We start from the raw sequence: 225139 nt of genomic DNA, 5'->3' as shown, positions 1-225139 counted from the left end.
AAGGGCGATCAATGGCGGCGGGGAATCGCCGATCGGCGAGCCATTGGCGATATTGCCGCCGATGGTGCCCATGTTGCGCACCTGCTCGCCGCCGATGCGGTTGATCAAGCCTGAAAGCGCAGGGATCTTCTCGCCGATGGCAGCAAAGGCGCGGCTATAGGTGACGCCGGCGCCGATGGTCAGGCCGTCATCTTCGATAGTGATCCTCTGCAGCTCGCTCAAATGATTGATGAAAACCACCGGGTTGAGCGTACGCATCTGCTTGGTGACCCAGAGGCCGACGTCTGTGGAGCCGGCGACCACGGTTGCCTTCGGCTCGTCCGCAAGCACCTGCGCCAGGGCTGAAACCGAGCCGGGTACGATCAGGCGATCCTCGCCTTCGGTTACGGTAATGGTGTCGTGGCTCTGCATCGGCCAGAGGCGTGCGATGATATCGGCCCTGGTTTTCTCAATCGGATCGAAGAGGGCGCTTGGCCGCTTCTCGCTGACCAGTTCGGCCGCCTTGACGATGGGCTCGTAGCCGGTGCATCGACAGAGATTACCCTGGAGCGATTTCTCGATCTGAGCCCGGCTCGGCTTTTCGGTCGAGAGCCAGAGGCCGTAGAGCGACATGATGAAGCCCGGCGTACAGAAACCGCATTGAGAGCCATGGCAATCGACCATGGCTTGCTGCACCGGATGCAGGGTGCCGTTCTGGGCAGCCAGATGTTCGACAGTGACGACGTGGGTCGCATGCAGCGAGCCGACGAAGCGGATGCAGGCGTTGACCGACTCATAGTGAAGCCCGCCGTCGATCAACCGTCCAACCAGCACCGTACAGGCGCCGCAGTCGCCTTCCGCGCATCCCTCCTTCGTTCCCGTCAGGCGGCGCTTCAGGCGCAGGAAATCGAGCAGCGTCTCGGTGGGGCGCAGATTGGAGAGCGTAATATCCTCGCCGTTGAGGATAAAGCGGATGCTGTCGTTCATATCGTTCCCGAATTCTCTGTCGTTGGCCGGGGCCGGAAGCGCCTGTGCGAAGCCGGCCCTAACCGTCTATCGTTATGCCGCGGTCCAGCCACCGTCAATCGAGACGTGTGTTCCGGTGACCTGACGTGCCTCGTCACTGGCGAGATAGAGCGACAAGGCGCCGATCTCTTCGGCCTTGACGAATTCATGCGTCGGCTGGGCCTTGAGGATGACTTCGGTCTTGACCTGTTCCTCGGTCATCCCGCGCGCCTTGGCCGTGTCCGGTATCTGCTTTTCGACAAGCGGGGTCAGCACGTAGCCGGGGCAGATGGCATTCACCGTGACGCCGAACTCGGCAAGCTCGAGCGCTGCCGTCTTGGTCAGGCCCAATATACCATGCTTTGCCGCGACATAGGCGGATTTGAAGGGCGAGGCGACGAGGGCATGAGCCGAAGCGATGTTGATGATGCGGCCGTATTTCCTAGCCTTCATCAATGGAATGGAGGCGCGGATCGTGTGAAAGGAGCTGGACAGGTTGATCGCAATGATCTGGTCCCACTTCTCGATCGGAAAGTCCTCGATCTTCTCGACATGCTGGACGCCGGCATTGTTGACGAGGACATCGACGCTGCCGAAGGTCGAATTGGCTGTGGCGATCAGGTCGGCGATCTCCGCGGGCTTTGTCATGTCGGCCGGATGATAGATCACCTTGCCGCCGCTGGAGGCTTCAAGCCTGGTCTTGATCGCATCGATTTCCTCGGGCTTTCCGAAGCCGTTGATGACGACGTTATCGCCCTTGGCGGCGAAGGCGGTGGCGATGGCAAGGCCGATACCGCTCGTGGAACCGGTGACGACAACTGTTCTAGCCATGATCTTCTCCCTGTACAGCGCAGCGTCTTGCTGCAACGCAAAAGTGGCTTGAGCCTAGTCCCAAACCCGCAGATATGGCAATCGCATTGACGCTAGATCCTTTTGTGAGGCTGTTGACCACGATGGTGGGAACGGGGAAGCGGTTGTTCGATGAAAAATTTCGTTTTGCTTTCTTTTCACATTCGTTTTGCTCGCGTATCTGTTGATTGGGACGCAACAGTCGGGAGGAATGCATGAGCGGCTATGTCTTGGCGATCGACCAGGGAACGACGTCAACGCGGGCCATCGTTTTCGATGGCAAGATGAAGGTTGCCGGTGTCGGGCAGAAGGAGTTCACCCAGCATTATCCGAAACCGGGCTGGGTCGAGCATGATCCCGAGGAGATCTGGTCATCGGTCCTCTTCACCGTTCGCAAGGCCATCGAGGCCGCCGGCATAACGGCCAAGGATATCGCCGCACTCGGCATCACCAACCAGCGCGAGACCGTGGTCGTCTGGGATCGCGAGACGGGCAAGCCGATCCACAATGCCATCGTCTGGCAGGATCGCCGCACGGCAAGCTATTGCGAGAAGCTGAAACGGCAGAACCTGGAAAAGCTCTTTACCCGCCATACGGGCTTGCTGCTCGACCCGTATTTTTCCGGCACGAAGCTCTCCTGGCTGCTGACCAACGTGAAGGGCGCTCGTGCGCGCGCCGCCAAGGGCGAGCTCTGCTTCGGTACCATCGACACTTTCCTGATCTGGCGGCTGACCGGCGGCAAGAGCTTCGTCACCGATGCGACCAATGCCTCGCGGACGCTGATGTACAATATCGGCAGCAATGAATGGGATGAAGAGCTGCTCGATATCCTGCGCGTGCCGGCTGCGATGCTGCCAGATGTGAAGGATTGCGCTGCCGATTTCGGCATCACCGATCCCTCGCTCTTCGATGCCGCGATCCCGATCCTCGGCGTTGCCGGCGACCAGCAGGCGGCGACCATCGGCCAGGCCTGCTTCGAGCGCGGCATGATGAAATCCACCTATGGCACCGGTTGCTTTGCGCTGCTGAATACCGGCGCCGATATGGTGCGCTCCAGGAACCGGCTGCTGACCACCATCGCCTATCGTCTGGACGGCGAAACGACCTACGCGCTGGAAGGCTCGATCTTCATCGCGGGTGCGGCCGTGCAATGGCTCCGCGATGGGCTGAAGACGATCCAGCGCGCCTCCGATTCCGGCGAACTGGCTGCTAAGGCCGACCCGCTGCAGGAGGTCTATCTCGTGCCGGCTTTCACCGGTCTCGGTGCGCCCTATTGGGACCCGGATGCGCGTGGCGCGATCTTCGGGCTGACGCGCAACAGCGGGCCTGAGGAAATCGTCCGGGCGGCGCTGGAAGCGGTGTGCTACCAATCACGTGACCTTCTGGACGCCATGCACAAGGATTGGCGCAACGGCGACGGAGAGGGCACGGTGCTGCGTGTCGATGGCGGCATGGTGGCGTCGGACTGGACGATGCAGCGGCTGGCCGATCTGCTCGATGCTCCGGTCGATCGGCCGAAGATCCTGGAAACCACGGCTCTTGGCGCAGCGTGGCTGGCGGGCAGCCGTGCTGGTGTTTGGCCGGATCGTGATGGTTTTGCCAAGGCCTGGGCGCGTGACCGGAGGTTCGAGCCCGACATGGATGCCAAGGCCAGAAATGCAAAGCTGAAGGGCTGGAAAAACGCTGTGTCGCGCACCTTGAGCACACGGTAAAGCTGCTGACGGCCAGGCCTGCCTCACCTTGGGTTATATTTTGTAAAGTTTCTTTATTTTGCTTATATGAGGAGAGGCAGCGATACTTATCTCGTCAAACGTTCGGAACGGAATGTTTCGAATCACGTTTCACCGGCTCGACCCTGGGAGATGACAAGGCGGATAATGGCTGCTCAATTTAGCGAACTGAAGAAGCATATATACAGGCAGGTCAAATATCATCTGACGCGACCAAAGCCGCCCGTGCTGGCAGAGCCCTTCAACGGGCCCGTTCTCGTCGTCGGATCGGCGCCGGTGTCGAACAAGCCTGCGGATTTCGACCAGACCTTCCGGGTGATTACCATCAATGGTTCGCAGGTGGTCACGAAGGCATGGGGGATAGAAGCCCCAGATGTCACGCTTGTTCAGTTCAATCAGATCGAGGGCAAGAACACCAATGCCGTCGAAGTACGCCGTGTGCTGAACGGCGAACGCACCAGGATGCTTTATGTCCTGCTCTGGCGGGAGGAATTCAAACGCCTCGAAGACGGGTTAAAGGCCTTCAACTACGGCTATGACCGGCTTCAGATCGTTGACCGCTACAGGCGCATGGCGCTTCTCGACCGTGTCGGTGGAGTGAAATGCAGCGAGCTCGGTGCCGACGACAAATGCTCGAATGGCATCAATGCCGTTCTTTTTGCCCTCTATAACGGTGCCAGCGCGGTCATCATTACCGGCATCAACCCGGATTCCGGTGGCCATGTCTACAATCAGGAAAACCTGACCCGGCTGCATGTCCGCAAGGATCGCGAAGTGCTCGAGCGGCTGATGGAGCGCGGCTATCCGGTCTTCACGACCGACCCCGCCGTGTCGCAGTCGGTCGGTCTGCCATTATGGGAAGGCAAGACGAAAGCCGCACAGCTATCCGAGGCTTATGCCAACGCCGTGCGATCCCCTTCGAAAGAGGCTAGCATCCTAAACCCGTCGCTTGGTTGACGATCTAGCCATCTATCCAAGGCTGACGCCTGTCATCATTCCATGCCAAGATCGCGGCATGGAATCATTGAATCATGAAACCGCCGATCGGATTGTGACGCCGCCGCCATTGCGGCCGGGAGACAAGATCCGCTTTGTCTCTCCCGCCAGCCCGCCCGACAGGGATAGGGTCCTCCGGCACGCCGAAATACTGAAGGGCTGGGGGCTGCGCGTCGATTTCGGCGAGCATGTTTTTTGCAAGCACGATTATCTCGCCGGAACCGACGAAGAGCGGTTGGCGGATCTGGATGGCGCGCTTCGCGATCCCGAGGTTCGGGCGGTCTTCACCACGCGCGGCGGCAAGGGATCATACCGAATTGCCGACCGGCTGGATTTTGCGGCCGCTCGTCGCGATCCAAAGTTCCTTATCGGTTTCAGCGATATCACCGCGTTGCATCTCAGCTTCCTGAAACATAGTGGCCTGATCGGCATTCATGGCGCCCTTTTCGCCGGCCCCGGGGAGGAGGATGTTAGTCCTGAGACCATCGGCGCGCTTCGCCGGGCACTGATGACGACGGAGGATATCATTGTCCAATCCCGCGCCGAGGAGCCGACATCCGCACTGACCACAAGCGGAACCGCGACTGGCCGGCTTATAGGCGGCAACCTCGACATGGTGGCGACGGCAGCCGGCTGGGCATTGCCGGATTTGCATGGGGCGATCCTGCTGCTGGAAGCGGTCAGTCTTTATCGCGGGCAGGTGGATCGGCAAATGACCATGCTGCGCAAGGGCGGGCATCTCGACGGCCTGGCAGGCGTCGCCATTGGCCAGTTTACCGATTTCGAATTCGACCTCCGCTTCTCGGTCATCGATATCCTGCGCGAACATCTTGATGTGCTCGGCGTGCCGGTCCTTGGCGGTTTGCCGCTGGGGCATGGGCGCAGCCCCGTCAGTGCCTTGATCGGAGCCGTTGCGGAACTGAATGCGGAAACGGGGACATTGACGATCCGGCGTGGGGGCATCTAGCTCCTTGGTTTCGCGCATCGCGAAAGGGAATGCATGCGCCCTGATGTCGCAGAAACTTGCCGGGCGAGCTTCAGCCGCCGAAAAGACTTATTCGCCCGGAAATTCGATGGCGATGTGTGACACAGGGCATCGGCTATGCGTTTCATCTGGTTGCTATTGGTTGGACTGCTATCGACGCCGGCTTTGGCGCAAACCGTGCCTTTGGCCGAATGGGCGCATGTTTCTCCTGAGGCATCCGGATGGTCGGCGCCGAAATTGGCCGAGGCGAAGGCCTTCGCCGACGGGCACGATGTCAGTGCCGTCATGGTGGTCCAGCATGGGGCTGTCGTTGCCGAATGGGGAGATACGAGCAAGCCGATGGAGCTGGCTTCCATCCGCAAGAGCCTGCTTAACTCCCTGATCGGGATCGCAGTCGGGCGTCATCAGATCGATCCTGGCAGCACGCTTCAGCAATTGGGTATAGACGACAAGCCGCCGTCGCTGTCCGATCAGGAGAAGCAGGCGACGGTCCGGATGCTTCTCGAGGCGCGATCGGGCATTTATCATCCGGCGCTCTATGAGACCGAGGCGATGGCCGCGCGGCGGCCGCAGCGCTTCAGCCATGCGCCGGGGACGTTCTGGTACTACAACAACTGGGATTTCAACGCCCTCGGCACGATCTACGAGAAGGCGACCGGCGCCTCCATCTACGATGCATTCGAGGATGAGATCGCCCGGAAAATCGGGATGCAGGATTACGACCCGCATGCGCAGCACAAGGTCCGCGGGCGCGCATCGATCCATCCCGCCTATACGTTCCGGATGAGCACGCGGGATCTTGCCCGCTTCGCTCTCCTCTTTCTCGATGGCGGGCGCTGGAACGGGCAGGAGATCGTGCCCCAGCAATGGGTGCGGGCAAGCACCACGCCCTATTCGAACGCCGATCATGGGTTCGGATACGGGTATCTCTGGTGGACCGCCAACCGGCCGTCGTCAGGCACCGATGCGAGCGCAAATGCATTTCGCCTTCCGACGGGCGCGTATTTCGCCTGGGGTGCGGGCGGCCAATATGCCTTCGTCATCCCGCAGGACGACCTGGTCATTGTCGAGCGCACTGATCGCGATTTGCCGCTGAAGTCGCCCCGGCTGCATGAGGTCGCCAATTTGATTGACCTCCTCCGTCAAGCCGAGCACTCCTGACCGTAATTTTTTGACGCGGTCTGTCGGAGCTGATGCTATTCCTTCGTCTTTATCAGAGAAGGAGGTCCTGATGCTCTACGCAATCCTATGCTACAACGACGAAGATACGGTGTTTGCCTGGTCCAAGGAGCAGGAGGATGCGACGATGGCGCGGTTGATCGCCGTGCAGACGCCCCTCGCCGAGGCCGGCAAATTAGGCCCGGTGGCACGTTTGATGCCGACGACAGCGGCGACGACGCTGCGCAAGGGCAAGAACGAGCCGCTGGTCATCGATGGCCCCTTCGCCGAGACCAAAGAGCAGCTGCTGGGCTTCTACGTCATCGACTTTGAAACGCTCGACGAAGCGATTGAATTCTCAAAACAATTGGCTGAGGCTAATCCGGGTGCCGGCTCCTACGAGATCCGCCCGCTCTACGTGTTCAGGCCAGGGACGGTTGCCACATGACGGATATTGCCTGGATCGACATCGCGCTGACCAACGCCCGGCCGCAGGTGCTGGGCGCTCTGCTGCGCTACTTCCGCAATCTCGACATCGCCGAAGAGGCCTTTCAGGAGGCCTGCCTCAGGGCCTTGAAGACCTGGCCCGACAAGGGGCCGCCCCGCGACCCGATTGCGTGGCTGATTTTCGTCGGCCGCAACAGCGGTATCGATGCGACGCGCAAGCAGGCGAGGATGCAGAGCCTGCCGGACGAGGAGGCGATTTCCGATACAGGCGATGCCGAGAGCGACCTTGCCGAACGGCTCGATGGTTCCGGCTACCGTGACGATATTCTCCGGCTGCTGTTCATCTGCTGCCATCCGGATCTGCCCGCGACCCAGCAGATTGCGCTTGCGCTGCGCATCGTGTCTGGTCTTTCGGTGCAACAGATCGCCCGCGCGTTCCTGGTGAGCGACAGCGCGATGGAGCAGCGCATCACACGCGCCAAGGCGCGCGTGGCCGCCGCCGGTGTGGCATTCGAAACGCCGGGCGCCGTGGAGCGGAGCGAGCGGCTGGCGCTCGTCAGCGCCATGATCTACCTGATCTACAATGAGGGTTACTCTGCCGGAGGGATGCATCGCGAGGCGGCCGCCTTTTCGGATGAGGCTATCCGGCTCGGCCGGCTGCTGCTTCGCATCTTCCCCGGCGAGCCGGAAACCATGGCGCTGCTGGCGCTGATGCTGCTGCAACAATCGCGCAAGGCGGCGCGCTTCGATGCGGATGGGCAGATCATTCTGCTGGAAGAACAGGACCGCAAGCTTTGGGACCGGACATCGATCGATGAGGCACTGGCTCTGCTCGACAAGGCGATCCGCCATCGCCGGCCCGGCCCCTATCAGGTGCAGGCGGCCATTGCCGCGCTGCATTCGCGGGCCAAACGCGCTGCAGATACGGACTGGGCGGAGATCGAGCTGCTCTATCAGGTGCTGGAAAGACTGACGCCGTCTCCAGTCGTCACGCTCAACCGCGCGGTCGCGGTCTCCAAGCTGAAAGGTCCGGAGGAGGCGCTGGCGCTGATCGCACCTCTTGAAGCGCAGCTCGACAGCTATTTCTATTTTCATGGGCTGAGAGGCGGCCTGCTGATGCAGCTCGCCCGTCCGCAGGAGGCGCGCGTTGCCTTCGACAAGGCCATCGCGCTTGCCCGCTCCCCGGCGGAAGCGGCTCATATCCGGCATCAGCTCGATTGCCTGAATGCGGATGCCATTGCGATTGTAAAATAATCACAAATTTTGTTTTCCGGATGTCGGGAAGGCATCTCTTCCCACGTCCTTGGGGCATAGGCCGAACGGGCCGCGTCAAACCAGAGAGAGGACCAGGATATGACTGAAAAGAGCCAGCGCCACGAGCTTTCGCTGACCCGCATCATCGACGCGCCGCGCGCGAAGATTTTTCGTTGCTGGACGGAAACGGAGCTGTTGAAGCAGTGGTTTGCACCGCTGCCATGGACGATATCTGCTGCCAGCATCGATCTGCGCGCAGGCGGCTCAAGCTCGATCACCATGCGCAGCCCCGAAGGCGAGGACTATCCGGGCAATGGCGTCTATCTGGAGGTCGTTTCGAACGAACGGATCGTCTTCACAGATGCCTTCACCAGCGCCTGGGTGCCATCGGCGAAGCCTTTCATGGTGGTGACGATCCAGCTTGACGATCTTGGTGAGGGCAAGACGCGTTACACCGCAACCGTCCTGCACTGGACGGCCGAAGACCGCGAAGCGCACGAGAAGATGGGCTTCCATCAAGGATGGGCACAATGTGCCGACCAGCTTGCCGCATTGGCGGCAAAGATCTGAATTTCTGATTCAATTCCGGGGGATACTGAAATGTCTTATGCAGTCGATTCATCTGTACCGTCAGTCACGCGCACGCAACGCGTTGTCGGCATGATCCTTAGTGGCCTGCTCATTGCCTTCCTCGTCTTCGACGGGGTGATCAAGCTCATCCCGCTTGCAGTTGTCACGGAGACGATGGCGGGGCTTGGCTACTCAGCCGATCCGGCGCTTGCGCGACTGCTTGGCGTGATCACGCTTGGCTGCGCAATCCTCTATGCCATTCCGAGGACTTCGGTCCTGGGCGCAATCCTGCTCACTGGCCTTCTTGGCGGGGCGATCGCGACGCATCTGCGGATCGGCAGCCCGCTTTTCTCGCATGTGCTGTTCGGTGTCTATCTCGGATTGATGGCCTGGGGCGGGCTTTATCTTCGGTATGAAGCGGTTCGGAAAATGATTCCGTTCTTCCAGCGAAGCTTTTGATTTCGGATTCGATTTGCTAAGGCTCGCTCCCTCGAACAAGGGTGGAGCGAGCCATGCCGCAAGTGATTATCGCACCAGTCAGGCAGTCGGACGCGGACGAACTGATCGCCGCCAATATGGCCAGCCGCGCCTATCATGCGCCCTGGGCCCATCCCTTTCTTGATCGTGACGGCTTCGATGCATGGTTCGGACAGACAATCACCGGGCCAAATATCGGGTTCGTCGCTCGTGACGCCGGTTCGGGCGGTATCATTGGTGTCATCAATATCAGCCAGATCGTCTGGGGCGACTTTCGCAGTGCCTTTCTCGGCTATCACGGCATGGCTGGCTTTGCCGGGCAGGGCTTCATGACCGAGGCATTGCGGCTGGCCGTGGCGCATGCTTTCGATGCCGTTGGCCTGCATCGGCTAGAAGCGAATATCCAGCCAGCAAATCTTCCTTCAATCGCGCTGGTGAAGCGGCTCGGCTTTCGTAAGGAAGGGTTTTCGCCGAAATATCTGAAGATCGGCGGCGTCTGGTGCGATCATGAGCGATGGGCGCTGCTTGTCGACGATCCACGTCTTTGATCCATCTTACGAAGGCGAAAGTCACGCCGGCCGTCAGAAAGGCATTGACTGAACCGAGTGAAGAGGCGAAAGCCAGATTTTAACCTCTCAAGGCAATGACGAGAGCGCGAGACTGCCGGAAGCCGCAAATGATCATCTCGAACGACGACGAACTGACCAAGCTCAAAGAGATTGGCCGCATCTGCGCCAATGCTTTGCATGCCATGGCGGCAGCCCTTGAACCTGGTATCACCACGCTCGAGCTCGATGCCATCGGCCGCAAGGTGCTGGAGGATGCCGGCGCGCAGTCCGCGCCGGAGCTCGTCTACAAGTTTCCCGGCGCGACCTGCATCAGCGTCAACGAGGAAGTTGCCCACGGCATTCCCGGTCCTCGTGTGATCAAGGCCGGAGATCTGGTCAATCTCGATGTTTCAGCCGAAAAGGACGGGTTCTTTTCCGATACAGGCGCGTCTTTTGCAGTGCCGCCCGTCAAGCCGAAGATTGAACGCCTCTGCCGGGATGGCAAGCGGGCGCTCTGGGTGGGCCTTAATCAGGTGCGCAGCGGCGCTCCGCTTTCCAGGATCGGCCATGCCGTCGGCGCGTTCGCGCAAAAGAACCGCTATACTTTGATCGCCAATCTCGCCAGCCATGGCATCGGCCGTTCGCTGCACGAAGAGCCCGCCGAGGTTTCTACCTGGGCGGACCCTGATGAGACGCGGATCATGGAAGACGGCCTGGTTTTCACCGTTGAGCCGTTCCTGTCGCTGGGCGGCACCTGGGCGGAGGGCGGCGACGATGCCTGGACGCTTTATGCCGATCCGCAGGCGCCGACGGTTCAGTTCGAACATACGATCGTCACCACCCGAAACGGGCCAGTCGTCCTGACCTTGCCGGACAAGTGACGTTCCGGCTCAGTCGTTGGCCTTCGGCTCTTCCGAGGTCTTCGTTTCGCCGCGGATGATATCGGCGGCTGCCCGCTCAAGGATTGCCGCGATGCGGGCACCCTCGGCCTTGTCCCACGGAAATTTCGACCGCAGCGCAGAGCGCAGCAGGTGGCGGGCACGATGGACGTCGCCGGCGCCATGCCGATCGAACGGGCTGTCGCGGCCGTCTTCGTCCTGACCGTCGAAGACCTCGCGGACGCGAGCCATCTTCTCGCCGATGGCGGCAAGCTTGGTGAAGGTCGCTTCCACCAGTTCGCTGTTATCGTCGACGCGCTTCCGGCCGCTTTCCGTGATGCGGTAGAGCTTCTTTGTGCCGCTCGCCTCGACTTCGGCCTGGCCGGTTTCTTCGAGATAGGTGAGGGCTGGGTAGATGACGCCCGGGCTCGGCACGTAGAAGCCGCCGGAGCGCTCTTCGAAAGTCTTGATCAGCTCATAGCCATGGCGCGGCTGCTCTGCGAGCAGGGCAAGGATGATGAGCTGCAGATCGGCTGCGTCGAACTTGCGCCCGGTGCGAAAACCGCCGCCGAACATGCCGCCCTTGAAGCCTCTCATGAAGTCTCTCCTATGCTCACCGCGCGATTCACGGCCTCGACCATGTCGTAGGATATATGCCTCGACCATGTCAAAGCCATCGCCGCAGATGCGGTCTCTAAAACCTCTCATATCGTTTCTCCTTGTGAAGTGTGAGGGTTTGTATCGTTAGTCATGTCGTAAGATATATATCGTAAGATAATCTCTGACAAGATGCGGCGATGTTTTTTTGATTGAGCCGGCGGTGGAGGGCTTGGGAGAGAGTTAAATGCCTGGCCGAGGTGGAACGCTCAGCTGAACAATCGCATCACGATCAAGGGATAAGCGATTACATCTATGTAAGAATGCGGCACTGCCGGTTGCCGCACTTTGCGAACTGCCCTAGGCTCGCCCCAAATCGACGTCATTGCGGTCGTTCGAACCCGATCAAGAAAGCTTACTTCTCGTGTTTCACTCCTTCTTCCCTCAGCCGAAATTGTTTTTCACCTCAATGGTAGTCTGGGCGCTGCTCTGCATTGCAGCCTGGTATATCGCCGTCTCCGATCTGGGAACGCATCTGGGTTTCATCATGCCGCCGGAAGGGCAGCAGCCATATGATCTGAGCTATTTTCTTCTGTGGGGGAATCTCTGGTTTTATGCGTTCTTCCTGCTGTGCATTGCCCTCTTCTGCGGGACTTGGCACATCCGTGCGTGGGACAATCCATGGAAGCTCTGGTCGATCTGGGGCTCCGCCTTCATCATTTTCGTCACTTTTTTCGGTGTGCAGATATCGGTGGTAATCAACAATTGGCGCCGGCCATTTGGTGACACGCTACAGAACGCTTTGGCGAAGCAGGCGAACGTGACGGTCGGAGATTTCTATGGCCTGATGCTGACCTTCGTTCAGATCGTCTTTCTCAGCATCTTTGTCTCGATCCTGACGGATTTCTTCACCAGCCACTATATTTTCCGGTGGCGTACGGCGATGAACAATTTCTACATGTCGAAATGGGAGAAGCTGCGTCATATCGAAGGAGCGTCCCAGCGCGTGCAAGAAGACACGATGCGGTTTTCGACTGTGCTTGAGGGTTTGGGCATCAGCCTCATAAACTCAGTGATGACGCTGATTGTATTCCTGCCGATATTGCTTGCGCTTTCGACCTATGTCACCGAATTGCCGATCATCGGCAAGATTCCCCATTCGCTCTTCTGGCTGGCGCTCTTCTGGTCTATCTTCGGTACCGTGTTACTGGCGGTTGCCGGTATCAAGCTGCCCGGCTTGAACTTCAAGAACCAGCGCGTCGAAGCTGCGTATCGTAAGGAGCTTGTTTATGGTGAAGATCATGAGGATCGAGCGCAGCCAGCAACCGTAAACGAGCTTTTTGCGAACGTTCGGCGGAACTATTTCCGCATCTACTTCCACTATCTCTATTTCAACGTTGCTCGCTATTTCTACCTACAAGCTGACGTCCTGTTCGTAACCTTCATGCTGGTTCCGACTATCGTTGCCGGTGTTATCACCTATGGTATATTCCAGCAGATTTCGACCGCCTTCGGTCAGGTCAGCAATTCCTTCCAGTATCTCGTCAACTCCTGGACGACGATTATTGAGCTACTGTCGATTCATAAGCGCCTGAAAACATTTGAAGCTGCGATCGGTGACGAGCCGCTGCCATCGATTGATCAGCATTATCTGGATCGCGAAGCGGGCGTTATACACACTGACGGTTGACGAAAAAGGCCCCGGAAACGGGGCCTTTTTCAATGATGCCAATGGCAGAAGAGCAACAGTCTGTTGGGTTGGTAGAGGTGCCAAGAGACCTTCGTTGGCGGCACATCGGCCCTTCGCTTTCTCATGGTGTCCGTCGCTGCGGTAGACGCGCCGGATCGATTGCTCGGGTTTCGCCCGGCCACTTCTCACCCCTGTTGCGGCTTGCCTCTTGCGGCAATCAGCGGAATGGCTTCGGAATAGCTGACGCAGGCGACATCCTGCTTGTGGCAGACATCGCTGACGAAGCGGTCGAGGGCGCGCCAATAGGCGCCGTCATTCATCTCGACGAAATGGAACCCGAGCTGCAGAGGAATGCGCTCGCCGTCATACTGTTTGTTGAAGGCTGCTTCGAAGGCATCGAAAGTGCGCTCTTCATAGGTCTTGGCATTGGCCTTGTCCTCGACGCCCTTGGAATGGCGGACATAGAGATTGTAGTCCATGCCGATCACCAGCCGATGTTCCGGCCCTTCCGGGATCAGCGGCAGACCGAAGCGATAGATGCCGTTGACCAACTGCGGCAGCGCAGGGCCTTTCGTGACGAGGCTTGCGTCATACTGAAAGCCCATCTCCTTCTCCGCCGGCACCAGGCCATCGCTGGTGGAGAGATAGGGCGCGCGAAATCCTCTAACGTCGTTGGTGGCGAACTCTTCCCAGCCCTGCGGTTCCTTGTCAGCGACGCCGACATTCTTCCAGGCATCGCGAAGCGCGACGCGGGCGTTCATGAACTCTTGCTTCCAGTCGGCAGCACTCCAGCCCTTGCCATCGAAGTGGCCGCACGCATGGCTGGAAATATCATGGCCTTCCAGATGCGCGCCCCAGATGTTGGCGATGCGGGTGCGCACATCGTCCTCGCTCTTGGCAAAGCCGACATTCGACTTACCGACGCGTTGCTTCGGCCCCTGATAGGCCTTGGCTTGCGCCTTGTTCATCAGGAAGGTGCAGGAGAGAAAATAGGTGAAATGCGCGCCATTGCGCGAAGCGATCTCGCGGCTCTTGGTCCAGAGCGCAACATCATGCGCGCCGTCGAAGGAAATCATCACGAGCTGCTTGGGCTTTCCATCGGCCTGGGCTGCGGCGGGCAGGGCAAGGGAAAGCGCAAGGGAGAGGCAGGACATTGAGCGTAACATGGGCACCGACATTGCTGGATCGAGCATGGTTTGCCAAAGATCATCTGGCGATTTCAGGCGGCATGCTCCGGGGTAGCTTCCTTCCTTTCGCGCAAATGCGGCGAAGCTGCGGTGATGCTGGCAATTTTTTGCGGCAGCCGATAAGGATATGCTCACAAAATAGAAGGGGTTTCATTCATGGCTTTGCTCGTTCTCGGCATTGTTCTTTTTCTCGGCCTCCACCTCATTCGCGTCGTCGCTCCGGGTCTGCGGGCCTCCCTGATCTCCAGCCTCGGCGCATCCGGCTGGAAGGCTGCCTACTCGATCGTGAGCATCCTGACCCTGATCCTCCTGATCTACGGGTTCGGTCAGGCCCGCGACATGACGCCCATCTGGTCGCCGCCGTTCTGGATGAGCCATATCACTATCCTGCTGATGCTGTTTGCGATGATCTGTCTTGTCGCCTCGCTGCTGCCGGCGGGGCATATCGCAGTCAGGACGAAGCATCCGATGGTGCTTTCGGTGAAGATCTGGGCGCTGGCGCATCTGCTGTCCAATGGTGACGGCGCTGCCATCCTGCTTTTTGCCGCCTTCCTCGCCTGGGGTGTCATCCTGCGCATTTCGCTGAAGCGGCGCGAGCGTGCCGGCGAGATCACGCTGCGTCCCTTCGTCTCGGCGAAGTACGATCTCTATGCGATCATCATCGGCGTCGTTGCCTGGGCGCTGATCATTTGGAAGCTTCATGCGTGGATTATCGGGGTTTCACCGCTGGTTATGTGACGATTTCTGCCATTCCCCCTTACATCAGCCGTAAAATGGAGTAGAAGGCCCCACTAACCCCTAAGCTCTTTGGAATAACTTGGCCTGAGCCGGAGACGAGAATGGCATTCAATGACGACAGCTTCATCCGTGAGGTGAACGAGGAACTGCGTTCGGACCAGTTGCGGTTCGTATGGCGCCGTTTTGGCAAGCTCATCATTGGGGGAGCCGTGCTCATCGTTCTCGCGACTGCGGCCTATAGCGGCTATCGTTATTGGGCGGGCAATCAGGCCGGCAGCGGTGGCGACCAGTTTCTGGCAGCCCTTACATTGGCCGACCAGAACAAGACGGACGAGGCGCTTGCCGCGCTGTCAGCCATGGAAAAGGACGGCCCTGGCTCCTATCCGTTGCTCGCGCGCCTTCGCGCCGCCACGCTGCAAGCGCAGAAGGGCGACAAGGCCGCTGCGATTGCCGCTTTCTTGGCTATCGGCAAGCAGACGGATATTCCTCTGGTTGTCCGCGATGCTGCACGCCTGCGTGCCGCCTATCTGCTCGTCGACACCGGTACTTATGATCAGGTTGCGGCCGAAGCGCAGGAATTGGCGGTACCGGCAGACACCTTCCGGCATTCCGCGCGCGACGTTCTCGGTCTTGCCGCTTACAAGGCCGGCGATTTCGCCAAAGCGCGGCAGTGGTTCCAGGCGATCGTCGACGATCCGCAGAGCCCACGCAACGTCGCCAATCGGGCGCAGATGCTGCTCGATCTTATCACGGCTACCGGCAAGGCTCCGGTCGCAAAGGGCTGAAGGACGGATCCTTAAATGAGTTTCACGGTCGCGATCGTTGGTCGCCCGAATGTCGGCAAGTCCACCTTGTTCAACCGTCTGGTTGGCAAGAAGCTGGCGCTTGTCGATGATACGCCGGGCGTCACGCGTGACCGTCGCCCCGGTGACGCCAAGCTGATCGATCTGCGTTTCCGTATCGTCGATACCGCTGGCCTTGAAGAGGCTGACGAGGAAACGCTCGAAGGCCGCATGCGCGCCCAGACCGAAGCAGCGATCGACGAAGCGGATCTGACGCTGTTCGTCGTCGATGCCAAGATGGGCCTGACCCATGTCGACAAGACGCTGGGCGAAATGCTGCGCAAGCGCGGCCGGCCTGTCGTGCTCGTGGCCAACAAATCCGAAGCGCGCGGTTCCGACAGCGGCTTCTATGATGCCTATACGCTTGGCCTTGGCGAGCCTTGCCCGATTTCAGCCGAGCATGGCCAGGGCATGATGGATTTGCGCGACGCGATCGTCGAGGCGATCGGCCATGAGCGCGCCTTTCCTGAGGCGAACGACGAAGCTGAAACGAATGTCAGCATTCCGCGCTCTGCCGCCGACGAGGATGGTGAGGAGATCGACGAAGAGCCGGTCTATGACGAGACGAAGCCGCTGCGCGTCGCCATCGTCGGCCGCCCGAATGCCGGCAAATCGACGCTGATCAATCGCTTCCTCGGCGAGGACCGGCTGCTGACCGGCCCGGAAGCCGGGATTACCCGTGATTCCATCTCCGTCGATTGGAGCTGGCGCGGCCGCACCATAAAGATGTTCGACACCGCCGGCATGCGTCGCAAGGCTCGCGTGACAGAGAAGCTGGAAAAGCTTTCCGTCGCTGATGCGCTGCGCGCCATCCGCTTCGCCGAGATCGTCGTCATCGTCTTCGACGCGACCATCCCTTTCGAGAAGCAGGATCTTCAGATCGTTGATCTCGTGCTCCGCGAAGGCCGCGCCGCAGTTCTCGCCTTCAACAAGTGGGACATGATCGAGGATCGTCAGGCCGTGCTTGCCGATCTGCGTGAAAAGACTGACCGGCTGCTGCCGCAGGCCCGCGGCATCCGCGCCATCCCGATTGCCGGCCAGACCGGCGAGGGGTTGGATCGGCTGATGCAGGCGATCGTCGATACCGACAAGGTCTGGAACAAGCGCATTGCCACCGCCAAGCTCAATCGCTGGCTGGAAACGCAGCAGGTTCAGCATCCGCCACCCGCAGTTTCCGGGCGTCGCATCAAGTTGAAGTATATGACGCAGGTAAAGGCCCGCCCACCGGCCTTCATGATTTCGTGCACGCGTTCCGACGCGCTGCCGGAATCCTATGTGCGCTATCTGATCAACGGCCTGCGTGCGGATTTCGCCATGCCTGGCGTGCCGATCCGCATCCATTTCCGTACGTCGGAAAATCCCTTCGAAAACAAGAAGAGCAATCCCTACGAAAGCAAGAGAAAGCGGTCCTAACCGCTTCACTCGCCGGGGTAGTCGCAGAGCATATATCCGGTCAGGCTGCGTTCTTGCTGAGCGCCTCGCGCAATGTGATGATCTCGGCCTTCAGGCGCGTCAGCTCGTCGATCGTCTTGTCCGAGGCATCGAGAATGCAGGGCGGGATTTCCGCCGCCTTTTTCTTCAGCGCCACACCTTCGGCGGTCAGGTGGATCAGTACCTGGCGCTCGTCTTCCTTGCTGCGGATACGCTGGATGTAGCCGGCCGCCTCGAGGCGCTTCAGTAGAGGTGTCAGCGTGCTCGATTCCAGGAACAGCTTTTCACCGATGCCGCCGACGGTCTGGCCATCCTGCTCCCACAACGTCACCATGACGAGATATTGCGGATAGGTGAGGTTCAGCGCGTCGAGCATGGGTTTGTACAGCCGGTTCATCGCGTGGTTCGCCGAATAGAGGGCGAAGCAGATGAAGGTGTCCAGTTTCAACGGGTCGTGCGCCATGTCCAATACTCCCTAGGGAATAGCATCTAAATCGTGCGATAAACAATCGTACACCAAAACGTATATGGCTGTCACGGTTTTGTTGTGTTTTTCGGAAAACGCCTCACAGGGGCGGGCTCAGACGTGATGAAAGCGCCTGTCATGCATGCACGCCTTGCAATCAGTTATCTGGAGATGTGTATCGGGAATTCAACCTCGAGCCCGGTCATGCCGTGAGCTCAATGGTTGTGCGTCAGCATCCGGCCACGATGATTGGCAATGCGGACGTTGCCGATGAATTGGGTGGTGGCGGCTTCCCAGGAGTAGTTGAGGGCAACTGTGCGGGCCGCGTCGCGGGAGCAAGAAAGGGCGGCAAGGCAGGCCTTGGCCAGATCGACATCCACGACACCAGCCGGTTCATTGCTGGCGAGAATGTCGGCCGGCCCGGTGACGGGATAGGCGGCGACTGGAACGCCGCTTGCCAGTGCTTCCAGGATGGCATTGCCGAAAGTATCGGTCTTCGACGGGAAGACGAAGACGTCGGCCTGGGAATAGGCGTGCGCCAATTCTTCGCCAAACATTGCACCGGGAAAATGCACGTTCGGATAGAGCTTCTGCAATTCGGCGCGTGCGGGGCCATCGCCAACCACGACCTTCGATCCCGGCAGGTCGAGATCGAGGAAAGCCGGCAGGTTCTTTTCGAGAGCGACGCGGCCGACAGTCATGAAGATCGGGCGCGGCAGGCCGAAGGGATTATCCTCCAGCGGTTGCGGCCGGAAAAGCGTCGAATCGATGCCTCGGCTCCAGGGCAACAGATTGTGGATACCGCGCTGCTTGAGTTCGGCGGCGAGGCTTGGCGTTGCCACCATGCAGCCATAACCGGCATTGTGAAACCATTTGACGAAGGCGTAGAGCCAGCTCTCCGGTATCGGCAGGCGCGCCGAAACATATTCCGGAAACCGCGTGTGGTAGCTCGTTGAAAAGGGCATGCCGTTTCGCAGGCACCAGCGCCGTGCCGTGAGGCCGAGGGGGCCTTCGGTGGCGATGTGAACATAGGTCGGCCTGAGTGCTTCGATCCTGCTGGCTATCTTGCGATAGCTGGCGATCGAAAGCCGGATCTCAGGATAGGTCGGGCAGGGGATGTTGCGGAAACCGTCCGGCGTGATCATCGACACTTCGACGCCCATGCGGACCAGTTCGCGATTGGTGTTCTCGATCGAACGGACCACGCCGTTCACCTGCGGATGCCAGGCATCGCTGACAATGAGCAGTCGTTCCGGCACGGCGACAGGCGTTGCTGCCTGGGCCCATGTATCGTGATCGATGTCTGACAAGCGTTGCAACATGCCCAAAACTACCCATCCGCACCGCATCCTCATGATGGCGGTGCAAGCGATTGCGGTGCTTCAAACATGATTCCCGCGCCCACTCTATTGTGGGGGGTGTCCATGATGGAAATATTACAGCCCCGATCAGGCGACTTTCAGCTTCTTGGGGGAGACGAGGGCGCCGTGTTCCTGAATGACTTTCGCGGCGATTTCGGCAGCGAAACCGGCAGCGGCCAGCGGATCGTCATGCTGCAGGTAATGAGCAAGAAACGCACCATTGAAGCTGTCGCCGGCGCTTGTCGTGTCGACCAGCTTGGCGACCTTGACTGCGGGAACAAGCGTCTCTTCGGTGCCGATTCCGATGGTCGCTCCGTCGGCACCGTTCTTGACGATGACCATATTGGCTCCGTACTGGCGATACCGGCGGATGGTGCCGCTAATCGAATCGTCGCCGAAATGGGCGGCTTCATCGTCGAAGCTTGGCATCACGAGTGTCGAAGCGCGTGCGCCATCGGAGATCAACGTATGCATGGCGTCCAGGCTGGACCAGAGGCGTGGGCGCAGATTGGGATCGAAGGCGACGATCTTGCCGACGGCCTTAGCGCGACGGAGCTCGGCCAGCAGTGTGTAGGCATCCTCGCGTGGCAGGACCGCCAGCGTAATGCCTGAAAAATAGAGGACGTCGGAGGCTTCGATTGCCGTGCGCAACGCATCGCCGTCTGCGGCGAGCTGGCGGGCCGCGGAACTATCACGCCAATAGCTGAAGGTCCGTTCGCCGTCCTTCAGGTTGATCATGTAGAGGCCGGGTGTCTTGCCGCGAAGGCGGCGGATCTGCGCGGTGCCGATGCCGGCGGCGCTCATGAAAGCCACCATTTCGTCCGACATTCCGTCATCGCCGAGGGCGGTGAAATAATCGATCGACCAGTCGGCTGGCAGGCAGGCGCGGGCATACCAGGCCGTGTTGAACGTGTCGCCGGCAAAGCCTTTGCGCAAATGGCCGTCATCGGCCTGCGACAGCTCCACCATGCATTCGCCGATCGATAGAAAACGCCCGCCCAAGTCTTCCTCCTGCACTTTGTCTTGCTGCTGCATACGCGTAAGCGGCAGCTTGGGCAAGGTGGGCGGCAGCGGGTGCCGCCCACTTTTGACGTGCTAGGGTCTGTCCATATGGTAGCAGGCGGCCGTCTGGCCGGGGCGCACCTGCTCGGTCGGCGGCATCTTCGTGCGGCAGATATCCGTCGCCTTCCAACAGCGCGGCGAGAAGACGCAGCCGGGCGGCGGATTGAGCGGCGAGGGCGGGTCGCCCTGCAGGCGAATGCGCTCACGGCCACGCGCCAGCTTCGGGTCGGGAATGGGCGCAGCGGAGAACAAGGCCTGCGTATAGGGGTGGGCCGGATGGTCGAAGACCGTCGAGGCGTCGCCGGCTTCCACAACCTTGCCGAGATAGAGCACCAGCACGTCGTCCGAGATCAGGCGCACGACGGAAAGGTCGTGGCTGATGAAGATCAGTGTCAGGCCGAACTCCTTGCGCAGACGGCGCAGGAGGGTAATGACCTGCCCCTGGATCGAAACGTCGAGCGCCGAAACCGGCTCGTCGCAGATGATGAGCTTCGGCCGGGTGATGACGGCGCGGGCAATGCCGATGCGCTGCGCCTGGCCGCCCGAGAATTCGTGCGGGTAGCGATTGATCATCTCGGGGACGAGACCGACTGCCGCCATGATCTCGCGGACGCGATCCTGACGCTGGGCCCTGGTCAATTTCGGCTCGAACACGGTAAGCGGCTCGGCGATGATATCGCCGACGGTCATGCGCGGATCGAGCGAGGCGATCGGGTCCTGGAAGATGATCTGCATGTCGCGGCGGGCCGCACGCATCTCCTCGTCGGTGAGATCGAGAAGATTGCCGCCTTGCCACATGATGCGGCCCTTTTGCGCCTGGATCAGCCGCAGGATGGAGCGGCCGAGCGTCGACTTGCCGCAACCGGATTCACCCACGATACCAAGCGTGCGCCCGGTTTTCAGCTCGAAGCTGACATCGTTGACCGCGGTCAGGATCATGGGCGGCTTGAAGAAGGATTTCGACGGAAGCTCGAACTCGGTTGTGAGATGCTCGACCTTCAGAAGCGTTTGCTCAGCCATGGACGAGGCTCCGTTCCTGATTAGCCGAAAGGGGATGGAAGCAGGCCGCGCAACGCTGTGGCGCCAGCCGGTCGAGCGGTGGCGCCGCGTCGAGACAGTCGTCCTCCACATGGGCACAGCGCGGCGAGAAGGCACAGCCGCGTGGCAGGTGCATCAGGTTCGGCGGCCGGCCGGGAATGACGGCGAGATCGTCGACATCCTGGTCGGGGCGGGGGATCGAGGCATGCAGCGCTGCCGTATAGGGATGCGCCGGGTCTTCGAACAGCTCATCGACCGGTGCTTCCTCGACGATGCGTCCCGCATACATGACGGCGACGCGATCTGCCAGGCCTGCGACGACGCCAAGATCGTGAGTGATCATCACAAGAGCGGTGTGCATTTCTGCCGTCAACTCATTGAAAAGATCGAGAATCTGCGCCTGGATGGTGACGTCGAGCGCGGTCGTCGGTTCGTCAGCGATCAGGAGTTTCGGCTTGGTGAGCAGCGCCATGGCAATGACGATTCGCTGGCGCATGCCGCCCGAAAGCTCGTGCGGATAAAGGTTGAAGCGGCGGCTCGGGTCGGGAATGCCGACGCGTTTCAGCATGTCGAGCGCCGCGGTTGAAGCCGCGCGTGCCGATAAGCCGCCGTGGACTTCCAGCTGTTCCGTCAGCTGTCTGGATATGCGCAATGACGGGTTAAGGGCCGTCATCGGGTCCTGGAAGACCATCGCCATGTCCTTGCCGCGGACATGATCCAGTTCGCGCGGCTTTAGCTGCAGGATGTCCTTGCCATCGAGCAGTGCCTGGCCGCTGGTGCGGCCGTTCTTCGCGAGCAGGCCCATCAGGCCGAGGAAAGTCTGGCTCTTGCCGGAACCGGATTCGCCGACGACGGCGACGCGCTCGCCACGGCCGATCTTCAGGTTCAGCTTGGAGACTGCGGCAACTTCGCCTTCCGGCGTGCGGAAGGTGATGGAGTAGTCTTTGAGTTCGAGAAGCGTGTCTGTCATGTCAGCGATCCTTCGGGTCGAAAGCGTCGCGAAGACCGTCACCGATGAAGAGCAGGCTCATCAGCAGCGCGATCAGGAAACCAGCGGGGAAGAACAGCAGCCAGGGGGTCGTTTCCATGCCTGCCGAGCCCTCGGCGATCAATGTGCCGAGAGAGGTCAGAGGCTCCTGAACGCCGAAGCCGAGATAGGAGAGGAAGCTTTCCGTGGCGATGATCTCGGGGATGGTCAGCGTCGCATAGATGACGACCGGTCCGACGAGGTTGGGCACGATGTGCTTGAGGATGATCTTGAACGATCGCTGGCCCGAGGCGCGGGCCGCTTCGATGAATTCCCGCTGCTTGATGGACAATGTCTGGCCGCGCACGATGCGGGCCATGGTCAACCATTCGAGCGCACCGATCGCTGCGAACAGCAGATAGACGTTGCGGCCGAAAATGACCATCAGCAGGATGACGAAGAGGACGTAGGGGAGCGCGTACATGATATCGACGAAGCGCATCATGATGGCGTCGACTCGGCCGCCGAAATAGCCGGCGACGGCGCCATAGAGCACGCCGATGACGACTGAGACGAGCGTCGCCACCAGGGCGACTGTCAACGAAACGCGGGTGCCGTAGAGCGTACGCGACAGCAGGTCGCGGCCGTTGCCATCGGTGCCGAAATAGTGACCGACTGCGAAGTCCGGGGCGCCTCGGAAGGAGTTCCAGTCCGGATCCTCATAGTTGAAGGGCAGGAAATACGGGCCGAATATGGCGACCAGAACCAGCACGGCCAGCACGATCAGCGACAGTGCCGCCGCCTTGTTGCGCAGCAGGCGACGCATCGCATCGCCGGTGAGGGAGCGCCCCTTGGGTGCAAGCCCTTCTGCTGAAAGCAATTCCGCTTCCAGCAATTCTCTCTTGGCGGAATTGAGGATCATCGCATTCTCACTTTCGGGTCGAGCCAGGCATAGGCGATGTCGACCAGCAGGTTGAGGACCACGATCAGGACCATGTAGAAAATGACCGTGCCGAGAACCATGCCGTAATCGCGATTAAGCGCCGCTCCGACGAAGTAGCGGCCGACGCCGGGGAGACCGAAGATGCTCTCCACGACCAGCGAACCGGTGAGGAGGTAGCTGGCGGCCGGACCGAGATAGGAGACGACTGGCATCATGGCCGGTTTCAACGCGTGGCGCATGATGGTCAGCCGCGGGCCGATCCCCTTTGCCTTGGCCGTGCGAATGAAGTTCTGGCCGAGAACCTCGATCATCGAGCCGCGCATCAGGCGGGAGATACGCGCTGCGTGCGGCAATGTCAGGACAATGATGGGCAGAACCAGGAACTTGATCGAACCGTCACCCCAGCCACCCACCGGCAACCAACCAAGCGTGTTGCCGAAGACAAGCTGAAGGATCGGGGCGATCAGGAAGCTTGGCATGACCAAGCCGATGAGCAGGCCTCCGCCCAGCCAGTAGTCGGCGCTGCGGTTCTGATACAGCGCCCCAAGACAGCCTATGAAGACGCCGAGGATCGTGGCGAGCACGAAGGCGGAACCGCCGATGGTCAGCGTGTAGGGAAATCCCGACATGATTTGCTGGGTGACGGTGAAATCCTGATTGGCGAAGGAGGGGCCAAGATCGCCCTTCATGACGTCGCCGACATAGATCAGGTATTGCTCAACCAGGGGCTTGTCGAGGTTGTAGTGAGCCGCGAGGTTGGCTTTGACTTCCGGCGGCAATGGCCGTTCGCCATCGAATGGGCCGCCGGGAGCGAGGCGCAGAATGAAAAAGCACACTGTCACGGCAATCCACAAGACGGGGATTGTCGACAGCAGACGACGGAGAGCGTAACGGAACATGGGTGCGTTGAGGCCCCGCCCAGCAAGAGCTGGCGGGGCCTTTTCCTATTATTCTTTGATGGACAGCCAGCGAGTGCGGTGAATGTCCTGAATATTATCGACGAACCCCTGCACCTTCGGGGCGACGATGTTCTGCGACACGTAGTAGTAGATCGGGATCGCGGCGCTGTCGTCGAGGGCCAGCTGTTCGGCCTTCTTGTAGATCTCGGCGCGCTTCTTCAGATCGATCTCTTCATTGCCCTGCTTGATCAGAGCGTCGTAATCCTTGTTGCTCCAGCGGCCGTAGTTCATTTCGACGCCGGTGGACAGAAGGTTCAGGAAGTTGATCGGGTCGTTGTAGTCGGCGAGCCAGCCGGCGCGGCCGATCTGCACCTCACCGCGCTGCATTTCATCGTAATGCACCTTGGTTTCGGTGTTGTAGAGCTCGATATCGACGCCGAGCGGCTTCCACATGGCGGCGATCGCAACGGCGATACGCTTGTGGTTGTCGTTGGTGTTGTAGCGTAGCTGCGCCTTCAGCGGATGATCAGGACCGAAACCCGCTTCCTTCAGAAGCTTCTTGGCCTCTTCGACCTTCTGCTTATAGGGCTCGTCCTTCCAGCTGACATAGGCCGGATCGCCGTAATTGGCGGTGCCTGGCGGTACCCAGGAGTAGGACGGCAGTTCACCGGTGCCGAGGATCTTCGGGCCGATGACTTCGCGATTGACGGCCATGGAAAGGGCCTGACGGACGCGCTTGTCGTTGAAGGGCGGCTTGGTGGAGTTCAAGACGTAATAGTAGGTGCCAAGGAACGGCACGACATGCGCTTGACCAGGAAGGTTCTTCTGGATCCACTCGAACTGGTCTGCGGGGAACGACGTCAGGATATCGAATTCGCCGGCACGGTAGCGCTTCAGCGCGGCTGCCTGGTCTTCCAGCGTGTAATAATTGACGTTGTCGATCTTCACTTCCTTGGCGTCGTAATACTGGTCACTCTTGACCATGCTGACGTGCGAACCAGGCACCCATTCGGTGGGCTTGTACGGGCCGTTGGTGACGATATTGCCGATCTTGACCCATTGGTCGCCCTTGGCTTCAACAACATGCTTCGGCAGCGGATAGGCCGTGTAATGCATCAAGGCGTTGAGGAAGTAGGGGGTGGGATTTTCGAGCGTGATTTCCAGCGTCTTGTCGTCGATCGCCTTGACGCCGAGCTGGGTCAGATCCTTGATCTCGCCCTTGTTGATCTTTTCCGCGTTGTGGATCGTGTATTGCAGGTAGGCGTACTGGGCGGCGGTCTTCGGATCCATCAGGCGCTGGAAGGCGAAGACGAAGTCCTGCGCGGTCACAGGCTGGCCATCGGACCACTTGATGCCGTCACGCAGCTTGAAGGTATAGACCTTCTGGTCGGGGGAAATGGTCCAGCTTGCGGCCTGACCCGGAATAGGGTTGTCCTTGGGATCTTCGGTCACCAGACCTTCGAAAATATCGCCATCGATACGGTTTTCCCAGTCGCCGGAAATTTTTTGCGGGTCGAGCGATGTTGGGTCACCGCCGTTGTGGATATTGAGGGTCGCGGCATGCGCGGAAACACTCAATATGGTGCTGACGAAAGCCGCAGCGATAAATTTTCGGGTGAAATGAGTCATATGTTTTCCCACCTTTCTGGAGTTATTATCCTTGTTTTACAAGGCTGTTTTTGATCCCGCAGGTGACCCGTACGTGCAGGTCAATGCGGGAAGTTATCGAAAGCGACGTCGCTTTCAAGCCCCTAAAAGACGCTGAGGCTTTGTGTGAGAGTTTTCATATTGATAATTCTCTAAAATTGATACTGCGAATTTACGCTTGTTATGGTTGAGATCCTGCCATGGACGGATTGCTGCTTGCCGGTCGCGGCTGAGTGTGCAAACTGGGAGGCCTTGTGCGATATCGAGGCGGTTTGATGACATCGACGAAGAAGGCGGCTGGAGCCGACTGGTGGCGCGGCTCAGTGATCTATCAGGTCTATCCGCGGTCGTTTCAAGATACCGATGCCAACGGGCTCGGCGACATCAAGGGGATCACCCGCCGCCTGCCTCATATCGCCGCACTCGGGGTCGATGCGATCTGGCTGGCACCGTTCTTTACCTCGCCAATGGCGGATATGGGCTATGACGTCGCCGACTATTGCGATGTCGATCCGATTTTCGGAACACTTGCCGATTTCGATGAAATGATGGCCGCAGCACACCAGCTTGGGCTGAAAGTCATCATCGATCAGGTCATCTCCCATACGTCGGACCAGCATCCCTGGTTCGTGGAGAGCCGGACAAGCCGCGACAACGCGAAGGCGGACTGGTATGTCTGGGCCGACCCGAAGCCGGATGGCACGGCGCCGAACAACTGGCTATCGATCTTCGGCGGGCCGGGCTGGGAATGGGACGGCGTGCGCCGCCAATATTACCAGCACAATTTCCTCACCTCGCAGCCTGACCTGAACTTCCACAACTCCGACGTTCAGGATGCCGTGCTGGCCGCCGTGAAATTCTGGCTCGAGCGCGGCGTCGATGGCTTCCGCCTGGATACCGTCAATTATTATTTCTGCGACAAGAAGCTGCGGGATAACCCGCCGGCACTCGTTGCCACAGGTGGTCTCGATGCGCCGGAGAGCAATCCATACGGCATGCAGAACCATCTCTACGACAAGACGCAGCCGGAAAATGTCAATTTTCTGAAGCTGTTCCGCGCGTTGCTCGATCAGTATGAGGATAGGACGACGGTCGGCGAAGTGGGCGATGGGGCTCGTTCGCTGCAGACCGTGGCCGCCTATACGAGCGGCGGCGACAAGCTGCATATGTGCTATACGTTCGATCTGCTCGGACCGGATTTCACCCCGACGCATTTCCGACGGTGTGTCAGCGACTTCCAGGACAATGTCGTCGACGGCTGGGTCTGCTGGGCCTTTTCCAACCACGACGTGCAGCGCCATGTCAGCCGCTTTGCCGAGACGGAGGCCGAGCAGCCGCGCGTCGCCAAGCTGGCGATTTCGCTGCTCTCGACGCTGCGTGGCTCGATCTGCCTTTATCAAGGCGAAGAGCTCGGTCTTCCCGAGGCGGAGCTTGCCTTCGAGGATCTGCGCGATCCCTACGGCATTCGCTTCTGGCCGGCCTTCAAGGGGCGTGACGGATGCCGCACGCCCATGCCCTGGGAAGCAAGCCGTGCCCATGCCGGCTTCACGACCGCCGACAAATCATGGTTGCCGGTGCCCTACCAGCATGCGGCGCTTGCCGTCGACAAGCAGGAGGCGGAAGAGGCGTCCGTGCTGCATCACTATCGGCAGACGCTGGCCTTCCGCAAGGAGCATGCTGCCTTGCGCGATGGCGACATGACCTTCCTCGACACCGAAGAAGATGTGCTTGCCTTCACGCGTGAAAAGAATGGCGAGACCTTGTTCTTCGTCTTCAACCTGTCCCGCAAGCCGGTGAAGGTTGCTGTGCCGGCGGGGATCGAGATCGCGAAGGCCGTGCCTATGCCGGGCTTCGGCGCTGCTCATACCGGCAAGGACATAACGCTGGCCGCGCTCGATGTATTTTGCGGGAAGGCTGTTTGATCAATCCGCAAGCTGGCTGTCGTTGGCCTGATGAGGGCGACACTAGTCGCTGAGCTGATTTCGCCAGCCGGATTCCTGCTGCGAGAAAAGCAATAGACACCTCCCGTAACCGATGTCGCTAGCTTGGCAGAGCCAGTTTATAAATTTTTGCTCTACTTTAGCGGGCGGGAATTTTCCGACTGGACAAATGGGCTCGCCTACCTAGTTTTTTGCATCTGACACGCAAAGATCGCATCAAGATTGCAACGGAGCCAATCAACGGTAGGACATTCGCGCAATGTCCATATTCCCCCCATCGTCAACACATCGAAAAATGGCAGGTCAAATATGGGATTAGCACCGCTTACGAGGCCGCTGGGCCAGACGCCGCAAACTGGCTCGGATCGTCTCTATCTGATACCGCTTTCCAGTTGTCCTATTCTGGGTGGAGACAAGGCAGCAGGATCGCCGTCTGGGGTGGTTTTTACCGGCCGTTCTTTTGAGGCTGCAAGCGAGAATTCGCTCTCATGCTGCGGTCGCTACAATTTCAATAATAGCCTTCATCAGGGTGTCGCGGGGGTGGTGGACGACGGGTCTCTCATCTTTGCCGTCAACAGCTGGGTCAGCGGCCGTCGCTGCACGGTGATGGGTGCGTTCGACCCGTTGGGCAAGCCGGTCGCTCCGACCAAGCCGCAGCAGGATTTGCTAGCCAAATATTTTCCAACCACGGAACGCCCAATCGTTCTCGACACCAAAGCCAAGAGCGATATCGGCTTTAGAACGAACGGCGCCAATCCGAATGTCGGCGTCTATGTCGGCAACAAGACCATCATTTTCGATGTCCATGCACGCCTGGGCGATGACAGCAAACGCTATCTGGAAGGCGGCGCGACCGTCACGACGGATTTCGACGGCAAAGTTACCGGACAAGCCTATACGCTGACGGCCAAGGACGGCAATGCGTCGCTGGGCGGCGGCTATGAACGAAAGGGCACCCAGACGATTGAGAGCGTGAACGCCACCTGGGACAAATGGTCTTTGGCGGGCAAACGATCGAGGGATGGAGCCAATAGGGATCGCCAGCTCGATCTTTCCTTTCGTGCCTCCGAAAGAATGACGATCAAGGCTTCCTGGAGGCCGGACGTAAAACCGCCATCCACGCCGCCGCGGATGACATCCTACTCATTCGACAAGCCGCCGGTTGTTCCGAATTACAGCCAATATATGATCACGCTGGAAATAAAGCTGCCCTGATATCGGGCTGCCCAAGATCCAGGCGATTGATCAGCCGATCAACATGAACTTGTCGACATCGACCAAGCCTTTGTCCGATATCTTCAGGTGCGGTATGACGGGCAGGGGCAGGAAGGCGAGTTGCAGGAAGGGTTCTTCCAGCGTTGCGCCCAGGGCATAGGCTGCCTGGCGCAAGTGATGCAGCGTGTCGCGCACGCTCTCGTAGGGCTCGAGGCTCATCAGGCCGGCGATGGGCAGTGCGATCTCGCCGGTGACGACGCCGTTTTCCACAACCACGAAGCCGCCATTGATGTCGCTGAGGCGATTGGCGGCCAGCGCCATGTCATCCTCGCTGACACCGACGACGCAGATATTGTGGCTGTCATGGCCGACGGTCGAGGCGATAGCGCCCTTCTTCAGCCCAAAACCCTGGACGAAGCCATTGGCGTGATTGCCGTTCTTGCCGTGGCGCTCGATGACGGCGACCTTGATGACGTCGTTGCCAAGATCGATATCGGTCTGGTTGCCCTTGGTGGGCAGGCGATAGCGGCGATGTTCGGTGATGATCTTGCCGGGAGTGACGCCGATGACCGAGCTTTCGCCCTCCGTGACAGGCACGCCGAAGTCGGCGGCATTGATCGGGCGGGCCTTGACGCTGTCGAGACCGACCGGAGCGATGGGTTTGCGTGTGGCAAAGAGCTCGTTTGTGACGCGACGGCCGGCGGAGAAGACGGTCTCGGCCTTGCAATTCTCGAGGCTATCGATGATGACGAGATCGGCGCGCCAGCCAGGCGCCACAAGCCCACGATCCCGCAGATCGAAGGCGCGAGCGGCCGATATCGATGCGGCGCGATAGATGGCCAGTGGCTCGACGCCATGCGCGATGGCGGTGCGGATCATATAGTCCAGGTGGCCTTGCTCGGCGATGTCGAGGGGATTGCGGTCGTCGGTGCAGAGCGCGAGGTGAGGCGACAGGCGCTCGGTAATGATCGGCATCAGCGCATGCAGGTCCTTTGAGACCGAACCCTCGCGCACAAGCACCTGCATACCCTTGCGGATCTTCTCCAATGCCTCTTCGGCGGTGGTCGATTCATGCTCCGTGCGGATGCCGGCGGCGAGATAGCCATTGAGATCGTTGCCGCGCAGCAATGGCGCATGGCCGTCGATATGGCCGCCCTGGAAGGCTTCGAGCTTCGCCATGCAGACGGGGTCCTTGTGGACCACGCCGGGGAAATTCATGAATTCGGCGAGGCCGATCACCTTCGGATGGTGGCGGAAGGGCAGTAGCTTTTCGATCGGGAGATCGGCGCCTGAGGTTTCCAGATGCGTCGCCGGCACGCAGGATGATAGCTGGACGCGGATGTCCATGATGGTTTCCAGCGAACAGTCGAGGAAATACTGGATGCCCTCGGTGCCGAGCACGTTGGCGATCTCGTGCGGATCGCAGATGACGGTGGTCACGCCGTAAGGCAGGACGCAGCGGTCGAATTCATGCGGCGTCACCAGCGAGGATTCGATATGGAGGTGTGTATCGATAAAACCCGGCACGACGATGCGGCCAGAGATGTCGATTTCCTCGCGGCCTTTGTATTCTCCGCAAGTGCCGACGATGCGATCACCACATATGGCGATGTCGGAGGCAACAAGCTCTCCCGTCACCAGATCGAAGAACCGCCCGCCCTTCAGCACGATATCCGCCGGCTCACGGCCCACGCCCTGGTCGATATAGCGTTCGAGTTTGGTGGTCATTGTTCTTCCTCGCATATGGATCGCCCCTCATACCCGACCAATCTGTTTGAGCAGAAGGGGGTAGGAGGGGCGTAGATTTGGTGGAGCCTATGCCTTAGATATTATTCTGCAAGATCTCGCGAAGCTTGCCGAACAGCTCGTCGATGTGGTGTTTCTCGATGATCAGCGGCGGCGAGAGCGCGATGATGTCGCCGGTGGTGCGGATCAGGAGACCCTTTTCATAGGCCTTGAGGAATGCCGTAAAGGCACGCTTCGTGGGCTCGCCGGCAATCGGGTCGAGCTCGATGGCGCCGATCAGGCCGGTGTTTCTGATATCGATGACGTTCGGGCAGTCCTTCAGCGAATGCAGCGCATCGGCCCAGTAGTCCGAAAGCTCGGCTGCGCGCGTCAGCAGGCCTTCTTCCTTGTAGGTGTCGAGCGTGGCAAGGGCGGCTGCCGATGCGATCGGGTTGCCGGAATAGGTGTAGCCGTGGAAGAACTCGATCATATGTTCGGGTCCCTGCATGAAGGCGTCGTGGATCTCTGAGGTGACGAAAACCGCACCCATCGGGATGACGCCATTGGTCAGGCCTTTGGCCGTGGTGATGATATCCGGTTTGACGTCATAATATTGGGCAGCAAACGGAGTGCCGAGGCGGCCGAAGCCGGTGATGACTTCGTCGAAGATCAACAGGATGCCGTGCTTGGTGCAGATTTCGCGCAGCTTCTGCAGATAGCCCTTCGGCGGGATCAGAACGCCGGTGGAGCCGGCAACCGGCTCGACGATAACGGCTGCGATTGTGGAGGCGTCATGCAGGGTGACGATACGCTCCAGTTCGCTGGCGATATCGCCGCCATGCTCGGGCTCGCCGCGCGTAAAGGCATTCTTGCCGGGAAGATGCGTGTGCGGCATGTGATCGACGCCGGTCAGCAGCGTGCCGAACATCTTGCGGTTGGTGACGATGCCGCCGACCGAGATGCCGCCGAAATTGACGCCGTGGTAGCCGCGCTCACGACCGATGAGACGGGTGCGCGAACCGTTGCCCTTCACGCGGTGATAGGCAAGCGCGATCTTTAGTGCCGTTTCGACCGATTCCGAACCGGAATTCGTATAAAGCACATGGTCGAGGCCATCCGGGGCGATATCCACCAGCCGGTTCGCCAGCTCGAATGCCTTGGGGTGGCCGAGCTGGAAGGCGGGGGCATAATCCAGCTCGCCGGCCTGCTGGGCAATGGCTTCGGTGATCTTCGGCCGGCAGTGACCCGCGTTTACGCACCACAGACCAGCAGTTCCATCCAGTACCTGCCGACCGTCGTGGGTGGTGTAGTACATATCCTTGGCGCTGACGAAGAGGCGCGGTTCCTTCTTGAACTGACGGTTGGCCGTAAACGGCATCCAGAAGGCGCGCAAATCATTTGGGGCGGCATTCAAACGGTCCGACATGCTGTTCTCCAATGGCCATTCGGGGGCCATTTCCCGATCGCGATGCGACATCGCGTGATTATATTTACTGCCTGGTCAAATTATCAGCCGGCCCTTTGGCGTCAAGGCAAAGATGGTGGCCGAAAAGGGAAGGGCGCCAGGAATTGGCTATCTCGCAAGCAAATGCCGGCCGGTCGGGTCAAACTCGTCGCAAAGGCCGGCGCCAGCGCTATCGTTGTTGAAAAGCGCATGAAAAAACCGGCAAATCGGAGATTTGCCGGCCAAAATAGTTAAACACCTGGTGATGAAAGCAAGGCGGTCTTCAGGGCTATATATTGTTCCCATCTGACCATTCGCCGGCAGACTTCAAGCTTGTTAAAGCCTTCAAGCAGCCGATCTACTTTTTTCAGGTTCACAATAAATGTCTTCCAGCGTTTCGAGAACTCGAATGACCGATTCCGAAGTGCTGGAGTAGTAAATCGTTTGAGCGTCGCGACGTGTCTTTACGAGCTTCTGAGCGCGCAGCTTCGAAAGATGCTGAGACAATGCCGATTGGCTCAATCCAACCTGATTGGCCAAAACGCCAACAGGAACTTCGCCCTTAACAAGACTGCAAAGGATCAAAAGACGCTTTGGGTTTGCCATTGCTGATAATAATGCTGCCGCAACATTGGAATGTTCAGCCAAATTTCTTGTCTTCATGTTTTAAACTTCCAAATGTGGAGCGTACATCAGAAATTGTGCTATTTCTAATCCGGTCCCAAACCGATATCTAACAATACCAAGAGGGGCCGAAGATTGTATATACCTAAATTTAAGGTATCGAGTATGCTGTTTTAGGTATGTATGTATGACAGCAAAGCGATGGAATTATGGGTGATCAATGTCCCTCAGGGGCACGAAATGACCCAAATTAGGTCGATTGTGGGCATTTCCGGGCCACAAATATGCCAATTTCCGGAATAATTGAGATGCAACCTACCAATAATGGTCGATGCTACGCTAGGGTGTCGGGCTACTAATTCTCGCACTATTACGCGGTCTTACTGCAGTCAGAAATTTGTTTTCAGCTTAAAGAATCGCGATGTCCTCTGAGGACAGGATGTAGGCTCTTCCGAACCCGCCGTTCAGGCTGGCATCGAGCGGAATGAAGCGGAAAAAGCAAAAATCCGGGAAGTCGATATAAAGCTTCGATTTCGGGTGACGTTCAAGGAAACGTCCGCGGATCCGCTCGTGCGGTGCACCTTCACGCTCGACGCGCTCGGCACGGCAGCGCATGGTCAGGCGAGGATGGGCGAGGGGGTCACCCTTGCCCGGTTCTCCAAAGAGGATGGATGCCCTCGGATCTTTCAAAAGGGTCCTGGTATGTGCTGAAAGGCCCGAGACGAGAATGACGGGAGCACCGTCGGCATCGGTGGCGGTCAGGACACGGCTGACCGAGGGAAAACCCGTCTCCGGATCGATGACGGCAAGTGCTGCGTGAGCGGCCGTGTCTATGAGGACGCGCGCCTGTTTGCGCGCATCCTCATCAGTTTCGCGGATGACGGATGGTTTATCGTTCATTAACGGCTCCATGAATACGGGAGCAGGCGTGAACGACTACTCCTTTCGTCTGTGGCTGGTGAGCCCGGCCACGACGTCTTGCGCGGAGATCGTTCCGATAATCGCACCATTGTCAACAACGCCGATATTGCCGGGCTGGCGCGTCAGCGCATCGAGAATATCGACAAGCGGGGTGGCCGCGGCGGCTGTTGCGGTTACCGAACCACCCGATGTCGAATGGCCGACGCCCTGCTGCATGACATCGCGCGCAGTCAGCATGCTGATCGGGTTCATGTGCTGCACGAAATCAGCCACATATTGATCGGCCGGGTTCTTGACGATTTCCTGCGGCGTTCCGCATTGGATGATGTGGCCGCTCTCCATGATGGCGATACGGTTGCCGATACGAAACGCCTCGTCCAGATCGTGGCTGACGAAGAGGATGGTGCGCTTCAGGCGGCGCTGGAACTCCAGGAGTTCGTCCTGCAGGCGGGTACGGATCAATGGATCGAGCGCGGAAAACGGCTCGTCCATGAGCAGGATCGGTGCGCCGGTTGCAAAGGCACGGGCGAGGCCGACGCGCTGCTGCATGCCGCCCGAAAGCTCGTTGACCTTGCGATTGGCCCATTGCGTCAGATTGACGAGCTGGAGCTGTTCATCGACGCGCTTCTTGCGCTCGGCGTCGGGGACCCCCGCAAGCTCAAGGCCGAAACCCACATTGTCGGCGACCGTACGCCATGGCAGCAATGCGAACTGCTGAAACACCATGGAAACGGTATGCATGCGCAGATCGCGCAGGGCCTTGGGGCTGCAAGCATAGGGATCGACGGGACCGGTCTTGCTGTTGACGATGACATTCCCGCGCACCACCGGCGCCAGGCCGTTGACAGCGCGCAGCAGCGTCGACTTGCCTGAGCCTGAAAGGCCCATGAGCACGAGAATTTCGCCTTCTTCGATCTCGAGCGAGGCATTGGCAACGCCAAGCACCATGCCGGTTGCCTTGCCGATCTCATCGCGCGTTTTACCTTCATCAGCGAGCTTCAGCGCAGCGTCCGGGCGATCACCGAAGATAATGCTGACATTGTTGAATGCGACGGCGGCGGTCATGAGCGGTCTCCTTCGCCGGGGGCGCGGAACATGCGGTCGAGGATGATCGCCAAAATGACGATGCAGGAGCCGGAATCGAAGCTCTTGGCGACGTTGACGCTGTTCAGCCCGCGCAGCACGGGCACGCCGAGGCCGGGCGCGCCGACAAGCGCGGCGATGGAGACCATGGAGAGGGACAGCATGATGGTCTGTGTCAGCCCGGCCATGATCTGCGGCGCGGCGAAGGGCAGCTCGATCTTGCGGAGCACCTGCCGTGGTGTCGCGCCGAAGGCTTCGGCTGCCTCCACGAGCGAGGGCGGCGTCGAGATGATGCCGAGGCGGGTCATGCGGATGGCGGCGGGAATGGCAAAGACGACCGTCGCGACGAGACCAGGCACCATGCCAAGGCCAAGCAGGATCATCGCCGGCACCAGATAGACGAAGGTCGGGATGGTCTGCATCAGGTCAAGGATCGGACGCAGAATGGCATAGAGCCAGGGACGGCGCGCCGCGGCGATGCCCATGGGCACGCCGACCAGCATACAGACGAAAGTAGAGGCCAGCACCAGTGCGAGCGTTTCCGTCGTCTCTTTCCAGTAACCCTGGTTGATGGTGATGAGCAGACCGATGAAGGTCAGTACCGTGATGGTGATGCTTCGGCGCATCCAGTAGGCGACGGCCGCGAAAACGACGACGACGATGAGCGGATGTGGCGCCTGCAGGAGAAACAGCAGCGCATTGATCCCATGCGCGACAACGAAGGAAAGGCCGTCGAAGAACCAAGTGAAATTGGCTATCAGCCAATCGACGACTGCTTTGGCCCATGGCCCGATGGGGAGGCGGTAATCGTTTAACCAGTTCACGTCTTTGCCCACGATTGGGGGCGGCTTATCCGATGATCTCGTATTTCCGGAAGGTGCCGCCGAAGAATAACGGTCTGTCGCGCCACAGGGACTAGTGCCCGGGGGTGGCGGGACGCGAAGGAAGCAGTCCGTCCAAGCAAGAGAAAGGGGCGGTTTAGCCGCCCCTCAATCCACTATTACAAGCCAAGCTTGGACTTGACCGCCGCCAGGCCATCCCCACCGTCCTTGGTGGTGACGCCGGCGAGCCAGGGCGTAACTGCTGCCGGATTGGCCTTCAGCCATTCCGTTGCTGCTGCTTCCGGTTCCTTGCCGTCGTTCAGGATCTTGCCCATGATTTCGTTTTCCATCGGCAGGGAGAAGACGAGATTCTTGATGAAGGCGCCGACGTTCGGGCATTCCTGCAGATAGCCTGCACGGACGTTGGTGAAGACGTTCGCGCCGCCGTAATTCGGTCCGAAGACGTCATCACCGCCGGAGAGATAGGTCATCTTGAAGGTGGTGTTCATCGGATGCGGGGCCCAGCCGAGGAAGATGATCGGCTTGCCTTCCTTGTCGGCGCGGGAAACCTGGGCGAGCATGCCTTGCTCTGAGGATTCGACCACTTCGAAGCCCTTCAGGTTGAAGGTATTCTTGTCGACCATGTCGATGATCAGGCGATTGCCGTCATTGCCGGGCTCGATGCCGTAGATCTTGCCGTCAAGGTCATCCTTGTGGGTGGCGATATCCTTGAAGTCCTTGATGCCGAGTGCGGCACCCTTTTCGTTCGTCGCCAGCGTGTACTTGGCGCCTTCCAGGTTGGCGCGCACGGTTTCAACCGACTTGTCCTCGGCGAACGGCTTGATGTTCTCGGCCATGGAGGGCATCCAGTTGCCGAGGAAGACATCGATGTCCTTGTTCTTGAGGGACTGATAGGTCACCGGTACGGCGAGGACCTTGACGTCGGTATCGTAGCCGAGTGCCTTCAGGAGGATCGAGGCGGTTGCGGTGGTGGAGGTGATGTCCGTCCAGCCGACATCCGCGAAATGGACGGTGCTACAGCTCGCGGGCTCAGCAGCGGAAACCGCCGTTGCGCCAAATGTCAGGGCCGAAAGAGCTGAAGCGAAAGCGACTGCGGTAAGGGTCATTTTTATCATTAGGTGACTCCCAGTTTAACGTTCCCAAGCAACCATCAATAACTGACATTTTCAACCGATCACAGTGTATTTGCGCCGGTTTGAGGGGGCTGATTGCGACGCCTCCATTTTTCGGGCTGAAGGTTGCGAAGGTGGGCGTTACGCAACCGAATCGATCCTGTTTCCTGTGGTTTTCGCCGAGAATATCTTTTCTTATCGTCCCGGAGCACCCATGAAGCATCTAAGGAGAATGTCATGGCCAAGCTTTACTTCCATTATTCGACGATGAACGCCGGCAAGTCGACCATGCTGCTGCAGGCTGCCTACAACTACCAGGAACGCGGCATGCGCACCGCCGCCCTCATCGCCGCTCTGGATGATCGTGCGGGTCGCGGCAAGATTGCTTCGCGTATCGGCCTAACGATGGATGCCATACCGTTCGAGCCGACCGACGATCTTTATGCATTGATCGAAGGAATGCACGCGGACGAACCGCTGAATTGCGTTTTCCTCGATGAGGCGCAATTCCTGACGCGTGAACAGGTGTGGCAACTCGCGCATATCGTCGATCGACTTGGACTGCCCGTCATGGCCTATGGGCTGCGCACGGATTTTCATGGAAGGCTCTTTCCCGGATCGCAGGAGTTGCTGACCATCGCGGATGAGCTTCGAGAAGTGCGGACGATCTGCCATTGCGGCCGCAAGGCGACGATGGTTGTGCGACTGGATGGTGCTGGCCAGGTTGTGCGCGAGGGTGCGCAGATCGAGATCGGCGGCAGCGACAAATATGTCTCGCTTTGCCGTCGCCATTGGGAAGCGGCGATATCGGAGGAGTGAGGCTCCGTATCGCTTTCGTTTTCCGGCGGATGGTCTCGGTGTTCTCTTGTCGTCAAGGTAATCGGGATTAGCCAAGACTGAGCTGATCGGGAGGCATGATGAAACTGTTCTGTCTGACGTTTGTGGCCGCTATGCTCGCTTTCGGTTCTGCCGCTTTTGCGGATGGAGATGCGGCGGCAGGCGCTGCCGTTTTCAAGAAATGCGCCGCCTGTCATACCGCGACCGAACGAGAGAACCGCGTCGGGCCATCGCTTGTGGGCATTGTCGGTCGCCCGGTCGCCACCTTTCCGGATTACAATTACTCAACCGCGATGAAAGCCTTCGGGGCTGGCGGCAAGGTTTGGGACGAAGCTCTCCTGCGGAAATATCTCCCGGGGCCGCAATTCCTGGTGAAGGGCACCAGGATGACATTTCCCGGCCTGAAGAGCGACAAGGATCTCGACAATCTGATTGCCTATCTGAGGAATCCGACCGCCGCCCAATAATATGGCCCTGCCATTTTCATGTCGCGCGGAAGCAGCTAGTCTCGCCTCGAGAGGCAGGGGAGAGTTGCTTTTATGGCCATACCTCATTCCTTCGATGGTACGCTCGACAAGGCACATGTGACGCTCGACGACGCCATCGGCAGCGCGAGCGCGGCGGTGGCGATGCTGGGCGGGCATGCCAGGGGCGAAGGCCTCGACACCGTCAATTTCCCGGTGGAGGAAGCACTGGTGCGCGAGGCCATCGAATTGCTGGACCGGTGGAAGTCCCTTGCACTGTCGCTGGTCAAGGAACTCGACGGCGTGACCGCGCAGGCCGATCTGCAGCACCGGCGGCTGTTTGACGAAAAGGCAGGCCTCGAGAATGCGGGCGTGCTGCGCAGGAAGTTGACAAGCGGCCCCGCAAAACCCGAGGCAATCATTGCCTATCTCGATGCAGCCCTGAATGCCTCAGCCACGCTCGACCTCCTGTTAAAACAGGCTCGTCCCGCATTCGCGCAGTGCTTTCACGAATGTGAGCTCCAGCTCGAGGGCGTGATCGAGCGGCGGCAGAAGCTCGATTTCGAGATTGAGGAGGTGCAACGCGGTGCCGATGCGATGACGGTGAGGATTGTCGATCACCGGCGTAGTCTGCCTTCGATACGCCAGGTCGATATACATGCGGAGCTTGAGGAGGACTATCGCGTTCTGCTGGCTGAGCATGATGAAATTCGCAAGCGCGAGAGGGAGTTGCAGGCAGGCCGAACGGTGCGACAGCGTCTCATCGATATGTATGAAGGATTGGCGGGGGTTTTGAACAGGCAGATCGCCGCCGTCGGGGCCATGGCAGGCAAGCTCACCATCGACATCGAGCAGCGGATCGCTTTGTTGAAGGCATTGGAGCTGGAGGTCGATCCGCTGTCACTGACGACAGTTCGACCTGAAGCGGCCCAGAGCCTGATCGAGGCCTTCGAATCGAATGTGCTGGCCGGGCATGATCTGGCGGCACGCAAGGCGCATGTCGACAGGGTGTTCACGCGGCGGCTGGAGCCGCATCTGCTGCCCGTGCCTGCAGAGGCAGAGGGAATTTCAGGCGATGCGCAACCGGAGGAGTGATAGCTTTCCAGCGTCGAAAATTCGGTGCAGACGGTTGTTGTTTCTCTCAAGAACACATATCTGCTTGAGCGCGAATGACGACTGGGTCTTACGGCACGGAAATCGAACGAGATTTTCGGGAAGGCCAATGCGCAGGTTCAGTGTAGTGCGTCCTTCGCATATCGGCGGGATGCGCGTTACGGTTTAGGAGGCGTGTCCATGCTTGACTCGATCACAGCGGTTTTGAGGCGGATGGGCGGCGCCATTGCACGGTGGCTGGGATTGGTCTTCGTCGGTATTTCCTGGCCGTTTCTGGCGGCGCATGGCTGGTATCGGCAGCGAAACTGGCTGATCAAGCTGCCGGTCGTCGGCTTCGTGACCCTGCTCGCCTTGCTCTATATCTATTTTGTCTGGCAGACGCAGATCTGGAGCGGGTTCAATACCGCCTATCCGGATGTCTACAAGTTTTCCGACCGCAAGTTTTCTGCCGGACAGGAATTGCCAGCAGCAAGCGGGCAACAGGCCGCCGCCGTGGCGCCAAAGACCTGCCAAACATCGGCTGTCGTCGATGTCGCCGCAGATCTTACCGATTTCAACGTCAACCAGAACGCCTGGATATCCTCGATGCTGCTTTACAAGCTCGGGCTGTTCGGGATGTCATGGGATGACACGCCTTTTCTCGACAACAAGGCGTCTTTCCAGCGAGGCATAAACTCGGTCGTCCGCCGCACCTCGGCGGAGCTGGTCGACACGATCGGCCGCGTGCGCGGAACCTCCGGCATCAACAGCGACCTGCAGAAAGCGCGCGGCAACCTGCAGTTCGACGAGTCGAGCTGGTATTTCGGCCTGCATCCGTTCGGCCCGAAGACGCCGACGCCGAGCTACTATCGCGCGGCAATTGCCAATTTGCGCAGCTTCAATACCGACCTTGGCAGCTGCAAGGCTATTTTCGACGGACGTGCCGATAATCTCCTGCAATTTGTCGATCACATTGCCAACGATCTTGGCAGTACGGCAGACATATTGGCCAAGCGTGCCGCGGATCACAGCTATGGTTGGCTGGACACGCGCGCGGACGATCGTTTCTGGTTCGCTTACGGCCAGCTTTATGCCAGCTACGGCATTCTGAGCGCCGCCGGCGCGGATTTCCAACAGGTCATAGCCGAGCGCAGCGTCGGCACGCTTTGGGCTGATACGATAACGCAGTTGCAAGTGGCGCTGCGCATCCAGCCCTTCATCATCTCCAACGGACCTGAAGACAGCTCATTCATGCCGAGCCATCTGGCGACAATGGGCTTTCATATCTTGCGCGTGCGCTCGAACCTGGTGGAAATCCGCACAGTATTGGGCGGCCGCTAAAAGCGAAGCCGATCACGCCCTCGGCGGAGCGGGTCGCACAGGCATTGTCGAGCGATGATGGGAAAAGACTGCGGCGAAGTTCGCCGCGGTTAGCTGATCAGCTTGAGCCGGATGGCTTTCGCAACGAGCTGCGTGCGGTTGACGCAATCGAGCTTCTTGATGGCGTTCATCATGTAGGCGTTGACCGTATGGTCGGAGAGGGAAAGGATCTGGCCGATTTCGACAGAGGTCTTGCCCTGTGCCGTCCAGCGCACGACTTCGAGTTCGCGCGCTGAAAGCGTGTTTGGCATCGCACCATCGTTACGCTTCAAGCCATTATAGGCGTCGAGTGCCTGCAGCATGATCATGGTGAGTTCGTTGAGCTCGCTCTGGCCGAGACTGTTGCGATTGCCCATGAACCAGAACAGAAGGCGCTGTCCGTTCGAGGAGTTGATCGGAATGATCACGCTCATCGGGCAATTGTAGTTGATGAGCAACATATAGAGCTCACGCGGCAGGTCGATGTCCGGCGCGCCATCCCTTTCAAGCAGGTGCCAGGATCGCGGCATCACTGAATCGCGTGTGCACAGCAACATCGGACAGCGGCGAACCAGCTGCTGACGATCGAACTCCCGTACGAATTGGACGGGCACCGATCCTTCTATCAGCAGCGGCGTCATCATCGAATCATCCGGGACCGGGGCGTTCATGAAAGCCACATGGCTGAAGCCAAAGGCCGTTCCCGTTCGCTCCAGCGCCTTGGCAAACGCTGCTTGAGTCCGAGCAGAAGCCAGCTCGGCGGAAAGCAGCAATTGTCTCTCAGCAGTGATGATATAGGACATATGAGTAGAAGCGCCCACAGCGTGTTGTCGCAATCAAATACCCGATTTATGAGTGAATGCTAGACGCAAAAATACCACAGGACCAGAAATAATTTCATTTTCATATATTTTAATATTCCAACATGCGGATTTGTATGACTTTTTGCCAAAATAGGCCTTGTTGATGAAAATTTCGTCTCCAGCACCCCGGATTGCGACAGGGGCATACATTTCACGTCGATCGGATGCCTGCGGAATGGAAACCGATAATGACGGATCGGCTCTCCGAGCATATTCGAGGCGATCTTTCCGGCGTCGTCGTGCGATCTGAAATATGGTTTTGGGGCTTGATGGAAGTCTGTCTTGTGATTATCTTCCTCCGATTTTGGCTTGGAATGGTATGATGAGTACCCCAAGATTTGCCGTGGCTGGCTTCAGCTAAATCTGATGGTTCCGAAGTCTTACTAAGACCCAGGATTTATCCGCCTGCAGCGCAGAAGCGAGTTGTCTTTCGGTAAATGATGCGGCGGGCTATAGGTCTGCCTTGCGAAGGCCCAAAGCGGTTGCTATCGGTCTTGCCAAAGTAATCGCTTCCAGGCGTATATCTCATGAATTTTCGCTTCCGGCCGCATGTTGCAGTGCGGTGTTGTCAAACGGCGCTGTGGTTTCTGATTGCCATTTCGCTTCTGGTATTTTCGCCCGCGCCTTCGCAAGCGGCGGAGGTCGCCGGCGGTTCGCCGATGCGTTTCCTGCTGGTTCATGGCGATATGGGCCAATGCCGCGCCGACAGTAGCTGTCCGGACTGGATCTCCGCAGAAGGGCAGATCATGCCGGATTCGCCAAGGAAGCTGCAGAGGTTTCTGAAACGGCTCGGCGATCGTAAACTGCCGATCGTGGTCAGTTCGCCGGGCGGCGATGTGCGGGCGGCCATGGAGATGGCCTATGCCATCCGGAAGCAGAAGCTCTCCGTTGCGGTTGGCCGTACCCGCTCACGGGCGTGCCCATATGCCGAACCCATCTGCTCGGCTGCGATCGCCAAGGACGGCTCGATCAAGGGCGAGCCATTTTCCGCGGGCGCGATCTGCTTTTCTGCCTGCCCGCTGTTTTTCTCCGGCGGCGTCCAGCGTGTGTCCAGCCCCTTCGCGCTTCTCGGTGTTCATCAGATCACGACGACCTATAGCGAGGTGCGCGTTCAGTACCGCACCGAATATGAAATAGTGGATGGCAAGCGCAAGGTCCTGTCGAAGAAGGAGATCGGACGCAAATTCGTCGGCAAGTACGATACTACCAAGCTCGACAAGGCGCAGAGAGCAAGGCTGGTCGGGTTTCTCGACAAGATGGGCATCGACAAGTCGCTCGTCGATCTGATGCTCGGAACGGACCCCAGCGGCATCCATCTGATTTCGCAGATGGATGCTCTCAAGCTGAAGCTGACGACCGAACTTGCGGATGCCGTGGCACTGGTATCGGTCGCCAGTTGCGGGGACAATCCGTCGATCTCGAATTGCGTTGCACCCCGACCGATCACAAACGTATCGGCGATGGCCGGCAAATAGCCGACGTCTCCTGCGTCAGCTCTCCTTGCCCTTGGCTTTCGCCATGATTTTTTCCAGGAAGCCGAGCAGCAGTGCCGAGACGACGAAGGCAAGATGGATGATGGTGAACCACATCAGCTTGGCGTTGTCATATTGAGTGGCGTTCAGGAAGATCTGCAGCAGATGGATTGAGGAAATCGCCACGATCGAGGATGCAACCTTGATCTTCAGGCTACCTGAATCGAGCTTGCCGAGGAAGGAAACCTCGCCTTCGGCTTCGTCAAAGCGGCTCACGAAATTCTCATAGCCCGAAATCATCACCATCACAATCAGGCTTGCCACCAGCGCGGCGTCGATCAGGCCGAGGATCGCGAGGATCATGTCCGCTTCGTCATACTGGAAGACGTTGATCGTCACCTTGTAGAATTTGAAGGCGAATGAGACCGCGTAGACGGCGAGCGAGGCGGCGAGGCCGAGATAGAAGACGACCAGGAGCCAGCGGCTGGAGAGGATAATGCGCTCGACCAGTAGTTCCAGGGACTTCATGTATTTTCCTTTTCTATCCTGTATTTGCCTGGGAATAATAAGCCCGCCTTGGTTTGGCAACAAGGCAGTGTGTTTCGCGCGGGACAGTGAAGCGCGGCTATTCACACTGGATACGTATTGGGTTATCCCGACAGGGAAATGACTGCATGTTGGGGATAGGTCTTATGGCAACGGTGGCATCCGACATAGAAATTGCTCGAGCCGCAAAGAAGCTGCCGATCATCGAGATCGGCGCCAAGCTCGGCATTCCGGCGGAAGATCTTGCTCCCTATGGCTATGACAAGGCGAAGATCAGCGCGAGCTTCATCACCGCGCAGTCCGGCAAGAGGGATGGCAAGCTGATCCTGGTGACGGCGATCAATCCGACGCCCGCGGGCGAGGGGAAGACCACCACGACAGTCGGCCTCGGCGACGGCTTGAACCGTATCGGCAAGAAGGCTGTGGTCTGCGTGCGCGAGGCTTCGCTTGGTCCCTGCTTCGGGGTCAAGGGTGGGGCGGCCGGCGGCGGATATGCGCAGGTCGTGCCGATGGAAGATATCAACCTGCATTTTACCGGCGATTTCCACGCCGTCACCTCGGCCCATAATCTGCTTGCGGCGCTGATCGACAACCACATCTACTGGGGTAACGAGCAGAACATCGATATCCGCCGCATCACCTGGCGCCGCGCGATGGACATGAACGATCGGGCATTGCGCGATATCGTCGCCTCCCTTGGCGGCGTTGCCAATGGTTTTCCGCGCGAAGGCGGCTTCGACATCACGGTCGCCTCCGAGGTCATGGCGATCCTCTGTCTCGCTTCCGACCTTAAGGATCTGCAAAAGCGGCTCGGCAACATCATCATCGGCTATCGCCGCGACCGCACGCCGGTCTATGCCCGCGATCTGAAGGCTGATGGCGCCATGGCGGTGCTGCTCAAAGATGCGATGCAGCCGAACCTCGTGCAGACGCTGGAAAACAATCCGGCATTGGTACATGGCGGCCCCTTTGCCAATATCGCCCATGGCTGCAATTCGGTGATTGCCACGCGCACGGCGCTGAAACTTGCCGATTATGTCGTGACCGAAGCCGGCTTTGGCGCCGATCTGGGCGCTGAGAAGTTTTTTGATATCAAGTGCCGGAAGGCCGGCCTCTCGCCGGACGCGGCCGTCATCGTTGCGACGGTGCGCGCACTGAAGATGAACGGCGGCATCAAGAAGGACGATCTCGGCAAGGAGAATGTCGAGGCGCTGGTAAAAGGCTGCGCCAATCTTGGCCGTCATGTTGCCAATGTCCGCAAGTTCGGTGTGCCTGTTGTCGTAGCCATCAATCATTTCGTCTCGGATACGGAAGCCGAGGTCGCGGCATTGAAGGACTATGTCGCAAGGCTTGGTGCCGAGGCGATCCTCTGTGGCCACTGGGCCGAAGGCTCGGCCGGGATCGAAGACCTCGCGCATAAGGTGGTGGAGCTTGCCGAATCCGGTCAGGCGAAATTCCAGCCGCTTTATCCCGACAATCTTTCCCTGCTGGAAAAGATCGAGATCGTCGCCTCCAAGATCTATCATGCGGGCGAGGTTACGGCTGATAAGGCCGTGCGCGACCAGCTGCGCTCATGGGAAGATCAGGGCTACGGCCATCTGCCCGTTTGCATGGCCAAGACCCAATATTCCTTCTCGACCGATCCGAATGTTCGCGGTGCACCCGAGGGTCATGTGGTGCAGGTTCGCGAGGTTCGCCTCTCGGCCGGGGCCGGCTTCGTCGTCGTCATCACCGGCGAGATCATGACCATGCCCGGCCTGCCGAAATCACCGGCGGCGGAGCGAATTTTCCTCAATGATCAGGGTTACATCGAAGGATTGTTTTAAGTTCTGATTCTGGTGGAACTGCCTTCTGGCGCGGTTCAGTTTTCACGGAATCTCTGAACCGCTCTATCTCTTTGTTCTCACGCAATTCCGGACGGAAAACCGCTGCGCACTTTTCCTGGAATTGCTTTAGTGGCAGTACCGGAAGCCGCCGTTCCTCTCGATTACATCGAGATGGAAATGCGTTTCGTGGGCGGCATCGCTTTCCGGATCGAGCACGGTCGTGAAATAGAGGCAGGCCGAGGCGCTCGTGGCGCGCTGGAATGCGCCGGTCAGCGTCGGATCTTCGCGCCGGGGCTCGATGCCGATGGTCTTGCCGTTTTCGAAGGTGAAGCTCGCGACATCGATGGCGTTGCCGCGGGCGTGCTCCGAGATCTTGCCGGTTGAGGCATTGTTGCGCAGGCGGCAAATATAGGTCGAGGCCTGGTTGATTGTGACGATCTTGCCGTTCTCCAGCGCGGCGGCCGAAGGGATCACACTTTCCTTCATCCATTGGGCCAGCGCCAGCGCCGCCTCGCACCGCATCTTGCCTTCGGGCTTGAATGCTATGCCCGGCAGCGGTGAGGACAGCGCAATCGGCTTGTCGATGCCGCAGCCATTACCGTCATCGATGCGGGGGATCTCCTTGAAGGTGGCGCCCATGGCTGTGAGATCCTTGAGGCATGTCTCATGCTCTTCGCTTGATTCCGAGGCGATCGTCAGCGGCGGGGCGGCCGGAGCCTGCGTCTGATCGGGCGCCGGCTCATCCGTCGCAGTCGGCGGCTTCTCGGAGGGAGCGACTGGTTTTTCCTCGGGTATTACAGGCTTCTCCGCCGGAATCGGTGGAGCGTCGGCTGGCTGTGTCTGTGCCTTGTCCGGTTTTTGCTCTGGTATAGGCCCGGTTTGCGGAAGTGCAGCGGCCGTGAGCACGACAACAGTAGAGATTAGTGAAATCATTCTAAACAGCATCAAGTAATTCAGCCAATTCTAATGATGATGCCGATAGAACGCTTGAGCCGACCATTTCGTTGCAATTCAGCAACTTTTTGTCTTTGCCTTTAAACATGATCATTTTATTCATGATTATTGGCGACTGATATATTGACAATAATACTCATGTTTTTTATGCGGCAGAAAGAGGGCGGAATATTTCTGCCTTGTTAACAAAATCAGCCCAGCCAGCCCCTTGTCTGCTTTTGACGCAGCAACCAGCCAGCCCGGTAAAGCAGTTCGAAAGGAATGGTTATGGTTGTCCGGCGCTCCCGCTCGGCTCTCTTGGCATGCACTGCGTTTCTGGCTCTTGGGCTGGCGACGCCGTCCTTTGCCCAAACAGCAACCCAGAATGATCAGGCGACTGGCGATACGGCCAAGAGTGAGGGTGTCACGAGCCTGAAGCCGATCGTGGTCAAGGGGAAGGGCAAGGCGACGAAGGACGTGCTTGCCGATTCTCCGACCGCCAGCCAGACGACGGCAAAGGACATCGATGACAACCAGATCAGCCGCATCGAGGATCTCGGTCGCAGCACTGAAGTCGGCGTCGGCTTCAACCGCACCACAGGCGGCATCAACATTCGCGGTCTCGGCGACGACCGCGTCTTGACGACGATCGATGGCATCCAGATCCCCTTTCTGCTTGATGTCTCTCGCGGTGCGGATGGCGGCGTCAACAGTTTTGATTTCAACGGGCTTTCGAGCGTCGATGTCGTGCGTGGCGCCGATTCCAGCCGTGCCGGCTCGGGCGCTCTTGGCGGCGCCTTCGTATTGCGCACGCTGGAACCGGAAGATCTGATCGCGCCCGGCTCGACATGGGGCGGCGTCTTCAAATTCGGCTATAACGGCGATGACCGGAGTGTCGGCGGTTCGGCGGCGATTGCCAAGCGCATCGACAATACGGCCGTTCTTTTCGAAGGTGGCTATACGCGCGGTCATGAGCTTCAAAACAACGGCGATGTCGGCGGCTACTCGACCAAGCGCACCAAGGCGGATCCGGCCGACTACAATCAGAGAAGCGGCCTCTTCAAGATCCGCCAATATACCGATATCGGCACCTTCGGGGTCACGGCTGAGCATTACAATAAAGATAAAGACATCGATGCGATGCACTCGCAAAGCCCAACCGGAAACCTCCGCCCGGGCAATTACGATACGAACGACAATACCGAACGCAATCGCGTTTCGCTCGACTACAAGTATGACGCTGAAAGCGCTGACTCCCTGCTCGATACGGCCAATGCCGTCTTCTATTGGCAGAACCTCCTGCGCGAAGAAGGTCTTGAGGGTTATCGCTATACCTCCGTCATCGGCGACTACTCGCGCAGCAACGAAATGGAAGACCGCAGTATTGGCTTTAACGGTAACGCGTCGAAGTCCTTCGACACCGGCAGCCTGCATCACAAGATTACCTTTGGTCTCGACACAGCTTTCGACAAGGTACATCAGTATTCTGCCGGCGTAGATAGTTGCGCTCTTCCCCGTTGGCGTGCGACTTGCGCATTCCTGCACACCAATCAGTCTGATATGCCCGATGTCGACGGCAAGCGTGTCGGTGCCTTCATCGACGACAAGATCGAGTTTGGCTCCAGCAATTTCTCTCTGACACCTGGCCTTCGCTTCGACTGGTATGATTACTCGCCGAAGAACACGACTGCCTTCCGCGACAGCGCCAACTATCAGGGCCTGCCATCCGGCCAGTCGGACAGCCGCTTCTCGCCGAAGCTGCGCGCCTCCTACCAGCCGCAGGATAATGTCGAGATCTATGCACAATGGGCCATGGCCTTCCGTGCGCCTAACGTCAGCGAGCTCTATGTCAATTACGGCGTGCCCGGCGGCTATGTCAGCTACGGCAACCCCGACCTGAAGCCGGAGACCAGCAACGGCATCGAAATCGGCACCAATCTTGGCGATGACGATTTCGGCGGCCATATCGGCGGCTTCTACAACAAATACAAGAACTTCATCGACTCGGTCACATCAGCCGATCCGACAAGGACTTATCCACTCGGGATCACCGAATACTTCAATCGCGCCAATGTCCGCATGTTCGGCGTCGAAGTGAACGCGCATAAGAGGTTTGACAACGGCATTCACATCAAGGGCGCCCTTGCCTACGTCAACGGCAAGGACTCGGATAGCGGCGAGTGGATCAATTCCGTGGCTCCGGCCAAGGCCGCCTTTACCGTCGGCTATGCGACCGAAATCTGGGGAACGGACCTGACCTTCGTCACCGCGACGAGCGAGCCGAAGAAGACGGGCGATAACTTCCGTACTCCCGGCTACGGCATCTTCGATCTGACGGGTTGGTGGGAGCCGGAGCAGGTAAAGGGGCTGTCGCTTCGTGCCGGTGTCTACAACATCTTCAATAAGACCTACTACGACTCGCTCAACGTCGCGTCCACGGGTCTCACACAGCCTTCGGCCTACTATTCCGAGCCCGGCAGAACCTTCAAGCTGACGCTGACGCAGAAGTTCTAAGCGGTTTCACCGACGCAGCAAACTCAGGCGATGCTTCGGCATCGCCTCTTTTTTTGCGCTTATGAGGCGGTATCAGGAGGTTTGCGCAATTGTAAATCGCAACATTCGATGCTAATGGAAGCGCCCAGTCTTCAAACCTGTTGAGAAAAGAGAGGAGGACCTTATGACCAAGATAGTCTGGCATATTCGCCAGTTCGGTCCGACTCGTGCCCTGCGGATGCGTTTGCAGGGCTGATCAGAGGCTGTAACTCACTCATTCTTCTGGTCTGCCCTTTGGGCGACGTGGCTTCGTGCATTTATGCCCGTGTGGCCGCGTCATGACATGTTTTCGAGCATTGGCCTATCCATGGCCAGCGACATCGGCGTAGCGCGGCAAAGGGAGCCGCAGGCGATGTCTAGGGAATGCTCGAGCAAGACCGGAAAAGACCATGACTCTGATCAATCTTCGCAATTTCGGCGTTACCCTGGGTGCGCCGTTGTTTTCCAATCTCAATCTGACCGTCGATGCCGGTGACCGCATCGGGATCGTCGCTGCGAACGGGCGCGGGAAGACTTCACTGCTCAACAGCATAGCCGGCAGGCTGGAGCCGACGACGGGCGATATGACCCGCACGCGCGGCCTGCGGGTCGGGTATGTCGAGCAGAACGTCCCCGCCGATCTGCTTGATGTCTCCTTCTACGATGCGGTTCTCCGCGCCCTGCCGAAGGAGCAGGCCGCAAGCGAGAGCTGGCGCGTGGATGTCACTCTCGATTCGCTCGATGTGCCCGCGGTGATGCGGGAGAGGACGCTCGCCCAGCTCAGCGGCGGCTGGCAAAGACTTGCCATGCTTGCCCGCGTCTGGGTGACCGAGCCTGATGTGATGATGCTGGACGAACCGACCAACCATCTCGATCTCGCCAAGATCGCGTTGCTGGAGGACTGGCTGAATGCGCTGCCGCGCGACGTCGCCGTGCTGATTGCCAGCCACGATCGCGCCTTTCTCGATGCTGTGAGCAACCGGACGCTGTTCCTGCGTCAGGAGCAGTCGCAGATCTATGCGCTGCCCTATAGCCGGGCGCGGGCGGCGCTGGACGAGGCCGATGCTTCGGAAGAGCGGCGCTACCAGAAGGAGATGAAGACGGCGCAGCAGCTGCGCAAGCAGGCGGCCAAGCTCCACAATATCGGGGTCAACTCCGGCAGCGATCTGCTGACCGTGAAGACGAAGCAGCTGAGGGCAAGAGCCGAGAAACTGGAGGACGCCGCTCGACCGGGCTATCAGGAGCGTTCGGCCGGCGCGATCAAGCTCGCCAATCGCGGCACGCAGGCGAAGATACTGGTGACACTCGATGATGCCTCGGTCGAGACACCTGACGGCACGCTGCTCTTCAAGACCGGCAAACGCTGGATCTGCCAGGGGGACCGCATCGTCCTGCTCGGCGCCAACGGCGCCGGCAAGACGCGGCTTGTCGAGATGATCCGCAAGGCCATCGACCATCCGGCGAATGCCGGAGCGATCAAGCCGACGCCGTCGTTGGTGCTCGGCTATAGCGATCAAGCCCTCTCCAATCTCGGTCAGGACGATACGCCGCTGGGCGTCATCACGCGGCTGTTCGAGCTCGGCGAGCAACGCGCGAGGACGCTGCTCGCCGGCGCAGGCATGAACATCGAGATGCAGGGGCGTGCTATCGGCAGGCTTTCGGGCGGACAGAAGGCGCGGCTGGCGATGCTGGTGCTGAGGCTCACTAATCCCAACTTCTACCTGCTCGACGAGCCGACCAACCATCTGGATATCGATGGCCAGGAGGCTCTGGAAGACGAACTGACGGCGAACGAGGCAAGCTGCCTGCTCGTCTCCCACGACCGCAGCTTCGTGCGCAGCATCGGCAACCGCTTCTGGCTGATCGACCGGAAGCGGCTGATTGAGGTTGACGGGCCGGAGGAGTTCTTCGAAGCAGCCCGAACGCAGGACTAGCAAAAGGGTGGGCAGAGACGAAAAATCGTTTCTGCCCATTCACCGAGATTGCGGCTTGCGCATCACCTCATCTCACGCTAACAATTCCCGCCATGAACATGTCCTTGAACAACATTGCAGTTTGGTGGTGGGCTCGCTGAGGCGGCCTCGACCAATCGTGTTCAAAGACCACGAGTGAGCCGCCCGAGATTTCGAGGCGGCTTTTTTGTTATAAAGGCCGCCTGTCATCCGGGCCCGATAACGGAGTGGGAATAATGGTAACGATCCTTCGGGATGATGGTGCGGAAGTCTACGAGACGAAGGGCGGGATCACCGTCACCCGACAACGTCGGCCGACTCCTTATGCGGATGCGGTTTCGTCCTATATCGACAAGCTCGACGAGCGTCGCGGTGCGGTGTTCTCGTCGAACTACGAATATCCTGGCCGCTATACCCGTTGGGATACCGCCGTCGTCGATCCGCCGCTCGGCCTTTCCTGTTCCGGTCGCGACGTCTGGATCGACGCCTATAACGAGCGTGGCGAAGTCATTCTCGGCTTCATCGCCGAAAAGCTGAAGACGGTGTCCGAGCTGACGCTTGGCGCCTCGACGCTGCGCCGGCTCGACCTGACGGTGAAGACGCCGGACCGGATCTTCACCGAGGAAGAACGCTCGAAGATGCCGACGGTGTTTACCGTGCTGCGCGCGGTGACGGAGCTGTTCTATTCGCAGGCGGATGCCAGCATCGGCTTTTATGGTGCCTTCGGCTACGACCTTGCCTTCCAGTTCGACGCCATCAACCTGAAGCTCAAGCGTCCCGACGATCAGCGCGATATGGTGCTCTACCTGCCGGACGAGATCCTGGTGGTCGACAACTACTCCGCCAAGGCCTGGATCGACCGTTACGATTTCGCCAAGGATGGCGTTTCCACCGAGGACAAATCCGGCGAGATCGCCGCCGAGCCCTTCCGCCACACCGATACGATACCGCCGAAGAGCGATCATCGCCCCGGTGAATATGCCGAGCTGGTAGTCAAGGCGAAGGAAAGCTTCCGGAAGGGCGATCTCTTCGAGGTCGTGCCCGGCCAGAAGTTCATGGAGCGCTGCGAGAGCAAGCCTTCCGATATTTCCAAGCGGCTGAAGGCGATCAACCCTTCGCCCTATTCCTTCTTCATCAATCTCGGCAATCAGGAATATCTGGTGGGAGCATCGCCCGAAATGTTCGTGCGTGTTTCTGGCCGCCGCATCGAGACCTGCCCGATCTCAGGTACGATCAAGCGCGGTGACGATCCGATCGCCGATAGCGAGCAGATCCTGAAGCTTCTGAATTCCAAGAAGGACGAGTCCGAGCTGACCATGTGCTCCGACGTCGATCGTAACGACAAGAGCCGCGTCTGCGAGCCGGGCTCGGTCAAGGTCATCGGCCGCCGGCAGATCGAGATGTATTCGCGTCTCATCCACACGGTTGACCATATCGAGGGCCGCCTGCGTGACGACATGGACGCCTTTGACGGCTTCCTCAGCCATGCCTGGGCGGTCACCGTCACCGGCGCGCCGAAGCTCTGGGCCATGCGCTTCATCGAGAGCCATGAAAAGAGCCCGCGCGCATGGTATGGTGGCGCGATCGGCATGGTCGGCTTCAACGGCGACATGAATACCGGCCTGACGCTGCGCACCGTGCGCATCAAGGACGGCATTGCCGAGGTGCGCGCTGGCGCTACGCTGCTCAACGACTCGATCCCCGAGGAAGAAGAAGCCGAAACCGAATTGAAGGCCTCCGCCATGCTGTCTGCCATCCGTGATGCCAAGGCTGCCAATTCCGGCAAGCAGCAGCGCGACGTCGCCTCCGTGGGCAAGGGCGTGAAGATCCTGCTGATCGACCACGAGGACAGCTTCGTCCATACGTTGGCGAACTACTTCCGCCAGACGGGCGCGACGGTTTCCACCGTGCGCACGCCGGTGCCGGAAGAGGTGTTCGACCGGCTGGATCCCGATCTGGTCGTGCTGTCGCCGGGACCCGGCAATCCGAAGGATTTCGACTGCAAGGCGACGATCAAGAAAGCGCGGGCGCGCAACCTGCCGATCTTCGGCGTCTGCCTGGGCCTGCAGGCGCTGGCGGAAGCCTATGGCGGCGAGCTGCGCCATCTCGCCCTGCCGATGCATGGCAAGCCGTCGCGCATTCGCGTGCTGGAACCGGGTCTTGTCTTCTCCGGTCTCGGCCGTGAAGTCACCGTCGGCCGTTATCACTCCATCTTTGCTGATCCCTCGACCTTGCCGCGTGATTTCATGATCACGGCGGAAAGCGAGGATGGCACGATCATGGGTATTGAGCATGTGAAGGAGCCGATCGCGGCTGTGCAGTTCCATCCGGAATCGATCATGACGCTCGGCGGCGATGCCGGCATGCGGATGATCGAGAACGTGGTGGCGCATCTGGCGCGCCGTGCAAAGACGAAGGCCGCCTGATCCGGGCTCCGACGCTATGGATTTAAATAGAACATCCCCATGCACTCGGAAAAAGTGCATGGGGATGTTTTTGCCTTGAAAGAGCCAACAAACACCTGAAGACATCTCGTGTCGGGTAGGGGCTTCCGGTTGTTGATCACAAAGATATTCAAAAGCGTCCTGATCGCCATGCTGGCGCTCGTCGCGATTGCCGCTCTCGGCATCGTGGTGCCGCGTCCGCTCTGGCAAAATGAGCCGGTGCTGGCGGAGCAAACCCATCGCATCCTCATGCTCAGCAACCCCATCCATACAGATATCGCCATACCTGTTGATGGCGATCTCCTGGCTCGCTTTGCATTCCTGCGGACGGCCGGGCTTGATCTCGATAATCCCAACCTGCGCTACCTCGTCTTCGGCTGGGGAGGCCGCAGCTTCTATATCGAGACACCGACTTGGGCGGATCTGAAGCCGGGCCCGGTACTGAAGAGCTTCACCTTGGATCGGTCCGTCATCCACGCCGAACTTGCCGGTAATATCCCCGAGGACGCACCGGCGGTGACCGTGCTCAATATCGATGCCGGTGGGCTTGAGCGGCTGAAGCAATTCATTCTGGACAGCCTCGTTCAGGGGGATGGAGGGCCGATATCCCTACCGGGCAGCAATTACGGCCCGAATGACGCATTCTTCGAGGCGAGGGGTTATTTCAATGCCTTCATGGGCTGCAATACGTGGACGGCCGCCGCATTGAGGCAGGCAGGATTGACCACCGGCCTATGGACTGCTCTGCCTTGGATGCTGCGGCAATCGCTTGATCTGCACAATGATCGTGATCGTTTCGCCGCAGGCCCTTCGCCCGTCAAAGGGCTGTAGCCACCGGTTTGACTTGCCAAGGGTTGTAAATTAATGTTCCGGCGTTCCTGTGGGGCACATCGGCATGGGGGCCGAAAGGGCTAGGCCCGCCCGCTGATATCACTCAGCAGGAGTCTGTCCATGCCAACCCTCGATACCTATCGCAAACAAGCCAAGCTGCTGATGCGCTGGCACCGCGATCGTGACTATTCCATTGGCGGGAGAGTTCGAGTCCTCGACCGTTTCAGCGCCCTGACGGATCGTGAGATCCTGGCGATGAAATTCCCATTGGCGCTGGCGCAGGAGATCGTTGCGGTCGAAGCGGGCCACAAGAGTTGGGCCGAGTTGAAGGCCGTGGCCGCGGATGCGCCGAAGACGCTACCGGCTTCACCCGAACCGCCGGTTTTCAAGAGTGTCATTCCCATCCTTTTCGTGCGGGATGTGACGGCGAGCGCTGCCTTCTTCAGGGAAAAGCTCGGTTTTGTGGCGGAGTTCCTGCATGGCGCACCGCCGTTCTATGGAGCGGTGTCGCGGGACGGCATCTGGCTCCATTTGCGGCTCGTCTATGAGCCCTATTTTGCCGCTGCGGCGGCAAAGGAGGGATCGCTCATTCTCGCTTCGATCGAGGTTTCGAATGTCCAGGGACTGTTCGAGGAATTCAAGGCCAGGGGTGTCGAGTTCGCGCAGCCGTTGACCAAACAGGCGTGGGGCGGCACCGATTTTCACGTGCGCGACCCGGATGGCAACGTGTTCTCGTTTGTCACGTTCAGATCGTAACGCCTTGATCCCTAGAGGGTTGCCGCGGAACGGCGGCCCTCACAGGTCCTCGCAATCCTGCCAGCCTTCCTCGAAGACGAGCTTGTCGAGCGGCAGGCGGTCGCGCCATCCCTTCACGGCGAGCTCGGGCATGTCATAGAGTTCGTCGACATAGCCGACGCAGAGCCAGGCGACGATCTTGACGTGCTCGGGTATGCCAAGAATCGCCTTGATGGCCTCTTCGTGGAAGATGCTGACCCAGCCGACGCCGACGCCTTCGGCGCGGGCGGCCAGCCAGAGGTTCTGCACGGCGCAGACTGTGGAGTAGACGTCGGTCGCCGGGTTGTGGGTGCGGCCGAGCACGACAGGGCCGCCGCGCTTGGTGTCGCAGGTAATGCAGATGCTGAGCGGCGCCTTGCGGATGCCTTCGAGCTTCAGCCGCTGATATTGGGCGCGGCGATCACCTGCGAACATCGCGCAGGCTTCCTCATTTGCCTGATGGAATGCATGCCAGACGCGTTCGCGTGTTTCCGGCTGACGGATCAGGATGAAGTTCCATGGCTGCATGAAGCCGACCGAGGGGGCAGCATGAGCCGCTTCGAGCAGGCGCCGGACAAGATCATCGGGTAGGGGATCGGACTTGAATTGATCACGCACGTCGCGGCGCGTCTCGATTGCGCGATAGACGGCATTGCGCTCCTCTTCCGAAAAAGCGCCGGCCGCAACCAGATGATCAGGCGCTCCCGCTGGGACGTCGATAGCAGTTGCGGCAATAGGGGCATTGTCAGGAGTGGGCATATTCAACCATGGTTTATAGAGAGCGGCGATTTGTCGGCCGATGCCGGCCACCCTTGCATGCGGGGCTGAAGCACAGCTTAGCGCGCGATTGCAAGCGAAACTAACAGCTCGGTTTTTCACAGACGAGTGCATAACCGGCTTCCACTGTCGCGAAGCGATGGTTTGCAAAGTCTCGCTGTAGTTTTTGCTGGACGACGTGGCGACCCAAGTCCACTTCCAAATGATTGCGAGGGGCGTTATGCCAGTTCGCAAGCCTGTCTTGGCTGGTATTCGCCTTGAAGACGCCACAAGGGCGATCCATGCGAGCGCCGAAATAGCTATTCATGCGGAACCGGAGGGCGAACAGGCCCGCCGTATCCGCGTCAAGGAGATCTGAGATGCCCAACACCGATGTTTCCGGCCTGTCGATGCTCGGCAGCCAAACCGAGACCGCCGCAAATCCCGAGGCGGCCGTTCTCGAAAAAGTGCCGGCCGGCCATGCCGGCACAGACTATGTCGTGCGCTTCACCGCGCCGGAATTCACCTCGCTCTGCCCGATGACGGGCCAGCCGGATTTCGCCCATATCGTCATCGACTATGTGCCGAACGAATGGCTGGTAGAATCGAAGTCGCTGAAGCTTTTCCTGCATTCCTTCCGCAATCACGGCGCATTCCATGAGGATTGCTCGATCTATATCGCCAAGCGCCTGGTGGAGCTGCTGGATCCGAAATGGCTGCGCATCGGCGCCTATTGGTATCCGCGCGGCGGCATCCCGATCGATGTCTTCTGGCAGACGGGCAAGCCGCCGGAGGGCGTGTGGCTGCCGGATCAGGGTGTGCAGCCCTATCGTGGCCGAGGCTGAACAAAAAAGCCGCCATCCGGAGATGGCGGCTTTTTCCTGGAGCTTTATGTCTGCCTGACTTCAGGCAAACGAGCTGTCGTCGTCGCTATTGTCGAACGAATCGTCATTGGCGTCGTCCTGAGCGTCTTGGGCAGCATCCTGGGCGTAATCGGCCGCGCTCTGATCGCTATTATCGTCGTTGCCGAAATAGTTGTTGTTGATGACGGTCTCCTGAATGGGCTGTTCCGCGGCATTAGCCGCCGTCCCGCCGAAGAGGCCGCTGCCGGAATTTCCGCCGAAGAGACCGCCGCCAGTGCCGCCCAGATGCGGGCTGAACAGGCTGGAGAGCGATTCCGCCAGCATCACGCCGCCGGCGACGCCGGCTGCCGTGCCGAGAGCGCCGCGCAGGAAGCTGCCGCCGGCCGAGGGGGCTGCTGCCTGCTGGCTCCACGGGCCTGATGGTTGCTGCTGCGGCTGGCCGCTCCAGGGACCGGGCTGCGGCGCGTTGCGGGCATAGTCGTCATAGAGGCGGCCCTGCTGCTGCGGATATCCAGCTTGGGGCTGGGGTGCCGGAGCGCGCTGTTGCTGGCCGCCGCCGAATAAAGAGCCGATTCCGCCGAGGAAACCGCCGCTCTGGCCTTGTTGATGATTATCGGCGCCCTGCTGTTCGAGCTCGTGGACGCGAGCCTCGAGTTGCTGGATGCGATCGGCTGCGGCCTTCATGCCCTGTTCCTGCATGATGACGGCCTGCGCCAGAAAATATGGCGCATAGGGCTGGTCGCGAACCGACTGGTTGATGAAGGTCTCCGCATCGGCGTCGCGCTGGGCGCTGCCGGCGGTGCGCACGCGATCGAAGAGAGAAGCGAGTAACTGACGTTCTTCAGGCGACATGATGGCCTCCTTGGCTATCTGCTGCTGTAAATTCGGGGCGCGACTTCAATCGCGCTGACCTGACGTAGGATCCAATCTCGGCTTTTCAAAGCCATTCAAGTTACATTTCGGTAATCCGCAACCATAACGCCATGTTGTCAGACGCTATTCCCGCCTTGTCTTTTTCCTGCATTGTTTTACGCATTGAGTCGCACTATGTGCGGTGTACGACGCATCATGCTGGAGACTTGCGAATGAACGACGAAGACGAACAGGAAGACAAGAAGAACGAACAGCCGTTGGGCAAGGACGCGGAGGCGAATCTTTTCAAGTCGCGCTCGATCTTCATCTATGGCGGCATCACGCAGGAACTGGCCCAGAAGGTCTGCTCGCAGCTCGTGGCACTTGCTGCCGCCAGCGACGAAGACATCCGTATCTATGTGAATTCGCCCGGCGGCCACGTCGAATCAGGCGATTCCATCCATGACATGATCAAGTTCATCAAGCCGAAGGTTTGGGTGATCGGCACGGGCTGGGTCGCTTCCGCCGGTGCGCTGATTTACGTCTCGGTTCCCAAGGAACGCCGTATTTGCCTGCCGAACACGCGCTTCCTGCTGCACCAACCGTCCGGCGGCACGCGCGGCATGGCGTCCGATATCGAGATCCAGGCACGCGAAATCATCAAGATGAACGAGCGTCTCAACAAGATCTTCTCTGAAGCCACCGGTCAGCCGATCGAAAAGATCGCCAAGGACACCGACCGCGACTATTGGCTTTCCGCCGAGGAAGCCAAGGCCTATGGCCTGGTCTCGCGCATCGTGACCTCGCAGGCAGAGATTTGATCTAGCCTATTTTGCTTGAACGAAAACCCTCGCTTGCCGGAAGGCAGGCGGGGGTTTTTTGTATGGTGATGATCGGTTTGCCTTATTGGTCCATCTGAGGTGAGCGGCATTCGGAGGCAGTCATGCGCCGATGAGCCAGCGAAAAGCGCTCCGAATGAAGGCTTGCCCGTTTTCGGTGACGGGATCTCCGTGAGCCATCAGTACTTTCTCGGCTGGCCACTCAAGAACTTGCTGGATCGATGCGCGCGCAGCACTGCGATCGGTAAATGCGGCGCGAAACTTTCGAGGCACGGACGGCTCCGCGGCGACCATAAGGTCGAGACGGGCTACGAATGCCCGCCAGCCCTTGAACCATCCCGGATGGAAATGCTGGATAAGGTCGGTGAAAAGCACTGTTCTGCTTTGGCGATGAAAAAAGACAATCTCCGTCGTGATCAGGTTGCCGCGTATGACGGCGAGATCGATGTTATCGACCCAATCGCTGTCCATGGCTCCATTGAGGTTGCCGTCGAATCTGATGTCCCTGCGCTTCTGCGCCAGACCGGGCGGGGCGTAGATCTTGGCATTGGGGTAGGCGCGCTGCCAGTCACCCAGAAATACATGGTGAAGCGAATTGGGTGGTATCACGTAAGCTACATTCCCCAAGGTGTCGATCTCTGTGCGAAGGACATCCGAGATTTGCGTCGGCGACCACAGGAACAGGCTGCCATTAGACAATCGGATGACGGCCATGCGCGTCGAGTAATGGAAGCCGGCGGCCGCCGTGATGATGGGGCCATCGGCGATCCAGATATCGGGGCCGAATTCTTTGAGGGTGGCAACCATTCTTCAAAGCGTTCCCACGCAAGAGAAAGTTTACATGGGTGTAAATTTACACTAAAGTATAAAAATGGCAATACCAAAGCGAACTGAGCGATCACGAACACTCATCCTGGATGCCGCCGTGCTGGCCTTTCGTGAGGCCGGTTTCGCCGAGACCTCTGTGGAGGAAATCGCGATGCGCGCCGGCCTCACGCGCAAGACGGTCTATAATCTGTTCGGCTCGAAAGAGGAGATCGCCCTGCAGCTCATCGCGCGGGTGGAAGCAGGTGACGCAGTCTATCGTGCCCAGATGGAGGCAAATGAGGACGTCTTCGTGTTGCTGGAGCGGGTCTTTCTCGACAGTGCCGGCTGGTGCCTGGCAAACCCTTCGCTCGCCAAGCTGGCGCTGGCTCCAGCCGAGAGACCATCGCTTGAGCCGAGGCCTGACCGTCCGTCTTTCCAGCGGCTTGTCAGGGACCTTCTGGTGCTTGGTCAACAGCAGGGCGTCATTCGCAAGGACGACGACCCCAATTTCATGTCGCTGGTTCTGCTTGGCATTTATGGGCAGGCAATGCTGACCGCTCTTTCGAGCGGCCGATTTAGCGAGGACGAGATCAGGCATCTCATCCGCATTGTTGTCGAGGGTATCGGAGAGCGGCGCTGATTCTCCGGCTTGAGAGCTGGCGCCCGTCTATGGACCTGTCCAGATTGCCGAACCTTGGCTACCCGAGAGGAAGGTGCTGGCGGCGGGATGGACCGCCGCCAGCTTTCGCCGCTAGGGAGATTTGCAACGTTTCCGAGGGCGGCGAATTCAAAAAAAGTCGGGTGAGGGCGTCGGGGTCTGCGGCGCTTTCTACGTGGTGATCTCGACCGGGGTTCCGTCCGGCATGGCAACAACCGCCTCGTAGAAACCGTCGCCTGTCGTTCGGGGGCCTGATTTGAGACAGCCATCCGCCTTGCATCGTTCGGCCAGCGCATCGACGGCCGCCTGGTCACCCAGGGATATGGCGATGTGGTCCCAGCCGACACGTTCGTCCTGTGCGTCGGCTGGAAGCCAGGGGCCGGTCATCAGTTCAATCTGATCGGCGCCGTCAGGCAGGTGCACGAAGCGGGAGATGAAGCCGGGGCGGCGCTGACTGCGATAGGGCTCGCCGACGGTCGCTCCGAAATACTTCATCCAGAACGCTGCGGCGGCATCGATGTCACGTGTCCACAGAGCGGTATGAGCGATGCGCATTCGTCTCCTCCTTATCCTGCGTGCGAGTGACGATCCCGGCACATAGAGGTGCGGCACAAAGCAGTATGGCGAGCATCCAGAACGAGCCGGGCAGGCCGATGTGATTGGCGACGAAGCCGACACTGGCAGGCCCGATCAATACGCCGGCATATCCGCACATGGTAATGGCGGCGACAGCCAGCCCCGCCGGCATGACGGTCTGCGTTCCTCCCTTGCGGAAGAGCACGGGCACGATGTTGGAAGCGCCAAGCCCGATCAGCAGGAAGCCGCTCATGGCGAGGATTGCGATGGGGCTCAACAGGAGAACGAGGAAGCCAGCTACCGCGATGAGCCCGCCCCACAACATCATGGCTCTGTCTCCGAGCTTTGCCGTGATCCTGTCGCCAGCCAGGCGTCCTATCGTCATGGCAATTGCAAACAGCATGTAGCCAAGGCCGCCATGGCTCGCTTCGACCCGGCCCTGCGTGGTGAGCAGCAGGGCGCTCCAATCGAGAATGGCGCCTTCAACAAGGAAGGTGATGGCGGCAAGTACGGCAAGCAACAGAACGAAGCTGCGGGGAATGGCGAAAAGCGGCGCATCTTCCGATGGGACGGTCCTCAGCAGCCGGGGCCAGGCGACGATCAGGGCGATCAGCATCAGGGCAGACGATGGCAGCGTTGCGACGAGAGGGCCGGCATCGACGGTTAGCAGCAGCGTCACCAGCAGCGAGCCGATAAAGCCGCCGATGCTGAAAAGCGCGTGAAAGCCGGACATCAGAGGTCTATCTGCGCCTTTTTCCACCTCGACGGCATGGATGTTCATCGCGACGTCAAGTGATCCCAGAGCAGCGCCGAACACGGCGAGGGTGATGCCCAGCGTGAATGGCGTGCTGGCTATGGTGAGGATCGGGAGTGTGAGCGCGAGGCCGAGCCCACCGGCAATGATGATCGGCTTGCTGCCGTAGCGCGCGCTCAACATGCCGGTCGCAAGCATTGCGGCGACCGAGCCGAGGCCGAGGCAGAGCAGCAATATGCCAAGTACGCCATCATCGACCCCAAGCCGGGTCTTGGCGAAGGGGACGAGGGGCGCCCAGCAGGCGATACCGAATCCCGCAATGAGAAAGGCCAGTCGTGTTGCCAGCCGGGTTTCCGGCCGATCGGCGGATTGCATGATGATTCCCCGTCTTTCGAGATCAGGATGATGTGGTGATGGCGCTCGGCTTCATGAGAGTAAAACCGGCTCGGATAGCAGCTTCCTCGTCGTCTTCGGGCAGCTCGTCTTCAACGATCAGCCAGTCGATATCGGCAGCATCGCCGATGCGATGAGGCGCTTGCTCGTGAAACTTTTCGGAGGTCGCCATGGCGATCCTTATCGTGCTGCGCTTGATGAGCATCCGTTTGAAAATCGCGTCTGCATGTTCATGCACGCTGATGCCGTTTTTCGCCGAGACTGCACAGGCGCCCACGAAGCAACGATCGATGTTCATGTTTTCGATGGCTGCCACTGCGGCCGCATCGACGCTGCCGCCAACGATGGGGTTGACCGCGCCGCCGATCAGGATGAGCGGGAGGTCGCCACGTTTCATGACGACAGACGCGATGTCGATGGAGTTGGTGGCGACCGTCAGCTCGCTGTTCTTCGGCAGCAGGTCCACCATTGCAAGATTGGTGCTGCCGCTGTCGAGAAACACGAAAGCGCCGGGTTCGATCAGGCTGACGGCTGCACGCGCCAGTGCCTGCTTTCGATCGGACGCCTGCCCGATGCGGGCAGAGATGGGTCGCGAGAGGCTAAGAAGAGGAAGCGCGCCGCCATAGACACGTCGGCATTTGCCTTCAGCGGCCAGCGCCCTGAGATCGCGGCGCACGGCATCCTCGGAAACATTGAACTCGGCCGCAAGCGATGTGGCGACGATCTCTTGTCCCTCTGCAAGCCGTGTTTCGATGACGTCCCTGCGGGACAATGGAAGTGAAGTGCTCATAATCATGCATTAACGTGCATAAGTAAGAGAGTCAATGCGCGTGTTTATGCTTGTTGTGAATTGACGTTGGCCCAGTGTCAGCGGATCGGTGAGTGATACCAACTAATCGGTGCTGTTTGCCGATTGAGCCTTCGTGCGATACCGGCAGTCAGTTCGACCCAAAACTGCACTTGCACGTCCGCAGCTTGTAATGCTCCATGCGGCGCAATCGTTTTGTCGTTCGAGTCTCGCCCCATGCTCAAAGATTTCTCCATCCAAAGCCTGTTTATGGGATGCCTCACGGCATTTGTCGGCTTTGCCAGTTCCTTTGCCGTCGTTTTCCACGGTCTGCAGGTGGTCGGCGCGACCGATGCGCAGGCAGCGTCCGGGCTGATGGCGCTTTCAGTTGCCATGGGCCTTTGCGCGATCGTGCTGAGTGCCGTTACCAGATCGCCCATCAGTACCGCCTGGTCGACGCCGGGGGCGGCCTTGCTCGCGAGTGCCGGAGCGATCGACGGCGGCTTTCCGGCGGCAGTGGGGGCTTTCTTCATCTGTGGCCTGTTGATCGTCATCGCCGGCTTGTTTCGGCCATTCGGCCGGGCGGTCGCCTTGATCCCGGCGCCGCTTGCCAACGCCATGCTTTCGGGCGTGCTGCTCGGCCTTTGCTTCGCGCCGGTCAAGGCGATCGCCTTCAACCCCGCATTCGGCCTGCCGATCATTCTCGCCTGGATCGTCGTTGGCTCCTTCAAGCGGCTCTGGGCGGTGCCGGCGGCCCTTGCCGCTTTCGCGCTTGTGCTGGCTTTCGGCGTAAAGATACCGGACGGCGCTCTCGCCTCATTGGGGAATTCACTGCTGCCGACAGTCGAACTGGTGAAGCCGGTCTTCACCGTCGCCGGCCTTGTCTCGATCGCACTGCCATTGTTTGTCGTGACAATGGCGTCCCAGAATATTCCTGGTATCGCCGTGCTCAAGGTCCATAACTACGATCCCAAGCCTGGCCCGCTATTTGCGGTTACCGGCGTGTTTTCGCTGCTGGCGGTCCCCTTTGGTGGTCACGCTGTCAATCTGGCCGCGATCACCGCCGCCATGTGCGCCGGGCAGGATGCGCATCCCGATCCGAAGCGGCGCTATTGGGCGGCGATTATCGCCGGCGCCGGCTATGTCATTCTTGGCCTGCTCGCGAGTGCCGTCACCGCTTTCGTGGCGTTGGCGCCGCCGATCCTGATCGAGGCGGTCGCCGGTCTGGCGCTTGTAGGAGCACTGTCCAATTCGGCACTCAATGCGTTCCAGCAGGCGGAATCGCGGGAAGCCGCCGCCATTACCTTTCTCGTAACGGCCTCGGGCGTTTCCTTCGGCGGCGTTTCCGGCGCCTTTTGGGGCCTGATCGCCGGCGGATTGATGATGGCGCTGTCGCGCGGCGTGCGAGCGATGAACAAGTGAGCAGGGGGTTGCTTCTTTTTGGCGGCGCGGCTATAAGCGCGGCCATGAAGACGACTGGCGCAAAGATTTCTGAGCAGATTGCACGTGGGCGTGTTGCCCTGCGTGACAATACGCGCGCCCTTACCTCGCTTCTCCTCCTCGGCCTTACGCGCGGTTGCCGGGTCCTTTGAGGAGCGCCCGGCGGCCGAAAAGCCCGCTGGCCATCGCTCCTCGCGACTTACCCTAAAATCGACAGCACACCCGCAAGGGATCCGCATTTGTCATCGCCAAGCCGCATCCGATCGGCTAAGACGCGGGATAAAATGACGGGAAAGGAAGAGACGAGACCATGGACGCGAACAGCCATTCCCCCAAAGGCATGCCCGAAGCGACGGTAAAATACCGCGCCTATCCCCAGATCAACATTTCCGACCGGACCTGGCCGTCCAAGATCATCACCAAGGCGCCAATTTGGTGTTCGGTCGATCTGCGCGACGGCAACCAGGCGCTTGTCGATCCGATGGGCCATGATCGCAAGGCCCGCATGTTCCAGCTGCTGCTGGATATGGGCTTCAAGGAAATCGAGATTGGTTTCCCGTCGGCCTCCCAGACCGACTTCGATTTTGCCCGCTGGTGCATCGAAGAGGGCAATGTGCCCGCCGACGTGTCGCTGCAGGTTCTGGTGCAATGCCGCCCGGAATTGATCACTCGGACCTTTGAGGCTCTGGAAGGCGCCAACAAGCCGATCGTCCATTTCTACAATTCCACCAGCGAATTGCAGCGCCGCGTGGTGTTTGCCAAGGATGTGCAGGGCATCAAGCAGATCGCCGTCGATGCGGCCAAGATGATCAGCGACATGGCGGCCAAGGCCGGCGGCGGCTATCGTTTCGAATATTCGCCGGAAAGCTTCACCGGCACTGAGCTGGATGTGGCGCTGGAAATCTGCAACGCCGTCATCGGCGTCATGAAGCCGACACCTGACAACAAGCTGATCATCAACCTGCCGTCGACAGTCGAGATGGCGACGCCGAACATCTATGCCGACCAAATCGAATGGATGTGCCGTAATCTCGATAATCGCGAAAACCTGATCATCTCGCTGCACCCGCATAATGACCGCGGCACCGGCATTGCCGCTGCCGAGCTGGCCTTGATGGCCGGCGCCGACCGCGTCGAGGGCACACTGTTCGGCAATGGCGAGCGCACCGGCAATGTCGATGTCGTCACCATGGCGCTGAACATGTTCACGCAGGGTGTCGATCCGGAGCTGGATTGCTCCAACATCGAACGCATGAAGGAAGTCTTCGAATATTCCAACCAGATGGCGATCGGCGAGCGTCACCCTTACGTCGGCGAACTGGTCTACACGGCTTTCTCCGGCTCGCACCAGGATGCGATCAACAAGGGCATGAAGGCCGCCAAGGTTGCCAACGATCCCGTCTGGGAAGTGCCTTACCTGCCAATCGACCCGCAGGATGTCGGTCGCACCTATGAGGCGATCATCCGCATCAACTCGCAGTCCGGCAAGGGCGGTATCGCCTATATCATGCAGCAGGATTACGGCTTGAACCTGCCGCGCAATCTGCAGGTGGAATATCGCGAAGAGATCCAGCGCATCACCGACGAAGAAGGCAAGGAGCTACCCTCCAAGCGCATCTACGAGCACTTTATCGAGCGCTACGTGACGCAGCCTGGCGCCCGCATCCGCTTCGTCGATCACCACACCTTCGCCGATCCCGAGCATAAGGGTCAGCGCATCGTCGCAGCCGAGATTACCGACAATGGCGAGGTGAAGCGCATCGAAGGCCGCGGCAACGGTCCGATCGACGGTTTCATCAACGCACTCTCGATCTATCTCGGCGTGTCCATGTCGGTCGAGGACTATTCCGAACACTCGCTGCAGCACGGCTCCAACGCCGCGGCAATCTCCTATGTCGAGATTTCCCATCCAGGCGGCAAGCTGTTCGGCGCGGGCATAAACACGAACATCGTTGCTGCATCGCTCGAGGCGATCGTGTCGGCGGCAAACCGCGTGCTCGATATCAAGGCGAAGTAAAGCTGGATTTCAGCTTTTGAGGTTTGGTGAAATCACATCCCCTCGCTATCGTCGAGGGGATTTTTCGTTCTGCCTGGCAGGAATGGTGCGGTGGGTGGAACAGTCCTTTTCGCGCAAAACGAAACAGCACCTAGGGCTTCTGCCTGGAGAGCTCGTCGCGCTGCTTCGTCAGTCGCTCAAGCTCTTCCTCCTGCTCGGAGATCCGGTCGGAGGTGCGCTCTTCGTCCGCTGCCCCGGAAAAGGCCGTGGCCTGTTCGATCAGTTCGCGAAGGTTTTCCCTTATCACGGCGATGCGCCTGTCGATTTCCGGAATGGTCAGCAGAACGTCGGACATATTGAAACTCCAGCGAGAATATCAACCCGGTACGGTTTACCGTTGGGCATTATCCATCGGCTGGCTGGCCACCGCAAGCTGCAAAGCAAGAGCGGCTCTATTAGATTTCAGAGGATACCCTGTTGGCGATCTGGTCGAGCATGGCATCTGAGGACGGGCCGACGACGGCATAGGTCGCGCCATTGCGATGCCAGGAGACGATACTGACATCGTCCTTGATGGTTTCGTCGAAATCGCCGTCGTCCGGAGCGCCTTCGGTCTTGGTGAAAGAGATGGCGATGACTTCGCCGTCGAGGTTTTTATAGATCAGCTGGCCCACTGGCTTGCCGCCGGCAATGAACATGCGCGCGCCCTGGAAGACGAGACCGTCTGCAGCAAGATCCGGAAAGTTGAATTTGACGCCGACCGTGCTCGACAGCCACTTGCTGATTTCGTCCAGCTCGCTTGCCTGCAGTTCGACCATGTGGCGCGGTTGCCGCGAATAGATGCGGTGGTAGGCGGCTATATCATCCAGCCAGCTGCGTGCTGCCGCTTGAGCCGGGGTAGGGGATGCCGCTGCGGGCACCTGGGCCGGCTGCACGCCAAAGAGATATCCGATGCCGCCGCCGAGTACGAACAGGAGGAGAGCGGCCGCGAGCGACTGCTTGCCGGAGGGGGCAAGCTTGAAGGACGGCCGGGCGAGGCGGGGGGAGGGATCCCGTGTTTTCGGAGGCTGCGCGCTCTTGATGGAGCGCACGAGTGCCAGAGGAACCGGTTCCTTCAGGACTTCATCGAAAGCCTTGCGACCGACATCGGAGCCATGCCGCAGTTCGTCGAAAATGCGGCGCGCATCCGGATCGGAGGCTATCAGCCTTTCCAGCTCTTCCTTTTCTTCGCGGCTCATCTCGCCGTCCAAAAAGGCGGAAAGGCGAACTTCGAGCGGCAATTTCTTCATGTCCTGCAATGCTTAAAACCTTCGAGGCGAGCGGCTGTGACCCTGTGCGGCAAGATGCAACCGGGCGCTGGAGAGCCGCGATGCCACTGCCGACAAGGGGATGCCGAGAATATCGGCCGCCTGCTTGTAATTATGCCCTTCGACATCGACCAGCAGGAAGACACTGGCAAGTCCTTCGGGCAAAGATGTGACCAAGCGGTGCGCTTCTCCGGCTTCCACCGGATTGGGGTGCACCCCGGATGCCGGCTCGCCTTGTTCAAGCGCATTGCCCTTGGCGGTGGGCCGCAGCCTATGGCGCCGCGCTTCATCGATCCATTGATGCCGCGCCATCGTATAGAGCCAGCTTTCCAGCTTTCCGATGCCGTTCCAGAGATGGAACTTGGCTATGCCGCGTTGACAGACGTTTTGCACCAGCTCATCCGCATCGGCCAGATCGCCGGTCAGCGTCACCGCGAAGCGGCGCAACTTCGGAAGAAGGCCGACCAGATCGCGTCTGATATCGATGGCAGCTACCGGCGTGGGCATGGTCTTTCCAGTGAGGCGTTGGAGGTTGTGACAATGACGATGTCTTCCCGCAAATGACGGCCCTTACCCGGGGAAGGGCGATGCGAACGGGATGATCGTTCTGTGCTGGTATGAACCATTTCTGTGCCGTTTCGCAAGTCTTCAAAAATACCCGCGTATTTGTCTGTCTTTAATCCAGTCGGATGCCCCACCATCGCCCACTCAGTAGGTAACCTGACCCTTGAGCGACTGCATCAGCGATCGGTAGGCCCAGGTATTTTCACCGCCGCGGTCTCGGATTTCGACCAGCTGCACCCGTGCGCCCTGAACGTCGCCCTGCTCAAGTAGAGCCTGCCCCATGTAGGAGCGGGCAAGGATGTAGTTCTCGTCGCGCTGCAGGGCCTTGCGGTAGTAGCTCATGCCGAGTTCCATGCGGCCGGCCTTGCGGTTGGAATAGCCGAGGTAGTTCAGAATGCGGGGATCGTCCTGGTTCCTGGCGAGTTTCAAGACCGTGATGGCGTTGTCATACTGGCCGGCATAGGCGAATTCGCGCGCGGCCTGGAACAATTGATCGTCATTGAAGCCGCTTTGCGTCGGCTTCACGCATTCCTTCTTGTCCTTGTCCCATACCTTGCCGTCGGTGCATTCGGTGGTGGTCTTGCTCTTCGGCGGTGGGGCGGTTTCGTCGTCTTCCGAACCGGCAGCGAAGGCCTGCAGGCTGGCAGCGAGCAAAAATCCGCTGGCCAGTGCCAGCATTGCGGCTCTCTTCGTCACGACCTTGAAACCCATTCCATCCTCCGAGATTCCCAGATGCCGATTGTATCTCGGTATCTTCGAATACGCTACCGAAACGATGCCGTCGGAAGCCGCAAAGCGGCGATCACGGGGCTAAAATATCGACCCCTTCTGGATCGACCTTGTCGCCTTTTGCATCGAGGCTGTAGCGCTCGGCCTTCAGCTCCCAGGCGCCTGGTCTGCCGGCAATCGTGAAGAGATTATAGGCGGCCCGCGGCTTCAACCCGCCGACGCCCTGAGACGCCGAAGCGATCCCGATAACTGGCACCGGGCCTGTCTGGCTGCGGAGCCAGTGAAGAGTATTGAGGTGGGTGTGGCCATGAAGAACAAGCTCGGCGCCGCCCGTGGAGATGGCAGCGGCAAAGCGGCGAATACCGATCATCCGCTTATAGAAGCTGGTCGCGCCGCGAATGGGGGGATGGTGGATCATGACGACGCGAAAAAGGCCGGCATCGCCGGCGGCGCGGAGCATGTTCACCGTCTCGCGCGCCTGACGGGCAGAGTAAAAGCCGCTGGCAGCAAACGGCGGCGTTGCCACGGCGGTCGAGCAGCCGATCAACGCGACCTGGTCGCGGATGCGCAGATAAGGGAAGACATGCTGATCCTGCGGCCATTCGACAGGCGCGCGATCGCCTTTGACATAAGGATACCAAGCGCGCATGGCCTTCTCATAAGACCCAGGCACATAGGCATCGTGATTGCCGGGCACCACGGAGGTGTGCTGAGGGTCGCCAACTGTCTTCAGCCAAGCGGCGGCGGTCTGGATCTCGATGCCGCTTGCGAGGTTGACGAGATCGCCAGTCACCGCGAGATGATCGGCCTGTTTCGACTTGATATCGTCAAGAAGCAGATCGAGCGTATCGCCAAAAAGGTGCTTGCGCCGGTTCCTGTGCCAGTTCACAAATCCTGTGATGCGTTTGGAGGCGAGCTCTCTGATCGAAAGGCGTGGCAGGGGACCCAGGTGAACATCGGAAATATGCGCGAGCTTGAACATGGGATCAGACATAGCCCATTCGATTGTCAAAACAAATACATGCCTTGCCTCAAGGATCAGCACTCCGGAGCTCAGGGATGAGTGACGAGGCTCCGAAGGGCGAAGGGCGTGGTCTGCGGGCTTGGTTGTTCGGTCGTGCACTGCATGTGTATTTCGTGCTCACCCGCAGCATGACGCTTGGCGTGCGTGCTGCCTGTTTCGATGCCGATGGGCGCATTTTCCTGGTGCGGCATTCCTATATTCCGGGGTGGCACATGCCGGGCGGCGGTGTCGAACGTCATGAAACGATGGAGCAGGCGCTCGAGAAGGAGTTGCGGGAGGAGGGCAATCTGGTGATATCGGGGAGGCCGCAGCTCTTTCACGTCTATTTCAACAATCGCACGAGCAAACGTGACCATGTCGTCTTCTATCGCGTCGAGGTAACGCAGACTGCGCCGCGTAAGCCTGATCTCGAAATCGTCGAGAGCGGCTTCTTTCCGCTCGACGCCCTGCCGCCGGGTACCACGAAGTCGACCTACCGCCGGTTGGAAGAGTTGAGCGGGTCCGAACCCCCTTCGAATTATTGGTAATGGCGTCGCCGTTAGTCACCTTGTGGCATTTCGACCGCGACATGAAAATTGGCGTCCGCGGGGTGAATGGTGGGACTATCTCGCCCCTTGGCGGGCGAGAAAGCAATTTCAATGGTTTAGGAATTGCGATGCCATAGGTTCCACAGGCTCGAAGCTTAGCGCAATTTCTAAATCATTGAAATTGCAAGAGCGGGGGCCTGTTTCTTGCTCATTTACTTCTGAAACAGGGTGCGTCCCGACCCTCCCCCTCTCTTGCAAAATCTAGCACTTAGCTGAAGCTAAATGCTGATTTTGCTTTCTCGCCCGCAAGGGGCGAGATTGACTGCGCCTCAGGCAGCTTTCGCTAATTGTTCGCGGCCGTGCGGACGATCGAGATCAAGTTCCGGGCCGATGGGAACGATGCCCGTCGGGTTGATCGTCCTGTGGCTCCGGTAATAGTGATTCTTGATGTGCTCGATGTTCACGGTCTCCGCCACGCCGGCAACCTGGTAAAGATCCCGCAGATATGCGGAGAGATTTGGGTAATCGGCGATGCGGCGGATGTTGCATTTGAAATGGCCGACATAGACGGCATCGAAGCGAACAAGCGTGGTGAACAACCGCCAGTCGGCCTCGGTCAGATGCTCTCCGAACAGATAGCGTTTTGTCGATAGTCGCTTTTCGAGGGTGTCGAGCGTTTCGAAGATGCGGCGGGCATTCTCTTCATAGGCGTCCTGCGTCGTTGCAAAGCCGGCCTTGTAGACGCCGTTGTTGACCGTGTCGTAGACCAGAGTGTTCAAGGCATCGATATCTGCGCGCAGATTCTCGGGATAAAAATCGTCCTTGGATCCGGTCAATCCGTCAAAGGCGCTGTTGAACATGCGGATGATTTCAGCTGACTCGTTGTTGACGATCGTGCCGGTCTGCTTGTCCCAGAGAACAGGAACAGTGACCCGGCCGGAATAGTGCGGATCGGCCTTGATATAGATTTCCCAGAGCGCCTTGGCACCAAAGAGCGGATCGATCGTCCCACCGTCTTTCCCTTTGAATTCCCAACCATTTTCCAACATCAGCGGGTCGACGATCGAGACGGAAATGAGATCTTCGAGCTTCTTCAGCTTGCGGAAGATGAGGGTGCGATGCGCCCAGGGGCAGGCGAGCGAAACGTAGAGATGGTAACGTCCGGCCTCGGCCTTGAAGCCGCCGGTTCCGGTTGGGCCGGCTGCACCGTCAGGGGTGATCCAGTTGCGGAACTGCGACGCAGCGCGCTGGAAATGGCCCTTCGTCTCCTTGGTGTCGTACCAGACATCGTGCCAGATGCCGTCAACCAACATGCCCATTGATTTGTCCTTCCCGAAATGCTGCTTAAAACCTGCTTTGAACATACGGCATGCCGGCCGAATTTCGAGGCGATAAACGATGAACACTGCGTATCGGGCATGATCGGCAGGCATGGGCGCCAGATTTCATCGAGGGATGTCATCATGCGGACACGATCTTGCATCAACAAACGGCAGCACACATTTTACGTTGGACGTGCCGAATATTTCCTGCTATCGGGCTTGTCACACTTTGAGGAACAGCTCTCATGAAAGCCATCAGAAGCCTGCGACGACGCCGATGATCCCGAACGCTCCACGAGCGCCTTCGAGAACAATTCCGTCTGTCTATCTGGTTTCTTTGGCTCATGTACAAGCACGATCTGGTCTACCTCACTGAGGATGCGTCGCACGACGCCGTTATCGAACTCATCAACGAAGAAGCATTCGGTCCTGGCCGGTTTACCCGTGCTGCTGCGCGGATTCGCGAGCAGGGGCCGCATGATCGCACGCTGTCCTTCATCTGCGCCGACGATGGCGAGACGATCGCCTCGGTGCGCATGACACCGGTCCTAGCCGGCTCGGTCAAGGGACATTTGCTCGGGCCGCTTGCCGTCAGGCCCTCACACAAGAACAAGGGCATCGGCCGCGAGCTCGTGCGGATCGCCGTCGAAGCGGCGAAACGCAAGGGGTCGGAATGCGTCATTCTTGTCGGCGACCCACCGTATTATGGCCCGCTCGGCTTCGAAAAGGTCGCCTACAACGCCTTGGCCTTCCCGGGGCCTGTCGATCCCAACCGCGTTCTCGTGGTGCCGATTGCCGCCGACACGCATGAGCGGCTGCATGGCTCTATCATTTGGCGGGATGATTCCGCTTCGATCGTCGAGGTCGAAGACGAGGATTTTGATGAAGTCATGCCGCTGACGGCGATTGCGGTCTAGGCCTTTACGCCGGATGCAGAAAACGTCGTCCCGTTTCGATTAACGGGGCGATAGTTTTTTCTGGAGGAAGAAGCGGCTTCGGCCGACCGGGAAATCCGGCAACTCGCCGAAGATCTCATAGCCTTGCCGCTGATAGGCGCGCAGTGCCTGCGGATTGAACGTATCGATCCAGGCTGCGAAACAGCCGCGGGCTATCGCTTCCGTTTCCGCCGCATCGAGCAGTTTGCTCGCCATACCCTGGCCACGCAGGGTTTCCGGCACGAACAGCAATTGCGTGAACAACCATCCCCAGCCGGTATAGCCGGAGATTCCGCCAATAGTCTCGCCACTCTCGTCGCGGATCAGCACCCCCAGCGGCCGGCGTTCGGATGGGCCGATGTCGGCGGCATTGAAGGCGACCAGGCCACTGGTGATCGTAGCCAGATCGCTTTCGGAAGGGCTATCGGTTACATCGATTTTTGTCATCATATCACCGTCCTTCGCGCCACCAGGTGGCGGAGAAGGCAAAGAGCAGGGCGGCCAGACCGGCAAAGCCCGCGAACAGGGGTAGCGTATTGATGCCCTTCAGCACGGTTTCATCGGTCATGCGGATGGTCAGGCGCTGGCCGTCGGCGACGCGAACCGCGCCCCGAACCGGCAAGACCTGTGGAACCGTCACGCCGCCATTGGCGCCGGCGACACGGGTGACGAGACCCTTGGTCTTCTGGGCTAGCGGCTTCAGCGTCTCGGTGGTCGAGATCATCGCCTTGAACTCCGGAGCATCAATGGCACCGATGTGCACAAGCGTCGACAGGTTGCCGTTGGCGACCTGGTAGAGCCCGATCTCGTCCATATGTTTCTCTGCCTGGTAAAGCCCCGGCTGCGTCTGCTTCAGCGGCAAAGTCTGGGTCTTGCCGGAGGGCGATTTGATCGTGGCGGGGCCTGGATCGTCACCGACAGTCTGACGTGTCACCTGCACAGTGCGGCCTGCCGCGTTTGCCGTCAGTGCTTCTTCTTCCAGCGCCGGCTCCTTCAGCAGCCAGTGGGCAATGCGTCGATAGAGCGACACATGCGGGCCGCCGCCTTCGAAACCACGCGCCCAGAGCCAGCCTTCATCGGAAAGCAGCATGGCGACGCGGCCCTGGCCGACGCGGTTCAACACCAGCAACGGACTGTTGTCGGCGCCGACCATCACGGTCTGACCCTGCGGCTTTTCGACATCGACGCTGCGGAACCAGCGACCCCAATGCGGCGGCTCCGTGTCGGAGCCATCCAGCCCGCGCGTGACAGGATGCTTGCGGCCCTGATCCGAGAGGCGCGGATAGAACGGCTTCTCGATCATCTGTCCCGTCGGCTCGGCCGGAAGAACCGAGGCGAGTGGCGTCAGAGCAATCGAATTGCCGCCGGAATGTTCGGGGCCGGCCGCCACAAGCAATGCACCGCCGTTTTCGACGTATTGCGCCATGTAATCATAATAGATCGTCGGCAGGACGTTCTGACGGTCCTGGTAACGGTCGAAGATGATCAGATCGAAAGAGCTGATCTTGTCGACGAAGAGTTCGCGCGTCGGGAAGGCGATCAGCGACAGTTCGTTGATCGGCGTGCCGTCCTGCTTGTCCGGTGGGCGAAGAATGGTGAAGTGCACGAGATCGACGGAGGCGTCGGATTTCAACAGGTTGCGCCAGGCGCGTTCGCCGGCATGCGGTTCGCCCGAGACGAGCAGGACACGCATGTTCTGACGAATGCCTTCGATCAGCTGGACCGTCTGATTGTTGACGGGCGTCACTTCGCCCGGCACTTCGGCCACGGAGAATTCGAGAACATTGTTGCCGGCGCGCGGCACCTTGAAGCTGAAGGGCGTATCCTGGCCCGGCGTCGCCTGCAGCGTGGCAATCTCGTCGCCATTCATCTTCACGGTTACGTCTGCGAGGCCGCCGGGGCTCTTGCCGTCGTCGACGACATGAAAGACCAGCTGCTGCTCCTCGTTGACGAGACCGAAGCGAGGGGCACGCACGATCTCGATGCGACGATCAAACTCGTCCGGCTTGCCGGTGATCAGCCCATGGATGGGCGCGTCGAAGCCGAGCTGCTGGTTCACGCCGGGAATGTCATGGATCTGGCCATCGGTCAGGAAGATCGCGGCACCGATCCGGGCAGGTGGCACGTCCGCGATCGCCGAGGAGAGGGCGGCGAAAAGCCGTGTCGAGGGCGAGTCCGATTCCGCCGGATCGCGCGCCTCGACGATGCGAGGCTCGATGCGCGGGAATTGCGCCAGCCGGTCCTTGAGCATCGCCAGGGCATCGTCTGTCATCTTGGTGCGTTCCGGCGTGTCCTGGCTCAGGCTGCGGTCGACGACGACGGGAACGATGGTGGTGAGCTGATCGCGGTCTTCCTGCATCAGCACGGGATTGGCAAGTGCGAGCAGCAGCGCTGCGCCGGCCAGCGCGCGGATCCAGCCGCCGCGCAGGCGCCGATAGATCGCAAGCGCAGCGATGGCAAGGGTCAGCACCGCAAGAGCAGCCAGTATCGGCCAGGGCAGGAATGGGGCAAAACCGATATTCATCTTATTGCCCCAACCGTTGCAGGATATCCGGGATGTGCACCTGATCGGCCTTATAGTTTCCGGTCAGCATGTACATCATGATGTTGACGCCGGTGCGGTAGGCATATTCACGCTGAGCTTCGTCCGGAGGCACGGTCGGCAGCAAAGGTGTACCGTTGTCGTCCACCGCCCAGGCGCCGGCGAAGTCATTGCCCGTGATCATGATCGGCGTCACGCCATCGGAGGATGCCACGGCATTGCCGTCCCGGTGTGTGTCCTGGCGTGCCTCGACCCACAATGGGCTGTCGGCATAGCGGCCGGGAAAGCTCGACAGCAGATAGAAGGACTTGGTCAGCACGTGCCCTGACGGCACGGGCTCGAGAGGCGGGATGTCGAGATTGGCGAGAATCTGTTGCAGCCGCTGGCCGTTCGGGCTCGGCGACGACGTATCGCCCATCGTATCGATGGCATCGCGGGTGTCGAAGAGCACGGTGCCGCCGTTGCGCATATAGGCATCGATGCGGTTGATTGCGTCATTGGACGGCATCGGTGCTGTCGCCGATATCGGCCAGTAGATCAGCGGATAGAAGGCGAGTTCATCCTTTGCCGGATCCAGTCCCACCGGTGGGCCGGGCTCCAGGGTCGTTCGATATGTCAGGTAATCGGAGAGGCCGGCAAGACCGCGCTCGGAAAGATGGTCCACCTCGGATTCGCCTGTGACGACATAGGCAAGATGAGTCTTGTCCAACCGCGAATATATGGTGTCGTCGCCGGGCTTGGAATCATTGGCGAGAGCGGTCGCAGGATGCAGGAAGGCGGCGACCGAGATCGCCAGCAGCAACATTGCCGCGCCGCCGGCCACGGTTTTCGTCGCTCTGCCAAGACGGGGAAAGGCGCCGTTCATGAAGAGGACGATCAGGCTGTCGGCAAGCAGGACGAGGAAGGCGAGGGTGAAGAGGATCGGTTTGGCCGACCATGCCTCGCCGCCGATAAGGCCATCCCTTGTCACCGTGCCCGTCGCCGAGGCATCGAGTGGCTTGAGCGTGGCGCCGGCGGGCAGGATGTTCAACGCGGTAAAGCCCTCTTCGGAGCCGTAGAGGCCCGGTGGATTGTCGAAACTGGCAACGGTCGTGCCCTTGATGCCTGGTTCCAGTGGACGGGCACTGCCGATCTCGCTTGTCAGCACGCCCTTGGCGGTGAGAAGCCGGTAAGGTGGCATTGCCTCGGCCGTCTTGGCTGCGCCTTCCGTCGATGCGACGCCGCCGGAGCGCGACAGCTGCACCAGCCGGCGCAGCATTTCAACGAAATCGCCCGAGATCGGCAGGTCCGACCATTGCGGTTCGGCACTGACATGGAAAAGGACGATGCGGCCAGCCTGCATCTGCTTTTCGGTGACCAGCGGCGTTCCGTCGGCAAGGCTCGCCCAGGTGCGTTCGGCAAGATCAGGCGTCGGTTCGGCCAGAACCTGCCGCTTGACCAGCACATTGGTCGGTTTCTGCATACCCGCGAAGGGGCCGAAGGTGGGGAAGTCAGCCAATGGCTGCGGCTCGGCCCAGGAGAGCGCGCCACCGAACGTGCGCTCGCCCTGCCGCAGGGTCACGGGCACGAGCGGGTCATCGGTCGGCGCTGCCGCCAGACGCGGGCCGGCGAAGCGGACGAGCGTGCCGCCATTTTGGATCCAGCGTTGCAACGGCGCGTAGCTTTCCTGCGGCAGGCGGCCGACATCGGCCATGATCATCACCGACGGATTGCCTGCGAGCAATTCAGGGATCGATTTTGCCAGATCGGCACTGTTGGGCTGGATGAGGTCCGCGTAAGGCTGAAGGGCGCGCTGGATATAATAGAGCGGCGACAGGATCGGCTGGAATTCGTCGGCTGCCTGTCCGGAAAGAAGCGCCACGCGGCGACGGCGGAAGCCGTCGTCGAGAAGATGCACGGAGCCGGCGCTGGCATTGCGGTCGACGCTGATGCGGGCGAAATCATTGCGCATCTCGAATGGAGCGGCGATCGAGCCGCTGGCAACCGTTTGGCCGCCCGCGAAATCGAGCGAACCGGCGGCGATGGGCCGGCCCTGATTGTCCTGCGCCGTCAGTCCGAGGCGCAGCGGGCTGGTGCCGTTCAGCCGTGTTGCCGTAACGGTCATGTCACTGGCGTTATTGGCTGCGCCGGTGATTGCGAGAACATCGCTGCCGTCACCTTCAATCAGGCGCAGTTCGCTCGGCTGAAGGGCGGAAAGCCGATTGACGATGTCGTCCTTGTCCTTGCTCTCGATGCCGTCGGAAATGAAGGCGACCGTACCCGGCTTGCTGCCGTTGAGCGCGGCCTTCACGGCGTCGGCGGCGCGCTGGCGGTCGGGCACCAGCGGTCGCGGGTTGATCGCATGCAGCTTGTCGCGGGCTGCGGTCGCGGCACCCGGCGTCGCGTCATTGCCTTGTTCGGCTGTGAAGGCGATCGAGACCGGAATGCCCTTGGCGTCGGCATCGTCGATGAGCGCATCGGCTGTTCGGACGCGGCGCTCCCAATCCGAGGCGCTAGCCCAGCTATTGTCGATCATCAACACCAGCGGACCGCCGCTCGACAGGGTGTTGGTGCGCGGATTGAACATCGGATTGGCGATGGCGAGGATGACGAGTGCGGCGAGCAGCATGCGCAGCAGCGTCAGCCACCATGGGCTGCGGGCCGGCGTTTCCTCGCGCTTGAGGATCGTTGCCAGAATACGCAGCGGCGGAAAGACTTCCGCGCGGGGCTGCGGCGGCGTCAGGCGCAGGAGCCACCAGATCACCGGAAGCAGGACCAGGGCTGCGAGGATCGCCGGCGAGGCGAACGCGAAGGAAAGACCGGTCATGGCTGTCCTCCTGGCGCGACCCTGGAAGGCATGCCGGAGAGGTACATGTGGACGGCCATCAGCGCTTCCGATGCCAGGCGGTCGGTGCGATGGTTGACGAAGGTCCAGCCGAGATGACGCAGCGATTGACCAAGGTTTTCGCGACGGGCGAGATAGGCGCGCTGATAATCATCTCGCAGATTTTCCGCGCGGCCGGCGATCAGCTTCGAGCCGGTTTCCGGATCGCTGAACTCGGTACGACCGCTATAGGGAAAGATTTCCTCGGCGGGATCGGCAACTTCGACGACATGACCGCGCAACCCGCGTCGCGCCAGAGGTCCGATGCGGCTCATCACGCTGTCGGCGTCATCCAGAAAATCGCCGATGAGCACGATATCGCTCCAGCCGCGGATCATCGCCGCCTGCGGCAATCCGCCTTCGAGCGGCGTATGCATCAGGGCGGCCGCCAGCCGTTCGGCGGCATTGCGGGTCGAGACCGGCTCCATGATGCCGGGGCAACCGATGCGCTCGCCGGACCGGGACAGGATTTCCGCAAGTGCCAGCATCAGCACCAGCGCGCGGCCCTCCTTGGAAACGTGGCCGTAGGTCGATTTATACATCATCGAGGGCGAGAGGTCGGCCCAGAGCCAGATCGTGTGGGCGGCTTCCCACTCGTGATCGCGGATATAGGTGTGATCGTCGCGGGCCGAGCGGCGCCAATCGATGCGCGAGAGGCTTTCGCCCTCGCTATAGGGACGGAACTGCCAGAAGTTCTCGCCGATGCCGCGCTTGCGCCGGCCGTGCCATCCGGCAATGACAGTGTTGGCGATGCGCTTGGCTTCCACGAGGCAATCCGGCACGAGGGCGGCGCGACTGCGGGCACGGGAGAGCGCATCATTGCCTGAAGTCGGTCTGACGATCTGTCCGATGGATGCCACGCGTTTAAATTCTCCTCGACCTCAAGCTTATGGTCTCGACTGCTTTACCAGCCCTGCAATGACATCGCGCACGGACATGCCTTCGGCGCGGGCGGCAAAGGTGAGCGCCATGCGGTGCTCAAGCACGGGTTCGGCGAGCGCATGCACGTCGTCGATCGATGGCGCGAGCCGGCCTTCGTAGAGCGCACGGGCACGGGCGCAGAGCATCATCGCCTGGCCGGCGCGCGGACCCGGCCCCCAGGCAACGTGCTTGTCGGTCGAGGCATTGCCCTGACCGGGACGGGCGGAGCGCACCAAAGACAGGATCGCGTCGACCACCCCGTCGCTGACCGGCATCTGGCGGATCAGTTGCTGGATTTCCAGCAGGCGTTCGGCTGTGATGACGGCTTGTGGCGTTGCTTCACTGAGGCCGGTTGTTTCGAGAAGAATGCGGCGCTCGTCGGCCAACTCGGGATAATCGACATCGACCTGCAGCAGGAAGCGGTCGAGCTGCGCTTCAGGCAGGGGATAGGTGCCTTCCTGCTCCAGCGGGTTCTGCGTGGCGAGAACGTGGAACGGCGCGGGAAGGTCGTAGCGCTGGCCAGCAATCGTGACGTGATATTCCTGCATAGACTGCAGCAGTGCCGACTGCGTGCGCGGTGAGGCGCGGTTGATTTCATCGGCCATCAGCAACTGCGCGAAAACCGGTCCCTTGACGAAACGGAACGAACGGCGGCCACTTTCGTCCTGGTCCATCACTTCGGAGCCGAGAATGTCCGACGGCATCAGGTCGGGCGTGAACTGCACGCGGCTGGAAGCAAGGCCGAGGACCGAGCCGAGCGTGGTCACGAGCTTGGTCTTGGCGAGGCCGGGCACGCCCACAAGCAGGGCGTGGCCGCCGGCGAGCACGGCAAGCAACGTGTTTTCCACGACGCTTTCCTGACCGAAAATGACCTTCGAGACCTCTTCGCGGATGAGGGCGATATCGCTCAACGCCTTTTCGGCGGATGCGATGATGGCCTGCTCGTCGAGGCTCGTATCGGTCGATTTGATCATGCCCATTTGCGTCTCCAATGGCAGAAAAACGGTGCGCGCGATTCGCAGACCTTACACATTTGCCTCATAATCAATACAACTTATCGCCACGAACATGGCTGACAAGCACGTTTCGAATGACTATCTCGTGAGAAACTGTCGTATTCGTGACTAACGGCGAACCGGGACGGAAGAATGGCAACCGAAGACATCAGGACGACAGGTGATGCAGCGAGCCTTGCGGCGTTGATTTCCCGTGCTGCGGGCGATAGCGGCGGTCGAAAGAAGGGCCTGCCGCCCGTCGATCGTTGGGATCCGCCGTTTTGCGGCGATATCGACATGGAAATTCGCGCCGACGGCACCTGGTACTATCTGGGCACGCCGATCGGCCGCGCGCCGCTGGTGCGGCTGTTTTCCACCGTGCTGCGCAAGGATGCGGACGAGAAGACCTACCTCGTCACGCCTGTGGAAAAGGTCGGGATCCGCGTCGTCGATGCACCCTTCGTTGCCGTCGAGATGAGCGTGACGGAGCGTGACGGCCGGCGTGTGCTGACGTTTCGCACCAATGTCGGCGATGTCGTCGAGGCGGGCAGGGAGCATCCGATCCGTTTCGTCATCCGTGGCGAAAACGATGAGTTGAAGCCCTATCTGCATGTTCGCGGGCGCCTGGAAGCTCTGGTGACGCGTGCGGTGATGTATGATCTCGTCGAACTCGGCGAGCCCGTGGAGATTGCCGGGCGGGAAATCTTCTGCATACGCTCCGGCAGCTCCATCTTTCCCGTCATGCCGGTTGCCGAGCTGGATGCCCTGACGCGATGAGCGAATTCCCCCTCTATTCTGCGGATGAATTTCGCCGTCGTGCCCTGCATCAAAGCGGTGGTCCCGTCGAATTTGCCTGGCGAGATCATGGCGATCACATTCTCAATCCCGAAACAATATCGCAAGTCGAAGGCCTGAAGCTGAAAGATGCTGCCGTGCTCGTGCCGGTCGTCGACAGCGGCGACGATGCCAAGGTGATTTTCACGCTCAGGACATCGACCTTGCGCAAGCATTCAGGCCAGATCGCTTTTCCTGGTGGTGCTATCGATCCCGAGGACGCTTCACCGGAAATGGCTGCCGTGCGCGAGGCGGGCGAGGAAATCGGGCTTGCGGATATTTTCATAGAGCCCGTTGCGCGGCTCCCGCATTATCTGGCGGCCACCGGCTTTCGCATCACGCCAATCCTGGCCGTCGTAAAGCCCGGCTTCGACTTGGCCCTTAATCCGACCGAGGTGGAGGATGCCTTCGAGGTGCCGCTGTCCTTTCTGATGGACCCGGGACATCATGCGACCGACACCATGCTCTGGCAGGGCACCGAGCGCCACTTCTATCGCATGCCCTATGGGCAGCGGATGATCTGGGGCATTACCGCGGGCATCGTCCGCACGCTTTATGAAAGGCTTTACACATGACGTCCGTTGCCGGCGAGACATGGTTCCGGGATGAGGCGCTCGGGCGGGTTCTATCCTTGCTCAATGCCGATGGCGGCGAGGCCCGCGTCGTCGGGGGTGCCGTGCGTAACAGCCTTATGGGTCTGCCGGTCGCCGATATCGATATTGCAACGACGTTGCTGCCGGAGGCTGTCGTTGAGAGGGCAAATGCAGCGGATATCAAGGCGGTGCCAACAGGCATCGCGCATGGAACCGTTACTCTGGTCATCGACGGAAAGCCGTTCGAAATCACCACCTTGCGCCGGGATGTGGAGACGGATGGGCGTCGCGCCCGCGTTGCCTTCAGTGAGGACTGGCAGGCGGATGCGGAACGCCGTGACCTGACGATCAATGCGCTCTACGCGTCGGCCAATGGCGAAGTGGTCGATCTCGTGGGCGGGCTTGCCGATCTGGAGCGTCGGAATATCCGCTTTATCGGCGACGCTGCGACCCGGATCGCGGAGGACTATCTGCGCATATTGCGCTTCTTCCGTTTCTTTGCGCATTACGGCAGCGGCCGGCCGGATGCGGATGGGCTGCGCGCCTGCGCCGGCGCGCGATCGAAGATCGCGACGCTGTCGGCCGAGCGTGTCTGGTCCGAGATGAAGAAGCTGCTTTCGGCCAATGATCCCGGCCGGGCTCTGCTCTGGATGCGCCAGGTCGGGATATTGACCGAGGTTCTGCCGGAAACGGAAAAATGGGGCATTGATGCCGTTCCAGCCCTGGTGGCCGCCGAACAGGCTCTCGGCTGGTCGGCCGATCCCCTGTTGCGGCTTGCCGCCATCGTGCCGCCGGATGCTGCAAGACTTGCCAAGCTGGCGGAGCGGTTGCGGCTTTCGAAAGCGGAGGCTGCCTATCTGCAGGCCTGGGCGACTGCGCCTGTGGTCAAGGACGATATGTCGGAAGCTGGCTTCGATCGCCTGCTTTATCGCCATGATCCCGTAGGCGTTGCGGCGCGGCTGAGACTGGCTTTGGCCGTCGCGCGCGGCAAGGCGGAGGGCGATTTCGAGGAAATGGCGCGCAGCGCACGGATCGGCAAATTGCTGCAGCGAACCGAAAAATGGAAAAAGCCCGCCTTTCCGCTTGGTGGAACGGATGCGCTTGCCGCCGGCGTCAGCGCGGGGCCTCGTATCGGGGAGCTTCTGGGCACGCTCGAGCAGGAATGGGTGGAGGGTAATTTCGCTGCTGACCGGGCGAAGCTTCTCGCCCGGTTGAAGGATCTGGCGAACGCCTGACGGCAGCAACCCGATCAGGCTGCATGCGCCTCATCGCGAATGCGAGACTTGATGTTGTCGACCATGTTTTCCCGGACGATTGTTTCGCCATGCGCATCACGCATGTGTTCGACGGCGCGACGCACCACTTCGGCATCGTCCTTGGCGCGGGTATGCCATGTGCAGCCGGGTACAAGCGTACCACATTCGAACAGTCGCATATCTTCCTCCTCATATTCAATTTAAATGCCGAGACAATCCTTCATGCCGAAGGACATGAAGGTTAAAACGCGACGGGTAGGAAAAGGTTTCCCCGTCCGGCAAGGCTCTGTACCTGCCGGACGCGCTCTTGCGGATTTCAATCCGGCATCGCCCAGGATTTGAAGCAGTCCGATGACTGATATCTGGTCATGGGCGCCTGTTTTGCGGGACGATCGGCCGCCATGCGGGCGACATCGCTTGGCGACTTACCTGCAAGCTGCATTCTCACCTGCTCGATAAAGCAGGTGAGCGGCAGATCGGATCCACTGCGGACCCGCATATCCTCTGCCAGCCGGATGACGAATTCCGGACTGTCGACTGTCCGCGAAAGCTTCTCTTCCTTCGAAACTTCCGTGGCTTGATTCAGTACTGCCATTGCAACCTCCTCCGATTGAAACGAGCATTACGTAACCTAGGGTCTTCTCCCGTCGATTTCAGGGCCTATCTGATCATTTTATTTTGAACGCCTAAAGTACATCGCGACCTCCAAGGTTCGCTCTCTGCACTTTAGGTCTTCTTCGCCGCGTGCCGCCGTCGTAAAACAGCTTCACGCCCTTGCGCTACTGCTTTCAGGGCCAACGCACCACTGGGGGCATAGACGACAGTATCGACTCGACGTTGCCGCCTGTCTTCAGCCCGAATATTGTACCGCGATCGTAGAGCAAATTGAACTCCACATAGCGTCCGCGGCGGATTAATTGCTCGTCGCGATCCTCTTCGGTCCAAGTCTCGTTGAAATTCGAGCGGACGATGCGCGGATAGACCATCGAAAAGGCCCGGCCGACGTCGCGTGTGAAGGCGAAATCGGCATTCCAGCCGCCGGCTTCCTCTTCCGAATGCAGCCAGTCGAAGAAGATGCCGCCGATGCCACGTGCTTCGTTCCTGTGCTTCAGGAAGAAATATTCGTCGCACCAACTTTTGTAGCGCTGATAATCGGCGACAGCGTGCCGGTCGCAGACGATCTGCATGGCGCGATGGAAAAGGGTGCTGTCCGGGTCTTCCTGGGTGCGGCGACGATCGAGAACGGGGGTCAGGTCGGCGCCGCCGCCGAACCAATGGCTCGTGGTGACGACCATGCGCGTATTCATGTGCACGGCGGGCACGTTCGGATTGACGGGATGTGCGATCAAAGACAAGCCAGACGCCCAGAAGCGTGGATCTTCCTCCGCGCCTGGTATCTGGCTACGGAAATCGGGAGAAAATTCGCCGTAGACGGTCGAGGTATGGACGCCGACTTTCTCGAAGACGCGGCCTTCCATCATCGACATGCGCCCGCCACCGCCCTGGCCTTTTTCCCGCTGCCAGTCCTTGGCGACGAAGCGTCCCGGCTCCTGGTCGGAAAGGGGGCCGGCAAGCTCGTTTTCCAACTGCTCGAACTCGGCGCAGATCGCGTCGCGCAGGCTCTCGAACCAGCTTCGCGCCGCCTCTTTCTTTGCTTCAATATCCTCGGGTAGTCCTTTGGGAAGGTTGGGTCGTTCCATGCATGCTCTCCGACAGTGCGAGCGGCCGGCGGCCCGCGATTCGCACCGTATGTATCGTGATTTTGAATAGCAGCAACACTGCGGCGCAACCAGTGCGGCGGCATGCGAGGAGAATCGACTCGCAAATTTCTCGATGCGGTATTATGTTCCCTCACATTGGCGAGGTTTTATCATGAAGATACCCGGACCGCCGCCCCTTGATGGGCTGAGAAGCAGAATATTCCGCTATCGGCAGGAACATCCCGCCGGCGGAAAGAGCGAGTTCGTTCGCGAGACTTTTTGTCTCAGTCGGCCCGATGCGCGCGCCAAGGCGCGCGAGTGGTTCGATGAATTCCCGAAGGCAGCCTATTGGACCGAGGTCGAAAGCTGGCGTCAGATCGACGGCGATCGTATCGAGTTCACCATGAGGCGCTTGCCGTCGGCGGATTGAACCGGACGGAACAGAAGCTTGCAGCGGCAGGCGATCAGCCTGCCGTGATGTTTACTTTGTGCTCCGCAACCGGCTCTCGATCAGCAATCCGCTCTCGTCCAGGATCGGATGGGCAACCGAGACGATATGCGCGTTGATGCGCTTCAGATCGCGCAGCATGTCGAGATGCAACGAGCTGGTCTGCAGGCTGTCGATGCGGCCATCACGCAATCTCTCAAGATGACGCTCGGACGATTGCTTTTCGAGCCGACGCACGTCCACCTTCACTTCCATCAACTGCTTGGCGAGATTGGAATCGCGCGTCACGAGGATGGTCTGTGCGATGCGCAGATTGTCGATCGTCAGGCTGAAGAGGCTTCGCAGTTCACGATAGCCGTCGTCTGAGAAGGTGAGGCCCTTGCCGATCTTCTTCGCCACCTGTTCGGCCAGACCCTTTTCCACGATATCGCCGATGTGTTCGAGGTTGATGGCATAATCGATGATGACGATGGAGCGGCGCCCGTTTTCGGGATCAAGCCCATCGCGCCCGAGCTTCGACAAATAGATCTTCACCTCCTGCTGGATCCGGTCGACGCGCTTTTCCAGAATAGGAATTTCCTTCAAGGGGGACAGGTCATTGTCGTTGAAGGCGTTTTCGGTGCGGATGAGCATGCGTTCGATGAGATCGCCGACGGCCAATACCTCGCGTGTGGCGCTTGCAAGTGCCACGACAGGCGTATTCAGCGCCTGCTGATCGAGAAATTTGGGGCCGTCATCGGCTTTCGGATCGTCATGCACAACCCGCAGCATGGTTCTGGAGAGCAGGCTTGAGAATGGCCATGCGCAGATGGCAAGGGCGATGTTGAAGAGCAGGTGGACATCCACGGGCAGCTTGGCCGGCGAGAAATGCAGGCTCTGCATCCAGTCACCGATATAGCCCGCGAGCGGCAGAACGATGAGGCAGCCGATGGCGCGCACGATCAGATTGCCTAGCGTGACGCGCCGCGCAGTCGCCGGGCCTGAGAGTGTCGCCATGACGGGCGGAACCGCACCGCCGAGGTTGGCGCCGAGCACGAGCACGACGGTCAAGGCCGGAGAAAGGATGCCCGTGGATGCCAGCGACAGGATCAGGACGACCACGGCAAGGCTTGAGGAGGACACGAAGGCCAGCACCGCCGAAAAGATCAGCGCGACGGGCAATGCGCCGTCAAGCAGGCCGATGAAGGCGCCGAGCGCCGCCGATTGCCGCATCGGCGCGGTCGCCATGCTCAGCAGCTGCAGCGACAGCAGCATGAGCCCGATACCGATCAGCGCCGCGCCGGCACCCTGCTGGGCGGTCGAAGATCGGCGATAGAAGACGATGCCGACGAGAATGATGAGTGGGGATAGCCATTCGATCCCGGTTGCGACGATCCATGCCGTGACCGCCGTGCCGACATTGGCGCCGAGCAGCACGATCTGCGCCATGCTTGGTAAAACGAGATCGCGTTCGACGAAGGAGGCGATCATCAGAGCCGTTGCCGTTGAGCTCTGTAAAGCAATGGTCGCCACGAAGCCGGAAGCGAAGGATCGCGCGCCGCTGCGGGTGCCCTTGGCAAGGCCGGTTCTGAGACGGGCGCCGAAGGCGCGGGACACGCCATCCTTTACCTGCGCAAGGCCGAACAGCAGAAGGCCGACGGCGCCGAACAGGTTGATCATGACAATGGTTGATTCCATTTTTTTCTAATTCTTTCTCATGCCGGCATGTCGTCAATGAATCCGAAAGCGATAATAACCTACTGAAAAGGCATGAGTTTCAGCATGTAATCGTGTTGGATGAGAAATGGCAATTTTGATCGCCGGCTAAGCATTATACGCTTGCCGAAACCTTAGTCCACCGTCGCTTGCGACATATTTAGTCAGTAATTGCGCATGGCCCAATTCAATGTGGCTTGGGCGGCTGCAATTCATCCGGTGAGCCGGGTTCAATCTGCGGTGGGTTGGGCAACGTGCCGCTGGCGAAGGCCTTCTTGACCTCTTCGATCGTTGCGGATCTCTGTTCCGGGTTTGCCGCAGGCAGAGGAAACCCCGTTTCCATCGCGGTCGATGATGTCTTCTCCGGGGATTCGAGGTCGCGTTCCTCTGCCGGGATATGCGCCGCTCTCGGAGCGGCTGCCAGGATGTCCCTGAGCGCCGATGTCACGGGTAAATGCCCGTTCAAATCCGTGTTTGTGTGATGCCATGCATGCGGAACGCGTCTATCTGCGTGGATAAAGGCTCGTGAGTTCATCTCGCCGAACCAGTCCCATTCACCCATGACATCGACGACATCGGTGAAGGCTGGCGGCATGGCGATGCGCGCGCCTATCGTGATGATCTTCATGTTTCGGGCCAATTCCGTGATCCGCTCCTCATCCTGTTTGCACAGCTCGTGCAGGGCGGCGGAGAGCACGAGATTGCCCTTGGAATGGCCGGCCAGCAGGTGGAAGGAGAGGCGGGGGTCGCCAAGCAGAGCCTGCACCGTTCGGGTATCGAGGCTGGTGCGGGAAGCTGATCCTCCGCCCTGTGCCCCGACCTTGGGGCGGCCGGCAAGATCGTCCAATGTTTCCAGGAACGGGCGTAGTCCCTTCAGATGGGAGAAAAAGAACAGGCCGCCAAACGTCTCGGTGATGATATCCGCGATGCCGTAGCCGGAGACGACAACGGCAACAGGCGCCTGGATTGCGTCGGCGACATTGCGGGCAAAGGCCGCGGCGCCCAATGCTGAACCACCGATGCCAGCGACGGCAAGGGCCTGCATCCTGGCGCCACCGCGCAACACGAATTCATCTACGGTCTCGCAAAGGCTTATCGCAGCGCCGCCGCTTGGCGGGACGATCATGATGGCGCCTTCGGCGGCCAGAGAGTCGCTGATGTAGAAGGCTTCTTCCGGCGTGATCACCTTGATGTCGTAGAACATCGCGTCGAGCGCAAGATTCCGCTGGCGGAGACCTTCGAGCGCCAGATTTCGGCCGGGCGAGTGCTGTAGCCGCTCGGGGAGGCTCAAGCTGCGCGCGAACTGCGTGAGAGAGAGTGTGAATGCCGTCTGGAACATGGGTCACCTCGCCAAGGCTGCCTGAGTTAGAGCATTCCAGGGAGAAGCTTCTCACACTTTATTCGGTGTGCCAACGCCTATCGGGGTGCGACATTCGGGCTCGGTACCGACATCGGCGACCATTGCGTCTGCCGCAGGGCTTCGCCTGAGATCATGGCGGTCGACATGGCGACGTTGATGGAGCGTTGGCCCTCGACCATCGGGATCAGAATGCGGCCGTCGGCCTTCTCGTGGACATGCTCCGGCACACCGGCGCTCTCACGGCCGAAGAGAAGAATATCGTCGCCGCGGAAGGCGAAATCGGTATAGCGATCCGCCGCCTTGGTGGAGGCCAGCACCAGCCGCCGCCCGCTCTCCAGGCGCCATGCCTCGAAACGTTCCCAGTTGACGTGTCTGGTAAGGCTGACGGCTGCAAGGTAATCCATGCCGGCGCGCTTCAGGTTGCGGTCCGATATGTCGAAGCCTGCCGGCTCGATGATATCGACACCGAGGCCGAGGCAGGCGGCCAGGCGCAGGATCGTGCCGGTGTTGCCGGGAATGTCGGGCTGATAGAGGGCGATACGAAGCATGGTCATTGGTTGCAACTAGCGAAATCGCCCGGATTTGTCTTCGATTTTCGATGAAATTTCGACTTTTGTGATGTCTTCCATCAGCATAATTGAAGATTTCAGCCCATTTTTAAGGCATATTTCGCTTTTCAAACCAGGAAATGCGCGTTAAAAGACACTCGCTCTACAACCAGCGAAAGAGGAGGCACAGATGGATATCACCTTTGTAATGATGCGCCTCCGTGCCGTAGACCCACGGCTCTGATCAAGGCGCTCCCGGGCGCACTTTCGCAGTAAAAAACCCCCTTTCGATCCATTTCGCGGCCAGCGTGGCCTCGTTCTTTCATCGCCCGGCCACCATATCAGTCTGCGACCTTTAGGCGCAGCAGGTGGTCAAAAGGTCGAGTCTCTGGAGCATTTCAATGTTTGGCTGGTTTGAACGCCGACTAAATCCATTTCCGAGCGAGATACCGGACGCTCCGCCGCGCGGTCTTGTTGCCTTCTGCTGGCACTACACCAAGCCGGCCGCACCCTGGCTGATTGCCATGAGCGTCCTCACCATGTCGATCGCGATCGGCGAGGTGGCGCTGTTCCAGTTCCTCGGCGATATCGTCGATTGGCTGACGAAGGCCGATAGGGCGACCTTCCTGCAAACGGAATGGACCAAGCTGTTCTGGATGGGGGCGATGGTGCTTGTCGGCCTGCCGCTTGCGGCGGCGCTCGACAGCTTCATCATGCACCAGGTATTGATCGGCAACTACCCGATGATCGCACGCTGGCAGATGCATCGCTTCCTGCTGCGTCACAGCATGACCTTTTTTGCCAATGAGTTCGCGGGCCGTGTCGCCACCAAGGTGATGCAGACCTCGCTTGCCGTGCGCGAAACCGTCATGAAGCTCCTCGACGTTTTCGTCTATGTGGTCACGTACTTCCTGTCGATGATCTTCGTCATTGCAATGGCAGACTGGCGACTGGTGATTCCGATCGTGATCTGGCTCGGCATTTACATCGGCATCGTCTCCTATTTCGTGCCGAAGCTGCGCAAGATCGCCGCGCAGCAGGCCGATGCGCGCTCCACGATGACGGGACGTGTCGTCGACAGCTACACCAACATTGCGACGGTGAAGCTGTTTTCGCATGCGGGCCGCGAGGAGAGCTACGCCCGGGCCGGCATGGAGGAATTCCTCGACACCGTGCACAAGCAGATGCGCAAGATCACGCTGTTCAACGCTGCTGTTTACACCAACAATTGCGCGGCGCTGTTCATCGTTTCGGCACTGTCGATCTGGTTCTGGCTCAACGGCTCGATCGCAGTCGGTTCGATCGCCATCGCCATCGGTCTTGCCATGCGCATCAACGGCATGTCGCAATGGGTGATGTGGGAAGTCTCGGCGCTCTTCGAAAACATCGGCACCGTCTATGACGGTATGGAAATGATGACCAAGCCGCATGATATCGTCGACCAGCCGGCGGCTGCACCGATCACGGCCAAGCAGGGCGCGATCCGCTTTGACCACATTCGCTTCCACTACGGCAAGGCGAAGGGTGTCATCGAGGATCTGACCCTGGATATCCGTGCCGGTGAAAAGGTCGGGCTAGTCGGTCGCTCAGGCGCCGGCAAGACGACGCTGATGAACCTGCTGCTGCGATTCTACAATCTGGAGAGCGGACGCATCACCATCGACGGCCATGATATTGCCGAGACGACGCAGGACAGCCTGCGTTCGCTGATCGGCGTGGTGACGCAGGATACGTCGCTGCTGCACCGCTCGATCCGCGACAACATCGCCTATGGCCGTCCGGACGCGACCGACGAAGAGGTGATCCAGGCGGCCAAGCGCGCCAATGCCTGGGAATTCATCGAAGGTCTGGTCGACTTGCAGGGCCGCGCCGGGCTCGATGCCCAGGTCGGCGAGCGTGGCGTCAAGCTCTCCGGCGGGCAGCGGCAGCGCATCGCGATCGCCCGCGTCTTCCTGAAGGACGCGCCGATCCTGGTGCTCGACGAGGCGACCTCGGCGCTCGATTCCGAAGTGGAAGCGGCTATCCAGGAAAACCTCTTCGCGCTGATGCACGGCAAGACGGTGATCGCCATCGCGCATCGCCTGTCGACGCTGACCGAGATGGACCGCCTTATCATTCTCGACAAGGGCCGGATCATCGAAACGGGCACACATCAGGAGCTGGTCGAGAACCGCGGCATCTACGCCGAGCTCTGGAGCCGCCAGTCCGGCGGTTTCCTCGCCGACCATGAAGAGGCTGAGGCGGCAGCAGAGTAATTGATCAGGCAACCGGGGCGCTGTGGCGCCCCGGTTGCTGTTTTTCCATAAAGACCATTTTCCCAAAATCCAAAACGCAACAGAGAAATCCGGGAGATGACGCGCGCTAACGGCTTGCAAGAGCAAGCTGTATCGCGAGCGCTCCGAAGGCGGTCGCGAAGCTTCGGCGCATCCATGACTGAACAGTCGGATTTGAGACGATATGGCGGCGCAGATAGGCTGCGAACACACCATATCCTGCGAAAATGATGAAGGTGAGTGCCATGAAGATCATGCTTAGCTTCAACATCAGCGTGATCGCGTTTGGCTGACCCGGCGTCACGAATTGCGGCAGGAAGGCGAAGAAAAAGATCGACAATTTTGGATTGAGCAGATTGATCAGGATTGCCGAGGCAACCACCTGCCGTGTGCTCTTGTCGGTCGGTGCGCCGTCAATGCGCAGAATGCCCCGCTCCCGAAACATAGACCAGGCCATGTAGAGCAGATAGGCGACCCCGAGCCATTTGAGGCTTTGGAACGCCATGGCGCTGGTGTGCAGCAGCGCGGCAAGGCCGCTTATTGCGGCCAGCAGATGCGGGATGATGCCGAGCGTGCAGCCGAAGGCGGCGACCACACTTGTCCTCGCACCGCCCGATAATCCGGCAGCAAGCGTATAGATTGCTCCGGTGCCTGGAGAGGCAACGATGATGAGGGTGGTTATCAGAAACTCCCAGCTCATGCGATTGCCTGGTTTGTTACGGGAAAGGCGCGCACTGATGACGGATGCCGTGGATGTATCAGGTCGATGTGCGAGGGAATTGGGGGCATGAATCTCTCTCGATGATGGCTTGAAGCAATATCGAGGTGCCGTGCACTCCGGTCTTGAACGAAATTGCGCGCTGCTCGCCGTTCAATCATAACGCACGGACGCCGCATTCTAACGAAAATGTAACCTTCGCCACGGCCTGCCTTTACTTTCCGAACCTCCGGAAATTCCCTATATCGCTGTTATGCTTATCCGTTCCGTGTATCGCCTGTTCGAGACCTGGATTGATCCCTACTACCGCAGCGGCGATCTCAGGCCGCCGCGGTCGCTTGGAGCCTTCATCTGGTATTATGTTGGACAGGCCAAGGGGCCGTTCCTGGCTATGGCGGCGCTTGGCGGGGCGGTGGCGATGCTGGAGGCGGCGCTCTTCTGGTTCGTCGGTCATCTGGTCGACATTCTCGACAAGGTGAAGCCGGGCGAAGGCTGGAGTGGGCTGCTCGCCGGCCACGGCGCGGCGCTTCTCGGCATGGTCTTCGTCGTGCTCGTGGTGCGCTTTGTGATCGTCAGCCTCGGTGCGCTCGTCGAGGAACAGGTGGTCGTTCCCGGCTTCCTCAATCTTGTGCGCTGGCAGGCCTACCGGCATGTGGCCAGGCAATCGGTCGAATTCTTCCAGAACGATTTTTCCGGCCGTGTCGTGACCAAAGTCTGGTCGGCGGGGCAGGCGACGGGTGATCTTGTCGTGTCGCTTCTGCAAGTGGTCTGGTTCATCATCATCTATGCCGCCTCGACCATTGCTTTGGTCGGTGGTCTAGACTGGCGGCTGGCGCTGGTAATTACGATCTGGATCGGCGTCTTCTCGCTGCTGGCCCGCCACTTCGTGCCGCGCATCCGGCAGCATGCGCGCAATGCCGCCGAGGCATCCTCCATGCTGAACGGCCGCATGGTCGACGCCTATGCCAACATCCAGACGCTGAAGCTCTTCGGACGGGAAGAGCAGAACGACGATTATATACGCAGGGGCTTCGACCGCTTCCAGGCCGCTGTCATGCCGTTTACGCGGCTGCTGACCGGCGTGCGCTCCTCGCTGGCGCTGCTGTCGGGCGTGATGATCACCACCATCGGAGCGCTCGCCGTGCACCTCTGGCTGTCGGGCGAGATCTCGACCGGTGGCGTTGCCTTCACGCTCAGCATGGTGCTGCGGCTCAACATGCTCTTCGGCCGCATGATGTCGCAGTTCAATGCCATCATGCGCAATCTCGGCACGATCCAGAATTCGGCCGAGATGATTTCCGAGCCCATTGGGCTGGTCGATCGGGCCGATGCCAAGGATCTGGCAATAACAGGCCCGGAGATCCGCTTCGAGAATGTGACCTTTCATTATGGGCGTGGCGGCGGCATCATCGATAATTTCTCTCTCACCGTGCGTGCGGGAGAGAAGGTCGGTATCGTCGGCCGTTCAGGGGCGGGCAAGACGACGCTCGTCAATCTGTTGCTACGCTTCTACGACCTTGAAGGCGGCCGCATCCTGATCGACCGCCAGAATATTGCCGATGTGCGGCAGGAGTCGCTGCGCGGTGCTATCGGCATGGTGACGCAGGATACGGCACTTCTCAATCGATCCATTCGTGACAACATCCTCTTCGGTCGGCCGGATGCCAGCGACGAGCAGATGGTGGAAGCGGCACGGCAGGCCGAGGCGGACAAGTTCATCACCACCCTGGAGGATCAGAAGGGGCGGGCTGCCTATGCCGCCCATGTCGGCGAGCGCGGCGTCAAGCTTTCGGGCGGCCAGCGCCAGCGCATCGCCATCGCCCGGGTCATGCTGAAGGATGCGCCGATCCTTGTTCTCGACGAGGCGACGTCGGCACTTGATTCGGAGGCTGAGGCCGTCCTGCAAGCCAATCTCGATAGGCTGATGAAGGGCAAGACCGTTCTGGCGATCGCGCATCGGCTCTCGACCATTGCCAAGCTCGACCGGCTTGTTGTCATCGACGGGGGCGAGATCATCGAGATGGGGACCCATGACGAGCTGATTACCCGTGGCGGCCTCTATTCCGAGTTGTGGGCGCGTCAGTCCGGCGGCTTCATCGCGGCGGAGGCCGACTAACCAGAATCGATATACTGACGATGAAGGTCCCTCGATATCAACGTCTTATCGCGGAACGTCGAACTCCGTCATCAGGCCGAAATGGTTCGAGCCCATGGCATCCGGAATCTGCGTGACGGATATCAGCCGCAGCGGTGCGCGGGCAAAGACATGGTCGATGGCAATGCCATAGGCGCCGGCTTCGGTCGGCCAGGTCGCCGGTTCGGGAAACACATGGCGCAGGCCGGTCGCGGCCAAAAACTCACGCATGTCGGGCGCAATAACGGAAGCATTGAAATCCCCGGCCAGAATCAGCGGGTCGCTCATGCCATTGACGCGCCGAGCGAGGAGATCAAGTTCGTTTTCATGGAAGTCGTCGAAATAGGGCTTGCTCAAATGCGTCGTGACGAAATTGACCGGCTGCCCGTCCATGTCGATATTCGCCAGGATGAAGCGATTGTTCCAGAGGCCGCCGATGCTGCGGATTTCCTGTGTGCGGAATGGTCTCTTCGATAGCAGCAGGGAACCGCAGTCCGGCGTCATCGCGCCGCAGCCGATGCGATAAGGATAAAGCTGTGTGATGCGGCCCATCTGTGACAGGATCGGCTCCGCCTCGAAAATTTCAACGACATCAGCCTGCGAGGCGAGGATGAAGTCGGCAATGCGCGCGCCGTTTTCGAAATTGTCGTTCTCAATGTTGAACGAGAGAAGCTTGTAGCGTTTGGCTTGCGCCGAGGGCGTCTCCACGATAGCCGGGGCGGCAAATTCCCGCAGCATCACGACGGAATGGACGCAGAGCGCTATGCCCGCCGCGAGGATGAGCGCCGCGTACCAGTGCCGCTTGAAGATGAGCGCGATCAAGGCAAGGGCGATCGCTACCAGGCTGAAATGGGTCTGCAGGCTTTCAAAGAAGGCCAATATCCACAAATGGACGGCATAACGAGCCGCCAGAATGCCGACCGCAAGAGTGGAAAGGACTGAGAATACGCAGTAGGCCGTATGTTTCATCAAGCGTCTCAAGTCTCAATTTGCAGTGCTATGGCGGCGCTGCACGATTATCGCGTCGGCTGATAAATCGTGCATGAAGTGCATGCGGCTTTCGGAGGCGGAAAGGCGTGGCTTGTCCAAGCCTGCTGGTGAATTCTATTTATATGTGCTGCGATGCGGCATGAAAATCATTGTTTATTTCGCTCTGCAACATAAAAAACTGTCATGCGAATTGCTTGCTTTTTCATGATCTTAACGTCTTGGCGCGGGGAGGGAAGATCTGAGGCTCGGCCCTTGCGACGCAATAGCGCAGTTTTGCCGCGACATTGTGCCCTCTCCCCTTGCCAAGACTGGACATAATTTGCGATGAAGCTTAGAACGCAGCGGGTTACGGAGGAATCTATGGCGGAATTATGGTCGCCACGATTCGCTGTTGGTGAGGGGTACCGCGGTTTTGCCGTGGTTTGCGGGAAGAGGATGTGCAGCGTTGAGCGAGCATAGTACGACAAGTGAATCCACCGGCGAGCCAACTCGTCGCGATTTCCTTTATTTGACGACCGGGATGGCCGGTGCAGTCGGCGCGGTTGCCGTTGCTTGGCCGTTTATCGATCAGATGCGGCCGGACGCATCGACACTCGCTCTTGCTTCCATTGAAGTCGACGTGTCGAGCCTGGAGCCTGGCATGTCCTTGACGGTGAAATGGCGCGGCAAGCCCGTCTTCATCCGCAACCGGACGCAAAAGGAAATCGACGATGCCAAGGGCACCCAGATTTCCGAACTGAAAGATCCCATCGCCCGCAATGCCAACCTTCCTGCCGACGCGCAGGCGACCGATGTCGCCCGTTCAGCCGGCGACGGGAAGGAAAACTGGCTCGTGATGATCGGCGTCTGCACCCATCTGGGTTGCATCCCGCTCGGTCAGGCAGGGGAATACGGCGGGTGGTTCTGTCCCTGTCATGGTTCCGTCTATGATACCGCCGGTCGCATCCGCCATGGGCCTGCGCCGCAAAACCTCTTCATACCGCAATATGCGTTCACGTCTGAAAAGAAGATCAAGGTCGGTTGAGGGGGAGCTGAATCATGAGTGGTCATTCGTCTTACGAGCCATCCACAGGGCTCGAAAAATGGGTAGACGCGCGGCTTCCACTGCCGCGTATGGTCTACGATAGTTTCATCGCCTATCCTGTCCCGCGCAACCTGAACTATGCCTATACGTTCGGCGCCATGCTGGCCGTCATGCTGGTTCTGCAAATCCTGACCGGCGTCGTGCTTGCCATGCATTATGCGGCGGATACGACAGTCGCCTTCAATTCAGTCGAAAAGATCGTGCGTGACGTCAATCACGGCTGGCTGCTGCGCTACATGCATGCCAACGGCGCGTCGTTCTTCTTCGTCGCCGTCTATCTGCACATCGCCCGCGGCCTCTACTACGGCTCGTATAAGGCACCACGCGAAATCCTCTGGATCCTCGGCGTCATCATCTACCTCTTGATGATGGCGACGGCCTTCATGGGCTACGTTCTGCCCTGGGGTCAGATGTCCTTCTGGGGCGCGACCGTCATCACCGGCTTCTTCTCGGCCTTCCCATGGGTGGGTGACTGGATCCAGACGTTCCTGCTCGGCGGCTTTGCCGTCGACGATCCGACGCTCAACCGCTTCTTCTCGCTGCATTATCTGCTGCCGTTCATGATCGCAGGCGTTGTTATCCTGCACATCTGGGCGCTGCATGTGACCGGCCAGACGAACCCGACCGGCGTCGAAGTTAAGCTGAAGACTGATACCGTGGCCTTCACGCCCTATGCGACGCTGAAGGATGCGCTTGGCGTTTCCGTCTTCCTGCTGGTGTTCGCCTATTTCGTCTTCTACCTTCCGAACTTCCTCGGCCACGCCGACAACTACATCCCGGCCAATCCGCTGAAGACGCCGGCCCACATCGTTCCGGAATGGTACTTCCTGCCGTTCTACGCGATGCTGCGCTCGATAACCTTCAACATCGGACCGATCGACTCCAAGCTCGGCGGCGTTCTGACGATGTTCGGTGCGATCATCGTGCTGTTCTTCCTGCCATGGCTCGATACGTCGAAGATCCGTTCGGCCGTCTATCGTCCCTGGTACAAGCTGTTCTTCTGGCTGTTCATCGCCGACGCCATCCTGCTCGGCTGGCTCGGCTCGCAGCCGGCGGAAGGTATCTACACCACGGCAGCGCAGTTCGCGACGCTGTTCTACTTCCTGTTCTTCCTCGTCGCCATGCCGGTTCTCGGCCTCGTCGAGACACCGAGGCGGGTTCCAAACTCGATTACGGAAGCGGTTCTTGAAAAGCAGAACGGCAAAGTTGCCGCTTCGGCGCAAGCATAACCGGCGATAGAGGAAGAAAACGATGAAAAAACTTATTGTCGGCCTTCTGTCGCTCACACTCATCGGCGGTGCTGCTACCGCCGTTGCAGTGGCCGCAGAAACAAAGCCTGCGGCGGAGAGCGAAACGCCGCATTATCCGCTGAAGGAGCCGCGCGAACAGCACTGGAGCTTCTCCGGCCCGTTCGGCTATTATGACAAAGCCCAGCTTCAGCGTGGCCTCAAGGTCTATACCGAAGTCTGTTCCGCCTGCCATTCGATGAAGCTGGTGGCTTACCGCACACTGGGCGACCTCGGCTATTCCGAGGCGCAGGTGAAGGCCTTCGCTGCCAACTACGAAGTGCAGGACGGACCGAACCCTCAGGGTGAGATGTTCACCCGCAAGGCGCTTCCATCGGATCATTTCAATTCGCCGTTCCCGAACGACGAGGCTGCTGCTGCTTCCAACAACGGGGCGGTGCCGCCTGACATGTCGCTGTTGGCCAAGGCGCGTGAAATCGAACGCGGCTTCCCGCAGTTCATCTTCGACATCTTCACCCAATACCAGGAAGGCGGCCCGGACTATATCTATTCGCTGCTGACCGGCTACGAAGATGCGCCGGCCGATTTCAAGGTGCCGCAGAACTCGCACTACAATCCGTATTTCGATGCGGCCGCGACCTTTGCGATGCCGAAGCCGCTTTCCGACGGGCAGGTGACCTATGACGATGGCTCGCCGCAGACGGTGGACCAGTATGCGCGCGACGTGTCTGCTTTCCTGATGTGGACTTCCGAGCCGCATCTTGAGGATCGCAAGCATCTCGGCTTCATGGTGATCATATTCCTGCTGATCTTCTCGATCCTCATCTATCTCACCAAGCGTTCCGTCTATGCCAAGGCCGGCGCTCACTAAGTATTGCGATGATTGAACGAAGAGGCGGCCGGTCGAGGCCGCCTTTTTTGTTGGTATAGCGCCCGGCTCTTGATAGGGTGCCGCCGGCCCTATCACAGCCTGAGAGTACATATTTCATGAACACTATTGCTTCGGAGCTCGCTGCCAGCATCCGCTCCATTCCGGACTATCCCAAGCCCGGCATTATCTTTCGCGACATCACGACCATGCTCGGCGATGCCAGGGCGTTCCGCCGCGCTGTCGATGCGCTGGTGCAGCCCTATGCCGGCTCGAAGGTCGACAAGGTCGCCGGCATGGAAGCGCGCGGCTTCATTCTCGGGGGAGCGGTTGCGCATCAGTTGTCGGCCGGCTTCGTACCGATCCGCAAGAAGGGCAAGCTGCCACACGATATCGTCCGGATCGCCTACAGCCTCGAATACGGCGTCGACGAGATGGAGATGCATCGCGATGCGGTCAATCCCGGCGAAAGGGTTATCCTGGTCGACGATCTGATCGCCACGGGCGGAACGGCCGTCGGCGCAACGAAGCTCCTGCGCCAGATCGGTGCCGAGGTCGTTGCCGCCTGCTTCGTCATCGATCTGCCTGACCTCGGCGGGCGCAAGAAGCTTGAGGAACTGGACGTGCCGGTTCACACGCTGGTGGAATTCTCCGGTCACTGACCGGGATGTTCGAATGGCTTGTGGGGCAGCGTGATCGCGCCCCGCAAGGTTCTATTCAAAGGCCAGCACGGTGCTTTCGAAGCGCAGGGCTGGTGCGCCGTGCTGGTTCACTCCGTCACAAGCAAGCGTATAGAGCGCCCAGCCGGGCCGTGAGGCCAACGGGCGGCTGCCGAGGATCGTGATGCCATAGGTGATGGTGTCGCCGGCAAAGACCGGGCGCAGCCATTGCAGCGTCTTGAAACCCGGCGAGGGGCCGAGAGTGGGTGGCGTCTTGCCCTCCGCGATCAGCCGGGCCATCTCGGATTTCCAGTAATCGACGAAGCTGCGCATCCACATTGAACAGCTATGCCAACCGGAAGCGCAAAGGCCACCGAACAGGGTTTCCTTGGCTGCTTCGGCATCCATATGGAAGATCTGCGGATCGAAGCGTGATGCAAACCGGACTATGCTTTCGGGGGTAAACGTATGGCTGCCGATCTCGACGCGCTCGCCGATTTTATAGAGCTCGCTCATCTTCATGCCGATACCTCCGTGCCTGCACGCATGCGGATCATCGTCGAGTTTTCCCCGAGGCAGACGAGGTCGCCGTTCTGATTTTCGATCTCGTGGCGGAATTTGACGATGCCTATGCCGGGGCGTGAGCGCATGGGCCGCGCTTCCAGCACGATGGACCGGCCGGATAGCGTATCATCCGCCAGAACCGGCTTCTTCCACTCCATGAAATCGATGCCCGGCGCACCCTGTGCATCGGCTTTGAGGAGATAGGAATCGCACATCATGCGCATGAACATTGCCGAGGTATGCCAGCCTGAGGCGGCAAGGCCGCCAAGGATGCTGGCGCGGCCGGCTTCCTCATCCAGATGCATTGGCTGCGGGTCGAATTCCGCAGCAAATTCGATAATTTCAGCCGCCGTTACGTGTTTGGGGCCGAGCGGAAATTCCTGCCCCTGCTGGAAGTCTTCATAGGCCAGTTTTGTCATGTCTCCCGCCATCCTCCGCATCGCTTTCGTCGGCAATGGCATAGCCGGTGGCAATGACGCAAGTATTTTGATGGCTTCGAGGATGAGGACTGTTGCCGAGCGGCGATTGATCCCCGGCAGCTCTTGATTGTGTGCGGGCGATATGTTGAGGCTTGGTGGTGGCGAGATGACATGGGGATATGAATGAGCGATCTTAAAATCGCATTGGACGAGGCTGCCGGCGAGGGGATTATTTCCTCCGATCAGGCCGCACGGCTGCTGCCTTACCTGAGCGACCGGAATATCGGGGCGCGGGCGATGACGGGCGCTCTTTCGGAGCTGCGTTCGACGGATGCGCCCAATCCATTGGAAGAAACGGAAGCGCCACGCTTTGTCCGCGGTTTCCATGATGTGCTCATCACCATCGGCATCGTCGTCCTGCTTGTCGGCCTGTGGGGAGTGGCGAACCACTCCATATCGCTGCTGGCGATCGGTATGCTGGCGGAAATCCTGGTGCGGCGCCAACGGCTGGCACTGCCGGCTGTGGTTCTGACCATTGCACTCGTCAACTGGCTTATTCAGACGATGATAGGCTATATCGGCACAATGCCGTCGCTGTTCGCCGATTTCACCCATGGTGCGATCGTGCTGGTCGCGCCATTCCCGATCATGCTGGCCTTGTTCTATTGGCGTTACCGTGTGCCGCTGTCGCTGGCATTGCTGCTCTTCTCACTGTTCGGTTTGCTGCTCGCGGCGGTCTTCTACGCCGTTGGCTCGGTGCTCGGCTCCTCGGACGTGCTGACCGACTATCCACTCCTGACGCTTGTCATATTGTTTGCGGCGGCGCTTGGCAGCTTTGCCCTGGCGATGCGCTTCGATCTGAGCGATCCGCAGCGGCAGACGCGCCGTTCCGACGTGGCATTCTGGCTGCATCTCGTGACCGCGCCGGCTTTGCTTTATTCAACGATCCTGCTGGTTCTGCGCTTGCAGCTTGCCAATAGCGGTGTCGTGTTCACCAACCTCACCAATGTCTTCTTCGGCGGCTATCTGCAGGCGTTTACGGTGTTGGCGGTTGTCCTGGTGATGATGCTCATCGGGCTTATCATCGATCGCCGTGCCTTCGTTACGGCCGGCCTCGTATCGCTCGGCCTCGCGACCGGCGCCATTCTCAGGCACAACCAGGCCGGTCTCGACAAAATCGGCTTCCTCGTGTTGATGATCGTTGGTCTGGTGGTGCTTGTTATCGGTATCGGCTGGGCCGATCTGCGCCGCATTGTCGTGCGGCGGTTGCCGCTATCGATACAGGGAAAATTACCGATCCTTCGTTGACGGTTAGTCGTTGCCAGAGGCCTGTGCCTCTGACAGCAGCCATGTTCTGAAGGCGATGACATCCGGTCGGTCGGCGACGGCGCCGGGACAGACAAACCAGTAGCTGAAGTCATTCGGCAAGGTCATGTCGAATGGCTGGACGAGGCGCCCGTCCCGTAGCGCCGTTCCCGCGAGAAACAGCCTGCCGAGTGCCACGCCCTGGCCAGCCATTGCGGCTTGCAGCATCTGTGCATGGTCGTTGAAGATCATGCCGGGCAGGGGTTCTCGATGCGAAACGCCGGCCTGACTGAACCAGCGCGACCAGGCGTCACGAGGCGTATCATGCAGCAGGCTGGCTCGAAGCAACTGGTCGGGCGTCTTCAGGTCCAGCGTGGCCGCCAGGGAAGGCGTGCAGACGGGACTCAATGCCTCATGGGCAATGAGATATGTCTTGAGGCCGCGCCACCGCCCCAGCCCGGAGCGAATGGCAATGTCGAAGCCATCGCTCGAAAAGTCCCAGCTTTCGGGCGAACTGCTCAGCCGCAGATCTATATCGGCATGGCGCTCCCGAAATGTTTTCAGACGCGGCACCAGCCAGGAAGAGGCGAAGGACGGAAGAACCGTCAGGCGCAGAGGGCCGCTCTGGCGACTGCCGACGGTGGATGAGGCCGCCGCCAGTCGGTCCAATATTTCGCTCACCTCCATCAGGAAGGTGTTGCCCTTGTCCGTCAGACGCAGGGAATGCCCGGCGCGCTCAAAGAGTTTCACGCCAAGCCAGTCTTCGAGCAGGCGAACCTGATGGCTGATGGCCGCCTGGGTGACAAAAAGCTCGTCGGCGGCGCGGGTGAAGTTCAGATGCCTCGCACCGGCTTCAAAAGCGCGGACAGCCCCGAGTGGTGGCAAGCGGCGCATACTCGATTACCCCTGTTTATCGAGGCCATGAAAATAGATCATTTTTCTTCGTGATGAAAGTCGTGTTTCTGGCATCCGCAAGGCGCTGTTTCCGCCCGTTTCGGAGCCGAGGACGTGATGATCAGTTTGGAAATTTGGTTGTTTTTTCTAGGCTACACCGTGCCGCTGGTGATCAGCCCCGGTCCCGGCAATACGATCCTGACAAGCATGGGCGCGCGCTTCGGCGTGAAGGGCTCAGGGCCGTTCTGGCTCGGATTTGAGGCGGGCAATGTGGCCCTGTGTCTGATCTATGGCTTCGGGCTTGGACAGCTGGCGCATGCCTATCCGCTGTTTGGTGCGGCATTGAAGTGGGCCGGTATCGTCTATCTGCTCTATCTGGCGTGGACCTTCATGAGATCGACGACAAAGTCATCCAGATACGATGAAAAGGGCCACGGACGATTGAGTCTTGCCGATGGCTTCGTGTCAGTTCTGCTCAATCCGAAAATTCATTCGATGGTATTGGCGATGTTCACGCAATTCCTCGACGGTGGCCATCTTGTCGTGCAGGTCACCCAATTGACCCTGGCATTTCTGGTTGTCTCCATCATCTGCCATTTTTTGTGGATCTATCTCGGCGCAACCGTTCTCGGCCGCCTCCGCTCTGAAAAGGAGCAACGGATACAGGGCTGGGCGTTCGCGCTGTGCATGATCGTCGTGGCAGGTTTCATGGTGCGCGGGTAAACGCGCACCATGAGCAGATGCTTTTGAGGATTACGTGTTGAAACGGAAGTGGATGACGTCGCCGTCCTGGACGACATATTCCTTGCCTTCGTCACGCGCCTTGCCGGCTTCCTTGGCGCCGACTTCGCCATTGAAGGCGATGTAGTCGTCATAGGCGATGGTGTTGGCGCGAATGAAGCCACGCTCGAAATCCGAATGGATGACGCCGGCTGCCTGCGGAGCCTTGGTGCCGCGCTCGATCGTCCAGGCCCGCGTTTCCTTCGGCCCGACGGTGAAGTAGGTGATGAGGTGCAGCAGCTTGTAGCCGGCGCGGATCAGCCGATCGAGGCCGGCTTCATCGAGACCGAGCGCTGAGAGGAATTCCGTCGCCTCTTCTTCGGGCAGCTGTGCCACTTCCGCCTCGATGGCGGCGGAGATGATGACGACTTCCGAATTCTGCTCCTTGGCCATGGCGGCAACGGCAGCCGTATGCTCGTTGCCGGTCACGGCATCGGCCTCGGCGACGTTGCAGACATAGAGAACCGGATGCGAGGTCAGAAGGTTGAGGCTCTTGAGGATGCGGAGCTCTTCGGCATCGAGCTTCGACAGCAGCGTGCGCACCGGCTTGCCTTCGTTCAGCAGGCTGAGCGAGGCTTCCATGATCGGCAGCATCGCCATGGATTCCTTGTCCTTGCTGGTGGCGCGCTTGCGCATCTGCTCGGTGCGGCGTTCCAGGCTCTCAAGATCAGAGAGCATCAGCTCGGTCTCGATCGTCTCGGCGTCGGTGACCGGATTGATACGGCCTTCGACATGGGTGATGTCGCTGTCTTCGAAGCAACGCAGCACGTGCACGATGGCGTCGACTTCGCGGATATTGGCGAGGAACTGGTTGCCCAGACCTTCACCCTTTGAAGCGCCGCGCACGAGGCCGGCGATATCGACGAAGGAGATGCGCGTCGGGATCAGTTCCTTCGACTTGGCGATGTCGGCAAGCGTGCGCATGCGCGGATCCGGAACCGCGACTTCACCCGTGTTCGGCTCGATCGTGCAGAACGGATAATTCGCCGCCTGCGCCGCCGCCGTCTTGGTCAGCGCGTTGAACAGAGTAGACTTGCCGACATTCGGCAGTCCGACGATACCGCATTTGAAACCCATGGCACCTTGTCCATATCTTGAAAATCTTTGCAGTGCGTATGAGGGAACGGCCGGTGCGGGTCAAGTCTTGAGCGGAAAGCGGGCCGGTTTTCGCAGCAGAAAGGCGCCTTTGGCAGTGCAGAAGCCGCCCGAGAGACTCGGGCGGCTCAATTGTCAGAGTCGGAACACCTTCACTTCGTTACCGCGTTCAAGTTCCTTATTGGCGAGGAAGAGCGCGGTTTTCGCATTCTGGCTTTCCCGCTCGGCTAGCAGCAGCAAGATAGCCTGCAGCCGCCGGATGGCGCGCGCCTTGTTGCGGTGTTGAGAGCGTTCATCGCGGCACATGACGGTGATGCCGGTCGGGACATGGATTGCCCTGACCGCGCTGTCTGTCGTGTTTTGATGCTGCCCGCCGGGACCTCCGGCGCGCAGCGTTTCGAAGCGAATGTGGTTCATGTTGACGGTCGTTGTTTCATTCGCTGTATCGGCGAGTTCGATGCGCTTGACGCCGACGAACCAGTTCTGCCGCTTGTGCCCGGGCCTGAGTTTGCTTTTGAAGATGAAGCGGATCGAGCCACAATAATCCGCCGCCAGGGTCTCGGCACCCGTGCCACGCAGCGTGACGATTGCTGAAACCGGGCCATGCCGGTCCGGCTCCTGCGAGACCGCCATCTCGATTTCGCAGTCTCTGGCCCGCGCCTCCCTTTCGAGAATGGAGAGCAGCGATTTAAGTGCGACACGGCATTCAGCCGGGCCGTTGCCCGAGGTGGCAAGGAGATGGATATCAGCCATTCTTGCGCCTCCCACTCATCCTGCGATCACGCACGCGGTCCCGCTTGAGCTCGTCGTGATCGACGCTCGTCTTCTTGTAGGTAATGAGCGGCTTCATCGAGGCGAGTGGTCGCACAAGGCCATGGCCTGCAAGATCTTCAAGGACTTGCCCTGCATTCTTGTAGGCACTGGCGGCCTCTTCGACGGCAAGTTTGCGGTCGTCGCAAATGGCGATGCCGCCCCATTGGTTTCGCAACAAGGCCTCCCGTTCCGAGCGGGTAACGCCAATGCGGCCATGCATGTTGCGGCGGTCGTATTTGCGCCCGGCTCCGTGCGAAATGGCCCAATGCGATTTTGCGGCGGCGGAGAGAACCTGGACAATGTAGCTCAGGCTGGCTCGGGAGCCGGCAATGGGCGCAACGCCGCCACTCTGAACAGCAGCTGCCCCCTTGTAGTGGACATATCCATCGGTATGCCGACGCACGAGATTGTGCGGGACATCCGCGATCAAGCGCACGTCCGTGCGAAGTGCCTCGGCCACTCGTTGCGCAATCATCTGTCGATTGAGCACTGCCCACTCTACGCAGAGATCATGGCGGTTCAGCCATGTCATGCCGGCCTCGGATGCCGGATCCAGGCTATCCGTCATAGCGCCATTCTCGTCGATCGTCCGATCGAAGACGCTGGCTCCCAGGTTGCGCGAGCCTGTGTGGACAAGCAGATAGAGCTTCTGCCTGTCCAGGAGTTCGGCCGCATCAGGTTGAAGCAGCTCTTCCACGGACTGGATCTCGCAGAAGTGGTTGCCGCCGCCGATCGTACCAAGCGATTCGACATTGGCTTCAAGGTCGGCCAGGGGTGCGAATTTTGCGATGTCGGGTGCATCGAAGCCAATAGTCTCAAGTTCGCGCAAGGCGGTGGCAGCCTTGTCGATCCTGAATTTGCGTTGCGGCATGTCGAGCTCGAAGAACGCCATGCCGCAGCCGATATCGTTGCCGATCAATTGCGGATAGAGGCGCGACGACAAGGCGGCCATGCCGACCGGGCCGTATTTTCCCGGATGAAGGTCAGGGAAACCGGCGACGGACAGCATGCCCGGAAGCCTTGTGAGCTCCGCAAGCTGCTCCAGCGCCAATCCTTCGATCCAGGATTTCGCCGTAAAATAGTGTGCTATCGCGGCAGGGCGGCTGCAGCGCATAGTGACGGGACCGGAGGCCCCTATGGAATTGCCCATGAATATGATGCCAGGACAGGATAAATCTCTCGGCCTCAAAGCCGATCAAAGGAGCTCACGGCAGCGCATCGACGCTGACTTAAGCTTTTGCCCCTAAGGGGCGCGATGAAATGACGTGCATCATTTGTGCTCCCAGTCCTGAAAAAGTAATGCCGGCTGTATAAGCGAAACAGAATGGATTGCAAGATCTGTTTTGAGATCGCCCACCCGTGGTTGCTCGCAATCCCCCGATCTGACGACTACTGCCGGAGCTCACCCTCCTTGAATGGCGTAGTGCGCTGCACTATAATAGCGCTATTACTCCAAAGCCTTTTTCTCTGTCGTCAACGGTGATGCCGATGAGTGACAATGATATTGTCCTGAAACCAAAGACCAAGACGAAGCCGAAGGTCGACAGACCGAAGCTTTACAAAATCATTCTCGTCAATGACGATTACACTCCACGTGAATTCGTCATCATGGTGCTGAAGGCTGTCTTCCGCATGAGCGAGGAGAACGGCTATCGCGTCATGATGACGGCGCACAGGCTCGGCACCTCGGTTGTGATGGTTTGCGCGCGGGATATCGCCGAGACAAAGGCCCAGGAGGCGATCGACCTGGCAAAAAGCGCCGATTTCCCGTTGATGTTCACCACGGAGCCGGAAGAGTAGGGGCCTGCAGCCGGTCAGGCGATGGCGGGGCGACGGATCTGGAAGCCGGTCTTGTCCTGCACGAAGCCGCAATTGGCGTAGAAGCGCAGTGTTGCCGGGTCTTTCGAGCCGGTCAGCAGCATGGCCTTGTAGCAGTTTTTGCCCCAGGCTGTTGTGACGGCCTTCTGGATCACCATCCCGGCAAGGCCGCGCTTGCGATAATCCGAATGCGTGACGACATTCTCGAGCAAGGCATAGGAAGCGCCGCCGCGCGTCAGGTTCGGAATGACCACCAGTGTCACGGAGGACACGGCCTTATCGCCGGCAAAGGCCGCGAAGATCGTCATGCCGGAATGAGCCAGGATTTCAGCGAAGCGGCGCTCCGCCAATGGCAGATCCAGCATTGGGTCTTCAGCATTGAGATGCTGATAAAGTGCAAGAAGCGTCGGCAGATCGGCAATCTCTATCGGCCGGATGACGATATCGGCGGCGCTTTCTACGGCTGCTTGCGACATGTCAATTATCCTTCTTGCCGAACATCCTTTTCAGCATCTCCGCCATCGGACCTGTTTCGGGTATTCTCGGCTGATTATGGTTCCGTGCCTGATGGATGTGCGATTTGGCGGTCGCTTTCTTCTCGGGCTTCGGTGCCTCTTCCTCCGCCTTGCCGCCCAAGGCGAGCGCGATCTTGTTCATCAGCTGCGAGTCCTCGCCGCGCACCAGCATGTCGGCATTGTCGGCAAGCGTATCGAACAAGGGGTCGAGCCAGTCCCTGTCCACCTTGGCGAAATCGCCGAGGACGTGATTGTGCACGAGTTCCTTGGCGCCGGGATGACCGATGCCGAGGCGCAGACGCCGATATTCGCGGCCGGAATGGGCGTCGATCGACTTGATGCCGTTGTGGCCGCCATGGCCGCCGCCGGTTTTCAGCCGCGCCTTGGCGGCCGGCAGGTCGAGCTCGTCGTAGATGACCACGAGGTCGGATGGTTCGAGCTTGTAGAAGCGCATGGCCTCACCCACGGACTCGCCCGAGAGGTTCATAAAGGTCTGCGGCTTGATGAGCAGCACTTTCTGGCCGCCGAGTTCGCCCTCGGAAATCTCCGCCTTAAACTTCTTCGTCCATGGCGAAAAGCTATGGCGGCGATGGATCGCATCCACGGCCATGAAGCCGATATTGTGGCGGTTGCCTTGATATTTGGCGCCGGGATTGCCGAGACCCGCGATGAGAAGCATGCGCTTCACCCCCTGGAAAATGCCGATGCCCTTCACGACAGCGAATTGACGGCAAAGTCAAGGCGGGATGTGATCAGTCGCCGAGGCGCAGGCCGTACTTCAGGAAAATCCGCTTTTGCGTGCCGTCGGCGATCAAAGCATCGAGCGCGGCTTGCATCTTGTTTTGTAAGTCGTTGGGGAAATCCTTCTGGCAGGCAATTCCCATGGCCTGCTGGGAGAGGATAGTCACCTTCTGCACGGCATGACCTTCCTTCTTCAGCTTGTCGAAGTAGAATTCCGAGATCGGCATCAGATCGATGCGGTCGCTCATCAGTTTCTTCAATGTCGCCTTGAAGTCGCTGCCGACATCGATGCGCGGAAAATTATCTCTACGCAGGATTGTCTCGGTGTAATCCTCGCGCCACGTGCCGACGAGATATTTCCTGGCCTCGTCGATCGTGGTGGCAGCGACCTTCGAGCCATTATGCTTGATCAGCACATTACGATCGATAAATAATGGCTGCACCCAGGTGAAGAGCTTGTCACGCTCTTCACTATGCGCCGTGGCGAAAACGCAGGTCAGCGGCTCTGTCAATGCCTGGCTGTAGGCTCGGGCCCAAGGCATGACATCGATCGTATAGTCCACGCCGATATCCGCCATCACCTTCTGCACCTGCTCGACAGTCGCGCCGACGGGTGTCTTGCCGTCACGATAGTTGAAGGGCGGGTAGTCTTCCGTGGTGAAGTGGACGGTTTCCGCGTGGGCCGAAGCAAGAAGAGAGAGTGAAAACAGGTTGGCAGCGACTACGAGCAACAGCTTTCTCACCCGGCTCTCCATTGCTACGACGCCTGCGCTATACGGGATTGGTCATTCAGTTCCAGGCAGGACAGCGTGGTCATCAAGATATCCGGATGCTGCGGCCGATAGAAGAGATAGCCTTGGCCATAGTCGATGCCCATGGTGCGCAGGGTCGCGCATTCCTCTTCGGTTTCGACACCCTCGGCAATGACCGTGCAGCTCATCTTGTGCGAAAGCGTCGTGATGCTTTCGACCAGCATGCGGCTCTTGGCGCTGACATCCGACGCCGTGTCGTTGATTGCCCGCACGAAGGACTGATCGATCTTGATGATGTCCACCGGGAAGCGGTTGATGTAGCTTAGTGACGAATATCCCGTACCAAAGTCATCCAAGGCGATGCGGCAGCCATAGCGGCAGATCTCGTTGATGACCATGCGCGTCTCCGGATTGTCATCCATGAGCACGGCTTCGGTGATCTCGACCACGATGCGGCGCGGGGAGATGTCGTAGCGCGAGAGCAGGGCGGCCATGCGCACCGGCAGCTCGGGCTCGAATTGGAGGGGTGAGAAGTTGATGGCGAGGTAGGTATCCTGCATGCCATCGAGCTGCGACAGGCGCGCGAAGTGGGCGAGAGCCTTTTCCATGATGCGGTTGCCGATGCGGATGATGGAGCCGGTTTCCTCCGCGACCTCGATGATGCGGGCCGGTGGCAGGATCCCCTTTTGCGGATGGTGGAGCCGCATCAGGGCTTCGAAGCCGGCGATCGAGCGATCGTCGATATTCACGACCGGCTGCAGATGGGCCTCGAACCAGTCTTCGCTGAGACCGCTTTCGATATGGCTTTCCAGCTCCGCCCGGCGGCGGGAGTCGTCGAGCATGCCGTTGTCGAAGATCTGCGCGCCGTTCTTGCCGTCGCGCTTCTTGGCGTACATGGCGATATCGGATTTCAGCAGCAGTTCGGCTGCATTGGCGGCGTGGCGCGGGTAGATGGCGATACCGACGCTGGCGCTAAGGCGGGCATCGCCATAGAAGGGCGCCTCGAAAACCTCGGCAATGCGGGCAGACATGTCCAACGCTCTTGCTTCCGCATCTTCAGCCAGCAGCAGGATCGCAAATTCGTCGCCGCCCAGGCGAGCGGCAATATCGCCCGGCCTCATGCGCTTCTGCAGGCGCGATACGAGTTCACGCAGCGCCGCATCGCCGGCGGCATGGCCCATATTGTCGTTGATCCACTTGAAGCGGTCGAGGTCGATGAAAAGGCAGGCAAGCTCGCGCCTGCGCAGATCGGCCTCGTTAATCTTGGCGTCCAGCGCGGTCTCGAAGCCCTGGCGGTTCAGCAGGCCGGTCAGATGATCGGTGATCGCCTGACGCAGGTTCCGGTCCTCGGACTGCTTAAGCTCGGTGACATCGGTCATGACCGAAAGCGAGAGGCCGTCCTGGATCGCGGTGGTCTCGAGGATCAGGACATCCATGACCTGCTCGTTCCGGCAAAGGAATTTCACGGTGACGGCAAGCCGGGCAGCACTGTCGGGATTGCTGCGCTTGCGCTCGGAATATTGCGAACGCGATTCCGGCAGGACGAGGCTGGCAAACTCGCGCCCAAGCACTTCTTTTCGATCATAACCCGTGGCGGCGAGCCAATAGTCGCTGACAGCGGCGATGCAATCGTCCTTGTCGAGGGAGAAAAGCATGGCGGGCGTGAGATTATAGGTGTCGGTAGCCCTGCGATGGGCAAGCTTCAGCTCGGTCTCCTCACGTTGCAGCTTGCTTTGCATGTCGTTGAAGCTGCTGGCGAGCCGGCCCATTTCGTCGTTCGATTGCCAGTCGACATGATGGCGCGAACCGAGCCGGCGCGTCGCTTCGACGGCGTGCGTCAGCCGCATCAATGGCTGGATGACGAAAATGCGGTTGCCGATCAGCGCCGCTCCGAAGACCGTCAGTACGGCGAAGATGAAGATGGAGATGAAGACGATCTCTTCATTCTTCAGCCCGTCGAACAGGCCGAGCTGCGGGTAGTAGACGGTGATGGTGCCGAGTTTCTTAGCGCCATCAACGCCATTATAGATGATGGAGCGGGAGACGGACTCCAGATTGCCCTTGTAGGACTTCGGTATGGTCGACTGCGTGACATCGAGCTGGCCGGAGAGATCGCGGACGTTGACCCGGACGATTGCGCCTTCTGCGACCGTCGTTGCGCTGATCTGGGTGACGCTGTCTTCGTCCAGGTCCCAGAGCGGCTTTGCCAGAGCCTGGGCATTGGCGACGAGCAGAACGGTTATATGGTCCTTGATTTCCTTTTCGGCGCGCTCTGACGACAGGAAAAGGAATAGGATGAAGAGCGGCGCTACGAAGACCAGCAGCGCACCGCAGACGATCGCGAAAAACCTGTTTTCGACCGAATGGTTCATCGTTCCGTTAGCTCCCCAGTTATAGGCCAGCGGATACTGGGGCACCGATCCCTACAACTCTTTCGCGTAGATTTTCATGAATCTGTTAAATGTTGCTGAAACTCTGGGGTTAATGGAAATTAGTGAAAGTATAGATTCAAGAAATTATTACTTTTACTTTCTCTAATATTGCGATGCTGGGCATGAAAAAACCCGCCATCCCATGGGGAAGGCGGGTTCTGATGACTGCGATGAAGATGCCGATTAGGCAGAGGCTTCTTCGCCGCCTTCTTCTTCTGCAAGACCGGCTGCCGGGGCAACGATCGTTGCGATCGTGAAGTCGCGGTCGGCGATAACCGGCGTGACATTCTTCGGCAGCTTAACGGCGGAGATGTGGATGCTGTCGCCGCTCTTCAGGCCGCTGAGGTCAACGGTGAAGAATTCCGGGATGGCATCGGCCGGGCAATGGACTTCGACTTCGTGGCGAACGATGTTCAGCACGCCGCCAGCCTTGAGGCCCGGGGACTTCTCGTGGTTTTCGAAGTGAACCGGGATTTCGACGGTGACTTCGGTGTTGCCGGAAACGCGCAGGAAATCGACGTGAACCGTGAAGTCACGGACCGGATCGAGCTGGTAGTCCTTCGGCAGAACCTTGATCTTCTTGCCACCAACGTCGATCGTTGCGATCGTCGTCAGGAAGCCGCCGGCGTGAATGCGCTTCGTCACCTCATTGGTGTTGAGAGCGATAGAAATGGGGGCCTGCTTGTCACCATAGATGACAGCGGGAATCAAACCATTGCGGCGAAGTTCACGGGCGGACCCCTTACCAACCCGTTCGCGCGCCTCGGCCTTTAGCTCGTAGCTTTCGTGGCTCATAGCTATTCCTTTCGAGGTGTTATCTGGAGAGCTCAGCCGGTCGGTCATATGCCGTATCGGTTGAACTGGAGGAAGGGCGTGCCCTGCCTCATCCGCATTGCCTCCAAGGGTGTCTGCGCGGACGCGTGGCGTATAATACAAAGTGGCCGCAGGCGCAAGCACCTCCGGAATGGGAGGGTTTGTGATGACATTGCCACGCTTGCCTTCGTGGCCGCTGGCCATTTCCATCAACGCCTTGACATATACCCTCGGCCTCTTCAACAGTCGAATTCAATCGATCAGGGTCAGAAAGAGAGGTCGGGCATGCGCTCAAGGTCTATCGCCGCCGCGGTTTTTTCCATGGGTCTCGCCGGCGCGTCACAGGCTGCCGACATCAACGAGCAGGGCGCCAACGATCTCCGGGATATCCTGACGCATTCGCTTTCGCGCGATCTTGCGCGCAGCGATTTCGTTACGGTCAAGCCCGCGGGTGACCAGTATGAGATCACCTACGACCTTGCGAAGTTCTTCGACAAGGTCAACTCCAGTGGGTTCTCGGTCACCGGTTTCAAGCCGCTTTCCCTGTTTGCTCAGCCTGTCGATCAAGGCCGCTGGCACCTGACGGGGAACAACAGCCTTGATATTGCTGTACATTCGCCGTCATCGGATATTGCCTATTCGATCGCTTCCAGCTCCTTCGATGGCATTTTCGATCCGACGATCGAGATGATGCGCTCGATGGGCATAAAGAGCGGCAGCGTGAAGTTTTCCAGCGTCGGCAGCGGTGCCAAGAGTGGCCGCAAGATCGACGCCACCATCGACGGCATCTCTTTCGCCCATACGGTTACCGACAGTAGCGAAGCGGGTAAGGTCGATCTGCAGGTGCAGGGCACGCTGCAGCGTTTGAACGAGCAGCTTACCTTGCGGCCACATGGCTCGCCCGTGAGCTTCAGCGCCGATAGTGTCAGTACGCGGGTGACGGCGACGAGCCTGCCGGCAAAGGAGCTGCGCGAACTCTTTCGTTTCTTCGTCCAGCACGTCAAGGCCAAGCAACTTTCGGAAAGCGGCAGCGAAAAATTCGAGCAGCTCGTGCATCGGGCTTTGCCGGCCTTCGGCTCCCTCAGCAAGACGGTGACTTTGAGCAATGCCGTTGTGGCGACGGACAAGGGCAAGGTCGGCGTCAAGCAAGTCGACTATAGCTTCAAGATGGATGGCCTGACCAAGTCCTCCAATGTCAATCTCGAGCTGCGCGCCGAACATTTCACTCCGGATGCGGACCTTATTCCGGCAGCATACGCGCCCTTCTTGCCTGAAACGCTTGATGTGCAACTCGGCGTGCCCAATATCAATTTCTCCGGTCTTATCGATACGGCCCTCGATGCGGTGGCGACGCGGGCGGCACCACTCTCCGGGGAACTGGTCAAGCGCACGATGTTTCCAAGTGGATACGGGACGCTTGAATTTCCGAAGATCAGCGCTACTTCGGGCGTCTACGACCTAGAGGTTTCCGGTACATTGAAGGGCTCGACCAAGGCGCACTCCACCTATTCGCTGCAGGCAACGATTCTTGCGCGCGATTTCGACAAGACCGTCGCGGCCATGCAAGCTGCTGCAAAAACGGAATCGCGTCTTAACAGCGTCTCTTTCAGCCTGATCGCGGCCAAGGGGTTTGCCAAGACCGACCCGGATGGCCGCCTGCGCTGGGACGTAACGATGGATGAGGATCGGACGGTGACTGTTAACGGGCAGGTGATGAAGAAGCCCTGATACGGCATAAGTGCGCGGGATGTCCCGCTGCATTGATAGAGTTTCATTCGAGAGGCGAATCGGCCCTTTCGAATTTTCACATTCTTTTTCCAGGGTATTGGGGGTGAATTATGCGTTTCAAAGCGGTTGCCGTGGCAGCTGTTCTTGCTGCGGGCGTGGCCGGTGCCACGCAGGCGGCGGATGTCAGTGAACAGGGTGCGAAGGATCTGTTTGGCAATCTGACCTATTTTCTGCCTGATGATATCGCCAAGAGCGGTGGAATTTCGGTAAAGCCGGTCAGTTCGCATTACGAGGTCACTTATGATCTGCGGGCATTGTTCGACAAGCTGAATGTCAGCGATTTCGATATCAGCGGCCTCAAGCCGCTGACCATGCTGGCAACGCCGCAGGATAGCGGCCTCTGGAATATCGAAGGTAACAATGCCTTCGATATCACGGCGCGTTCGAAGCCTGGCAGCGCCGCTGACATGGAATTTCGTTATGCCCTGGCTTCATCGAATTTCCAGGGTGTCTTCGACCCGGCGCTTCATTACCTTCGTTCGATGGATATGAAGGGCAACGGTATTACTTTCGCCACGAAGACCAGCGACGAGAATAGCGGCGTTCAGAAAAACGACGCCACGGTCGATAGCGTCGGTTACACTCTTTCATCCGCCGATAGCGGTGAACCGGGCAGGCTCGACGTCAAGATGAGCGGCAGCCTGCAGTCGCTCTACGACAAGATCTCGTCCGACGACACGACGCTCGGCGAAATCAAGGTCGCGGCGATCGACTTCGATGCCGGTGCGACCAAGCTGCCGTTGAAGGCGGTGAATTCCCTGCTGCACTTCGTTTCCGAGCATAAGGACCAGAAGACCCTTTCCGATCCGGACAGCCTGGCGCTCAAGGCGTTGCTGATGAATGCCATGCCGATTGCCGGCTCCTTCGAGGAGTCTATTTCCGCCAAGGACATTTCCGTGACGTCGCCATTTGGCGATGGCGGCCTTCAGAAGCTGGGTTACTTCTTCAAGATCGCCGGGCCGGCCAATGCGATGAGCGCCGATTTCGGCTTGAATGCCGAAAAGCTCACCCTGGCTACCGGTCTCGTACCTGAAGACTATATTGCTTTCATTCCGGATGCCGCGGATTTCCAGATACAGGTGCCGAACCTGAACTTTTCCGCCCTTATGGAGATCCTGCAGCAGACCGACTTCAACAAGCCGGAAAGCGATGCGGCCCTGGACGAGAAATTGCAGCAGGCCATGTTCCCGGATGGCACTGTGTCGATCAACTTTCCGAAGATCAGCGCCGTCTCAGGTCTTTATGATGTTGAGGCTACCGGCAGCATGCGTGGCTGGCTGAACGAGAAGGACCGCGTCTCGATGAAGATGACGGTACTTGTCCGCGATCTCGACAAGACGATTGCCGCCGTGCAGGAGTCAGCAAAGACGAAGCCCGATCTTTCCCAGCTCTCCTTCGGCCTGATGATGGCTAAGGGCTTCGCCAAAACGGATACGGATGGGCGTTCGCGCTGGGACATCGAGATCTCCGATGCCGGCGGCGTGACGGTCAACGGTCAGGTCATGAAGTAAATCAATCAGAAATCAGAATGCGATCATGTTTGTCCTGAGGCCGTTGAGCCAGCGCTCGATCTCTCTCCTTTGGGCCGGTCAGGTACTGGCGGCCACGGGTTCCGAATTCTACATGGTCGCAGTCGTCTGGATCGCGGCAGACTTTATCGGCAGGGATGCCGGATATGTGTCGGCACTGCAGTCCGGTACGCTCTTGTTCGGCAGTCTCTTTGCCGGCATCGTCACAGATCGGTGGCGTCACAGCACGACGATGATCATGGCTGACCTGCTGCGCGCCATTCTGTTGCTGATGCTGTCGTTTGCCGGTCTTCTGCATTTGATGAGCTTGCCGCTGCTGATGGTGCTTGCGGCATGCATCGCGTTGCTGACATCGACATTCGATCCATCATTGCAGGCGACGCTGCCGACGATTGCCGTGGACCCGGACGTTCGTCACGCAACCAACGGCCTGTTCGACGCGACGCGACGCATGGCACGCATCCTCGGCCCGAGCCTGATTGCCATCGTCAACGGCTTCCTGCCGAAATCGCAATTCTTTGCGGTGACGGCGGCCACCTTCCTGCTGTCGGCGCTCGCCGTCTGGCTGGCCGTGGCAAGGCTTCCCGCTGCGCCGCGGCGGCGTGATTTCTCCGGAATGGCTGCCGTTGTGGACGGCGTTCTCGGTGGATGGCGGGTGGCGCGGGGCCACGCGGCCATCCTCTATGGCTTGTTCACCAACCTGATGGGAAACATCGCCTGGGCAATGGGAATCCTGCTCGGGATGATCCTGCATCTGCGCGAAACCAGCGCCGATCCCCTGACGGATTACAGCCTGATGATGACCGCCTACGGCGTTGGCAATGTTGCGACCAATCTTATTCTCAGCAACATCAAACCGCGCCGGCCAGTTGTCTGGATTATCGCTGCCAAGCTCATTTTCGGTTCTGGGGTTTTCCTGCTGCCGCTGATGCACGACCGGATCTGGTTGATGGCCGTCGCGTGCTTTGCTGCGATCAACGGACCTTTCGAGAACCTCGCCATGCTGCATCTGATGCAGACGCGCAGCGAACCGCATCGTCTCGGGCAGGTTTATCGTCTAATGATGTGCGCGATCTTTACAGGACTTTTCCTGGCTTACCTGATGTCGCCGAGCCTGTTTGCCTGGTTCGGCATCGGTCCTTCGATCATGGGGGCAGGGGCTGCTGTCGTGATCTCCGGTCTCATCGGCATTGGCCTGCTGGCCTGGAGACAGACGCATCCGTCCAGGGCAAGGGTCGTCTGACGAGAGGTGAGCGATCTCAGTCGAAGAGGCTCGAGACCGAAGCTTCCTGGCTGGTACGGTTGATGGCTTCGCCGATGAGGCTGGCCGTGCTGATGACGCGGATATTGGGGGCCGATTGCACCGCCGTCGTCGGCTGAATGGAATCGGTGATCACCAGTTCCTTCAGCTTGGAATTTGCAACACGCGTCACGGCGCCGCCGGAGAGTACGCCGTGGGTGATATAGGCGGTGACGCTTGCCGCGCCCTTTGCGAGCAGGGCGTCGGCCGCGTTGCAGAGGGTGCCGCCGGAATCCACGATGTCGTCGATCAGCAGGCAGTCTTTTCCTTCGACGTCACCAATAATGTTCATCACTTCGGATTCGCCCGGGCGGTCGCGGCGCTTGTCCACGATCGCCAACAGACAGTCGAGGCGTTTGGCAAGAGCGCGGGCGCGTACGACACCGCCTACGTCGGGCGAAACGACCATGACGTTGCTGATATCGTAATTGGCCTTGATGTCACGGGTCAGGATCGGCAGCGCGTAGAGATTGTCCGTGGGGATATCGAAGAAGCCCTGGATCTGGCCCGCATGCAGGTCAAGCGTGAGAACGCGGTCGGCGCCAGCCTCGGTGATGAGATTGGCCACCAGCTTGGCCGAGATCGGCGTGCGCCCGGAAGCGCGGCGATCCTGGCGGGCATAACCGAAATAGGGGATGACCGCCGTGATGCGGCGCGCCGAGGAGCGGCGCATCGCATCGATCATGATCAACAGTTCCATCAGATGATCGTTGGTCGGAAACGATGTCGGCTGGACCAAGAACACATCTTCGCCGCGGACGTTCTCCTGGATTTCAACGAAGATTTCCTGGTCCGCAAAACGCCTGACACTGGCCTTGCCTAAGGGAACGTTGAGATAATTGCAGATCGCTTCGGCAAGATGCCTGTTCGAATTCCCTGCGAAAACCTTCATCTTGGCCCGCCTGTTACCAACCTGATAGCCGCGCTTTTAACCGCCTTGCTCTCGAATGCAAGGGGGAAGGGTGCGATACCTTTCATATTTGTGAAAAGCTTGTGGCTATCCACCGCTGGAATTGCGCCAGGAATTGAATTCCGACATGGTTTTGGTGGCGATTTTCTGCATGACGGCGGGCGGAACGGCCGTCCAGGGATCGCCGCGCTTCAGTGGTGCGCTTTCTGCTCCCTGGATCCGGTGCACGCGATTGCCGGCATTATCAAGCACATCCCAGACATAGGTCACCGAGATCTGCGGTCCGTCCTCGAAGGCCGAGAGGTAACCCTTGAGGATATAACTGGCGCTGGCATCGCTGGAACTCTTGATTGTCAGGCCAAGCGAGCGGGCATCGGCGCCAAGTTGACGCGATAGCGGTGTAACGGCTTGGACGGGGGCGCCGATGATCGGCAGAAAGCGGATGCTGTTGCCGCCAGTTGCCGCTGCGGCCGGCGGCAGCGATGCCTGCTGTTGGTCGGGTTGCTGCTGCTGATCGTCGGCGGCTTGCTGCTGTTGTGGTTGCGGATCGTCCGAAAGCCGGCGGTCAGCCTCGCGCTGCTCGTCGGATTGCGATGTCTGTGGATCGGTCGGGGCGATGGAAGCGGTGCGGCCGTCGTCAAGCGGGCGCGAAGCATAGGGATTGGTGCCGTTCGACTTCAGCGCAGATGCCTGATCGTCCAGCGACCCGCCGCCGCCATAGCTTTGCGACTGATATGCCTGCTGGGAGGTCTGCTGCTGATAGCCGTAGCTGTCCTGTGTTCCCGGATAAGTCTGCCGGCGTTGCGGCGCGGTGGCCATCCGCTCGACATCCCGTTGAGTGACCGGGCTGGAGCTGACATCGCCGATCGCCTCGGGTGGCGTCAAGGCGTCCGTCGTGTTGCAGGCGGAGAGCGCGAGGCAAAAGCCGGCGACAATCAAGGTTGTCCTGACCAGTCCCATTTGCGCGATCCCTTCTCTTGACGGTCTCTCCGTTCAGGATCGCTATTTTACGCCACTAACGGTTAAGAAATTCGAGCGGGTGGCGGGAAAGCGCCTTGGGGCCTTGCGAGGTCGTCAGATAGGTTTGCCCGAGGGTCATGGCGGTGCCGCTGTCGGAGTCCATGATGATCATATGGACGAAGAGCGACATGTTCTCTTCGATCTCCTGCGGATTGCCCATGTGGAACATTTCGTGCTCCATCCATGAGGGTGAGAAGCGTGCGCCGAGCGAATAGCCGCAGGCGTTCAGCCGGTGTCGGGCAAGGCCGCGTTCATCCATGATTTTCGCATGCATATCGAAAACATCGCCGAAGGTGTGGCCAGGTTTCAGGATCGTTTCGATAGCCTGCAGCGTTTCCAGGCAAGCGCTGTAAAGTTCGCGGTGGCGATGGCTGGCGGTGCCGATGACGACCGTTCGCATCATCGCGGCATGGTAATGAGCGTCGACGCCGGCCCATTCGAGCGTCAGCTGATCTTCGGCGTCGAGTTTGCGCCGGCCGGATTTGTATCGGCAGAGCAAAGCCTCCGCGCCGGAGCCGATGATGAATTCGTTGGCGGGATAGTCGCCGCCGCCGGAGAAGACCGCGCCCTGCATGGCAGCCAAAATATCTGCCTCATCCGCGCCCGGTTTGATCAGGGACAGCGCGGCATCGAGCGCATCGTCAGCAAGAGCGGCTGCGCGCTCGATATGGGCGATCTCCGCCGTGCTCTTGGTCAGGCGCAAGCGGCTGACAAGATAGGAGGCGTCGACGATCTGGCCGAAGCTGGCGAGCTGATGGTCGAGCAGGCGGGCGATGCGGCCTGTCATGCCATGGGTGTCGTATTCCACGCCGATGCGGGTGCCGAGAAGATCCAGGTCGGCAAGCAATTCCTTGAGGTCGAGTGTCGGATCGGCATTGAGGCGATCGACCCAGATGTGAATGTCGGTAATGACCGAAGTGAGCTGAGCCTGACGCAGGTCGGCGGAGCGCGTCAAAAGCGTCATCGATCCATCGGCCTTGACCACCAGCGTCTGGAAGAAGCAATAGCCGAAGGTGTCATAGCCGGTTAGCCAGTACATGCTCTCCTGCGCGAACAGCAGCATGGCATCGAGCTTCTCCTCCTGCATCCTGGCTAGCAACCGAGCCAGGCGCGCGTCGAATTCGCTGCGTTCGAAATGCAGGGCCATATTAGCTTGCCTCCCCGATGGCGATGGCTGAGATCTGCCGGCCGTAGTCCGGCTCCTTCGCATGCGTCGTGCGGCGATAGGAGAAGAAGCGGTCGGGGTCCGGATAGGTGCAGAGGTCAAGGCTCTCTGCCGTGACGCCGGCCTTGCGCAGGCGATCGACGGTAAGCGCCGGCAGATTGAACATTGCGTGACCCGCCCGTTCCGAAGGCGCAAAATATCGGGCGTAGTCGGGGTCATGAGCCAGAAAGCGGTCGATGAATTCCGGTCCGACTTCATAGCTTGCCTGACTGATGGAGGGGCCGAGGCAGGCAACAATCGCCTCGCGCCGCGCGCCGAGGGCCACCATGGCGTCGATGGTGTTTTCAAGTACGCCGGTCAGTGCGCCCTTCCAGCCGGCATGGGCGGCGCCGATGACCCGATTGTCCGGATCGGCGAAAAGGATGGGGCCGCAATCGGCGGCAAGAACGCCGAGCGCGATCCCTGGTGTAGCGGTCACCATCGCATCGGCCTCGGGGCGATTGCCGTTATAGTGCTCATCGACCATGACGACATCGGGGGAGTGGACCTGATGTACGGTGGCAAGCCGCTCCAACGGCAGGCCGAACCAATCGGCGACGCGCCGGCGGTTTTCCAGCACGTGCTCGCGATTGTCATGCGAGCCGAGCCCAACATTCAATCCCCGATAGAGGCCTTCGGAGACGCCGCCGGCGCGGGTGAAATAACCGTGGCGAATGCCGGTAGCTTCTGCGGCGCTCAGCAGCGTGCTTGCAATGGGTTTCGGCAACTGGAGCGTCCCTTGATGTCTGGTTTGGCTTGTCGTGCGATGGATAACGCAGCCGCGGCGAAGCAGTTCGATTTGGCGGCGATGTTGGCCCAGCCCGGCGCGGGCTGTCAATCCGCAGTATGGAGGGTCAGTCAGGCGACGGGACGAAAGGGCAGGAGGTCGATCGCCGGGTTTGAGACGGCCAGCACCTTGAAGAGCTCTCCCATCTTGCCTTCGCCCGCACCCGCAAGCCGTTCCACAGCGGCGCGAATATTCTCCTGCGTTGCCGCATCCTGATCACGGCCGAGCGCTGCCGCTCGTTCCAGCAATCCTAACCCGACCAGGAAATCTCCCTGGTGACAACATCCGTTGATATGCGTGCCGGATGCCAGCGCCGTTTGCGCCAGATGTTGGAAATCCACATGGCTGGTGAGGTCCGCTTCGCCCGGATGCTCCAGTGGCGGGTCATATTCATGCATGCGTACCGCCTGCAGCGTGTCTCCAAAGCCCGTCGTCATATGACCGTAGTCGATGGCGAGCGCCGTACCGCCTTGGGCTTTCAGCCTATCGCAGATCGTCGTCATGACAGCCTGGCGGGCAGGTGCGGTTTCGAAAATGGTGCCGATCGGCGGCGGGCCGCCTTCGGGCAGAAGAGCAGGATCGAGAGTTGCGACGCCGGCGGTGAAACTCAATTCGTCATCGATGTCGAGCCCGACCGCGCGCTCGCGAAAGCCATTGGCGGTGCGCACGAATTGGCGGATCGGGATGGCGTCGAAGAGCTCGTTGGCGGCGAGCAGGGTAAAACCATCCGGCACGTCGCCGAAATCCGTATGCCAGGAGACCTTCACGCCATGTGCGGCGAGGGTTTCCCGCTGAAATTCCTGCAGCCGCATGCTGGTTTCCACCAGATGCACGCTCATGGCATCATAGAGTGGCGGTGCCAGCTTGCCGATGACGCGCAGCATGTCCGACATCATCGTGCCGCGACCAGGCCCGATCTCGACCAGACGCACATCGGATGGCGCTCCGTGGCGCTGCCATGCATGCACCATGAAGACGCCGATCATCTCGCCGAAGAGCTGGCTGATTTCGGGAGCGGTGACGAAGTCGCCGGACTGGCCGAAGGGCTCACGCGTTTTGTAATAGCCATGCACGGGATCGGCGAGACATAGCGAAAAATAGTCCGTAATGCTCAGTGGCCCGTTGGTGCGGATGATGGCTTTGATTTTTTCACCGAGCGCCGTCGTCATTCGTTGCTTTCGCTAGTGCACGGCCTTGGGAAGCTTGGGGGCTTTCGAAGCATCATGCGATATCAATCTTCGTCTCAAGCCGTCTGTCCGGTTACTGCCTGACGACGGGCGCGGATCACGGCCCAAAGGCCGATAGCGACCATAGGCAGCGACAGCACCATTCCCATCGTTAGCCAGTTCGTGCCGAGGAGATAGCCGAGCTGCTCGTCAGGTTGACGGAAGAATTCGACAAAAATACGCGAGAAGGCATAGCCAATCACAAAAATGCCACTGACCGTGCCGGGCTTCTTGAGCGCGAAGGCCCAGCGCGTGAGAATGAAGAGAACGAGGAAGAGGATGATGCCTTCGATACCGGCCTCGTAAAGCTGGCTTGGATGGCGCGGATCGGGGCCTGCGGGGCAGACGCCATTATGGGCCGCGATCACATGCGGGCTGCAGAATACCATCGCCCAGGGCACATCCGAGACCCGGCCCCAAAGCTCGCCGTTGATGAAATTGGCGATGCGACCGAAAAAGAGCCCGATCGGCGCGACGGCGGCAACGATATCGAACAGGCTCCAGGCCGGGATATTATTGCGTCTTGCGAACAGGAACATGGCGATGGTCGTGCCGATCAAGCCGCCGTGGAAGGACATGCCGCCGTTCCACACCTCGATGGCGCGGATCGGATTGGCAAGGACCGGATCGAGATCATAGAACAGGATGTAGCCGATACGGCCGCCGAGGACGATGCCGAACGCCACCCAGAGGATGAAGTCATCCAGATGCTGGCGGGTCATCGGAGCGCTGTCGTTCAGCCAAAGCTTGCCGTTGTCGACCAATCGACGCGCATAGAACCAGCCAAGCAGGATGCCCGCCACGTAGGCAAGCCCGTACCAGTGGATCGAGAGCGGCCCTAGTGAAACGGCAATCGGATCGATATCCGGAAATGGCAGGATGGCGGCGAGATTGGCGGATGTCAGCAAGATCGTCAGGCCCGTTGCAGCGTGATTCCCAAAAGCACTGCGCCTTTTCGGGACAGGAATATTTTAAGTCCAAATGTGCGCGGAACATGGCGCTCGCTGTCGAAACGGTCAAGTCGATTATTGATATGCCCGTTATCGTGGGTCCGGTTGTCCCCGTCCTATCTCAATTTGCTTGCATCGGCCCCTTGGAAATCCTACCTCAACACTATCTGGCCCCGTATCGATGCCTGCTGGTTTTAGGGGCTGACGGCCGCAAGGAGATTGCTATGAGCACTGGACCGAACCGTATCCTGGATGAATTCGCCAAGCTGATGACCGACGCTGCCGGTGCTGCCCAGGGCGTGCGCCGCGAGGTTGAGACCGCTTTCAACGCCCATGCCGAGCGCTGGCTCAACAGCATGGATATCGTCAAGCGCGAGGAATTCGAGGCCGTTCGCGAAATGGCGATCAAGGCGCGCGACGAAAACGAGGCGCTCCTTGCGAGAATCGAAGCGCTCGAAGCCAAGCTTGCCTCCAAGGGCAAATAAGCTGCAATCTTCCACTGCAGATCGGCGCGGCACCCGTTTGCCGCGCTTTTTTTATGCGAAAAATTTCATTTGTTTTTCCACCTGTGGACATAGGCAAAAAAGCCAATTGCCAGAGTCGGTTATGACTCCCTTCTGAATAGGTGCGACAACCGCTGTCCACAGCGCCGTTTCCAAAATCGCCGTTCAGGGGCTGGCAGGCCGGGCATGCCGCTATACACTGATTTTAAATGATGATTCGAAACGGACTTGGTAAGCTCCGGGCAGGGTGGACGCGTTAGTCTGGCAGCCGTTCAACATCATCCCGAGGATGTTTCCGGGGTAAAGCGGGTTGCGTTATTTCAGTGTTGAACCACGGGAAAACTGCATTCGTTCCGGTCAAGAAGGTGCTGCATGAGCCTTATGGAAATGGAAGTCGAACGACAATCGAATCCGGTGGACATGATCGAGTTCGTGGCGGCCAACAACGACTGGTCGTTTGAACGGTCAGGCGAAGACGAGCTTGCCATGACGGTCGAAGGGCGGTGGACCGATTACCACGTGTCTTTCTCGTGGATGGAAGAATTCGAGGCGTTGCATATCGCCTGTGCATTCGACGTGAAGGTCTCGGAGCCCCGCGTCAACGAGGTCATCAAGCTGCTGTCCTGCATCAACGGGCAAGTGCTGATGGGCCACTTCGATCTCTGGCGGCAGGAAGATATCGTTATTTTCCGCCAGTCGCTGCTGCTGTCAGGCGGTGCCGAGCCGACGAACCGACAGGTGGAAGTGCTGCTTTCCAATGCGCTTGACACCTGTGAGGCATATTATCAGGCTTTCCAGTTCGTGGTGTGGTCCGGCCTCGATGCCAATCGCGCCATGGAAGCGGTGCTGTTCGAAACGGTAGGCGAAGCGTGACATGACAGGCCAACAGTCCGCCAGTGCTTTCGCATCCTCCGGGCCGATCTTGCTGATCGGCGCCGGCAATATGGGCGGTGCGCTGCTGACAGGATGGCTGAAGAACGGGGTGCCGGGATCGTCGGTCATCGTCGTCGATCCCAATCCGTCCGAACCGATGCGGAAGATGATTGCGGATGCGGGCGCCAGCCATGTCACGGGCGTTCCTGCCGGCGTGACGGCGGGTGTGCTCTTCATTGCCGTCAAGCCTCAGCTGATGGATGCCGTGCTGCCGCCATTGAAAGCTACGGTAGGTGATAATACCGTGGTCGTATCGATTGCGGCAGGCAAGACGCTCGCCGCGCTCGAAGCGTATCTCGGTGAAGCAGCCATGGTGCGAGCCATGCCCAATACGCCTGCCATGGTCGGGCGCGGCGTTACCGGCGCTTTTGCGAATGACAGGGTTGCCGAATTTCAGAGGCAACTTGTCCAGAATCTCCTTAAAGTATCCGGCCCGGTCGAGTGGGTGCCGGGAGAGGCCGATATCGATTCGGTAACCGCTGTCTCGGGCAGCGGTCCCGCCTATGTTTTCTATCTCGTCGAATGCATGGCGGAGGCTGGCCGGAAGCTCGGCCTGCAGGCGGACCTCGCCATGCGGCTCGCACGGGAGACTGTCGCGGGGGCTGGTGAATTGCTCCATCAGTCCCCCGACGACGCAGCGCGTCTGCGCCAGAACGTCACGTCTCCCGGCGGCACGACCGCTGCGGCGCTGGGCGTTTTGATGGCCGAAGACGGCATGCAGCCCTTGTTCGATGCGGCGCTGGAAGCGGCTCGCAAGCGGGCGCAAGAGTTGGCCGGCTGAATTCTACGGGGAAGGCGGAAGCATGACGGAAGAGATCACCTATGGCGATTTCGAACGCGTGGATATTCGCGTCGGGACGATCATCGAGGCTGAGACCTTTCCGGAAGCCCGCAAGCCCGCATACAAGCTGCGGATCGATTTCGGACCGGAGATCGGCATCAAGCGTTCCTCCGCGCAGATTACCGTGCACTATACGCCGGAAACCCTTGTCGGGCGACAGGTGCTTGCCGTGGTCAATTTCCCGCCGCGCCAGATTGGGCCCGTGCGTTCAGAAGTTCTGACGCTCGGATTCGAGGATGAGGCAGGCGCGATCGTTCTTGCCGCCGTGACGCATCCGGTGCCGAACGGCAAGAAGATGATGTAAGACGCATTCCTCCACGGGAATGAATGGCTCAATGAATATCCCTTGATAGCGGGTCGGTCAGGCTGAAGTGGATAAATTCCGCTTCGAAGCCTTCTCGCTGTGGCGAGCAAAAGGCAGGGCCGATCGACAGCTCCTCCAGCGTTGGGTCGAACCAGGCGAGCCTTGCCATGCGCCATTCGTCCATCCTGTCGGTGCGATACTGGATGAAGAGTGCGTCGCCGTTGCGTGTCACCCGCGCGGACATGGCGTCGAATTCATGCTCCAGCCGAAAGGCCGACCAGTCGGAATTGCCATTGGTGACGACGACGCTGAAATGCCTTGCGCCATCGGTATATTCGATCCCGCATTTCATCCAGTGCCTGGCATCGTGGCGGATCATCAGGCCTGCCTGATCGTAGAGTTCACGGTAATGCCCGATGAAGCTCACCTCGGCGGTAAAGTCACCCCGGCGCGGCTTTCCGAGAAAATGACCGTCGTCGCGATGGAAGCCGTAATAGGTTTCCTGCCAGAAATCGGTCTTGTTGCCTGAGCGTACGAATAACCGACCCTGGTTCATTTCCCATGCCGGCGGCGCGTTCAGCCAATGCATGCAATCGATGTCGATCGACATAGGGCCTTCTCCTTCAGGCTGGAATGCGGATGGTGGCGCGCAGGCCGCCGAGCGGACTGTCGGATAGCGTGACGTTGCCGCCATGGCTGCGGGCGATATCGCGAGCAATGGCCAAGCCGAGGCCGGTGCCGGATTTGTCGAGATTGCGGGCAGAATCCAGCCGGAAGAACGGCTTGAAGACATCCTCTCGCGCCTCGGGGGGGATGCCCGGGCCATCGTCGTCGAAGATGATCGTCAGCCACTTGGCGCTATGCTTGGCCTCGATACGCAGGCTTTTTGCGTAGCGGCGGGCATTCGTGGCAAGATTGGTGACAAGTCGGGTAAAGGCATTCGCACGGACGGAAATCTCGTCGTCACCGTCGATGGTGAAGTCCATGGATTTGCCGTGCAATGTGAAGTCCTGCCGAATCCTCTCCAGGATGTCGCTGAGCTTGAACTGGCCGACATCCTCCTCCGCTTCGCCGCGTGCAAAGGCCATATAGCCTTCGAGCATGCTCTGCATATCCTCGACATCCTCGTTGAGGCCGGCCAGATCGGGATTGTCGCTGGCAAGAGCGAGCTGGAGCTTGAAGCGGGTGAGCACCGTTCGCAGGTCGTGGCTGACGCCTGACAGCATCGCCGTGCGCTGCTCGAGTTGTCGCTCGATGCGCTCGCGCATCAGGATGAAAGCAAGGCCGGCGCGACGAACCTCGTCAGCGCCGCGCGGAGAGTAGTTCTCCAGACGCTGCCCCTTGCCGAAGCTCTCGGCGGCGCGGGCCAACGCCAGGATCGGCCTGATCTGGCCGCGCAGGAACAATACGGCGATGCCGATGAGAACCAATGACGTGCCGACCATCCAGAGGATGAAAATATGCGTATTGGACGCATAGGTCTGGCTGCGCTTGGCAAAGACGCGTAGCACCTTGTCGGGCAGTTTGACCCGGATCTCGACCAGGCTGGAGTTTCCAACCGTGTCGATCCAGAAGGGCAGGTTGATCTGATCACGGATCTCGTCGCTCAGAATGCCGTCAAGGATCGAGAAGAATGGCTTCTCGCGCGGAGGCGGCAATTCGCCGCCCGGCTCTATCGAGATGCTGAGGTCGAGCTTCTGGCGCGCGATCTGGGTAATAGCGGAGAAGTCCGCGTCCTGCGGATAGGTCTGGATGATGGCGATGATCGCGGCGATATCGCGAGTGGTTGCCATCGACAGCCGCTGCGTCACCATTTGCCAGTGACGTTCCATGAACACGACGGTAACGACGGCCTGGAGGATGATCATCGGCAGGATGAAGATGAGCAGCGAGCGGGCATAGAGGCCAGTTGGCAACACATATCGACGCATCCAGCGCGAAAGCCACCGCAGCCCGTTCGATGGCGTGTGATCCTGTTCACGTCTGATCGAATCGAATGCCACCATTGCCGCGGACCCTTGGAACCGAACTCAGTCTATGCTCAGACGGTAGCCAATGCCACGTACCGTCTGTAACCAGATAGGGTTTGCCGGGTCGTCTTCAATCTTGCGGCGCAGCCGATTTATCTGCACATCGATGGTGCGCTCGCCGACCTCGGTGTCGCCGCCGATCAGCTCATGGCGCGGGATGGTCTCACCGGCGCGCTTGGCAAAGAGCAGCATGATTTCCTGCTCCCGGTCGGTCAGGCGGATGAGTTCCGCCGACTTTTTCAGCTCCTTGCGGGTCAGCGAAAACGTATAGGGACCGAACATGACAAGCTCGATTTTCGGGGAATCGGCCGGGGTGTTGCGGCGAAGGATATTGTTGACGCGCAGCACCAGCTCGCGCGGATCGAAAGGCTTCGGGAGATAGTCGTCGGCGCCGGCCTCGAGGCCGGCAATGCGGGAATCGGCTTCCGCAAGCGCCGTCAGCATGATGACGGGGATATTCTTGATGGCCCGCAGGCTTGCCGTCAGCTCGATGCCGGATTCGCCGGGCATCATCACATCCATGATGATGAGATCGAAATCGAGCCCTTCAAGCTTGCGACGCGCTTCGGCGCCGTCCGCCGCCGCCGTTACGCGAAACCCTTTCTCCATAAGGTAGCGATTGAGAAGGGCGCGGATACGCGTGTCGTCATCCACAACCAAAAGATGTGCCGCATCGTCCGAAATAGCTGTCTTCGTCGTCATTCGATCCGTCTCAATCCTGCCTGTTGATGGAAATGATCCATTCCGCGCCAGCCTTATGCGGCTGGAACCGTCGTCACTTCTCGGTTTGCATTCCCCTCAGGAAACGTTTCACGCTTTCGCGCGTTGCTTCCGATGCGCCTTCGAATGCCCGTTCAATACGGCGCGATTGCGGCTCGGCTAGCGCCAGCGCCAGATCGCGGCCCGCTTGCGTGGGATAAAGCTTGCGTTGACGCCGGTCCTCGGGACCGGCGACCTGCCGAATATAACCTGAATCGATCAATTGTTTTAGAACCCGCGCCAAACTCTGTTTGGTGATCTGCAGTGTTTCCAGAAGGTCCGCAACGGTCATACCGGGTTCGCGGTTAACGAAATGGACGACACGGTGATGGGCTCGGCCAAAGCCGCTCTTGACGAGGATCTGATCCGGATCCGATACGAAGTCACGGTAGGCGAAGAAAAGCAGTTCGATGATCTCGAAATCGATGATTCCCGCGTTCTGCATCGGCGTTGCCAGCAACTCCGCCTTTGTCGCGTTTTGGCTCATCTGTCGTGCCACCGTAGCATTTCCTTTTTATCTTGGACCGTCTGGGAAACTTATGCAAAAATATGTCAGCTTTATTGACATTTTTATGCTATCGGCTGCTTCCGCACAATGCCGCATACCTGGAACGGGGTTGCCGTTCGCGGGAAATTAGATGCGGCCTTGCAAAAACTTTAACATCGCTGAATTCCCTGGCGCCTCGCGGATGGTGCGCAAGGAGAACAGCAACGGTCGACATAATGTAAAGTCGCCCCGCTGTTATACATGGCTCCTGCCGGCCAGGTGACGGAAAAACCAGTATCTCCCGCAAATTGCATTGCATCGATGCGGGATCATAAGCCGGACAAGCAGTCGGTCGTCAGCCAAGGAGGACTTCCTCTTGCCTCATGCAAGGAGCGCCTGCGGGAGCATCGAAGTCACAGCTTTTCAAACAGGACCTGCATATGGATACGCAAAAGCCGAGCGTGCATGTCGCTCGGCTTTTGCTGCGTATGATTTTACGACTTGCGGCCGAGAACCGCGCCAACGATTGCCGAGAGCACGCCGCCGGCGATCAGCGATGATATGCCTTGTGCCACGAGGCCCGTGAGGGCTTCACTGCCGATCAGATTGAGGATGACCCCACCGCCAAGGCCGCCAATGGCGCCCGCAATCGTTCTGGCGATAAGATTGATGCCGTCCTGCTTCAAAACGGCGCTCGCGGCGTTGCCGCCGATCGCACCGGCTATCAGCTGTGTGATGATAGGCCCTAGACTTTCCATGATTGCCCTTCTCCCATAGTTCCGGAAGACGCTTCCGGATGCCCTCTCGTCGCGTCCTGGATCGGTGCCAGGGAGCGGCGATAATCCTCACTGATATTAGGATTACATCATGCACCAGACGGTGGAAATAGAAGGGCAACTCAAACGGGAGAAATTCGCAATAAAAGCGGGGGAAATCCGCTCCTTAGGCATGCGGCCGGCTAGCCGCACGCGAATTTTGCCATCTTGCTCGAGTTCCGAGCCGAATCAGCGATAGACGTAAACGATCCGTCGCGTGCCTGGATCAACCAGGACCGGTTGGCGGTTCACCTCGACATAGCTGTATTGATAATCCGGAATGCGGTGCACCTCGACGCTTTGCGGCAGTGTGGAACCGACCACTACGTCGCCGTCCAACTGGACTGTGTCGACGGGATTGTCGTCGATGTAGCCCCGGATATTGCCGGGCGGCGTAATGGCAACGACCTTGTCGCCACTCTCATCAGCGGGGCCGAGCAGTTCGTCATTCGGTCCTGGCTGTGCGGCTTGCACGCTGCCTGTCTTGACCGGGTCAGTCTGCTCGTAGGTAACCGTGGGAATGCCGAGATCGTCACGATGGTCCTGAACGACGACAGAGGCGCCGTTTTGCTCGACGTTGAGATACTGGGCATAGACCCAGCCGCGCATGCCGTTAACATCTACGCGGCACCAGCGGCTGCCTTCGACACAGCCATCCAGCGTCGCTTCGGAGCCACGTGTTGCGACGCCGACGGTTGGAAACTCGGCACCGGGGCCTGAACGGACTTCGATGTCGCTGGCGGTGGTTGCAGCCATTTCCGCCTGCGCCAGACCGGCGCTGCCGACAAGGACAAGGCCTGTCAGCAGCAGATTTCTCTTCAAGGACATTGGTTCTCTCCTTCTGCCTTAAAAGACGTATCTCAACGCTTCGGACGCTTCAGTGTTCCGATCCGCACGGTTCGATCCTGACGCTTGCTGAGAGGACGGTCAGGTAACCGTAAGAATTATTTACCTATTTCCGGAATCCGTAAGGTGGAGCTCGCGCGAGCGCGGCACTTTGAGGGCGCTAGGGGCTGTTTTGCCCGGAGTTTGCGGCTATACCGGCAGCACGACGATCCAAGAGACGAGGCGCTTCATGGGCATGCTCCAGGCCGGCATCATTCCGGTGACCCCTTTCGAACAGAATTGCACCATCCTGTTCGACCCGGATACCAAGGAGGGGGTGGTGGTCGATCCCGGTGGCGATGTCGACGTCATCCTGCAGACGGTGCGTGAAAATGGTCTGACCTTGAAGGCCATCTGGTTGACTCATGGCCATATCGATCATGCCGGCGGTGCAGATGAGGTGCGCGAAGCGCTTGATATCGAGGTGATCGGCCCTCATGAGGATGACCGGTTCCTGCTGGAAGACATCGAAGCCAAGGGCAAGATGTTCAACATCGATGGCGTGCGCAATGTGGTGCCAGATCGCTTTCTGAAGGACGGCGACAAGGTTTCCTTCGGCGAACATGAATTCGAGGTGTTTCACTGCCCAGGTCATGCGCCCGGCCACGTCATATACGTCAATCGGAAGCAGGGCTTCGCACATCTCGGCGACGTGCTTTTCAGCGGCTCGATCGGCCGCACGGATTTGCCCGGCGGCAACCATCAGCAGCTGTTGGATTCAATCCGCGACAAGGTCTTCCCGCTTGGCGACGAAGTCGGCTTCATCTGCGGTCATGGTCCGGGCAGCCGCATTGGCGACGAGCGTCGCACCAATCCTTTCCTCCGCGGGCTTTGAATCAAAAAGCGCCGCTCAGGGGCGGCGCTCTCTCGATCTGGTCCGATATGTCTGATCAATCGGCCGTGCAGAAGTGACGCATGCCGTCAAAGCCGACATAGGTGCCGCTTTGGCCGTCAAAGCTTCTATAGCGGTCGTAGCAATAGCGCATCCATGCAGAGGACCACGGACGCAGGCCGGAAACCGGCGGTGGAGCATAGTAGCTGACATCCCGCTCGACATAGACGCGGCGCGGCGCCGGGCGATAATAATAGGGCGGAGGAGGGGCGTCATAATCAGGTTCGACATAGACCGGTGCCGGCTCCACATAACGTGGCTGGCTGGCGATCGCCGAGCCGACGATCAGGCCGGTGGCGAGACCGGCGGCGCCGAGCGCCCAACCATCCCGGTTGCGGTGACGCCAATATTCGTCCGCTGAAGCGGCACTCATGGACGTCAGCGTCAATGCTGCAGCCATGGCGGACATGACGAGCGATTTGCCGAGTATGGTCATTGGTCTATCCTTCAACGAAAACGGGACAACTATTATCCCCGTTGTTTCATGTCAGGCAGACTAGATGCGATAAGCTGAATGCAGACTGAATGATAAAAACCCGGCATCGCTGCCGGGCCTCAACTCGAATGATAGCCGTAAGACGTATCAGCCCGCAATCTGGAGATTGACGGCCTTCGGTCCCTTACCGCGGCGATCCGGTTCCGTGTCGAAGCTTACTTTCTGGTTTTCAGACAGTCCTGCCAGGCCGGATGCCTGAACCGCAGAAATATGTACAAAGATGTCTGCTCCACCTTTGTCCGGCTTAATGAAGCCAAAGCCCTTATCGGTGTTGAAAAACTTTACAGTGCCAGTCTCGGCCATGCCTAAGGTCCCTTTTCTCTCTGCCCGCCATCCACACGGGCAGCACTACTGTATTGCCCTTGCGGGCGCTTGCAGGCAGTTCTCGCAATTTGAAGGAAAAGGTCCCCTATACCTCGGCTTGACCTCGATGCGATGTTTGCCACCCCGCGTCTTGACCAAGCTGACCGGAATATTAGCGTTTCCGGCGCGCAATTCTATTAGGACTTCCCATGCTCTAAAAATGCCCGAACATCGTTGAGAGTGCTGTGTTTATTGGGAATTGGCAAGCAAAAGTTTTTTAACGTATCGGGAGGAGCACAGTCCTGTAACGCGATGATGTTATGGCGATTCGCAAATTTTCCCACGTTGAAACAAGTTTCTAAGGGTTTTGCATCGTTGGCGATATAATTTTGGCGAAATTTTCCCAAATCGGCCGCGATCAGCGCACGTTTTGGATTGTTCGAGAAAATTTCAAAGAGGGTGGCCGCAAACAGCCATAGCGTGCATTTCGGGCCGCTTTCATGCCGTTGCGCTGCGGCGGCGAACGATTTCAGGCACCAGTTCCACCGCGAGCATGGCGGTGAACATCAAGGCGCAGCCGGCATAGCCGAGCGGCCCCATGGTCTCGCCGAGCAGCAAAGCGCCAAGTGAGGCTCCGAACAGAGCTTCTGAGGAGAGGAAGATCGCCGCCTGCGGGGCGGTCGTGTAACGCTGGCCGATAATCTGCAGCGCGAAGGCAAGGCCGGATGAAAAGATGCCGACATAAAGGATTTCGCCGAGTGCTGCGCGGATGGCGGCCACGCTGATCGGCTCTGTGGCGGCGGCTACTGCCAAAGCGAGGACGGCGGTGACTGCGAATTGCGTGGCGGAAATACCGAGGGGCCGGCCGGTTTCGTTGACAGCAGAGCCGGCAAGCGTGATCTGCGCGGCCCAGAACAGCGCACAGATCACGGTGAGGAAATCGCCGATTGTCAGATGCGACAGAGATCCGCCGGACAGGAGATAGATGCCGCCGAGCGCCATCAGAGCCGCCGGCCAGATGATCCAATGGGGAGACCGGCGCAGGAAGACGACGGCGATCAAGGGTACGAAGACGACGTAAAGGCCGGTGATGAAGCTGGAGTTCGTGACGGTTGTGGTCAGGAGCCCGAGCTGCTGCGTTGCGGCGCCGCCGAACAGCGCGACGCCGATCAGCACGAAGGAGAGCCAGTTGCGACGCGTCAGCGGCTGCGCCGTCTTTCTATTTTCCATCCACACGAATGGGAGGACGACGATGGTCGCGACGGCGAACCGCAGACCGATGAACCAGAACGGTCCGATCGACTTCATTGCTGTCGATTGCGCGACGAAGCCTCCGCCCCAGATTGCGGCAGCCAGCAACAACAATAAATTCGCCTGTATGCGAGACATTTGCATCCTACGGGAGGGGGAATGATCTTCATGACCGTTAGCAGTTGCATTTGGCCGGAGCAAGGCCGAAAGGTGCCGGCGATGGCGAGCCACATGCGCCTAGTTCATCGCTCTTGAAACTCTCAAAAGCGCGCCATCATTCTCGTCCGTCGTGATCAGAAGCGCACCGTCGGGCGCGATAACAATGTCGCGCATGCGACCGAATTTATCGTCGAACATGCGTTCCCGCTCGGTGATCTTGCCGCCGGCGTCGCGTTCGAGACGAGACAGCAGCTGGAATTTCAGCGCCGTGACCAGCAGGTCGCCATTCCATTCCGGAAACATCTTGCCGCGATAGACGGCAATGGCGCCGGGTGCGATCGACGGATCCCAGTAGAAGAGGGGCTGTTCCATGCCCTTCTTCGCCGTGCCGATGCCGATCTTCGTTCCGTTGTAGTTGACCCCATAGGAGATGACCGGCCAGCCATAGTTCTTGCCGGCTTCGGGCGTGTTGATCTCGTCGCCGCCCTTCGCGCCATGCTCGGCCGTATAGAGCTTGCCTGTCGCCGTATCGAAGGTGATGCCCTGCGGATTGCGATGACCCTTCGACCAGATTTCCGGCAAAGCGCTCTTGCCATCCTTGAAGGGATTGTCGGCGGGAATGCTGCCATCCGCCTCGATATGGATGATGGAGCCTGCATCGTCATGGAAATCCTGTGCGCGATCCTGCTCGCCGCGATCGCCGAGGCCGACGAAAAGGCTGCCATCCCCGGCAATGGCGATGCGTGCACCATACTGGATATTGCCGCGCGACAGCTTGTTCATCAGGAAAATGCGCTTCACCTCGGTCAGTTGCTTCTCGTCCTGTGAAAGTTTGGCGCGGAAGACGGCCGTGCCGCTACCGCCGTCGGCTGCTATCGAAGCGGTGAAATACAGAGTTCGGTTGCTGCTGAATTTCGGGTCGAGCTCGACGTCCAGCAGGCCGCCTTGTCCGCGGGCATAGACCTCCGGCACTCCGGCAATCGGGGCTGACACCTTGCCATCGCGGATCAGGCGCATTCGGCCGGGCCGTTCGGTCACAAGATAGGTGCCATCCGGCAGCACTGCGACCGCCCAAGGATGTTCGAGCCCGGTGGCGATCGTTTCGACTTTGACCGCTACTTTCTGCGTCTTGATGGTCTGAGAGGTTTCGGCAGATGCCGCGCCTGTCGACCACAGAGCTGATGCCACCAAGGCAATCGCAAATCCTCCTGGACCAAAGCGCATGTTCTCAACTCCCCCAATATAGCCGCTTTCGCAACGTGGGGCGGCCGACCCGGCGTTCAAGGAGAGGCGTGTGGTCGATAACGCCATTGTGTTCGTAAACGTGGCGTCTCCATGTTTCTCCGGTCGATCCAGACGGAGGGCAAGGCGCCGATGCGTCGACCCGATCTGTGTCGACAGGCTCGCGTGAAGTTCCGGATATGGGAAACTGTTTGATTTTTATCGGAAATTTCAAGGCTCTTCAGAAACTGAATCAGCTGCTTCGCAAATTGATTCAACGTCGAGGGATCGGCGGGATGGCGCATGACGATGCGGAGGTCATGCGCGGCCCTCCGCCGGCACCTCAAGGTCGGCTGAAGATGGTGCGAAAGACAGCGCCGGAAAGCCATGAAATAAAGCCACTGTGACGCCTTTGTGCTTGAAACCTCGGCCCATATTCGACATAGAGCTTAGCGCAGAAATCTGGTCCACAGGCTTTCTGCCCATTTCAACCGAATAGGACCGATCATCATGGCCTTTCTTGCCGACGCTCTTTCCCGTGTAAAGCCTTCTGCCACCATCGCCGTTTCCCAGAAAGCGCGCGAGTTGAAAGCAAAAGGACGCGACGTGATCGGCCTCGGCGCAGGCGAGCCTGATTTCGATACGCCGGATAATATCAAGACGGCGGCCATCGACGCGATCAATCGCGGCGAGACGAAGTACACGCCGGTTGCCGGCATCCCGGAACTGCGCAAGGCGATCGCCGCCAAGTTCAAGCGCGAGAACAATCTGGATTATGCCCCCGAGCAGACCATCGTCGGCACGGGCGGCAAGCAGATCCTGTTCAACGCCTTCATGGCGACGCTGAACCCCGGCGACGAAGTCGTGATCCCGACGCCTTACTGGGTATCCTATCCGGAAATGGTGGCGCTTTGCGGCGGCACCCCGGTTTTCGTCGCGACGACGCAGGCCAACAATTTCAAGCTTCAGCCGGCCGACCTCGAAAAGGCGATCACGCCGAAGACCAAGTGGTTCATGTTCAACTCGCCGTCCAACCCGTCGGGCGCTGCCTATTCGCATGACGAGCTGAAGGCGCTGACGGACGTGCTGGTCAAGCATCCGCATGTCTGGATCCTGACGGACGACATGTACGAGCACCTGACCTATGGCGAGTTCAAGTTTGCGACGCCGGTCGAAGTCGAGCCGAGCCTCTATGACCGCACGCTGACGATGAACGGCGTCTCGAAGGCCTATGCGATGACCGGTTGGCGTATCGGTTACGCTGCCGGCCCGCTGCAGCTCATCAAGGCCATGGACATGATCCAGGGTCAGCAGACCTCGGGTGCGACCTCCATCGCGCAATGGGCTGCCGTCGAAGCGCTGAATGGTCCGCAGGACTTCATTCCGCGCAACAAGAAGATCTTCGAAGGTCGCCGTGACCTCGTCGTATCCATGCTGAACCAGGCAAAGGGTCTCTCGTGCCCGGTTCCGGAAGGCGCTTTCTACGTCTATCCGTCCTGCGCCGGCCTGATCGGCAAGACGGCTCCGACCGGCAAGCTCATCGAGACGGACGAGGATTTCGTGTCCGAGCTGCTGGAATCGGAAGGCGTCGCCGTCGTGCACGGTTCTGCCTTCGGCCTCGGCCCGAACTTCCGCATTTCCTATGCGACCTCGGAAGAGCTGCTCGAAGAAGCTTGCCGCCGTATCCAGCGTTTCTGCGGCGCCTGCAAGTAAGCAGTTCTAAGACTAGTTAAATGAAAAGCCCGCCAGAGATGGCGGGCTTTTTGTTTTACGGGCCTTGATGCTGGCTCATCAATTGATTCAAGCGCTTCGCGATCTGAATCCGCCTGCCGTCTCAAGCCTTTGAAATCAGGGTCAAAGTCCGAGCGTCGTCAGCATGATGAAGGTGGCGAAGAGGATGAAATGGGTCATGCCTTCAATGGCATTGGTCTCGCCATCGTTGAGATTGATGGCGGCGACGATCAGCGTGATCATCACCATGACGGTCTGCACTGGTGACATCGCCATGATGAAGGGTTGACCGGTATAGAGTGCGATCGCCTCCATCACAGGCACCGTCAGGATGACGGTCGAAAGCGAGGCACCCAGAGCGATGTTGACCGTCGCCTGCATGCGGTTGCGCAGCGCCGCGCGCAGGGCGGTCAGGATTTCCGGGGCTGCCGATATTGCCGCGACGACGATGGCGGCGATGGCTGGTGGTGCGCCGGTGCCTTTGAGGCCGACATCCATGAAACCCGACATGAATTCCGCGAGTGCACCGATCAGCACGACGCCGATCAGGATCGTGACGATCGACGTGGTGGTGGACTCATCTTCGTGATGCTCTTCGGGTGCCGAGAGCTTCTTCTCGGTGCGCGGATAGCTGTAGCTGAAGAAATAGCTGTGCTTGCCGACCTGCATGCGCAGGAACAGCGCGTAGAGCGCGATCATCGCAACGATGGTGAAGGCGGAATAGAAATGCCATTTCGCTTCAGGGATGAATTCCGGCACGATCATCGAAATGCCCATGGCCGTCAGGATCATCACGCCATAGGTTCGGCTGGAATCGTCGTTGTAGGGTTGCTCGCCATGCTTCAATCCGCCGAGAAGGGCGGCAAGGCCGAGGATGCCGTTAATGTCGAGCATGACGGCCGAGTAGATGGTGTCGCGGACCAGTGTCGGCGAACTCTCTCCGCTCATCATGATGGCAAGGATGATGACTTCGACGGCAACGGCTGCCAATGTCAGGATCATCGTGCCATAGGGGTCGCCGACTTTTGCCGCGAGGTTTTCGGCGTGGTGGGCAACGCGCATGGATGCCAGCACAATCGTTGCGATCAATGCCGCCGCCGCGATCATGGACGCGGTCTGCCCCATTTCCAGCACGGTGTGCTCGACGGCATAGGCAATGACGGCGACCGCCAGCGCCACCAAGAGTGCTTTTTCCTGTCTAAACCAGTTTGATGTGATCACGTTCCCAACCTTTGCGCCGATTCCCGGTTGCAATCTAAATCAATGATTTTTCACATCAAGCGCGCATGTTGGGGTGAAATTTGCAGTCGAAGCCGTTTAATGAAATACTAACGGGATAGGTCTGCCCAACTAAAATGTCGCGGCATCCTCGAAATCTGTCTGAGATGCATGCGGCCCGCCGGCCATGTCCGGCCCCAAAGCCTTGGCAGATGAGCAGGAGGATCTGGATGATCAAGGTCGTTTACGAAATCGTGCCGCATGACGGCGGATGGGCGTATCGGTTCCGGGATGTCTATTCGGAAGCGTTTCCGTCACATTCGGAGGCGGTGGAGGCCGCCAGGATTGTTGCGGCCGAGCAGCAGGTCGGGGGTGACTCTGCGGAAATCAGCTGGCAGGACGAAAGCGGCAAATGGCATGAGGAATATGCCGATGGCGGCGACCGGCCAGAAACGGAAGTTATCGATGGCCAAATGCATTTCCCGCCCATTGACACGGCTCCCGGCGCTTAGCCTTGCGATGCGCGCAATGCCTTCTCGATGATTGCATCGACGAGGTGCCGTTTCTCGGCGGTATAGCGATCGCCATCTTGCCGGTAGTGTTCGGCTAGCCCCTGTTTCAGCGTGGAATAGGCGGCCGTGTCGTCAGGATGCGATCTGAGTTGATCGCGAAAGATCATTCTTCGTTGATGCGTCTGATTGTCGGGCGGGCAGAGATAGATGCGTTCCGGCGGCGTGCCGCCTCGCAGCATGAATGCCCAGACATCATCATCGTAACGATTGCCGCGCGGTTCGTAATTTTGATCCAGAAACCGCTGCGTCGCCGGCGTTATATCGTCGGAATGACGAAGAATGATATCGATATCGACAAGCGGCTTTGCCGCCAGACCGGGAATGGATGTGCTGCCGATGTGCTCGATTGTCACCGCATGGGGTGCTAGTAATCGTTCGAGCTTGCCGCGAATGCGTTGAAAGGCCGCCGGCCAGTCCGGATCATAAGGCACCAGTTCGACGACCGTTCCCTTTGTCACGATCGTCTCCCATCCGTACCACCCTTGACGTAATCCAGCAGGCCAGAGACCAATGCATCGAAGGTCACGCGGCAGCGTGGCGACGTTTTCAGGTTTTCGTGCATGACGACCCAGGTGTCGAGCGGAAGTTCGATCTCGGGCAGAAGGCGCACGAGGTCAGGGTCGCGTCTTGCCAGGGGTATATGGAGAAAGCTGATGCCGAGCCCTGCGCGAAGCGCATTATGCTGGGCAATGGTATGGTCGGATCGAAAGGCGAGGGTTATGCCGTCGAAGATTGGATAGCGCTTGCGCATCATCCTGATATAGGCCGTCTGGCGGTCGAACCCGATCAGCTTGTGCCGCTGCAGGTCATCGATGCTCTCGGGCGTGCCATATCTTTCAAGGTATTTGCGGTGGGCGAAGAAACCCAGAGGGATTATGCCGATATGACGGGAGAGCAGAGCTTCCTGCGCCGGCTCGACCATGCGAACCGCGATATCCGCCTCGCGCTGCAGTAGATCCTCCACCGCGTCGGATGCGGAAAGTTCTATGATCAGCTCGGGATAACGGGCCTGCAGTTCGGCAAGGATCGACGGCAGCACCTCGGCGCCGATGACTTCGCTGGCGCTTATGCGTACCGTTCCGGTTACCTTGTCGCGGGAGCCTGACGCAGCTCGCAGCAATGCGGCCGTCGTGCTTGCCAGTGTCTCGGCATAAGGTTTCAGGACAAGAGCCGTATCCGTTGGCAGGAGGCCCTGTTGCGAACGCGTGAAAAGCTCGGCGCCGACAGCAGCTTCCAGCGCGTCGATATGGCGGCCGATCGTAGGCTGGGTGAGGCCCAGATCACGGGCGGCGGCCGACAATGAACCTTGCTGCAGCACGGCAAGAAAGGTGCGGTAGAAATCCCAGCTCGGTTCAGACTCAGCCATACATTTATGTATATCATATGCAGATTTTTTGGCAATTTCGTTTATGTCGGGCGAAAGGCATAGTCAGCTCATCGAAACCGATGGAGACGACCATGAGCAATCAGATAGAAAATGCGAAGACCGCTTTGATACTCGGAGCAACCGGTGGCATCGGCGGTGCCGTTGCCGAGGGACTTGCCGCCCGCGGCTGGCACATCCGGGCGCTGACCCGCGATGTAGCGCAGGCGGCTCGCCGCCAGCCAGACTACGACTGGATTCAGGGCGATGCCATGCTGGTCGGAGATGTCTTGAAGGCCGCGGCTGGAGCCGAAATCATCGTACATGCCGTGAACCCTCCGGGCTATCGCAACTGGGGTCAACTGGTGCTGCCGATGCTCGATAATACCATTGCGGCGGCAAAGAGTGTTGGCGCGCGGATCGTGCTGCCCGGTACGGTCTATAATTTCGGTCCCGATGCCTTTCCGAATGTGAGTGAAGACAGTGCGCAGCGGCCCAAGACCCGCAAGGGCGCCATCCGCGTGCAGATGGAACGGCGCCTGAGAGCGGCGGCCGAGCAGGGCGACACGCCGGTCATCATTGTTCGCGCCGGCGATTTCTTCGGCGGGTCGCGTGCCAACAGCTGGTTCTCGCAGGCCATGGTCACGCCGGGCAAGCCGGTCAACTCCATCACCTATCCCGGCAAGGCTGGTCTTGGGCATCAATGGGCCTACCTGCCTGACGTCGCCGAAACGATGATCCGGCTGATCGAAAAGGGCGACGAGCTGCCTGCTTTCGCCGTCTATCACATGCGCGGTCACTGGGATGGCGATGGCAGGCAGATGATCGATGCCGTGCGGCGTGTGCTTGGGCACGCGGTGAAGGTCAAGGCGTTTCCCTGGATCATCGTGCCGCTGGCTGCCCCCTTCGTTCCGTTCATGCGGGAGCTGCGCGAAATGAGCTATCTCTGGAAGGTGCCGCTGGAGATGAGAAACGACAAGCTGGTTGCTGTTCTCGGCGAAGAACCGCATACGCCGATCGACGAGGCCATCAAATCGACGCTTGCAGCAATCGGCTGCCTGCCGGCAGCATGAGCCGACCGTCAGGCATTGAGTTCAGTAAAGGCGATACCGGCAACGGTGAAATCCGAATCCGCATTCTTGGTGTCGCCATCGCTCAAGAACCACGTTGCCGAAAGCCCCGCATAGGCAATGATCCATTGTAGAAGGCGCTTCGGCTCGAGGCCGGCCTCGGCGCAGATGATCGGCAATTGCCGTTGCAGGCGACCCGGCTTGGTGACGGTGGGCAGCTCGGGATTGCAGAAGATATTGGCGAAATCGAAACCGCGCTCGCCATAGACCCGCTTGGGATCGATGGCGAGCCAGCCGCGGGGGCCGAAATCGAGAATGTTCTCGTGGTGAATGTCGCCGTGCAATATGGTCTGGTCGCGTTGATCCGCCAGAAGGCGCGCGGCCACCTCGGCGCAGGCGGCGAGCATGCCGCCATGGATGCGCGCCGCTGGTTCAAGCTCCCTAAACCAGAGATCCAGGGGGACCAGATCCGACGGCAGCGGCTTGGCCTTGCGTGCATGCAGCCGCGCAGCCGTACGACACATGATCCGGCTTGCCTCGTCGTCTTCTCCCTGCATCGCCATGGTAAGCAGGGAGCCTGCCCCGGTCGCCCGCTCCATAAGGGCTGCATCGTCGTCATGTTCGTAGACGAAGGCTGCGCCATCGCCGTCCCACCAGCGCAGCACGCGGTTGCCGAACTTCTCGTCGACATTTTGCGCGACTTTCAGCATGACGGGCTTATTCCGCCAGATGACGGGAAGAAGATGGCTCGAATGGGTGACGATGGGATCGCCGTCCGGTATCAGCGACCAACGATGGATATAAGGATCAAACATATATCGGCTTTGCTATGTGTGGGTGCTAGGACTTCGAGGCGGTATGCCTGCTTAATTCGGTTGTGCCCCACCTGTTTTCAAGCGCTAAAATAGAAAAACCCTCGCGAGGCATCGTCGCGAGGGTAGTGTGTTGCGTCCGGTATCGTTCGGCGGGTTCGGCTATGCGCGAAGGCGCTGCCTGAAGCGATGGATCGGAACTTAGGCTGCCTCGTCCAGCGCCGGATAATCGGCATAGCCCTTGGCGCCGCCGCCATAAAGCGTTGCCTGGTCCCATGTCGCCAGCGGAGCATTTTCCTTCAGGCGATGGACCAGGTCCGGATTGGAGATGAATGGCTTGCCGAAGGCGACGACATCGGCCTTGCCGCTGTCGATGGCCTCGATCGCCATTTCGCGGGTGTAGGCATTGTTGACCATCCAGCCGGCCTTGCCGCCTGCGGCCTTATAGGCTGCGTGCAGAGCATCGTAATCGAAAGGCAGGAAGTCGCGCTTGCCGCCGGTCTGGCCTTCGACGACATGGATATAGGCGAGGTCGTACTTCGCCAGGCCCTCGACCACATAGGTGAAGAGCGGCTGCGGAGCCGGATCGCTGGCATCGTTGGATGGCGTTACCGGCGAGATGCGGATCGCCGTGCGGCCGACGCCGATTTCCTTCGTGACCACATCAAGCACCTCGAAAAGGAAGCGGGCGCGATTCTCGATCGAGCCGCCATATTGGTCGGTGCGGTCGTTGATATCGCCACGCAGGAACTGGTCTATCAGGTAGCCATTGGCAGCGTGGACTTCGACACCATCGAAGCCGGCATCGATCGCAGCCCGGGCTGCCTTGCGATAATCCTCGAGGATGCCGGGGATTTCCGAAGCTTCCAGCGCGCGAGGCTCGGAGACATCGGCAAAGCCGCCGGTGCCGTCGCTGTTGACCAGGTAGGTCTTCGAGGTTTCAGCGCGCCTGGAGGTGGAGGAGACCGGCTTGCCGTCGTTCGGCTGCAGCGTGGTGTGGGAGATGCGGCCGACATGCCACATCTGCACGACGATCTTGCCGCCATTGGCGTGCACTGCGTCGGTCACTTTCTTCCAGCCGTCGAGGGCTTCCTTGGTGTAGAGGCCCGGGACGTTGGCATAGCCCTGACCCTGATGGGTGATGGCCGTCGCTTCGGTGATGATCAGGCCGGCGGATGCGCGCTGAGCATAGTACTTGACGTTGAGTTCGTTCGGCACGGCATTCGGGGAACGATTGCGCGTCAGAGGCGCCATGACGATGCGGTTGGCCAGGGAGATATCGCCAAGCTTCGTCGGTTCGAACAATTTTGTCATGGGTTATCCTTTCTTAATCATGGGGGCGGGAGAAGAAGAGGGGTCAGGAGGAGGCGAGTGCCTCGCCCTTGGGGCGTGTGGCTGCGAAAGTCAGCAGCACGGTGATGAGGCCGAGGATCGCCATGGCGGAACCGGCAAGCGGTACTTGCGAGAGCGAAAAGCCTTGATCGATCACAACGCCGCCGATCCAGGCACCGAGTGCGTTGCCGGTATTGAAGGCGCCGATATTGATGGTTGAGACCAGGTTTGGAGCATCCTTTCCAAAGGTGACGACGCTGATCTGGAGAGCCGGGACGGCTGCGAAGGCCGCTGCTGCCCATATGAACAGCGTGATCTCGGCGCCGATGAACGAGTGCATGGTGACGCTGAAGATTGCCGATGTTACCGCGATTGCGATGAAGACACCTGCAAGCGTGGTGCCGAGGCGCCAATCCGCAAGCTTGCCGCCGATCAGGTTGCCGATCGTCAGGCCGACGCCGATCGAGAGCAGCGTCCAGGTGACGGTTCTCGGCGAGACACCGGTGACGTCGCGCAGCATCGGGGCAATATAGGTGAAGAGCGCGAACATGGCGGCGGAGAAGAACACGGTCGTCAAGAGCGACAGCCAGAGACCGGTGCCGCGCAGCGCGGAGATTTCGCGGCCGAGATTGCCTTCCTGCACTTCCTCACCCTTCGGCAGGACGACGATGAGGCCGACGATCGAAGCGACGCCGAGGAGGGAGACAATCCAGAACGGTGCGCGCCAGCCGAATGTCTGGCCGAACGCCGTGCCGAGGGGAACGCCGAGGACATTGGCGAGCGTCAGGCCCGTGAACATCAGGGCGACGGCGCGAGCCTTGCGATCTTCCGCGACCAGGCTTGCCGCAACCACCGAGCCGATGCCGAAGAAGGCGCCATGGCAAAGGGCGGTGACGATCCGGGCGAACATCAGCACCCAGTAGCCTGGGGCGATGGCGCAGAGGAGGTTGCCGAGGATGAAGAAGCCCATCAGCATGATGAGTGCCGAGCGCCGACGCAGGTGGGCGGTGGATACCGCCATGATCGGCGCGCCGATGGCCACAGCCAATGCATAGCCGGTCACCAGCCAGCCGGCTTGGGGAATGGTGACTGAGAGATCCGAGGCCACTTCCGGAAGCAGGCCCATGATGACGAACTCGGTCGTGCCAATGGCGAAAGAGCTGAGCGCCAGAATGAGGAGCGCAAGAGGCATGTTCAGAGTTCCTTCTGCATGGCTTCGAGGAAGGCCGCGATTGTCTCTTCGTTGCGCTTGTAGAAAATCCACTGGCCCAGACGCCGTGTCGTCACCAGATCGGCGCGGTGCAATGTGCTGAGATGCGCCGACACGGTGGATTGCGACAGGCCACAGCGCTCGAACTGGCTGGCGCAAACGCCGAGTTCCAGCGGGTGCTCCTGTGTCGGGAAGTGGGTCTGCGGATCCTTGAGGTGGTTGAGGATTTCGAGCCTGGCCGGGTGGGCCAAAGCCTTCAGTATCTCGCTCTTGTCCATGGTGTTTACCGCGTGAATATCGAATAATGACGATATATGTATCGATGGTTTTCGATATATCAAGGCCAGCGCAGGATATTATTTCTTGCAATGCAACAAGAATGGCTGCTTAGAAAATGGGCAAAAAAAGAGGGCCACCGGTATAAACCAGGGCCCTTATAGGTGTGAAGGTCAAAACCTCCAGAGGGGAACAGCCAATGCGGTGGAACTGGGAGGAAAAGCCACCATGTGCATCAGCTGTGTGCGTTATGATGCTAATTTGTGCAGTGCGCAATGCTTTTTTGTGCATGGCAGTTATGCGTTTGCGGGCTCAGCGCCAAAAGGGCAAAAAAAAGGGCCGCCGGAGTAAACCAGGGCCCTATAGGTATGAAGGTCAAAAACCTCCAGAGGGGAACAGCCAATGCGGTGGAACTGGGAGGAAAAGCCACCGTGTGCATCAGCTATGTGCGATATGGTAGTTAAATGGGCAGGCTTCAACTCTCATTTGTGCATATCAGATATGCGTAATACGCGTGGCTGATATATTAGACATAAAAAGAGTTCGTTATCAGTGGCTTACCTTCGGCTAGAAATTCCAGTTGCGGGCCTTGGCGACGACAAAATCGCGGAAAACCTTAAGCTTAGCCGCGTTTTTCATCTCGTCAGGATAGCAGAAATAGGTATCGAAGGATGGTACGTCCGCATTGATGGCGAGCTGGATGAGGCCCGGGTCCCGGCCGACGATATAGTCGGGCAGCACAGCGATGCCGATGCCGAGCAGGCAGGCGCGTTTGATCGACGTCTGGCTGTTGATCTGCAAATGCGGCATGCGCTTGTTGTCGGAGGAGCGGCCGGCGATCTCCAGCCAGTTCACATCAAGCAGGTAATTCGGTGCCGGCTCGCCGAAGCTGATGATGCGATGCTCGTCCAGATCCTCTACCGATTGCGGCTCGCCGTAACGGTTGATGTAGGAGGGGGCTGCATAGACATGCATGTGCACGGTGAAGAGCTTGCGCTGGATCAGATCCGACTGCTGCGGCTGGCGCAGGCGGATGGCGCAATCCGCATGGCGCATGTTCACATCCAGCTCCTCGTTGTCGAGGATGAGCTGGATCTGCATATCGGGATAAAGCTGTAGGAACTCCTGAATCTTGTCGGTCAGCCAACCCTGGCCGAGGCCGACCGTCGTCGTCACGCGCAGCTTGCCGCTCGGCTTGTCGGTCGTTTCGGTCAGTTGCATCTTGACCGTTTCGAGCTTCAGCAGAACGTCGTGTGCGGTGCGGTAGAGCAATTCGCCCTGTTCGGTCAGGATCAGGCCGCGCGCATGGCGATGGAAGAGCTTGATGCCCACATCCTGCTCCAGCGCGCTGACCTGACGACTGATGGCGGATTGGGAGAGATGCAATTTATCAGCCGCATGCGTGAACGAACCCGCTTCGGCAGCCGCGTGAAAAATACGCAGCTTGTCCCAATCCAATGGCATGCCGTTTCCCCTCATCGGCTGCTTCACTCCGCAGCCACGGCGACGGGCATGTGCCCGGTCAGGTAGCGTTCCGCCTCAAGCGCCGCCATGCAGCCCATCCCCGCTGCGGTGATCGCCTGTCGGAACGTATCGTCGGTCACGTCGCCGGCGGCATAGATGCCCTCGACATTGGTCGCGGTCGAATCCGGCGCGGTCCAGAGGTAACCATTGTCCTTGAGTTTCAGCTTGCCCTTGAAGAGTTCGGTCGCCGGCGCATGGCCGATGGCGACGAAGACGCCGTCAATCACCATTTCGGTGATGGCGCCGGTGCGCGTGTCGCGCAGGCGCGCGCCAGTGACAGACGGCGGCATCGGCGGCTTGGCCGGCGTGCCGGTGATCTCGGCGACTTCGGTGTTCCAAAGAACTTTGACATTTGCCTTGGCGAACAGGCGTTCCTGCAGGATCTTTTCAGCGCGGAAGAAATCGCGGCGGTGGACGACGGTCACCGACTTGGTGATGTTGGAAAGATAGAGCGCTTCCTCGACGGCGCTGTTGCCGCCGCCAACCACGATCACATCCTTGTTGCGATAGAAAAAGCCGTCGCAAGTGGCGCAGGCGGAAACGCCGAAGCCCTGGAAGTGCTGCTCGCTCTCAATGCCGAGCCATTTCGCCTTGGCACCGGTCGCAATGATGAGGGTGTCGGCGGTCCAGACGTCACCGCTGTCGGTGTGGGCGACGAAGGGGCGCTTGCTGGTGTCGACTTCGGTCACGAGGTCGTTGACGATCTCGGCGCCGACATGCTGGGCCTGCTGCAGCATCTGCTCCATGAGCCAAGGGCCCTGGATCGGATCGGCAAAGCCCGGATAGTTTTCGACATCCGTCGTGATCATCAGCTGGCCGCCTTGCTCCAGGCCGGCAATCAGAACCGGCTTCAGCATTGCGCGGGCCGCATAAACAGCGGCCGTATAGCCGGCTGGGCCGGAGCCGATGATGAGCACCTTCGTGTGGCGGGCAGGCATAGTCAGTCCTTTCAATTCAGCGATCGGGAAAACCGCGGCTTAAACGCGTAAAGCAGGCGATTTCACGATCCGCCGCTTCATTTATGATTGCCTTATGCATTTATTCAAGGGCAGCCTTGCATTACTAACAGGGCAAATCTGCTTTGTGTAAGAATCGGTTACCCAGGAGAAACTTTCTTGCGAATTTTCCTGCCTTATATAGAAGCTGGCGAGGGGGAATTAAAGAAAGGCAATAAAAGTGCTTCGCGCTGAACTCGATGCCATAGATATCAAGATTCTGCGGGAACTGCAGCGAGACGGACGTATGACCAATGTCGAATTGGCCGATCGCGTTGGCATTTCCGCGCCGCCTTGCTTGCGCCGGGTACGCAAGCTGGAAGAGGCTGGTGTTATCGAAGGCTATCACGCCATGCTGAACAGCCCGAAGTTGGGTTTCGATCTCGTGGCTTTTTGCATGGTCGGCCTCAAGCATCAGTCGGAAGCCAATCTCAAGGCCTTCGCCAGCGCGACGGCGGCCTGGCCACTGGTGCGGCAGGCATGGATGGTCTCCGGCGACAGTGATTTCCTGCTGCATTGCGTGGCCGAAAATCTCACCCGATTCCAGGACTTCGTCATCGAGGTTCTGACGGCGAATGAACATGTCGATACGGTGCGCACGATGCTGACCATCCGCCAGGTCAAGAAGCTCGGTCTGGTGGAGCTGTAGGCGGATGGCGGATCGGCCCTGGCATAGAGCGCTGATCAAGCCCGGGGTGCGTCTGTTGCTAGGCGGTTCGCGGGCGCATGTGCAGGACTGGTTTCCAGGGCTCAGCATTGTTCGCAGCCAGAATATCAGCGAAGTGGTTTATCGCGGCATCAAAGTTGCCAATCTTGCCGGGATGGATCGGCTGCGTGAGCGGGCCGGTGAGACAATTTATATCGTCGGCTCAGGCCCATCGATTCGTGACAGCGACATTAGTGGCATGGAAGCCAACAGCGCCATTCTTTTGAACGGCGCCATAGGGCTGATCGGTGAACAGATCACTGAGCCATTGGCGATTGCGGTCGAGGACGAACGCTTCGTCTGGCGGCACATCGAGATGATGCGCAAGAAGATCATGCCGGGTTCACTCTGTCTGTTTTCCGTTGCCGTGTTGCGCGCACTTTGCGAGATCGACAAGGGATGGCTGGCGGACAAGACGATCATTCTGATCGACGACATCCGCAAGCCCTATGGCGCACGCCGCCGCTCACTGGATGATCTCAAGAAGCTGCAATATGTGCGCCTGGATGCAGAGGGTTCGGCAGGTTTCTCGCTCTCGCCGGATCGCGGCGTTTTCCTCGGTGGGTCTGTGGCGGTATCGGCGCTGCAATTTGCTCTCTATTGCGCGCGACAGACGATCGGCTTTGTCGGTATCGATATTTCCAACGATCGCGAACCACGCTTTTACGAGACCCATGAAGACATGGCATTTTCCGGCATTGCGCGGGCCGAGGGTCGTATTGTCGAGCATCTCGTCTTCGCTCGGCAAATCGCCGCTGAACGCGGCGTTTCCTTCGTCAATTATTCGCCTGTCTCGGCGCTGCTGAAATATGATTTCGGTTACGATGACAGGTTTAAATTGCGGGATTGAGGCTCATGCGCTGGCTGAAACTCAAAGGCTCCGATGCCAAGAAGCTGACCATTGAGCCGCCTGAGGCGGGGGCAGGGCGCCATGGCATAGCCATTGCCGCCTGCGTCAAGAACGAGGCTCGCTATATCGAGGAATGGGTGCGCTTCCACCAAAACGTCGGCATTCGTCACTTCTATATCTATGACAACGGCTCGACTGACGACACCTGCACAATCCTCCGTGGCCTTCTGAATGCGGAAACGCTGACGATCATCCCCTGGGCCGGGCGAATGCGCGATGCCGCGACCGCGACGCTGCTAAACGGACAGGTCATCGTCTTCGCGCATGCGATCCTCAATTTCGGCGGCGACTATCGCTGGATGGCCTTCATCGACGTCGATGAATTCCTGCTGCCGAAACAGGGGCGGACGATAGAGGAGGCATTGAAGGCGGTCGGCGATTTTCCGAATGTTTCGCTGCCTTGGCACATGTTCGCCACCAGCGGCCACGACACGCCGCCTGATGGGCCGTTGACGCTGAACTATACTCTGCGTGGCGCCGATCCGATGACTTCAAAGGAAAACGTCAGCAATTTCAAATGCATCGTCGACCCATGTGAGGTGACCGAGGTCAGCGTTCACCAGTTCCAGACACGCGTTTTCGGGGATCTGACGGCCAATGATGCCGGCAAGCGCTTTACACGGCGCGGGCGAAAGGCGCCGGAGTTCTACTCGAACCAGTTCCTGCAACTCAATCACTACTATACGAAATCCCGACAGGAGCTGATGGAGAAGCTCGAGCGCGGATGGGTCTACGACAGCAGCGCGACCAAGTATGGGGACAAAGTTCTGTCCGTCGTCAAAAGCATTGAGGAAGATGTGACGGAGGATCGTTCGATGATCGATTTCATCGAACGCTATGCCATCGATCTCGGCCGCTGACGTCTCCGCTCAGCCGTTGGTGGCGAGCATCTGGCGATAGATGTCACCGATAGCCATCGCTTCTTTCTCCAGCGCGAATTCGCTGCGTACATGGCGCACCGCATTCTCGCCCTGGCGGAGCGTTTCCTCCGGATCGGCGAGATAGAAGGCGATAGCCTTGGTCAAAGCATCGCCATCGCCGGCGGGCACGACGGTGCCGGTCTCGCCCGGAATGATCATTTCCGCATAGGCGCCGGCATCGGAGGCGACGACGGCGGTGCGGGATGCCATGGCTTCGAGCGGGGTCAAGCCGAAACCTTCGTTGCGGGAAGGGGCGACATAAAGGGTCGCGCGGCGGTACCAGGGCTTGATATCGTCGACCTCGCCGAGAAAGCGGATGCGGTCGGCAAGACCGGCATCGGCGACCAGCTTCACCAGTCCATCGCCGAAACCGCGATGTTCCGCCGTCACGCGGCCGCAGACGACGGCGGTCCAATCGGGATAGTGCGGCAGGAGCTCGATCATCGCCTTGACGAAGAGATCGGTGCCCTTCTGATGCCGCACGCGGCCGAAGCAGCCGATCAGATAGTTGCCGGGCAGGCCCGTGGCGGCCATGCGGTCGTCGCGAGTTTCCGGAGGATGAAAGCGATTGAGATCGACGCCATGCTGGATCACAGTATGCGGCACCTGCAGAAAGCTGCCCGAGCGCGTGCTGGTGGCGATGACCGCATCCATGCGGCGGATGAGCCAGCGCGTATAGCCGGTGTGACGGCGCTGGGCGGCCGACGTGAACACAAGCTTCAGACGCATGCGCAGCACGGAGCGAAGAAGGAGGCCGATCAGCATCTCGTTGTTACGGCGAGCATGCCAGACGCGCACGCGATGCCGACGTGGCCTCGTCCAAAGACCGGGAAGTCTAAGCCAGCCGAGCTTGGGAAGGTCTTCCGGCAGGCCGGGACCGAGCGTGGCAATATGGTAGCCAAGCTCGATCTGCTTCGGGATCAGCTGCACGATCGTGGAGGTAACGCCGGAGAGCCGGCGTTTGAAATTCGTCGCTATGATCTCGATCTCGCGGAGATCGGTGGCATGCGCTGAATTACGATCGCGCACGGGCGATCAGCCCCAGGTAATGGAGAGGATTTCGTAGCCCTTGGCACCGCCGGGCGCGTTGACCTCGATCGAGTCGCCGACTTCCTTGCCGATCAGGGCACGCGCGATCGGCGAAGAGATGGAAATACGGCCTGCCTTCACATCGGCTTCCTGGTCGCCGACGATCTGATAGATCTTCTCTTCCTCGGAATCCTCGTCGATGAGCTTCACCTTGGCGCCGAACTTGATCTTCGAGCCGGACATCTTGGTGAGGTCGATGACTTCGGCGCGCGCCGTCAGGTCTTCAAGCTCGCCGATGCGGCCTTCATTGTGGCTCTGTGCTTCCTTGGCAGCATGGTACTCGGCATTTTCGGACAGGTCGCCATGGGCGCGCGCTTCCGCAATTGCCTCGATGATTCTCGGGCGCTCTTCCTGCTGACGCCAGCGCAGTTCTTCCTGCAGCTTGACGAACCCGTTCTGCGTCATCGGTACCTTTTCAACCATTTTCCTTGTCCTTCAGTCTCTGCGCAGCTCTTCCGCACACACAAAAGAAAACAGGTTCCGAAGCGGTACTTCGGAACCAGTAGAGCCATTATTTTGTCATCTATAGCAGATTGCGTCCGCCGATTTCCAGAAAATTCGATGCTTTAAGGAACGCTGCCCAAGGCTCGCGTCGACTGAAAGCGGATCGCTGGCGGTTTGCGGCAAGCTGTCATTCACAACCGTTACGCCAACCGAATGAAGCCGCGACGAATATGAGCCGACTATTATGCCGACATTCGCCGCGGCCTAAATTAGCGCTTAGAAATAGCTCTGCAGCGGCCGAACTTCGAGGCTGCCGGCCTTCAGCGCCTTGATGGCCATGGCAGCGGCTTCGGCGCCGGCCATGGTCGTGTAGTAGGGCACCTTCTGCATCAGCGTCGCCCGGCGCAGCGATTTCGAATCCGAGATCGCCTTGTTGCTGTCGGTCGTGTTGATAACGAGCTGGACCTGGCGGTTGCGGATGGCGTCCTCGATATGCGGACGTCCCTCAAGCACCTTGTTGATCTTCGTCGCGTCGATGCCATTCTCCGCCAGGAAACGCTGGGTTCCACCGGTGGCCAGCACCTTGAAGCCCTGTTCCGTCAGCATGCGGATGGCGGGCAGGACGCGCGGCTTGTCGTCGTCGCGGACCGAAACGAAGACCGTTCCGTCACGCGGCAGTTCGACGCCGGCGCCGAGCTGCGACTTGGCGAAGGCCAGCGCGAAATCGGTATCCAGACCAATGACTTCGCCGGTCGAGCGCATTTCCGGTCCGAGCAGAATGTCGACGCCGGGGAAGCGGGCGAAGGGGAAGACGGCTTCCTTGACCGCAATATGCTTAAGCTTGCGCGGATCGGGCTTTTCGCCGTAGGCGGCAAAAGTCGCATCCAGCTTTTCGCCAGCCATGACGCGGGCTGCGATCTTGGCGATCGGCGCGCCGATGGTCTTGGCGACGAAGGGCACGGTACGCGAGGCGCGCGGATTGACTTCAAGCACGTAGACGGTGCCGTCCTTGATGGCGAACTGGACGTTCATCAAGCCACCGACGTTCAATGCCTTGGCCATGGCCTTCGCCTGGCGTTCCAGTTCGTCGATCATGGCAGGCGAGAGCGTGCGCGGCGGCAGCGAGCAGGCACTATCACCGGAGTGAATGCCGGCCTCTTCGATATGCTCCATGATGCCGGCGACGTAAACGTCGGTACCGTCGGACAGGCAGTCGACGTCAACTTCGATGGCATTGGCGAGATAGCTGTCGAACAGAAGCGGGTTCTTGCCGAGCAGGGTGTTGATCTGGCCGGTCTTGTCGTTCGGGTAGCGCTGCTTGATGTCTTCCGGCACCAGCTCAGGAACCGTGTCGAGCAGATAGGTCTGCAGCATGCCTTCCGAGTGGATGATCTGCATTGCGCGGCCGCCGAGAACGTAGGACGGGCGCACGACCAGCGGGAAACCGATTTCGGAGGCGACGAGGCGCGCCTGCTCGACCGAATAGGCGATGCCGTTATTCGGCTGGTTCAGATCGAGCTTCATCAGGAGCTTCTGGAAGCGGTCGCGGTCTTCGGCAAGGTCGATGGCGTCGGGCGCGGTGCCAAGGATCGGAATGCCGTTCTTTTCGAGCGCCTCGGCGAGCTTCAGCGGGGTCTGGCCGCCGAACTGAACGATGACGCCGACCACTTCGCCCTTTTCCTGCTCGGCGCGCAGGATTTCGATCACGTCTTCGGCCGTCAGCGGCTCGAAATAGAGACGATCCGAGGTGTCGTAGTCGGTCGAGACTGTTTCCGGGTTGCAGTTGATCATGATCGCTTCGTAGCCGGCATCCTTCAGCGCGAAGGCAGCATGGCAGCAGCAATAATCGAACTCGATGCCCTGGCCGATACGGTTCGGGCCGCCGCCGAGGATGACGACCTTCTTGCGGTCGGAAACTTCAGCTTCTGAGCGGGCGGCGCCGACGAAGGGCGTCTCGTAGGTCGAGTACATGTAGGCGGTCGGCGAGGCGAATTCGGCGGCGCAGGTGTCGATGCGCTTGAAGACGGGGCGAACGTTGAGGCTGTTGCGCAGCTCCGCCACTTCCTTCGGACGCTTGCCGGTCAAGGTCGCCAGGCGCGCATCGGAGAAGCCCATGGACTTCAGCATGCGCAGATTGGTCTCATCCTGCGGCAAGCCATGCTCGCGGATGCGGGCTTCCATGTCGATGATATTCTTGAACTGCGCGATGAACCAGGGGTCGATCTTGCAGCCTTCGTGCACTTCTTCCGGCGTCAGGCCGAGGCGAAGCGCCTGGGCGACCATGCGCAGGCGATCCGGTGTTGGGGTGCCGATGGCGGCGCGGATGGCGTTGCGGTTGCCTTCGCCTTCCTCGGTGCCGGGGATCTCGATCTCGTCGAGACCCGTCAGGCCAGTTTCAAGACCGCGCAGTGCCTTCTGCAGCGATTCGGCAAAGGTGCGGCCGATGGCCATGACTTCGCCGACCGACTTCATGGCGGTGGTCAGAACCGGGGAAGCGCCGGGGAACTTCTCGAAGGCGAAACGCGGGATCTTGGTGACGACATAGTCGATCGACGGTTCGAACGAAGCGGGCGTCGCACCGCCGGTGATGTCGTTTTCCAGTTCGTCCAGCGTGTAGCCGACAGCAAGCTTGGCGGCGATCTTGGCGATCGGGAAGCCGGTGGCCTTCGATGCCAGAGCGGAAGAACGCGAGACGCGCGGGTTCATTTCGATGACGACGAGGCGGCCGTCCTGCGGATTGACCGCGAACTGCACGTTCGAGCCGCCGGTTTCGACGCCGATCTCGCGCAGGACCGCGATCGAGGCGTTACGCATGATCTGGTATTCTTTGTCGGTCAGCGTCAGGGCAGGGGCAACGGTGATCGAGTCGCCGGTATGGACGCCCATCGGGTCGATATTTTCGATCGAGCAGATGATGATGCAATTGTCCGCCGTGTCGCGGACGACTTCCATCTCGAATTCCTTCCAGCCGAGCACCGATTCCTCGACCAGCACTTCGGTGGTCGGCGAGGCATCGAGGCCGCCGCTGACGATTTCGAAGAATTCCGAGCGGTTATAGGCAATGCCGCCGCCGGTGCCGCCAAGCGTGAAGGAAGGACGGATGATGGCGGGCAGGCCAACATGATCGATCGCCTGCGCGGCAATTGCCATGGCATGGCTCATGTAGCGCTGCTTGCGGTCGCTCTCGCCGAGGTTCCACTGGTTTTCCAGCGCATCGAGCGCCTTGTCGAGCTCGGCGCCGGAAAGCTGCGCCTTCAGCTTGCTGCGCTCGGCTTCGTGGGTCTTGCGGTCGGCATCCTTGATGTCGGTGGCGTTTGCCAGCATCGAGCGCGGCGTTTCAAGGCCGATGCGGGCCATTGCTTCGCGGAAGAGGGCGCGGTCTTCGGCCATGTCGATCGCGGCCGGCTTGGCGCCGATCATCTCGACATTATAACGGTCAAGCACGCCCATGCGCTTCAGCGACAGTGCGGTGTTGAGTGCCGTCTGGCCGCCCATGGTCGGCAGCAGCGCGTCCGGACGCTCCTTGGCGATGATCTTGGCGACGACTTCGGGCGTGATCGGCTCGACATAGGTCGCGTCCGCCAGGCCCGGATCGGTCATGATCGTTGCCGGGTTGGAGTTGACGAGGATGACCCGGTAGCCTTCCTCCTTCAGCGCCTTGCAGGCCTGTGTACCGGAATAATCGAATTCGCAGGCCTGGCCGATAACAATCGGTCCTGCGCCGATGATGAGGATCGATTTGATATCTTGGCGCTTCGGCATGGGCTCACATCCGTTTTTTGTTGCGCGAAAAACCGGCCAGGGTGGGAGATCACCGGCCGGGCGCGCATAGACAAGTCTTTTCAGGCTAGAAGCGGCTTATAGGCAAATGTATTTGTAAACGGAACCCCATAAATCGCGGAATCGACAGGAATTCGGCTTGCGCGCTTCATGGTTCGGTGAATTCGTGGAGGGTGGCGACCGCTTTGCGGCTGCGGATCATCAGCCTTCTATATAATGGGGCACGAAGCGCGAGGTATCGCGAGTGACCGGCGTATCGTCTTCGCGAATGCCGATACCGGCCGGTTGGCCGGCGACGATCCAGGATCCGATCACCGTCCAATCCTCGCCGAAACGGGGGAGCAGGCGCAATGCCTGCCTTATATAACCTTCTTCGCCGTAGGGGCCGTCGACATGGTAGGTGCCGGCACCGGCTTCGTGGTTGACGAGTGTCACATTGGCGCCTTCGCGGGATAGCAACGGTTTACGGACATAGCGATCCCCCAGATCGCTGACGCGCGGGTCGTCCTCGAAATAGGCGGGCAACAGATTTTCGTGGCCCGGGAACATGTCCCAGAGCACTGGCAACAGCCCCTTGTTGGATAGCGTCAATTTCCAGAGCGGCTCGACTACCCGCGTCGGTGTGATTGGCAGATGGCGACCGAAAGGTTCGCGTACCATGTCTTCCAGCGGGTAAAGCTTGAATATGCAGTCGATACGCTGGTCCTGAAGGTCGATCAGCCAATGTTTGTCGTCGACGCCGATATCCGGCATGGCGATCAGCTTCGTCTCGCAACCGGCTTGCACGGCGCAATCGACGAGGTAGTTCAAGGTCACGAGGTCTTCCTCGGATTCCAGCATGCCGGCGAAGTGGATGCGCCGCGAGGGTCCGGCAAGGACGCGTATGGCATCCACCAGACGCTCATGCACGGAGTTGAACTGATCCGCCGAGGGCGGAAGCTCACCTCGTTGCTTCATGTCCTCCAGCCAGCGCCATTGAAAGACTGCACTTTCGAACAGGCTGGTCGGCGTGTCGGCATTGAATTCGAGCAGCTTTGCCGGACCGTTGCCATCGTAGGAGAGGTCGAATCGGCCGTAGAGATCATGATCGCGATTGCGCCAGGAGCGCAGTACGGCATCGTGATAGACCCGCGGAATGGCCATGCGGCGCATCAATTCGCCATCCAGGGAGATCCTTTCGACCGCGGCATAGCACATTTCCAGCAGGGCAGCGGTGGGATCTTCGAGTTTTGTCTCCACCTCTTCGAGGCTGAAGACGTAGGCGTGCCGCTCGTCCCAATAGCGTTGACCATACATGGAGTGGATGGTGAAGCCGCAGCTCTCGGCATCAGCCTTCCAATCCGGCCGCTCGTTCATGACAACCCGTTTCATCTGCCTATCCGTTAACCCGAAAGATGGAAGCCGCGAAAACCCCAGCCGCCGCGCTCTACTGAGCTGGTCGAGCGCGACGAGCGCTCCGAAGACGACCCCCAGGAACCATGAGCGCCGCCACCGCTGCCACCGGAAGATGAGGTTTGCGTATCGTCGTCCTTCTTCTTTGCGGCATAGTTTGTCTTTCCAAGCAGCATGCCGTTTGCAAGGCTGCGACCCGTCGCCGTTCGGAAGTCGCTGCTCCCACGCGGCTGGTAAAGCGCTTGCGTGTCGAGCGTTCTGGTGGCGCTGCCAACCAGATAGCCGGCCAGCAATGGAATGAAGTGGCCCGTGCCGGCTTGATGGGTGGGGGTTGTCGGTTGGCACTTCTCAGCGCCATAATCCTTTTCACAATTCGCCGCCGTCTCGTAGGCGGGCGCGTTACGCTCGCGCTCCGTCTCGGCAGCGGCAAACTGGGATCGGCATTCGTCCGCGGAAAAGAGTTCGCCCGCAACGCAGGCATCGACATCCTTATAGATCTGAACCTTATCTTCTTTCTGGCCGCAGCCCGACAATGCCGCTGTTCCCATGAGCAGCAGCGACACACTCATCGATCGCTTCATAAAACCCCCTGCGCCTTGCGCCTTCGCAGCCGGATATTTCGCACGTTGCCCGCACACGTCTATCGGCCGCAAGACACACGGGTGCGGCTGTTCACATGAGCAAAGATTTCAACGTAAGGAATATGGGCTCGACAAAACAGTTAGGTGTAAATCGGCCTGATTTAAAGAACGTATGCGTGCGTTTTGTCGGATTTTTTTAGACCAATGGTTGCGACCGTAAAGAATGTCTTTCACGGTTTTATAAGTTTTGGCGACGCTCCATGTCCGGGGGAGGCGAGCCGCTTTTATCCCCGTGCGCCGGTAGCTCGGCTATTGCGGGCCGAAACGATGGCGGACCGCATCCGCATAGGGACGGCTCACGGGCATCTCCGAGCCGTCGTGCGTAAGGACGACAAGCTTGCCGTTGTCGCGTTTCAAACCGGCGACATGATCGGCGGCGATCCAATGGGATCGATGCAGGCGCAAGCCTTCGGTATCGCCGATTTCCATCAGCGCATCGCCGAAGCGCAGCAGGATCAGTTCGCGCCCGCGGCTCGTGACGACCTCGGTATAGTGGTCGCGAACGGAAAGGCGTATGAGCGCTCCCCGATTTTCCGGTTTTAGACGTGAGAGGATCGGTGGCTGTGAGGACAGCCCCTTATTCTCAGCCATCTTTGCGACAGGAGGTGCTGGCTGTGCGCCAGTCGGTCCTTCAGCTGCTATTGCGATTTGCTGGTGCATTGTCAGATAGGTCAAAAGGCAGAAGAGAAAGCAGAGCGGGATCGAACTCAGGGCCTGCCGCAGGCTGCTTGCCAGGGTGGGTACCGTGCCGAAGAATGCCAGGTCGACGAGCCCGATGCCGAAGCCGATCGGCAGTGCGGCGATGATGGAGCCGGTCATCATCCGGGCGAACATGCTCGTCATCCGCTCACGCAAGAGGATTTCGGCCGCGACGGAGAAGAGGATGGCTATCGACCAGGCCATGGCATGCAGGGCCAGCCAATAGCCGAGCCGGGCGCCCGGCATCAGCCGCGCAAAGGTGCCGTATGGGCCTGATATGGCGAAGATCAGGACGATTGCGACGAAGGTCGCCCAGAATCTCGGTGAACGCTGGAAGACCTGCAATTCGCGAAGCGTGGATTGCAGAAAAGTGTGATCCACGAAATTTTCCCGTTCTTTCGCGCAAATTCAATTGAGAGAAGGATAATATCGCGGAAAGGCTCGGCAAACTCAACCGGATGCCGCCATGACTCTCGAGCCGCTTCTTCATGCGACGATCGCAATCCAGATTCACGTTGCGGCAGTCGTCCCGGCTGCCTTGCTCGGCGCCTATCTTCTACTGAGGCCGAAGGGTACGCCGAGGCATCGGTTGCTCGGCAAGATATGGCTATGCCTGATGGTAATTACGGCGCTGTCGAGCTTCTTCATTCACCAGATCAACCTGTTTCATGGTTTCAGCCCGATCCATCTGCTCTCGATATTCGTTCTCTTCGGCTGCTGGGGGGCGATCGTCAATGCGCGTAGGCACAATATCGCAGCGCACAAGCGCATCGTCAGAGGCCTCTATTTCGGCGGGATTGTCGGCGCCGGAACCTTTGCGTTCCTCCCCAGCCGCATCATGAACAAGGTGGCTTTCGGTGGCGACGAACTTGCACCGTTTGTCGTCACGGCAGCAATTGCGCTCTTTCTTTTGTGGCTGGTGTCGAAAGAAATATGGCGCCGTCGCGGTTTAACCTGATGTTCTGTCGATAGCCAACTGGTGTTGATCCTCCTCCTGGATATATAAGTGTTTCAAGGGACTTTGGTTTGAGGCATCGCCGGGAGGTGCATTATGGATTGGAAAGGGCGTCGGCAATCCGACAATATCGAGGATGAGCGTGGCTCGTCGCCCATGAGTGGCGGCGGTGGCGGCGGCTTTCGCTTTCCCGGCGGCGGGTTGGGCGGCGGCGGTTTGAGCCTTCGCACCATCATTGTTCTGGTGGTGATCTTCCTGGTGCTGAGAGCCATGGGCGTCGACGTCATGGGCTTGCTGCAGCAGAGCGGTGTGCTCGGCGGCGGCTCGGGATATCAGCAGAGCACATCTGCCGGGAGCAATGGACAGCCCGCCAATGACGAGATGAAGCAGTTTGTTGCGACTGTTCTTGCCGATACGGAGGATACCTGGACCGGCATCTTCAAGTCGATGGGCCAGACCTATACCGATCCGAAGCTCGTGCTGTTCTCGGGCAGCTTTCCTTCGGCGTGCGGACAGGCCTCAGCCGCGACCGGGCCTTTCTATTGCCCAAGCGATCAGAAGATCTATCTCGACATGGCCTTCTTCCAGCAGATGAAGGATCAGTTCGGCGCATCCGGTGATTTCGCGCAGGCCTATGTGATCGCGCATGAAGTCGGCCATCACGTTCAGGATCAGCTCGGTATCCTGCCGAAGTTCAATCAGGCCCGCCGGAACATGAGCGAAGTGGATGCCAACAAGATGTCGGTGCGTATCGAGCTGCAGGCGGATTGCTTTGCCGGCATCTGGGGCAAGTTCACCCAGCAGAAGGGCATCCTGCAGGCCGGCGATCTGGAGGAGGCTCTGAACGCCGCCCAGCAGATCGGCGACGATACGCTGCAGAAGCGCAGCCAGGGCTATGTCGTTCCTGACAGCTTCAACCACGGCACCTCGGCACAGCGCATGAAGTGGTTCAAGCAGGGCTTCGATTCCGGCAAGCTCACCGATTGCGATACCTTGAACAATCCGGTCTGATTTTTGACACCCGCTCCCGATAATGGGAGCGGGTGCAACTCTTATTCCTTACTTCTCGCTATCCAGATGTGTCAGTTGCGCCTCCGGGTAGCGGCCGCCAGCGGCCGCATCCTTGGGCACGGCCCGGTCGATCGCCGCCATATCGGCTTGCGACAGCTCGAGCGAGAGCGCGCCCAAAGCTTCCGTCAGGCGATCGCGGCGGCGAGCGCCGACAACGGGCACGATGTCCTTGCCCTGCGCTGCGACCCAGGCGATGGCGATCTGCGCCACGCTGACCCCCTTTGCATCGGCGATCCCGCGCAATGCTTCCACCAGCTCCAGGTTCTTTTCCACGTTACCGGCCTGGAAGCGCGGGCTGATGGTGCGGAAATCACCCTTCTGGACATTGTCTTTCTGCCAATGGCCGCTGATGAGGCCGCGCGACAGCACGCCATAGGCCGTGATGCCGATGCCAAGTTCGCGGCAAGCCGGTAAGATGGCATCTTCGATGCCGCGCGAGATCAGCGAATACTCGATCTGCAGATCGACGATCGGATGCACGGCTGCGGCACGGCGGATGGTGTCGGCTCCGACCTCGGACAGGCCGATGTGCCTGATGTAGCCGGCCTTGATGAGGTCTGATATGGCGCCGATCTGGTCCTCGATCGGCACGTTCGGGTCGAGACGGGCAGGGCGGTAGATGTCGATATGGTCGACGCCGAGGCGTTGCAGCGAATAGGCGACGAAATTCCTGATCGCGGCTGGCCGCGCATCATAGCCGAGCCACGCGCCAGAGGGATCCCGCAATGCGCCGAACTTGACGCTCAGCAGGAAGTCATCGCGCTTCAGGCCCTTGATGGCGTCGCCGATCAGCATTTCGTTGTGGCCCATGCCATAGAAGTCACCGGTGTCCAGCAGGTTGATGCCGGCATCGAGCGCGGCATGGATGGTAGCGATGCTTTCGGCGCGATCGGATGGTCCGTACATGCCGGACATGCCCATGCAGCCGAGGCCGAGAGCGGACACTTGCGGACCTGTCTTTCCCAATGGGTGTTTATGCATTGCGGTTCTCCTTCGATGGGAAGCATAGCTCAGCTTCAACTGGATCTGATGGGATTGTTTACTCCGTTGCTCTTTGTGCGATAATCCGAGTAAATCGAAACAGGTCGTTTGGAATTTTGTACAATGAATGACTTGCCCTTGGCCGACCTTGTCGCCTTCACCGCCGTTGCCCGCGAGCGCAGCTTTCGCGAGGCGGCGCGAAAGCGTCGCGTATCCGCGTCATCCTTGAGCGAGGCGGTTCGGCGGCTGGAGGAGCGGCTCGGCGTGCGTCTCCTCAACCGCACGACACGCAGCGTCACACCCACTGAAGCGGGCGAGCGGCTGATGGAGCGCCTGACGCCCGCAATGAGCGAGATCACCTTGGCGCTCGACGACATCAACAGCTTTCGCGACAGCGTCGGCGGTACCTTGCGGCTGAATGTACCCACCGTTGCTGCCATGGTCGTCATGCCCGACATCATCAATCGCTTCCTGCAGGAATATCCGGCGGTTTCCGTCGAGATCGTTGCCGAAGACAGTTTTATCGATGTCGTGGCAGCCGGCTATGATGCCGGCATTCGCTATGACGAAAGGCTGGAAAAGGACATGATCGCCGTGCCGATCGGGCCACGGCGGCAATGCTACGTGACGGCCGCTGCGCCGGACTATCTTGCGGTGCATGGCGTCCCGGAGCATCCGCGGGACATTCTTGAGCATCGCTGCATCCGCCATCGCTTCCTTGGCGGCTCCATCTTGCCCTGGGAGTTCGAACGCAATGGAGAGACCTTATTCATTGCCCCGACGATGGTCATCGCCTCGAATTCGATCGAGATCGAGCGCAGCGCGGCGGTGGCCGGCCTCGGCATCATCAGAACCTTTCGAGAGTTCCTGGCGCCACAGATCGCCAGCGGCGAGCTGGTGCCGATCCTGGAGGAATGGGACACGGATTTCTCGGGTCCGTTTCTTTATTATGCCAGCCGCCGGCACATGCCGACGCCGCTTCGAGCCTTCGTGGATTTCCTCAATCGCGAGCAGCGGCGCAATCGTGGTCGATAGTCGCTTTTCGGTCGAGGATCAAAAAAAGCGGTCAATAAATCAATAAGATTGAAGCGTTCACGGATTGTTTCTGCCAAAATCTTTATGTATGGGAACATTCCTGTTTTTCGTTCACGTTCTGTCTCTTTCATGGAGATGGAGCCTCAAAGGCAACTCCATGATCGATCAGAAATTCGCACGGCGTGGCCTATTCCTCGTCTTCCTCATTCTCTTCCTCGATGTCATCGGCATTGCGATCATCATGCCGGTCATGCCGAAATATCTGGAAGAGTTGACCGGCGCGTCGGTCAGCACGGCGGCCACGGAAGGCGGCTGGCTGTTGCTGGCCTATGCGGGGATGCAGTTCCTGTTTTCGCCGCTGATCGGCAATCTGAGCGACCGCTTCGGCCGCCGCCCGCTGCTGCTCGCTTCGGTACTGACTTTCGCGATCGACAATTTCATCTGCGCGATCGCCGGCACCTACTGGATGCTGTTCGTGGGCCGCATTCTTGCCGGCATCAGCGGTGCAAGCTTCTCGACCTGTTCCGCCTATATTGCTGATATCAGCAATGATGAGAACCGCGCCAAGAATTTCGGCCTGATCGGCATGGCCTTCGGCGTCGGCTTTGTGCTTGGTCCTGTGATCGGCGGCTTTCTCGGTGAATTCGGCCCTCGCGTTCCCTTCTACGGCGCAGCCGCCTTGGCATTCCTGAATTTTGTCGGCGCCTATTTCCTGCTGCCGGAAACCCTGGATGCAAAGCATCGTCGCCCCTTCGAGATCTGGCGGGCCAATCCGTTCGGTGCACTTACGCAGATAAGACGCTACCAGGGCATCGGCTGGGTCTGCGTCGTCATGTTCCTCAACTGGCTGGCGCATGGCGTCTACCCGGCTGTGTGGGCTTTCGTCACCTCCTATCGCTATGGTTGGAGTGAGGGGCAAATTGGTCTCTCACTTGCCGTCTATGGCATAGGTGCGGCCATCTCCATGGGTTTGGTGCTGCCGCGGCTTGTGCCTCTGCTCGGCGAATGGAAGACCGCGCTGGTTGGATTGGTGTTTTCCTGCCTCGGTCTGTTGGGCTACGCCTTCGCATGGCAAGGCTGGATGGTCTATGCGGTCATCGTTCTGACCGTCATCGAGAATGTAGCGGATGCACCGCTTCGTTCTATCGCTGCCAGCAAGGTACCTCCATCAGCCCAGGGCGAGCTGCAAGGCGCGCTCGGCAGCCTGACGAGCATCACAGCGATCATCGGTCCTGTACTGTTCCCCTATCTTTTTCAATACTATACCGCGCCAACTGCACCTGTCATCTTCGCTGGTGCGCCACTCATCATGGGTGCAATTCTCGTGGTTGTCGGGCTTTTCGTTCTGCTGACGAAGGTTCGCAAGACCGAGCCGAAGGTAGTCGTACAATCAGAAGCGGGCGAGGCGGCCTAAAAATTCATCAGATATTTTGATGTCCTGATGAATTCTTTAGCACTATGGGCTTGCCGGCTGGCTTTTTGAGCTAAGTTGCGCTAATGCGGCAGGCTCGCGCACCCTTGGGTAGGGCGGTCCGCGCGATTCTGGAAATCGAGTTTTCATCATGGATATGCCGGTAGCTGCGCGCCCACACGCGCATGGTAACAATAATTCGTGGTCTGCACACATCCGCGCAACCCTTGCGCTCGGCATACCGTTGATCGGCGCGCAGTTGGCGCAGCTTGGCATCAATACCACCGACGTGATGATTGTCGGCCGGCTTGGTGCCGAGCAACTGGCCGCGATGGTGCTTTCTGCGCAGTTCCTGTTCACGATTCTGATTTTCGGCGCCGGTTTCTCGATCGCCGTGGTGCCGCTGGTGGCGCAAGCCTATGGCAAGGGTGATGTTGCGTCTGTGCGCCGCGCCTTGCGCATGGGTCTGTGGGTTGTGACGGCCTACTGGCTGTTGGCGCAGCCGGCCTTCCTCTATTCCGAGCAGATCCTTCTGGCGGCGGGGCAAAAGCCCGAGGTCGCACGGTTGGCCAGCGGCTATATCGCCATTGGCCACTTTGCTGTGCTGCCCGGGTTGCTCTACAATGTTATCCGCGCGTTGGTCAGTGCCATCGGTCATGCCGCCATCATCCTCAAAGTCACGATTGCCATGCTCGTGATGAATGCCGTACTTGCCTATATTCTGGTGCTCGGCCATTTCGGCCTGCCGGCTATGGGGCTGCACGGTGCGGCCATCGTCTCTGTTGCCGTGCAGACGGCTGGATTGATTTTCATCATCTTCTATGTGCAGAGCCATGAGGAAACGCGCCGCTACGAGATTTTCGTCCATCTCTGGCGCCCGGATTGGCACGCTCTGTGGGATGTCATTCGGTTGGGCTTTCCGATCAGCATCACGGTTCTCGCGGAGGTTAGCCTGTTCACGGCGGCATCGTTGTTGATGGGGCAGATCGGCACGATCGAGTTGGCAGCCCATGGCATCGCGCTTCAATGGGCGTCGATGGCCTTCATGATCCCGCTCGGCCTCAGCCAGGCGGCAACGGTACGGGTGGGCGTCGCGCACGGGCAGGGCGATCTTTTTGGCCTCAAGCGTGCGGCGATCGTGGTGCTTGTCGTTTCGAGCGTGATCTCGGTATTCGGAAGCATCCTCTTCGCCACCGTGCCGACATGGTTGGGAAGCTGGTATATCGATGTCACGTCAGCGGATGCGCCGAAGGTGCTTGCCTATGCGGCGCCGTTGATCATGGTGGCTGGCCTCTTCCAGTTGGTCGATGGTCTGCAGGCGATCGCCAGCGGGCTGCTGCGCGGTCTGAAGGATGCGCGCGTGCCGATGATCATGGCACTGATCGCCTATTGGCCGATCGGCTTTTTCCTTGCGTGGCTGTTTGCCTTTCCGCTCGGCTTCGGCGGGATTGGCATATGGTTCGGGTTCCTGCTCGGCCTTGCCTCGGCAGCTGTGATGCTGTGCACACGCTTCTATATTCTGTTGCGTTCGCAAACAGAATCCGCGTGAAATCGGCGATGTTGAGCGTCACGCGAAGAGACTACTGACAAATATTGTCAGCATGGTCGTGTATGTATGGTGTCATACCAATCACGGGAGATGACCATGATATTCGAAGCAAGCGATCGTAACGATACCGCGCTTTTCTCGCGGGAAGACTCCATCAACCAGGGCACCATGGTGCGCCTGTTTCCGCGCGCCAATACATCGTCCCGGCAGCCTCAGCCGGCGCAGAGGTCCTATTGGCTGGCGGTGGCTAGTGCGGAGCACGTGCGCCTCGGGCGCGAGTATGGTTTCATGCAGGTGAACCACGGCAAGGAAGCACCATTAAAGCGCATCAAGCCAGGCGACGGCATTGTCTATTACTCTCCATCTGTGAAGATGGGCGAGAGAGACGGCTTTCAAAGCTTTACCGCCATCGGCTTTGTCCGCGAAGGTCAGCCCTACCGGGCGGAGATGGGTTGCGGAAAAGCCTATCGCCGCGATGTCGATTGGCTGGATGCACCCGAACAGCCGCTTCGCCCCTTGCTGGGCTGGCTTGATTTCACCCAGGACAAGAACTGGGGCTACAGGCTGAGATTCGGTCTCGTTGCCTTCGGGCAGTCGGACTTCGAGTTCCTGGAAGAGATCATGATGAGCGAGCTTGAAGTGGTCAAGCAGCGCCGCCTGCAGGCCTGACCGGATAACGGACCGGCTAAGGTTTCCAGTGCTGGCCTAAACAAAAGAAAGCCCCGGATTGGCTGCCAATCCGGGGCTTTTAAATATTGCCGGGTTGGAAAGATTTAGGCGCGTTCCGCCAAAGCCGGCTCGCCCTTCTTTTCGCGCACCAGATTGATGAAGCGACGGAAGAGGTAGTGGCTGTCCTGCGGGCCGGGAGACGCTTCCGGGTGATGCTGCACCGAGAAGACCGGCTTGCCGGAAACGCGCAGGCCGCAATTGCTGCCATCAAAGAGCGAAACGTGAGTCTCCTCAACGCCTTGCGGCAACGAATTAGAGTCCACTGCAAAGCCATGGTTCATCGAAACGATCTCGACCTTGCCTGTCGTGTGATCCTTGACCGGATGGTTGGCGCCGTGATGGCCCTGGTGCATCTTCGCCGTCTTGGCGCCGAGTGCGAGGCCGAGCATCTGGTGGCCGAGGCAGATGCCGAAGAGCGGAATGTCCGACTTCAGCAGGTCCTTGATGACCGGCACGGCATATTCGCCGGTCGCGGCCGGGTCGCCAGGACCGTTTGACAGGAAGATGCCGTCGGGCTTGAGGCCGAGCACTTCGTCGGTCGAAGCCGTCGCCGGCAAGACGGTGACCTTGCAATCGAGACCGGCAAAGAGACGCAGGATGTTACGCTTGACGCCGTAGTCGAGGCAGACAACGTGGTATTTGGCTTCGGCGGCGCCGAGTTCGCCATAGCCTTCGTTCCAGATCCAAGGTGTCTGCGACCATTGCGAGGACTGGCCGGAGGAGGCGACCTTGGCGAGGTCAAGGCCTTCGAGACCGCTCCAGGCCTTGGCATCCGCCTTCAGCTGCTCGATATCGAAGACGCCGTTCGGATCATGGGCGATCACGCCGTTCGGCATGCCGTTTTCACGGATCCAGGCCGTGAGCGCGCGAGTATCGATGCCGCTGAGGCCGATGATACCACGGGCCTTCAGCCACTGGTCGAGATGCTTGGCGGCGCGATAGTTCGACGGATCGGTGATGTCGGCCTTGAAGATGACGCCGACCGCGCCGTGCCGGGCGGCAGGCGTCAGGTCTTCGATATCTTCCTCATTGGTGCCGACATTGCCGATGTGAGGGAAGGTGAAGGTGACGATCTGGCCGAGATAGGAGGGATCGGTCAGGATTTCCTCGTAGCCGGTCAGCGCCGTGTTGAAGCAGACTTCGGCCTGGACCTTGCCGGTCGCGCCGATACCCTTGCCTTCGATCACGGTGCCGTCGGCGAGAACGAGAAGAGCGGTCGGCTTTTCGGTGGTCCATGGGGCTGTGGCGGTCATAATCATCCCGTTTCCGGCGTCGTGCGCGACCTTGAAGAGGCCGTCGGCTTCCGCCATGTTTGTAGCAAGGTACGGCCGGCGACACGTGTCGCGGCTTGAGATCTTCATATGGATCTAATGTGCAGGTGTTGGACATAGCCAAACAAGGCCAGCCGGTCAATGCGCGCTTTCGTTTCCTGGCATGGAATTCATTCCATTTCAGCCGGTTTGTCGCATTTGCATTGGTTGCTGCTGATGGTCTATGAGACGGGCAGCATGAAATAAGAGACCGGGCGATCGTCGTCCGCCTGCTTCAAGGAGTACAGATATGATCCGCGAGACCCTTTCCAACGCCCAGAAGGATGCGATGAAGGCAAGGGATACGGCAAGGCTTTCCACCGTGCGTCTTATCCTTGCCGCCATCAAGGACAAGGACATCGCCAATCGCGGCCTGGCCAAGGAACAGGCCAGCGACGACGAGATTCTTCAGCTGCTCGCCAAGATGATCAAGCAGCGGGAAGAGTCCGAGAAGATCTATGTCGACGGCGGGCGTCCGGAGTTGGCCGCGAAGGAGCGTGAGGAAATCACGGTCATTCAGGGCTTCATGCCCGCGCAGTTGTCGGAAGACAAAGTGCGCGAGATCTGCGTCGCGATCGTGGCGGAGCTTGGTGCGCAGGGCCTGAAGGATATGGGCAAGTGCGTCGCCGCCCTGCGTGAGCGTTATGCCGGTCAGATGGATTTCGCCAAGGCTTCGTCGATCCTCAAGGAATTGCTGAAGTAAAAAGCTGTTTCGTCTTCGGCATGCGGATTTGCTGCGTGCCGAAGGCATTTTTCCAGACCCCGTCTATGATGGCGAATTTTTCGGCTTGAAAGTTCCGGTATTCCTGAATGAAGCTGCAGGAAAGCCAGAGCTGGCTTCTCCCCGAAGAGCCCGTCCACCCGATACTTTGCATTTTCACAGCCCTGTTCATCAGCCGCTTCGCATGGGTTCTGGAAATATGAAAGCGGCGACAAATGTCTGTGAAGGCAATTCGCCCGACAATTGCCCTGTGCGTTACCGAATCGACCAGCCCGACACGCGAGATCAGATAGTCCATGATCACGCCGCCGGAATTGACCCATGTGAAGAGATCGAACGTATCCCCTGGGCGGCGAACATCATCGCTGTCGATGATGCCGACCGAGATCGCGGGCTGCAAGGCGGCTATAAGCTCGGGGCGCTTGGCAAATAGGACGCTGCGCCTGCCGCCATCCAGCCGGTCCAGCACTGCGAGATGAATGGCAAGCCATTTGCCCAGTTGCCTGATGGCTTCTTCCGTCGGTTCCATTGGTCGCGTACGGCGGTCGGGTGTGTTTGGCAGGTAACGTAGAAAGCCCTCAGCCAGCATTTCCTGCATGAAGCTGAGGGCGGTGTTGTGGCTGGCGATCTCGTGCTCGACCACATAGGTGGCAAAACGATTCGCATGGAGACCGGGCGGCTCTCCGTCGACGCCGCCATAGTATAAGGCAAAACCCGCAAGCGCCATCAACCAGCGTTGCTGCGAAGCAAAGACAGAGCAGATTTTCTGATTTTCATTATAAGTTGATATAATCTCTCGTGTATAATCCAGAATTTCAGCGAAAAAATTAGGGTCTTGGGCAAGTTCCTTCGCGGATAAAGACATGTCGCCGTCTCCGATGAACTGGACAAACTTCCGAATTGTCTGAAGAAGATGATGTTCATCAGGATGGCATATCTTGTGATCTTAGGAAATATACATTGCATCACGTACGTCAAAATACTTGCGTACGCGGTATAGCGATGCCTCGCAGGTGGCGCTCATCGTTTTGGGGGCCTAAAATTAGAGAAGGCAGGAGCTGGGGGAGCTCCTGCCTTCTTGCACTTTGCAGCCGTTTGATGACGCAGGGTGGGGCCCAAAAATCAAACGTCTATTGCAAAGGCACTCAGGTGGGGCGGCGCCGGGGGTAGGGATGGTGCCCCACCTGAGTATCTGGTGAACCTATCGAATGATCCTGACTTGCTGGGGCAAAGCCAACGCTTGCGACGGCAGTCCGTACATCTGAACTTTAACGCCTGCCGTGAGGGCAGGGATTTTCATATCGACCGGCAGCTGGTACTCCGCGCCGGCATAAAGCACGTTCTTTTCGCTACTGCCGTTAGCTGTCGTGGCCGAGCTATAAGTAGCTGTGGCGAAAATCGCCGCGGCGGCTAAGGGTACGATCAGAACACGCATTTTATCTCCTAAACTGAAAGCCCTGTTCCTTATGGCTTCCGGTTCGTCGGGGCGTCTCGGCATGTCGCGTCGCGAAGTCGTTTCTTCGCCGGCTTGTCTCGCCCCGTGAGAAGAACGCTATTGCGGTGCACATCAACAATCAAATTACAAAAAAATAATGTTTGGCTTACAAACCATGCCGCAAATGCGCCACCAAGCAGTTTGGGCGCAAGCCGTGGACGTTGCAGCCATTGATTGTCATTCCCGCATCCGACCTTCCTTTCCACCCACCTCAAGATGTGCAAGCCTTTGCTTTTCCGCCTCTTTTGCCGTGAAAACAGTTGAGCGTAGGCAGCTAGATCCGTCAGTCCTTCCGCTCGATTCCGATGCAAAAGCGGGTGTGGATCAGGCTGAAATTGACTTATCTCGCCGGTCTGCTTGGCTCGATTTTGGTGATCGCTTCACGAAGTTGTGATCGGCGGGATGGAAATGCAATCGTCCGTAATGGGCTGTGAATACCGTGTGTGTCCGTCGGGTCGTCGTGGCAATGCGCGCCATTCCTGTTTATATGGGGCAAGCCAGAGGTAGCCATGCGATTTTCCAATACGTTTCTCGACGAGATTCGCGACCGCGTTCTGATTTCAGACGTGATCGGTCGTCGCGTGAGCTGGGATCGGCGCAAGACCAATGTGCCGCGTGGCGATTTTTGGGCCTGCTGCCCTTTTCATGGCGAGAAGTCGCCAAGTTTCCACTGCGAAGACCGCAAGGGCCGCTATCACTGCTTCGGTTGCGGCGTGACGGGTGATCATTTCCGTTTTCTGACCGAGCTCGAGGGCTTAAGCTTTCCCGAGGCGGTGCAGCAGATCGCCGACATGGCCGGCGTTCCCATGCCGGTTGCCGATCCCATGGAGGCGAAGCGCGAGAAGGAGCGCACATCGCTGCTAGATGTCATGGAGATGGCCACTCAATTCTTCCAGGACCAGCTGCAGACCGCCAATGGCGCCCGCGCCCGCGCCTATTTGCGCGACCGAGGCTTGAGTGGACGCACCATCGAGACCTTCCGTCTTGGCTATTCCCCGGATAGCCGTAATGCGCTGAAGGAGTTTCTGGCCGGCAAGGGCGTATTGAAGGAGCAGATGGAAGCCTGCGGCCTCGTCGTGCACGAGAACGTACCCGTATCCTACGATCGCTTTCGCGACCGCATCATGTTTCCGATCCTGTCGTCACGCGAGAAGGTGATTGCCTTCGGTGGCCGCGCCATGTCGCCGGATGCGCCGGCGAAATATCTCAATTCCAATGAGACCAAGCTCTTCCACAAGGGCAACGTACTCTACAATTTCACCCGCGCGCGCCGCGCCTCCCAGGGCGCCGATGGTGCCGGCACCATTATTGCCGTCGAAGGCTATATGGACGTCATTGCCCTGCACCAGGCAGGCGTCGAGAATGCCGTCGCGCCGCTCGGCACGGCGCTGACCGAGAATCAGCTCGATCTTCTCTGGAAGATGACGGCGGAACCGGTGCTTTGTTTCGATGGTGATGGCGCCGGCATTCGCGCTGCCAACCGTGGCGCCGATCTGGCGCTGCCGCATATCAAGCCGGGCCGCACCGTCCGTTTCGCGCTGCTACCCGATGGCAAGGATCCGGACGATCTCGTCCGCCATGACGGTCGTGCGCCTTTCGACAAGGTTCTAGCGCAGGCAAAGCCGCTGGCAGACGTGATCTGGGCAAGGGAAGCGGGCAGCGGTACCTTCGAAACGCCGGAAGCACGGGCGGAGCTCGAGGCCCGGTTGCGGCGCATCGTGTCCGTCATCGTCGATGAGGATGTTCGCCGCCACTATCAGCAGAGCATGCGCGAGCGGCTGAACGGGCTGTTTCAGCCGCAGTTCCAGCGCGGCGGCAATCAGCAGGGGCGTGGTTTTTCCCGTGACGGCAACGGCCGCTCCTTCGGCGGCCGTGGTGGACAGCAGGGCCGTGATCGGGCTGCTGTCAGCACGACGGCATCCGATCGGTTGACGCGGTCGGCGATGATCAAGGGACATCAGGACATTCCGAGCCTTCGGGAAAGCGTCCTGGCGCTGACCATCGTCAATCATCCGCTGCTGCTGCAGGATGAATATGACGAGATCGCTGCGATCGACTACGAGAGCCGGGAATTGCAGCGCCTATGGTCGGCGGTTCTCGGGATTGCCGCAACCACGATCGGATCGCAGCTTGTCCGCGATCGGTTGGTCGAGCAATTGGAAGAGCAGGATTTCGGCGCATTGCTGAAGAATCTCGACCAGCAGGTTCGCAATGCCCGGCTTTGGACGGCAACCGAGGAAGCCGCGATGGAGGATGCCCGCGAGGGCTATCGCCAGGCGCTTGCACTTCACAAGCGTTCCAAGGCGCTGCGCTGGCACAAGATCGAGTTGGAAGGCGCGATCGCCGAGGCGACGGAAGATGGCGATGGAGAAGCGATCGAGCAGCTGATGCGCGCCTTGCAGGAAGTACAGCTTGAAGCGGTGCGGCTGGAAAACCAGGAGGCGATCATCGATGGCTTTGGCGTGTTGTCCGGCCGTATCAAGGGCGTAGCAGGGAAATAGGGAATAGATGCCGCAGCCGGATAGACTGGAACCGCGATTTTCCGCCGATGACGCCCTATTCGGTAACAGAGGTGGTGCATCTGCGCCGCTCGACGTGCTGAAGCGTGTCTATGGCTATTCGGCATTTCGCGGCAAGCAACAGCAGGTGGTTGAGCATGTCGTCTCCGGCGGCGACGCCGTCGTGCTGTTCCCGACCGGCGCCGGCAAGTCGCTGTGTTTCCAGATTCCGGCGTTGTGCCGAGACGGTGTCGGCATCGTCGTTTCACCGCTGATCGCCTTGATGCGCGATCAGGTGGAGGCGATGAAGCAGCTCGGCATCCGGGCGGCCGCCTTGAACTCGTCCCTGTCGCGCGAAGAGGCCAGCGATGTCTATCGCGCGGTTTCCAGCGGCACGCTGGATATGCTTTACGTCACGCCCGAGCGTATCCTGACAGATGGCTTCCAGCAGATGATCTCCAAGGCGAAAATCGCGCTGTTTGCGATCGACGAGGCGCATTGCGTGTCTCAATGGGGACATGATTTCAGGCCGGAATATCGGGATCTCGGCAAGCTTGCCGAACTGTTTCCCGGCGTGCCGCGCATCGCGCTGACGGCGACGGCCGATCCTCATACCCGCGACGATATCATCGAGCGGCTTGCTCTTGATGATGCCGAGGTTTTCACCACCAGCTTCGACCGGCCGAATATTGCCTATGAGATTGTCGAGCGCGATCAGCCGCGCCAGCAGCTGTTGCGCTTTCTCGACGGGCACCGTGGCGATAGCGGCATCGTCTATTGCCTGTCGCGGGCCAAGGTCGAGGACACCGCGGAGTGGTTGAACGGGCAGGGCGTCCGGGCACTTGCCTATCATGCCGGCATGGATAGGGCGGTGCGCGATGCCAATCAGGATGCCTTCCTCAAGGAGGAAGACCTGTGTCTTGTGGCAACGGTCGCCTTCGGCATGGGCATCGACAAGCCGAACGTGCGCTATGTCGCGCATCTCGATCTGCCGGGTTCGGTCGAGGCCTATTATCAGGAGACCGGTCGTGCCGGGCGTGATGGCTTGCCCTCTGAGGTATGGATGGCCTACGGCATGGCCGACGTCATCCAGCGGCGGCGCATGATCGATGAGGGCAATGCAGCCGATGAAATCAAGCGCGTGGAGCGGGGAAAGCTCAATGCGCTGCTTGCCATCTGCGAAACGGCCGGTTGCCGCCGACAGGCCATCCTGGCCCATTTCGGCGAAGCGCATGGTGGCGGTTGCGGCAATTGCGATACCTGCCAGAAACCCGTCGAGACCTGGGACGGCACGGAGGCGGCGATCAAGGCGTTGGCGGCGGTCTATCGCACCGGCGAGCGTTTCGGCACCGGCCATGTCATCGATGTGCTGTTGGGCACGGTCAACGAGAAGACTGAGCGTTTCGGCCATGTCGACATGCCCGTTTTCGGTGCCGGAAAGGATATACCGTCCCGCACCTGGCAATCTATCTTCCGGCAATTGCTGGCAAGCGGCCTCATCAGCGTCGACCACACGGCCTTCGGTGCCATGAAGCTGGAGGAGGAAGCGAGGGCCGTCTTCAAGCGCGAGCGGCAGGTCTTCTTCCGCAAGGATCGGCCCGAGACAGGGCGCCGTGGCAAAAAGGCGGGGCGCTCGGAAAAGCCGGCGCATGGTCTTGCCGGCGAGGCTCAAGCGCTGTTCGACGCGCTGCGCGCCGAGCGGACAAGGATCGCCAAGGAATTGGGTGTGCCGCCCTATGTCGTTTTCCCGGATACGACCCTGATCGCGTTCGCGACCGAACGGCCGAAGAATTCCAAGGCACTCCTCGGCATTTCCGGTGTTGGCCAATCGAAGCTGGAGCGCTACGGAGATGCGTTCCTTGGCGTGATTTCGGATTTCGATCGTCGTTGATATCTGCCGGTCGTGTGTAGAGACGCGGCTACATGCGTACGGTCATGCCGCCGTCGACTGTCAGAACATGGCCGTTGACGAAAGACGCGGCGTCGCTGGCAAGGAAGAGCGCAGCACCGGCGATTTCGTCGGGTCGTCCCCAGCGCTGGACCGGGATGCGTTGCCGCACGAAAGGGATCAGCTCTTCATTTGCGGCCATCGCGGCATTGGTTTCCGTCGCAAACCAGCCGGGAGCGATGGCATTGCTGGTGATGCCGTGCGGGCCAAACTCGACCGCCATCCCGCGCATCAGCCCCGTCAGTCCCTGTTTGGCTGCGGGATAAACGCAGTCACCGGGCATGACGACCTGACCGCTGATCGAGGTGACGGAGATCAGGCGTCCATGATTGTGCCGCTTCATCAAGCGGGCCGCATCGCGTGAGAGCATGATCGACGCGGCAAGATCCGTGTTGAGCAAGGCAAGGATCGCTTCGTCGTCGAAATCTGCCAGCTGGCGTCTGTCGCGGGCGCCGACATTGTTGATCAATATGTCGAGCCGGCCATGGTTGCTTTCGATATCGGCCATCACAGCGCGCTGCGCCTCACGATCGGCGATGTCGAAGGCGGCAGCCTCGGCGGAACCGTCTCTTGCCCGGATGGTTTCGACCGCCGCATTCAATGTCGCTTCGGTTCGCCCGTTGATGATGACGTGAGCGCCTACATCGGCAAGTGCCTGGGCCATCTCAAATCCAAGGCCGCGGCCGCCGCCGGTCACCAGCGCAACACGCCCTGTGAGGGAAAATCTGTGAAGTATGCTCATGGCTATCCCTTTGTCCTGCGGTGAAGACAAGCTGCCGCAAGATAATGGACTCAGTCAAGTAATTTCCGCAATGGCAATTAAAGGGGACCGGACAGGAACTTGCGTGGATCGAGGCTGGTTTGACAGATAATATCGAACCTGCCTCCTATCGCGCCGACGTCACCGCGTTGCGCATTTTTGCCGCTGCTGGATGCAGCAAGCGGCCGAATCCTGTGTTACTTCTTCATCAATTAGGCACTGCGACCAGCATCGGAATGCGACAATGACCTCAGAATTTCTATCCCATCTGCGCAAGGAACTTGTCGGCTTGAAAGAAGCCGGTCTCTACAAGGCCGAGCGCGTCATCACGTCAAAGCAAGCCGGTGAAATCGCCGTCGTCGGTGGTGCCCGCGTGCTCAATTTCTGCGCCAACAACTATCTCGGCCTGGCCGATAACGAGGAGCTTGCCGAGGCCGGGAAGAAAGCGCTCGATCGCTATGGCTACGGCATGGCTTCGGTTCGCTTCATCTGCGGCACGCAGGAAGAACACAAGCAGCTCGAGGCCCGGATTTCGGCGTTTCTCGGCATGGAGGATACCATCCTCTATTCTTCCTGCTTCGATGCCAATGGTGGCTTGTTCGAGACGCTGCTGTCAGAGGAAGATGCCATCATCTCGGACGCCCTTAATCACGCCTCGATCATCGATGGAGTGCGGCTCTCCAAGGCCAAGCGCTTCCGCTATGCCAACAACGAAATGGCGGCGCTGGAAGAGGAGTTGAAGAAGGCCGAGGGCAGCCGCTTCAAGCTGATCGCCACTGACGGCGTGTTCTCGATGGACGGCATTATCGCCAACCTTGGCGGTGTTTGCGATCTGGCCGAGAAATACGGTGCCATGGTCATGGTCGACGACAGTCACGCCGTTGGCTTCGTCGGCGCGCACGGCCGCGGCTCGCCGGAGCATTGTGGCGTCGAGGGCCGGATCGATATCATCACCGGCACGCTCGGCAAGGCGCTCGGCGGCGCTTCGGGCGGCTATACATCGGCCAAAGGCGAGATCGTCGATTGGCTGCGGCAGCGCTCGCGCCCCTATCTCTTTTCCAACACGCTGGCGCCGGTCATCGCGGCTGCCTCGCTGAAGGTCTTCGATCTGATCGACAACGGCGACGCCTTGCGGGCACGGCTTCGCAGCAATGCCGAACTCTTCCGCAGCGAAATGACCAAGCTCGGCTTCACGCTTGCCGGTGCCGATCATCCGATCATCCCGGTGATGCTCGGCGACGCCAAGCTGGCGCAGGACATGGCGGCGCTGATGCTGAAGAAGGGCGTCTACGTCATCGGCTTTTCCTTCCCGGTCGTGCCCAAGGGACAGGCGCGCATCCGTACGCAGATGTCGGCCGCCCACTCGAAGGCCGATGTCGAGCGGGCGATTGCGGCCTTTGCGGAAGCTGGGAAAGAACTCGGAATCATTTGAATTGGTTGGGGAGAACCGATCATGTCGAACATGATGAAATCGCTGGTAAAATCGAAGGCGGAAGTCGGGCTGTGGATGGAGCATGTTCCGGTTCCCGAAGTCGGGCCGAACGATGTGCTGATTCGGGTCAGGAAGTCGGCGATCTGCGGCACCGATGTCCATATTTGGAACTGGGACCAATGGGCACAAAAGACCATTCCCGTGCCGATGGTCGTCGGCCATGAGTTCTGCGGCGAGATCGCCGAAATCGGTTCGGCTGTCACGAAGTACCATGTCGGCGAACGCGTCTCCGGCGAGGGGCACATCGTCTGCGGTAAATGTCGTAACTGCCGGGCGGGCAGGGGGCACCTTTGCCGCAACACACTCGGTGTCGGCGTCAACCGTCCCGGCTCGTTCGGCGAATTCGTCTGCATTCCCGAATCCAACGTCGTTCCGATCCCCGACGACATTTCCGATGAGATCGCCGCGATCTTCGATCCGTTCGGCAATGCGGTGCACACGGCACTATCCTTCGATCTCGTCGGCGAGGATGTGCTTGTCACGGGCGCAGGGCCGATCGGCATCATGGGGGCCATGGTCGCCAAGCGCTCTGGTGCGCGCAAGGTCGTCATCACCGATATCAATCCCACCCGGCTGGCACTTGCACGCAAGGTCGGCATCGATCACGTCGTCGACGCCTCGAAGGAAAACCTTGCCGATGTAATGAAATCCGTCGGCATGACAGAGGGCTTCGACGTCGGGCTGGAAATGTCGGGCGCTGCACCTGCTTTCCGCGACATGATCGACAAGATGAACAATGGCGGCAAGATCGCCATTCTCGGCATCGCGCCGGCGGGCTTCGAGATCGACTGGAACAAGGTCATCTTCAAGATGCTGAACCTGAAAGGCATCTATGGCCGCGAGATGTTTGAGACCTGGTACAAGATGATTGCCTTTGTGCAGGGCGGTCTCGATGTATCGCCCGTCATTACGCACCGCATCGGCATCGATGATTTTCGCGAGGGCTTCGAGGCCATGCGCTCAGGCAATTCCGGCAAGGTCGTCATGGACTGGAATTGATCCTGACTGTCGATTTCCGACATCGACAATGGCACGCGATGTCGGAAATGTGCAGCTTTCTTTAGGATGCTCTTGTCATCGCGCGGGGACTTCCTAAATACGGGAAATAATGGTTTATGGCGCACCGAGCCTGTGGATAAGGCTTTTTCGCGCATTTAACGTGCTTTTTTACCGGAAAAGCTTGACGAGAACAAAAAATCTAGGAATCACCGTTTAACTTCGGGAAGAACGGTAAACTGGATCAAGCGGATCACCTAATACCATGGCCGGAAATCCAAACGCAATCCAGCTTTGCAATCCGGTAGAGGTGATCGTGGTTAATCGGGCATTAAAGGTCATTCCGTTAGGTGTTTGTCGGTGAGTCGAGGCTGGCGCAGGGCGTGCCGGCCTGATTGAAATGTTCTACCGCGTGTAAAGTTTGCAGCGTCAGGGAAAGCGACGATATAGAGATGGCAACCAAGGTCAAAGAGAACGAAGAAGCTGAAGTCGAACGCGACGGCACCTCCGACGGCCCGCTTCTCGATCTTTCCGATGACGCGGTCAAGAAGATGATCAAGGCCGCGAAGAAGCGCGGCTACGTTACGATGGACGAGCTCAATGCCGTCCTGCCCTCGGAAGAGGTGACATCGGAACAGATCGAAGACACGATGGCCATGCTTTCGGACATGGGCATCAACGTCATCGAGGACGAAGACGTCGAAGAGGCGGGCACGCCTTCCAACGACGATGACGACGCGAGCGGCGACGAGGAAGGCGAAGGCGGCGAGCTGGCTCCTTCTACGGGATCTGCGCTTGCGACCGCCAAGAAGAAAGAGCCGACCGACCGTACGGACGACCCGGTGCGGATGTATTTGCGCGAAATGGGCTCCGTGGAGCTGCTGTCGCGCGAAGGCGAAATCGCCATCGCAAAGCGCATCGAGGCCGGCCGCGAAACCATGATCGGCGGCCTCTGTGAGAGCCCGTTGACGTTCCAGGCGCTGATCATCTGGCGTGACGAACTCAACGAGGGCACGACGCTGCTGCGCGAGATCATCGATCTCGAAACCACCTATTCCGGTCCCGAGGCAAAGGCTGCTCCGCAGTTCCAGAGCCCCGAGAAGATCGAGGCTGACCGCAAGGCCGCCGAAGAAAAGGAAAAGGCCCGCCGTGGCCGTTCGCCAAGTGGCGACGACGATATCACCAATGTCGGCGGCGAAGGCCTGCCGATGGAGGAAGAGGAAGAGGACGAAGACGAGTCCAGCCTTTCCCTGGCAGCCATGGAAGCCGAGCTTCGTCCGCAGGTCATGCTGACGCTCGACACCATTGCCGAGACCTACAAGAAGCTGCGCAAGCTGCAGGATCAGCAGGTCGAACAGCGCCTGTCCGCTTCCGGCACATTGTCGTCGGCGCAGGAGCGCCGCTACAAGGAGCTGAAGGATGAACTGGTCAAGTCGGTCAAGTCACTGTCGCTGAACCAGAACCGCATCGACGCTCTCGTCGAGCAGCTCTATGACATCAATAAGCGTCTCGTGCAGAACGAGGGTCGCCTGTTGCGTCTTGCGGAATCCTATGGCGTCAAGCGCGACAGCTTCCTGGAGCAGTATCAGGGTGCCGAGCTCGACCCGAACTGGATGAAGTCGATCGGCAATCTGGCCGCGCGCGGCTGGAAGGAATTCGCCAAGAGCGAAAACACCACGATCCGTGACATTCGCCAGGAAATTCAGAACCTTGCGACCGAAACCGGCATTTCCATCTCGGAATTCCGCCGCATCGTTCAGATGGTGCAGAAGGGCGAGCGCGAAGCTCGCATCGCCAAGAAGGAAATGGTCGAAGCCAACCTGCGCCTCGTCATCTCCATCGCCAAGAAGTACACCAACCGTGGCCTGCAGTTCCTCGACCTCATTCAGGAAGGCAATATCGGCCTGATGAAGGCGGTCGATAAGTTCGAATATCGGCGTGGTTACAAGTTCTCGACCTACGCCACCTGGTGGATTCGTCAGGCAATCACCCGTTCGATCGCTGACCAGGCCCGCACGATCCGTATTCCGGTGCACATGATCGAAACGATCAACAAGATCGTTCGCACGTCGCGCCAGATGTTGCACGAGATCGGTCGCGAGCCGACGCCGGAAGAACTGGCCGAAAAACTTGCCATGCCGCTCGAAAAGGTGCGCAAGGTACTGAAGATCGCCAAGGAGCCGATCTCGCTCGAAACGCCTGTGGGTGACGAAGAAGATTCGCACCTCGGCGATTTCATCGAGGACAAGAACGCGCTTCTGCCGATCGATGCCGCCATCCAGGCGAACCTGCGCGAGACCACGACCCGCGTTCTGGCGTCGCTGACGCCGCGTGAAGAGCGCGTGCTGCGCATGCGCTTCGGCATTGGCATGAACACCGACCATACGCTCGAAGAAGTCGGCCAGCAGTTCTCGGTTACGCGCGAACGTATCCGTCAGATCGAGGCCAAAGCTCTGCGCAAGCTGAAGCATCCGAGCCGCAGCCGCAAGCTCAGAAGCTTCCTCGACAGCTAAGGCCCTGGCGCAAGCCGGTATTGGCAGTATACGAAACGGAGCCCGGTTCGCGAAAGCGAGCCGGGCTTTTCATTGAGGACATCGGCATCAAAGGTCTGAGCATGGCAGGTAAGCGGCAATTCATGGAAACACCCATCCCCGTCCCGCTGCGCGATCTGCTGGCCGGGTATGAATGGCGGCAGGATGCGCTCGGGCGTTCCTCGGCGCATGTTTTCCGGCTTGAGGCCGATGGACGCGCGCCTGTTTATCTCAAGACCGAGCCCGTGGCCCCCTTGGGCGAGCTGGCCGGCGAGGCCGCAAGGCTGCGATGGTTGCGCTCTCAGGGCCTCGCCTGCCCGGAAATCGTTGCCCATGTGAAGGACGAGGAGCGCGAATGGCTTTTGATGAGCGCGCTTCCCGGCAGCGATCTCGTCAGCGCGGAGCTGATGTCGCCGGCCGAACGTGTCCGTCTTCTGGCGGACGCGTTGCGGCGATTGCACGCGATCGACATCGCTGCCTGCCCTTTCGATCATCGATTGGCGAACAGAATTAGCGAGGCAAAGGCGCGCCTGCTTGCCGGCTGCGTCGATGAGGATGATTTCGATGAGACCCGGTTGGGACGTTCGGGGCACGATCTTTTCGGGGAACTTGAGGAGAAGAGGCCAGCGACGGAAGACCTCGTCGTCACCCATGGCGATGCCTGCCTTCCGAATTTCATCGCCGATGGCGCGGGCTTCAGTGGTTATATCGATTGCGGCCGCCTCGGCATTGCCGATCGCTATCAGGACCTGGCGCTGGCCTGCGGCAGCATCCAATACAATTTCGGCGCGGCGCTGGTTGCCGATTTCCTCAATGCCTATGGGCACTTCGAGCTGCATCCTGAAAAGATGTCTTACTATCGGCTGTTGGACGAGTTTTTTTAACGGTGGACGGGTGCGTTTGGCGCCGGTGCGATCACGCAGGTTTGTTTTTGAAGCATTGCGGATCGCCCGGAGGCCTGACAAGTTCGATTTTGATGGCTGCCTCTTTCTTGGCGTGCTGTCGGATACCATATGTCAGCGGGTTTGAAAGTCTTCTGATCTGTTTGCCGGCAAGGATCGAATGAATCGATGCGCAGTTCCCTCTTGATTGTTTTCTCTTCGCGAGCCATCCGCTGAACGATGGAAAAGGTTGCGGAAAAACGGGAAAAGGAAACGAGGCCGGGCTTCGTCCTGTCGATCCTCCTGCATGTCCTGTTTGTGGCTATCTTTCTGCTGCCGCTGTTGCCCGCGCCGCCACAGGCAAAGCCCGAGCAGAGCGTCAACGTCGAGCTGGTGCCGCAGCCGGAGGAAAAAAAGGAGATCGCGACGAAGGAGAACGAGAAGCCGGATCAGCCTCCGAAGCCCGTTCAGAAGCCCGACGAGAAGCCGCAGCAGCAGACGGCCGAAGCCCAGCAGAAGCCAGAGCAGCCTCAGGGGAAAGAGGCAGACAAACAACCGCCAAAGCAATCCGATCCTCAGGGCAAGGAGCCCACCGACAAGCCTTCACCCAAATCCGATGAGGCCAAGGCCGACAAGCCTGAAGAGCAGGCGGAAAAGCCTGCGCCCAAATCTGACGATGGCGGCGCTGACAAGCCCGTCGAGAAAGCCGAGCAGAAGCCCTCTGCGACGGAGACGCCACTTCCGGATATGAAGGGCGAGGAGAAGGACGCAACCACGACGCAGGAGGCTGAGGCCTCAGCGCAGCCGAGCGACTCGCCGCAGACGCCGCCGAATGATGCCGCCGCCGAGCAACAGGCTGAGGCCCAGGCTGCCGCGGAAGCAGCTGCCCAAGCCCAGGCCCAGGTCGAGCAAGCTCAACAGCAAGCCGATACCCAGAGCCAGGAAGCAAATGCGACCAAGCCGCCGGGAAGCGATTCGACCGCCAAAGCTGCGTCTTCGGCTCCCGATGTGCTGGCGACCAACGAACCCTCTGATCAGCAGGTGCAGCAGCCGCAGGCGCAATCGACCGATCAGAATGATCCGCAGGCGCAAGCCGCCGCGCAGGCGTCACCATCCGATCCGCAACAGCAGCCTACCGCCAATGAAGCCAAGGATGAGGCGAAAGCCGAGCCGCAGATTGTCGTTCCCACAGTCAGGCCGTCTCCGACGGAGCAAGCTTCGCAAAGTCAGTCTGCTTCGAGCAGTCAGGGTGGTCAGACCGGTGGTACCGCATTGGTGACGGAGTCGCAGCCGCCCAAGTCCGACGCACCGAAGAGGGCCGTCCAGGCCAAGAAGCTTTATTCGAACGCGGAGATGTCGCGCCTCTCGAAGAGTGACTATGATGCCTGGAAGAAGCTGCCACGTAGGCAGCGTGTCGCCTACCTCTGCAACTCCGAGGAAAAACTACAGTACCGTCACGATCTCGGTGCCGTCGGTTATGTGAATTCTGCCCTGTCTCCCGCGATGGTTTCGGACACCAGTCTGTTCGGCGAAGGGGTGGCGGTGCAGACCCAAAATGATTGGCAGAGAGTGGCGTTTACCTGTGAGGTGGACAGCGACGCGTTGAAGGTGGTCGCTTTTTCCTACACCGTCAGGGGGCGTGTTCCCCCAAGCCAACTCGACAAGCTGGGCTTTGCAGGAAATTAAGGCGGCAAGATCGCCCGCCGCATCCACCTGAAACAATAGTTTATTGTCAGCTCAATCGAAATTCGGCTCGTTTCATCATACAATTGCCTATATCTACCTGATTTAATTCTCCTCCCGTCACATTGCGCGATTCCGATGTCCTCGATTGCAGCCGATTCCAGTTCTGCGGCCGCTGGCCGTTCCGCCTTGCGTGGTGTCCTCGTGGCATTCGCGTCTTATGCCGTCTTTGCCTTCAGCGATGCTTCGATCAAGATCCTGCACGGCGTGGTTCCGTCCTATCAGGTCGCCTTCATCGGCGCGCTGTTTGGCTTTGCCGCCGTGCCCTTTCTGAAAAAGCGGGAGGACGGCTGGCTGGACATGGTGAGGACGTCGAACCGGCCGCTGTGGCTGTTGCGCTTCATCTGCGGCGCGACCGGCGCCATCTGCTCGGTCATCGCATTTACCAAGCTGCCGATGGCGGAGGCCTTCGCCCTTCTATTCCTACTGCCGTCTTTCGTGACGATCCTCTCTGTGATCTTCCTGAAAGAGGATGTGCGCTGGCAGCGCTGGACGGCGGTTATTCTCGGTTTCATCGGCGTGCTGATCGTCTTGCGGCCAGGCTTTCGCGAGCTTTCGATCGGCCATCTCTGCGCGGCGGTGGGCGGCCTTGCGGCGGCGATTTCGATCGTCATTAATCGTGCGCTCGGCTCGAAGGAAAAGCGCATCTCGCTTTATGGTGCCGGCCTGTTCGGCACTTTGATTGTCAGCGGCTTTCTGATGCTTTCGGAGGTCATGGCGCCGACGGCGACGCAATGGGTCTTCCTCGCAAGCTATGGTCTGTTAGGTGCGATCGGCAACGTGCTGCTGATGAATGCTGCACGCATGGCGCCTGCCAATCTGGTTGCGCCGCCGCAGTACAGCCAGATGATCTGGGCGATTATTTTCGGCTATCTGCTGTTCAACGACAGCATCGATATGCCCATGGCCTTCGGCATCGCCCTCATCATCTTCTCCGGCCTGCTGACGCTGGCGAGGGAGCGCAGGCGCGGTACCCCGCTGCCGGCCGCCGTTGCCGGCAACACGCAGGCGGCATTGGCAACAACCCAGGATGAGGACGCAGCCACACCGGAAAGATAGCGGCTGGGCTGGAAGTAAAACGAGCGAGATTGCCAGCCTAGCGGTGCCGGGTTAGGCTTCGTTATCCTCGAGCGAGTGATCCTGTTTCCGTGGGGAATCGATACGCATGAGATCCAGCCAGTTCAGGATATTCCGGTCTCACGTCGGGGGCATCGAGGCTGTGAAGGCGGAAACGGGGCATAGCTTTCCCAAGCATACCCATGGTCAATTCGGCATCGGTCTTATCGAGGCTGGCGCCCAGATGTCGCTCAGCGGGCGGGGGATGGTGCGGGCGGAGGCTGGAGACGTCATCAGCGTCAGTCCGAACGAGGTGCATGACGGCGTGCCCATCGGCGAAAGCCGGGCATGGTCGATGCTCTATTTCGATCCACGATTGATCGGCGATTTGCTTGAGGATATCGGGGAAGGGCAGATCGGTGAGATCGAATTTCCGGCCCCTGTCATCCGCAATGGCCAGATAGCCGCATGTTTCAGCGCGTTGTTTCCGCTTGTGGTCGATCGGGCTGAGCCCGCGGATGGGTTGCTGCGGGATGGGCTGTTGTTATCGCTGGTCGCCGCCGTGATGAGTGAAGGCGAACGGACGGCGCGCGATATCGCTGTCCCCGCGCCCATCGATCGGGCGCGCGACATGATCGACGATGATCCTGCTGCACCCCTAACGCTTGGCGAGCTATCGGATGTCTGCGGGCTGAGCCAATTCCAGTTCCTGCGCGCATTCAGCAAAGCGACGGGGCTTACTCCACACGCTTATCTCATGCAGCGTCGTATCCAGGAAGCGCGGCGGCTGATCGCAACAGGCACGCCGCTGGCCGAAGCTGCCTTTGCCGGTGGCTTTGCAGATCAAAGCCACATGACGCGCCTGTTCGTGCGCAATTTCGGCGTATCGCCCGGCGCTTATGCCGCCGCCTGCTGAGGCTTCTGCAATTTCATTCAAGACCTTGCGATGATGACAGGGTCTTCTGAAATGCAAAGCCGGACATGCAGAAGGAGAGGCCATGTATTTTCGCCATTCGAACGAGATGTGGAACGAGTTTCCCGAGTTGGTTGCCGGCGTGTTGTTTGCCGACGGGATCACCCCGGATGCCGTCGTTACCCATCGCCTCAATGGATACTATGCGACTGCGACGGAGCGGCTCGCACAAGGTCCCGAAAGTGAGATGCCTGAGATTCAGGCCTGGCGGCGCTGCTTCTCGAAAATGGGATTGAAGCCCACTCAGTATCGCTGTGCCTCCGAGGCTCTGTTGCGCCGTTTCCGCCAGGAGGGTTCGCTGCCGCGGCTGCATCCGCTCGTCGATCTCTGCAACGCTGTTTCCATCGCCTTCGCCATTCCCGTCGCCGTGTTCGATCTCTCGAAAATATCCGCTGATCTCGAGGTGCGACATGCGGACGGTCGCGAATCTTATCTGACATTTTCGGGAGAGGTCGAGCATCCGGAGCCTCGCGAGGTGGTCTTTGCCGATAGCGCGGGACAGGCCCATGCCCGGCGGTGGACCAATCGGCAAAGCGGTCTTTCGGCGGTGCGGGAGGATACGCGATCCGTGCTCATCGTGGCGGAAGCGTTGCACGACTCGGCCGCCGGCGATGTGCCGCGGCTGATCGATGCGATTGCTGTCGAGCTTGCCGCTGTCTGGTCGCTGGATGCCAGGCGAGGACTGCTAAGCCGCTCATCACCGCGATTTGATCTCCCGGCGGAGACGAATGCTTGACTGTAACCGAAACGAGGTTGACAAGCGCCGCGTTCAGGCAGAGCAGGGGCTACAGAGATTTTGACGATTGAGAGCGCATGTCTCCGCGCATCGGCGCCGGAAGACGAAGAAGGCCCATGGATACCCTGCAGAACCTAGACCGGCCGGGCGTGCTCGGTCACCCCGGCTACCGTTCCTTTGTGGCGTCGCGCGTTTTCTCCTCGATAGGCTTTCAGTCGGTGACCGTCGCCATGGGCTGGATGATCTATGATCAGACCCATAGCGCCTTCTACCTCGGCCTGGTCGGCCTCTGCCAGTTCCTGCCCATGGTCATCCTGACCTTTGTCGTCGGCCATGTCGCCGACCGGTTCGACCGGAGGCGCATCGGCCTTGCGTGCCAACTGGTCGAGGCTCTGACGGCGCTGGTGCTGGCCGTTGCCGTCTGGCAGCACTGGATCGGTCCTGCGGGCATTCTGGCTGCCGTCGCCGTCATGGGTGCGGCTACCGCTTTCGAGCGCCCCACAATGGCGGCGCTCCTGCCGAATATCGTCCCGTCCTCGCTGCTCCAGGTCGCCATCGCGACCTCGACGTCGATGATGCAGACGGCCTTCATCATCGGCCCGTCGCTTGGCGGCCTGCTTTATGGTCTCAATCCGGTGGCTCCGTTTGCCGTCTCGGCAATGCTCTATGTCATCGCGAGCAGCAACGTCATTTCGATCCGTGTCGAGCGGGAGCAACCGTCGTCGCGAGAGCCGGTCACGCTGAGCTCCGTCTTTGCCGGCGTTTCCTTCATCAAGAGCAGGCCCGTAATGCTGGGGACGATCTCGCTCGATCTGTTCGCCGTCCTGCTGGGTGGTGCGACCGCGCTTCTGCCGATATTCGCCCGCGATATTCTGCATGCCGGCCCCTGGGGCCTTGGACTGTTGCGCGCCTCTCCGGCGATCGGTGCCTTGGTGATGTCGATCTGGTTGGCCCGGCGGCCCTTGCAGACCGATGTCGGCAAGAAGATGCTGTTCGCCGTGCTGATTTTTGGCGTGGCCACCGTCGTGTTCGCGCTGTCGAGCAACATCATCCTCTCCGTCGCCGCACTCTTTGTTGTCGGTGCTTCGGATACGGTCAGCGTCGTGGTGCGCAGCTCGCTCGTGCAGCTTTTGACGCCGGATGCGATGCGCGGTCGCGTCAACGCCGTGAACTCGCTCTTCATCGGCACGTCCAACCAGCTCGGCGAATTCGAGTCCGGCATGCTGGCCAGCGCTCTCGGGCCGGTGTTGACCGGAATCGTCGGCGGTGTCGGCACCATATTTGTGGTGCTGCTGTGGATGCGGATCTTCCCTGATCTCACCAGGGTCAAGACGCTCAAGGGCTAGCCCTCGCGACAATCCCGGCAGTTTGCGTTGCTGTCGCCGAGCCCGATATCCCTCAGTAAATGGTCGTTCGCCGCATCGAGCCTATTGGGCCTGCCTTTAGATTTCAGTTGGGGCGGCCTTTCGCTGTTATGTTCGCGGATTGCTTGAGCCAGCCACCGAGCAATCCATCGTGCCCAATCGTTTCCATGAAGATCTTTCATCTCTCGGAGCCTTATGATTTCCTGAGATGAATGGATGCGCCCGAAAATTCGCGATGTATAATGAAGCTTCCCGCAATTGGGCATGCAGGATTTTCATGGGTAAAAGACCGCTCCCACCCCTGTCGGTGTTGCAGACATTTTGTGCCATCGTCGAAACCGGCGGCTTTGGCCGCGCCGCAGAGCGGATCGGGCAGACGCAGACCGCCGTCAGCCATCAGCTCGCGCAGCTGGAAGGATGGATCGGCGGGCGCCTGTTCGATCGTGGCCGAAACGGTGCAAGGCCGACGCCGCTCGGTGCGCGGCTGCATCCGGCAATTGCGGCGACGATTTCCGAGCTGGAGACGGCGCTCTATCAGGCGCGGGCGAGTATTTCTGTTCGTAGCGTTGCCGTTTCCGTCTCGCCGGAGTTTTCGAACCAATGGCTGGCATCGCGGCTGCCGGATTTCTGCCAGCGACATCCGGAGATCGAATTGAGGATGGCCGTCGGCTACCAGCGTCCGGATTTCCGGCCCGGTGGGATTGATCTGGCGATTTGGCTTGGCCATGCCGATGCAGGCCTTGTTGAGGAGGTATTGCTGGCGGACGAGGAGTTCGTCGTCAGCTCGCCAGAGCTTTCCAAACGTTTACCCTCGCGCAACGCCATAAGGGCGGCCCCGCTGCTGCGCTATGCCGGCATGAGTCACACGATACTGGATTGGCAGCGTTGGCATGAGCAGATCACCGGCGGGATCGGCGAGGCAGGCGCGTATTTCGATATCATCCGGGCTGTGGAGAGCAGTGAGCAGTTCGAATCTTTTGCCGACATGCTTGAGGCGTGCCGGGAAGGGCGAGGATTCGCGCTTGTGCGCAGTTCGTTGGTTGCACGGGATATTGCCGAGGGAAAATTGGTGCGTTGTTTTGTCGAGGTCCAGCCGGCACCCGTCAGCTACAACCTGCTCTATCCGCCCAATGCGCTGGAGAACCCGTCGGCAGCATTGTTTCGCAATTGGCTGTTGTCGCAAGCTCGTTCGCCCGGGTGAGGCGTTGGTCAAAGCACTCGGGTCTCAATCACGCAATCTTATCAGGCCTGCTTCGGTGGGGGTGAAACCGAGCTTTCGATAAAAGCCGGTGAGATGCGGCTCGAAATCAACATGCAGCCACTCCGCGCCACGCTGGCGGGCAAGAATTGTTGCTCGCTCGACCAGGCCGGTCGCGATACCCTGACATCGGAATTCCGGGTCGACACAGGTATCGAGAATGAAGGCGTGGATGCCGCCATCCCAGGCGACATTGACAAAACCGATTAGCCTCGGGCCTGCAAATGCGCCGACATGGGCGAGGCTTCTTGCGAGGATAGGCGAGAAATCGCGCATGGAGGGATCATTCCATGCGCTCGCCCAGAGAGCGCCGAGGGCTTTATTTCCAGGATTTGGGTCGTCCTTGTATTCTATCTGCATTTGAATCACTCGGGCGGATCCGTCTGTTGGGCAATCGCCGAAAAAAAGTGAGCGCCCCATGTCGGATAGTGATGTGGCCAATCGTCATTCTGACGTGAGCGTAGAACAGAGGAGGCTCAAATGTCCTATGTGGATGGTTTTATTCTTGCCGTGCCGAAAGACAAGATCGAGGCATACAAGGCGCAGGCGCGCAGGGCCGGGGAGGTTTGGAGGGAACATGGTGCTCTCAGCTACGTGGAAGCCATCGGCGACGATGTGCCCTATGGAGAACTGACATCCTTTCCTCGCGCAGTGCTGGCAACCGAGGATGAAGTGGTGGTCTTTTCCTGGATCACTTATGAATCGCGGCAGAGCCGTGACGAGGTGCTGAAAAAGGTCATGGCCGATCCACGCTTGAAGGATGACATGCAGAACATGCCCTTCGATGGCAAACGCTTGATCTATGGCGGCTTCGACATCTTTCTCGAGACATAGTCTATCGGCTGCTGGACTTGACATTGCGAGTGTTGCGGCAGACGTGATGCCGATCACCATTACTATTGTCGGAAGAAGCCATGCCGCAAACCGTCATCACACTCTCTACCCGTGGTCAGGGACTTTACGAGTTCACTGATCAGGCCGCAGATTTCGTTCGTGGCGCAATGGCCGGCGGCGGCGAGGGACTTTTGACCGTCTTCGTGCGGCACACGTCCTGCTCGCTGCTCATTCAGGAAAATGCCGATCCGGATGTGAAGACGGACCTCGATACCTTCTTCCGGCGGCTGGTGCCGCCCTCTTCGGACCCGTCAATGCGCTGGGTCATACATACGATGGAGGGGCCGGACGACATGCCGGCGCACATCAAGGCGGCCCTGACGCAAGTCTCGATCGGCATTCCAGTCATGAACGGCCGCCTGGCGCTCGGTACATGGCAGGGCATTTATCTTTTCGAGCATCGCGACGGGCCTCACCGGCGTGAAATTGTCCTGCATCTCTCGGCCTGATTTCTGAAATCCTCGCGTCAACCGATTGTTAACCCTCATGAATACAATCTGAATGGCGAGTTCGCGTTCGGTTCAGCTTGGCCGACGTAACCTGCACTCAATCCCAAAGGCGTCGAGCCGGATCCCGGGATTGCAACAATCCGCAGCAAGGATTTGAAGGAGAAACACCCATGACCAATCTTTTCACCAAGGTCGGTATTGCCGCTCTGATCGCGCTCGGCGGTATCTCCGCAACGGCCGCCACCGCATCTGCCAATGATTTTCACCCCGGCATCCAGCAGGCGCGCTATGATCACTATCGCGGCCGTTCGTGCTCGCCGGTTCTGGCTGTTCAGAAGGCGCGTGACATGGGCCTGCGCCGCGCCCGCATCGACAACATCACGCCGCGCCGCGTCGTTGTCGAAGGTTTTGGCCGCCGCGGTCCGGATCGCGTCGTTTTCGCCAATGCGCGGGGTTGCCCGCTGATCCGCCGTTGATGCTGACTACGAAAGCGGCGACGTTTTCCACATATATTCGATAGTTCCGAAGCCGCCTCCACTCAGGAGGCGGCTTTATTTTTTTACATTGTGCTATCATGGCACATCTGGTGTCATTTTAGCGTTCATTGTACCTGACGAGTAGAGGTACGGTCGATTCTGCGCTTTTCAGCGTTTGGCCGTTATCTCTCAGCACTCGCTCGGCAAATATTGCAGGAGCGAGGAAAAGGCTTTTTTGCTCCATGGAGGACACAATGAGACAATTGCTGGCAAAGTTGGGGGTCGCCGCTGCCATCGCAGTTACTGCGTTGTCGGGAACGGCGGATTTTGCTTCCGCACAGGGCGTGGATATCTATGTCGGTCCCGGCCGCCATCGGCCGCCGCCGCCGGATTACGACAACCCGCCGCCGCGCTTCGACCGTCGCCGCGGCTGCGACCCGCGTGAGGCCCTGGATGTCGCCCGCAGCTATGGCTTGCGTCGCGCTCGCGTTGTGGATGTGACGCCGCGCCGCGTGATCGTCGATGGCTTCGGCCGTCGCGGCCCGGATACGATGATGTTTGCAAATGTGCGCGGTTGCCCTTTGCTCGGCCGCTGATAAAAACAACGGGCGCCTGTCGCGCCCGTTATTGCTGGTTTGATCTTTTCGCCTTTTGGCGGGGGCCGCGGAACCGCCCTTTGCTCGATTCGGATGAATCTGAGCGAAGGGCGGTTTTGCTTTTGGTTACGGCTGGATCGCGTAGGTGATGCTGACCGAGGCGTTGTATTCATTCTCGCCAGTTGCGACGGGAACGGCCTTGTCCATCGGCGCTGCGGCAGACATGGCACGCATGTAGGGCTGCGGCGGAGCGGCAATGCCGCCTTCATGAATAGCGATAACGCGGCCGAGCTTGACGCCGGCGGCATCCGTCAAGGTTTTCGCCTTGGCGGCGGCATCGGCGACTGCTTTCTTGCGGGCGTCTTCGAGCACGGCATCCGGCTTGTCGTTGGTGAACTGGATATCGCCACCCTGGTTGACGCCGAGCTTGATGGCTTGATCGAGCAAGCCGCCGAGCTTCGAGAGGTCGCGCACGCGAACCGTCAGGCCGTTCGAGACCTGATAGCCGTTGAGAACCGGCGGCTGGGTATGGCCATCCTTGTCATTCGGATAGGTATATTGCGGCTGAATGGAGAAGCCCGAGGTCTGCAGGTCGCGCTCGGCGATGCCGCTGTCCTTCAGCGTTGCCAGAACGGCGCCCATGGCCTTGTTGTTCTGGTCAAGCGCATCCTGCGCCGTCTTTGCCTGCTGGACGACCGCAAGCGTCACCACGGCCATATCCGGCGCGATGGCGGCATGTCCCTCACCGGTGACCGTGATGACGGCCTCGCGCGGCTTGGCGTCCTCGGCAAAGGCTGCGGCTGCAGGCACGAAAAAAGTGGCGCTGACAAGAGCGGCAAGGACAAAATCTCTGGTTTTGGTCAGTGGCATAGTTCGTTCCTTGGTTGATGGTCCCTCAGGATTCGCTTTTGCGGATTGATTGTGAAGGTATTACGGCAGTCCCTTGTCGGAAAAGAGAAATTGGGCTAGAGCCATCTCGGCTTTCGGAGAACCATTGCTCCGGAGTCGCGCGCGGGGATCCTTTCTCGTGCCGGGCCTGTAGCTCAATGGTTAGAGCCGGCGGCTCATAACCGCTTGGTTGGGGGTTCGAGTCCCTCCGGGCCCACCATCTTTTTACTTTCTGTTGCCGTCGGTTCCGGTTTTGCGGAAACTTTAGCTTCCGAAGCCATTTCTGCAAGGTTCGCAGTCGTGGCTCGAGATAGCGATGAGGAATCCCGATGCTAACCACTGAGAGCCGCGCGAATCTTACTCCAGATCGGTCGGCTTGCAATTTTCACGCCGCGGTAGCCGACGCTTTGCTCTTTCGCTGAAAGTGCCAGAAGCTGGATCCGATCGTGGTGGCTGATGGGCTTTCGATCTTCGAGCCGGAGATGCGCGATAAACTCGTGTTCCCTTGTGATTGACACGTAATCCAGTGCAAACCGACTAACCCCGATTGCATGGCATTCCTGTGCAACGAGGGCGAAGCTCGCCGGAGTGAAAACGGACGCGTGGCAATCTTCGTAGCTGTTGCTGTTGCGATCACCGCCGGAGAAGTAGCGTGCATAGGCGCTTTCAATGTTCATGTTCAGGAACGTGAGGTCCTGCGTCTTATGTTTTGACCTGTCCCAGGCAATCTCCGCTCGTCGTGCAACCGCAAGGGTTGCGTAGTCGAACAATGATATCTCGTTGTGTGCCGTTGTTTTGGCTCGGAAAGCTGCAAGCCACTGCGCGGTCGTCGTGACGGGCCGAAAGAGATCGAAGCAATGCCGCTTGTCGGGAAGTGCCAGGGTCACGTAACCACCCGGCTTCAGCAGTCGTGCACAGCTACTGAAAAATGCGAGAGGGTTCGGCATGTGCTCTAGAACATGGCTGAGAACAATGACCTCGAATGTCGCATGATGCTCTTCTGGCACCACGTCCGCTAGATCACCTGAGCTCCATACGAAGTCGACTTCCTCAATACTGCTCGGATCATAGCCAGCATGAGCATACTGCCGGAGAAGGCCCTCCCGATCCATATTGTCCACGATGTAGGCGTTATACCCTTTTCGTTTCGGCGCAATTGGCCGCGCGAGCGGTCCGATTTCAAGAACCTTCGTTGTTTCGTTGATGTACTGGCGCAGGCGACGACTTCTGTTCTGGCGGGGTTTGACCCAGCTTGGCGTCACGAGCGTTGGCGAGAGATCGTTGGCCGATGTACCGCGAACAGTTCCCCCGAACAGCTCACGGATCGACCCGTAAAGTCGAAATAGCATTATACCCCCGGCATGCTAAACGCTATCCTTGCCCCCAAGGTAGCGGATACAACTTAGCATCCGTAATTTTCAATTCGCAATAGTTAGATTGTACGAAGCACCAGCCGTCATCGATGAGGCCAAAGCTAGATTTAGCTTTCTGGCTCTTGATCTAATCCTGGCTAAATGCCTCGTGATAGGCAACTTGACCAATCGGTGTTGGTCCCTTGAATGTAATGTGCTGGAAATACTCCGATGGCACGTCGGCGTATCGGAGAGCGGGGTCGCTAACGAAGCCGAAGCGGGCGTAGTATCGGGGATCGCCGAGGACGACGCAGCCGTGGGCGCCGTGGTCTTCGAGCTTGGCGATCCCGGCCTCGATCAAGGCCTTGCCGATGCCGGTCCCTTGTCGATCAGGTCGCACCGATACCGGCCCGAGACCGAACCATTTCGTTGTTCCTGTTTCGATGCTGACGGGTGAGAACGCCACATGGCCAACGATCTCGTCTTGTTCGACGGCGGCCAGTGAGAGCGTCAGCGCATGGGCAGCTCGCAAGGCATCGACGATCATTGCTTCCGTGCCGGAGCTGTGTTCGGCACTTGCGAAAGCGGCGGTGGTTATGGCTCGAATGGCGTCGATATCTTCCGGTCTCTCTGTGCGTACAATAATCACTAATATTGGCCTTGCTGATGGGTGATTTCAGGTTGCATTTTACCTAGCACAATCATGCGGTGAATGCGCTCGCAGTCGTCTGCAACATTTATTGGATCGAAAGGTTTGTAAAACTGGGCGCTGGGTGGGAAATCTTACATAAAATAGCCGTACCACATTCGAGATGCGATCTTTGATGCCTCGCCATGATCTCGCGGCGTATGGGTTTTTGCAGCTATGTAAACCACCTCGTTTGGCTGTCTAATATTTTAAGCCGCCGGCGGCTTGAGGGTATTTCCGACCTGATTAGCTTAAAGATCTCGCAGGGCACCTGAAAGACTATCGTCGAGAGGACATTGCTCGGCGTTACAGCTCTGAACAGACTGCGGGGGAGATACCGATTGGTTCGGCACCTCCCGCCAACCTATTTGGTGATCAGCCGTCAAAATGACCGGAATATGCCGATTCCGCGGATGCTACGGAAACGGCGACATTGACCCCTCTGGTCACCGTGGCGCCGGCCGCCCGGAGATTGACGATCGGCTGTAGTGTCGAGTCCGGTGGGTTCGTCAGGGGAGCTGCGGTCCCGGCATCCAGATCGACAACCCAAAGGCCGGTCTCTCCGGCAATTCCTAGAATAACAACGCGTGCCATGTGGTGTTCCTTTTGACTATGATTTGCTGGTTAAAATCCTGCCTTCTTTAGGCCCTCTCTGTACATGTCCTTGTGCCATTGTTCCTTCACCGGCACGATTGCGAGCCATCGATCAACATCGAAGTCAGGATTGGTTTCTCGGGTTCTGCGCACAAAGAAGCGCGCTTTCTCGCTATTGCCGAGCATGGCCCAGCTGGCGGCCGATAGCCTGTCGGCCAGGCTGCTGTCGGCCATTTTCCCGATATATTCGACTGTTTCGCTGAATTGCCCGAGCGCATAGCTGGCTCCGGCGGCTGTCCAGAGATACGAATCCGGACTTAAAGGGTTCAACTCGATGGCGTGGGTGATTTTCTCAAGTGCCAGCTGCGGGCGCGAACAATGGGTCAACGTATCGGCGTGGTCGGCGATCACGTCCGCATAGTGTGGACTCAAGGCTTCCGCGAGTTCCAGCGCTTCCACGCTTTCATCGATGGCTCCCTGCAGGACTTTGGCGACGCCAAGTTCGCGATAGCCGTCCGCCAGGTCGTCACGAATCTCGATGGCCTGGGTGGCGTAGGCTTCGGCGGATTTCAGCAGTTCGATATCGCCGCGCGCCGTCAGCAACCATTCCTTGGAATAGGTGCGGGCGATGGAACTCATCGCCGGTGCGAAATCGGCGCTTTCCCGCAAGACCGTCTTCATCTCCTTGCGGGCGCGACGCATGTTCGGCAGCGTCAGGCGATGGAGATATTGTTGCCCGACAAGATATTGATGATAGGCGGCAGGGTTCTGTTCGAAATAGATCCGCGTCGTTTCATGACGCTCCACTTGCCCTGCAACCTCAAGAACGATGTGTCGCGAGATATCGCGCTTGTTGCGGGCCAGATCCAGCTTGCCGAAATTGAAGCGCTCCGCCCAAACAACCTCGCTGTTCGACATATAGATGAGCTGCGAGAACAGCGAGAGATCATTGCCAAGCCCGCTCAGCCGAGTGTCGAGAACATAGTTGATATCGTACTGCTGGAAGAGCGCGAGTTGATTTTCGGTCTGGCGGCTTATCTGCATGGCCGAGTAGGGGGCGATGACCCGCAGACTGTTCAATGCGCAAAAGCCGAGGGTTATGTCCTCGATCAGCGACGACGCCACCATCAGCGCAGCCGTATCGGCGCTGTCATTGCCTGGAGGCAGTAAGGCAAGCCGCGGTATGCGCAGGATGGGTTGCGTTGGAAGGTCGTGTTCCGAGATGGCCTCGTCGGATGTCGGGGCCGGAATGGATGACCGCGGAGATGCTGGCGATCTAGCCGGCCAGGACGAAACAAGGTCCTTGCGCCGCTCGAACAGGCGTTTCAGCTGCTCGATCCCACCTTCTGCATCAAATACTTTCAGCAATATGCGATGGGTGTTCTCGTCCTCGGGTTCCGCTTCGAAAAGAAGGAGCGCCGCCTCCTTGATGATAGCGATTTCGTCGGCTGTCGCCGGACGTTGTGTGGCTATCTCAAGTGCTTCCTTTAGCGCAGCGAGATGCCGCTTTTTTTCACCCTCTCGCCAATCGACGAAGGCCCGGCTCTGACAGTTCGCGTTTTCCAGGAACGTCGCTTGCACAGCCTGTACTAGAAGCGGAAGATGCTGCGATTGGTTCCTCGAGGCATCGGCATATGGGGAGATAAGATCGCTGGTCAGTGAGTTCCGGGCGAGATGGATATCCGTATCGTCAAAGGTCATGAAGTCTGCGTTGAGTTCCGCCTGCCGCTTCTTGATACGAGAAATGAGCTTCCGCAGGTTCGTCAGCGAGTTGGCGATATCATCCTCGCCCCACAGAAATCGCGCTATGCTTGTTCTGCTTGTATATCCTCTTTCGCCTGTAAGTAGATAAGCAAGTATCAGGAGTGCTTTTTCCGGAAATGCTACCTCGCGTCCGGCGCTATCGAGAAGAGCGATCTCTCCAAATGTTCTGAGTGAAAATTGCATCGCGCCATCTATATTGTTTTACATATGTAACGGCCGCCGCCTTTGAGAAATCTGGTGATTATCGGGTAGATAGACACCGATACGGCGAGTGAAACTCATGCTATATTTTTGCTGCAAGGCGTGATTAATTGCAACTCGACTATTAGCCGTTCTGTAGTTTCAAAGACGTTGTTGTGTGAAATTTCGATGTCGACGGTGAAATTCCGATGAAATCCGGAAGGAAAGCTCGACTAACGTACCGCAATGGGTATTCCTAACTCGATATGAAAGTCATTTTCGCAGGCCCGACTCTACACGGGACGAATCAGTTACCCAGCGAAGGTTACGAGCTGCGGCCGCCCGCCAGGCAAGGTGATTTCTTCAGGGCGGTTGAGGATGGCGCGAATGTTATCGGCTTGATTGACGGGATTTATGAGCATGTACCGGCGATCTGGCACAAGGAGATCCTGTTCGCTCTTGCCCAGGGAGTTCAGGTCTTTGGTGGCGCAAGCATGGGCGCCTTGAGGGCGGCCGAATGTGCAGCTTTCGGCATGATCGGCATCGGCAAGATCTACGACGACTATGCCAGTGGAGCTTTGCTGGACGATGCCGATGTCGCCCAGTCGCACGGGCCCGCGGAACTGGGCTTCCTTTCATTGAGCGAGCCGCTCGTCAATGTCCGCGCAACGATCGCGCAATGCCTGCATCGCGGATGCATTACCGATGCCGAGCATGACCGGCTTCTGGAGGCCGCGAGAGCGACCTTCTTCAAGGATCGGACGTATAAGGTTCTGGTACAGTCCAGCATTCAGGACCCGGATCGCGCGACTTTGGTGCTGACGGCGCTGCGGCAGAATCTCGTCAATCAAAAGCTGCTGGATGCAGAGCGTCTTATCGATGTCGTCGTCTCGGCACCGGATCGGCGTCTCGCGGTCAGGCCCGACTGGATTTTCGAAGCAACGAGCTTCTGGGACAGGATGGTTTCTTCCTCCCGTAAGGCTAAGGCTTAGACCGAAGAAGGCTCTTAACCCCCTCCGAAATAGCGATTTTTCGCTTTCTCCAGAGTTTGGCAAGCACGAAATCCGAGGGCCTATACCTTGGTATAATCGCACGGCACCATCGCTTGATTGACCCTACCCAGCGGTTATGACAAGACGACCCTGCCTGCGCAACATGATGCAAGGGCAGATGCAACAACAGATAAAAGAAGCAAATGGACAGCTACCCTAGTCGCTGTCCGGTTGCGGCTTCGCGCCGTATCCGGATGGTCATCGCAACAACCTGGACCGCTATCGGCATTCGCCGGGCGAGCGACGGTCGGGCCTAGCCTCTCCGGCTCGACCTCCGGATCTGCTCGTAAGCGGACCGAGGAGTGAGCCATGAACAATATTGTTCTTTTCCGCGAACGCACGTTCGCAACCAAGTTTTCCGCTCCGCACATGCTGCCAGCTACGACGGCTTCGTCGTCGCTCGGCCGGATCGTGCTTTTTCAACGCCCGCGCCTGATGGCCGTTTGGCACACCAATCCGCATACGGGGAAATTGGAGTGCTTCTGGACGACCGGAAATGTTGCTGTCTCCGATGAGGACGACAGTCGGCGAGCGGCCTAGCCCTTTCTTTCACACAGGCTCGCCCTTGACGCTGCAACTGCTGCGTCATGCGGGCGCGCTCTATTGATAACATCCTGTTTTTAAGGGGTTATACATGGTTTTCCTTGCCAATGATCGACGCGAGCGCAGCGCCGTTGCCGCGTTGGCCGGTGCACGCATCCTGCCAAACGGCTACGATCTTGCCGCCTTCGCCTTCATCGCTGCCGCAGGCTATCTTACGCTTCATGGAGTGGGCGAGATGCGGGCGCCGCTGGAGGGCCTCTCGACGACTCCGCTCTCGCTCGATCCCGCCTATCTGCCTGAATATGCGCTGCGCACGACCTTGCGGATGATGGCTGCAATCGTTGCCTCGCTCATCTTCACCTTTGTGGTTGCAACGCTTGCAGCAAAGAGCCGGCGTGCCGAGAAGATCATCATTCCGGCTCTCGACATCTTGCAATCGGTGCCGGTACTGGGCTTCCTGACCTTCACCGTGACGTTCTTCATGGGGCTGTTTCCTGGAAGCCAGCTCGGTGCGGAATGTGCTTCGATCTTTGCGATCTTCACCAGCCAGGCCTGGAATATGGCCTTCTCCTTCTATCAGTCGTTGCGGACCGTGCCGCGTGATCTCGATGAAGTCAGCCGCAGCTTCGGTCTGTCCTCCTGGCAGCGCTTTTGGCGTCTGGAGGCCCCCTTTGCAGCACCCGGTCTGGTGTGGAATACGATGATGTCCATGTCCGGCGGCTGGTTCTTCGTGGTCGCCTCAGAGGCAATCACGGTTGGCAATACCACTGTGCAGCTTCCCGGACTTGGCTCGTGGCTGGCGCTCGCCATCGATAAGCAGGATTTCGTGGCCGTCGGCTGGGCGGTCCTGGCCATGGGCATCGTCATCCTTCTCTATGACCAGCTGCTCTTCCGGCCAATCGTCGCCTGGGCAGACAAATTTCGCTTCGAGCAGACGGCCGGCCAGCAAAAGCCGCGTTCCTGGGTCTATTCGCTGATCCGCCGCACGCGTCTTCTGAAAAATGTGACGGCACCATTTGCCGCCGTGTGGGGCAGGTTGTTCCTTCTGCGGCTGCTGCCTGCATCAAGAGCGGTTGCGAAGGGGCGGGACGAGCGGCGTGTTGTTAGCCGGGTCATCGACTATGCCTGGTTCGCTCTGATTGCCGCCATCGGCGCCTGGAGCATCTGGGATATCGTCTCTTATCTTAGTCAGACGCTGTCATGGGGGGATGTTTCGATCGCGTTTGCCGGTGGCTTCGTTACTCTCCTCCGCGTGGTCGTTCTGATCGCGGTCGCAAGCGTGATCTGGGTCCCGCTCGGCGTCTGGATTGGTCTGCGCCCGGCGGTTGCGGAGCGCGTCCAACCGATCGCTCAGTTTCTGGCAGCATTTCCGGCGAACGTGCTCTTTCCCGTGGCGGTGATTGCAATCGTCGCGACGGGCGCCAACCCTGATATCTGGCTGTCACCGCTGATGGTGCTGGGCACGCAGTGGTACATCCTCTTCAACGTGATTGCCGGGGCAAGCGCTTTCCCGACCGATCTGCGGGAGGCATCCTCCGTCTACAGGCTGCGTTCGTGGACATGGTGGCGGCGGGCGATACTGCCGGGGATATTCCCCTATTACGTCACGGGGGCGCTGACGGCTTCCGGCGGCTCCTGGAATGCGAGCATCGTTGCGGAACTGGCAAGCTGGGGAAACACGAAGCTCGAAGCCTTCGGTCTCGGCTCCTACATCGCGAAAGCGACGGAAGCGGGCGATTTTCCGCGGGTCATCCTCGGCATCGTCGTCATGTCCGTCTTCGTCACTCTTTTCAACAGAACGCTCTGGCGGCCGCTCTACGTCTTCGCTGAACGCCGTTTACGCCTCGATTAATCACACATCGGAGAAATGAACATGGAAAACGCTGTCATCTCCAAGAAGCTCGACATTGTAAAAGGTTCGCCGCTGGTTCTGGCGAAACAGGTTTGTCAGACATATGACAAGGGAACCTCCGGTTCGCTCGTCGTGCTCGAGAATGTCGATCTTCAGCTCTATCCGAATGAAATCGTCGGGCTGCTCGGCCGCTCCGGCTCCGGCAAATCGACACTGCTGCGTGCCATTGCCGGCCTCATCCGTCCAAGCAAGGGCGAGATCACCTTTGACGGCCGGCCGGTGGTCGGCCCCAACTCCGATGTTGCTGTCGTCTTCCAGAGCTTCGCCCTGTTTCCCTGGTTGACGGTGCTGCAGAACGTCGAGCTCGGGCTCGAGGCTCAGGGCGTCGCTTCGACGGAGCGCCGCAAGCGTGCGCTGGCCGCCATCGACCTGATCGGCCTTGATGGGTTCGAAAGCGCCTATCCCAAGGAGCTGTCGGGCGGCATGCGCCAACGCGTCGGTCTTGCCCGTGCGCTCGTGGTTCGGCCCAAAGTTCTGTTGATGGATGAGCCTTTCTCCGCGCTCGACGTATTGACCGCGGAAACGCTTCGTACCGACCTTCTCGATCTGTGGTGCGAAGGCCGCATGCCGATCGATTCGGTGCTGATGGTGACGCACAACATCGAGGAAGCCGTGTTGATGTGCGACCGCATCCTGATCTTCGGATCGAACCCCGGTCGCGTCATTGCAGAAATCAAGGTGGATCTGCCGCAGCCGCGCAACCGCCTCGATCCGGCGTTTCGCATGCTGGTCGAGGATATCTATGCCCGGATGACGGCAAGAACCGGCGCTCCGACGCGTGAAGGGCTGTTCCCGGGTACGGGTATCGCCATGGCGCTGCCACGCGTATCGACCAACCTGATGTCCGGTCTGATCGAAACGGTGGCAGCCGAGCCCTATCGCGGGCAGGCAGATTTGCCGCCGCTGGCGACGCATCTGCATCTCGGCATCGATGACCTCTTTCCGGTGGCAGAAACACTCCAGCTTCTGCGTTTCGCCGATCTGGAAGGCGGCGACATCAAGTTGACGGCTCCTGGGCTGCGTTTCTCCGACAGCGATGTCGATGAGCGCAAGCGGCTCTTCGAGCAGCATCTGGCAACCTATGTGCCACTTGCTGCCCATATCCGCCGCGTCCTCGACGAACGGCCGACGCATCGTGCTCCTGCGCGGCGTTTTCGTGATGAGCTCGAGGATTACATGTCCGAAGACTATGCCGACACGACCATCAAGGCCGTCACCAACTGGGCCCGTTACGCGGAATATTTCGCCTATGACGAAAATGCGGATCTGTTCACGTTGGAGAACCCAAGTTGAAACAGGCAGCCGGATCAGACGGATCAAGGTTGCCGCCGGATAAGGCGGCGACCGACCCAATTACACTTTTGAATTTGACAAGCAGCCAAGTCAGGGCCTAGCGCACGGGATTCCGTCGCGCAGCCTGGATGGCTGCGGGACGGATCGTCATGCCCAGAGACAACGAAGAACTTGGCCGTTTTCTGGAAACCCTCAGCAGGAACAGCCGAAACAAGCCCTGCAATGGAAAGCGCCTACAATCCAGTAAGAGAAGCAGGCTAAACGCGCGCCTGACTCGCTTCAGAGACTATGTCGGATTGGCGGCGATGCTGGCGCTTCTGTGGGGCGCGCATTGCCTCACACGATGGGCGACACGGCTCTTTCTCCGCGGCATCTTGCCTGCAAATCAGACGCGCGTGCTGCTCCGTTGGGCAGCGCGTCTGAACAGGACAAGCCTTGCCATTCTTCGTCGCCGCCAGCGCCGCCGTCTCTTCACTCGCTATGCCGGAAACGACAATCATGACCATCGCGCTTGACCAATCGCTCGCAACCTGGCTGTGGTTTGCACGTTTCCGGGCGGGCCGACTTCATCGGAGCGCATCACGAGCATTCGGCAATCAAGCAGATGATCGGCTCGCTCAACTTCGTTCTGCCGCCAATAGCCAGGTAGCAAGCGCAAGCCATCATCCAGTGAAATCAGTGCTATACAGGGATTATGGCAGCAACAGCCGCCGTTGTTTTTGGGATTTGGATCAGGCAGGTTGTCACTCGGATATGCAAGGCGTCGAGAACGCTGACACGGGGACGAAAGGCATGAGGCGCGAGTTTCTGAAGTATCTTTTCGAGATGCCTCTATTCTGGCTCGGTATCGCCGTTCTTGCCGGCCTTATCTTCATTGGCGACACGATCACGGATTTGGAGATCGCGTTCGCCGTCCTCTATGTTTCGGTCATCCTGCTGTCGGTACATTCCGGGCGGACAGGTGCGATCGCCGTCGTCGGCGTTGTCTGCGCCGTCCTGACGATATTGAGCTATTTCCTCACGCGGCATGGCGCCTCGCAGGCGGGGTTGATCAATAGTATATTGAGCCTGATTGCCATCGGCGCGACCACCTACCTGGCGATCAGAATCGAGCGGCTTGATGCAAAGGCGAGGCAGGCGCAGTCCGAGCTTGCGCGTATGTCGCGGCTCACCATTGTTGGCGAACTCGGCACATCGATCGCTCATGAGGTCAGCCAACCCATCACGGCGATAGCCGCAAACGGCAACGCCGCACTTCGATGGCTTTCGGCAACACCTGCCGATCAGAATGAGGCGCGGCGTGCCATCGAGCGGATCGTCATGGATGCTGACAGGGCAGGTGATGTTATCGGCCGCGTTCGTAGGCTCGTTGCGCAATCGTCTCCTTCACGCGACATGTTTGATCTGACGGATGCCATTACCGACGTGCTTGAACTCGTTCGCAGTGAAATCCGCAAGGGGCAGATACTTCTTCGCACCGAGCTGGCGAGCGACTTGCCTCCCGTGACTGGTGATCGCGTACAGTTGCAACAGGTGATGCTCAATTTCATCATGAACGCGATTGAAGCTCTCACAGATGTCGAGCTGGAAGAGCGCGAATTGCTGGTCAGCGTTGCTGCCGCTGAAAGCAAGATCACGGTCAGCGTGCGCGACACGGGCGTCGGCGTTCCGTCGGCGAAGCTTGATAGAATATTCGAGGCTTTCTACACGACGAAACCGAACGGTATGGGAATGGGGCTTGCCATCAGCCGATCGATCATCGAAGCGCATGGCGGCGCCGTCTATGCCGCGCCCAATTTTCCGCATGGGACTGTATTCGGCTTCACCCTGCCGCTGGGTGGGAAGACAAAGGGGTAGGGCATATGCAGGAGCAACAACCGACTGTCTATGTGATCGACGACGACCCATCCGTGCGTGACGGGCTGGACAGCCTTTTGCGCTCTGTCGGCTACGACACGCGATGCTTCGCCTCACCTCGCGATTTCCTTTCGCACCCCCGATCGGAAGGGCCGGCCTGTATCGTTCTCGACGTCAGGATGCCGGATGCGAGTGGTCTCGATTTTCAGGACGAGCTCACAAGGATAGGTTATTCGATACCGATTATCTTTCTAACCGGTCACGGCGATGTGCCAATGTCGGTGCGCGCCATGAAGGCCGGTGCGGTGGAATTCCTTCTGAAGCCGTTTCGGGAACAGGATCTTCTCGACGCAATCCGGCAAGCCCTCGATGTTGATCGGGCTCGACTGAAAAAGGAAATCGCCTCGGCCGATCTTCACGAGCGTTTCGCATCGTTGACACCGCGGGAGCGTGAGGTCATGGCGCTTGTTGCGAGAGGGTTATTGAACAAGCAGATTGCCGGGGAAATCGGCCTGAGTGAGATCACCGTAAAGGTCCATCGCGGTCAGGCCATGCGAAAGATGCGAGCCGATTCCGTTGCCGATCTCATCAGGATGGCCGATGGCCTCGGATTGACCGAAACGGCTATTGGCGGCAAGGGCGGCGGCCCCGCATCCGCGTCGCGCTAGGCCTTCATGTTTTACCGACACCGATCTCGGTGCCCCAGCGAAGCCGCTTCAGTATTTGAACTAGCCTGAATTAGGGGCGGGGCGTGGTGAGCGTGCCTTGATGAAATATCATTTGCCATCGGCCATCGAGCGCTGCCAGATCGAGCTGCGCAGGGCATGCCGCGAAGGGCTATCGCCCATTGCCGCTCGAATGCTCCGATACGTCACGAGAATGGCATCCGGTGAAATCGATCGGAAGGCATAGTCGCACGCAGTTACCGGCGGTGAGGCTGGTTCGGTCCTTTCCGCTGCCAGACTGGCGATGAGTTCGTCTCTGTCGTCATAGATCGTGCCCGAACTGCCGAATTCGACAAAGCCTTCCGCAAGAAGCTCAGCAACTGCCTTCGGCGATTGCCGGATTTCCGGACGATGCAACATCTCCTCCAGCCGGCGAATGTCCTCTAGCTCGTCCTGTGCAATTTCCATCGCGCTTACAGTCTCCGTTTCATCTTGCTTCCAAGCTCAGTGTAGGTCCGTTTAAGGGGAGAGGATATTATGCAAAGACGGCCACTCCCTGCTCTTGCCTGACTTTGTATGCCTGATCGCAATCGGCCTCCCGGAATTGCTCCAATTCCCCGGCGAAAAGTTCGGCGGCATGACGACCGGGAAGTGTCTTTTCGTCTTCGATGACCGCAGCTATGCGTCGAAACAGTTCGGATTCGAAGTTGCTCGCGATGGTCTGCGTGTTTGGTCTGGCCAGTCGCGCTCCACCATCCAGACGAATTGCCGAAACGTAGAACTCGTCCTCGTAGTCGGCTCCCGCAGATGTCAACTCGGCGTGTCCATACAGCAGCAATCCGGTTTCCCAGCGATCACAGAGGCAAATTTGCAGCTCGTCGAATGAATATTCGCAGGAGAAGGCGGCGTTGTGCATGATTATCTTCCCGCCTGTGTAGCCGACGGGGACGATAGATTAAGCCTGGTGTTGCGTTTGCCTGCTTTTGACGTGTTCGCCGGTTCCATCGGAGCGGTGTCGGTTCTCAGGCGCATCGCCAGTATTCTCCTTTCACTATCGATCGCCGTTGCCTGGCCGGTTTCGCTGACTTCGTGCAAGGCTGTTAGGCTTGCTCGGGCTCATTCCTTCCAGTGCCAATCGGCTCTATCGGGAAATTGTCAGGAAACACGATTAATGTCAACATATTTTATGTCTATGAAAGTCAACAAAGACATCAAAGATGTTTTGCGTCCATATGAGATGATATTTCCGATGCCAATCAAAAATTGGCGCGATACCGCAGCGTGAGCGAAGGCCGGTCTTCTTATTTGCGGGCAATGTGTCCGCAAATGCGGCCGATGATCGTCAGACGCTCCAGCTCGACCGTGAATGTTTCCAACGCCGGATTGTCCGAGATGATTTTCACCTGTCCGGGCTGCGTGAAAGGCACACGCTGCAGGCGCTTGATCTGTGGTTCGGAATAGCCATCGCTGATGGCATAGACAGTGTCGGTCGTCATCTGGTTTTGCGAGAGATCAACGATAACGCGATCGCCAGGCATATAGGTGGGCTGCATAGAGTCGCCGATCACCTCCATGATGATGGTATGGTTCGGCGAGGCCTTCGCCTCGTTGCGTAGATATCCGGTGGGAATGAGCCATTCCGCGACGATTTTATGCCCTGCTACGTTCCCGGAACCAACGGGCAGATTGATGACTTCGCCGACAACGCCGCTGCCGGCGCCAAGCTTGACATCGACCTCCGGCGTTGCCCCGGCAATCTGCGGCTGCCAATGTTCGCGGCTGTAGCTGAGCTCTTCACCGTCTTCGGCAAATCCGTCGTTATCCTGCTCGTCCGGATCGAAAGAGGTCACCATATTCGGCACCGCGCGGGCCAGCTTGTGCGATCCTTCGCCCGTCAAGAGGTAGCCCGCAGTCGTGCCGAACTTCTTGGCGTAGCGACTGGCAATCTCGGCGCTGAAGTCGTTCTGGCCGTTTTCGTGGGCGCGATAGGTGGAGAGGCTCACCCCGAGCGCTTCTGCCGCCTTCGTTGCCGATGAATAATTTGCGGCTTCGCGTGCCGCCCTCAGTCGTTCGCCCATGGATTTTTGCATTTTCCGACCCTTGCAAAATTAACAACATAAATCATGTTGACATATGCATCTTTATCAACATAATTGGTGTTTATCAAGATGCTTGCGGCTCATTTTGTTGCGAGCTGGATGTCAGGCCTCTTTGGCGCGGCGGACAGGTGGATTTAGGAGGTGACGGCATGATCGCGAGCAGGAGAAATAGAAAGTCGGCAGATTATTTCGATAGCTTCTGGGGCTGCCCGACCTGTCATCGCAGCTTATCTATCGCGGAAGTCATCGAGCTTCATTGTGAATACTGCAAAGCAGCCGTGGAACCGACTGAGATGGCAGATACTCAGCCTACGGCAGAGGCGTCTAGTTTCGAGAGGCTGCCATGAGCGAGATGTTCCAGGGGTTCCTGGCGTGCATCGGTGCGGCACTCTTTTTTGCCAGCATGCTGGCTGCCGTGAGGTCGATCGTCCGGAAACCGGCGTTCCCATACGCTGAGGAGGAGGGTGGTGCTCCCGAGGGAGATCAGGCTCATTTCCGTGTAGCTGGGGACCACGCCATCCGTGCCGGCGAGCCGACAGGTTCGGCGAAACGGCGCTGACGACACATCGCGCACTGCCATCAAACCCATCAGAGACTGAATAAACAGATCTGGTCTTGCCGGCCAGAGGAGGTTGCTATGAATGAATTTCAAATCGGAACTGAGGCTGTTGCCAGCGGTCATCTCGGCTGGATCCGCAAAGTTCACCGCGCGACGAACGAGATCCTCAGGGATAGCCGCGGCGAACCGATCGTCTTTGCGACGCCAGACGCGGCCAAGGCTGCCGCTGGCGAGGCGATGGTCGCCTATCTCAACACGCCCATGCTGCGTGATGGCGCCAGAGTGGAGGCGATTTCCAAGGCGGAAGCTTTCTTTAAGCCCAGATCTGCCGGTGCCGCCGTCCCGGCCGGTACCGGCGCATGATCGATGCGCAAGTTGAGCAGGTGCATGCTTTTACTCAAGGAGTTGAGAGATCCATGACCAAAGGCAAGCTTGATCTTCTTCTGGACGGCCTCGGTATAAAGCTCGTTCCCGTTCATCGCCGCCGCGCTCCGGCGCAGAGCCATGCGCGTGGCACGATGCAGGAAATCCGCGGGCGCTATGGCGATGGCCATCTGGTTTTCGTTTTGCGCTGCATCCGTCAGACCGGCAACAATCGCGACGAGCTGTGGTCGGATACGATCGGAGCGGTCTCCGACGTTCTCGCGCAACGCCAGGATTGGGCGCTCCAGCGAGCCGGCGATCTGCTCGGCGCCTTCGACGATATTGCACTTGCTTCACTGCGTTCGGAGGCGGTCGCGAGGCGACCTTGGCCGGTACGGGCGACGCTGCGGACGCTAATCTATTGGGAATTGGAGAGACGACTTGATGCACCGACCCGCCTCGCAGTTTGACGATCTTTCCCACCGTGAGGCGGAGATTGCCGATCTGAGCCTGCTCGTTCGCGCCCGCTTCGTCGAGGCGGCTGATACGATGGTTCACCTCGATGTCCGTGGTGTTCGCCCGGACAGAATGCGGACGCTCTGGCCGGAGGTTCTGCCGGAAGCTTTGGACCATTCCGAGGTCCGTGTCCGCTATCGCCCGAGCGCCGCCGCCATCAGCCGCGCGGAAGAGGTCTTGCAGGAATGGCTGCGGACCGGCGTCAGGGATGAGGAACGCCGCATCCTGCTTTCGCGCTGGTCCGTTTGCCTTGCTGCACCCTATATCGCGGGATCCTTCCGGGATTTCTGTGCTCGAACGGGTCGTGTGCGACGTACGGCGGAGCGGCATATTCAAAGCGAATTCCGCAATGTCGCGGGCGCACTTCTTGCGACTTCGCCGCTATTGCAGGAGCCGGACTGGGCACGCATATCGTCGATGATGCCGAATTCGCCTGGTGGTACGGAGCGAAGGAAGCCGCCGGCGACCAAGCATGAAACGCACTGGTTGCCGGATGACGCCCGGCCGGTGTTCGATGCGGCAAGCCCCGAACTTGCCGAACTTGCCAAGCGGCTGGAGCGTGAAAACCGCCGGCGCGCCAAGATGAAGGCCTAGATCGCGGCGGCTATTCGGTCCGACTCCGTATATGCCGCTATGAGCGATCCTGACCGTCTTCACCTTGCGGTGATATGCTGCTTTCAAATGCAAAGACGCCGCTTGGCCGTGCGCTTGCGGTACCATCGCCAAAGTCTGGCACTGAATATTCTGCCAGCAGCCGAAGCCGCGATGTCGGCAGATGCGCGCGCCATGGATCGCCGATCAAAATCGCAATGCCTTCTGCCAGGCAGCGATCCAGAAATGTGATGATCCGCCCTGCAAGCGCCGCATCATAGAAGAGATCACCAACGCAGACGATATCGATAGCCGGAGGCTCGCCGTTAGCCAAATCGGCGAGGACTGTTTCGATGGTCACATCGTTCAGCGCTGCATTGAGCTCGATAGCCGCAATGGCATAGCGATCGACATCCGCCGCAAGTACCTGCGCAGCTCCTGCCTTCGCGGCGGCTATGCCTACAATTCCTGATCCGGCACCAAGATCGAGCACGCGGCGACCGATCACTGTCTCCGGCCGGTCGAGAAGATAGCGGGCCAGTACCAATCCTCCACCCCAATAATGCGCCCAATAGGGTGAACCGAATTGCGGATCTCGCTCCGCCAGGCGTCGTAAACCGCTATTGGGGGCTGCTTTGTGCAGCCGAATCTCCGGAATGCCGGGAACGGGCAGAATCGGAAGGTTGGTGGTGATGAACTGCCTTATCCAGTCACGGTCTGTGGGGCTTTCCAAATCGGGGCTCAATGTATCCTCTTGCCTGTCTCCAGAGACCTGTCTTCGGAGAGAATATCGATCAAATCGTCGGACTGCAGAGTGCGATATTTTCAAGTTATATCAACTAATTAATGGTCACTCTCATCAAGATTTTTAGATCCTTGCAGCAGTATCGTCGTTCAAGGGTGTCGCCAACAGGGCCGAATTGGGGTATTCATTTTGGCATGATGAGAACAGTTGCAGCGACGCACTGTTGACCGCAAGCGATGTTTTAGACCGCTTGTTTCCTTTCAAGGTTCCATCGGAAATTTCAAGCATGTCCAATGCCGACAAGCCAGTCGTGCAGCGCAAACCGCGTGCGCGTCGACGCAAGGCCGTTCCGACCGGCGATACACCGCTAGACTATATGTTGAAGGTGATGCGCGACGATGAGGCGGATCAAAAGCGGCGCGATGAGATGGCGAAGATTGCGGCGTCCTATGTGCATCAGAAGCCGAGCGAACGCTCGGTAACCGGGGCCAAGGGAGGCCGGGGTTTCACCATCGACTTAACCAATGCCACGGATGAGCAGCTTGCAACACTCGAATCCCTCTTCGGTCCGCTTGCCGGATCCGGCGGCGATGATGGCGGCGATCCAGGAGGAGAAGGCGAGGCGGACAAGTGAACGCGAACGGGCACAGCATGCCAGGCAGATTGCTGCCGATGCCGAACGAATTCGTGCCAATTGCCAATCGCTGGCGGGCTTCGTCCGAGAGGCCTGGCATGTCGTCGAGCCTTCCGCCGATTATGTTCATGGCTGGCATATCGATGCGATCTGCCGTCATCTCGAAGCGGTAACGTCAGGCGAGATCACGCGACTGCTGATCAACGTGCCGCCGGGCACGATGAAGTCGCTCCTCTGCGGCGTCTTCTGGCCGGCATGGGAATGGGGTCCGAAAGACAGGCCACAGATGCGCTATCTCGGCGCGTCCTATTCGGAACACTACGCCAAGCGCGACAACAGGCGCATGCGCGATCTCGTTGCTTCAGAGTGGTATCAGGCGCTTTGGGGTGATCGGGTCAAGCTGACGAGAACCGGCGAGATGGCCTTTGCCAATACAAGCACGGGCTCTCGCCAGGGTGAACCCTTTTCGAGACTGACCGGTGGCCGCGGCGACCGGGTCATCATCGATGATCCTCATTCGGTCGATGGTGCTGAATCCGAGGCGGAGCGCCTGTCGACGGTTCGCACATTTCGAGAGTCGGTGCCGACGCGGCTCAACGATCCGCAGCGTTCGGCCATTGTCGTGGTCATGCAGCGATTGCACGAGGCTGATGTGTCCGGCACGATTCTGGCGCTGGGGCTCGGTTACGAGCATTTGATGCTGCCGATGGAGTTCGAGCAGGAGCGGCGCTGTCGAACGTCGATCGGATTTGTCGATCCGAGACTGGAAGAGGGCGAGTTGCTCTTTCCGCAGCGTTTTCCGCGAGTTGTCGTGGAGCGGGACAAGATACCGCTCGGCTCCTATGCGGTTGCCGGTCAGTTTCAGCAGCGGCCTTCGCCGCGCTCGGGTGGCCTGTTTCAGCGCGGCGATTTCGAGATTGTTGATGCAGTTCCCGCCGGCGCCAGACGTTGCCGGGCCTGGGATTTCGCTGCCTCGAAGGAGCGGCCCGGTCACCAGCCGGACTGGACCGTTGGTCTGCGCATGGCATGGGTCGACGGCGTCTTCTACGTCGAGACGATCGCTCGTGGCCGCTGGTCGCCGGCAGAGGTCGAGCGCAATCTGAAGAACATGGCATCACAGGATGGGCCGACGGTGACGATCCGTATGCCGCAAGATCCGGGTGCGGCGGGCAAGGCTGATGCGGAAACCAAGGTCAAGTTGCTGGCCGGCTTCCCGATCAGGGTTTTGTCGGCGACCGGTGACAAGGCGACGCGGGCCAAGCCGGCATCGGCACAGGCGGAAGCTGGAAACGTCAAGCTACTGCGTAGCGACTGGAACGAATCATTTCTGGATGAGCTCTGCGCCTTTCCGAACGCGCAATTCGACGACCAGGTGGATGCTTTTGCCGATGCTCTGAACGAACTCGCGCTGAATTCTTCCTTCAGCTTCAAGAATTTCTAGGCCCGGAAACGCGGGTCTCTTCATCACATCGATATCAAAGGACAATCCATGGGGCAGGTATTCTCGATGGTTCGCGACGGATTGGTGAGCCTTGCATCCCGCATGGGAACGGAGAGGGACAAGGCGGCTTCGGTCTTCTATGCGCAACCGATCCTGACAGACGAGCAGATTGTCGCCGCCTATCGTGGCGCGTGGCTGCCGCGCAAGATCGTCGATATACCGGCGCTGGATAGCTGCCGGAAATGGCGAAACTGGCAAGCTGCAGGCGATCAGATCGGATTGATCGAGGCGGAAGAGCGCCGCCTCAATCTGCGCGGCAAGGTGCTGGAGGCGTCCACGAAGGCGCGTCTCTTCGGTGGCGCTGCGCTGTTCATCGGTGTCGATGACTTCGATCCAGCATTGCCGCTTGATCTGGAGGCGGTTGGCAAAAGCGGCCTCAAGCATCTGACCGTCCTGACGCGTCGTCAGCTTGCCGCCGGCGACATGGACGGCGATCCGGCTTCCGAATGGTACGGCAAACCGAAATTCTACACGCTCACCGGCGCCAACGGGATGCAGGTGATTATCCATCCGTCGAGGCTGGTCATCTTCAAGGGCGCCATGATGCCGAACGAAGAATTCGGCGGAATGAGTAACCATGCCTGGGGTGAAAGTGTGCTGGCGGCGACATTCGATGCGATCAAGAATGCGGACAGCACTGCAGCCAATATCGCCAGCCTCGTCTTCGAGGCGAAGATCGACATTATCAAGGTACCGCAGTTTTCCGCCAATATCGGCAATCAGGCCTATGAAGATGCCGTTCTGCGCCGCTACGCGCTCGCCAACACCATCAAAGGCATCAACGGCACGCTCATCCTCGACGCCGAGGAGGAGTATGACAGCAAGAGCGCATCGCTCGCGGGCCTCACTGATATTCTGATGGCTTTCATGCAGATCGTCGCCGGTGCGGCCGATATCCCTGTGACGCGCTTACTCGGTCAGTCGCCGGCCGGGCTGAATGCGACCGGCACGGCCGACATGAAGAATTATCACGACCGCATCCAGGCGATCCAGGAGCTGGACTATACGCCCGCGCTGGTGCGGCTGGACGAGTGCCTTATTCGTTCCGCCACTGGCGCTCGCGACCCTGCCGTCTTCTCCACATGGGCGCCCCTGGAGCAGATGAGCGAGAAGGAGCGCGCCGACATCTTCAAAACGAAAGCGGATGCTGCACGCGCCTTGTTCGGATCTGCCGCCGGTGAGGAAATCATCACGCGGCCAGCGCTGTCGGAAGCACTGGTGAATGCCTTCGTCGAAGACGGATCATTGCCAGGGCTGGAGGTGGCCATGAAGCCATCCAACCAACAGGCACGTGCCGATAAGCCGGCGCTGGCTTCCGATCCCGCCGAAGGAACCGAAGCCGCATCGGCATAGCCAGCTGCACCCATCCCTACCTCAAACCAAGCCGGCTCCGACCAGGAGAGATCCAATCATGAACTTTACTGACACTGTCACCGTCGCGGGAACGCGGCGGACCGGGGACGGCTATCTTGTCGCCGATGCCCGGATCGCCCGCACGGGCATTCAAAGCTACAGCGGCGCCGAGATCGGCAGACCCGAGCTGCGCACCGTGCGGATCTATCGGCCCGGAGCCGAAGTCTTTTCCGACGATACGCTCAAAAGTGCCGCTCACCGGCCGGTGACAAACGACCATCCGCCGGAAATGGTAACGTCGGAGAACTGGAAGAAGTATTCGGTCGGCCAGACCGGTGACGAGATTGCCGGGGAGGGGATTTTCCTCCGCGTGCCGCTGATGGTCAGCGATGAAGCGGCCATTCAGGACATCGAAAGTGGCAAGCAGGAGCTTTCGGCCGGCTACATCTGCGATGTCGATTTCACCGCGGGCATCACGCCTGCAGGCGAAGCCTATGACGCCATTCAGCGAAATATTCGCATCAACCATATCGCCATTGTGCGCCGTGGCCGAGCGGGCTCGAAAGTCCGCATCGGCGATGCAGCCGCACCGTGGGGCTGCTCTCCTCTCGCAGCCCCACGCCCCCATTCCGATGACAAGCAAAGCAAGGAAGGAATGATGCCCACGAAGACAATGACGATCGACGGCATCGACATCGAGGTCAGCGATCAGGCCGCGGAAATTATCGCGACATTGCAGCAACGACTTGCTGACGCGGCGGCCACGCATCAGAAGGCGGTCGCCGTTCGCGACGCCGAGCTCGATGCGCTCAAATCCGTCATTCCCAATGATGTCGAAATCGATCGGAAAGTCGAGGCGCGTGCCGACTTGATCGGCCTCGCCAGGATGATCGCTGGCAATATTAAGACGACAGGCCTCACCGATGCGACGATCCGCAAGGCTGTCGTTATCGCCAAGGCAGGCGAGGGCGCCGTACAGGGCCGATCGGACGCCTATATCGACGCGCGTTTCGACATGCTGGCCGAGGGTCTGCGCGAGAAGCCCGATCGCTTTGCCGATGCGGTCAAGGACGGGATCACCTCTGCACAAACGTCGGCGTCCCCAGCCTTCACCGCTTATGCCGCCATGGTCCGCGACCTCCAGTCCGCGCATCTGGCCGCCAATCCCACCTAACCAGGTCAACGAAAAGGAGACGCTTCAATGGCGACTTATCAGACCACCTATGGAAACGCTCCTCGGAAGGGCCTGCACGGGCAGATCGCTTCGGAGGAACACGCCAACAAGATCAGCCGTACCGTGGAGAACGCTGCTGGCATCAAATTCGGCCAGCCCGTCCAGCGCGGCCTCGCTGATCACGGCGTGGCACCCTATGCAGCAGGCGGCAAATTCCTCGGCATCGCCGTGCTGACGCCGACCGTGTTGCCGGATGTCGCGCCTGCCGGCGGCTATGCGCAGTTTGTCACGGGCGCATTCCTCGCCTCCGGCCAGCTCTATGTGCGGGCAGGCGGCACTGTCGCCGACGGCGATGCCGTCTACTACAGCCCCGCCGCCGACGCCTATGTCAACGCTGCCGGCACCGGCATCGTCGGCCCCATTCCCGATTGTTTCTTCGATACGAGCGGCAGCAACGGCGACATCGTCGAAATCTCGCTCAAGCACAGGAGCGCCTAATCCATGAACCAATTCGTTCGACAGCATTTCGCCGATGCTCAGGCGGCCTATTCCTTCGTGATCGCGCAGGGCCGCAATATCGAGACCCGCATCTATCAACGGCGCTATCCGACCTTCAATTACGGCCTGCATGTGCCTGTTGTCACCGAAGGCAATGAATGGGCTGCCGGTACGACCTTCTTCACGGTCGACAGCGCCGGAGAGGCGAAGTTCCTCTCGGCCGCCGGTACGGACATGCCGTTCAACCAGTCGACGCGCGACAGCGCCAGCCATGATTTTGCGATGATCGGCTCCGGCTGGGAATGGAACCTCGAGGAAGTCAATCAGGCCGCACTCTACAATCTCGATCTCAACGCCTCCAACGCCATTTTCGCCGCCGATAAGATCGAGCGCCTGCTGAATTCCGTCGCCATGACAGGCTCGACGGAAAAGGGCTGGACCGGTTTCGTCAACGATCCGAAGGTGTCGCGCGTCGATGTCGCTGCCGATGGCACAGGCGGCTCGACCAACTGGTCTGCCAAGACGGCCGATCAGATCCTGCGCGACGTCAACGATCTTATCGGCGGCGTGCGCAAGAGGACCGGCGAGGTCGAGTGGGTCGATAGCCTGCGTCTGCCGCCGGAAGCCTTCCGCCTGATCGCCACCAAACGCCTTGCCGATGGTGACGGTTACATCACGGTGCTGGAATTCCTGCGGCGCGGCAACGTCTACACCGCCGAGACAGGGCAGCCGCTCGATATCCAGCCGCTGCGCGAGTTGGCGACGGCCTCGCAGGATAGCGGCGGCCGCATGGTGGTCTATCGCCGCGACCCGGAAGTGCTTCGCTTCCATCTGCCGATGCCGCGCCGCGTGCTGCAGCCGCGCCAGAAGTCGATCATGAGCTTCGAGACCGGCATCATCGCCCGCACCGGCGGCACCGAAGTGCGCCTGCCGGCGGCCATGGCTTATGGCGACGAGATCACCACTGCTGCCTGAGCTTAATCTCCCTCTCCCCGTTCAGCCGGGGAGAGGGGCATCCGCTTTTCATCGATCGACACCGGAGCTTCCATGTCCGCATCCTTTTACGGCACGCTCGCTGCCGCCGATGCCTATTTTGTCGAGCGCGCCAATGCCACCTGGGCCGCGGCCAGTGGTGGCGATCGCCTGGCGGCGTTGGTGCGTGGGTCGCAGGCTGTCGACAGCCTCTATGAGTCCAGATTTACGGGACGCCGGACCGGCGGCTATGATCAGGCGCTGTCCTGGCCGCGCAGCGATGCAATAACGGTCAATGGTGAGGCAATCGCCGATGATGCCTTGCCGCTGACCTTGACCTATGCGTCCTATGAGGCCGCCGCGCTCGAGCTTTCGGAACCGGGCAGCCTGACGCCTGTTATCGTTGCGGCCCGTACGGTGAAGCGCGAGAAGGTGGGGCCGCTGGAGACGGAATACGCCGTCGTCGACACGAGTGACGATATGGTCGCAGCGGCCAGGCCGGTGCTGACAAAGCTCGACGGCCTGCTTTATCCCCTCCTGCGTCCGGTTCTGCCGGGCATTCTGGTGGTGTGATGGATGCTTTCGATTACGGCAAGGCCCGCGCAACGGCGGAGCGGCTGATCGCCAAGTTCGGCCAGAAGGCCAGTCTGCGACGTATCGTCAATTCCGGTCCTGATTACGATCCCCTCCAGACGAGCGAGGACTTTGCGTGTTCGCTCGTCGACCTCGATCACAGTGAGGCGCATGTCGGCGACACGCTCATCCAGCGTGGAGACCGCATGGTCTATCTCTCGACCGAGGGGCTCCCGATCACGCCGACATTGGCCGACAAACTGCTGATCGGCGGTGCCGAGCATGCGATTGTCGATCTCCAGCCGCTGTCGCCGGGCGGGACTGTCGTCTTCTGGCAGCTGCAGGTGCGGCGATGACGGCGCTCCTGCGTTTCAAGACGATCCTGACGCTTTGGCTGCTGGCGCGCGTCATCCTGCTGCTCAACCGTGTCTCACCATTGCCGGGGATTGAGCGGAGTGATGGGGCCAAAGACGAATCCCAAACCGCCAGACCAGCGGTTCGTGCCCGTTACGGCCATCTTACCCTTTTGAATTTCGAGCGGCGTGGCTCTTCACCGGGCGACGCCGCCGATGACGCCTAACCTTATCAAGGGGCAATCGACATGTCTTCCTCCAATTTCTCCGCCGATATTGCGGCCTGGGCCGAGCGGACCAAGAAGCGCATGGAAGAGGTGGTGAACCTTTCCACACAGCGGCTGGCTGAGGCGATCGTCGAGGCAACGCCTGTAGCCTCCGGCGACCTTGTCAATTCTTTCCGGGTCTCCGCCCCGCCGAGGCAAAGCGGTGATGCCGAGGGGAAGGATGACGGTCAGCCGGTCAATCTGGCCGGCCTCGGCGTGCCGCTGGGCGGTCTGATCCATATGGGTTTCACCGCGCCGCACGCCGCCGCCGTGGAATATGGCAAGGATGGTCAGGCGGGGCAGGGCATGGTGCGCATTGCGGCGCGCCAATGGCCTGACATCGTCGAGCGCGCTGTTCGCGACACGACAGACTAATCCCTCGAAATTTCAACATCATAGACATGGGTGACGCATGGCGACGGCGACGGACGCTCTCATTCTGGCTGCGCTGCTGGATCATCTGGCGGCACTCCAATTTCAGCCGCCATTGCCGGTGGCGCAGCCGGGCATTGCCTTTCCGCCGGCGGGGCAAGAAAAGCCGGATAATTATCTGGCCGTCAGCTTCCTGCCCAACCGCCCCCGGCAGGTGACGCTTGGCGACGATCCGCAGCAGAAGCTCGGGCTTCTGCAGGTTTCCGTCTATTGGAAGGCCGGCGGCGGGCTGATCAAGCCACTCGATGCCGCCGGCCTGGTCATCGACCATTTCAATAACAAGACGCTGTTTGCCTCTGGCGTGAAGATCACGATCAGTGGCGAGCCGTGGGCCGCAGGCCCGATCCAAGAGGATGACCGGGTTCAGATACCGGTCACCATTCCCTACACCGCCTTTGAACCGGAGACATGATCCATGGCGAACAAAAGCACGAAGAAGGGCTCGAAAGTCTACGTATGCGAGACGCCCCAGAATACCGACCTGACGGCCACCGCCTATGCCGCGCTGACCTGGGTGCAGGTGGGCAAGGTCGGCAAGGTCGGCGATTTCGGCTCGGAATCCACCATCAACAACTACAATACGCTGGATGAGCCGGTGCAGCAGAAGCAGAAGGGCGTTTCCAACGCCGGCGATCCGGAGCTCGAAGTTGCCTCCATCGCCGACGATCCCGGCCAGGACATTCTGCGCGTCTTCGGCGATCCCCTCAACATCAACAACATGGCGATCAAGGTCGAGCGCAACGACGCGCCGCAGGGCAAGACCAACACGGTCTTCTATTCGCGCGGCGTCGTTTCCGGTCCGCTCTATCCCGGCGGCGGCTCCGACGATTTCGATCTGGAGAAGTTCAAGATCGGCCTCAACCAGCTGCCGATCCGGGTCGATCCCGTCACCACGCCGTAAGCGCGATCTTTCGGAACCTTGCGCGCGTCGCTCTCCTGCGGCGCGCGGCCACTCGAATATGTCCCAACCGATAAGGTGTTTCCTTGGATATCTCCAGTCTCGTCAATTCCGAAGATCTCTTCGAGCTGCAGCTCCTGCATCCGGCCACCGAGGAGCCGCTCGGCATCTCCTTCATGATCCGCTCGGCCGAGAGCAACGAGGTGAAGAAGATCGTTCGCCAGCATAGCGACCGCTTCCTCGCCAGCCGCAAGAAGAAGCTGACCACCAGCAAGGTCGAGGCTGAATATCTCGACAAGGCCGCCGCCGCCATCGCTTCCTGGAGCTGGGGCGAGCAGCAGTGGAAGGGCGAGCAGCCGGTCCTCTCCTTTGAGAAGGCTCGCGAAGTCGTCGAGGAAGCCGGCTGGATCTACGATCAGGTGGCCGGCGCCTCGGAGGACCGCGCAAATTTTATGAAGAGCTTGCCGAAGGGCTTTCAGAAGCCGTAGGGGTCGTCGCGCGCTATGATTGCGTGCGCGATAGAAACGGCGAGACCCGGCGCGAGCGCAACGAGGCCTTCGAGCTTATCAGCCCGGAGGCCGAGGTGCCGGAGGCGGGCCATTGGCTCTGGGACTGGTTCTGGGACCTGCGTTCGGCGCAGGCCCCCGGCCTTTCCGGCCCGGTGCCGCTCTCCCACCAGGAAATGCTGGCCTGGCTGCACCTGACCGGCAACCTTCTGCGCCGCGAGGACATCGCCGTGCTGAAGGCGATGGACGGGCGCTATTGCCAGGCGGTGGAGGAGGAGACGGAGGCGATCAGGGCGCGGGAGGCGGGGTAGAGGGTCAGGCTGCTCCATGACTAATGAGCCTAATGTAACTTTATGTTGCTGTAACTCCACTCAAGTGCAGTCAGCCCATCCACGGCGGTTTCAACTTCCCACCCGAGAGACGAGTCGCTCTTGTTGCCAACATATACACACTTCGCAAGGTGTCTCACCGGCTCTTGAAGATCATTGAGCGTTTCATAAACTATCGACGCGCTAAAAAAAGAAGGCCTTGAGATGCCAATATCAAACGCCTTCAGTTCGGTTTGAATCCATGCATCGTCCATGGCTAACGGATAGCCCGACGCTTTGGATCGCTGTTGTTTCGTCACGAGATAGCTTTCGAGCAATCTTCTATCCAATTCTAGTTCGTCCAGCTCGGAAACCTTGACACGTTTATATTCCGCCGATGAGAGCAGGCGCTGTTTGAGAACCGTTTCGCAGGCAGTGACAAGCTTCGAATCAAATAAGTCGCAGCTGCTTAAGGCCAATGCGGTAGCCATCAGGCACAAGATGCTAACTATGGGCTTCGTTTGGTGAGGATGCATTATAATGCCGTAAGGTGTGATTTCGGATGGGTGCAACTTTGGCGAAAGTTGCACCCTTTATCACTCATGTCAATAAGATTGTTCTCTAAATGTTCCTGGCGATAAAATATCCATCGCATCCTGATGACATTGCGTCATCGAGACAATAGTGCGCCGACAACAGCTCATGGTTTTGCAGAGAGAGTGTAATCTATAAGGGCGGTCTCTGATTCATGAAGAAGTTTGTTAGCTTCCGTCGTCGTCCACACGCACTTCATTACATCTTTTTCTCGCAGTAGCTCTTTATCATCCCTGAATCTGTTCTCAAGAACGTCAAACGTAAACTTTGTATTTTTGGGCGAAGCGCCAGTCTTCTGAAAGGCGCGTTCTCCATATGCCCGAACTGCATCATAGTAGGTCACGCCAAGAGCATCTTTACACGCATATGCCATCATAAATGTCGTTGAAGCCTTTTCTTTGATGTCATCCACCAACTGAACGAGCTTTTTATCTGCAGCGGCGGCGGTGTGTGTGAGAAATGCCAAAGTAGAGAGTGCTAAAATAATTCGCCACGCCTTCATGTCCATGCCTCTGATTGTTCCCATTCAACCGTATAACGCGACTTTTAAAAAATAAATCTTATGATTGAAGTGGCTGCGCCAAATAACAGGATAGTTTCCATTACGGTGACAGTGCACTAATTTCCGTCAGTGATAGCCTTGCTTTGGCCAAACAAGAGGGCCATCGGTGGGCTAGATAGAATATGCGTTCTTATTTGGGTGCACTGTCACCGTAATTCCCTGTTGGCAACCGCATTACCACATCAGGGACAGGCATATTGGTGCTATAAATGCGCGCAATTTCTCTTGCCGCCTTAGTTATTATCAATTGACTGGCTGGAATTTCGCTATTGAAAGTTCGTCTAGGAAGGAGGCTTTTAGCTCGTCCTCGCGGCCTTTGTTTATGACATATTCGCATTTTGCCGTTGCAGCCGCAGCTACCCCGTTTACGCCTGGAACCGTGTAGTTGAGGAATACAATATGTCGCTGCGGACTTATTTTTCCGGCGTCAAAAGCTTCGATCAGCATGGTATGGTACTTGTTTGATAAGTCCTTGTTTGAAAATGACGTAGCCTTGTCAACATATTTCTCAAATTCCGGTCGTCCAAGCTGTTGGATTAACTGACTAAAACCGACCCGGACATACCCAGAATTCGCACCGAGCCGATCCTTCAAGGTCGTTTCACATACAGCAACGGGCGTTGGTTCCGCGAGCGCGGGACCTGCAACTGTCAACGATAGCAACACCGCGCTTCCGAAACTAAGAATCTTTCTCATTTTGAGCCCCAGCTTACAACGACGATCGGAAATTACCTTTGTGTCGTTTCGTTCGCACCGACACGCAACCTCTGATCTTTTCTTCAAGAGGTCGGTGCTCAATTCAAAAGCCGCCTGAATGTGTCGCGAACCCATCCCGTATAAGGGGCAATTGGCTTCAATTTTTTCCGCAATTCTTCCGCAGCTTGAGGAGGTTCATGGCTGAAATCCCGGACAATCTGAGAATACGTTGCGGCATCGGTTGCAAAGATAGAAACTCCTCCCACCGATATTTTAGAAATGCTGCCATCGGTGGAAAAATATTGACAGGTAATAGCTCTAGTAACCTTCTCAGCTTGTGTGTCTAGCACATTAAAATTTATAGTTGCGGTATAGAGAACGGGCTTCACCGAGCCTTTGTCAAACTCCTTCTGATAAACGCGCTGTATGTCAGGGAAGCCTTTTAACTCTTCTTCCAAGTCAGCTGTGGTGCCTGGCCTCTCACTAAGAAAGAATCTGTTGCGCTCATAGGTGGAAGGTGCCGCGAGATACCCTTTGAGACGGGCCTCGCAAGCGGTCACGATCGGCGGATCAAAGATGCCAAAGCTGTAGAGCAACAGCAACGCGGCAAGCACTGCAATCACGCTAACAATCAATTTCATCAAAATTCCCGCGAAATAGCTTTGCAGCATTTTCTCGCATGAAATCAAAAGGTGGTCCAGTGACAGATATCGCAACTCTGAGCATTAAAGTTGATAGCAGCGAAATCAAAACGGCAAGTAACGATGTGAGAGATTATGTTGTTGCTGCGGGTCAGGCGGAAAAAGTGTCCGGCGTGACGGGTCGCGCACTAAGGGCGATGGGCAACGAAGCGAGAGGCGCGGCGGGCTCTCTCGTTAGAGTTGGTGACACTATCGGCAAGTTGAGTGGCAGCGATCGATCGTCTCCCATCAAGTTGTCGAGCACCCTGATTGCCTTGAACATGAAGTCAAGCGAAAGCGGTGGAAGTTTACAACCTTTGAGCAGTAAGTCACAATCCGCTGCGGTTGAAGAATTCCCTTATCGCAAATCACCGGAGATGAAATACTATCTTGATAATCGAGCCGATGAGGGAAAAAACGCATCCAACCTTGCGGGTAGTCTCGTAAGTCAGTTGTTAAAAAGCGGCAGTAGTTTGATTCCCGGCATCCGTGGATTCTTGGCAGACATTTTCTTTAATTCTGCAGCCGACAAAATTGATCAAAATTTACCATCAAGGCGCTTTGATACTTCGAAGAAAGTCATTGCCGATGAGGCGAGGATGACAGACGAGTTACGCAAGCTTGGTCTTGATGAAACCCCATCGATGAAAACTGATTACGAAAAGAGTCATACCGAAAACGGCCTAGTGGGTGCGTTAGAAATTCCTAAAATTTTATCCGATTCTAAGCTGGCAATGGTGCGAGATACATTTAATTCAATAAAACTTGCCGCCGAAATGCAGTTCGGCACGGATTCATTTATCGGGGGAAGGAATTTTACTGAACTGGAGAAGCAATATAACGAGATTAAGCCGCTAATCTTGTCGGGAAAAGCCACGAGGGAGCAATACCAATCTTTTGGGAACAGCGTAGCCGAAAGCGCTGCGAAGAACCCACAGTTTGTAAACCTTCAGACTTTTGCTCAGCTATTCAAGGACGCCATGCCGAGCTTGATCCAGAATTCAGAGGCATACAGAGATTACGTTGCTTTGGATGAGAAGGTCAATAAAAACGTTGACGCAACGTCAGCAGTAATAAATGCCAAAGTAAAGTCAGAGCAAAATGGCGCTGCCCCTGCTCCGCCGGCTGAACAACAACGCAAGCTTTCCCAAATCGGAGCTCTTGTGGAAACATTCTTTCCGGCGCTTTCGTCTTTCGCTCGCGCGGCGCCCCTCGTGATTGAAGCACAATCGAAACAAGTTGCGGTTGGCAGCGTTGACGTTCAACGCAACCAAAAGGATGAATTGCAGGGTGTTCAACAAGCAACGGATACTCTTACGAAGTCGACACAAGCCAATACCGAACAGACCAAACTCGGAACACAGGCCTCTACTCAATCCGCTGTCGCGACGGACAATGTGAACTCGAAGGTTGTCACGCTGAAGCAAAGTCAGGATGAGCTTCAGAAAAGCGGTGCAGCGCAGTTGGCGCAAATGCCGCAATTGACCAAGGCGGCCAACGACCAGGCTGATGCCTATCGGCGCGTTGCCGACGCGCAGGCGCTGCAGAAGCTCGCGGGCGATATCCAGTTCCAGCAGGATCAAATGGGCCGCTCGACCGTCGACCAGACTGTTGCTTCGACACAGAAGCAATATGGCCTTCCGGTCGACATGAATTCGGCCTCTGCCAATATCATTCGCTACAATGAACAGCTGAAATATGCTCGCGAGCTTGCCGGCGATTTTGCCTCGACGCTGGTCAGCGGCTTGCGCAATGGCGAGGGCCTTTGGAAATCTCTGGGGAAGGCGGCGATTTCCGTGCTCACCAAGATTTCCGACAGGTTACTGAACGATGTGCTCAACAGCCTGTTCAAGGTCAACAGTGCCGCTGCAGGCGGCGGGCTGTTCGGTGGCGGCGGTATCCTTGGCGGGCTCTTGGGTGGAGGTGGTGGGCTGGACCTCGGCATTCTGGCGCGATCGCCGCAGGCGGCGGCAGCCGTTGCGAGTGGTATTCCCGGCCTTTGGGCCGATGGCGGCTATACCGGTCCGGGCGGCAAGCATGAACCGGCCGGCATCGTTCACGCCGGCGAGGTCGTCTGGAGCCAGAAGGATATCGCCCGGGCGGGCGGCGTCGGCATCGTCGAGGCGATGCGGCTTGGCCGGCGTGGCTATGCTGATGGCGGCGTGGTCGGCGAGGGCGGGCCGCAATTGGTGCGGGCGCAGCCCGATGCTGCCGTTCCCGTCCGCCGTCTCAGAGCTGACAACCAGAACGATGCCTCCGGCTCCGCTTCCGGCGTGCATGTCACAGTCGGCGTTTCTGTCGATGAGGACGGCAATCTCAAGGCCTATGTGAAGAATGTCGCGCAATCGGAAGCGCAGAGTTCGACGCGGCAGGGGCTGAATGATTTCAATCAGCAGCTTCCCGATCGTGTCGCGCAGATCAACCGCAATCCCCGGAGGCGCTGATGGCCGTTTCCTATCCCTACAGCCTGCCGGCCTTTGCCGATCTTCTGAAGATCTCCAGCATCGTCTGGGACATTCAGCGCAATGACGAGCTTTCCGGCTCCGGCGATGGCCGGGTCTGGCAGGCGGAGCTGGCGCCGCCGCTCTGGACCGGCACGGTGACGCTGGCCGACATGTACAATGCGGAGGCGAAACAGATCGCCGCCCGCATCCGCAAGCTACACGGCGCCCAGGAGGCGCTTTTTCTTTATGATCCGCTGTCGAAATATCCGCAGGCCGATCCCGACGGGACGAAGCTCGGGAGCGCTGCGGTCAGCGTCGCGGCGCTCGGGGGTGACAATGCCTCGCTCAGCCTCAAGGGTCTGCCGGCGGGATACCGGCTGACGGTCGGCGATAAGATGCAGGTCGGCTATGGCGGCCGCTATGCCTTTCTCGAAGTTTCGGAAACGGTCAACGCCAGCGGGCAGGGGATCACGCCCGTCTTCGGCGTCTTCCCGCATCTGCCGGCGGGCTTTGCCGCCGGTCTCGGCGTGACGCTTCTGCTGCCGGCCTGCAAATGCCTGATCATGCCGGGCAGCCACAACCCCGGCACCGCGAGCGGCCCGATCACCTCGGGCGCCACCTTCAAGATCATCCAGAAGAAATAGACGATGAAGAACATCACCTCCGCCTTCTTCGCGGCGCTGACCGGCGCGCGCGACAAGGGGCTCGTGCCCCGTCGTTTCGTCTGGATCACCGGCAAGGATCTCGCCACCGGCGGGCCCGCCTCGATCGGCCTGTGGACCGGCGATGACGACATCAACATCACCGTCACCTCTGGTGTCACCGGTCTGCCGGAGGCGCGGACCTATTATGGCGGCCTCAATCTGCAGGTGAGCCCGATCCCGCGCACGGCGGATCTGACGATCCAGACCGTGACCATCACCATCGGCCAGATCGCGCCCGCCGCGCAGCAGCTTGTGCGCGGCTACGATCTGCGGCTGGCGCCGATCGAAATCCACGACATGACCTTCGATACCGGCGCGCGCCTGCCGAGTTCGGCGCCGGAAATCGCCTTTCTCGGCATTGCCGACGGCGCGCCGGTGAAGACGCCGGCCGTGGGGCAGGATGGCGATATCGAAATATCCGCCATCTCCGCCGCCATCGCCATGCTGGAGCGCACCAACCCGGCCAAATCCTCCTACGAAGGCCAGAAGCGCCGCGGCGGCGATGAATTCGGCCTTTATTCCAGCACCGTCGCCAATTGGCAGATACCCTGGGGGCAGAAATGAACAGCGATCTCGTCAGGGTCAAGAATTGGCGTGCCCGCTTCGTCGCCGAGGTCGATCGGCTGAAGCGCACGCCCTTTGCCTGGGGCAGCCATGATTGCGGCCCGGGCCTTGCCGGCAATCTGGTGCTGGCAATCACCGGCGTCGATTGTGCCGCCCAGTTTCGCGGCGAATATTCGACCGCCGCCGGCGCGCTTAAAACGATGAAGGCGGCAGGCTTCAACAATCTCGCCGATCTTGCCGCCAGCATGCTGCCCGAGATCCATCCAAGCGAAGCCCATATCGGCGACATCGCCGCCGTCCCGCATGAAGGCCCCTTCGGCTATGCCCTCGGCGTGGTCAACGGCGAGCGCATCTTCGTGCTGCGCGAGAGCGGGCTTGGCACCGTCGATCTGCTCGACGCCAAGCGCGCCTTCAAGGTCGGCTAGGCCGGCGATACGCCATCCATTTTATCTATGACCGGTGACATGTCGGCGCGGCTTTGGCTGCGACGACCCTTTCCCGCGCGCCAATCGAGGTCGTCCGATCCATGAAATATCTCATCCTGCTTCTGAACGTCCTCGGCTTCTGGCTGATGGCGGATGCGGCGCATGCCGGCCCTCTGGTCGCCGCCATTGGCGTGATCGCGCAACTTCTACCAATCGGCGCCATCGGCAAACTGTTTCTGACCGTAGCCCTCAATATCGGCTTATCGCTGATCGAGAAGGCGCTGGCGAAGAAGGATCAGCCGCAGCCGGCCGGAACGAAGCTCGAGATCAACATGGGGGACGATCATGCGATGTCCTTCATCATCGGCAGCTATGCGACCGCCGGCAAGCGCAAATATGCCGGCACCTGGGGAGACGACGGCAAGACGCCGAATGCCTATTTCACCGATGTCATCGAGGTCGGTAGTCTTCCCAACCGTGCCGGCGAGCGCGGCCTGACCAGCGTCTGGATCGACGACCAGAAGGTCGGCGTCCTCTGGGATCAGCCACATCCCGACGGGCGCGGCTTCCCGGTGCTGCAATATCGCGTCAAGAACAAGGATTATCTCTGGATCAAGTTTCTCGATGGCACGCAAGCGGCGCCCGATCCATTCCTGATGGCGAAATTCGGCGCCCATGGCGAGCGTCCGTGGCGGCCGACCATGATCGGGCGTGGCTGCCAGATCGTTATCCTGACCTCGCGCTACAACACCGATCTCTTCAAGGGTGTTCCCGCCGGCCTTTTCGAGCCGCATCCGCTGCCACTTTACGACGTCCGCAAGGATTCGTCGGTCGGCGGCAATGGCGGGCATCGATGGGCTGATCCCTCGACATGGGAGCCGAGCGCCAATCCGGCCGTGATGATCTACAATCTCGCCCGTGGTGTTTATTACGGACCGGAATGGGTTTATGGCGGCCAGAATATCGGCGCCTTCTGCTTGCCCGCGGCGAACTGGATGGCCGCAGCCAATGCCTGTGACGCGTCCGTTCCGCTCGACGGCGGCGGTAGCGAGCCGGCTTTTCGCGCCGGCTACGATGTCCAGTGTGACCAGGAGCCGCTCGATGCCGTTTCCGAACTGCTGAAAGGCTGCAACGGCCGCATGGCCGAAGTCGGCGGCATCTTCAAGATGCTCGTGGGCTCGCCGGGTGGCGCGGTCTACTCCTTCACGGATGATGATATCGTCGTTACGGAAGAGCAGGATTTCCAGCCATTCCCGTCCCTGTCGGCGACTTACAACGCTATCGAAGCAACCTATCCCGAGCCGGCGGAAAAGTGGGCGACGAAGGACGCGCCGGGTCGCTATAATGCCAATCTCGAAGTGCAGGACGGCAATCGGCGCCTGCCGGCCGAAATTCAGCTTCTTGCCGTACCCTTTGCCAATCAGGTGCAGCGTGTCGGCCTGGCGATGATCCAGGACTACCGGCGTTTTCGCGTCCATCAGATATCGCTGCCACCCGACGCCTATCCGCTGGAACCAAACGATGTCGTTTCGTGGTCATCGGCTCGCAACGGTTATGATGAGAAGAAATTTCTTGTCGTCAAAGTCGAGCCGCAGCCCAACTTCCTGATCGTCGTTACCTTGAAGGAAGTTGACCCTGCCGACTATGACTGGCATCCCGGTTTGCAATTGCCGACCGCCATTGGCTGGCTTGGCCCCATCACGCCGCCCTCACAGCCGATGATCGGCTGGACTGTAGAGCCCTCGACCATAAAGGACGCCGGCGGTATCGATCGGCGCCCTGCAATCAAGATCAGCTGCGCGCCGGATCTTGATGACGTCAGGGGCGTGTGGGTGCAGGTTCGCGTCAAGGCCAGTGGCGATGTGGTTTTCGACAGCGACAGCAATCCCTATGCCTTGCCCTATTCCTGGCAGCTTTCCGGCCAATGGACGCTGCCAAACGTAGAGTACGAGGCACGGGGCCGTTATATCCCGCAGTCGAACCGGGCAACCGATTGGTCGGCGTGGCTGACCGTCAAGACGCCGAATGTGCTCATTCAAGCCAGCGACGTGCTTGACGGCGCGATCGTCCAATCCAAGATCGCCGATGCCGCCGTGTCTGCCGCCAAGATCATGGACGAAGCCGTCAGCAACGTGAAGCTGGCCAATCAGGCCGTTTCGACGGCGAAGCTTCAGGTGGCCGCCGTCACGGCTGATGTACTGGCAAGTGGCGCCGTCATTTCTGCGAAACTGGCCGATGGCGCCGTGACCGCCGCCAAGCTTGGTCAGGGGGCGGTGGACGCGACCAACCTTGCCAGCAGTATCAAGGCCGTGGAGGTGGTGGCAGCTCTACCCACGACGAGCAATATCGAGGGGCGACAGGTTTTTCTGACGACGGATGGCAAGCTCTATCGCTATCACAATGGTGCATGGACAGCTGCCGTTGCGGCCGTAGACGTCAACGGGACGCTCACCGGCTCCCAGATCGCCGACAATGCTATCACGGGCAATAAGCTTGCGGCTCTGGCGGTTGATGTCAGTAAAATTGCCGATGGTTCGGTGAGTGCCACCAAACTCGCCGCCAATGCTGTCGATGCCACCAAATTCGCATCCGGCATCCGGCCGGTCGAGATCGTTGCAAGCTTACCGACCTCGGGCAATATCGAAGGGCGCACCGTCTATCTGACCACGGATGACAAGCTCTATCGTTATACCGGCACCGTCTGGACGGCGGCGACGGCAGCTGGTGACATCGCTGGCCAAATTGTCGGAACGCAGATCTCTGATGGTGTGATTTCGACGCCCAAGCTCGCCGCCGGCGCGATCACCGCGAATACGATCGCGGCGGGCGCCATTACCACCGATAAGATCGCTGCCAACAGCATTACCGCTGGCCAGATCGCAGCTGGCGCGATAGGTGCGAATCAGATTGCGGCGAACTCGATCAGTGCCAAACAGCTCGTTCTAACCGACTTCTCGAACATCGCCGATAATGGCTGGCAGCAGGGCAATTTGTCTGGCTGGCAGGTGTATGGGCAACTTGCCTATGCCAATTCTAACGGCGAAGGGGCTGCATCTGGCTACTACATGCGGTCCGGTAACGGTGGCTGGCAAGCGCTTTCATCGTTGGTCGCATGTTCGCCGGGAGATGTTTATTATCTCGAAGCTTGGGCGCAGAACAATGACCTATCCAGTCAGGTTTCGATCTGGCTCGCTGGTTTTGATGTAAACAACGTCAATATTGCTAACACTTATGTTGCCACGACCGCGACCACAAATGCCTGGGCAAAGATCAGTGGACAGGCGATCGTTCCTGCCGGCGTCACCAAGTGCGCTGTGCTCCTGTATAACACTCGGGCATCCGGCTCGAATGTTCCGATAGAAAAGAGTGTTGCGTGGTCAAAGCCTGTGATGCGCCGTGCCTCCGGTGCGGAACTAATTGTTGATGGGGCGATCTCGGCTTCGAAAGTGGCCGCTAACGCGATATCTGCGGTCAACATTGCCGCAAATGCCATTACGGCTGACAAGCTTGTAATTGCCGACATGACCAATCGTGTGGAGAACCCGAACTTCGCATTTGGTGCGACCTCTTGGGGACTCACAGCCGGTTTGAGCGTCATAACCGACGCCAGCAACGCATATGCGGGTAGCAATTACCTGAACATTGCAGCGCCAGCGATCTTCACCTTCAACAGAAACTCCAACATTTTCCCGGTTATTCCGGGCGAGCAATATTTCTTGCAGGCGTTTGCGAAGCGAACGGGAGCACCTTCGGACTCCGTCTCCTGCCGCCTGCGCTTCATGG

The 225139-nt window shown here is 59.2% G+C and carries 221 protein-coding genes, 1 tRNA gene and 1 pseudogene (2 of these 223 only partly in view); 115 read left to right on the top strand and 108 right to left on the bottom strand.

Annotation, left to right across the window (positions count from 1 at the left end; translation table 11 throughout):
* Positions 1 to 966 carry the 5' portion of a xanthine dehydrogenase small subunit gene (xdhA, locus tag ACQZ6F_RS09750; RefSeq protein WP_449091954.1) on the bottom strand. Its footprint begins 504 nt before the window's first position, so only the first 966 of its 1470 coding nucleotides appear in the window; its start codon is at positions 964 to 966; its stop codon lies off the left edge, out of view.
* Between the two features lie 72 nt (positions 967 to 1038).
* The gene (locus tag ACQZ6F_RS09745; protein ID WP_449091955.1) at positions 1039 to 1815 is read right to left on the bottom strand and encodes a 3-hydroxybutyrate dehydrogenase; all 777 of its coding nucleotides are present in this window, start codon (positions 1813 to 1815) and stop codon (positions 1039 to 1041) included.
* Between the two features lie 233 nt (positions 1816 to 2048).
* Between ACQZ6F_RS09745 and glpK the strand changes: the two genes are divergently transcribed.
* From glpK to map, 10 genes are all read left to right on the top strand, one after another.
* Entirely contained in the window at positions 2049 to 3545 is a 1497-nt protein-coding gene (gene glpK, locus ACQZ6F_RS09740; protein ID WP_449091956.1) for a glycerol kinase GlpK, read from the top strand.
* 165 nt (positions 3546 to 3710) lie between these two features.
* Positions 3711 to 4520 (top strand): membrane-anchored protein, encoded by an 810-nt coding sequence (locus tag ACQZ6F_RS09735; RefSeq protein WP_449091957.1) that lies wholly within the window; start codon positions 3711 to 3713, stop codon positions 4518 to 4520.
* A gap of 58 nt (positions 4521 to 4578) precedes the next feature.
* A complete protein-coding gene (locus ACQZ6F_RS09730) occupies positions 4579 to 5526 on the top strand; it encodes a S66 peptidase family protein (protein ID WP_449091958.1) in 948 nt (315 codons plus the stop codon).
* 135 nt (positions 5527 to 5661) lie between these two features.
* Positions 5662 to 6705: a serine hydrolase domain-containing protein gene (locus tag ACQZ6F_RS09725; protein ID WP_449091959.1), complete on the top strand. Its 1044-nt coding sequence runs from the start codon at positions 5662 to 5664 to the stop codon at positions 6703 to 6705.
* A gap of 70 nt (positions 6706 to 6775) precedes the next feature.
* Complete coding sequence (locus ACQZ6F_RS09720; protein ID WP_077471854.1) at positions 6776 to 7150, top strand: YciI family protein; 375 nt, start codon at positions 6776 to 6778, stop codon at positions 7148 to 7150.
* Positions 7147 to 8403 (top strand): RNA polymerase sigma factor, encoded by a 1257-nt coding sequence (locus ACQZ6F_RS09715; protein ID WP_449091960.1) that lies wholly within the window; start codon positions 7147 to 7149, stop codon positions 8401 to 8403. Before ACQZ6F_RS09720 ends, ACQZ6F_RS09715 begins: the two co-directional genes overlap by 4 nt.
* Positions 8404 to 8502: 99 nt before the next feature.
* Entirely contained in the window at positions 8503 to 8973 is a 471-nt protein-coding gene (locus tag ACQZ6F_RS09710) for an SRPBCC family protein (RefSeq protein WP_077471852.1), read from the top strand.
* A gap of 30 nt (positions 8974 to 9003) precedes the next feature.
* Positions 9004 to 9432: a DoxX family protein gene (locus tag ACQZ6F_RS09705; RefSeq protein ID WP_449091961.1), complete on the top strand. Its 429-nt coding sequence runs from the start codon at positions 9004 to 9006 to the stop codon at positions 9430 to 9432.
* A 53-nt stretch (positions 9433 to 9485) separates the two neighbouring features.
* Positions 9486 to 9998, top strand: a complete 513-nt coding sequence (locus ACQZ6F_RS09700) for a GNAT family N-acetyltransferase (RefSeq protein ID WP_449091962.1) — start codon at positions 9486 to 9488, stop codon at positions 9996 to 9998.
* Between the two features lie 128 nt (positions 9999 to 10126).
* Positions 10127 to 10879 (top strand): type I methionyl aminopeptidase, encoded by a 753-nt coding sequence (gene map / locus ACQZ6F_RS09695; protein WP_077471849.1) that lies wholly within the window; start codon positions 10127 to 10129, stop codon positions 10877 to 10879.
* Positions 10880 to 10888: 9 nt separating this feature from the next.
* Here the strand turns inward: map and ACQZ6F_RS09690 are convergent, their stop codons facing one another.
* Positions 10889 to 11473, bottom strand: a complete 585-nt coding sequence (locus ACQZ6F_RS09690) for a PadR family transcriptional regulator (RefSeq protein ID WP_449091963.1) — start codon at positions 11471 to 11473, stop codon at positions 10889 to 10891.
* 424 nt (positions 11474 to 11897) lie between these two features.
* Here ACQZ6F_RS09690 and sbmA point away from each other — a divergent pair, with 424 nt between their 5' ends.
* Complete coding sequence (gene sbmA / locus ACQZ6F_RS09685) at positions 11898 to 13163, top strand: peptide antibiotic transporter SbmA (protein WP_077471847.1); 1266 nt, start codon at positions 11898 to 11900, stop codon at positions 13161 to 13163.
* A 185-nt stretch (positions 13164 to 13348) separates the two neighbouring features.
* Here sbmA and ACQZ6F_RS09680 read toward each other — a convergent pair whose 3' ends face one another.
* Positions 13349 to 14329, bottom strand: coding sequence for a polysaccharide deacetylase (locus ACQZ6F_RS09680; protein WP_449091964.1), 981 nt, complete (start codon positions 14327 to 14329; stop codon positions 13349 to 13351).
* 177 nt (positions 14330 to 14506) lie between these two features.
* Here ACQZ6F_RS09680 and ACQZ6F_RS09675 point away from each other — a divergent pair, with 177 nt between their 5' ends.
* The 3 genes from ACQZ6F_RS09675 (at position 14507) to der (ending at position 17343) form a co-directional block, all read left to right on the top strand.
* Positions 14507 to 15088 (top strand): NnrU family protein, encoded by a 582-nt coding sequence (locus ACQZ6F_RS09675; protein WP_068388525.1) that lies wholly within the window; start codon positions 14507 to 14509, stop codon positions 15086 to 15088.
* Between the two features lie 101 nt (positions 15089 to 15189).
* A complete protein-coding gene (locus tag ACQZ6F_RS09670; protein ID WP_449091965.1) occupies positions 15190 to 15873 on the top strand; it encodes a tetratricopeptide repeat protein in 684 nt (227 codons plus the stop codon).
* Between the two features lie 15 nt (positions 15874 to 15888).
* Positions 15889 to 17343, top strand: a complete 1455-nt coding sequence (der, locus tag ACQZ6F_RS09665; RefSeq protein WP_449091966.1) for a ribosome biogenesis GTPase Der — start codon at positions 15889 to 15891, stop codon at positions 17341 to 17343.
* Between the two features lie 40 nt (positions 17344 to 17383).
* On the opposite strand, the gene ACQZ6F_RS09660 is transcribed toward der, so the two are convergent.
* From ACQZ6F_RS09660 to ACQZ6F_RS09625, 8 genes are all read right to left on the bottom strand, one after another.
* On the bottom strand, positions 17384 to 17824 hold the full coding sequence (locus ACQZ6F_RS09660) for a MarR family winged helix-turn-helix transcriptional regulator (protein ID WP_068388516.1): 441 nt from the start codon (positions 17822 to 17824) through the stop codon (positions 17384 to 17386).
* 218 nt (positions 17825 to 18042) lie between these two features.
* Positions 18043 to 19149 carry a glycosyltransferase family 4 protein gene (locus ACQZ6F_RS09655; protein ID WP_449091967.1) on the bottom strand — a complete coding sequence of 369 codons (1107 nt, stop codon included), beginning with the start codon at positions 19147 to 19149 and terminating at the stop codon, positions 18043 to 18045.
* A 126-nt stretch (positions 19150 to 19275) separates the two neighbouring features.
* Positions 19276 to 20190: a sugar kinase gene (locus ACQZ6F_RS09650; RefSeq protein WP_449091968.1), complete on the bottom strand. Its 915-nt coding sequence runs from the start codon at positions 20188 to 20190 to the stop codon at positions 19276 to 19278.
* A 93-nt stretch (positions 20191 to 20283) separates the two neighbouring features.
* Positions 20284 to 21270, bottom strand: coding sequence for an ABC transporter ATP-binding protein (locus tag ACQZ6F_RS09645; protein WP_267549934.1), 987 nt, complete (start codon positions 21268 to 21270; stop codon positions 20284 to 20286).
* Positions 21263 to 22258, bottom strand: a complete 996-nt coding sequence (locus tag ACQZ6F_RS09640) for an ABC transporter ATP-binding protein (RefSeq protein ID WP_077471841.1) — start codon at positions 22256 to 22258, stop codon at positions 21263 to 21265. Before ACQZ6F_RS09640 ends, ACQZ6F_RS09645 begins: the two co-directional genes overlap by 8 nt.
* A gap of 1 nt (position 22259) precedes the next feature.
* On the bottom strand, positions 22260 to 23177 hold the full coding sequence (locus tag ACQZ6F_RS09635) for an ABC transporter permease (RefSeq protein ID WP_068388501.1): 918 nt from the start codon (positions 23175 to 23177) through the stop codon (positions 22260 to 22262).
* Positions 23174 to 24097, bottom strand: coding sequence for an ABC transporter permease subunit (locus ACQZ6F_RS09630; protein ID WP_077471840.1), 924 nt, complete (start codon positions 24095 to 24097; stop codon positions 23174 to 23176). Before ACQZ6F_RS09630 ends, ACQZ6F_RS09635 begins: the two co-directional genes overlap by 4 nt.
* A 48-nt stretch (positions 24098 to 24145) precedes the next feature.
* Positions 24146 to 25726 carry a peptide ABC transporter substrate-binding protein gene (locus ACQZ6F_RS09625; RefSeq protein ID WP_449091969.1) on the bottom strand — a complete coding sequence of 527 codons (1581 nt, stop codon included), beginning with the start codon at positions 25724 to 25726 and terminating at the stop codon, positions 24146 to 24148.
* Between the two features lie 293 nt (positions 25727 to 26019).
* Between ACQZ6F_RS09625 and bglA the strand changes: the two genes are divergently transcribed.
* Together bglA and ACQZ6F_RS09615 are read left to right on the top strand one after the other, a co-directional pair.
* Entirely contained in the window at positions 26020 to 27666 is a 1647-nt protein-coding gene (gene bglA / locus ACQZ6F_RS09620) for a beta-galactosidase BglA (protein WP_449091970.1), read from the top strand.
* A gap of 561 nt (positions 27667 to 28227) precedes the next feature.
* Positions 28228 to 28899 carry a hypothetical protein gene (locus ACQZ6F_RS09615; protein ID WP_449091971.1) on the top strand — a complete coding sequence of 224 codons (672 nt, stop codon included), beginning with the start codon at positions 28228 to 28230 and terminating at the stop codon, positions 28897 to 28899.
* A gap of 30 nt (positions 28900 to 28929) precedes the next feature.
* On the opposite strand, the gene ade is transcribed toward ACQZ6F_RS09615, so the two are convergent.
* From ade to ACQZ6F_RS09580, 7 genes and pseudogenes are all read right to left on the bottom strand, one after another.
* Entirely contained in the window at positions 28930 to 30627 is a 1698-nt protein-coding gene (ade, locus tag ACQZ6F_RS09610; RefSeq protein WP_449091972.1) for an adenine deaminase, read from the bottom strand.
* Positions 30628 to 30721: 94 nt separating this feature from the next.
* Positions 30722 to 32050, bottom strand: a complete 1329-nt coding sequence (aptA, locus tag ACQZ6F_RS09605; RefSeq protein ID WP_077471836.1) for an omega-aminotransferase AptA — start codon at positions 32048 to 32050, stop codon at positions 30722 to 30724.
* Positions 32051 to 32413: 363 nt separating this feature from the next.
* Positions 32414 to 32731 carry an ArsR/SmtB family transcription factor gene (locus tag ACQZ6F_RS09600; protein WP_004116664.1) on the bottom strand — a complete coding sequence of 106 codons (318 nt, stop codon included), beginning with the start codon at positions 32729 to 32731 and terminating at the stop codon, positions 32414 to 32416.
* Between the two features lie 209 nt (positions 32732 to 32940).
* Positions 32941 to 33592 (bottom strand): annotated as a pseudogene (locus tag ACQZ6F_RS09595) (HugZ family pyridoxamine 5'-phosphate oxidase); the annotation flags it as partial.
* A 36-nt stretch (positions 33593 to 33628) separates the two neighbouring features.
* A complete protein-coding gene (gene choV, locus ACQZ6F_RS09590) occupies positions 33629 to 34678 on the bottom strand; it encodes a choline ABC transporter ATP-binding protein (RefSeq protein ID WP_077471835.1) in 1050 nt (349 codons plus the stop codon).
* Positions 34675 to 35532: a choline ABC transporter permease subunit gene (gene choW / locus ACQZ6F_RS09585; RefSeq protein WP_404944581.1), complete on the bottom strand. Its 858-nt coding sequence runs from the start codon at positions 35530 to 35532 to the stop codon at positions 34675 to 34677. The genes choV and choW overlap by 4 nt, the downstream gene beginning before the upstream one ends.
* A 164-nt stretch (positions 35533 to 35696) precedes the next feature.
* A complete protein-coding gene (locus ACQZ6F_RS09580) occupies positions 35697 to 36653 on the bottom strand; it encodes a choline ABC transporter substrate-binding protein (protein ID WP_449091973.1) in 957 nt (318 codons plus the stop codon).
* A gap of 234 nt (positions 36654 to 36887) precedes the next feature.
* Here ACQZ6F_RS09580 and ACQZ6F_RS09575 point away from each other — a divergent pair, with 234 nt between their 5' ends.
* The 4 genes from ACQZ6F_RS09575 to ACQZ6F_RS09560 all read left to right on the top strand — a co-directional run bounded on the left by ACQZ6F_RS09575 (position 36888) and on the right by ACQZ6F_RS09560 (position 40384).
* The gene (locus tag ACQZ6F_RS09575) at positions 36888 to 37469 is read left to right on the top strand and encodes a thymidine kinase (RefSeq protein ID WP_449091974.1); all 582 of its coding nucleotides are present in this window, start codon (positions 36888 to 36890) and stop codon (positions 37467 to 37469) included.
* Positions 37470 to 37567: 98 nt separating this feature from the next.
* Positions 37568 to 37954, top strand: a complete 387-nt coding sequence (locus tag ACQZ6F_RS09570; protein ID WP_077471832.1) for a c-type cytochrome — start codon at positions 37568 to 37570, stop codon at positions 37952 to 37954.
* Between the two features lie 117 nt (positions 37955 to 38071).
* Positions 38072 to 39046 carry a hypothetical protein gene (locus ACQZ6F_RS09565; protein WP_449091975.1) on the top strand — a complete coding sequence of 325 codons (975 nt, stop codon included), beginning with the start codon at positions 38072 to 38074 and terminating at the stop codon, positions 39044 to 39046.
* A gap of 198 nt (positions 39047 to 39244) precedes the next feature.
* Complete coding sequence (locus tag ACQZ6F_RS09560) at positions 39245 to 40384, top strand: DUF2333 family protein (RefSeq protein ID WP_449091976.1); 1140 nt, start codon at positions 39245 to 39247, stop codon at positions 40382 to 40384.
* An 89-nt stretch (positions 40385 to 40473) separates the two neighbouring features.
* On the opposite strand, the gene ACQZ6F_RS09555 is transcribed toward ACQZ6F_RS09560, so the two are convergent.
* Positions 40474 to 41205 carry a LuxR C-terminal-related transcriptional regulator gene (locus ACQZ6F_RS09555; protein ID WP_449091977.1) on the bottom strand — a complete coding sequence of 244 codons (732 nt, stop codon included), beginning with the start codon at positions 41203 to 41205 and terminating at the stop codon, positions 40474 to 40476.
* Positions 41206 to 41792: 587 nt separating this feature from the next.
* On the opposite strand from ACQZ6F_RS09555, the gene ACQZ6F_RS09550 reads away from it, so the two are divergent.
* Positions 41793 to 42740: a hypothetical protein gene (locus ACQZ6F_RS09550; protein WP_449091978.1), complete on the top strand. Its 948-nt coding sequence runs from the start codon at positions 41793 to 41795 to the stop codon at positions 42738 to 42740.
* A gap of 15 nt (positions 42741 to 42755) precedes the next feature.
* On the opposite strand, the gene ACQZ6F_RS09545 is transcribed toward ACQZ6F_RS09550, so the two are convergent.
* Positions 42756 to 43265, bottom strand: coding sequence for a TIGR00645 family protein (locus tag ACQZ6F_RS09545; RefSeq protein ID WP_449091979.1), 510 nt, complete (start codon positions 43263 to 43265; stop codon positions 42756 to 42758).
* Between the two features lie 164 nt (positions 43266 to 43429).
* Between ACQZ6F_RS09545 and ACQZ6F_RS09540 the strand changes: the two genes are divergently transcribed.
* Positions 43430 to 45109 carry a formate--tetrahydrofolate ligase gene (locus ACQZ6F_RS09540; RefSeq protein WP_449091980.1) on the top strand — a complete coding sequence of 560 codons (1680 nt, stop codon included), beginning with the start codon at positions 43430 to 43432 and terminating at the stop codon, positions 45107 to 45109.
* A gap of 126 nt (positions 45110 to 45235) precedes the next feature.
* Here the strand turns inward: ACQZ6F_RS09540 and ACQZ6F_RS09535 are convergent, their stop codons facing one another.
* Positions 45236 to 46042, bottom strand: coding sequence for an extensin-like domain-containing protein (locus ACQZ6F_RS09535; RefSeq protein ID WP_449091981.1), 807 nt, complete (start codon positions 46040 to 46042; stop codon positions 45236 to 45238).
* Between the two features lie 288 nt (positions 46043 to 46330).
* On the opposite strand from ACQZ6F_RS09535, the gene ACQZ6F_RS09530 reads away from it, so the two are divergent.
* From ACQZ6F_RS09530 to ACQZ6F_RS09510, 5 genes are all read left to right on the top strand, one after another.
* Complete coding sequence (locus ACQZ6F_RS09530) at positions 46331 to 48556, top strand: TonB-dependent hemoglobin/transferrin/lactoferrin family receptor (protein WP_449091982.1); 2226 nt, start codon at positions 46331 to 46333, stop codon at positions 48554 to 48556.
* Between the two features lie 428 nt (positions 48557 to 48984).
* Positions 48985 to 50508: an ABC-F family ATP-binding cassette domain-containing protein gene (locus ACQZ6F_RS09525; protein ID WP_449091983.1), complete on the top strand. Its 1524-nt coding sequence runs from the start codon at positions 48985 to 48987 to the stop codon at positions 50506 to 50508.
* Positions 50509 to 50762: 254 nt separating this feature from the next.
* Entirely contained in the window at positions 50763 to 52952 is a 2190-nt protein-coding gene (locus tag ACQZ6F_RS09520; RefSeq protein ID WP_449091984.1) for an anthranilate synthase, read from the top strand.
* A 168-nt stretch (positions 52953 to 53120) separates the two neighbouring features.
* Complete coding sequence (locus tag ACQZ6F_RS09515) at positions 53121 to 53801, top strand: TIGR02117 family protein (protein WP_449092398.1); 681 nt, start codon at positions 53121 to 53123, stop codon at positions 53799 to 53801.
* 120 nt (positions 53802 to 53921) lie between these two features.
* Complete coding sequence (locus ACQZ6F_RS09510; protein WP_449091985.1) at positions 53922 to 54557, top strand: glyoxalase superfamily protein; 636 nt, start codon at positions 53922 to 53924, stop codon at positions 54555 to 54557.
* A gap of 39 nt (positions 54558 to 54596) precedes the next feature.
* On the opposite strand, the gene bluB is transcribed toward ACQZ6F_RS09510, so the two are convergent.
* Positions 54597 to 55334 carry a 5,6-dimethylbenzimidazole synthase gene (gene bluB, locus ACQZ6F_RS09505; RefSeq protein ID WP_449091986.1) on the bottom strand — a complete coding sequence of 246 codons (738 nt, stop codon included), beginning with the start codon at positions 55332 to 55334 and terminating at the stop codon, positions 54597 to 54599.
* Between the two features lie 238 nt (positions 55335 to 55572).
* On the opposite strand from bluB, the gene ACQZ6F_RS09500 reads away from it, so the two are divergent.
* Positions 55573 to 55710: a hypothetical protein gene (locus tag ACQZ6F_RS09500; RefSeq protein ID WP_158008737.1), complete on the top strand. Its 138-nt coding sequence runs from the start codon at positions 55573 to 55575 to the stop codon at positions 55708 to 55710.
* Position 55711: 1 nt separating this feature from the next.
* Entirely contained in the window at positions 55712 to 56176 is a 465-nt protein-coding gene (queF, locus tag ACQZ6F_RS09495) for a preQ(1) synthase (protein ID WP_077471818.1), read from the top strand.
* 60 nt (positions 56177 to 56236) lie between these two features.
* On the opposite strand, the gene ACQZ6F_RS09490 is transcribed toward queF, so the two are convergent.
* On the bottom strand, positions 56237 to 57046 hold the full coding sequence (locus ACQZ6F_RS09490) for a DUF2076 domain-containing protein (protein WP_449091987.1): 810 nt from the start codon (positions 57044 to 57046) through the stop codon (positions 56237 to 56239).
* Positions 57047 to 57279: 233 nt separating this feature from the next.
* Here ACQZ6F_RS09490 and ACQZ6F_RS09485 point away from each other — a divergent pair, with 233 nt between their 5' ends.
* The gene (locus tag ACQZ6F_RS09485; RefSeq protein WP_068388429.1) at positions 57280 to 57867 is read left to right on the top strand and encodes an ATP-dependent Clp protease proteolytic subunit; all 588 of its coding nucleotides are present in this window, start codon (positions 57280 to 57282) and stop codon (positions 57865 to 57867) included.
* A 120-nt stretch (positions 57868 to 57987) separates the two neighbouring features.
* On the opposite strand, the gene ACQZ6F_RS09480 is transcribed toward ACQZ6F_RS09485, so the two are convergent.
* Positions 57988 to 58692: a DUF4336 domain-containing protein gene (locus ACQZ6F_RS09480; RefSeq protein ID WP_449091988.1), complete on the bottom strand. Its 705-nt coding sequence runs from the start codon at positions 58690 to 58692 to the stop codon at positions 57988 to 57990.
* Between the two features lie 64 nt (positions 58693 to 58756).
* Between ACQZ6F_RS09480 and ACQZ6F_RS09475 the strand changes: the two genes are divergently transcribed.
* On the top strand, positions 58757 to 59332 hold the full coding sequence (locus ACQZ6F_RS09475; RefSeq protein WP_449091989.1) for a TetR/AcrR family transcriptional regulator: 576 nt from the start codon (positions 58757 to 58759) through the stop codon (positions 59330 to 59332).
* Between the two features lie 189 nt (positions 59333 to 59521).
* On the opposite strand, the gene ACQZ6F_RS09470 is transcribed toward ACQZ6F_RS09475, so the two are convergent.
* The 3 genes from ACQZ6F_RS09470 to ACQZ6F_RS09460 are packed head-to-tail and all read right to left on the bottom strand — an operon-like array spanning position 59522 to position 61863.
* The gene (locus ACQZ6F_RS09470; RefSeq protein ID WP_449091990.1) at positions 59522 to 59905 is read right to left on the bottom strand and encodes a VOC family protein; all 384 of its coding nucleotides are present in this window, start codon (positions 59903 to 59905) and stop codon (positions 59522 to 59524) included.
* Positions 59871 to 61055 carry an MFS transporter gene (locus ACQZ6F_RS09465; protein WP_449091991.1) on the bottom strand — a complete coding sequence of 395 codons (1185 nt, stop codon included), beginning with the start codon at positions 61053 to 61055 and terminating at the stop codon, positions 59871 to 59873. Before ACQZ6F_RS09465 ends, ACQZ6F_RS09470 begins: the two co-directional genes overlap by 35 nt.
* 22 nt (positions 61056 to 61077) lie before the next feature.
* A complete protein-coding gene (locus tag ACQZ6F_RS09460) occupies positions 61078 to 61863 on the bottom strand; it encodes a DeoR/GlpR family DNA-binding transcription regulator (RefSeq protein WP_449091992.1) in 786 nt (261 codons plus the stop codon).
* A gap of 234 nt (positions 61864 to 62097) precedes the next feature.
* Between ACQZ6F_RS09460 and ACQZ6F_RS09455 the strand changes: the two genes are divergently transcribed.
* A complete protein-coding gene (locus tag ACQZ6F_RS09455) occupies positions 62098 to 63282 on the top strand; it encodes a benzoate/H(+) symporter BenE family transporter (RefSeq protein ID WP_449091993.1) in 1185 nt (394 codons plus the stop codon).
* A 328-nt stretch (positions 63283 to 63610) separates the two neighbouring features.
* Positions 63611 to 65317, top strand: a complete 1707-nt coding sequence (leuA, locus tag ACQZ6F_RS09450; RefSeq protein WP_077469357.1) for a 2-isopropylmalate synthase — start codon at positions 63611 to 63613, stop codon at positions 65315 to 65317.
* Positions 65318 to 65447: 130 nt separating this feature from the next.
* Here the strand turns inward: leuA and ACQZ6F_RS09445 are convergent, their stop codons facing one another.
* From ACQZ6F_RS09445 to ACQZ6F_RS09425, 5 genes are all read right to left on the bottom strand, one after another.
* Entirely contained in the window at positions 65448 to 65651 is a 204-nt protein-coding gene (locus ACQZ6F_RS09445; RefSeq protein WP_449091994.1) for a hypothetical protein, read from the bottom strand.
* Between the two features lie 100 nt (positions 65652 to 65751).
* Entirely contained in the window at positions 65752 to 66594 is an 843-nt protein-coding gene (locus tag ACQZ6F_RS09440) for an anti-sigma factor family protein (RefSeq protein WP_205910634.1), read from the bottom strand.
* A gap of 3 nt (positions 66595 to 66597) precedes the next feature.
* On the bottom strand, positions 66598 to 67110 hold the full coding sequence (locus tag ACQZ6F_RS09435; RefSeq protein WP_077469355.1) for an RNA polymerase sigma factor: 513 nt from the start codon (positions 67108 to 67110) through the stop codon (positions 66598 to 66600).
* Positions 67111 to 67311: 201 nt separating this feature from the next.
* Positions 67312 to 67878 carry a tetratricopeptide repeat protein gene (locus ACQZ6F_RS09430; RefSeq protein WP_449091995.1) on the bottom strand — a complete coding sequence of 189 codons (567 nt, stop codon included), beginning with the start codon at positions 67876 to 67878 and terminating at the stop codon, positions 67312 to 67314.
* Between the two features lie 91 nt (positions 67879 to 67969).
* The gene (locus ACQZ6F_RS09425) at positions 67970 to 68908 is read right to left on the bottom strand and encodes a metallophosphoesterase family protein (protein ID WP_449091996.1); all 939 of its coding nucleotides are present in this window, start codon (positions 68906 to 68908) and stop codon (positions 67970 to 67972) included.
* 47 nt (positions 68909 to 68955) lie between these two features.
* On the opposite strand from ACQZ6F_RS09425, the gene ACQZ6F_RS09420 reads away from it, so the two are divergent.
* The gene (locus ACQZ6F_RS09420) at positions 68956 to 69447 is read left to right on the top strand and encodes an NUDIX domain-containing protein (RefSeq protein WP_449091997.1); all 492 of its coding nucleotides are present in this window, start codon (positions 68956 to 68958) and stop codon (positions 69445 to 69447) included.
* Between the two features lie 329 nt (positions 69448 to 69776).
* On the opposite strand, the gene ACQZ6F_RS09415 is transcribed toward ACQZ6F_RS09420, so the two are convergent.
* Positions 69777 to 70766, bottom strand: a complete 990-nt coding sequence (locus ACQZ6F_RS09415; protein WP_449091998.1) for a glutathione S-transferase family protein — start codon at positions 70764 to 70766, stop codon at positions 69777 to 69779.
* Between the two features lie 347 nt (positions 70767 to 71113).
* Between ACQZ6F_RS09415 and ACQZ6F_RS09410 the strand changes: the two genes are divergently transcribed.
* Complete coding sequence (locus ACQZ6F_RS09410) at positions 71114 to 71686, top strand: GNAT family N-acetyltransferase (protein ID WP_077469352.1); 573 nt, start codon at positions 71114 to 71116, stop codon at positions 71684 to 71686.
* Between the two features lie 39 nt (positions 71687 to 71725).
* Here ACQZ6F_RS09410 and ACQZ6F_RS09405 read toward each other — a convergent pair whose 3' ends face one another.
* The 5 genes from ACQZ6F_RS09405 to ACQZ6F_RS09385 are packed head-to-tail and all read right to left on the bottom strand — an operon-like array spanning position 71726 to position 79010.
* Positions 71726 to 72151: a GNAT family N-acetyltransferase gene (locus ACQZ6F_RS09405; protein WP_449092399.1), complete on the bottom strand. Its 426-nt coding sequence runs from the start codon at positions 72149 to 72151 to the stop codon at positions 71726 to 71728.
* 4 nt (positions 72152 to 72155) lie between these two features.
* On the bottom strand, positions 72156 to 74228 hold the full coding sequence (locus tag ACQZ6F_RS09400; protein WP_449091999.1) for a hypothetical protein: 2073 nt from the start codon (positions 74226 to 74228) through the stop codon (positions 72156 to 72158).
* A 1-nt stretch (position 74229) separates the two neighbouring features.
* Positions 74230 to 77052: a DUF4159 domain-containing protein gene (locus ACQZ6F_RS09395; RefSeq protein WP_449092000.1), complete on the bottom strand. Its 2823-nt coding sequence runs from the start codon at positions 77050 to 77052 to the stop codon at positions 74230 to 74232.
* Positions 77049 to 77969 carry a DUF58 domain-containing protein gene (locus tag ACQZ6F_RS09390; RefSeq protein WP_449092001.1) on the bottom strand — a complete coding sequence of 307 codons (921 nt, stop codon included), beginning with the start codon at positions 77967 to 77969 and terminating at the stop codon, positions 77049 to 77051. Before ACQZ6F_RS09390 ends, ACQZ6F_RS09395 begins: the two co-directional genes overlap by 4 nt.
* Positions 77970 to 77996: 27 nt before the next feature.
* Entirely contained in the window at positions 77997 to 79010 is a 1014-nt protein-coding gene (locus tag ACQZ6F_RS09385; RefSeq protein WP_077469349.1) for an AAA family ATPase, read from the bottom strand.
* A gap of 168 nt (positions 79011 to 79178) precedes the next feature.
* Here ACQZ6F_RS09385 and ACQZ6F_RS09380 point away from each other — a divergent pair, with 168 nt between their 5' ends.
* The 3 genes from ACQZ6F_RS09380 to ACQZ6F_RS09370 are packed head-to-tail and all read left to right on the top strand — an operon-like array spanning position 79179 to position 81687.
* A complete protein-coding gene (locus tag ACQZ6F_RS09380) occupies positions 79179 to 79802 on the top strand; it encodes a DUF1285 domain-containing protein (RefSeq protein WP_068388380.1) in 624 nt (207 codons plus the stop codon).
* A complete protein-coding gene (locus ACQZ6F_RS09375) occupies positions 79799 to 80434 on the top strand; it encodes an NUDIX hydrolase (protein WP_068388377.1) in 636 nt (211 codons plus the stop codon). The genes ACQZ6F_RS09380 and ACQZ6F_RS09375 overlap by 4 nt, the downstream gene beginning before the upstream one ends.
* Complete coding sequence (locus tag ACQZ6F_RS09370) at positions 80431 to 81687, top strand: CCA tRNA nucleotidyltransferase (RefSeq protein ID WP_449092002.1); 1257 nt, start codon at positions 80431 to 80433, stop codon at positions 81685 to 81687. The genes ACQZ6F_RS09375 and ACQZ6F_RS09370 overlap by 4 nt, the downstream gene beginning before the upstream one ends.
* 14 nt (positions 81688 to 81701) lie before the next feature.
* Here ACQZ6F_RS09370 and ACQZ6F_RS09365 read toward each other — a convergent pair whose 3' ends face one another.
* From ACQZ6F_RS09365 to hemF, 3 genes are all read right to left on the bottom strand, one after another.
* A complete protein-coding gene (locus tag ACQZ6F_RS09365) occupies positions 81702 to 81887 on the bottom strand; it encodes a DUF1059 domain-containing protein (protein WP_449092003.1) in 186 nt (61 codons plus the stop codon).
* A 137-nt stretch (positions 81888 to 82024) separates the two neighbouring features.
* Complete coding sequence (locus ACQZ6F_RS09360) at positions 82025 to 82303, bottom strand: hypothetical protein (protein WP_449092004.1); 279 nt, start codon at positions 82301 to 82303, stop codon at positions 82025 to 82027.
* Positions 82304 to 82496: 193 nt separating this feature from the next.
* Positions 82497 to 83408 carry an oxygen-dependent coproporphyrinogen oxidase gene (hemF, locus tag ACQZ6F_RS09355; protein ID WP_077469344.1) on the bottom strand — a complete coding sequence of 304 codons (912 nt, stop codon included), beginning with the start codon at positions 83406 to 83408 and terminating at the stop codon, positions 82497 to 82499.
* 169 nt (positions 83409 to 83577) lie between these two features.
* Here hemF and ACQZ6F_RS09350 point away from each other — a divergent pair, with 169 nt between their 5' ends.
* A complete protein-coding gene (locus ACQZ6F_RS09350) occupies positions 83578 to 83838 on the top strand; it encodes a hypothetical protein (RefSeq protein WP_068388647.1) in 261 nt (86 codons plus the stop codon).
* 51 nt (positions 83839 to 83889) lie between these two features.
* Here the strand turns inward: ACQZ6F_RS09350 and ACQZ6F_RS09345 are convergent, their stop codons facing one another.
* The 3 genes from ACQZ6F_RS09345 to ACQZ6F_RS09335 form a co-directional block, all read right to left on the bottom strand.
* On the bottom strand, positions 83890 to 85533 hold the full coding sequence (locus ACQZ6F_RS09345) for a Na/Pi cotransporter family protein (RefSeq protein ID WP_449092005.1): 1644 nt from the start codon (positions 85531 to 85533) through the stop codon (positions 83890 to 83892).
* Positions 85534 to 85738: 205 nt separating this feature from the next.
* A complete protein-coding gene (locus ACQZ6F_RS09340; RefSeq protein WP_449092006.1) occupies positions 85739 to 86890 on the bottom strand; it encodes a hypothetical protein in 1152 nt (383 codons plus the stop codon).
* Positions 86891 to 86967: 77 nt separating this feature from the next.
* Positions 86968 to 87465 (bottom strand): tRNA (cytidine(34)-2'-O)-methyltransferase, encoded by a 498-nt coding sequence (locus ACQZ6F_RS09335; protein WP_449092007.1) that lies wholly within the window; start codon positions 87463 to 87465, stop codon positions 86968 to 86970.
* Between the two features lie 395 nt (positions 87466 to 87860).
* On the opposite strand from ACQZ6F_RS09335, the gene ACQZ6F_RS09330 reads away from it, so the two are divergent.
* Complete coding sequence (locus ACQZ6F_RS09330) at positions 87861 to 89714, top strand: ABC transporter ATP-binding protein (protein ID WP_449092008.1); 1854 nt, start codon at positions 87861 to 87863, stop codon at positions 89712 to 89714.
* A gap of 106 nt (positions 89715 to 89820) precedes the next feature.
* On the opposite strand, the gene ACQZ6F_RS09325 is transcribed toward ACQZ6F_RS09330, so the two are convergent.
* Positions 89821 to 90432 carry a LysE family translocator gene (locus ACQZ6F_RS09325; protein WP_449092009.1) on the bottom strand — a complete coding sequence of 204 codons (612 nt, stop codon included), beginning with the start codon at positions 90430 to 90432 and terminating at the stop codon, positions 89821 to 89823.
* 271 nt (positions 90433 to 90703) lie between these two features.
* Between ACQZ6F_RS09325 and ACQZ6F_RS09320 the strand changes: the two genes are divergently transcribed.
* Entirely contained in the window at positions 90704 to 92566 is a 1863-nt protein-coding gene (locus ACQZ6F_RS09320; RefSeq protein ID WP_449092010.1) for an ABC transporter ATP-binding protein, read from the top strand.
* A 45-nt stretch (positions 92567 to 92611) separates the two neighbouring features.
* On the opposite strand, the gene ACQZ6F_RS09315 is transcribed toward ACQZ6F_RS09320, so the two are convergent.
* Positions 92612 to 93553 carry an endonuclease/exonuclease/phosphatase family protein gene (locus tag ACQZ6F_RS09315; protein WP_449092011.1) on the bottom strand — a complete coding sequence of 314 codons (942 nt, stop codon included), beginning with the start codon at positions 93551 to 93553 and terminating at the stop codon, positions 92612 to 92614.
* A gap of 466 nt (positions 93554 to 94019) precedes the next feature.
* On the opposite strand from ACQZ6F_RS09315, the gene petA reads away from it, so the two are divergent.
* The 4 genes from petA (at position 94020) to ACQZ6F_RS09295 (ending at position 97435) form a co-directional block, all read left to right on the top strand.
* Entirely contained in the window at positions 94020 to 94598 is a 579-nt protein-coding gene (petA, locus tag ACQZ6F_RS09310; RefSeq protein WP_068388340.1) for a ubiquinol-cytochrome c reductase iron-sulfur subunit, read from the top strand.
* 14 nt (positions 94599 to 94612) lie between these two features.
* Positions 94613 to 95887: a cytochrome b gene (locus ACQZ6F_RS09305; RefSeq protein ID WP_449092012.1), complete on the top strand. Its 1275-nt coding sequence runs from the start codon at positions 94613 to 94615 to the stop codon at positions 95885 to 95887.
* Positions 95888 to 95909: 22 nt separating this feature from the next.
* Positions 95910 to 96776: a cytochrome c1 gene (locus tag ACQZ6F_RS09300; RefSeq protein WP_449092013.1), complete on the top strand. Its 867-nt coding sequence runs from the start codon at positions 95910 to 95912 to the stop codon at positions 96774 to 96776.
* Positions 96777 to 96892: 116 nt separating this feature from the next.
* A complete protein-coding gene (locus ACQZ6F_RS09295; protein WP_068388331.1) occupies positions 96893 to 97435 on the top strand; it encodes an adenine phosphoribosyltransferase in 543 nt (180 codons plus the stop codon).
* Between the two features lie 51 nt (positions 97436 to 97486).
* Here ACQZ6F_RS09295 and ACQZ6F_RS09290 read toward each other — a convergent pair whose 3' ends face one another.
* Together ACQZ6F_RS09290 and ACQZ6F_RS09285 are read right to left on the bottom strand one after the other, a co-directional pair.
* A complete protein-coding gene (locus ACQZ6F_RS09290; protein WP_077469335.1) occupies positions 97487 to 97954 on the bottom strand; it encodes a MaoC family dehydratase in 468 nt (155 codons plus the stop codon).
* A complete protein-coding gene (locus ACQZ6F_RS09285) occupies positions 97951 to 98415 on the bottom strand; it encodes a MaoC family dehydratase (RefSeq protein WP_449092014.1) in 465 nt (154 codons plus the stop codon). Before ACQZ6F_RS09285 ends, ACQZ6F_RS09290 begins: the two co-directional genes overlap by 4 nt.
* Before the next feature lie 183 nt (positions 98416 to 98598).
* On the opposite strand from ACQZ6F_RS09285, the gene ACQZ6F_RS09280 reads away from it, so the two are divergent.
* Positions 98599 to 99723: a hypothetical protein gene (locus tag ACQZ6F_RS09280; RefSeq protein WP_449092015.1), complete on the top strand. Its 1125-nt coding sequence runs from the start codon at positions 98599 to 98601 to the stop codon at positions 99721 to 99723.
* Between the two features lie 3 nt (positions 99724 to 99726).
* Here the strand turns inward: ACQZ6F_RS09280 and gcvA are convergent, their stop codons facing one another.
* On the bottom strand, positions 99727 to 100614 hold the full coding sequence (gene gcvA / locus ACQZ6F_RS09275) for a transcriptional regulator GcvA (RefSeq protein WP_449092016.1): 888 nt from the start codon (positions 100612 to 100614) through the stop codon (positions 99727 to 99729).
* Positions 100615 to 100752: 138 nt separating this feature from the next.
* Here gcvA and ACQZ6F_RS09270 point away from each other — a divergent pair, with 138 nt between their 5' ends.
* Positions 100753 to 101337 carry a LysE family translocator gene (locus ACQZ6F_RS09270; RefSeq protein WP_449092017.1) on the top strand — a complete coding sequence of 195 codons (585 nt, stop codon included), beginning with the start codon at positions 100753 to 100755 and terminating at the stop codon, positions 101335 to 101337.
* A 30-nt stretch (positions 101338 to 101367) separates the two neighbouring features.
* Here the strand turns inward: ACQZ6F_RS09270 and ychF are convergent, their stop codons facing one another.
* From ychF to ACQZ6F_RS09255, 3 genes are all read right to left on the bottom strand, one after another.
* Complete coding sequence (gene ychF / locus ACQZ6F_RS09265) at positions 101368 to 102471, bottom strand: redox-regulated ATPase YchF (RefSeq protein ID WP_449092018.1); 1104 nt, start codon at positions 102469 to 102471, stop codon at positions 101368 to 101370.
* Positions 102472 to 102624: 153 nt separating this feature from the next.
* Complete coding sequence (prfH, locus tag ACQZ6F_RS09260; protein WP_449092019.1) at positions 102625 to 103242, bottom strand: peptide chain release factor H; 618 nt, start codon at positions 103240 to 103242, stop codon at positions 102625 to 102627.
* Positions 103235 to 104452 carry an RNA ligase RtcB family protein gene (locus ACQZ6F_RS09255; RefSeq protein WP_449092020.1) on the bottom strand — a complete coding sequence of 406 codons (1218 nt, stop codon included), beginning with the start codon at positions 104450 to 104452 and terminating at the stop codon, positions 103235 to 103237. Before ACQZ6F_RS09255 ends, prfH begins: the two co-directional genes overlap by 8 nt.
* Positions 104453 to 104790: 338 nt before the next feature.
* On the opposite strand from ACQZ6F_RS09255, the gene clpS reads away from it, so the two are divergent.
* Positions 104791 to 105102, top strand: a complete 312-nt coding sequence (gene clpS, locus ACQZ6F_RS09250; RefSeq protein WP_077469327.1) for an ATP-dependent Clp protease adapter ClpS — start codon at positions 104791 to 104793, stop codon at positions 105100 to 105102.
* A 14-nt stretch (positions 105103 to 105116) separates the two neighbouring features.
* Here the strand turns inward: clpS and ACQZ6F_RS09245 are convergent, their stop codons facing one another.
* The 5 genes from ACQZ6F_RS09245 to ACQZ6F_RS09225 all read right to left on the bottom strand — a co-directional run bounded on the left by ACQZ6F_RS09245 (position 105117) and on the right by ACQZ6F_RS09225 (position 110355).
* Positions 105117 to 105596 carry a GNAT family N-acetyltransferase gene (locus ACQZ6F_RS09245; protein WP_449092021.1) on the bottom strand — a complete coding sequence of 160 codons (480 nt, stop codon included), beginning with the start codon at positions 105594 to 105596 and terminating at the stop codon, positions 105117 to 105119.
* 1 nt (position 105597) lies between these two features.
* A complete protein-coding gene (pth, locus tag ACQZ6F_RS09240) occupies positions 105598 to 106314 on the bottom strand; it encodes an aminoacyl-tRNA hydrolase (protein ID WP_068388641.1) in 717 nt (238 codons plus the stop codon).
* 73 nt (positions 106315 to 106387) lie between these two features.
* Complete coding sequence (locus ACQZ6F_RS09235; RefSeq protein ID WP_449092022.1) at positions 106388 to 107119, bottom strand: substrate-binding periplasmic protein; 732 nt, start codon at positions 107117 to 107119, stop codon at positions 106388 to 106390.
* A 14-nt stretch (positions 107120 to 107133) separates the two neighbouring features.
* Positions 107134 to 109500, bottom strand: a complete 2367-nt coding sequence (locus tag ACQZ6F_RS09230) for an EAL domain-containing protein (RefSeq protein WP_449092023.1) — start codon at positions 109498 to 109500, stop codon at positions 107134 to 107136.
* 243 nt (positions 109501 to 109743) lie between these two features.
* The gene (locus ACQZ6F_RS09225; RefSeq protein ID WP_077469323.1) at positions 109744 to 110355 is read right to left on the bottom strand and encodes a 50S ribosomal protein L25/general stress protein Ctc; all 612 of its coding nucleotides are present in this window, start codon (positions 110353 to 110355) and stop codon (positions 109744 to 109746) included.
* Positions 110356 to 110658: 303 nt separating this feature from the next.
* Between ACQZ6F_RS09225 and ACQZ6F_RS09220 the strand changes: the two genes are divergently transcribed.
* The 3 genes from ACQZ6F_RS09220 (at position 110659) to ACQZ6F_RS09210 (ending at position 114933) form a co-directional block, all read left to right on the top strand.
* Positions 110659 to 112101: a hypothetical protein gene (locus ACQZ6F_RS09220; RefSeq protein WP_449092024.1), complete on the top strand. Its 1443-nt coding sequence runs from the start codon at positions 110659 to 110661 to the stop codon at positions 112099 to 112101.
* Positions 112102 to 112211: 110 nt separating this feature from the next.
* Positions 112212 to 113672: a hypothetical protein gene (locus tag ACQZ6F_RS09215; RefSeq protein WP_449092025.1), complete on the top strand. Its 1461-nt coding sequence runs from the start codon at positions 112212 to 112214 to the stop codon at positions 113670 to 113672.
* A 25-nt stretch (positions 113673 to 113697) separates the two neighbouring features.
* Positions 113698 to 114933 carry an MFS transporter gene (locus ACQZ6F_RS09210; protein ID WP_449092026.1) on the top strand — a complete coding sequence of 412 codons (1236 nt, stop codon included), beginning with the start codon at positions 113698 to 113700 and terminating at the stop codon, positions 114931 to 114933.
* A 16-nt stretch (positions 114934 to 114949) separates the two neighbouring features.
* Here the strand turns inward: ACQZ6F_RS09210 and ACQZ6F_RS09205 are convergent, their stop codons facing one another.
* The 6 genes from ACQZ6F_RS09205 to lgt form a co-directional block, all read right to left on the bottom strand.
* Positions 114950 to 115882, bottom strand: a complete 933-nt coding sequence (locus ACQZ6F_RS09205) for a ribose-phosphate pyrophosphokinase (RefSeq protein WP_068388287.1) — start codon at positions 115880 to 115882, stop codon at positions 114950 to 114952.
* Positions 115883 to 115987: 105 nt separating this feature from the next.
* Positions 115988 to 116860, bottom strand: coding sequence for a hypothetical protein (locus tag ACQZ6F_RS09200; protein ID WP_449092027.1), 873 nt, complete (start codon positions 116858 to 116860; stop codon positions 115988 to 115990).
* A 55-nt stretch (positions 116861 to 116915) separates the two neighbouring features.
* Complete coding sequence (locus ACQZ6F_RS09195; protein ID WP_449092028.1) at positions 116916 to 118067, bottom strand: M24 family metallopeptidase; 1152 nt, start codon at positions 118065 to 118067, stop codon at positions 116916 to 116918.
* A 1-nt stretch (position 118068) separates the two neighbouring features.
* A complete protein-coding gene (gene pgeF, locus ACQZ6F_RS09190; protein ID WP_449092029.1) occupies positions 118069 to 118851 on the bottom strand; it encodes a peptidoglycan editing factor PgeF in 783 nt (260 codons plus the stop codon).
* Between the two features lie 131 nt (positions 118852 to 118982).
* On the bottom strand, positions 118983 to 120080 hold the full coding sequence (locus ACQZ6F_RS09185) for a class I SAM-dependent methyltransferase (protein ID WP_449092030.1): 1098 nt from the start codon (positions 120078 to 120080) through the stop codon (positions 118983 to 118985).
* Positions 120081 to 120154: 74 nt separating this feature from the next.
* A complete protein-coding gene (gene lgt, locus ACQZ6F_RS09180) occupies positions 120155 to 121045 on the bottom strand; it encodes a prolipoprotein diacylglyceryl transferase (protein WP_449092031.1) in 891 nt (296 codons plus the stop codon).
* Positions 121046 to 121311: 266 nt separating this feature from the next.
* Between lgt and ACQZ6F_RS09175 the strand changes: the two genes are divergently transcribed.
* The 4 genes from ACQZ6F_RS09175 (at position 121312) to ACQZ6F_RS09160 (ending at position 123668) form a co-directional block, all read left to right on the top strand.
* Positions 121312 to 121572 carry an accessory factor UbiK family protein gene (locus tag ACQZ6F_RS09175; RefSeq protein ID WP_068388635.1) on the top strand — a complete coding sequence of 87 codons (261 nt, stop codon included), beginning with the start codon at positions 121312 to 121314 and terminating at the stop codon, positions 121570 to 121572.
* Between the two features lie 390 nt (positions 121573 to 121962).
* Complete coding sequence (locus ACQZ6F_RS09170) at positions 121963 to 122463, top strand: type III secretion system chaperone family protein (protein ID WP_068388271.1); 501 nt, start codon at positions 121963 to 121965, stop codon at positions 122461 to 122463.
* A 1-nt stretch (position 122464) separates the two neighbouring features.
* Positions 122465 to 123304 carry a pyrroline-5-carboxylate reductase gene (gene proC, locus ACQZ6F_RS09165; protein ID WP_449092032.1) on the top strand — a complete coding sequence of 280 codons (840 nt, stop codon included), beginning with the start codon at positions 122465 to 122467 and terminating at the stop codon, positions 123302 to 123304.
* Between the two features lie 22 nt (positions 123305 to 123326).
* On the top strand, positions 123327 to 123668 hold the full coding sequence (locus ACQZ6F_RS09160) for a tRNA-binding protein (protein WP_068388632.1): 342 nt from the start codon (positions 123327 to 123329) through the stop codon (positions 123666 to 123668).
* 28 nt (positions 123669 to 123696) lie between these two features.
* Here the strand turns inward: ACQZ6F_RS09160 and ACQZ6F_RS09155 are convergent, their stop codons facing one another.
* The 6 genes from ACQZ6F_RS09155 to ACQZ6F_RS09130 form a co-directional block, all read right to left on the bottom strand.
* On the bottom strand, positions 123697 to 124278 hold the full coding sequence (locus ACQZ6F_RS09155) for a DUF1349 domain-containing protein (protein ID WP_449092033.1): 582 nt from the start codon (positions 124276 to 124278) through the stop codon (positions 123697 to 123699).
* A 13-nt stretch (positions 124279 to 124291) separates the two neighbouring features.
* Entirely contained in the window at positions 124292 to 125674 is a 1383-nt protein-coding gene (locus tag ACQZ6F_RS09150) for an ATP-binding protein (RefSeq protein WP_449092034.1), read from the bottom strand.
* A 24-nt stretch (positions 125675 to 125698) separates the two neighbouring features.
* Entirely contained in the window at positions 125699 to 126400 is a 702-nt protein-coding gene (locus tag ACQZ6F_RS09145) for a response regulator (protein ID WP_077469312.1), read from the bottom strand.
* A gap of 73 nt (positions 126401 to 126473) precedes the next feature.
* The gene (locus ACQZ6F_RS09140) at positions 126474 to 126944 is read right to left on the bottom strand and encodes a MarR family winged helix-turn-helix transcriptional regulator (protein WP_449092400.1); all 471 of its coding nucleotides are present in this window, start codon (positions 126942 to 126944) and stop codon (positions 126474 to 126476) included.
* Between the two features lie 494 nt (positions 126945 to 127438).
* Complete coding sequence (locus ACQZ6F_RS09135; protein ID WP_068388252.1) at positions 127439 to 127702, bottom strand: hypothetical protein; 264 nt, start codon at positions 127700 to 127702, stop codon at positions 127439 to 127441.
* Positions 127703 to 127948: 246 nt separating this feature from the next.
* Entirely contained in the window at positions 127949 to 128587 is a 639-nt protein-coding gene (locus tag ACQZ6F_RS09130) for a DUF1236 domain-containing protein (RefSeq protein ID WP_077469310.1), read from the bottom strand.
* Positions 128588 to 128834: 247 nt separating this feature from the next.
* Between ACQZ6F_RS09130 and ACQZ6F_RS09125 the strand changes: the two genes are divergently transcribed.
* A complete protein-coding gene (locus ACQZ6F_RS09125; protein WP_449092035.1) occupies positions 128835 to 129479 on the top strand; it encodes an MBL fold metallo-hydrolase in 645 nt (214 codons plus the stop codon).
* Between the two features lie 55 nt (positions 129480 to 129534).
* Here the strand turns inward: ACQZ6F_RS09125 and ACQZ6F_RS09120 are convergent, their stop codons facing one another.
* From ACQZ6F_RS09120 to ACQZ6F_RS09105, 4 genes are all read right to left on the bottom strand, one after another.
* A complete protein-coding gene (locus ACQZ6F_RS09120) occupies positions 129535 to 129972 on the bottom strand; it encodes a BA14K family protein (RefSeq protein WP_068388245.1) in 438 nt (145 codons plus the stop codon).
* A gap of 147 nt (positions 129973 to 130119) precedes the next feature.
* Positions 130120 to 130335 (bottom strand): cold-shock protein, encoded by a 216-nt coding sequence (locus ACQZ6F_RS09115; protein ID WP_004116423.1) that lies wholly within the window; start codon positions 130333 to 130335, stop codon positions 130120 to 130122.
* Positions 130336 to 130833: 498 nt separating this feature from the next.
* Positions 130834 to 131724, bottom strand: a complete 891-nt coding sequence (locus ACQZ6F_RS09110) for a DMT family transporter (protein ID WP_449092036.1) — start codon at positions 131722 to 131724, stop codon at positions 130834 to 130836.
* Between the two features lie 99 nt (positions 131725 to 131823).
* Positions 131824 to 132969, bottom strand: coding sequence for a PQQ-dependent sugar dehydrogenase (locus ACQZ6F_RS09105; protein WP_449092037.1), 1146 nt, complete (start codon positions 132967 to 132969; stop codon positions 131824 to 131826).
* Between the two features lie 507 nt (positions 132970 to 133476).
* Between ACQZ6F_RS09105 and ACQZ6F_RS09100 the strand changes: the two genes are divergently transcribed.
* Entirely contained in the window at positions 133477 to 134679 is a 1203-nt protein-coding gene (locus ACQZ6F_RS09100) for a pyridoxal phosphate-dependent aminotransferase (protein WP_449092038.1), read from the top strand.
* Between the two features lie 141 nt (positions 134680 to 134820).
* Here ACQZ6F_RS09100 and ACQZ6F_RS09095 read toward each other — a convergent pair whose 3' ends face one another.
* The gene (locus tag ACQZ6F_RS09095; RefSeq protein ID WP_449092401.1) at positions 134821 to 135876 is read right to left on the bottom strand and encodes a calcium:proton antiporter; all 1056 of its coding nucleotides are present in this window, start codon (positions 135874 to 135876) and stop codon (positions 134821 to 134823) included.
* A 269-nt stretch (positions 135877 to 136145) separates the two neighbouring features.
* On the opposite strand from ACQZ6F_RS09095, the gene ACQZ6F_RS09090 reads away from it, so the two are divergent.
* Positions 136146 to 136427 (top strand): DUF2188 domain-containing protein, encoded by a 282-nt coding sequence (locus ACQZ6F_RS09090; RefSeq protein ID WP_068388229.1) that lies wholly within the window; start codon positions 136146 to 136148, stop codon positions 136425 to 136427.
* Here the strand turns inward: ACQZ6F_RS09090 and ACQZ6F_RS09085 are convergent.
* Entirely contained in the window at positions 136424 to 136945 is a 522-nt protein-coding gene (locus tag ACQZ6F_RS09085; RefSeq protein WP_449092039.1) for a GrpB family protein, read from the bottom strand. The two genes, ACQZ6F_RS09090 and ACQZ6F_RS09085, sit on opposite strands and share 4 nt — an antisense overlap.
* A complete protein-coding gene (locus tag ACQZ6F_RS09080; RefSeq protein ID WP_449092040.1) occupies positions 136942 to 137853 on the bottom strand; it encodes a LysR family transcriptional regulator in 912 nt (303 codons plus the stop codon). Before ACQZ6F_RS09080 ends, ACQZ6F_RS09085 begins: the two co-directional genes overlap by 4 nt.
* A 92-nt stretch (positions 137854 to 137945) precedes the next feature.
* Between ACQZ6F_RS09080 and ACQZ6F_RS09075 the strand changes: the two genes are divergently transcribed.
* Positions 137946 to 138923, top strand: coding sequence for an NAD-dependent epimerase/dehydratase family protein (locus ACQZ6F_RS09075; RefSeq protein ID WP_449092041.1), 978 nt, complete (start codon positions 137946 to 137948; stop codon positions 138921 to 138923).
* 8 nt (positions 138924 to 138931) lie between these two features.
* On the opposite strand, the gene ACQZ6F_RS09070 is transcribed toward ACQZ6F_RS09075, so the two are convergent.
* From ACQZ6F_RS09070 to trxB, 6 genes are all read right to left on the bottom strand, one after another.
* On the bottom strand, positions 138932 to 139735 hold the full coding sequence (locus ACQZ6F_RS09070) for an aminoglycoside phosphotransferase family protein (protein WP_449092042.1): 804 nt from the start codon (positions 139733 to 139735) through the stop codon (positions 138932 to 138934).
* 198 nt (positions 139736 to 139933) lie between these two features.
* On the bottom strand, positions 139934 to 141046 hold the full coding sequence (locus tag ACQZ6F_RS09065) for an alkene reductase (RefSeq protein WP_449092043.1): 1113 nt from the start codon (positions 141044 to 141046) through the stop codon (positions 139934 to 139936).
* A gap of 43 nt (positions 141047 to 141089) precedes the next feature.
* Entirely contained in the window at positions 141090 to 142256 is a 1167-nt protein-coding gene (locus ACQZ6F_RS09060; protein ID WP_449092044.1) for an MFS transporter, read from the bottom strand.
* A gap of 2 nt (positions 142257 to 142258) precedes the next feature.
* Positions 142259 to 142552 carry an ArsR/SmtB family transcription factor gene (locus ACQZ6F_RS09055; protein ID WP_068388206.1) on the bottom strand — a complete coding sequence of 98 codons (294 nt, stop codon included), beginning with the start codon at positions 142550 to 142552 and terminating at the stop codon, positions 142259 to 142261.
* Positions 142553 to 143117: 565 nt separating this feature from the next.
* Positions 143118 to 144014, bottom strand: a complete 897-nt coding sequence (locus ACQZ6F_RS09050; RefSeq protein ID WP_034504110.1) for a LysR family transcriptional regulator VtlR — start codon at positions 144012 to 144014, stop codon at positions 143118 to 143120.
* A gap of 23 nt (positions 144015 to 144037) precedes the next feature.
* Positions 144038 to 145012 (bottom strand): thioredoxin-disulfide reductase, encoded by a 975-nt coding sequence (gene trxB / locus ACQZ6F_RS09045; protein ID WP_068388204.1) that lies wholly within the window; start codon positions 145010 to 145012, stop codon positions 144038 to 144040.
* A gap of 238 nt (positions 145013 to 145250) precedes the next feature.
* Between trxB and ACQZ6F_RS09040 the strand changes: the two genes are divergently transcribed.
* From ACQZ6F_RS09040 to ACQZ6F_RS09030, 3 genes are read left to right on the top strand one after another with little or no spacing between them, the layout of a single operon-like run.
* Entirely contained in the window at positions 145251 to 145718 is a 468-nt protein-coding gene (locus ACQZ6F_RS09040) for an Lrp/AsnC family transcriptional regulator (protein ID WP_034476732.1), read from the top strand.
* Between the two features lie 4 nt (positions 145719 to 145722).
* Positions 145723 to 146625: a glycosyl transferase gene (locus ACQZ6F_RS09035; RefSeq protein WP_449092045.1), complete on the top strand. Its 903-nt coding sequence runs from the start codon at positions 145723 to 145725 to the stop codon at positions 146623 to 146625.
* 5 nt (positions 146626 to 146630) lie between these two features.
* Positions 146631 to 147545 (top strand): glycosyltransferase family 92 protein, encoded by a 915-nt coding sequence (locus ACQZ6F_RS09030; RefSeq protein WP_449092046.1) that lies wholly within the window; start codon positions 146631 to 146633, stop codon positions 147543 to 147545.
* Between the two features lie 9 nt (positions 147546 to 147554).
* On the opposite strand, the gene ACQZ6F_RS09025 is transcribed toward ACQZ6F_RS09030, so the two are convergent.
* From ACQZ6F_RS09025 to ACQZ6F_RS09000, 6 genes are all read right to left on the bottom strand, one after another.
* Positions 147555 to 148634 (bottom strand): glycosyltransferase family 4 protein, encoded by a 1080-nt coding sequence (locus ACQZ6F_RS09025; protein WP_449092047.1) that lies wholly within the window; start codon positions 148632 to 148634, stop codon positions 147555 to 147557.
* Between the two features lie 6 nt (positions 148635 to 148640).
* Positions 148641 to 149117, bottom strand: a complete 477-nt coding sequence (gene greA, locus ACQZ6F_RS09020) for a transcription elongation factor GreA (RefSeq protein ID WP_034476737.1) — start codon at positions 149115 to 149117, stop codon at positions 148641 to 148643.
* A 297-nt stretch (positions 149118 to 149414) separates the two neighbouring features.
* Entirely contained in the window at positions 149415 to 152900 is a 3486-nt protein-coding gene (gene carB, locus ACQZ6F_RS09015) for a carbamoyl-phosphate synthase large subunit (protein WP_068388194.1), read from the bottom strand.
* A 219-nt stretch (positions 152901 to 153119) separates the two neighbouring features.
* Positions 153120 to 154289, bottom strand: coding sequence for a glutathionylspermidine synthase family protein (locus tag ACQZ6F_RS09010; RefSeq protein ID WP_449092048.1), 1170 nt, complete (start codon positions 154287 to 154289; stop codon positions 153120 to 153122).
* Between the two features lie 11 nt (positions 154290 to 154300).
* Complete coding sequence (locus tag ACQZ6F_RS09005) at positions 154301 to 154879, bottom strand: DUF1190 domain-containing protein (protein ID WP_449092049.1); 579 nt, start codon at positions 154877 to 154879, stop codon at positions 154301 to 154303.
* A 321-nt stretch (positions 154880 to 155200) separates the two neighbouring features.
* Positions 155201 to 156031, bottom strand: a complete 831-nt coding sequence (locus ACQZ6F_RS09000; RefSeq protein ID WP_449092050.1) for a LytTR family DNA-binding domain-containing protein — start codon at positions 156029 to 156031, stop codon at positions 155201 to 155203.
* An 85-nt stretch (positions 156032 to 156116) separates the two neighbouring features.
* Here ACQZ6F_RS09000 and ACQZ6F_RS08995 point away from each other — a divergent pair, with 85 nt between their 5' ends.
* Entirely contained in the window at positions 156117 to 156608 is a 492-nt protein-coding gene (locus tag ACQZ6F_RS08995) for a DUF2306 domain-containing protein (protein WP_449092051.1), read from the top strand.
* 93 nt (positions 156609 to 156701) lie between these two features.
* Positions 156702 to 157616, top strand: a complete 915-nt coding sequence (gene ypfJ / locus ACQZ6F_RS08990) for a KPN_02809 family neutral zinc metallopeptidase (protein ID WP_449092052.1) — start codon at positions 156702 to 156704, stop codon at positions 157614 to 157616.
* Between the two features lie 48 nt (positions 157617 to 157664).
* Here the strand turns inward: ypfJ and ACQZ6F_RS08985 are convergent, their stop codons facing one another.
* On the bottom strand, positions 157665 to 158657 hold the full coding sequence (locus ACQZ6F_RS08985) for an aldo/keto reductase (protein WP_449092053.1): 993 nt from the start codon (positions 158655 to 158657) through the stop codon (positions 157665 to 157667).
* Between the two features lie 123 nt (positions 158658 to 158780).
* Between ACQZ6F_RS08985 and ACQZ6F_RS08980 the strand changes: the two genes are divergently transcribed.
* The 4 genes from ACQZ6F_RS08980 (at position 158781) to ACQZ6F_RS08965 (ending at position 163321) form a co-directional block, all read left to right on the top strand.
* Positions 158781 to 159692 (top strand): LysR family transcriptional regulator, encoded by a 912-nt coding sequence (locus ACQZ6F_RS08980; protein WP_449092054.1) that lies wholly within the window; start codon positions 158781 to 158783, stop codon positions 159690 to 159692.
* 157 nt (positions 159693 to 159849) lie between these two features.
* Positions 159850 to 161106 (top strand): TCR/Tet family MFS transporter, encoded by a 1257-nt coding sequence (locus ACQZ6F_RS08975; RefSeq protein ID WP_449092055.1) that lies wholly within the window; start codon positions 159850 to 159852, stop codon positions 161104 to 161106.
* 148 nt (positions 161107 to 161254) lie between these two features.
* Positions 161255 to 162652, top strand: a complete 1398-nt coding sequence (locus tag ACQZ6F_RS08970) for an MATE family efflux transporter (RefSeq protein WP_449092056.1) — start codon at positions 161255 to 161257, stop codon at positions 162650 to 162652.
* A 96-nt stretch (positions 162653 to 162748) separates the two neighbouring features.
* On the top strand, positions 162749 to 163321 hold the full coding sequence (locus ACQZ6F_RS08965) for an EVE domain-containing protein (protein ID WP_449092057.1): 573 nt from the start codon (positions 162749 to 162751) through the stop codon (positions 163319 to 163321).
* Positions 163322 to 163425: 104 nt separating this feature from the next.
* Here the strand turns inward: ACQZ6F_RS08965 and carA are convergent, their stop codons facing one another.
* Entirely contained in the window at positions 163426 to 164634 is a 1209-nt protein-coding gene (gene carA / locus ACQZ6F_RS08960; protein ID WP_449092058.1) for a glutamine-hydrolyzing carbamoyl-phosphate synthase small subunit, read from the bottom strand.
* Between the two features lie 307 nt (positions 164635 to 164941).
* Here carA and ACQZ6F_RS08955 point away from each other — a divergent pair, with 307 nt between their 5' ends.
* On the top strand, positions 164942 to 165394 hold the full coding sequence (locus ACQZ6F_RS08955; protein ID WP_449092059.1) for a GatB/YqeY domain-containing protein: 453 nt from the start codon (positions 164942 to 164944) through the stop codon (positions 165392 to 165394).
* On the opposite strand, the gene ACQZ6F_RS08950 is transcribed toward ACQZ6F_RS08955, so the two are convergent.
* Positions 165375 to 166277 (bottom strand): hypothetical protein, encoded by a 903-nt coding sequence (locus tag ACQZ6F_RS08950; protein ID WP_449092060.1) that lies wholly within the window; start codon positions 166275 to 166277, stop codon positions 165375 to 165377. The two genes, ACQZ6F_RS08955 and ACQZ6F_RS08950, sit on opposite strands and share 20 nt — an antisense overlap.
* A gap of 336 nt (positions 166278 to 166613) precedes the next feature.
* Complete coding sequence (locus ACQZ6F_RS08945; RefSeq protein WP_077469269.1) at positions 166614 to 166847, bottom strand: hypothetical protein; 234 nt, start codon at positions 166845 to 166847, stop codon at positions 166614 to 166616.
* 569 nt (positions 166848 to 167416) lie between these two features.
* On the opposite strand from ACQZ6F_RS08945, the gene dnaG reads away from it, so the two are divergent.
* Complete coding sequence (dnaG, locus tag ACQZ6F_RS08940) at positions 167417 to 169408, top strand: DNA primase (RefSeq protein WP_449092061.1); 1992 nt, start codon at positions 167417 to 167419, stop codon at positions 169406 to 169408.
* Between the two features lie 7 nt (positions 169409 to 169415).
* Positions 169416 to 171296: a DNA helicase RecQ gene (recQ, locus tag ACQZ6F_RS08935; RefSeq protein ID WP_449092062.1), complete on the top strand. Its 1881-nt coding sequence runs from the start codon at positions 169416 to 169418 to the stop codon at positions 171294 to 171296.
* A gap of 28 nt (positions 171297 to 171324) precedes the next feature.
* Here recQ and ACQZ6F_RS08930 read toward each other — a convergent pair whose 3' ends face one another.
* Positions 171325 to 172095 (bottom strand): SDR family oxidoreductase, encoded by a 771-nt coding sequence (locus ACQZ6F_RS08930; protein ID WP_449092063.1) that lies wholly within the window; start codon positions 172093 to 172095, stop codon positions 171325 to 171327.
* Positions 172096 to 172357: 262 nt separating this feature from the next.
* On the opposite strand from ACQZ6F_RS08930, the gene ACQZ6F_RS08925 reads away from it, so the two are divergent.
* The 10 genes from ACQZ6F_RS08925 (at position 172358) to ACQZ6F_RS08880 (ending at position 185086) form a co-directional block, all read left to right on the top strand.
* On the top strand, positions 172358 to 173545 hold the full coding sequence (locus ACQZ6F_RS08925; RefSeq protein ID WP_449092064.1) for a glycine C-acetyltransferase: 1188 nt from the start codon (positions 172358 to 172360) through the stop codon (positions 173543 to 173545).
* A gap of 21 nt (positions 173546 to 173566) precedes the next feature.
* Positions 173567 to 174604: an L-threonine 3-dehydrogenase gene (gene tdh / locus ACQZ6F_RS08920; protein WP_449092065.1), complete on the top strand. Its 1038-nt coding sequence runs from the start codon at positions 173567 to 173569 to the stop codon at positions 174602 to 174604.
* A 449-nt stretch (positions 174605 to 175053) separates the two neighbouring features.
* Complete coding sequence (gene rpoD, locus ACQZ6F_RS08915; RefSeq protein WP_068388138.1) at positions 175054 to 177114, top strand: RNA polymerase sigma factor RpoD; 2061 nt, start codon at positions 175054 to 175056, stop codon at positions 177112 to 177114.
* A gap of 101 nt (positions 177115 to 177215) precedes the next feature.
* Positions 177216 to 178016: an APH(3')-II family aminoglycoside O-phosphotransferase gene (locus ACQZ6F_RS08910; protein WP_449092066.1), complete on the top strand. Its 801-nt coding sequence runs from the start codon at positions 177216 to 177218 to the stop codon at positions 178014 to 178016.
* Positions 178017 to 178253: 237 nt separating this feature from the next.
* Positions 178254 to 179699 carry a DUF930 domain-containing protein gene (locus tag ACQZ6F_RS08905; RefSeq protein ID WP_449092067.1) on the top strand — a complete coding sequence of 482 codons (1446 nt, stop codon included), beginning with the start codon at positions 178254 to 178256 and terminating at the stop codon, positions 179697 to 179699.
* 135 nt (positions 179700 to 179834) lie between these two features.
* Complete coding sequence (locus tag ACQZ6F_RS08900) at positions 179835 to 180815, top strand: DMT family transporter (RefSeq protein WP_449092068.1); 981 nt, start codon at positions 179835 to 179837, stop codon at positions 180813 to 180815.
* Between the two features lie 106 nt (positions 180816 to 180921).
* Positions 180922 to 181728: an AraC family ligand binding domain-containing protein gene (locus tag ACQZ6F_RS08895; RefSeq protein WP_449092069.1), complete on the top strand. Its 807-nt coding sequence runs from the start codon at positions 180922 to 180924 to the stop codon at positions 181726 to 181728.
* An 82-nt stretch (positions 181729 to 181810) separates the two neighbouring features.
* The gene (locus ACQZ6F_RS08890) at positions 181811 to 182521 is read left to right on the top strand and encodes a B3/B4 domain-containing protein (RefSeq protein ID WP_449092070.1); all 711 of its coding nucleotides are present in this window, start codon (positions 181811 to 181813) and stop codon (positions 182519 to 182521) included.
* Positions 182522 to 182637: 116 nt separating this feature from the next.
* Positions 182638 to 183867 carry an MFS transporter gene (locus ACQZ6F_RS08885; protein ID WP_449092071.1) on the top strand — a complete coding sequence of 410 codons (1230 nt, stop codon included), beginning with the start codon at positions 182638 to 182640 and terminating at the stop codon, positions 183865 to 183867.
* Positions 183868 to 184162: 295 nt separating this feature from the next.
* On the top strand, positions 184163 to 185086 hold the full coding sequence (locus tag ACQZ6F_RS08880) for a LysR substrate-binding domain-containing protein (protein ID WP_449092072.1): 924 nt from the start codon (positions 184163 to 184165) through the stop codon (positions 185084 to 185086).
* A 24-nt stretch (positions 185087 to 185110) separates the two neighbouring features.
* Here the strand turns inward: ACQZ6F_RS08880 and ACQZ6F_RS08875 are convergent, their stop codons facing one another.
* Positions 185111 to 185503: a GNAT family N-acetyltransferase gene (locus ACQZ6F_RS08875; protein WP_449092073.1), complete on the bottom strand. Its 393-nt coding sequence runs from the start codon at positions 185501 to 185503 to the stop codon at positions 185111 to 185113.
* A gap of 120 nt (positions 185504 to 185623) precedes the next feature.
* Here ACQZ6F_RS08875 and ACQZ6F_RS08870 point away from each other — a divergent pair, with 120 nt between their 5' ends.
* The 4 genes from ACQZ6F_RS08870 (at position 185624) to ACQZ6F_RS08855 (ending at position 187558) form a co-directional block, all read left to right on the top strand.
* Positions 185624 to 185977 (top strand): DUF1428 domain-containing protein, encoded by a 354-nt coding sequence (locus ACQZ6F_RS08870; RefSeq protein ID WP_449092074.1) that lies wholly within the window; start codon positions 185624 to 185626, stop codon positions 185975 to 185977.
* An 80-nt stretch (positions 185978 to 186057) separates the two neighbouring features.
* A complete protein-coding gene (locus ACQZ6F_RS08865) occupies positions 186058 to 186486 on the top strand; it encodes a secondary thiamine-phosphate synthase enzyme YjbQ (protein WP_449092075.1) in 429 nt (142 codons plus the stop codon).
* A gap of 170 nt (positions 186487 to 186656) precedes the next feature.
* Complete coding sequence (locus tag ACQZ6F_RS08860) at positions 186657 to 186962, top strand: hypothetical protein (protein WP_068388108.1); 306 nt, start codon at positions 186657 to 186659, stop codon at positions 186960 to 186962.
* Positions 186963 to 187216: 254 nt separating this feature from the next.
* The gene (locus tag ACQZ6F_RS08855) at positions 187217 to 187558 is read left to right on the top strand and encodes a hypothetical protein (RefSeq protein WP_077469384.1); all 342 of its coding nucleotides are present in this window, start codon (positions 187217 to 187219) and stop codon (positions 187556 to 187558) included.
* A gap of 126 nt (positions 187559 to 187684) precedes the next feature.
* Here the strand turns inward: ACQZ6F_RS08855 and ACQZ6F_RS08850 are convergent, their stop codons facing one another.
* A complete protein-coding gene (locus ACQZ6F_RS08850) occupies positions 187685 to 188428 on the bottom strand; it encodes an SIMPL domain-containing protein (protein WP_068388102.1) in 744 nt (247 codons plus the stop codon).
* 162 nt (positions 188429 to 188590) lie between these two features.
* Between ACQZ6F_RS08850 and ACQZ6F_RS08845 the strand changes: the two genes are divergently transcribed.
* Positions 188591 to 188666: transfer RNA gene (locus tag ACQZ6F_RS08845), tRNA-Ile, on the top strand.
* A 112-nt stretch (positions 188667 to 188778) separates the two neighbouring features.
* Here the strand turns inward: ACQZ6F_RS08845 and ACQZ6F_RS08840 are convergent.
* From ACQZ6F_RS08840 to ACQZ6F_RS08825, 4 genes are all read right to left on the bottom strand, one after another.
* Positions 188779 to 189795, bottom strand: a complete 1017-nt coding sequence (locus ACQZ6F_RS08840; protein ID WP_449092076.1) for a class I SAM-dependent methyltransferase — start codon at positions 189793 to 189795, stop codon at positions 188779 to 188781.
* 151 nt (positions 189796 to 189946) lie between these two features.
* Positions 189947 to 190447: a GNAT family N-acetyltransferase gene (locus ACQZ6F_RS08835; protein ID WP_449092077.1), complete on the bottom strand. Its 501-nt coding sequence runs from the start codon at positions 190445 to 190447 to the stop codon at positions 189947 to 189949.
* Between the two features lie 414 nt (positions 190448 to 190861).
* On the bottom strand, positions 190862 to 191080 hold the full coding sequence (locus ACQZ6F_RS08830; RefSeq protein ID WP_077469240.1) for a hypothetical protein: 219 nt from the start codon (positions 191078 to 191080) through the stop codon (positions 190862 to 190864).
* 30 nt (positions 191081 to 191110) lie between these two features.
* The gene (locus ACQZ6F_RS08825; protein WP_449092078.1) at positions 191111 to 193027 is read right to left on the bottom strand and encodes a hypothetical protein; all 1917 of its coding nucleotides are present in this window, start codon (positions 193025 to 193027) and stop codon (positions 191111 to 191113) included.
* Positions 193028 to 193422: 395 nt separating this feature from the next.
* On the opposite strand from ACQZ6F_RS08825, the gene ACQZ6F_RS08820 reads away from it, so the two are divergent.
* The 6 genes from ACQZ6F_RS08820 to ACQZ6F_RS08795 all read left to right on the top strand — a co-directional run bounded on the left by ACQZ6F_RS08820 (position 193423) and on the right by ACQZ6F_RS08795 (position 200349).
* Positions 193423 to 194016 carry a TfuA-like protein gene (locus ACQZ6F_RS08820; protein WP_246662629.1) on the top strand — a complete coding sequence of 198 codons (594 nt, stop codon included), beginning with the start codon at positions 193423 to 193425 and terminating at the stop codon, positions 194014 to 194016.
* Positions 194017 to 194385: 369 nt separating this feature from the next.
* Positions 194386 to 194616, top strand: coding sequence for a hypothetical protein (locus ACQZ6F_RS08815; RefSeq protein ID WP_449092079.1), 231 nt, complete (start codon positions 194386 to 194388; stop codon positions 194614 to 194616).
* Positions 194617 to 194710: 94 nt separating this feature from the next.
* A complete protein-coding gene (locus ACQZ6F_RS08810) occupies positions 194711 to 196471 on the top strand; it encodes an ABC transporter permease (RefSeq protein WP_449092080.1) in 1761 nt (586 codons plus the stop codon).
* 21 nt (positions 196472 to 196492) lie between these two features.
* A complete protein-coding gene (locus tag ACQZ6F_RS08805; protein WP_077469230.1) occupies positions 196493 to 197824 on the top strand; it encodes an ABC transporter ATP-binding protein in 1332 nt (443 codons plus the stop codon).
* Positions 197825 to 198616: 792 nt separating this feature from the next.
* Complete coding sequence (locus ACQZ6F_RS08800) at positions 198617 to 199681, top strand: sensor histidine kinase (RefSeq protein ID WP_449092081.1); 1065 nt, start codon at positions 198617 to 198619, stop codon at positions 199679 to 199681.
* 5 nt (positions 199682 to 199686) lie between these two features.
* Positions 199687 to 200349: a response regulator transcription factor gene (locus ACQZ6F_RS08795; RefSeq protein ID WP_449092082.1), complete on the top strand. Its 663-nt coding sequence runs from the start codon at positions 199687 to 199689 to the stop codon at positions 200347 to 200349.
* Positions 200350 to 200457: 108 nt separating this feature from the next.
* Here the strand turns inward: ACQZ6F_RS08795 and ACQZ6F_RS08790 are convergent, their stop codons facing one another.
* Positions 200458 to 200814: a nuclear transport factor 2 family protein gene (locus ACQZ6F_RS08790; RefSeq protein WP_449092083.1), complete on the bottom strand. Its 357-nt coding sequence runs from the start codon at positions 200812 to 200814 to the stop codon at positions 200458 to 200460.
* 67 nt (positions 200815 to 200881) lie between these two features.
* Positions 200882 to 201262 carry a hypothetical protein gene (locus ACQZ6F_RS08785; RefSeq protein WP_449092084.1) on the bottom strand — a complete coding sequence of 127 codons (381 nt, stop codon included), beginning with the start codon at positions 201260 to 201262 and terminating at the stop codon, positions 200882 to 200884.
* On the opposite strand from ACQZ6F_RS08785, the gene ACQZ6F_RS08780 reads away from it, so the two are divergent.
* Complete coding sequence (locus tag ACQZ6F_RS08780) at positions 201257 to 201631, top strand: hypothetical protein (RefSeq protein WP_449092085.1); 375 nt, start codon at positions 201257 to 201259, stop codon at positions 201629 to 201631. The two genes, ACQZ6F_RS08785 and ACQZ6F_RS08780, sit on opposite strands and share 6 nt — an antisense overlap.
* Before the next feature lie 16 nt (positions 201632 to 201647).
* Here the strand turns inward: ACQZ6F_RS08780 and ACQZ6F_RS08775 are convergent, their stop codons facing one another.
* Positions 201648 to 202436 carry a LexA family transcriptional regulator gene (locus tag ACQZ6F_RS08775; protein WP_068398134.1) on the bottom strand — a complete coding sequence of 263 codons (789 nt, stop codon included), beginning with the start codon at positions 202434 to 202436 and terminating at the stop codon, positions 201648 to 201650.
* A gap of 646 nt (positions 202437 to 203082) precedes the next feature.
* On the opposite strand from ACQZ6F_RS08775, the gene ACQZ6F_RS08770 reads away from it, so the two are divergent.
* From ACQZ6F_RS08770 to ACQZ6F_RS08760, 3 genes are read left to right on the top strand one after another with little or no spacing between them, the layout of a single operon-like run.
* On the top strand, positions 203083 to 203367 hold the full coding sequence (locus tag ACQZ6F_RS08770) for a hypothetical protein (protein ID WP_077469217.1): 285 nt from the start codon (positions 203083 to 203085) through the stop codon (positions 203365 to 203367).
* A gap of 53 nt (positions 203368 to 203420) precedes the next feature.
* Complete coding sequence (locus tag ACQZ6F_RS08765; protein WP_077469215.1) at positions 203421 to 203837, top strand: hypothetical protein; 417 nt, start codon at positions 203421 to 203423, stop codon at positions 203835 to 203837.
* Entirely contained in the window at positions 203812 to 204477 is a 666-nt protein-coding gene (locus ACQZ6F_RS08760) for a DUF6362 family protein (RefSeq protein WP_449092086.1), read from the top strand. The genes ACQZ6F_RS08765 and ACQZ6F_RS08760 overlap by 26 nt, the downstream gene beginning before the upstream one ends.
* 37 nt (positions 204478 to 204514) lie before the next feature.
* Here the strand turns inward: ACQZ6F_RS08760 and ACQZ6F_RS08755 are convergent, their stop codons facing one another.
* Positions 204515 to 205219 (bottom strand): class I SAM-dependent methyltransferase, encoded by a 705-nt coding sequence (locus tag ACQZ6F_RS08755; RefSeq protein WP_449092087.1) that lies wholly within the window; start codon positions 205217 to 205219, stop codon positions 204515 to 204517.
* 286 nt (positions 205220 to 205505) lie between these two features.
* Between ACQZ6F_RS08755 and ACQZ6F_RS08750 the strand changes: the two genes are divergently transcribed.
* The 14 genes from ACQZ6F_RS08750 to ACQZ6F_RS08685 all read left to right on the top strand — a co-directional run bounded on the left by ACQZ6F_RS08750 (position 205506) and on the right by ACQZ6F_RS08685 (position 214690).
* Positions 205506 to 205853, top strand: a complete 348-nt coding sequence (locus ACQZ6F_RS08750) for a hypothetical protein (protein ID WP_267550065.1) — start codon at positions 205506 to 205508, stop codon at positions 205851 to 205853.
* A complete protein-coding gene (gene terL, locus ACQZ6F_RS08745; RefSeq protein ID WP_449092088.1) occupies positions 205810 to 207294 on the top strand; it encodes a phage terminase large subunit in 1485 nt (494 codons plus the stop codon). The genes ACQZ6F_RS08750 and terL overlap by 44 nt, the downstream gene beginning before the upstream one ends.
* 48 nt (positions 207295 to 207342) lie before the next feature.
* Positions 207343 to 208707, top strand: coding sequence for a DUF1073 domain-containing protein (locus ACQZ6F_RS08740; protein ID WP_449092089.1), 1365 nt, complete (start codon positions 207343 to 207345; stop codon positions 208705 to 208707).
* 58 nt (positions 208708 to 208765) lie between these two features.
* On the top strand, positions 208766 to 209881 hold the full coding sequence (locus ACQZ6F_RS08735) for a DUF2213 domain-containing protein (RefSeq protein WP_449092090.1): 1116 nt from the start codon (positions 208766 to 208768) through the stop codon (positions 209879 to 209881).
* A gap of 27 nt (positions 209882 to 209908) precedes the next feature.
* Entirely contained in the window at positions 209909 to 210379 is a 471-nt protein-coding gene (locus tag ACQZ6F_RS08730) for a structural cement protein Gp24 (RefSeq protein WP_449092091.1), read from the top strand.
* Between the two features lie 3 nt (positions 210380 to 210382).
* Positions 210383 to 211354 (top strand): DUF2184 domain-containing protein, encoded by a 972-nt coding sequence (locus ACQZ6F_RS08725; protein WP_449092092.1) that lies wholly within the window; start codon positions 210383 to 210385, stop codon positions 211352 to 211354.
* Between the two features lie 72 nt (positions 211355 to 211426).
* The gene (locus ACQZ6F_RS08720; protein WP_449092093.1) at positions 211427 to 211924 is read left to right on the top strand and encodes a DnaT-like ssDNA-binding protein; all 498 of its coding nucleotides are present in this window, start codon (positions 211427 to 211429) and stop codon (positions 211922 to 211924) included.
* Positions 211924 to 212280: a hypothetical protein gene (locus ACQZ6F_RS08715; protein WP_449092094.1), complete on the top strand. Its 357-nt coding sequence runs from the start codon at positions 211924 to 211926 to the stop codon at positions 212278 to 212280. Before ACQZ6F_RS08720 ends, ACQZ6F_RS08715 begins: the two co-directional genes overlap by 1 nt.
* Complete coding sequence (locus ACQZ6F_RS08710; RefSeq protein ID WP_449092095.1) at positions 212277 to 212504, top strand: hypothetical protein; 228 nt, start codon at positions 212277 to 212279, stop codon at positions 212502 to 212504. The genes ACQZ6F_RS08715 and ACQZ6F_RS08710 overlap by 4 nt, the downstream gene beginning before the upstream one ends.
* 21 nt (positions 212505 to 212525) lie before the next feature.
* Complete coding sequence (locus ACQZ6F_RS08705) at positions 212526 to 212918, top strand: HK97 gp10 family phage protein (protein ID WP_449092096.1); 393 nt, start codon at positions 212526 to 212528, stop codon at positions 212916 to 212918.
* Between the two features lie 37 nt (positions 212919 to 212955).
* Positions 212956 to 213387, top strand: a complete 432-nt coding sequence (locus ACQZ6F_RS08700; protein ID WP_068398182.1) for a phage tail terminator-like protein — start codon at positions 212956 to 212958, stop codon at positions 213385 to 213387.
* A gap of 3 nt (positions 213388 to 213390) precedes the next feature.
* On the top strand, positions 213391 to 213876 hold the full coding sequence (locus tag ACQZ6F_RS08695) for a hypothetical protein (protein ID WP_068398185.1): 486 nt from the start codon (positions 213391 to 213393) through the stop codon (positions 213874 to 213876).
* Between the two features lie 83 nt (positions 213877 to 213959).
* The gene (locus tag ACQZ6F_RS08690) at positions 213960 to 214361 is read left to right on the top strand and encodes a hypothetical protein (protein ID WP_004116243.1); all 402 of its coding nucleotides are present in this window, start codon (positions 213960 to 213962) and stop codon (positions 214359 to 214361) included.
* Positions 214362 to 214384: 23 nt separating this feature from the next.
* Entirely contained in the window at positions 214385 to 214690 is a 306-nt protein-coding gene (locus tag ACQZ6F_RS08685; protein WP_068398188.1) for a phage tail assembly chaperone, read from the top strand.
* Between the two features lie 29 nt (positions 214691 to 214719).
* Here ACQZ6F_RS08685 and ACQZ6F_RS08680 read toward each other — a convergent pair whose 3' ends face one another.
* The 4 genes from ACQZ6F_RS08680 to ACQZ6F_RS08665 form a co-directional block, all read right to left on the bottom strand.
* A complete protein-coding gene (locus ACQZ6F_RS08680; protein WP_449092097.1) occupies positions 214720 to 215178 on the bottom strand; it encodes a hypothetical protein in 459 nt (152 codons plus the stop codon).
* A gap of 209 nt (positions 215179 to 215387) precedes the next feature.
* Positions 215388 to 215789: a hypothetical protein gene (locus ACQZ6F_RS08675; RefSeq protein WP_141683831.1), complete on the bottom strand. Its 402-nt coding sequence runs from the start codon at positions 215787 to 215789 to the stop codon at positions 215388 to 215390.
* Between the two features lie 297 nt (positions 215790 to 216086).
* Positions 216087 to 216539 carry a hypothetical protein gene (locus ACQZ6F_RS08670; protein WP_449092098.1) on the bottom strand — a complete coding sequence of 151 codons (453 nt, stop codon included), beginning with the start codon at positions 216537 to 216539 and terminating at the stop codon, positions 216087 to 216089.
* Between the two features lie 98 nt (positions 216540 to 216637).
* On the bottom strand, positions 216638 to 217180 hold the full coding sequence (locus ACQZ6F_RS08665; RefSeq protein ID WP_449092099.1) for a hypothetical protein: 543 nt from the start codon (positions 217178 to 217180) through the stop codon (positions 216638 to 216640).
* 59 nt (positions 217181 to 217239) lie between these two features.
* Between ACQZ6F_RS08665 and ACQZ6F_RS08660 the strand changes: the two genes are divergently transcribed.
* The 5 genes from ACQZ6F_RS08660 to ACQZ6F_RS08640 all read left to right on the top strand — a co-directional run.
* Positions 217240 to 219663, top strand: coding sequence for a hypothetical protein (locus ACQZ6F_RS08660; RefSeq protein WP_449092100.1), 2424 nt, complete (start codon positions 217240 to 217242; stop codon positions 219661 to 219663).
* Positions 219663 to 220307, top strand: a complete 645-nt coding sequence (locus tag ACQZ6F_RS08655; protein WP_449092101.1) for a hypothetical protein — start codon at positions 219663 to 219665, stop codon at positions 220305 to 220307. The genes ACQZ6F_RS08660 and ACQZ6F_RS08655 overlap by 1 nt, the downstream gene beginning before the upstream one ends.
* Positions 220308 to 220310: 3 nt before the next feature.
* Positions 220311 to 220931, top strand: coding sequence for a hypothetical protein (locus tag ACQZ6F_RS08650; protein WP_449092102.1), 621 nt, complete (start codon positions 220311 to 220313; stop codon positions 220929 to 220931).
* A complete protein-coding gene (locus ACQZ6F_RS08645; RefSeq protein ID WP_449092103.1) occupies positions 220928 to 221356 on the top strand; it encodes a DUF6950 family protein in 429 nt (142 codons plus the stop codon). Before ACQZ6F_RS08650 ends, ACQZ6F_RS08645 begins: the two co-directional genes overlap by 4 nt.
* A gap of 101 nt (positions 221357 to 221457) precedes the next feature.
* On the top strand, positions 221458 to 225139 hold the 5' portion of the coding sequence (locus tag ACQZ6F_RS08640) for a phage tail protein (protein ID WP_449092104.1). The gene runs 2204 nt beyond the window's last position; 3682 of the gene's 5886 nt are visible here — the first part of the coding sequence; it begins with the start codon at positions 221458 to 221460; its stop codon lies off the right edge, out of view.

The organism is Rhizobium sp. A22-96, from assembly GCF_053521805.1.
The sequence above is the reverse complement of the archived record's forward strand: the minus strand, read 5'-3'. Positions and strand labels throughout refer to the sequence as shown.

Excerpts from the sequence above, each read along its gene's own strand:
- ACQZ6F_RS09420 (WP_449091997.1), top strand. The coding sequence starts at position 68,956 with ATGAGTGACGAGGCTCCGAAGGGCGAAGGGCGTGGTCTGCGGGCTTGG.
- ACQZ6F_RS09545 (WP_449091979.1), bottom strand. The coding sequence starts at position 43,265 with ATGAAGTCCCTGGAACTACTGGTCGAGCGCATTATCCTCTCCAGCCGC.
- carA (WP_449092058.1), bottom strand. The coding sequence starts at position 164,634 with ATGACCGCCACAGCCCCATGGACCACCGAAAAGCCGACCGCTCTTCTC.
- ypfJ (WP_449092052.1), top strand. The coding sequence starts at position 156,702 with ATGGATTGGAAAGGGCGTCGGCAATCCGACAATATCGAGGATGAGCGT.
- ACQZ6F_RS08650 (WP_449092102.1), top strand. The coding sequence starts at position 220,311 with ATGAAGAACATCACCTCCGCCTTCTTCGCGGCGCTGACCGGCGCGCGC.
- pth (WP_068388641.1), bottom strand. The coding sequence starts at position 106,314 with ATGCTTCTCATCGCGGGTCTCGGCAATCCCGGCGCCAAATATCAAGGC.
- ACQZ6F_RS09365 (WP_449092003.1), bottom strand. The coding sequence starts at position 81,887 with ATGCGACTGTTCGAATGTGGTACGCTTGTACCCGGCTGCACATGGCAT.
- ACQZ6F_RS08885 (WP_449092071.1), top strand. The coding sequence starts at position 182,638 with ATGGATACCCTGCAGAACCTAGACCGGCCGGGCGTGCTCGGTCACCCC.
- ACQZ6F_RS09570 (WP_077471832.1), top strand. The coding sequence starts at position 37,568 with ATGAAACTGTTCTGTCTGACGTTTGTGGCCGCTATGCTCGCTTTCGGT.
- ACQZ6F_RS09335 (WP_449092007.1), bottom strand. The coding sequence starts at position 87,465 with ATGACCATGCTTCGTATCGCCCTCTATCAGCCCGACATTCCCGGCAAC.
- ACQZ6F_RS09150 (WP_449092034.1), bottom strand. The coding sequence starts at position 125,674 with ATGGTGGCATTCGATTCGATCAGACGTGAACAGGATCACACGCCATCG.
- ACQZ6F_RS08760 (WP_449092086.1), top strand. The coding sequence starts at position 203,812 with ATGCACCGACCCGCCTCGCAGTTTGACGATCTTTCCCACCGTGAGGCG.
- ACQZ6F_RS09210 (WP_449092026.1), top strand. The coding sequence starts at position 113,698 with ATGTTTGTCCTGAGGCCGTTGAGCCAGCGCTCGATCTCTCTCCTTTGG.
- ACQZ6F_RS09245 (WP_449092021.1), bottom strand. The coding sequence starts at position 105,596 with ATGTCGCAAGCAGCCGTAGAAAGCGCCGCCGATATCGTCATCCGGCCG.
- ACQZ6F_RS08815 (WP_449092079.1), top strand. The coding sequence starts at position 194,386 with ATGAACAATATTGTTCTTTTCCGCGAACGCACGTTCGCAACCAAGTTT.
- aptA (WP_077471836.1), bottom strand. The coding sequence starts at position 32,050 with ATGTCGGACCGTTTGAATGCCGCCCCAAATGATTTGCGCGCCTTCTGG.
- gcvA (WP_449092016.1), bottom strand. The coding sequence starts at position 100,614 with ATGCGCCGCTTGCCACCACTCGGGGCTGTCCGCGCTTTTGAAGCCGGT.
- ACQZ6F_RS09730 (WP_449091958.1), top strand. The coding sequence starts at position 4,579 with ATGGAATCATTGAATCATGAAACCGCCGATCGGATTGTGACGCCGCCG.
- ACQZ6F_RS09205 (WP_068388287.1), bottom strand. The coding sequence starts at position 115,882 with ATGAAGGTTTTCGCAGGGAATTCGAACAGGCATCTTGCCGAAGCGATC.
- ACQZ6F_RS09340 (WP_449092006.1), bottom strand. The coding sequence starts at position 86,890 with ATGTTCCAGACGGCATTCACACTCTCTCTCACGCAGTTCGCGCGCAGC.
- map (WP_077471849.1), top strand. The coding sequence starts at position 10,127 with ATGATCATCTCGAACGACGACGAACTGACCAAGCTCAAAGAGATTGGC.
- ACQZ6F_RS08825 (WP_449092078.1), bottom strand. The coding sequence starts at position 193,027 with ATGCAATTTTCACTCAGAACATTTGGAGAGATCGCTCTTCTCGATAGC.
- clpS (WP_077469327.1), top strand. The coding sequence starts at position 104,791 with ATGAGTGACAATGATATTGTCCTGAAACCAAAGACCAAGACGAAGCCG.
- ACQZ6F_RS08905 (WP_449092067.1), top strand. The coding sequence starts at position 178,254 with ATGGAAAAGGTTGCGGAAAAACGGGAAAAGGAAACGAGGCCGGGCTTC.
- ACQZ6F_RS08645 (WP_449092103.1), top strand. The coding sequence starts at position 220,928 with ATGAACAGCGATCTCGTCAGGGTCAAGAATTGGCGTGCCCGCTTCGTC.
- ACQZ6F_RS09100 (WP_449092038.1), top strand. The coding sequence starts at position 133,477 with ATGGCCTTTCTTGCCGACGCTCTTTCCCGTGTAAAGCCTTCTGCCACC.
- ACQZ6F_RS09200 (WP_449092027.1), bottom strand. The coding sequence starts at position 116,860 with ATGGGACTGGTCAGGACAACCTTGATTGTCGCCGGCTTTTGCCTCGCG.
- ACQZ6F_RS09640 (WP_077471841.1), bottom strand. The coding sequence starts at position 22,258 with ATGACAGACACGCTTCTCGAACTCAAAGACTACTCCATCACCTTCCGC.
- ACQZ6F_RS08980 (WP_449092054.1), top strand. The coding sequence starts at position 158,781 with ATGAATGACTTGCCCTTGGCCGACCTTGTCGCCTTCACCGCCGTTGCC.
- ACQZ6F_RS08705 (WP_449092096.1), top strand. The coding sequence starts at position 212,526 with ATGTCTTCCTCCAATTTCTCCGCCGATATTGCGGCCTGGGCCGAGCGG.
- ACQZ6F_RS09480 (WP_449091988.1), bottom strand. The coding sequence starts at position 58,692 with ATGGTTGCCACCCTCAAAGAATTCGGCCCCGATATCTGGATCGCCGAT.
- ACQZ6F_RS09035 (WP_449092045.1), top strand. The coding sequence starts at position 145,723 with ATGGCGGATCGGCCCTGGCATAGAGCGCTGATCAAGCCCGGGGTGCGT.
- ACQZ6F_RS09315 (WP_449092011.1), bottom strand. The coding sequence starts at position 93,553 with ATGAAACATACGGCCTACTGCGTATTCTCAGTCCTTTCCACTCTTGCG.
- ACQZ6F_RS08695 (WP_068398185.1), top strand. The coding sequence starts at position 213,391 with ATGGCGAACAAAAGCACGAAGAAGGGCTCGAAAGTCTACGTATGCGAG.
- ACQZ6F_RS08975 (WP_449092055.1), top strand. The coding sequence starts at position 159,850 with ATGATCGATCAGAAATTCGCACGGCGTGGCCTATTCCTCGTCTTCCTC.
- ACQZ6F_RS08790 (WP_449092083.1), bottom strand. The coding sequence starts at position 200,814 with ATGGAAATTGCACAGGACGAGCTAGAGGACATTCGCCGGCTGGAGGAG.
- ACQZ6F_RS08910 (WP_449092066.1), top strand. The coding sequence starts at position 177,216 with ATGGCAGGTAAGCGGCAATTCATGGAAACACCCATCCCCGTCCCGCTG.
- ACQZ6F_RS08880 (WP_449092072.1), top strand. The coding sequence starts at position 184,163 with ATGGGTAAAAGACCGCTCCCACCCCTGTCGGTGTTGCAGACATTTTGT.
- ACQZ6F_RS09330 (WP_449092008.1), top strand. The coding sequence starts at position 87,861 with ATGTTTGGCTGGTTTGAACGCCGACTAAATCCATTTCCGAGCGAGATA.
- ACQZ6F_RS09320 (WP_449092010.1), top strand. The coding sequence starts at position 90,704 with ATGCTTATCCGTTCCGTGTATCGCCTGTTCGAGACCTGGATTGATCCC.
- ACQZ6F_RS09655 (WP_449091967.1), bottom strand. The coding sequence starts at position 19,149 with ATGTTGCAACGCTTGTCAGACATCGATCACGATACATGGGCCCAGGCA.
- ACQZ6F_RS09600 (WP_004116664.1), bottom strand. The coding sequence starts at position 32,731 with ATGAAGACAAGAAATTTGGCTGAACATTCCAATGTTGCGGCAGCATTA.
- ACQZ6F_RS09485 (WP_068388429.1), top strand. The coding sequence starts at position 57,280 with ATGAACGACGAAGACGAACAGGAAGACAAGAAGAACGAACAGCCGTTG.
- ACQZ6F_RS08875 (WP_449092073.1), bottom strand. The coding sequence starts at position 185,503 with ATGCAGATAGAATACAAGGACGACCCAAATCCTGGAAATAAAGCCCTC.
- ACQZ6F_RS09635 (WP_068388501.1), bottom strand. The coding sequence starts at position 23,177 with ATGATCCTCAATTCCGCCAAGAGAGAATTGCTGGAAGCGGAATTGCTT.
- bluB (WP_449091986.1), bottom strand. The coding sequence starts at position 55,334 with ATGCCCACTCCTGACAATGCCCCTATTGCCGCAACTGCTATCGACGTC.
- ACQZ6F_RS09115 (WP_004116423.1), bottom strand. The coding sequence starts at position 130,335 with ATGGCCGAGACTGGCACTGTAAAGTTTTTCAACACCGATAAGGGCTTT.
- ACQZ6F_RS09680 (WP_449091964.1), bottom strand. The coding sequence starts at position 14,329 with ATGTTACGCTCAATGTCCTGCCTCTCCCTTGCGCTTTCCCTTGCCCTG.
- trxB (WP_068388204.1), bottom strand. The coding sequence starts at position 145,012 with ATGCCTGCCCGCCACACGAAGGTGCTCATCATCGGCTCCGGCCCAGCC.
- ACQZ6F_RS09670 (WP_449091965.1), top strand. The coding sequence starts at position 15,190 with ATGGCATTCAATGACGACAGCTTCATCCGTGAGGTGAACGAGGAACTG.
- ACQZ6F_RS08795 (WP_449092082.1), top strand. The coding sequence starts at position 199,687 with ATGCAGGAGCAACAACCGACTGTCTATGTGATCGACGACGACCCATCC.
- bglA (WP_449091970.1), top strand. The coding sequence starts at position 26,020 with ATGACATCGACGAAGAAGGCGGCTGGAGCCGACTGGTGGCGCGGCTCA.
- ACQZ6F_RS09555 (WP_449091977.1), bottom strand. The coding sequence starts at position 41,205 with ATGTCCTATATCATCACTGCTGAGAGACAATTGCTGCTTTCCGCCGAG.
- ACQZ6F_RS09525 (WP_449091983.1), top strand. The coding sequence starts at position 48,985 with ATGACTCTGATCAATCTTCGCAATTTCGGCGTTACCCTGGGTGCGCCG.
- ACQZ6F_RS08775 (WP_068398134.1), bottom strand. The coding sequence starts at position 202,436 with ATGCAAAAATCCATGGGCGAACGACTGAGGGCGGCACGCGAAGCCGCA.
- prfH (WP_449092019.1), bottom strand. The coding sequence starts at position 103,242 with ATGGCTGATATCCATCTCCTTGCCACCTCGGGCAACGGCCCGGCTGAA.
- ACQZ6F_RS08710 (WP_449092095.1), top strand. The coding sequence starts at position 212,277 with ATGACGGCGCTCCTGCGTTTCAAGACGATCCTGACGCTTTGGCTGCTG.
- recQ (WP_449092062.1), top strand. The coding sequence starts at position 169,416 with ATGCCGCAGCCGGATAGACTGGAACCGCGATTTTCCGCCGATGACGCC.
- ACQZ6F_RS09710 (WP_077471852.1), top strand. The coding sequence starts at position 8,503 with ATGACTGAAAAGAGCCAGCGCCACGAGCTTTCGCTGACCCGCATCATC.
- ACQZ6F_RS09120 (WP_068388245.1), bottom strand. The coding sequence starts at position 129,972 with ATGACCATACTCGGCAAATCGCTCGTCATGTCCGCCATGGCTGCAGCA.
- ACQZ6F_RS09645 (WP_267549934.1), bottom strand. The coding sequence starts at position 21,270 with ATGGCTGAGCAAACGCTTCTGAAGGTCGAGCATCTCACAACCGAGTTC.
- ACQZ6F_RS09230 (WP_449092023.1), bottom strand. The coding sequence starts at position 109,500 with ATGAACCATTCGGTCGAAAACAGGTTTTTCGCGATCGTCTGCGGTGCG.
- proC (WP_449092032.1), top strand. The coding sequence starts at position 122,465 with ATGACAGGCCAACAGTCCGCCAGTGCTTTCGCATCCTCCGGGCCGATC.
- ACQZ6F_RS08675 (WP_141683831.1), bottom strand. The coding sequence starts at position 215,789 with ATGGACATGAAGGCGTGGCGAATTATTTTAGCACTCTCTACTTTGGCA.
- ACQZ6F_RS09225 (WP_077469323.1), bottom strand. The coding sequence starts at position 110,355 with ATGAGCCACGAAAGCTACGAGCTAAAGGCCGAGGCGCGCGAACGGGTT.
- ACQZ6F_RS09580 (WP_449091973.1), bottom strand. The coding sequence starts at position 36,653 with ATGATAAAAATGACCCTTACCGCAGTCGCTTTCGCTTCAGCTCTTTCG.
- ACQZ6F_RS09575 (WP_449091974.1), top strand. The coding sequence starts at position 36,888 with ATGGCCAAGCTTTACTTCCATTATTCGACGATGAACGCCGGCAAGTCG.
- ACQZ6F_RS09125 (WP_449092035.1), top strand. The coding sequence starts at position 128,835 with ATGGGCATGCTCCAGGCCGGCATCATTCCGGTGACCCCTTTCGAACAG.
- ACQZ6F_RS09010 (WP_449092048.1), bottom strand. The coding sequence starts at position 154,289 with ATGAAACGGGTTGTCATGAACGAGCGGCCGGATTGGAAGGCTGATGCC.
- ACQZ6F_RS08855 (WP_077469384.1), top strand. The coding sequence starts at position 187,217 with ATGAGACAATTGCTGGCAAAGTTGGGGGTCGCCGCTGCCATCGCAGTT.
- ACQZ6F_RS08840 (WP_449092076.1), bottom strand. The coding sequence starts at position 189,795 with ATGCTATTTCGACTTTACGGGTCGATCCGTGAGCTGTTCGGGGGAACT.
- ACQZ6F_RS09500 (WP_158008737.1), top strand. The coding sequence starts at position 55,573 with ATGCCAGTTCGCAAGCCTGTCTTGGCTGGTATTCGCCTTGAAGACGCC.
- ACQZ6F_RS08890 (WP_449092070.1), top strand. The coding sequence starts at position 181,811 with ATGTATTTTCGCCATTCGAACGAGATGTGGAACGAGTTTCCCGAGTTG.
- ACQZ6F_RS08655 (WP_449092101.1), top strand. The coding sequence starts at position 219,663 with ATGGCCGTTTCCTATCCCTACAGCCTGCCGGCCTTTGCCGATCTTCTG.
- ACQZ6F_RS09060 (WP_449092044.1), bottom strand. The coding sequence starts at position 142,256 with ATGCCTCTTGCGCTCCTCATTCTGGCGCTCAGCTCTTTCGCCATTGGC.
- ACQZ6F_RS09370 (WP_449092002.1), top strand. The coding sequence starts at position 80,431 with ATGACGTCCGTTGCCGGCGAGACATGGTTCCGGGATGAGGCGCTCGGG.
- ACQZ6F_RS08765 (WP_077469215.1), top strand. The coding sequence starts at position 203,421 with ATGACCAAAGGCAAGCTTGATCTTCTTCTGGACGGCCTCGGTATAAAG.
- ACQZ6F_RS08930 (WP_449092063.1), bottom strand. The coding sequence starts at position 172,095 with ATGAGCATACTTCACAGATTTTCCCTCACAGGGCGTGTTGCGCTGGTG.
- hemF (WP_077469344.1), bottom strand. The coding sequence starts at position 83,408 with ATGGAACGACCCAACCTTCCCAAAGGACTACCCGAGGATATTGAAGCA.
- ACQZ6F_RS08830 (WP_077469240.1), bottom strand. The coding sequence starts at position 191,080 with ATGGCACGCGTTGTTATTCTAGGAATTGCCGGAGAGACCGGCCTTTGG.
- ACQZ6F_RS09185 (WP_449092030.1), bottom strand. The coding sequence starts at position 120,080 with ATGACGACGGCGCTCGGTGAAAAAATCAAAGCCATCATCCGCACCAAC.
- ACQZ6F_RS09255 (WP_449092020.1), bottom strand. The coding sequence starts at position 104,452 with ATGGGCAATTCCATAGGGGCCTCCGGTCCCGTCACTATGCGCTGCAGC.
- ACQZ6F_RS08800 (WP_449092081.1), top strand. The coding sequence starts at position 198,617 with ATGAGGCGCGAGTTTCTGAAGTATCTTTTCGAGATGCCTCTATTCTGG.
- ACQZ6F_RS09400 (WP_449091999.1), bottom strand. The coding sequence starts at position 74,228 with ATGAATATCGGTTTTGCCCCATTCCTGCCCTGGCCGATACTGGCTGCT.
- greA (WP_034476737.1), bottom strand. The coding sequence starts at position 149,117 with ATGGTTGAAAAGGTACCGATGACGCAGAACGGGTTCGTCAAGCTGCAG.
- ACQZ6F_RS09345 (WP_449092005.1), bottom strand. The coding sequence starts at position 85,533 with ATGGAATCAACCATTGTCATGATCAACCTGTTCGGCGCCGTCGGCCTT.
- ACQZ6F_RS09285 (WP_449092014.1), bottom strand. The coding sequence starts at position 98,415 with ATGACAAAACTGGCCTATGAAGACTTCCAGCAGGGGCAGGAATTTCCG.
- ACQZ6F_RS09395 (WP_449092000.1), bottom strand. The coding sequence starts at position 77,052 with ATGACCGGTCTTTCCTTCGCGTTCGCCTCGCCGGCGATCCTCGCAGCC.
- ACQZ6F_RS09030 (WP_449092046.1), top strand. The coding sequence starts at position 146,631 with ATGCGCTGGCTGAAACTCAAAGGCTCCGATGCCAAGAAGCTGACCATT.
- ACQZ6F_RS09075 (WP_449092041.1), top strand. The coding sequence starts at position 137,946 with ATGAGCAATCAGATAGAAAATGCGAAGACCGCTTTGATACTCGGAGCA.
- ACQZ6F_RS09455 (WP_449091993.1), top strand. The coding sequence starts at position 62,098 with ATGCTCAAAGATTTCTCCATCCAAAGCCTGTTTATGGGATGCCTCACG.
- tdh (WP_449092065.1), top strand. The coding sequence starts at position 173,567 with ATGTCGAACATGATGAAATCGCTGGTAAAATCGAAGGCGGAAGTCGGG.
- ade (WP_449091972.1), bottom strand. The coding sequence starts at position 30,627 with ATGACCACCAAACTCGAACGCTATATCGACCAGGGCGTGGGCCGTGAG.
- ACQZ6F_RS08895 (WP_449092069.1), top strand. The coding sequence starts at position 180,922 with ATGAGATCCAGCCAGTTCAGGATATTCCGGTCTCACGTCGGGGGCATC.
- ACQZ6F_RS09055 (WP_068388206.1), bottom strand. The coding sequence starts at position 142,552 with ATGGACAAGAGCGAGATACTGAAGGCTTTGGCCCACCCGGCCAGGCTC.
- ACQZ6F_RS09360 (WP_449092004.1), bottom strand. The coding sequence starts at position 82,303 with ATGGCAGTACTGAATCAAGCCACGGAAGTTTCGAAGGAAGAGAAGCTT.
- ACQZ6F_RS08945 (WP_077469269.1), bottom strand. The coding sequence starts at position 166,847 with ATGCGTGTTCTGATCGTACCCTTAGCCGCCGCGGCGATTTTCGCCACA.
- ACQZ6F_RS08955 (WP_449092059.1), top strand. The coding sequence starts at position 164,942 with ATGATCCGCGAGACCCTTTCCAACGCCCAGAAGGATGCGATGAAGGCA.
- ACQZ6F_RS08740 (WP_449092089.1), top strand. The coding sequence starts at position 207,343 with ATGGGGCAGGTATTCTCGATGGTTCGCGACGGATTGGTGAGCCTTGCA.
- ACQZ6F_RS08670 (WP_449092098.1), bottom strand. The coding sequence starts at position 216,539 with ATGAGAAAGATTCTTAGTTTCGGAAGCGCGGTGTTGCTATCGTTGACA.
- dnaG (WP_449092061.1), top strand. The coding sequence starts at position 167,417 with ATGCGATTTTCCAATACGTTTCTCGACGAGATTCGCGACCGCGTTCTG.
- ACQZ6F_RS08925 (WP_449092064.1), top strand. The coding sequence starts at position 172,358 with ATGACCTCAGAATTTCTATCCCATCTGCGCAAGGAACTTGTCGGCTTG.
- ACQZ6F_RS08805 (WP_077469230.1), top strand. The coding sequence starts at position 196,493 with ATGGAAAACGCTGTCATCTCCAAGAAGCTCGACATTGTAAAAGGTTCG.
- ACQZ6F_RS09625 (WP_449091969.1), bottom strand. The coding sequence starts at position 25,726 with ATGACTCATTTCACCCGAAAATTTATCGCTGCGGCTTTCGTCAGCACC.
- ACQZ6F_RS08700 (WP_068398182.1), top strand. The coding sequence starts at position 212,956 with ATGGCGACGGCGACGGACGCTCTCATTCTGGCTGCGCTGCTGGATCAT.
- queF (WP_077471818.1), top strand. The coding sequence starts at position 55,712 with ATGCCCAACACCGATGTTTCCGGCCTGTCGATGCTCGGCAGCCAAACC.
- ACQZ6F_RS09140 (WP_449092400.1), bottom strand. The coding sequence starts at position 126,944 with ATGAGCCAAAACGCGACAAAGGCGGAGTTGCTGGCAACGCCGATGCAG.
- ACQZ6F_RS09705 (WP_449091961.1), top strand. The coding sequence starts at position 9,004 with ATGTCTTATGCAGTCGATTCATCTGTACCGTCAGTCACGCGCACGCAA.
- ACQZ6F_RS08730 (WP_449092091.1), top strand. The coding sequence starts at position 209,909 with ATGGCGACTTATCAGACCACCTATGGAAACGCTCCTCGGAAGGGCCTG.
- terL (WP_449092088.1), top strand. The coding sequence starts at position 205,810 with ATGATGGCGGCGATCCAGGAGGAGAAGGCGAGGCGGACAAGTGAACGC.
- leuA (WP_077469357.1), top strand. The coding sequence starts at position 63,611 with ATGGACGCGAACAGCCATTCCCCCAAAGGCATGCCCGAAGCGACGGTA.
- ACQZ6F_RS09135 (WP_068388252.1), bottom strand. The coding sequence starts at position 127,702 with ATGGAAAGTCTAGGGCCTATCATCACACAGCTGATAGCCGGTGCGATC.
- der (WP_449091966.1), top strand. The coding sequence starts at position 15,889 with ATGAGTTTCACGGTCGCGATCGTTGGTCGCCCGAATGTCGGCAAGTCC.
- ACQZ6F_RS09465 (WP_449091991.1), bottom strand. The coding sequence starts at position 61,055 with ATGCAATCCGCCGATCGGCCGGAAACCCGGCTGGCAACACGACTGGCC.
- ACQZ6F_RS09295 (WP_068388331.1), top strand. The coding sequence starts at position 96,893 with ATGAACACTATTGCTTCGGAGCTCGCTGCCAGCATCCGCTCCATTCCG.
- ACQZ6F_RS09070 (WP_449092042.1), bottom strand. The coding sequence starts at position 139,735 with ATGTTTGATCCTTATATCCATCGTTGGTCGCTGATACCGGACGGCGAT.
- ACQZ6F_RS09375 (WP_068388377.1), top strand. The coding sequence starts at position 79,799 with ATGAGCGAATTCCCCCTCTATTCTGCGGATGAATTTCGCCGTCGTGCC.
- ACQZ6F_RS08985 (WP_449092053.1), bottom strand. The coding sequence starts at position 158,657 with ATGCATAAACACCCATTGGGAAAGACAGGTCCGCAAGTGTCCGCTCTC.
- ACQZ6F_RS09460 (WP_449091992.1), bottom strand. The coding sequence starts at position 61,863 with ATGAGCACTTCACTTCCATTGTCCCGCAGGGACGTCATCGAAACACGG.
- ACQZ6F_RS09715 (WP_449091960.1), top strand. The coding sequence starts at position 7,147 with ATGACGGATATTGCCTGGATCGACATCGCGCTGACCAACGCCCGGCCG.
- ACQZ6F_RS09660 (WP_068388516.1), bottom strand. The coding sequence starts at position 17,824 with ATGGCGCACGACCCGTTGAAACTGGACACCTTCATCTGCTTCGCCCTC.
- ACQZ6F_RS09145 (WP_077469312.1), bottom strand. The coding sequence starts at position 126,400 with ATGACGACGAAGACAGCTATTTCGGACGATGCGGCACATCTTTTGGTT.
- ACQZ6F_RS09065 (WP_449092043.1), bottom strand. The coding sequence starts at position 141,046 with ATGACAAAATTGTTCGAACCGACGAAGCTTGGCGATATCTCCCTGGCC.
- ACQZ6F_RS09080 (WP_449092040.1), bottom strand. The coding sequence starts at position 137,853 with ATGGCTGAGTCTGAACCGAGCTGGGATTTCTACCGCACCTTTCTTGCC.
- ACQZ6F_RS08860 (WP_068388108.1), top strand. The coding sequence starts at position 186,657 with ATGACCAATCTTTTCACCAAGGTCGGTATTGCCGCTCTGATCGCGCTC.
- ACQZ6F_RS09560 (WP_449091976.1), top strand. The coding sequence starts at position 39,245 with ATGCTTGACTCGATCACAGCGGTTTTGAGGCGGATGGGCGGCGCCATT.
- ACQZ6F_RS09735 (WP_449091957.1), top strand. The coding sequence starts at position 3,711 with ATGGCTGCTCAATTTAGCGAACTGAAGAAGCATATATACAGGCAGGTC.
- ACQZ6F_RS09110 (WP_449092036.1), bottom strand. The coding sequence starts at position 131,724 with ATGTCTCGCATACAGGCGAATTTATTGTTGTTGCTGGCTGCCGCAATC.
- ACQZ6F_RS09720 (WP_077471854.1), top strand. The coding sequence starts at position 6,776 with ATGCTCTACGCAATCCTATGCTACAACGACGAAGATACGGTGTTTGCC.
- ACQZ6F_RS09675 (WP_068388525.1), top strand. The coding sequence starts at position 14,507 with ATGGCTTTGCTCGTTCTCGGCATTGTTCTTTTTCTCGGCCTCCACCTC.
- ACQZ6F_RS09160 (WP_068388632.1), top strand. The coding sequence starts at position 123,327 with ATGACGGAAGAGATCACCTATGGCGATTTCGAACGCGTGGATATTCGC.
- ACQZ6F_RS09155 (WP_449092033.1), bottom strand. The coding sequence starts at position 124,278 with ATGTCGATCGACATCGATTGCATGCATTGGCTGAACGCGCCGCCGGCA.
- ACQZ6F_RS08665 (WP_449092099.1), bottom strand. The coding sequence starts at position 217,180 with ATGAAATTGATTGTTAGCGTGATTGCAGTGCTTGCCGCGTTGCTGTTG.
- ACQZ6F_RS09475 (WP_449091989.1), top strand. The coding sequence starts at position 58,757 with ATGGCAATACCAAAGCGAACTGAGCGATCACGAACACTCATCCTGGAT.
- ACQZ6F_RS09535 (WP_449091981.1), bottom strand. The coding sequence starts at position 46,042 with ATGATTTCACTAATCTCTACTGTTGTCGTGCTCACGGCCGCTGCACTT.
- ACQZ6F_RS09745 (WP_449091955.1), bottom strand. The coding sequence starts at position 1,815 with ATGGCTAGAACAGTTGTCGTCACCGGTTCCACGAGCGGTATCGGCCTT.
- ACQZ6F_RS09530 (WP_449091982.1), top strand. The coding sequence starts at position 46,331 with ATGGTTGTCCGGCGCTCCCGCTCGGCTCTCTTGGCATGCACTGCGTTT.
- ACQZ6F_RS09130 (WP_077469310.1), bottom strand. The coding sequence starts at position 128,587 with ATGTCCTTGAAGAGAAATCTGCTGCTGACAGGCCTTGTCCTTGTCGGC.
- ACQZ6F_RS09380 (WP_068388380.1), top strand. The coding sequence starts at position 79,179 with ATGGCAACCGAAGACATCAGGACGACAGGTGATGCAGCGAGCCTTGCG.
- ACQZ6F_RS08715 (WP_449092094.1), top strand. The coding sequence starts at position 211,924 with ATGGATGCTTTCGATTACGGCAAGGCCCGCGCAACGGCGGAGCGGCTG.
- ACQZ6F_RS09430 (WP_449091995.1), bottom strand. The coding sequence starts at position 67,878 with ATGGGTTTCAAGGTCGTGACGAAGAGAGCCGCAATGCTGGCACTGGCC.
- ACQZ6F_RS08770 (WP_077469217.1), top strand. The coding sequence starts at position 203,083 with ATGAATGAATTTCAAATCGGAACTGAGGCTGTTGCCAGCGGTCATCTC.
- ACQZ6F_RS09215 (WP_449092025.1), top strand. The coding sequence starts at position 112,212 with ATGCGTTTCAAAGCGGTTGCCGTGGCAGCTGTTCTTGCTGCGGGCGTG.
- ACQZ6F_RS08680 (WP_449092097.1), bottom strand. The coding sequence starts at position 215,178 with ATGGCTACCGCATTGGCCTTAAGCAGCTGCGACTTATTTGATTCGAAG.
- ACQZ6F_RS08900 (WP_449092068.1), top strand. The coding sequence starts at position 179,835 with ATGTCCTCGATTGCAGCCGATTCCAGTTCTGCGGCCGCTGGCCGTTCC.
- ACQZ6F_RS08785 (WP_449092084.1), bottom strand. The coding sequence starts at position 201,262 with ATGCACAACGCCGCCTTCTCCTGCGAATATTCATTCGACGAGCTGCAA.
- ACQZ6F_RS09515 (WP_449092398.1), top strand. The coding sequence starts at position 53,121 with ATGCTGGCGCTCGTCGCGATTGCCGCTCTCGGCATCGTGGTGCCGCGT.
- ACQZ6F_RS09415 (WP_449091998.1), bottom strand. The coding sequence starts at position 70,766 with ATGGGCATGTTGGTTGACGGCATCTGGCACGATGTCTGGTACGACACC.
- ACQZ6F_RS09410 (WP_077469352.1), top strand. The coding sequence starts at position 71,114 with ATGTACAAGCACGATCTGGTCTACCTCACTGAGGATGCGTCGCACGAC.
- rpoD (WP_068388138.1), top strand. The coding sequence starts at position 175,054 with ATGGCAACCAAGGTCAAAGAGAACGAAGAAGCTGAAGTCGAACGCGAC.
- ACQZ6F_RS09005 (WP_449092049.1), bottom strand. The coding sequence starts at position 154,879 with ATGAGTGTGTCGCTGCTGCTCATGGGAACAGCGGCATTGTCGGGCTGC.
- ACQZ6F_RS08735 (WP_449092090.1), top strand. The coding sequence starts at position 208,766 with ATGAACTTTACTGACACTGTCACCGTCGCGGGAACGCGGCGGACCGGG.
- choV (WP_077471835.1), bottom strand. The coding sequence starts at position 34,678 with ATGACCGCCGCCGTCGCATTCAACAATGTCAGCATTATCTTCGGTGAT.
- ACQZ6F_RS09170 (WP_068388271.1), top strand. The coding sequence starts at position 121,963 with ATGAGCCTTATGGAAATGGAAGTCGAACGACAATCGAATCCGGTGGAC.
- ACQZ6F_RS09175 (WP_068388635.1), top strand. The coding sequence starts at position 121,312 with ATGAGCACTGGACCGAACCGTATCCTGGATGAATTCGCCAAGCTGATG.
- ACQZ6F_RS08850 (WP_068388102.1), bottom strand. The coding sequence starts at position 188,428 with ATGCCACTGACCAAAACCAGAGATTTTGTCCTTGCCGCTCTTGTCAGC.
- ACQZ6F_RS08725 (WP_449092092.1), top strand. The coding sequence starts at position 210,383 with ATGAACCAATTCGTTCGACAGCATTTCGCCGATGCTCAGGCGGCCTAT.
- glpK (WP_449091956.1), top strand. The coding sequence starts at position 2,049 with ATGAGCGGCTATGTCTTGGCGATCGACCAGGGAACGACGTCAACGCGG.
- ACQZ6F_RS09725 (WP_449091959.1), top strand. The coding sequence starts at position 5,662 with ATGCGTTTCATCTGGTTGCTATTGGTTGGACTGCTATCGACGCCGGCT.
- ACQZ6F_RS09510 (WP_449091985.1), top strand. The coding sequence starts at position 53,922 with ATGCCAACCCTCGATACCTATCGCAAACAAGCCAAGCTGCTGATGCGC.
- ACQZ6F_RS08865 (WP_449092075.1), top strand. The coding sequence starts at position 186,058 with ATGCCGCAAACCGTCATCACACTCTCTACCCGTGGTCAGGGACTTTAC.
- ACQZ6F_RS08970 (WP_449092056.1), top strand. The coding sequence starts at position 161,255 with ATGGATATGCCGGTAGCTGCGCGCCCACACGCGCATGGTAACAATAAT.
- ACQZ6F_RS09490 (WP_449091987.1), bottom strand. The coding sequence starts at position 57,046 with ATGTCGCCTGAAGAACGTCAGTTACTCGCTTCTCTCTTCGATCGCGTG.
- ACQZ6F_RS09700 (WP_449091962.1), top strand. The coding sequence starts at position 9,486 with ATGCCGCAAGTGATTATCGCACCAGTCAGGCAGTCGGACGCGGACGAA.
- ACQZ6F_RS09090 (WP_068388229.1), top strand. The coding sequence starts at position 136,146 with ATGATCAAGGTCGTTTACGAAATCGTGCCGCATGACGGCGGATGGGCG.
- ychF (WP_449092018.1), bottom strand. The coding sequence starts at position 102,471 with ATGGGTTTCAAATGCGGTATCGTCGGACTGCCGAATGTCGGCAAGTCT.
- ACQZ6F_RS08995 (WP_449092051.1), top strand. The coding sequence starts at position 156,117 with ATGACTCTCGAGCCGCTTCTTCATGCGACGATCGCAATCCAGATTCAC.
- ACQZ6F_RS09280 (WP_449092015.1), top strand. The coding sequence starts at position 98,599 with ATGAGCGATCTTAAAATCGCATTGGACGAGGCTGCCGGCGAGGGGATT.
- ACQZ6F_RS08950 (WP_449092060.1), bottom strand. The coding sequence starts at position 166,277 with ATGTCTTTATCCGCGAAGGAACTTGCCCAAGACCCTAATTTTTTCGCT.
- ACQZ6F_RS09405 (WP_449092399.1), bottom strand. The coding sequence starts at position 72,151 with ATGACAAAAATCGATGTAACCGATAGCCCTTCCGAAAGCGATCTGGCT.
- ACQZ6F_RS08750 (WP_267550065.1), top strand. The coding sequence starts at position 205,506 with ATGTCCAATGCCGACAAGCCAGTCGTGCAGCGCAAACCGCGTGCGCGT.
- ACQZ6F_RS08870 (WP_449092074.1), top strand. The coding sequence starts at position 185,624 with ATGTCCTATGTGGATGGTTTTATTCTTGCCGTGCCGAAAGACAAGATC.
- ACQZ6F_RS09385 (WP_077469349.1), bottom strand. The coding sequence starts at position 79,010 with ATGGGCATGATCAAATCGACCGATACGAGCCTCGACGAGCAGGCCATC.
- ACQZ6F_RS09435 (WP_077469355.1), bottom strand. The coding sequence starts at position 67,110 with ATGCCCACGCCGGTAGCTGCCATCGATATCAGACGCGATCTGGTCGGC.
- ACQZ6F_RS09470 (WP_449091990.1), bottom strand. The coding sequence starts at position 59,905 with ATGCGCATCGCTCATACCGCTCTGTGGACACGTGACATCGATGCCGCC.
- ACQZ6F_RS09520 (WP_449091984.1), top strand. The coding sequence starts at position 50,763 with ATGGTAACGATCCTTCGGGATGATGGTGCGGAAGTCTACGAGACGAAG.
- carB (WP_068388194.1), bottom strand. The coding sequence starts at position 152,900 with ATGCCGAAGCGCCAAGATATCAAATCGATCCTCATCATCGGCGCAGGA.
- ACQZ6F_RS09690 (WP_449091963.1), bottom strand. The coding sequence starts at position 11,473 with ATGAGAGGCTTCAAGGGCGGCATGTTCGGCGGCGGTTTTCGCACCGGG.
- ACQZ6F_RS09300 (WP_449092013.1), top strand. The coding sequence starts at position 95,910 with ATGAAAAAACTTATTGTCGGCCTTCTGTCGCTCACACTCATCGGCGGT.
- ACQZ6F_RS08965 (WP_449092057.1), top strand. The coding sequence starts at position 162,749 with ATGATATTCGAAGCAAGCGATCGTAACGATACCGCGCTTTTCTCGCGG.
- ACQZ6F_RS09290 (WP_077469335.1), bottom strand. The coding sequence starts at position 97,954 with ATGAAGATGAGCGAGCTCTATAAAATCGGCGAGCGCGTCGAGATCGGC.
- ACQZ6F_RS09445 (WP_449091994.1), bottom strand. The coding sequence starts at position 65,651 with ATGTCCGACGTTCTGCTGACCATTCCGGAAATCGACAGGCGCATCGCC.
- ACQZ6F_RS09325 (WP_449092009.1), bottom strand. The coding sequence starts at position 90,432 with ATGAGCTGGGAGTTTCTGATAACCACCCTCATCATCGTTGCCTCTCCA.
- ACQZ6F_RS09630 (WP_077471840.1), bottom strand. The coding sequence starts at position 24,097 with ATGTTCCGTTACGCTCTCCGTCGTCTGCTGTCGACAATCCCCGTCTTG.
- ACQZ6F_RS08720 (WP_449092093.1), top strand. The coding sequence starts at position 211,427 with ATGTCCGCATCCTTTTACGGCACGCTCGCTGCCGCCGATGCCTATTTT.
- ACQZ6F_RS09220 (WP_449092024.1), top strand. The coding sequence starts at position 110,659 with ATGCGCTCAAGGTCTATCGCCGCCGCGGTTTTTTCCATGGGTCTCGCC.
- ACQZ6F_RS09105 (WP_449092037.1), bottom strand. The coding sequence starts at position 132,969 with ATGCGCTTTGGTCCAGGAGGATTTGCGATTGCCTTGGTGGCATCAGCT.
- ACQZ6F_RS09195 (WP_449092028.1), bottom strand. The coding sequence starts at position 118,067 with ATGGCCCTGCATTTCGAACGCAGCGAATTCGACGCGCGCCTGGCTCGG.
- ACQZ6F_RS09550 (WP_449091978.1), top strand. The coding sequence starts at position 41,793 with ATGAATTTTCGCTTCCGGCCGCATGTTGCAGTGCGGTGTTGTCAAACG.
- ACQZ6F_RS09050 (WP_034504110.1), bottom strand. The coding sequence starts at position 144,014 with ATGCCATTGGATTGGGACAAGCTGCGTATTTTTCACGCGGCTGCCGAA.
- ACQZ6F_RS08810 (WP_449092080.1), top strand. The coding sequence starts at position 194,711 with ATGGTTTTCCTTGCCAATGATCGACGCGAGCGCAGCGCCGTTGCCGCG.
- ACQZ6F_RS09540 (WP_449091980.1), top strand. The coding sequence starts at position 43,430 with ATGGCAACGGTGGCATCCGACATAGAAATTGCTCGAGCCGCAAAGAAG.
- ACQZ6F_RS09305 (WP_449092012.1), top strand. The coding sequence starts at position 94,613 with ATGAGTGGTCATTCGTCTTACGAGCCATCCACAGGGCTCGAAAAATGG.